Below are 221,325 nucleotides of genomic sequence, written 5' to 3'. Positions count from 1 at the left end.
AGAATTTCCGTTTTCTCCGCATCACGGAAATTCCCTATCTCTTTGCTTTTCGCAATTCCGAAACGCAAAACCGCTGTGCACTTTTGCTGGAATTGCTCTGTGGAATTTTTACTGGCTTGCCGGCAGGCCGGCGCCGACGCTGTCGCCGACCGAACCGACGGTATTGTTCATCGACTGGCCGAGACGCTTCAGCTGGGCGTCGTAGTTGCGCCGGGTCCGCGGATCGAAGATCGCTATCGGCGTGCTGACGGCAACACTGACGGCACTGCCGGCGGTCTGGGCAGCGCCCATCGCAACGGCGCCGACGGCCTCACCGAGGCCGACATTGGAATCGGTGATCGTCTGGCCGGCAATCAGCCGGTCGCCGATCAGCTTCACCACTTCAGGGCTTTCGGCGAACTTGCCGTGGTTCAGCCGGTCGCCGCCCTTGAGCTTGGTGAGGTCGAGTACGGTGATGCCGGCCGCCTCGAGCTTGCTGCGATAGGGTTCGACGGAAGGATCGATCTGGCCGAGCCGGTCGACATTGCCGGAGATGCGCCGCGACAGCGCCAGAGCCCGATCGTCCTGCGAGACGAATATGGTGAAGTGCGGCCTTTCCTTGCCGAGGCTCGCGAACTGGCGGCCGAAGACATCGACATCGAGATCCGGCGAGGCAAGGATGACATTGTTGATCTTCGGTGCGACATGACCTTTGCGGATCGCCATCTGCCTGAGCGCTTCGACGGTCAGCCAGGTGCCCATCGAATGCGCCATGATGGTGATGTCGCTGACAGCCGGATTGGCGGCGGTGCGGGTCAGCAGTTCCTCCAGCGCATCGCGGGAATAGTTGGTGCTTTCCTTGTCGTAATTATAATCGAAGATGCTGCCGCGCGACGGCCAGGTGAAGACCACGGGGGCAACGTCGGCATGTGAATCGTGGACGATCTGCGCGAAGCGGTAGACGGCATCCTCATAACGATTGTTGAAGCCGTGGACGAAGACCAGTACCCGGCGGCTCTTCGGCATGTGGGTCTTCAGCCAGGTCTCGCCGGCCCGCTCGCCTTCCAGCGGATCGACGGAGACGGTGACGAAATCGCGCAGCGGATCGGCCGGCAGGCGGCTTGGCCATTGCACCTGGCCGGCCTTGCGATTGGCTTCCGGCGGGATCGAGACATCGACGGCATTGACGGCGAGCCCTGTGCCGCGTTCGCCGGAGAAAAGCACGGCAGGATTGTCGTCGGCGGCACGCGTCGTCGCGACGAGCAGGTCGACCTTGGAGGTGCCGGGCGGCACGGTGCCGGCCGCCTGCATGACACCGACCGGCCTGCCGCCGCAGCCGGAAAGCACCATCGTTGCCATCAGAAGACCTGTCAGGGCCGCGCGCGGGGCGCGTCTTTTGCCGATCATGACCAACTCCAATCGGTTCACGCACCGGACAGGCGGCGCCCGTCCAAATAGTCCGACGGGGCTTGCCGAGTCAAACCGCGAGAGGTGAAAGCCTTTTTGGGCATGAGAAAATATAGACTTGGGAAAAAAGAAAAAAGCCCGACGCGGGAGGAGGTGCGCCGGGCTCTTGATCCTGACTGACAACTGGGAGGAGGAGTGTTGTCAGTCCGATGTAAGAGCGCTGGGAGGAGGAGTGCGCTGCTTACGAAGATAGTAATAGCCAATTCTTTTGATTCGGAACAGCGAAAATACCGCAATGCAGCAATGCGCTGCATGCAAGGCTTGCCCTCAAAATAACAGGCCTTCGCCTCATTTTGCAGCAAGTTTGACCGGATGGTCAAAAATATGCCGAAAGTTGCGGCCTCTCTGCTCCGGACATTCCGCGACCTCTCGATTCCCTCTTCTCCCCTCGGGGAGAAGGTGCCCGTAGGGCGGATGACGGGGCCGGCGATGCCGGTCTTTCCAACAACGCTCATACGGGGTTCCACCGTGCCGGCATTGTCTCGATCGTGTTCAGGGCGGGGCACGGTGTTATCGTCGGGGTCGCAGGATAGGTTATTACGGGAAGGGCATGCCGTGTGGCCCCCTCATCCGCCTGCCGGCACCTTCTCCCCGAGGGGAGAAGACGATATGCCGCGACCTTTCCGTTTCTCGCCACCTCTCGCATGGCACGTCCCCTCGCCCCCTTTTCACGGGGGCCTAAGGACGGGTCGAAACGAGCGGCTCGACCCCGGTGAGCGGCGCAGCGGTCACAGCAAATCAAGCAGCCTTGAAGACCTTGCTTCCCTCGGCGTCGAGGGAGGAGAATTCCTCGTTCGAGAGGGTGATGTCGACGGCGGCGACGTTTTCCTCGAGATGCTTGACCTTGGAGGTGCCGGGAATCGGCAGCATGACCGGGCTGCGCTTGAGCACCCAGGCGAGTGCGATCTGGCTGGGTGCTGCATTGTGCTTTTTGGCGATGGTATCGAGCAGCGAGCCCGGCTTGGCGAGGTCGCCGGCTGCCAGCGGATACCACGGGATGAAGCCGATATTGTGCTTGGTGCAATAATCGAGCACGTCCTCGCTGGTGCGGTCGACGAGATTGTAGCGGTTCTGGACGGTCGCGACCTTGAAGTGCTTCGAGGCGGCCTCGATGTCGGCAACGGATACTTCGCTCAGACCCGCATGGCGGATGAGGCCGGTATCGAGCAGCGATTTGATCGCATCGAACTGTTCCTTGGCCGGCACCTTCTGATCGATCCGATGCAGCTGCCAGAGATCGATCTGCTCGACGCCGAGATTGCGCAAGCTCTTATGCGCCTGCTGGATCAGATATTCCGGACGGCCGACGGGCAGCCAGATATCGGGGCCGTGGCGGGTCAGGCCACCCTTGGTGGCGATGACAGACTTGCCGCCATAGGGATGCAGCGCTTCCTTGATCAGCCATTCGGAGACATCGGGGCCGTAGGAATCGGCCGTATCGATGAAGTTGACTCCGAGTTCCGGCAGGCGCTTCAGCGTGCGGATGGATTCGGCATGATCGGAAGGCTCGCCCCAGATGCCCTTGCCGGTGACGCGCATGGCGCCGAAACCGAGACGGTTGATCTCGATATCGCCGCCGATCTTGAAGGTGCCTGACTTTGCCGCGTTGTATTGGGCTGCGTTGTGACTCGACATGGTCTTTCCTCTCTTATCAATCAATCATTGAAATCGGTGGAACGGTCGGAGGCGGTTCAACAGCCGCGGCACGGATGCCGAGGCTTTCTAAGATGCCTTCGAGCGCGAATGTCTGCCCTGATCGAAAGCGATGCCCGCCATGGTGATGATCCGCCTATCGCGGGGATCATCAGAATGTGGCCGCTGCGACGCTTGCAGATATAGGACGGTCCCGTTCCGATAACAGGGCCCGATGACAGGGATGCGCGGAAACATCGATATCGAACCGACGTATCGGGAGAGCGCACTGAGGTTCAGGCGGACTGCGTCAACGCCTGGTCTTCGCCTCGTCGCCGAATTCCGCCAGCATCCTCCAGAGGTCGGCGAAAATCTCCCGGGCGAAATCCTGTGGCGAAGCACTTGGCGGGCGCTGCTGCCAGAGCTCAGCCCCGACGCGCAGCGCACCGATGACGATGGCCGCAAGGACGCGCATGCGGGGCCGCTCAAGCGGCTCACCTCCCTTGCGCAGAAGCAGCGCCTCGGCGAGCTTCTGTTCGAGCTTGGCGTATTTCAGCTGGTCGCGGGCCTTCAGCACCGGCGTGCGGTGGATGAGTTCGCCAAGCGCCAGGCCAGGCTCGTCAACCGAGGCGATGACGGTTGCGGTGATTGCCGCCTCGACCGCCGCGACCGAGGATTCTGCCGCCGGCCTTGCCGCTACTGCTGCCATCAGGCGATCGGCGAAGGCATCCTGCCAGGCGAAAACCACCTCTTCCTTGGACGGGAAATAATCGAAGAAACTGCGCTTGGAGACATCGGCCGCCTCGGTGATGTCCTCGATCGTCGTGGCCTCGAAGCCGCGCTGCAGAAAGAGGGTCATCGCCGCCTGCTCGATGCGCTCGCGCGTCTGCCGCCGCTTGCGTTCCCGCCTGCCTTCCGTCGTCTCCGTCCGCTTAGTCTCAGCCATTCCTGTCCGGCATCATCGTTCAGCCGCCGTTTCGTTGGAAAAGGCCGCGATATCGTCGATCTCAGTGTCGCTTTCACGATAGCTAAAGCGCTCGCGCGACAGTTCCAGCGGCTTGCGGCGCGAAATCCGGTAGACGGAGGCCGGCGGCAGGTTGCGCACCGTACCGCCGATGCGCACCGCCTTCAGGCCCAAACGGTCGAGGATCGGCCGCGGCACCGGGCAGCGCGGGCCATAGGTGAACTGATAGACGGCGCCGCCCGGCCGCATATAGGCGAAGGCGCCGGCCAGGATCGAGACGATCTTGCGCGGCGACATGGACAAAAGTGGCAGGCCGCTGACAACCGCGCCGACCGGTTCGCCCTCGAAAATATCGGCATCGGCGAGATGGGCGGCGTCCATCTGCAACACACGCGCCGTCGGAAAACGCGCCTGCAGCGATGAGATGAATTCCGGACCGTACTCGATCAGGGTCAGATCCGCTTCGCTGACCCCGCGCGCCAGCAGCGCCCGGGTGAAGACGCCGGTTCCCGGGCCGAGCTCGATGATCGGACCGTCGAGTGCGGCAATTTCACTGGTCATGATCCTGGCAAGCGAATCCCCTGACGGCGCGATGGCCGCGACCCGAAGCGGGTTACTGATCCAGGAGCGGAAAAAATGCAGGAAATCGGTGCATGCGGCCTTTGCAGTCATGACTATCCCACCTGTCTGAAATTCGATTGATATGAAAAGCGACCATCGCGGCGAGCATGGCAATTCCAAGGCAGAGGCGTCAATCGCTCATCGCTGCGGCTTTTCGCAACACCCGTACCAACAGCTTGCTTGATTTTGTACTTATTGCATTTTTGCATTCAATGCAACATCGTTCGAACGACAAACGGGGAAGGACATGCCGTATCCGGCTGACAAGGCCGAGGATAAACGCCCAGGGAAGAGCGAGGCCTGCCTACAAACTCAGGGCGGCTCGGAGGCCGCCCTTCAGCTCAGACCGGGCCGCTCGCGATGGCGAACGGCCGAGCGTCTCGTCAGTAGTTGCAGCTGGAGCCGCTCCCCGGGTTGAAGCCGAGCTTGCAATCCCTCTTGAGGGGCTTCTTCGGGTTCATCATGTAAGGCGTCATCGGACCTGAGGTTTCCGAGGCGCGCTCGCCGATCGAACCGGTCGTGCGTCGGTCGTGCTCAACCGTGGTTTCTTGTCGGGCAACCGGACGCTCGGCTGCACCCTGTTCTGTCGCGCTCGACTGAAGGGGAGCTGCCGTGGCCGAGAAGGCCGAAAGGCCGAGGATTGCGCCGAAGGCAGCGGCCATCAGGCCGTTCTTGAAAGTCGTGGTCATAATCGTCTCCTTGGGAGGATTCGTGGAATTTACGCCCCGGAGTTAGGAAGGCGATCTGTCACATACTACGGTGCCAAAGCAGAGGTCACGGACATGTGAGCGGCGGCCCGATCGAGAAAAAGGCGGCTCATCGCCGCCTCTTTCATTTGCCGGCTCAATAGCCGTTGTCACAGGGCATGCTGCCCGGACCGATCGATCCTGTAAACGTAGGGTTGCACATTGCCGGAGCTGCCGGCCTGTTCACCGGCTGGCGGACGATGGAGCCCGTGGTGCCGGCCTCGACGCCGAAGGCGGCAAGCGGATACCAGTAGCCATCGGAATGGCGGCGGGTGCCGGGGCGCTCCGTGCGAAAGCCCTGATAGCCATGCCAGGGCCCGGTATGTGGTTTATATTGCATAATTTTTACATCCGAGACAGCGGGCGGTCGAGCCGTCTGAACGGGTGCCGCCTGCGCAGGAATGATCGGGGTGAGGGCGAGAAGGGCGCCGAGCACGGCGGTGGATGGGGCAAGCCTGAACATCTTCATGATAAACCCTCCTTGTGGATTTATCTCGGAAGAATGCCTTTCAGACGTGCGGAGTTCCATGGCTCACACGCAATTCCAAAACTCGTGATTGCAGGCGATCCGGCGTGACTAAATCGCCGAAAAACGTGAAAAGTCGCGATCAGGAAAGGGCTCGAACGGCGCCGGTGACGAAACGTGAATTCTCTGTTCTCAATTCGCGTATAATGTCCGGTAACCCTGGCCGGAGAGGCAAGCGACATATTGGCGATGGGCGGCAGCGCGCGCCGTGGTTTCGGCTTCCAACTCATCCGCCCCGGCATAGCCGGTCAGCTGTGCGCGCAGCTGATACTGCTTCCTCGCCTCGTCATACATGGCGTTGCCGTCGGTCATGCAAAGGCCGTGCGCAACGACCGGCGGATTGACCGGCACGCCGACCGCCAGGAGCACGGGATCATTGGCATGGTCGATGCAGCCGCCAAGACCCGTCATCATCGCCAGGATAGCCAGAGCCCGAAAAATTCCCACCGCCATGCATTCCTCCGGCTGAAGCGCCTTAAAGATCATCAGACCTGCGGATACATCAGGAAGGTTGCGCGAAACTAGGCTGATGGGCTTGCCTGCCATTCCGGCCGGACGCGCCACTTGACTAGTCATGTTGAAATATTGCTAAAATATTATATTAATGCTTACTTATAGTCGTAAACGCTAATCTTTCGGGAGGGAAGATTATGGCTTCGCCGTGGGTAAACGACGCGCTCTCGCACGCACAATCAGCATTTTCCAGCAAGACTGATACAAATATCCTTGAGGTCGGAGGCGGCTCTCGCACGCATATCCCCTTGAAAGGAGCGCGATATACCGTTGTCGACATCTCCAAAGAGCAACTCGAAAAGAACCAGGACGCCGCTGAGAGGATCCTGGGCGATGCTCAGACCATCGACTATGGGGATCGTCACTTCGACGCCTGCGTCTTCTGGGACGTTCTCGAGCATTTGGAAAGCCCACGCTCGGCCTTGTTGAGAGCCCATGACACCCTGTCTCCCGGTGGCCTGGTGTTCGTCAAGGGGCCGATCCTGAACTCAGCCAAGGGGATCTTCACCGATCTGACGCCCTGGTGGACACACGTCTTGTTCTATCGCTACGTGTTGCGGCAGAAAAACGCCGGAAAGCCGGGCTATGCCCCATTTCGCGTCGAGCACGCCGCAGAGGCATCCCATTCGGAGATTGCGGGGACATTAAAGGAACTCGGCATGGATGTGGTCTTCGTCGGCGAGTATGTGTCGACGCAGGTGCACGCGCTCAAGGACCGAATTCCCCCACTTTATTGGCTCTATGAGGCTTTCGGTCTTCTGCTTCGCACGACCTCGGCCGGGAAGATCGGGGGGCGGGAGACGGAGTTCCTGATCGTGGCTAAGTGCCTCCGACAGTAACTCCTCACCAGAATCTATATAGCACTTCGGAATCCCGAAATTGGTTGGGGCATTGAAATCATTCAGCGTTTCTCCCTGTCGACAGCTCACGAAGCGCGGCGGATTTCGGAATCCCGAAGCGGGGGGATTTCGGGATTCCGAAGTGGCGTTTTTTTCTTCCTGCCAACGCGCCCGCGTTTGTCGGCGGCGATCTTGCGATCGGTCTCGGACCATTTCCGGCACCTTTCCGCCGTGCATCGTTTCCATTCATCCGTCGCTGGCGCACCCTCATGGTCACCAACAAAGGTCAGCGTGAACCGGTTGGGATGCGCGACGCCGCTGCCTGCCCGGCCGCGGCGAACTTTTATCAGCCCCTTATATTCGAGCTCATCGATCGCATCGGCCACATATTCCCCGGTCACGCCGTAAGATACGAACTGAGGATGGGTCACGATCAGCTTGCCGTTTTCCAAGGCAGCGTGCGACGTGTGCTCGATGACGATGCGGAAGAAGGCGCGGCAGGCATTCGCACTCAATGTGGTGAAGGCCGCAGATTCCAGCAGTTGGATCGTCAACCATTGCCAGCGAAGGCTGCCGTCGTCCGCCGCGCCCGGCGGAGCGGTATGCTTGCGCACCATCGCCCGCGTCTTTCCCTGACTGGTTCGGCTTTTGTCGCGAGGGTTGAATTCGGCCATCAGCGCCTCGCCCGTGTTGTCGGTCGGTATCCGCCCGCCCTCCAGAGCCTGTTGCGGGAACTCCGTTCATGCAGCGCGTGACGGCCAAAGCTCGTCCGCGCCATCACCTCATCCCTGAGAAAAAATTTGCTCAGCATCTAACAGTCCGTGGTTGCAGTGGCGGCAAACCTAGCGCAAGAACGATCCATGAACTAGGAAAATATTCTTAGTTATGATCTTCTATTATCCAGTCCCTTCTGCTAGGATCCTTGCAATGAATCTCGGGGTAGAAGCACGATGCGAATAAGCGGTATGGGGGAGAAGAGTGTGGTCGTTTGCGTCCGGCGATTGTTGGCATTGATTTCGATCTTGCTGGGAAGCGCCGTTCAGGCTTTTTCCTGCGATCAGCCGGTCGTGATATCTAACTGGTCGTTCTGTGCGATCGCCAACGTGACCGATGAGGGCGGCGACGCTGATTGGAAAGTTGTGCCTGCATGGACTCGCGAGAAAGCCATAAGCGCGTATTTCGGAAACGATCCGCGGCTCTTAGCAAACCACGGACTTTGCAACGCCAAATTCCATCGCGTTGTACTCTGCCAGCCGGGATGGCAAACGGGCAACCCGGATGAGTGCTCATATCTGGTTTGCAGCGGCTATTACTCAGCCTTGTTCGGGAAGGAAGAACGGGAAGCATATTCAAGAGACTACCCGACCGCGCAATAGTTTTTCGTTTCGCTGCCTTGGGGCCGAAACTGGAGCGGCCGATGAGAAGTGCTTAACCTTGATCTCCCGCTCTCAATCTTGAAAACCTGAAGCAGTTTCGCGCCAAACAATTATTGCGGCAACGGCACTACCCATCCTTTTCATCTGCAAATATGCTCGCGGGCCGGCAGCCGGACGGCGCCCCACAACCTGCAATGTTCGGAGGCCCCGCCCGCATGACATCACTGCACTGGAAGAGATTTGTCTGGTTTTGCCTGTGCCTCATGCTCTCCCATCCGGCATGGTCCGCCGGCGGCGTCACGATCCCCGGCTACGAACCCGCGACGGGCGTCGAGCACATCTACAGCGTTCAAAAAGCGACCGAGACCGATATGTCGTTCTGGTTCGACAAATCAGGCGCCTCGGCCATGACTGTGCGCGGCGCGTTTCGCCAGCGTATGACGGTTATGTCGCGGGATGAAGACCGCATGCGGGTCCGCTGGTCCCTCAGCGCCGATTTGCCGGAAGGCATGGCGGGCCTTGCCGGCAGCTATCAGATGAACCTGTTCTATCGGAACTCCCTCACGGCCTATGGCACCGCTACGCTTGAGCTCGAAACCGACCTGAACGGCAATCCGCGCAGTCTCCCCGGTGTCGATCAGATCGTGGCGCGCATGCGAGAGATGGCAGCCAACGAGCCGGGTGGTGTCCCCGCAGCACCGCAAAACGGGCTCCATGAGATCATCAACACCATCGAGGCAAACCCTCTTCAGATTGTTGCCGTCTTGGTGCCGGAGGCGCAACTGCTTGCCACAGGGCAATCCTATCAGGCAGAGACTATGGAGATTGGTCAGGCCTCAGCGACCTCGCGGGACGAAGATTATGACGGCATCAGTGTTCCGGTGGCATCGACCTGGACCCTGGAATCCACCGACGCGACCGCACGCACGGCAACCCTTTCCCTGTCGGAGGAAGCCGACGCCGCAGCGTTCAGCCAGTCGCAGCAGCCGGCGATCGAAAATTTGATGACCGGCTTTGCCGAGCGGGCAAAGAACCTCACCGCCGATCAGCTGGCTTCCCTCAAACGCGCCAGCAAGAGCCGCAGCGTCGAGCTTGTGGTGTCCCTGGACGATGGTTCGACGCTCGAAGCGTCGGAGATCGTGACGGTCGCGGCAGGAGGGACGACGTTGCGCACATACACCCACATCCAACGGGAGGACATGCCGGTCAGCCTGCCGCTCCCCGCTGTGCTTACTGCAAAAGACTTGCAGACGCCCGATTTGCACATCGACCCGCTGCCGTCGGCCAAGGCCGGGCCGGGCATCCTGGATGAGCTTTCGACACCGCCTGCCCCACCAGCGGCATCGCAGGATACGACCGTTGCGACGGGCGATGACAGGGCAAAGGCGATTGCGCCTGTCTCGCTTGAGGTGAAGAGTGCGGAGGTAAGCCTGTCTCCCGTGACCTACGACCATGGCCTGAATATCGTGCTCACCCCGGAAAGCGCCGCCACATTCCGTGATTTCACGCAGGCGGTATCGGGACGACAAACGCAGATGCTAATCAACGACAAGGTCGTCATGGAACCCTGGATGAGGGAGCCGATCATGGATGGTCGCATCGTTCTGGCGGGATCGGATAGGAAGGATCTGGAAGCGCTGGCGGAACAATTGAGGGGTCCCGGGGCCAAGATTCTCGTCCGGTTGCGCCCATGAGGGCGCCAGCTGTGTAGAGGCGGACTTCAATCCTTCGCTTCAGAAATCAGCCGTATCAGAGTTCCGTCACTCGCCGCGGCACTGATTGTCGTTGCGATCTGCCGGAGCAGTCCACGCGCGACGAACGTCTCTGGCGGAGGTTGTTTTCCGGAACCCGGATCGACAAAGGCCGAACACTCATGCTCCGAGTCGAGCATTGCCATGAACGATGTCGTAACAATCGTTTCGCCGCAGGCGGCGCAGCGAAGAATGTACGAACCGCGGTGGACGATCGATTCTGTTTTGTCCAATCTGCAAGACGGGCAGGCCAACATATTGGTCATTGCTTCACCCCAGCATGAGCACGCGCCTTCAGGAGGCCGCGGCCAGAACGATGGCGATCGCCAGCAGCAAGGGTCCCATCCACTTGAAATGGCGAACTAATGGCGACCTGCTGGCTGGCTTGCCTGGATATGGCAGATAACCAAAGCCGACGGATGTCATCCAAAGGCCGGCGCAAAACATGATGATTTCGTCGATATAGGCTGCGATCATGACTTCTCCTGCCTTCGGGTCGGCGCAATGATATCTCCGTCTCGGCGTCCGATACCACTCATCCTACCCATCACTACGGCCAGACGGAAGAGAAGAGTGGAGCTGAGAGATTAAACTTGCGGTAGCATGATTGTTTCGAATCCCTAGGCATTCGAAACTCGCAAATCCGCTATAGCTACTCTCTCGGGAATGTTTCATGCACAACGCCAAATTCATTCGTTACGCCGCCTTCTCTGCGTGCGTCGCCTTTGCGACATTTCAGGCCGGACAGGTTCTTGCCGATTCGGCCGATGACAAGTTCTTTGACGCAGCCCTTTGCAAGCCACCCTATACGATGACATCGGCAATGAAGATCTATGATGTCGTGGAAGCTCTGGCCAAGCCGGACACGTCGTCTCTGGGTGCAGCGATCTACACAATTCCCAACCAGATCGGTCGGGACGGTTTCAAATCGAACGAGATTTTCTTTGCTAGCAACGCTGTTGGGGTCTTGATCGAGGGCGAACGCGCCGACGATCTGGCAGCAAAATACGGGTTGAAGCCGGAGACCTCTGACCTGTTGGGCGCATCTACCAAGGGCTATTCGCTTGAGCTTCCTGCAGATCTGCAGCCGGAACCCGGAATGGCCGGGCCTGGAAAAGTCTCTATCGTTGCCCGCCAAGGAGACGCCTTGCCCGGCAAAACCTTGCTGGCGTGTGAATTCGTGCAGGAATTCTAGGAGGCTCCGCATAAGCGCGCAAAACGGCGGCACGAAACCCTTTTCGAAAAGCACATCCCAGCAGTTCGCTGACCGAGAAAGGCATCTCGTTCATACTGCGCCTCGCCACACCGGATGAATCGCCCTATGTGTGCAGGCTGCAACGGCAGAGAGCACGCAGCGGAGATCCTGAGATCATGCAAACCATTTGGAAGAAGCCGGTAACGCTCGCCCTCGAAGGTCCGGATCAGTGGGTGGTGATCCAGACGACCCAGGCCGCGACATGGGCGCTGGTCGAAGACTGGCCGACCGAAGAGGGTCCTGCCTTGGATAGGGCCTGCGCGGTTTGTGCCGATGTCATGTCGGGCAAACGAAACCGGGAAGAGGCGCGGCAGGCGTTCATCGACGCTGCGATCGAAGCCGGAATCCCGATCAAGGAATAGGGCCACGACCCGGTGGGCGCCTAATTGGCGCTGGACGGCAAGCGGTCATCTCGGCTCGCCGTCCAGCGTGATGACGCAGAGATTATACGCGATCAGCCATCATAATGGCCCGGCAATGCTGCCTCCGCAGACTTGACAACCACGGCCAGATTGACGCCCTTTGTCACGATTGCCCCGGTTGCTCGAAGGTCGGTTACCGCTTTCAGCCCGCCCGACTTGCGACCCAGAGAGCATGGTCGCCTTCAGTCCACGAACGGATCGTTCTAAAACCGCGACACTGACAGGAACGTCAAGCCGTCTCCGGGGCTTTGGCTCTCGCCAGGTCCTGCAGGAACTCTTCCATCAAAGGCTTGTCGCCGAACCGGCGATAGGCCCTTTCCGCTTCCAGCGAGAATGCCGGATGGGCCTCGACAAGGCTCGCCATTGTAGCCTGCGCCTTTTCAATCTCTCCGCTTCCACCCTGCAACGCGGCTTGGATGAGAAGGCAATTCGCATCGCGGGGCGCTCTGACAAGGCACTCGCTGATGACCGTGGCCGCCTCTTCGCGGCGGCCATCGGCATAAAGCGCCTGACCATGCACGTAGGCATAGTATTCCGGTGCCATGGGGTGCAGCCGGCGCGCCCGCTCCGCATTGGCGACAGCGTCCGGATAGTCTCCGAACCGGACCTGCGCTTTGGCCAGCGCAATCATACTGTCGGGATCGTTGGGGTTCAGTTCGACCGCACGCTGCGCCGCCTGAAGTCCGCCGGAATAGTCCGCCTGCAGCGCAAGTCCGAAACTGATTACCTGATATCCAAAACCGAGATTGGGATCGAGCCGCACGGCCTGCCGCGCCTCACTGAGACCCAGATCCAGTTCGGGCGCGGCGGCTTGACCGCCGGGCCTTTGCGCCACTTCGCCGATGTAGGTCAACGCAAGGCCTGCTCGGGCTGCGGCATAAGCCGGGTCCATTTCGAGGGCGCGCTGATACAGGCCACGGGCATCGAGAATAGCGTTCTGGTCAGCGGCGCCGTGCCGGTAACGGTTGCGGGCTTGCAGGACGAGATCATAGGCCTGCAGACTATCCGTCGGCCGCAGCGCCGCCGCCGCCGCTTCGCTTCGGCCGATATAGGGCGCGAGTTGCGCGACGATTTCCGTGGTGAGCTCGCTCTGGACGGTGAAAACGTCAGCAACCTTCTTGTCGAAGCTGCGCGACCATAAGTGCGCCCCCGTGCTTACATCAATAAGCTGCGCCGAAACGCGGAGCTGGTCGCCTTCCCGGCGCGCGCTGCCTTCAACCACGTAATCAACGCCAAGCTTTGCCGCGAGCTTACGTACATCCGTCTCCTGACCGCGCACGGCATAGGTGGAATCGCGGGCGATGACCTGAAGCTCGGGATTACGAGCGAGCGCCGTGGTCACGTCCTCGGTCAGACCGTCTGCAAAGTAAGGCTGGTTATCGCTGCCGCTCATGGTTGCGAACGGCATGACGGCAATCGAGGGCCTGGGGTCTGCACGGGTCTGGTCCAGAGAAAGTGCAGCCGGAATACCGCTCACCATCGCTGCCAGCGGGAGAGGTGAAATCTGGGTGCCGATGAGAATGAGAGCGATGGCAGCAACGCCATAAGACCAGCGCGCCGCGCTGCCGCGCAGGATATGTGGCACCTGCCGCCAGATCGACCAGGGAGAGCCCGCCCGCCTTACGCGGTACACTTCAAGCAGCTCGGGAATATTCTTGGCGCGCCTGCGGCCGACTCTGGCGAACAGATCGCCGCGGTTGCGCTCGGCCGCCATCACCACAGCGCCGCTGACGAATATCTGGCCCGGCTCGGTCATGGCCTCAAGCCGGGCCGCGACGTTCACCCCATCCCCATAGACATCACCATTATCCTCGATGACATCACCGAGGTTGATGCCGATACGCAGCTTGAAAGGGCCGTCGTCAAAACCTTGCTGGATGGCAAGTGCCGCATCAACGGCCGCGTTGACGCTCGGGAACATCGCAAGGAAGCCGTCACCCGTCGTTTTGAAAGTGGCTCCGCCATGGCGGGCGACAGTGGGGACGATCAGGTGGTCAAAAACAGTGCGCAGCTCTGCATAGGTAGAAGACTCGTCCTCGGCCATCAGCCGGCTGTAGCCGACGATATCAGCAGCCATGATTGCCGCGAGCTTGCGTTGCATTTCAGTCTCCCAACGGAGTGGCTTGGCACACAGCCGGCACTGCTAACAAATTAGTGCGTAGCGATCATTCAGACTACTCCTGCAATTCGGGAAGCGGTTATCACTACAGCTCATAAATGCGTGAATATTGAGACGGTCCATCAATTGCCGGTCCGCCGGCCGCTACTTCGTCTGGAGCCGTCCCGTCGCCTCACCGATGATGGCGAGCGCGATCACGCGAAGGCCGCGCTGGAGCGAGCGTTCGCGGCGTTGCGTCCTGACACGCGCGGGACTGAGGAGAAGATCGACGCGTCGCCCGCCTCATGCGGAAGAAGGCAACGAAGGGCCGATACCTTTCCGCCGCGCCTACCTTCGCTCCGTTATCGATCAGGTCGAAGTCGATGACGACGACATCCGCATCCACGGAAGGCGGGACGTTCTGGAACGTCTGGTGATGAGCGGAGAGGCTGCGGCTGGAGTGCCCAGTTTTGTATGGAAGAATGGCGCACCCGAAGAGATTCGAACTCCTGACCCCCAGATTCGTAGTCTGGTGCTCTATCCAGCTGAGCTACGGGTGCGTGCAAAATGCGGCGGTGCCGCTTGCGTGGCGATCCTCTAAAACGTCCTTCGGGACAATGCAAGAGCATTTCTGAAAAAATCGCGTGTTTGTCTGCCAGCAGCCGCGCCTTCGGAAATCACTTCACTTCTCGATGTGCGTCCGGCTGCGGTAATCCTCCAGCGAAACCGGGCGATCGGGGATCTCGATGCGGAACTGCGTGCCGACCGTCGGTTTTTCCACCAGCGCGATCGTGCCGCCATGGGCGAGCACCAGCTCGCGGGCGATGGTGAGGCCGAGGCCGGTGCCGCCGGAGCGGGCGGAGCCGCGGAAGGCGGCAAAAAGGTTCTGGCGCGCCTTCAGCGGCATGCCGGGGCCGGTATCATCCACCGTGATGCTGACGACGCTGCCGACGCGCTGGGCGGAAACGGTGATGCGCCGGACGGAGCCCGGGCCACCCTCGCCCGGCGACGTCAGCGCCTGCAGCGCGTTGCGGCAGAGATTGTGGATGACGCGGAAAAGCTGCTCGCCATCGGCATCGACCTCAAGCTCGGCGCCGATCTGCTCTGCAAATTCGATGCCGCTTTGCGGATCGATCGCCAGCATGTCCTTGACGTCCTGGGTCAGTTCCAACAGGCGGATATGGCGGCGACGCGGCGCGGATTCACTCGCCTTCCCGTAGGACAGCACCTCGGTGGTGTAACCGACGGCGCGGTCGATGGTGCGCAAGAGTTTCGGGGCAAAGCTTTTCACCATCGGGTCGTCTACATCGACCAGCCGATCCGACATCAGCTGCGCAGAGGCCAGGATATTGCGCATGTCGTGATTGATCTTGGAGACCGCGAGGCCGAGAGCGGCGAGGTTCTTCTGCTGCTTCAGCGTCTTTTGCAGCTCCATCTGCATCGAGGTGAGATTGCGGCCGGCGACCGCCAGTTCGTCGCGGCCGCCGTCGCCGATATAGATATGGGCGGGGTTCTCGGGATCGGAGGAGAATTGCTGCATGCTGCCGGTCAGCCGGCGGATCGGGCCGATGAGGATGCGGTTGATCGCAAAGAAGATCAGCGTCGCCGTGAACAGCGAGATCAGCACCGACAGCAATAGGACGTTGCGGGAATAGGCGAACATCGCCGTGCGCAGCTGCCGGTCCTTCATCACCACCTCGACGCCGGTGTTAGTGTCACCGACGGGGCCATAGACGCGGATTATCCTGCTGCCGCCGAAGATCAAGGTGTCGAGTGCGTCACGTATCGCCGTCACCGGCGGCACGTCAGTGAGATCATAGGCTTCATCGACGGAGGCCGGCATGTCGGTCGTCGCCAGCAGCCGCGAGGTGCCGTCCTTGCGCAGCACGATCGCCTTGGTGCCGGTTGCCTCCAGCGTCTCCTTCTGCAGCGCGCGCGGCAGCTCGACGGGCTGCAGCCCATCGATGACGATGGCGGCGGCGGCGGCGGTGTTCAGCCTGTCCTGCAGCCAGCGCAAGCGCATGCTGGCGACCGATGGAAAGAAGATCAGGATTTCGGCGAGCATGATAAAGACGACGGTGAGCCAGAGCAGCTTGCCGGAGAGGCCGCCGAACATGCGGGCAGACGGGCACGGCGCCCTTGCGGCCTCGCCGGCCGCCGGGATTTCCGCCGAAGGATTGTCGCCCTGGTCTCTTGTCGGCATTCTCGTCTCGCCCGATCGACAGCACCCAGGCCGCCTTTACCGTTGAGCTCTATCTTAGACCAAGATGCTCCGCTTTCAAATCTTTGCGAGCAGCGTCACGTCGTCACAAAGAAACGCCGCCCGAGAGGAGGAAGGCCCCTCCCCAACCCCTCCCCACAAGGGGGAGGGACTAATTTGTGGCGCCCGCGCAGCAAATATCAGCCTTTCCGCGGATGAAACGACGAAGTGGGAAGCGCCAGTGCGACAGGTTAAGCCCCTCCCCCTTGTGGGGAGGGGTTTGGGGCGGGGTCTTTGCCCGGCGCGGACGGGCAGAAAAAACTAACGCCGCCCGGAGGCGGCGTTAAAAGGCGCGTGATCAGTAAAGCTTAGAACTCTTCCCAGCTCTGCTCGGCTGCGGCCGCATTGCCACCGAAGGCGCGGGCGACTTTGGCGATCGCCCGGCGGGCGGGCGAAGCGACCGGCCTTTGCGGCTCGTTGCGAACGAGCGCCACAGGTGCCGGCGCATCATCCGACAGCTTGAAGCGGGCAATGAGGCGCACCAGGCCACCGGCTTCGGCCGAAAGCCTGTGCGTGGCGGCGGAGGTTTCTTCCACCATCGCAGCATTCTGCTGGGTCACCTGGTCCATCTGGTTGACGGCGGTATTGACCTCCTTGAGGCCGGTCGACTGCTCGGTCGCAGCTGTCGCGATCGAATGGATATGGTCGTTGATGGCAATGACGCGGGTGCCGATTTCGGCCAGCGCCTCGCCGGTCGCCTGGACGAGCTTGACGCCGACCTGCACCTCGTTGCCGGATTTGGTGATCAGCGCCTTGATGTCCTTGGCAGCCGTTGCCGAACGCTGGGCCAATTCCCGCACCTCCTGCGCCACCACCGCGAAGCCCTTTCCGGCATCGCCGGCGCGGGCCGCCTCGACGCCGGCGTTCAGCGCCAGCAAGTTGGTCTGGAAGGCGATCTCATCGATGACGTTGATGATCTGGCTGATTTCGCGTGAGGCCTGTTCGATGCGGCCCATGGCCTCGACGGCATTGCGCACGACGACGCCGGAGCGGCCTGCATTCTCCTTGGCTTCGGACACCATGATGGTTGCTTCGTGGGCCCGCTCGGTGGAGTTCTGGACGACGGCGGTGATCTCGTCGAGCGCTGCCGAGGTCTCTTCGAGGGCGGCTGCCTGCTGCTCGGTGCGCTTCGACAGGTCGTCGCTGGCATTTCGCAGCTCGGCGGTGTTGCCGTTCATCGCTTCGGTCGTCTCCCGCACTTCGCGCATCGTCGCCTGCAGAGTGACAAAGGTATTGTTGACGTTCCGCTGCAGCTCGGCGAAGGCGCCCTGGAAGTTGCCGCTCATCGTCTGGGTGAGGTCGCCTTCGGCAAGGCTTGCGACGACGCGGCGGGTCTCGCCGATGCCGGCATCGACGCTCGACAGCAGCATATTGATGTTGCCGGCAAACTGGTTGAGGTTGTCGTCCTCATAGTCCTTGCTGATGCGGTGGCCGAAATCGCCGGCCGCAGCCGCAGCCACGACGACGGACATGCTCGACTGCAGGTCGTCGCTCTTGGCGCGCATTGCCGCCTCCTGGGCGTTCAGGCGCTTGACGGCAAGGCCGTTCGCCTTGAAGACCGCAACCGCTGCGGCCATCTCGCCGATTTCGTCCGGACGGCCGGCAAAGGGCACCTCGGCGTCGAAATTACCATTGGCGACTTCGTTGATCGCATGGGTGACGCGCTTGATCGGGCGGCTGAGATGGCTGGTGCCGATATAGAAGCCCATGCCGATGCCGACCGCGATGCCGATGCCGGTGATGCTGAGCACGAGCATCAGCACCCAGGAGCGGAAGCTCTCGATCTCGGCATTGACGGTCTCCAGCGCTGCCTTGTCGATGGCGACGACGGCATCGATTTCCGCCTGGAACGCCTTGCGGTTGGCGCGGTTGGCCTCATTGTTGCCTTGTTGGCTTGCGGCCTCGGGGCCGACTTCCGTGCCGAGGCGGGCCGTTTCCGTGCGGAAGGTGCGGAATTCCGCGGCACGGGCGACGAGCTTGGCAAAATCGTCCTTCTCATCCTCGGGAACGAGCGGCGCCCAGCCGGAGATGACCTTGTCGATCTCATCGAGGCCAGCCAGCAAGCCCTTGGCGAAATTCGGCGTATCCTTGATCGTTTTGGCGGCATAGATGCCGCGCGATTCCATGACCACGGCCGTGACGAAACGATTGAGGCGTTCGCCGGCATAGGCGCGGCTGGCGGCATGCTCGTAAGCCGTCAGGTTGCGACTGTATTCGTGCATGGCGGACAACGCCGTTGCGCCGATCAGAAGTGCCACCGCGCCCATAACGCAAACCAGCAGATTGATTTTACCACGGATCTTCAATGCAATGCCTCCTAGCTACGCCCAGTGCCTGGAAAGCAAATTCCCAGTCGATGCGTTGAATATCGGCGAAATTTATTAAAGTTAGATTTCTAATATTTACGATTATGGCTTCGGAAATTATCCATGCCGAATGTCTTCGGGAGGCTAAACGCTTGAAAAGCTGGGTGATCTATCCGTCGCGGCGCAAAACTACAACCGTTCAGGGCAACCCGTATTTCTTAACACCAGAGTGCGAATTTACTTTCGAGGCCGGCAGTACATAGCGAAATTATCCGGCATAATTGACTTTTACGGGCTTCATCCTTATAAGCCCGCGCACGTCCGGTCACTTAGGCCTTTCATGGCCCGCCCGTTCGAAAAACAACGCTCCTTGCACTATGCAAATCCAAGAAGGGCCGCACTCCGCGGTGTTTAAAATAAATGAAGCGTACCTACCAACCATCCAAGCTTGTTCGCAAGCGTCGCCACGGTTTCCGTGCCCGCATGTCCACGAAGGGTGGCCGCAAGGTCATCGCAGCCCGCCGCGCGCAGGGCCGCAATCGTCTGTCGGCGTAAGCCGGGTTGCCCGGTAAAAGATGGCGGGCGAATTGACGATCAGTGAGAAGAAACACACTGTCGGGCGGCTGAAGAGCCGCCCGCAGTTTCTTGCCGTGCGCGAGGGCGAAAAACGCCGGGGCGGCTTCTTCCTTCTCGAGGTCCTCGACCGGAAGGACCCCGACAGCCAAGCACGCGTCGGTTTTACAGTCACCAAAAAACATGGCAACGCGGTCGAACGGAACCGTATGCGCCGCCGCCTGAAAGAGGCGGTGCGGCTTCATGCGGGGTTTGCAATGCAGCCCGGACACGACTATGTGGTTGTCGCGCGCAGGGACGTGCTTGACGCGTCCTTCCAGGAATTGGCCGCGGAACTGAAATCCCGCGTGGAAACCAGGCCGAAACACCGGCGCTCCGGAGACGGACGCCCCAGGAACGTATGATGGAAAACAACCGCAATTATTTCATTGCGATCGCTCTCTCGGTGCTGATCGTCCTCGGCTGGCAGTTTCTCTATATGAATCCGCGCATCGAGGCCCAGCGCAAGGCGCAGGAAGCGCAGAAGGCGCAGCAACAGACCGAGCAGGTGCGGCAGCCGGCAGCCGGCGGCGAGACGCCGGCCCAGCCGAGCGGTACGGCCCCTTCCGGCCAGGCAGCCGCGACAGCGACGCTCGAGCAGGCGCTGGCAAAGGCCCCGCGCGTCGCCATCGATACGCCGGCACTTTCCGGCTCTATCAACCTTGCCGGCGCCCGTCTCGACGATCTGAAGCTCAAGGGCTATCACGAGACGGTCGACGACTCGAGCCCGATCATCACGCTGTTCAGCCCGGCCGAGACCAAGGACGGCTATTTCACCGAACTCGGCTATATCGGCAGCGACGCGACAGGCGCCGTTCCGGGTGCCTCGACGCTCTGGACCGCGCCCGAGGGCGCCAAGCTCACCGAAAAGACGCCGGTGACGCTCTCCTACACCAATGACAAGGGCCTGACCTTCACCCGCACCATTTCCGTCGACGAACGCTACATGTTCACCGTCGCCGACAAGATCGAGAATACCGGCCAGGCGCCCGCATCGTTGTCTTCCTACGGCCGGGTGACGCGCTACAACAAGCCGACGACGCCCTCCGTCTATGTCCTGCATGAAGGCTTCATCGGCGTGATCGGCGACGGCCTGATCGAAACCAAATATAGCGCCGTCGAGGAGGAAGCCGTCACGCCGGCGAAATCCACCGGCGGCTGGCTTGGCATCACCGACAAATATTGGGCGGCGACGATCGTTCCGCCGCAAAGTGCGGCCTATGAGGCGCGCTTCTCCCACTTTGCCGATGGCCAGCCGCGCTATCAGGCCGATTACAAGGATGATGCCTTCACCGTTGCGCCGGGCCAATCGATCGAGCTCAAGAACCTCGTCTTTGCCGGCGCCAAGGAAGTGCCTGTTATCGACGGTTATGAGGCCAGCTACTCGATCCCGAAGTTCGACCGCCTGATCGACTGGGGCTGGTTCTATTTCATCACCAAGCCGATGTTCAAGCTGATGGACTTCTTCTTCCGCTACTTCGGCAATTTCGGCGTGGCGATCCTGTGCACGACCATCGTCGTCAAGCTCCTGTTCTTCCCGCTCGCCAGCAAGCAGTACGCTTCGATGGCGAACATGAAGCGCATGCAGCCGAAGATGGAGGAGTTGAAGGCAAAATTCGGCGACGACCGCATGGGGCTGCAACAGGCGATGATGCAGCTCTACAAGGAAGAGAAGATCAATCCGATCGCCGGCTGCTGGCCGGTGGCGCTGCAGATTCCGATCTTCTTCTCGCTCTATAAGGTGATCTACATCACCATCGAAATGCGGCACGCACCCTTCTTCGGCTGGATCAAGGACCTTTCGGCGCCCGATCCGACGACGATCGTCAATCTGTTCGGCCTGCTGCCTTTCGAGGGGCCGGCGCTGCTGCACCTCGGCGTCTGGCCGCTGATCATGGGCATCACCATGTTCGTGCAGATGCGCATGAACCCGACGCCGCCCGATCCGACACAGGCGATGATCTTCAACTGGATGCCGCTGGTGTTCATGTTCATGCTGGCCAGCTTCCCGGCCGGCCTGGTCATCTACTGGGCCTGGAACAACACGCTCTCGGTGGCCCAGCAGGGGCTGATCATGAAGCGCCACGGCGTCAAGGTCGAACTCTTCGACAATCTGAAGGGTCTGTTCCGACGAAAAGAAGTACCGTCGAAATGACGCTTGCCAAGCCCCGCTCCGGCGGGGCTTTTCATTTCCGGTCGGCGGACGAAGGAAACAAGGCATGCCGCGCAGGCGCCTGAAAAGCTTGACATCCGCCCGCAAAACCATGAAGCCCGGTGAAAGACCGAACCCAGAGATTGCAGAACCCGCATGTCCGACATCGAAAAGCCGCTCTTCGGCCACCCATGGATTTTCATCCGCGGCGTGCCCTCCCTGAATTTCCTGCCGCCGGAAGGGCCGTTGGAAGTGGCCTTCGCCGGTCGCTCGAATGTGGGCAAGTCGTCGCTGATCAATGCGCTGGTCGGCCAGAAGGGGTTGGCGCGCACCTCGAACACGCCGGGACGCACGCAGGAACTGAACTATTTCGTTCCGGACGGCTATTCCGGCGAAGGCGGCGACCTGCCGCCGACGGCGATCGTCGACATGCCGGGCTATGGTTATGCGCAGGCGCCGAAGGAGCAGGTCGACAAGTGGACCAAGCTCGTCTTCGATTATTTGCGCGGCCGCGCGACGCTGAAGCGCGTCTATGTGCTGATCGACAGCCGCCACGGCATCAAGAAGAACGACGACGATGTGCTTGATCTGCTCGACAAGGCCGCCGTCTCCTACCAGATCGTGCTCACCAAGACCGACAAGATCAAGGCAGCCGGTGTGCCGAAGCTCATTGCCGAAACGGCGGAAAAGATCCGCAAGCGCCCGGCCGCCTATCCGGGCGTTCTGTCCACCTCGTCCGAAAAGGGCGATGGGCTGGACGAACTTCGCCAGGCGATCGCCGAAACCGTCGGCATCGCCCGCTGGAAGTAGGAAGGCCTGAGTACCCGAACGCGAAGCCATGTTTGGTGTAAAGGTCGCCGCGACATCCCACAGTTGAACACAACGCCGCCGAAAAACTAACAGTTGACGTCGCAGGCTTGATGAGCTAGATAGCGACCATCGAATTTTGCTTGCTGGCTTGGTTATCGCGCGATTGGCACCGCGCCCTGAACGAACTTCCTTTCAAAAATCGCTATCACCATCCGCACCGCCTTGGCGTTGCGGTTCTTCAATATTGCTATGAAAGGGTTCATCATCATGGCCACTGGCACAGTTAAATGGTTCAATTCCACCAAAGGCTTCGGCTTCATTCAGCCTGATAATGGCGGCGACGACGCCTTCGTTCACATCTCCGCTGTCGAGCGCGCCGGAATGCGCGAACTCGTCGAAGGCCAGAAGATCGGCTTCGACCTCGAGCGTGACAACAAGTCGGGCAAGATGTCCGCTTGCAATCTCCAGAACGCTTAAATCGGTATCTGCTTCCCTTTGACCACGGATGTACTGGCACTGCCGGAAGCACGTTATCAATCCAAGGCCAGGCGATTTGCCTGGCCTTTTTCGTTTTCGCTCGCGTGTCGAGCCCGCAGTATCGGACCCAAGATGACAGAGACATACAGCAAATCTCGCCAGCGGGCGGAGATAGCCTTCGGTAACGTCCAGACCCAGTTCTTCGCGAAGAACCAGGCGGCCGAAGAGCTCGAATCCGACGCCCAATCGCAACAGGCAAAGACGTTGCGGCTTCGGGAGGCCCGGCTTGCGAGGGAACATAGTAACCGGGTGTCGGCAACCTCTGCCCTCATTGCGAAACGCGCCAGAGCCCGCTGAGATCGCACACCGATCGGCAAGGCTCGAGATTTAAACGCGTCTGAAATGACGGGCTTGCAGATCACGCGTTGCAGCATGGCCGAAGGCGTGCTGGCATTCACTCGCACCAAGGAAGCGTCTATGGCAGAGACTGCGAACGAAATTCAGTCGATCAATACGGCTTGGCAGATCGCCATTCAGGAAATCCTGCGCATGGTGATCAGAGATATGTATCACGGCGGCGGCGAAGCTTCGTTCAAGACCCATATCAAGCGTATCGAAGAAGCGGCCGTCGACAGTATTTACACGGATTTGCGGCTGCGCGGGACTGATGAATGGACGGAAGTCCTGGTCAAGGAAAGGGCAAGCAATTTCGTCACAACCCTGCTGACGTCATTTACCTATGACCGTACTTAAATCTCGAACAATCGGCGAGTTAAGAAACGCGTTGCATGGCCTGACCGGGGTCGATTGCGCTTGCGTCCCTGCAGTTTTTGAAGCAACCCTAGTTCTCCTGCTGTCCGGAGCAGCCGCGTCCACGAGTAATATTTGATGACCGATAGCAAAGACCAGCCGATTTCGCCGGAAGGCGTCGGCAACTTGCCCCATCTTGCCGAAGCCCTTGATGACGACCGGTTTCGACACTTTCTCGATCATGTGCCGTTTGCGGTGGCTGTCTCCGAACTCGGTGGCAATGAACCGCTGATCTACGTCAATCTCGAATTCGAACGGCTGACGGCGCTCGGGGCAACCCAGGTCCAGGGAAAACCCTGGCCGGACATTGAATTGAATTCCACCGCCGTTTCCGGAGAGGTGCCGCTCACAGCCGTGGTGACCTCCGCGGAGGAGTATATTGGCGCCTTCTCGCTCGCCGCCGAACCCGAGAGCACCGTTATTATCGATGTCTGGTCGAATACGATCGTCGACGACGACGACACGCCGCTTTTCCGACTGGTGGCCTTTGCTGCCCGAAATGAGGCGACGGCCGCTGAGAGCTTCAGCGAACTGCTGACGGAGAAAGATGTCCTTCTGCGGGAACTTCAGCATCGTGTGAAGAACAATCTTCAGATGATCACAGCGCTCATCCGAATGGAGGCGCGCAATGCTCAGCAGAATGAGGAAAGCGAGAGGTTTGCACGGCTTGCCGGGCGGATTGAAGCCTTGGCCCTTCTCTATCGCTCGCTGTCGGACGAAGAGAAAGGCGCCACGGTCGATCTTGGCACCTATGTCAGCCAGATTGCCGCCTCGGTGATGGCGGCCCATGCCGTGGAAGGGATCCGGCTGGACATGAAGGTCGATACCTGGCCGGTTTCGGTCGATGTCGCCATGCCGGCCGGGCTCGTCATCAACGAACTTCTCACCAATACGCTGAAGCATGCCTTCGTGGGGCGTGATGGCGGCGAGATCACGCTCCGCTGCGTGGTCGGCGATACCGGGTGCAGGATCACCGTCGCTGACAATGGCGTCGGTCTTCCCCAGGATGTGACTTGGCCGCAGCCGGGAAAGCTGAGCGCGATGATCGTGCAGTCGCTGAAACAGAATGCCCGCGCCGAGGTTGAAGTCAGCTCGTCCCCTGACGCCGGGATGAGTGTCTCCCTCGTCTTCCCGAGAGCCGAAGCGGCCCGATAGAGCGCCGCGCGTCTTTTCAGACGCGCTAAGGACGCTCTATCACTTTGAATCTGCGCGTAATCCTTTCCGAAAATCGATTCCGATTTTCGGGGTTATGCGCTAAAGCGCGTCGCGATCTTTCAGATTCGCTCCTCGCGCTTTAGGTCTTTGTTTTTACGCATGTCGTTGTCGCAAAACCGCTGCACACTTTTGCGCGACATGCTTTAGCCACCTCATCAATTGTGTTTGGGGCGCCCCGAAGAGCGCCCCAATTCGTCTGCCGATACGAGCGGGCTTACATCTTCGGCAACAGCACCTTGTCGACGACGTGGATGACGCCGTTCGACTGCTTGACGTCGGCGATCGTCACATGGGAGACGCCGCCGTTTTCATCGGTCAGGGTGATCTTGCCCATGTTTTCCTTGGCTTTCAGCACGCAGCCGCCGACGGTCTTGATGTCGTGCTCGCCGCCGTCATCCTTGATCATCTTGGCAACGGTATTGGCCATCGCATCGGCCGCAACGACGTGGCAAGTCAAAACCTTGGTCAGCGTTGCCTTGTTTTCCGGCTTCAGCAGCGTATCGACAGTGCCCTTCGGCAGGGCGGCGAAAGCTTCGTTGGTCGGCGCAAAGACGGTGAAGGGGCCTTTGCCCTCGAGCGTGCCGACGAGGCCGGCTGCCTTGACGGCGGCGACCAGCGTCGTGTGATCCTTCGAGTTCACGGCGTTCTCGATGATGTTCTTGCTATCGAACATCGCCGCACCGCCGACCGTCGGGTTTTTCGCGGCGGCAAAGGCGACGGCGGACATGGCGGTGGCGAGCGCGAAGCCGCGCAATACGGACTTGATCATGATTTTCTCCTCACCGGAAACCGTCCGCCGGCTTTATGCCTTAGCGTCGTCCGGACATTTCGAACTACGGAAGGCGGCGCCAAGAGTTTCAGAGAGGAGACATAATTTACGGCCGGGGCGATTATAGCCGGCGCGCTTATGGTCGGCGCAGGGGACCGCTTGCGATCACCGGACCAGTCGCCTGGCCGGTCGGCGAACCGCCGAAGGGTTCGAGACTGACGGCAAGCGTTGCGCCATCGGCTACCATGCTGCGCAGTTCGGCGGGAATGACAAGTTCACCGCTTTCGCCCGGCTGCAAGACGCCGAGCGATCTCGTCATGCCGCTGCCCGGCACCAGCCAAAGTTCCAGCGACTTCTCCTCCGGCTTGCCGGCGGCGACCGGAACAATTTTCAGCCGGCCGCTCTGAAGCTCGTAGGAGGCGAGAAGATTGATGGTGCTGTTCTGGCCCGAAAGCGAGGCCACCAGCGGTGCCGGACCCTGCGGCTCGGGCACCACGCCGGAGGCGAAGATGACGGCGCTGACGGCGACGACGATGCAGGCGAAGCTCAGCGAGCGCCAGAAAACGGCGGAATTCCACAGCCCCTGAGAAAAAGAGGGGGGCTTTTGGCCATCGCCGAACAGCCGCGCCTCGATCTGCTTGAAGGTTTCCCGGTTCGGAGCGACGCCTTCATACTCGTCGTTGAAGGCGGAGAGGTTGGTTTCCCAGCGGCTGACGATCGCAGCGAAGGGCCGGTCGTGGCGTATGCGCTCTTCCACCACCCGGCGATCCTGCAACGACAGGACGCCAAGCACATATTCGCCGGCGAGAACCTCGTCGCGGGAGCGGTCTCCCTTGCTTTTGTCGGGCGATGTCATCGTTCCATGCACTCTCTCAGTTTCAAGAGGCTGCGCCTGAGCCAGGTCCGCATCGTGTTCAGCGGGACACCAAACTGATCGGCCAGTTCCTGATAGCTCAGCCCTTCGACATAAGCCCGTTTCACCGCGACCGCACGATCAGCTTCCAACTCTTCCATGCAGGTGTCAATCCGCCTTCCTTCATCCTTGGTCACCGTCTGCATTTCCGGGTCGGGTCCGGCATCGGCAAGATCGTAGACCGTGTCCAATTCGTCGGCGACGGGCTTGTGCGCCCGCAGCGCATCGATCGACCGGTTGCGGGCAATTGCGGCCAGCCATGCCGAGGACGAACCCGAGGCGACGGAGAAGCTGCGAGCGCGTTGCCAGATGCTGATATAGACTTCCTGCAGAGCCTCTTCGGCTTCCGTGCGATCCTTCAAGATACGCAGGCAGATCGAGAAAAGTTTCGGTCCGGTCTGATTGTAGAGGGCCACGAAAGCCCTGCGATCGCCGAGTGCGACGCGGCCGATCAAGTCTACGATCTCATCGCCTTGCATGCCGTTCCTCATCTCAAGCTTGCGTGCGCCAGACGGTAACGACGTCCGGCTCCGCGACAGATACGAAAAACTATTGCCCTCTGGATTATTCCCTCTGTCAGAAACTTGCGATAAAAGGCCGCGAACAATTCTGCGGGGTTCCCATGAACGAAACCGAAAGCGAAATGCAGGCACGGCTTCTGGCCAAGGCACTGCCCTTCATGCAGCGTTACGAGAACAAGACGATTGTCGTGAAATATGGCGGCCACGCCATGGGCAATCCCGAGCTCGGCAAGGCCTTTGCCAGCGACATCGCGCTGTTGAAGCAATCGGGCGTCAACCCGATCGTCGTTCACGGCGGCGGCCCGCAGATCGGCGCCATGCTGAGCAAGATGGGCATCGAATCGAAATTCGAGGGCGGGCTTCGCGTCACCGACCAGAAAACGGTCGAGATCGTCGAGATGGTGCTCGCCGGCTCGATCAACAAGGAAATCGTCGCGCTCATCAACCAGACCGGCGAATGGGCGATCGGCCTTTGCGGCAAGGACGGCAACATGGTCTTCGCCGAAAAGGCGCGCAAGACCATCAAGGATCCGGATTCGAACATCGAGCGCGTGCTCGATCTCGGTTTCGTCGGCGAAGTGGTCGAGGTCGACCGGACGCTGCTCGATCTGCTCGCCCGCTCCGAGATGATCCCGGTCATCGCCCCCGTGGCGCCTGGCAGGGACGGCGCCACCTACAATATCAACGCCGACACGTTCGCCGGTGCCATTGCCGGTGCGCTGAATGCCACCCGACTGCTGTTCCTGACCGATGTGCCCGGCGTGCTCGACAAGAACGGCCAGCTCATCAAGGAGCTTTCGGTCGCCGAAGCACATGCGCTGATCGCCGATGGCACGATTTCGGGCGGCATGATCCCGAAGGTCGAGACCTGCATCGATGCGATCAAGGCCGGCGTGCAGGGTGTCGTCATCCTGAACGGCAAGACCGCCCATTCCGTCCTGCTCGAGATCTTCACCGAACATGGCGTCGGAACGCTGATCGTTCCCTGAACGAGGCTGCGCCCTTCACTTGCGAAGGGCGGATCTTCCTGGCACGGGAACAGGGTATCGAGGAACGAAATGCGCCTGACAGACTGCTATAATTTTCACGATTTCCGGCGCATGGCCAAACGGCGTCTTCCCGGACCGATATTCGACTATATAGACGGCGGCGCCGATGACGAGGTGACGTACCGGCGCAATACCGCGGCCTTCGAGGCCTGCGATCTGGTGCCTGACGTCTTGCGCGGTGTGGCCGATGTCGACATGTCAGTGACCGTCATGGGGCAGAAGCTCGCAATGCCGGTCTATTGCTCGCCGACGGCGTTGCAGCGCCTTTTCCACCACCAGGGGGAGCGGGCGGTCGCGGCAGCGGCGGCAAAACACGGGACGATGTTCGGCGTCTCCTCGCTCGGCACGATCAGCCTGGAGGAAGCCAGACAGATCAGCAACGGGCCGCAAGTCTATCAGTTCTATTTCCACAAGGACCGCGGCCTCAACCGCGAGATGATGGCGCGAGCGAAAAATGCCGGCGTGCAGGCCATGATGCTGACGGTCGACAGCATCACCGGCGGCAACCGCGAGCGCGACAAGCGCACGGGCTTTGCCATTCCCTTCAAGCTCAATCTTGCTGGCATGACCCAGTTCGCGATCAAGCCTTCCTGGGCAATCGACTGGCTGACGCACGAGCGCTTCCGGCTGCCGCAGCTCGAAAACCACGTCAAGATGGATGGCGGCGCGCTGTCGATCAGCCGATACTTCACTGAGATGCTGGACCCCTCGATGTCGTGGGACGACGTGGCGGAGATGGTGCGCGAATGGGGCGGGCCATTCTGCCTGAAGGGCATCATGTCGGTCGAAGACGCCAAGCGCGCGGCCGAGATCGGCTGCAGCGGCATCGTGCTTTCCAATCATGGCGGGCGCCAGCTCGACGGCTCGCGCAGCGCATTCGACCAACTGGCCGAGATCGTCGACGCCGTGGGCGACCGGATCGACGTGATGATGGATGGCGGCGTGCAGCGGGGAACGCATGTTCTTAAAGCGCTGTCGCTGGGGGCGAAGGCCGTCGGGCTCGGGCGCTACTATCTCTTCCCGCTTGCCGCTGCCGGACAGCCCGGCGTCGAACGGGCGCTGGAGACGATGCGCACCGAGATCGAGCGCGGCATGAAGCTGATGGGCTGCACCTCGGTCAGCCAGCTCAGCCGGCGAAATCTGCGTTTCCGTTCCTGAGCGGAACGGGATTTCATTCCGGGCCGCAGCCTTTCGCACTAAAGCGCGTCGCGATCTTTCGGATTCGCTCGTCGCGCTTTAGCTCTTTGTTTTTACGCATGCCGTTGTCGCAAAACCGCTGCACACTTTTGCGCGACATGCTTTAGATCTGCGGCCCTCGGGCATTCGACGTCAGAGCGGGCTATAAATCGCCGCTGCCTCCTGTTTCAACTTTTCCATCATCGACCGGTAAGGCCCCGGACCATAACTGACGCGGCCGACACCGAGCCTTGCCAGCGTCTTTACATCCGGAGCGCCTGTCCGCATCATGATGTTGACCGGCAGCGGCGATGCCGCGCAGATCTTTTCGATCAAGGCAGGATCGATCAAGCCAGGCACGAAGAAGCCGCTGCCGCCGGCGGCCGCATAGGCCTTGCCGCGCTCGATCGCCTCGTCCACCAGACCGGCATGTTTGGAAAGATCGCTTTCCGCAAGGAAAAGGTCGGTGCGGGCGTTGATGAAGAAGGGAATGTCCTTGCCCTCGGCCATCTCGCGAATGGCGCGGATGCGGGCCACCTGCCTCTCCACCGGATAGAGGCCATCGCCGCCGACCACCTGATCCTCGAAATTGATGCCGATAGCGCCGACCTCCACCAGCTTGGCGACATTGGCGGCCGCACCTTCAGCCTCGGCCGAATAGGCGCCTTCGAAATCGACCGAAAGCGGCAGGTCGACGGCAGCGGTGATGGATTTCGCCGTGTCGACCAGCACCGACATCGGCAGCTTCTCACCGTCTGCATAACCATGGGCAGCGGCCACCGACCAGCTTCCTGTTGCAAGCGCCTTGGCGCCGGCATCCGCGACGGCCTTTGCCGTGCCGGCATCCCAGATATTGTAGAGAACAACCGGGTCGCCCTTACGGTGCAATGCGCCGAATGCCTTGGCCTTTTCACTCTGGTTCATGCCGTCTCCTCCATGTTGGATGCTTGTGCGCTGATCTTCTCTTCATGCCGCAGCAGCCATTGCTTGCGCCAGAGTCCGCCGCCATAGCCGGTCAACGAACCATCCGCGCCGAGGATGCGATGGCAGGGCACGATGATGGCAAGCTGGTTGGCGCCATTGGCGCGGCCGACGGCGCGCACCACCTCCGGCCTTTCCATCTCCCTTGCGAGATCGCCATAGGCGCGCGTCTGGCCGGCAGGAATCTCCATGAGCTTTGCCCAGACATGTTTTTCGAAGGGTGTGCCGCCGGGCGCCAACGGCGTCTTGAAGACGGTGAGCCGCCCTTCGAAATAATCCCGGATCTCCGCCGCGATCTGATCGATCGCCGGCGTGCGGCCGATCGCGACTGACGAGCGGACGCCCTTCTGCAGCGCCTCGAGCTCGGTCGGCAGTGCCTTGCGATCGTGGAATTCGAGAAGATGCAGATGCGTCTGGTCGGCAACGGCTATCATCGGTCCGAGCGGCGTCTCGAACCAGTCGGCAAAGAGCAGTTCACGGTTCTGCGACAGCGCCGGCGCCTTGCCGGCCAGGCGCTGGAAAGCCGCCCGGAAACCGCTTGGGGAGTCATAACCCGCATCGAGCTGCGCATCGATGACGCGCGCGCCATCGGCCAGCTGCCGGGCCGCCTCGCCCAGCCGGATATAGCGGACGATATCGTGGAAGGTCATGCCGAGCCCGCGTTTGAAGGCGCGGCGCACGGTTGAAGGATCGTGGCCGCGGCGCACGAGCTCATCCTCGCTCCAGCGCAGCTGGGGCTCGCGGTCCAATGCGGCGAGCAGCTCGTCGACGATCGGCTCCCTGCCCGGCTGCTCCAGCGGTCTGCAGCGCTGGCACGGGCGGAAGCCGGAATGCATGCAGGCGGCGATCGTGTCGAAAAAGAGCGTATTTTCCCGCTTCGGCTTGCGCGCGGGGCAGGTCAGACGGCAGAAGATGCCTGTCGTCTTGACGCAGACATAGGCCTGCCCCTCATAATCGGCGCTGCGCGTGATCAGGGCATCATAGAGCGTATCATCATCGGGGCGTTCGAAAAGCATGACCGCTTTCTAGCATTCCGTGTCCGTGCCGTCCGCCGAAAATCGGGCGTCTATTCTTTCTTGCCGATTTCCTTGGCGCATTAGCCGTGCCATAAGACCGCCATGACCAAGATCGACCGCACGCCTGATAAAGCCGATTTCCAGCACGTCACAGACTGGGTCTTCGACCTCGACAACACGCTCTATCCGCATCATGTCAATCTCTTCGCGCAGATCGACAAGAACATGACCGCCTATGTCGCAGCACTCCTGCAGATGGAGCGGGAAGAGGCGCGCAAGCTGCAGAAGCAATATTATCTCGACCATGGCACGACGCTGCAGGGCCTGATGATCCATCACGGCATCGACCCGAACGACTTTCTCGAAAAGGCGCATGCGATCGATTACACGGCGCTGACGCCGCAGCCGGAACTCGGCGAGGCGATCAAGGCGCTGCCGGGGCGCAAGTTCATCTTCACCAATGGCAGCGTCAAACATGCCGAAATGACGGCGGAGGCGCTCGGCATCCTCGAGCATTTCGACGACATCTTCGATATCGTCGCCGCCGATTACGTGCCGAAGCCGGCGCAGGCGACCTACGACAAGTTCGCGGCGCTGAAGCGGGTCGAAACCAACAAGGCGGCTATGTTCGAGGATCTGCCGCGTAACCTGACGGTGCCGAAGGCGCTCGGCATGCAGACCGTGCTGCTGGTGCCGCGCAATCTGGAAGAGACGGTCGTCGAATGGTGGGAAAAGACCAGCGGCGAGGAGGATCATATCGATTTCGTCACCGACGATCTCGCCGTCTTCCTCGGCAAGATTACCGGCTGAAGCATTACCAAGTTTTCACTCAGCTTACCGATGTTTAACTGGGGCTTCCGGGTCCGCTGCCATAGCTTCTTTCGTGAGGGGACACCTTACGAAAGGCAAACACGATGTACCGCAACAAGCTGATACTGGCAGCGCTTTCCTCCACCCTCATTTTCGGCGCAGCCGCCGGGGCAGTTTTTGCCGCACCCGGTGACGGGCCGCGTCAGCATGCCGGCAGGCACGGTCCGGGGCCTGATGCCTTCCGCGAAATCACCTATGTCCGCATGCTCAAGCAATTCGATACGAACAAGGACGGACAGGTCTCCAAGGACGAGGCGACCGCCGGCCTCGACAAGATCTTCGCCGCGATCGATACTAACAAGGATGGCTCGCTGACCCCGGGCGAAATCCGTGCGTACCGGCAAACGCAGATGCAGGCGATGAGAGACCAGCGCAAGCAGGAGGCCGGCGAAAACAAGGATGCGAACGCCGCAGCCGCGACGGCAGACAATAACGACCAGGGACGGCCGCCTCGCGACGGTCACGACGGCCGTGACGGGCATCGCTGGATGCGCCATGGCGGCAACATCATGCGTGCCTCGATCATGATGCAGCGGGTCGACACCGACCAGAACGGCCAGATTTCCAAACAGGAAGCTGAAGCCGGCATGGACAAGCTGTTCACTCGGATGGACCGCAACAAGGATGGCGTCATCTCGATCGACGACATGCCGGACCGGCCACTGCTCTAGAACAAGATGACGACCTCCCCTGCCTTTTCCCGCCTCGGCGGGGAGAGGCTTTGCGGCTTGTCCCTCCGAAGCGCCTATTCGCGGTGTTCGTAGAAACTCTGAACGATCTTCCATGCCTCTTCGGCCGTGTCGACGAAGCTGATCAGCTTGACGTCGTCAGGTGCGATGGTGCCGAATTCGGCCAATGCGTCGAAATTGATAATGCTTCGCCAGAACGCCTCGCCGAAAAGGATCAGCGGCAGGCGCTCCATGCGGCCGGTCTGGATCAGCGTCAGGCATTCGAAGAATTCGTCGAGCGTGCCGAAGCCGCCGGGAAAGACGGCGATCGCCTTGGCGCGCACCATGAAGTGCATCTTGCGGATGGCGAAATAGTGGAAATTGAAGCTGAGCTCCGGCGTCACATAGGCGTTCGGCGCCTGCTCGTGCGGCAGCACGATGTTGAGGCCGATCGAAGGCGCGCCCTCGTCGGCCGCGCCGCGATTGCCGGCCTCCATCACGCCGGGGCCACCGCCGGTGACGATGACATATTCGTGGAAATTGAAGGTGGCCGAATATTTCGAGCAGAGCCGGGCGAATTTGCGCGCCTCGTCATAATAGACGGAAGCCGCCTCCAGGTTGACGCGCTGGATATCGTTGCGGGCTGCCCAGGCGCTCTGGCCGGGGGCGGGAATGCGAGCGCCGCCGAACATGACGACGGTCGACTTGATGCCGCGTTCGGTCAGCATCATCTCCGTCTTCAACAGCTCCAGCTGCAGGCGGATCGGCCGCAGCTCCTCGCGGCAAAGGAAATCCTCGTCGACATAGGCAAGGCGGTAGGCAGGCGACATCGTCTGCGGCGTCTTCGGCACGGCTTCGGCGCGCTGCCTGTCGGTCGAGCTGCTCTTCAGCGGGTCCCATACGCCATCCTTGCGCCGCGAACCGCCGTTTCGTCCCTTCGCCATGTCGAAATGCCTTTCAGTATTGCCGGCCACGAAGCCGGATATGTCGCTATAACGCCTTGAATCCAGATATGATCTTGTCGGAAAAATCATTCCGTTCTACGGGTTCATGCTGTAGAGCAGGATACACCCCCCGCCAACCTAAATTCCGGAGACCCCGCCGTCTCCACGATAAAGATTGAAGTTTAAGGAATTCTCATGAGCGCCACCGACCTCGCATCCCTCGAAAAGATCATCGAAACCGCCTTCGACAATCGCGACAATGTGAACACGTCGACGAAGGGCGAGGTTCGCGATGCGGTCGAAGCAGCGCTCGATCTGCTCGATGCCGGCAAGGCCCGTGTCGCCGAACGCTCCGCCGACGGCGCCTGGTCGGTCAATCAGTGGCTGAAGAAGGCCGTGCTGCTGTCCTTCCGCCTCAACGACATGGATGTAGTGAAGGGCGGCTCGGGCAACTCGACCTGGTGGGACAAGGTTCCTTCGAAGTTCGAAAACTGGGGCGAGAACCACTTCCGCGCCGCCGGCTTCCGCGCTGTGCCGAACTGCGTCGTGCGCCGCTCGGCCTATATCGCCCCGAACGCCATCCTGATGCCTTCCTTCGTCAATCTCGGCGCCTATGTCGGCGAAGGCACCATGGTCGATACCTGGGCAACGGTCGGCTCATGCGCGCAGATCGGCAAACATGTGCATCTCTCCGGCGGCGTCGGCATTGGCGGCGTGTTGGAGCCGATGCAGGCGGGCCCGACGATCATCGAGGACAATTGCTTCATCGGCGCCCGTTCCGAGGTGGTCGAAGGCTGCATCATCCGCGAAGGCTCGGTGCTCGGCATGGGCGTCTTTATCGGCAAGTCGACCAAGATCGTCGACCGCGCCACCGGCGAGGTGACCTACGGCGAAGTGCCGCCCTATTCCGTCGTCGTCGCCGGCTCGATGCCGTCGGGCAATGCGACGATGGGCAACGGCCAGCCGGCGCCGCATCTCTACTGCGCCGTCATCGTCAAGCGCGTCGATGAAAAGACCCGCTCGAAGACCGGCATCAACGAGCTGCTCAGAGATTGATGACACCGGGACGTTGATCCGGTAAACAGACGGCGTCTTTTTACGCGAGGCGGCCCCGCCTTGCCATGTCTTTGCCATTCCCGCCGGATAGTTCGACCGCCATGACCGCTACCGACCCCGTCGCCAATCTCCAGACGCTGATTCGCTGCCCGTCCGTGACGCCCGCCGAAGGCGGCGCGCTCACGGCGCTGGAGGCGATGCTTGCGCCGCTCGGCTTTACGGTCGACAGGGTGAAGGCGAGCGAAGAGGGAACACCCGAGATCGAAAACCTCTATGCCCGCCTTGGCAAGGACGGTCCGCATCTGATGTTTGCCGGCCATACCGATGTCGTGCCGGTCGGCGACGAAGCCGCCTGGACGCATCCGCCGTTTGCCGCCCAGATTTCGAAGGGCGAGCTTTTCGGCCGTGGCGCCGTCGATATGAAGGGCGGTATTGCCTGTTTCGTCGCCGCCGTTGCCCGCCATGTCGAGAAAAACGGGCCACCCAACGGCTCGATTTCCTTCCTGATCACCGGCGACGAGGAAGGTCCGGCAATCAACGGCACGATCAAGCTGCTGCAATGGGCGGCCGAGCGCGGTGAGCATTGGGATGCCTGCCTGGTCGGCGAGCCGACCAATCCGGACAGGCTGGGCGACATGATCAAGATCGGCCGGCGCGGCTCGCTGTCGGGTAAAATCACCGTTCACGGCGTGCAGGGCCATGCCGCCTATCCGCACCTGGCAGACAATCCGGTGCGCGGCATGCTGCAGCTGACGCAGGCGCTGATGGACCCGCCGTTTGACGGCGGCACCGACGATTTCCAGCCGTCGAACCTCGAAGTGACCACGGTCGATGTCGGTAATCCGGCGACCAACGTCATTCCGGCCAAGGCATCGGCAAGCTTCAACATCCGCTTCAACGACGGCTGGACCGTCGAAACGCTGCGTGCCGAAATCCTGCGCCGTCTCGACGCCGCGGCCCGGGATGGCGCCTTGCGGCCGGGCCGTGAACCGGTGGCCTATGATATTGTCTGGGCCGACCGGCCGAGCCATGTCTTCCTGACGCGCAACAATGCGCTGATCGCCTCGCTGTCTTCAGCCGTCGAAAGCGTTGCCGGCCAGTCGCCGCGGCTTTCGACCACCGGCGGCACATCGGATGCGCGCTTCATCAAGGATTATTGCCCGGTCGTCGAGTTCGGCCTCGTCGGCCAGACGATGCACATGGTCGACGAGCGCGTCGCTGTCGCCGATCTGGAGACGCTGACGGCGATCTACGAAACCTTCATCGCCCGCTGGTTCGCCAATGCCGGGCTTTAGGGAGGTTCAATATTACCTGGCCGGCCTCTGGCTGCTGATCCAGCTGGATCCGCGCGGCTTCCGCTACCTCGATATGTCCGAGCGCGGTGTCAACCGTTCGTTCTGGGCGATGCTCTGGTGCCTGCCGCCGATGGGTATTTCCTGGCTCTGGTGGCGACAGGCCTTCCTGCGGTCGATGCCGCCGGAAGCCGATGTCAACTTTGCCTTCTATATCAGGCTCAGCCTCGTCGAGGTCGCCAACTGGTTCGTGCCGCTGGTCTTTGCCGGGCTGCTGCTGCTTGCCTTCCGCATGGGCGAGCGTTTCGCCCCCGTCGTCGTCAGCGTCAACTGGCTCGGCGTGCCGCTTTCCTATATCAATGGGCTGCTGCTGGCGCTGGTGTTCTTCCTGCCCGGCTCCGTCGGCCTCGTCTCGCTGCTGCTGCTCGCCTTCATGCTGGCGCAGGTCTTCGTGCTGGCGCGCATTCTCCGGATGATCTGCCATGGCCATACGCTGATGACCGGGGCGCTGACACTGGTGCTGCTCGTGCCGTCGATGATCCTTTCGGAATATCTGCAGCACTTCCTCGGCATCTATCCCGCCTAGAGCATGATGCCGAAAAGTGTGAGCGGTTTTCGGGCGACATCATGCTCTAATTCTTTAATTTAGAACAGGATTCAGATTTTAGGCAAACTTAGGAGGGATCATCAGCATCCTCGTCATTGGCATCGGCATCGGTGACCGGTCTTCGGCGGTCGGGGATCACGTCGGGATAATCCACCTGCATGAAATAGAGCCCGTCCGGCGGCGCCACCGGGCCGCAGGCCTTGCGGTCGCGTGCCGCCAGCGCCGCCTCGACATCATCAGGTGTCCATTTGCCTTCGCCGGCAAGCTTTAGCGTGCCGGCGAACGAACGGATCTGGTTATGGAGAAAACTCTGCGCCGTGGCGCGGATCTCGATCAGCTCGCCGTTGCGCGTCACATCCAGCCGGTCGAGCGTGCGCACCGGGCTGTTTGCCTGGCAATGGGCGGCGCGGAAGGTGGAGAAATCGTGCCTGCCGACCAGCTTTTGGGCGGCGGCGTGCATGACCTCGTGATCGAGCACCTTCGGCACCCACCAGGCCTTGCCGACTTCGAGCGCCAGCGGCGCCCGGCGGCTGACGATGCGATAGAGGTAATGGCGCCGCAGCGCCGAAAAACGGGCATCGAAGAACTCGGGCGCCGCCTCGACGTCGAGAATGGAGACCCGCTCGCCGGCGAGCCTCAGATGCGCGTTCAAGGCATTCTGCAGCTGGTAGGGCGACCAGTCCTTCGAAAGATCGGCATGGATCACCTGCCCCATGGCGTGGACGCCGGAATCGGTGCGTCCGGCGCCGCGAACCGACACCGTCTCGCCGGTCAGCGACAGCACCGCCGCCTCGATCGCGCCCTGCACCGAGGGGCCATTTTCCTGCCGCTGCCAGCCGACATAGGGGCCGCCGTCATATTCGACGGTCATGCGGAAACGCGGCATCAGCTAAGCCCCGTGCCCGCCGCAAGCGGCGTGCCCCTGAGGAAATCGGCCGCCGCCAGCGGCTTGCCGCCGGCCTTCTGCAGCCTGGTGAGCCGCACCGCGCCCGAGCCGCAGGCGACCACGAGATCATCCGTCAGCAATTGCCCGACAGCACCCTGCCCTTCAGCCAGTTCGGACGCCAGCACCTTCACCCGCTCCGGCTTGCCGCCGATTTCGAGCTCGAACCAGGCGCCCGGAAACGGCGCCAGGCCGCGGATATGGTTGTGCACGTCGCTGGCATCCCTGGAAAAATCGATGCGCGTCTCGGCCTTGTCGATCTTGGCGGCATAGAGAACGCCCTCATCCGGCTGCGGCGTCAGCGGCAGGTCGTTCATTTCGAGTTTCACCATGGCCTCCGCCATCGCCTTGGCGCCGACCAGCATCAGCCGGTCGTGCAGTTCGCCAGCCGTCATGTTCGGGCCAATCTCGACCTCGCGGGTGAGTGCCACGGCGCCGGTATCCAGACCTTTGTCCATCTTCATCACCATCATGCCGGTCTTTGCGTCACCAGCCATGATCGCCCGCTGGATGGGTGCCGCACCCCGCCAGCGCGGCAGCAGCGAGGCATGACCGTTGTAGCAGCCATCGCGGGTGCCGTTCAAAATCGCTTCCGGCAGCAACAGCCCGTAGGCAACGACGACGCCGACATCGGCATTCAGGCCACGAAACCTCTCGCGCTCCTCGGGGTCTTTGAAATTGACCGGGGTGAAGACCGGCAAGCCAAGCAGTTCGGCCGCCTGATGCACCGGCGATTTCTGCAGATCGAGGCCGCGCCGCCCGCCCGGCCGCGGCGGCTGCGTATAGACCGCAACGATCCTGTGGCCGGCATCGACGAGCAGGCGCAGGGTCGGAACCGAGAACTCCGGGGTTCCCATAAAGATGATGCGAAGAGACATTTTATCTCGCCAATTGAGGATCAACCGTCTTCAAACGGGTTTACGAGCTTGAGATCAAGCCCCTCGAAATCTCGGGTGTTACGAGTCGCAAGCGTCGCACCGTTGGCAAGGCAGATGGCGGCTATCATGGCATCCTTCGTTTCCATCGGCCGTCCCGCCTTTCTGCGCTCGGCGGCCAACAGGCCGTATCGACGCGCCGCACTCAGGGAAAAACCGAGTATGCGGCCGGCAAATTCCGACTCGATCCGATTGAAGTCGGCCACCAGCGCTGTCTTTCGCCTGCCATCATCAAGGAGCTCAAGACCGTAACGCATTTCCGCGACGGCAATCGTCGTCAGAAAAAGCGTCTCAACGTCGTAGGCGTCCAGCCAGCTCAGTATCCGCTCGCTGTGGGTCCTCCCCTGCATCTCGGAAATCACATTCGTGTCGAGGACGATCATGTGTCGAAGCGCGGCGGTTCGCGGTCGCGTTCGTGGCGAGATGCGGCGATGGCCTCAACTTCATCTTCGCTCAATCTTTCGTCACCCATCAGGGAACGCAGGCGCTGGCCGGCGGAAGCTCCTGAGCGCTGCACCGCAATCTGTCGGCTCATGATTTCGATCGCCTCTTCTGAAAGGCTGCGCCCATTGCGTTGCGCGCTTTCCTGAAGCTGCCGCTTCATCGCATCCGGAACATCCCGAATAAGCAGGTCGCCCATTTCAGCACCTCCATTATGATATCAGTGATATCATAATGCCTCGCCGGTGAATTTTCAACGCAGCGTCAGAGCGCCTTGGACTTCGCCGCCTTGGTGAATTTCTTGATCACCATCTCCCGCTTCAGCCGCGAGATGTAATCGATGAACAGCACGCCGTTCAGATGGTCGATCTCGTGCTGCAGGCAGGTGGCGAGCAGGCCGTCGGCTTCGACCGTCTGTTCCTTGCCGTTCCGATCGAGATATTTGACCGAGACGACAGCCGGGCGCTCGACCTCAGCATAATAATCCGGAATCGAAAGACAGCCTTCCTCATAGACGGAACGCTCGTCGGAAGATTTGACGATCTCAGGATTGATGAAGACCTGCGGCTGCTTTTCCTCGCCTTCGCGCGAGATATCGATGACGAGCATGCGGCGCGGCACGCCGATCTGGATCGCGGCAAGGCCGATGCCCGGCGCGTCATACATGGTTTCCAGCATATCGTCGGCAAGACGCTGCAGGTCGGAATCCACCCGCTCGATCGGCTTGGACAGCTGGCGGAGAACGGGATCGGGAAGAATGATGAGTGGCTTGATGGTCATGGCGTTCCCATAACCCATCTTTTCCGACTATGGAATTATCCGGTAGGCGGGGAATACGCTTTTTTGCATCCCCGCCTGGAATTTCGCCATATTCGCCTCACGCCGCCCGGCGGACAGCACCGGCAGGACGGCCTTCCGGCCGGGCGCGGAAGCGCCGCAGCAGCTCGATCAGGGTCTCCACCTCGTCCTTGAGGCGGCGGGTTTCCGCCGAGGATTGCTCGACCATGTCGGAATTCTGCTGGGTGATCGCACCCATGTTGCGGACGGCGATACTGACTTCGTTGACACCCGTCGCCTGATCGCGGGCGGCGGCGGCGATATCGGCGACGAAACGGTTGATGATGTCGATGCGGCTGATCATGTCGTTCAGCGCCTCGCCGGTGCTGGAGACGATGCCGACGCCCTGATTGACCTGCGTCGAGCTCTGCGAGATCAGGTTCTTGATCTCCTTGGCCGCTTCCGCGGTGCGCTGGGCGAGCTGGCGGACTTCCTGGGCGACTACGGCAAAACCCTTACCGGCATCGCCGGCACGGGCCGCCTCGACGCCAGCGTTCAGCGCCAGCAGGTTGGTCTGGAAGGCGATCTCATCGATGACGCCGATGATCTTGGAGATCCCGGTCGAGGATTTCTCGATGCCGGCCATCGCCGAGACGGCGCTGGTGACGAGCTCGCCGGAGTTCTTCGCCTTCTGCTGCGTCTCGCGCACGGCATCCGACGCCTTTTCGGCATTGGCGGCCGTCTGGCCGACGCTGACGGACAGCTGCTGCAGCGCGGCCGAGCTCTCCTCGACGCCTGCCGCCTGCTGGGCAGTGCGCAGCGCCAGATCGTTGGTCGCATTGGAAATGACGTCGGCACCGGTCATGATATGGCCAGAAGTCTCGCGCACGGATGCGAAGGACTGGCTTAGCGCCCTGACGGCGCGATTGTAGTCCTCGGCCATCTGCCGAAAATTGCCCGGCAGGTCGGACGGCAGGGTGGCTTCGAGATCGCCGTTCGACAGCGCTTCCAGACCGCGGCGCAGCTGCTCCAGCGCGATCGCCTGGTCGGATTCGGCCTGAGCGCGCTGCTCTTCCAAGGCGCGGCGCTTGGCTTCGAGCGTCTCGAGATAGACCGAGATGGAATAATCCATGTCGAGCATGCCTGATTTGATGACGGCCGACAATTTCTCGGCCAATGCCTTGCCCTCTCGGCGCGCGAAGATCGACGGCCACTGCTTCTCCATGATGCCCTTGACCAGCTCGGACATGACGATGGCGTAGCCGCCAATATACCAGCGCGGCTCCAGCCCGATGCGGGCGTGCGTCCGGCCGACCGCGGTCACGCCGTTGACGTAGCTCTCGTCGAACGCGCCGCCGGCGAGATTGGCCCAATGGTCCTGCTGGCGCTTCTTGGCATGGCCGACATGGTTCTTATCGGCGAAGAAGCCTGCGACAGCTGGGGTCTTGGCGATCTTGGCGTAGAATTTATCGAGGGCGCCGCCGATCAGCTCTGATATGACAGGGCGCAGATCCCGCATCGACTTGCGCGCTGCATCATCCAGTTCGATGAAATCGAGGCGCTGCCTGAGGGCACTGTCGGTCTGCTGGGCGGTCATGGGGATCTCTGTACTTGGCGCGACGCGCGCGGGAAGGAATTTCTGCGCCGCAGGTTTTGGCGAATATGGTTGAGCAATCGTTAAGTCGCGTCGACATTTCTTTTCGGTGGACGCGGAAGAGCAGCGGCTTGCGAAGATATTGAGGATCGTCAATTCTGTTCACGTTTTGATCTATAACTCGCCGCTTCTTCTGTTATGCTTGCGACATGACCATCCATTCCGAATCGCTCGCCCTTGCCCTTGCCTCGATCAACCCGGCCTTGCTGGCGCTTGCCGGCGGCGTTCTCGCCGCCCTCGCCCTGCTGGTGATCGTGCTTCTGCTGCGCGGCGCCGGCCTTCGCCGCGAGCAGGCGGAGGAAGCGAACTTTCGTGCTCAGGAAAACGAAGCGCGCATGGCCGAGCTTTTGAAGATCCAGGCAGAGATGCAGGGCCGCATCGCGGCGATGACCGAGGTCTTCGGCGCGCGGCAGAGCGAACTCAACCAGACGATCAGCCAACGCCTCGACGGCATGTCGCAGCGCGTCAGCTCGACGATCACCGAGCAGACCAAATCGACGCATGAGAACCTGCAGCGGCTGCAGGAGCGGCTGGCGGTCATCGATGCCGCGCAGAACAATATCCAGACGCTTGCCAAGGATGTCGTCGGGCTGCAGGCCATTCTGTCCAACAAGCAGACGCGCGGCGCCTTCGGCCAGTCCAGGATGGAAACGATCGTTGCCGACGGTCTGCCGATGGGCGCCTACGCCTTCCAGCAGACACTGTCCAACGGTTCGCGGCCCGACTGCACGATCCGCATGCCGAACGGCGCGCCGCCGCTGGTGATTGACGCGAAATTTCCGCTCGAAGCCTGGAACGCGATCCGCGACGCCGGCAGCCCCGAAGCCGGCAAGATCGCCGGCCAGCAGTTCCGCCGCGACATGGAGGTCCATATAAGGGACATTTCGGAGAAATATCTGATCCAGGGGGAAACCCAGGATACGGCCTTTCTCTTCGTGCCGTCCGAATCGATCTTCGCTGAGATCCACGAGCACTTCGAGCCGGTGGTGCAGAAAGCGCACCGCGCACGCATCGTCATCGTCTCGCCGTCGCTGCTGATGCTGTCGATCCAGGTCATCCAGGCCGTGCTCAAGGATCAGCGCATGCGGGCGCAGGCGCATCTGATCCAGGGCGAAGTGGCGATCCTGATGGACGATCTCAGCCGTCTCGATGAGCGGGTGCGCAAGCTGCAGGGCCATTTCGCCATGGCGCAGAAGGATATCGACATGGTGGTCACGTCAGCCGACAAGCTGACCAAGCGCGGCGCCAGGATCGAAGCGCTGGAATTCGAGGCCGGCGGCGAGGCCAAGCCCGCCCGCGACAGCGAAGCCGCGGCCAAATCGGTGGAAAGCCGCACCGGTCTTCTGAAGCTGCGGGTGGTTGACGAGGAGTGATCGCTTCGGGCAGTGTCTCGCCCGCATGAAACAGTAGGAGCATGATGTCACTTGCAGCTCCAGAAAAGGATGATTTTAGGCCGGGTCGGCCTAAAATCTGAATCCCGTTCTACATTATATAGTTAGAGCATGATGTCGTCCGAAAACCGCTCACTTTTCGGCATCATGCTCTAGAAGACGGGACACATTCATGATCACAGTTTTCGGGTCCATCAACATGGATCTCATCGCCACGACCGAGCGCCTGCCGAAGCCCGGCGAGACGGTGGCCGGCAACGGCTTTGCCACGGCCGCCGGCGGCAAGGGCGCCAACCAGGCGCTGGCAGCGCGGCGCGCCGGCCGCTATGTGCATATGGCCGGCGCCGTCGGCAAGGATGCCTTTGCTGCGGAGGCGCTGGCCCTGCTCGATGATGCAGGCACCGATCTTTCTCTCGTCAACCATGTCGACGGTCCCACCGGCACGGCGCTGATCCTTGTCGGCGGCGACGGCGAAAACATGATTGCCGTCGTTCCCGGCGCCAACGGCCTCGTCACGCCTGCCAATGCCGAGACGGCGATCGGCCGCATGAGCGAAGGCGATATCCTGATGCTGCAGCTTGAAGTGCCGGCTGCTGCCGTCGAACGCGCGCTGTCGGCGGCCCGCGCCAAGGGCGTCACCAGCATCCTCAACCTCGCGCCGCTGATCCCCGATGCGCCGCGTCTCGGCCGGCTCGCCGATATCGTCATTGCCAACGAGACCGAGTTCGAGCGGCTCGCCGGGCAGGAGGGCATGGACGCGCAAGCGCGAGAGGCAGCCCTTATGCGCCTGCATGCGGAGACGGGCCAGACGCTGATCGTGACGCTCGGCGCCGACGGGGTCATCGCCATTCGCGACGGGTCGATTTCAAGGGCGCAGGGTCTCAAGATCGAACCTGTCGATACGGTCGGCGCCGGAGACACCTTCTGCGGCTATTTCGCCGCCAGCCTCGACGACAGCCTCGATTTTGTCTCGGCGCTGCGCCGTGCGGCGGTCGCCGGTTCGCTCGCCTGCCTCAAAGCCGGAGCGCAACCGTCGATCCCCTTGAGCGCGGAAGTCGCAGACAGGATATGAAATCTTGAAGGGATAGACGGCGACAGGCGCCGATGTGCTGTTTCGTATGGCCGGCACCGGGTTTGCTCGACAAGTTCCGCTCAGTCTCTTCAACGCAAAAGGCGCCTGGGAGACCCGGCGCCTTTTGCATTCGAGAATTAATGCGTTATCGCGCGACGCGCGTCAGGCAGCGTTCGACGTCTGCTCTTCGTTGAGGAAGGCGTAGATCGCCGAGGCGGAATCGGTGGCGCGGAGCTTGGCGACTAGATCGTGATCGCGCAGCACGCGGGCGATCCGCGACAGTGCCTTGAGATGATCGGCGCCCGCGCCCTCCGGCGCCAGCAGCAGGAAGACGAGATCGACAGGCTGGTCGTCCAGCGCCTCGAAATCGACCGGCTGCTCCAGCCGGGCAAAGATGCCGACGATCGAATGAATGTTCACCAGCTTGCCGTGAGGAATGGCGATGCCGTTGCCGACTCCAGTCGAGCCAAGGCGTTCGCGCTGCAGGATGACGTCGAAGATCTCGCGCTCGGAAAGCCCCGTGATCCTGGAGGCTCTTGCAGCCAATTCCTGAAGCAACTGTTTCTTGGAATTTACTCTGAGGGCGGGAATGATCGCATCCTGATGGAGCAAATCTGCCAATGCCATTTCTTTTTCCTTCTGTCGCCGGGATCAAATGCAAGGAGCGGCGGCAATACCGCCGCTCACCACCCTGATCTCAGCCTTTGATACTGGCTGAATCGATCCAGCCAATATTTCCGTCGTGCCGACGGTAAACGATGTTCAGATGTTCCTTGCCGGGGCTGCGGAACAGAAGAAGCGGCTCGTCGGTCATGTCGAGCGCCATCACTGCGGTGGCGACCGACATGGTCTTCAGCTGCTTCGTGCTTTCAGCGACGATCGCCGGAGCGAAATCGTCGGCGATTTCATCATCGTGATCAGGAACGGAATCCATAACCGTGTAGGAGACCTCTGCAAAACCATTCAGATGGTTTCCGGCGTGATGGTCCTTCAGCTTGCGCTTGTAACGCCGCAGCCGCTTTTCGATCCGCTGGGAAGCCGCGTCGAAAGCCAATTGCGGGTCGGTCGCCTCGCCGGCTGCATGCAGCACCACCCCGCTGTCGAGATGAAGCTTGCAATCCGCCGAGTAACGAGAACTCGCCTTTTCCACGGTCACCTGGCCGGAATATCCCCCGTCGAAGTATTTCGTGATGGCCATACCAATTTGGTCCTCGATCTTTTGACGGAACGATTCACCAATTTCCATATGTTTCCCGGATACACGCACACTCATGGAGTTTCCCTTCTTATGGTCGTTTGCGGGTATCAGTTTACGCCAAGCCTCAGGTTCATCCAAGCACTTCGCACAATCTCAAGCAAGATCGGCTTAGGCCTGCGGGTCCTTGGTGCCCTTCTGATGCTGGGGATAACTCCAGACGCCGTTCACGGCATCGATTGCGGCGGGCTTCTAGCCAGAGCTTGCCTAAAAGTCAATAGGGCGCCGAATCACCATCGCCGGCACTCGGTCAACGGGTGGCGGATACCTTGCCGGCCAAGGCATACCGCCGATCGCCACCCTGTCTACTTTACGCGTTTCGCGCTTGCGTTGCGCGCCTTCTTGCGGGGATCGTCATGGCGGCGACACCTGATATGACGCAAACGAGTCCGATCCAGGCCGTCGAGCTCAGCCTTTCGTCGAGGAAGACGATGCCGATCGCAACACCGATCGGCACTCTGAGATAGGCTTGCGCGGTGGTTCCGACCGAACCCAGCGTCTGGACAAGACGGAAATAGATCACAAAGGCAAGCGCCGTCGAGAAGGCGGAGAGGGCCAGCAGCGCCAGCATCGATGCCGCCGAAGGATCGATTTCCCACGGCCGATCGACGACGAGGCTCATCGGCAAGAGAATGACCGCGCCCGAGATCAACGAGCCAGCCGCCGGCACTGCGGGATCGAGCCCCTTGAAGTTCTTGCTGAAAATCGCGGCACCTGCATAACAGATGGTCGCCAGGATGATGGCAAGCTGCGCCATCAGGTTTTCACCGAGACCACCGAGCGCTTCGACGCCGATGACGAGGCAGATGCCGGCAAGCCCGGCCATGACGCCGAAAAGCCGTCGCAGCGTCACCTGCTCATGGCCGGTGATCAGCACGGCCAGCAGGAAGGTGAAAATCGGCGTTGCCGAATTCAGGATCACCGCCAATCCGGCATCGACGAACTGTTCCGCCCAGGCGATCAGCGTGAAGGGGACGACGCTGTTCAGGCAGGCCTGAACGAAAAACCGCCGCCAGGTGGCACGATCGCGCGGCAGACGGACACGCCGGTGGTGCAGGACGGCCAGCAGAATGCCGCCGGCAATCAGCGTGCGGGCGGCGATCAACGTTATCGGCGGGATCGTCTCGACGCCGATCTTGATGAAGCTATAGGAGGAACCCCAGAGGGTCGCCAGCACCAGCAGCAGGAAAAGCTCCCTGGCAAGGTTCTGATTTTGCGGCGTCATGGTCGGCATTTCGATCTTCGTTGAAGACAATTCAAAGGGTTGCGGCGCCGTTGCGCGTCTGAAAAGACGCGTGGCGCTGGAGAGGAATAGCGGGATTTGCGGGCCGGATGCTTCGATCGAGGTCGAAGCATTGCTGCGTCAGAAGCCCGCGACCTTGGCGAGCGCCCGCTTCTCGCGGCGGCGCTGGACCGAAGAGGCGATGTTCATTGCCTCCCTGTATTTCGCAACGGTGCGGCGGGCGAGATCGACGCCACCCTTCTTCAGCATGTCGACGATATCGTCATCGGAAAGCACCGCCTCCGGGCTCTCCTGCAGGATCAGCGCACGGATCTTGTGACGCACGGCCTCGGCCGAATGGCTGTCGCCGCCGGCGACGGCGCTGATCGAGACGGTGAAGAAATATTTGAGTTCAAAGAGGCCGCGCGGCGTCAGCATATATTTGTTCGACGTGACGCGACTGACGGTGGATTCATGCATCTTGATCGCTTCGGCGACCGTTTTCAGGTTCAGCGGGCGCAGGTGATCGACGCCGTGCAGCAGGAAGGCGTCCTGCTGGCGGACGATTTCGCTTGCCACCTTCATGATGGTTTTTGCCCGCTGGTCGAGGCTGCGCGTCAGCCAGTTGGCGCTCTGCAGGCAATCGGAGAGGAAGGCGTGGTCCTCGCCGTTCTTCGTCACACGGGAAAAATAGGATTGGTTGACCAGCACGCGCGGCAGCGTATCCGGATTGAGCTCGACCAGCCAGCCGCCGTCCGAGGCGGGCCTGACGACTACATCCGGCGTGATCGCTTCGGAAACACCCGCTTCGAAGCCGCTGCCGGGCTTGGGATTGAGCTGACGGATCTCGCCGAGCATGTCGAGAAGATCTTCCTCGTCGACGCCGCAGAGCCGCTTCAGCGTGGCAAAATCGCGCCGGGCCAGCAGTTCGAGGTTTTCGACCAGAGCCTGCATGGCCGGGTCGTACCGGTCCTTCTGCCTGAGCTGGATCGCCAGGCATTCGGCGAGGCTACGGGCGAAAACACCTGGCGGATCAAGGCTCTGCAGGGTGGCAAGCACGCGCTCGGCCTGTACGAGGCTCGTGCCCAGCCTCTCGCCCGCCTCGACGATATCGGCCTGCAGATAACCGCAGTCGTCGAGCTGGTCGACGAAATTCTGCGCGATCAGCCGGTCGGCCATGTCAGGCAGGACGAAAGGGATCTGCTGGGCGAGATGATCGCGCAGCGACACCTGGCCGGCGACGAAATCGTCGAGATCGTAGTCGGCGCCCTCACCGCTGCCCGGCATCGACTTCCACTGGCTGACGAGTTCCGGCGCATCGAGGCGCTGCGGGGCACCGTCATCAGGAAAGACATTGGTGTAATTGGCGTCGAGTTCGTCGTTCAGCCGGCTGGTGCTGGCGCTGCCGCCATTGTCATACCAGTCGCTGGAGAGCGCCTCGGTGCGGTTGTCGTAGCCGTCGTCGGAGCCGGCATCCTCGGGCTGATGAGCATATTCTCCATCTTCGGCATCGCCGCGTTCACCGCCCGCCTCGCCGTCATTCGACGGAAATTCGAGCAGCGGGTTCTTCTCCACTTCCAGGGCGATGAACTGGTTGAGTTCGAAATGAGTCATCTGCAGCAACTGGATGGATTGCATCAGTTGCGGTGTCATCACCAAAGACTGGGTCTGGCGCAGGAAAAGATTGGCGGACAGTGCCATGACGGACGCGAAACTCCCCTCGATTCCTCCGGGAAACCGCGTCCGATCAAGGCTTCAGGCCACGGAAATCCAAGTTGGCCCAAAAATTGCTTTTTTATTGTATTTGGTCAAGCGGAACTATGACGGCACTGTGAATTTCTGCCGATCCGGCCTAAAATCATCCGGATCCGGCGTCAGAGGCTGAAATTGTCGCCGAGGTAGAGCCGGCGCACTTCCGGATTGTTGACGATGTCGTTCGCCCGGCCATGGGTCAGCACCTCACCGGCATGGATGATGTAGGCGCGGTCGATCAGACCCAGCGTCTCGCGCACATTGTGGTCGGTAATGAGAACGCCGATGCCGCGCGCCGTCAGGTGGTGAACGAGATTCTGGATGTCGGCGACCGAGATCGGGTCGACGCCGGCAAAGGGCTCGTCGAGCAGCATGAAGGTCGGGTCGGTCGCAAGCGCACGCGCGATTTCGAGGCGGCGGCGCTCACCGCCGGACAGGGCGACGGCGGCACTCTTGCGCAGCTTCTGGATATGGAATTCCTCCAGCAGCTCGTTCAGCTTCTGCTCGCGCTCGGCCTTGTCCTTCACATGCACTTCGAGGACGGCGCGGATATTCTCTTCCACCGTCAGGCCGCGGAAGATCGAGGCTTCCTGCGGCAGGTAACCGACGCCGAGGCGCGAGCGGCGGTACATCGGCATGGTCGTGACGTCGTTGCCGTCGATCTCGATCGTGCCTTCATCGACCGGCACGAGGCCGGTGATCATGTAAAAACAGGTGGTCTTGCCGGCGCCGTTCGGGCCGAGCAGGCCGACGGCCTCGCCACGGCGCACCACCAGCGAGACGCCGTTGACGACGCGCCGCGTCGCATAGGTCTTCGTCAGACCCCGTGCGATCAGCGTTCCCTGATAGCGGCTCTTGTCGGCGGCACCCGCAGCTTGTGGCCCGGGCTTGCCGAACATGGTGGATAGCGATGATAATTTCACGTGGGAGGCCGGCTTCTCAGTTCTGCTTCTGCTGCTGCGCATTCGGCTGCGATTTCGGATCGAGCTGAATCTGGACACGCCCGCCGCAGCTTTCAAGCTGCGCCTGACCGGTCTGCATATGAACCGTCAGTTTGCAGCCGGTAAAGACGTTCGGCCCGTCCGACAGAATAACTTTATTCCCCTCATCCGCCGTGAGGATGAATGTCTGCGAGGCCATGTCGAAATTGCCGTCATCGGCGGTCGCCGTCTGCGTGCCCGAGCTCAGGAAGACCTTGTCCGTCACCAGGATCTTGTCGATATCGGCACTTCCCGATGCAAGCGAGGCCGACTGTTCCGGCTGCGCTGCGGGCTGCGCGCCGTCAGCAGCCGGCTTTGCCGCCTTGTCCTTGTAATAGACGGTCATCTTGCCGGACTGCATCGTCGTTGTCCCCTGGACGACCTTGACGTTGCCAGTGAAGAGCGCGGTGTGTTCCTGGTCGTGGATCTCCAGCTTGTCGCTTTCGATCTGGATCGGCTGGTCGTTGGAAAGCTTCATGCCCGGCATCGTCGCCGTCGCCTGCTGCGCGCCGGCGCCTGAGGCCGTCAGAATAAGGGCAAATGCGCCGGCAATGAATGCCAAGCCAGTCTTGCAAGTGGAAATGCGACAATCTTTTGTCATGGATGACCCGGCTGGTTAAGTGCCCTGTTTATGGATGGTGGATGGATCGACATTCATGCGAACATTCCCCTCGAATGTGATCACCCGTCCCTTATCCGTTATCTGAAGCGTCTTCGCAACAATGGAGGCATTGTCCTTGGTGATGGTGACGGGGTCGTCGCTCCGCATGTTTCCGCCCTTGATGTCGAGCTGCGCGGACTGGAAATTCGCATTGAGGCCACTGCTCAGCACCAGGGTGAAGGGAGCCGTCATATGCAGATTGTCGGTGGCGCGGTTGTAATCGGCGGTCGAGGCGACGACGCGGGCGATCAGGCCGTCATTCATCGGCACGGCGGCCTTGATGGTCTCGAGGGTGATGAGATCGGGATTGCGGATATCCTGCAGCGCCCTTTCGGCCAGCATCGAATAATTGATGCCGTCGGAATTGCGGCCTGATATCGCCGGCTTTTCCATCACGACCTTGCCGTTCTCGATCTTGGCGCCTTCCATCTTGATGTTCTCGGGCAGATAGATGCTGACCAACGCCACCGCGGTGAGGCTCGCCGCGATGATGAGGGCCGCCACAGGCAGCAATATCTTCAGCCGCCGCACGCGGGCGGAATGGAACAACGCATCGCCATAAGCGCTCCTGCCGGACCCTGAATAGGCGGCATGTCCGTTGTTCTTCAGGGTATCGAGCATAAGCCTCGTCCATGTGCGGTGATCGCCGCGCCTCTATAACAAAGCCGGCCGCCAATCACAGTTCGTTTCGCATTATTACATTGGCTTGCCAATATGGAATTTTTTCTGCAACAAGCAACAAAATGGAAAAACATTGAAAAGTGGCATTCGTACGGGCCGCTGCCACCCTATTTCACCGGATCGATCGGCGGCAAGCCGAAACCGGTGCCAGCGCTGGAGGTTTCTATGGACAGTTCGATGATCGCCGATCGCCGGCGGCTGCGCCGCAAGCTCGGCTTCTGGCGCCTCGTCGCGGTGGCCCTCATCGTGGCACTTGGTTTCGCCTTCTACCGCTTTGCTCTCGGCGATGCCGGGACGCAGCGCCCGCACATCGCCCATGTGACGATATCCGGGCTGATCGTCGACGACGACGAGCTTCTCGAGCGGCTGAAGAAGGTCGAAACCAGCGACCAGGTGAAGGCAGCGGTGATTTCGATCTCCTCGCCCGGCGGCACGACCTATGGCGGCGAAAAAGTCTTCAAGGCGATCCGTGCGATATCGGCCAAGAAGCCTGTCGTCTCCGACGTGCGCACGCTTGCCGCTTCCGCCGGCTACATGATCGCCACCGCCGGCGATACGATCATTGCCGGCGACAGCTCGATCACCGGTTCGATCGGCGTCATCTTCCAGTATCCGCAGATCCAGCCGCTGCTCGACAAAATCGGCGTCTCGCTGCAGGAGATCAAGTCCTCGCCGCTGAAGGCCGAGCCCTCGCCCTTCCACGAGGCGAGCGAGGAAGCCAAGGCGATGATCCGCAACATGGTGGTCGACAGCTATAACTGGTTCGTCGACCTGGTCGCCGACCGGCGCAAGCTGCCGCGCGACGAGGCGCTGAAACTGGCCGACGGCACGATCTATACCGGCCGCCAGGCGCTGAAGGCTAAACTCGTCGATACAATCGGCGGCGAGGCTGAGATCCGCGCCTATCTGACGTCACGCGGCGTCGACAGCGATCTGCCGATGGTAGACTGGGACAAGAAGAGCAATACGCCCTTTCTGCTCGCTGGGGCTGTTTCGCGGTTGATTACGATCTTCGGTTATGGTGATCTCATGAAAACCCAGGATATCAATGGAATCCTGCCCCCAAAGTTGCTTCTTGACGGGCTGCTTTCAGTTTGGCAGGTTGGCCACGATTGATAAGAAATCAATAATTTAAGGGGGCGAAAGTGATCAAGTCCGAATTGGTGCAGATTGTTGCGGCACGCAACCCGCATCTCTATCATCGCGACGTCGAGAATATCGTCAACGCGGTTCTCGACGAGATCACGGATGCACTGGCTGCGGGTAACCGAGTCGAATTGCGCGGCTTTGGCGCCTTTTCGGTCAAGAACCGCCCTTCGCGCTCCGGCCGCAACCCGCGGACCGGCGATACCGTCTTCGTCGAGGAGAAGTGGGTTCCCTTCTTCAAGACCGGCAAGGAGCTGCGCGAGCGGCTTAATCCCGGCCAGGCCGACGAAGAGGATTGAGCCGTCGCTGCCTGCGGCGAAACCGCACTTGAACTCGAGGGCCGTTTTCCTATTCTGGTAGTTCATCGTGCTTTCCGCGTCTTACAAAGACGCGTGGCGCTGCAAGCATGAAACGCGCCCTTCAAAAATACCGGCGCAATCTGCCGCGTGGAGACCTCAAATGGCCAAGAAGATCGTCAACCTGTTGATTCTGCTGCCGCTCGGCGTCATCCTCATCGTCTTCTGCGTCGCCAACCGGCAGAGCGTCACGCTCGCCTTCAATCCGTTCCGGCCGGAAGACCAGGTGCTTGCAGTTTCCGCGCCCTTCTTCGTCTTCCTGGTCGTCGCGCTGATCACGGGCATGCTGATCGGGGCGGCCGCCACCTGGTTCAGCCAGGGCAAACACCGCAAGCGCGCCCGCACCGAGGCCAAGGAGGCCATCCGCTGGCAAAGCGAGGCCGACCGCCACAAGAACCGCGCAGAAGAAATTGCCGGGCAGCTGCCGGCGCGGTAAAACTGGTCAGCATTCGATTGGCTCGGGTTCGGCGGCCGGCTTTCGGCGGCCGTCAAACCGGAAAAAAGCTCAGTTCCTCATAGTCGCCCTCCGGGGAGGTGCCGTTGCCGGTCACCTGGAAACCGTGGGCGAGGTAGAACGCCTTTGCCCGCCGGTTCTTCACCAGGCACTTCAGCCGATACCGGTGCTGCGGCCATTCCGGCAGGGCGTGCAGCAGCGCCGTGCCGGCGCCCTGACCCTGGAATTCCGGTTTTAGGTAGAGCATGTGGATGAAGTCGTCCTCCGGCCAAAGCGACAGGAAGCCGGCGACGCTGCCGCTTTCATGCGCGCAGACGAAGACCGTCTCGCCATTGGTATGGGCGGCGAAATCCTCGCGATGGAATTTGCCCGGATCGACCCAGACGAATGTTTCGCGGCGCACGGAAAGGTAAATCTCCGCAAGCACTTCCTGATCTTCCGCCCGCGGCGGCCTGATGGTCCACGTCATGACGTCGATTTAAACACCCCCGGCCCGCGCCAAGCCTAACCGGCTGCCATCTTCGCGACGACGGCAGCATTGAAGTCCGAAAAGAACCCTTCGGCGAGCCTCTGCGAGGTCGAATCGAGCAGGCGGGCGCCGAGCTGGGCGAGCCTGCCGCCGAGTTCGGCCTTCGACCGGTAGCGCAGGATCGTCTCGGCTCCCCGTTCCTCAAGCACGACATCGGCGCTGCCCCTGGCGAAGCCGGCAAGGCCGCCCTTGCCTTCGGCCGACAGCGTATAGCTCCTCGGTGCATCGACATTGGAAAGCGTCAGCAGCCCATGGAAGGTGGCAGACAGCAGGCTGAACTTGACCTTGATCGTCGCCTCGAAGACATCAGGCGACAGCCGCTCGATGCTCTGGCAGCCCGGAATGCAGCCGCGCATCATCTCGGGATCGTTGAGCGCTGCCCAGACGACGTCCCGCGGCGCGGCGATGCGTTCTTCGCCGGTGAAATCCATTCGATGGCCCCATCTTCGATTCGCTCATCTTATCCCAGCGGGAAAGCGCTTTGCCAAGGCGGCACGGAATGTTATCTGCCGGTTGCGATCTGACACACATAGGGGATGGGCCGATGAACGACGAACTGAAGCCCTGGAGCGTGACGGCAAGCCGCATCACCTATGAGGATCGCTGGATCCGGGTCCGGAGCGACGATTGCATCACCGCCGATGGAATCGTCGTCGCGCCCTTCCATGTGCTCGATTATCCCGACTGGATCAACGTCATCCCTGTGATGCCCGACGGACGCGTGCTGCTGACGCGGGAATATCGACATGGCCGCGGCGAAATCATACTCGGTCTGGTCGCCGGCAGCCTCGAACCCGGCGACAGCAAGACCGGCGATGCGGCGATGGCGGCGGCCGAGCGCGAACTCCGGGAGGAGACCGGCTATGAAGCCTCGACCTTCGTCAAGCTGCTCACCTCCTATCCGAATGCCGCCAACCACAGCAACGTGGTGACGAGCTGGCTGGCGCTCGGCCTCAGCCGGGCCGGCGAACCGTCTTTTGACCCGGGCGAGAAGGTTGAGCTGCTGTTTGCGGATCTTGCTGCCATCCTCGGCAAGCTGCAGTCCGGCGCCGTCATCATGCAGTCGATGCATGTCGCAGCCCTCTATGCAGCGGAAAGCTGGCTTCGCACGCGGCCTCCGAAGGCTTGAAATAGGCGACTCGCCGGGAAAACTCTCCTCTTGCCCGGGCTTGGCCGGCGGCGCAGTTGATCCGCCCCGCTTTTCTGGGCTACTGCATATTCAAAGTGCCGCAGTGTCTTTGCGCGCGTTTCAAAAGACGCGCGGGCCTGCAGCCGACGCAAAACCGATAAGACACCCCGATAGAAACGCGGAAGAGCACGTTGAAACAGAAGAAAACATCGGGTCCGTCCGGTGAAAGCCGCAGGGACGATCGGGCAGGCCGGCCGCCGAAGCCGGTCGCGCGGCCCGCGGCAAGCCGTGAGGCGGTGCGCGAGGCTGCTGTGCCTGCCGCCGTCGTGCGTCCCCTGATGACACGCAGCGGCGAGCGCCCGACCGAGCGCGTGCCGGTCATCCTCGAATCGCTCGGGGCCGGCGACTTCCATCTGATCGACAGCGGCAACGGCGAAAAACTCGAGCAATACGGCCCCTATCGCATCATCCGTCCGGAAGCCCAGGCGCTGTGGCGGCCTTCTCTGCCCGCCCATATCTGGGAAAAGGTCGATGCCGCCTTCACCGGCGACACCGACGAGGAAGGCACCGGCCGCTGGCGCTTCCCGAAGGAGGCACTCGGCGAGACCTGGCCGCTCAACCTGCTCGGCGTCGATTTCCTCGGCCGCTTCACCTCCTTCCGCCATGTCGGCGTCTTCCCCGAACAGATCGTGCACTGGAGCTGGATGAAGGATGAGGTCGAAAAGGCCGGCCGGCCGCTGAAAGTGCTGAACCTCTTCGGTTATACCGGCGTCGCCTCGCTGGTTGCCGCCGCTGCCGGCGCCGAGGTCACCCATGTCGACGCCTCGAAGAAGGCGATCGGCTGGGCGCGGGAAAACCAGGCGCTCGGGCGCATGGAGAAGCTGCCGATCCGCTGGATCTGCGAGGATGCGATGAAATTCATCCTGCGCGAGGAACGCCGCGGCAGCCAATACGATATCATCCTCACCGATCCGCCGAAATTCGGCCGTGGCCCCAATGGCGAAGTCTGGCATCTCTTCGAACATCTGCCGTTGATGCTCGATGTCTGCCGCGAGATCCTGTCGCCGAAGGCGGTGGGCCTGGTGCTGACGGCCTATTCGATCCGCGCCAGCTTCTATTCGATCCACGAGCTGATGCGCGAGACGATGCGGGGCGCCGGCGGTGTGGTCGAATCCGGCGAGTTGGTGATTCGCGAAGCCGGCACCGACGGCAAGACGCAGGGCCGCGCGCTTTCCACCTCCCTCTTTTCCCGCTGGGTGCCGAAATGAGCAAGGACTTCCACGATCGGGGACCGCGCAGGGTCGGACAGGTGAAGGAAGTCACTTCGCTCGCCAATCCGATCATCAAGGATATCAAGGCGCTGACGAACAAGAAGTCTCGCGAGGAAAGCGGTACTTTCCTCGCCGAAGGACTGAAGCTCGTCATCGATGCGATCGAACTCGGCTGGGCGATCCGCACGCTGGTCTATGCCAAGGGCGCCAAGGGCAAGCCGCTGGTCGAGCAGATGGCGGCAAAGACCGTCGCCTCGGGCGGGCTGGTGCTCGAGGTCAGCGAAAAGGTGATCGCCTCGATCACCCGCCGCGACAATCCGCAGATGGTCGTCGGCATCTTCGAGCAGCGCTGGACGCCGCTGAAGGGTATCCGACCGAGCGAGGGCGAGACATGGGTGGCGCTCGACCGGGTACGCGACCCCGGCAATCTCGGCACCATCATCCGCACGGCTGATGCGGCTGGGGCTTCCGGCATCATACTTCTCGGAGAAACGACCGATCCCTTCTCGCTCGAAACGGTGCGGGCAACCATGGGCTCGGTCTTTGCCGTTCCGGTCGCGCGGGCGACGCCTGAGGAATTCATTGCCTGGCGGAAATCGGCCGGCGTTTCCGTCGTCGCGACACATCTTGCCGGCGCGGTCGATTACCGGACGATCGACTACCGGAAAAAGCCCGTCGTGCTGTTGATGGGCAACGAACAATCCGGCCTGCCCGAGCAGTTGGCCAGGGAGGCCGACGCGCTTGCCCGCATTCCGCAGCAGGGCCGCGCCGATTCACTCAACCTCGCCGTCGCCACCGCCGTCATGCTTTTCGAGGCACGCCGCCATCTCCTCTCACTTGCCGAGGGCAAATGACCGAACAGACGCATGCACGCCCGGCGCTGTTTTCGCGCCCGGCACCGATCCTCATCTTCATCGTCGTCGCCGTTCTCATCGACCAGGCCGTCAAGATCACTGTTGATCATTACCTGCCGCTGCAGGAGGCGGTGCCCGTCGTTCCGATGCTGGCGCTCTACCGGACCTACAATCTCGGCGTCGCCTTTTCGATGCTATCAGGCATGGACGGCTGGTTCATCGTCGGCATGCGTCTCGTCATCGTCGCCTTCGTCATCTGGCTATGGTACCGCACGGCGAAGGATCGCTGGATCGCTCATCTCGGTTATGCGCTGATCATCGCAGGCGCGATCGGCAATCTCGTTGACCGCTTCGCCTATGGGCATGTGATCGATTACATTCTTTTCTACACCGAGAGCTGGTCATTCGCTGTCTTCAATCTCGCCGACAGTTTCATCACCATCGGCGCCGGCTGCGTCATTCTCGACGAACTGCTGCTGCCGAAAAAGGCCAGCCGCTAAAATCTTATCGAAATCCTGAAGGCATTCGGAACGGGCCTCATGTTAGCCAGATAGCATGCAGAACCTGGGACAGTTGCAGGAAAGATTGTCCGCCGCCTTCGGTGGACCCGCCGCCAAGCCGCATGAGAAGCGGATGGAGGTCCTTTCCCCGCGGCCGAACGCAGCGGCACCCCGGGGCGCCGATGACCGCCAGAGCGGGCCTGCACCGACACGGCGCCTGCTGTTCTACTGGCTTGGCGGCGCCGGCCTTCTTGCCGCAACGATCCTGATGCTACTTGCCCACGCCGGCGATCCGCTGCTGCTTTCGGGTGGTCTCGTCATCCTTGGCCTGGCCGTCATCGCCAGCTATGCCCTGTTGATGGTTCGCTCGCGCAGGGCCGGGCAGCGCCCCGGTCAACCCATGCCGGATTGGGACGCCGGCGTAAAGCTGTTCGCCGACGTGCACGACGTGCTCGGCGACATCACGGTCAGCCGCACCATGGACCGGCGGATCATCTCCGCCAACGATACTTTTCGCCGCCTGACCGGGCGGCTGCGTCCGGAAGGACGCACCTGCGAGGAGATCGGGATTGCCTTCCGCCCCGGCCCGGTACCGCATTGCTACGATGTCGAGATTTCGACGCCGGAGGGCCAGCGCATCTTCCTCTGGCGCGATGTCGTCACCCGCGACCCGGCAAACGGCCGCCTGCTGCTGCAGAGCGTTGCCCGCGACGTGACCGACGAGCGGCTAATCGCACAGGGCCGCGAGGAGGCTCGCCAGAAGGCCGAGTATAACAGCGCCGCCAAATCGAGGCTGCTTGCCACCGTCAGCCACGAGGTGCGCACGCCGCTTTCCGGCATCCTCGGCATGACGCATCTGATCGCCGAGACGCGGCTGACGCAGGAGCAGCAGAACTATCTCGCAAACATCCGCCAGTCCGGCCACGCCTTGACGCAGCTCGTCGAGGATCTGCTCGACTTCTCCACCATCGAAGTCGGCCGCTTCGCGCTGCACCCGCGCTCGGAATCGCTGCGCAAACTGCTGGAAAGCGTCGTCGAGATGCTCGCCCATCGGGCGCATGAAAAGGGCATCGAGATCGGCGCCACCGTGTCATCCGACGTGCCCGAAAATATGAGCTTCGATCCGGCGCGGCTGCGCCAGGTCCTCTTCAACGTCATCGGCAATGCCGTGAAGTTCACCCAGGTCGGCGGCGTCTTCATCCGCGTGTCGCTCGACGCCGGCGACTTGCTGATCACCGTCACCGATAGCGGTCCCGGCATGACGGCGGAGGAGCAGGCGCGCGTCTTCGGCGAGTTCGAGCAGGGCGGGAGCGTTGCCGACAAGAGCAGCGGGACCGGGCTCGGCCTTGCCATCTCCGCCCGCATCATGCGCGAATTCAACGGCGCGCTGACGGTTGCCAGCGAAATGGGCAGAGGCAGCGAATTCACCATCCGCTTCCCTGTCGATATCGGCAGCGAGCGCCCCGACCGGCGAAACACCCTGCTTGCCGGCAACAGTGTCGTACTGCTGGCGCCGGCAGGTGCGGCGCGCACTGCCATCGCCGAAACGATCACTGCGCTCGGCGGTCTCTGCCATCTGGTCGGCGACGGCGAGACGGCGCGGGCAACGCTGCTCGAACTGGCGAAGGGCGGACGGCGGCCGACCGACATCATCATCGACCATCGCATGTCGGCGGAATTTTCCGCTCATCTTGCCGATCGCGCCGAAATCGCCGCACTTGGCCTGCGCAAGGTCCTGCTCGTCAATCCGGAAGAGCGTAGCGCCCATCCGCTTGACCTCTTCGATGCCTGGCTGATCCGGCCGCTGCGCGAACAGTCGCTGATCGACGTGCTGCGCGGGCGCATGCGCGGCATGGAGAAGCGCGATGCGCTGAACGACAACCAGCCGGGTTTCGGGCTTTCGGTGGCGGAGACGCTGGTTGCCGCCAGCGGGCTCAGCATCCTGCTCGGCGAAGACGATCCGATCAATGCCATGCTGGTGCGTGTCGTTCTGGAAAAGGGCGAGCACAAGGTGCGCCATGTCGAAGATTTCGAGACACTGCTCGACTGTGCGCTCTGCGAGGCCAATGCCCGGCCCGATATCATCATCAGCGATCTTTCGATGCCTGGCGGCAACGGTATCGACATGCTGGGACGCCTGCGCGGCCACGAGCGGCGGCTCGATCTCGCCCCGGTGCCGGTGATCGTACTGACTGCCGACAAGAGCGACGAATCACGCCGCCAAGTCTTGCTCAACGGCGCCAACCGCGTCATGATAAAGCCGGTTGATCCGGTGCGGCTGCTGACCGAAGTTCAGGCGGTTGCCGCCCTTTCCGCCCGCCGGGCAGAGGCGCGGTGAGCGCCTTAGAAACCGGCACGCTTCTTGCGCTTGGAAATTCAAAATGTCACTTTCCTGTCGTAGAGAAGTGTTTTATGGCGTCGATAAGCCGGCAACGGGAGAATCGTCATGTCCGCCATCGACATCCTGAATCGTGACACCACGGCGGAGGCTGCACGGCCCTCGACGGCTGCCGTGCAGAAGGACGGTGATATCCTCGGCCGCATCGGCAATCTGGAGACCCGCCTTGCCCGCACGGCACGCGAGATCGATGCTGCCCAGGCCGTGCGCTACCGCGTCTTCGTCGACGAAATGAAGGCGCAGCTGCCGCTGGACGCCATGCGCCGCCAGCGCGATGTCGATGCCTATGACGCTGTCTGCGATCATCTTCTCGTGCTCGACCGCTCGATCGAGGGCGACCCGGAAGACCAGATCGTCGGCACCTACCGTCTGCTGCGTCAGGATGTCGCTATCGCCAATGGCGGTTTTTACTCGGCTTCCGAATTCGAAATCGAAGGCCTCATCGCCAAACATCCGGACAAGCGCTTCATGGAGCTCGGCCGCTCCTGCGTGCTGCCGGAATACCGCACCAAGCGCACCGTCGAGCTCCTGTGGCAGGGCAATTGGGCCTACGCGCTGAAGCACGGTGTCAGCGCCATGTTCGGCTGCGCCTCTTTCCCCGGCGTCTATCTCGAAAGCCACGCGCTGGCGCTGTCCTTCCTCTACCACAATGTGCTGGCTAAGAACGAATGGGCCGTCGGCGCCCTGCCGCATCTGGCCCGCAACATGGACCTGATGCCGGTCGAGGCCATCAACCCGAAGCGGGCACTGATGGCCCTGCCGCCGCTGATCAAGGGCTATCTGCGCCTCGGTGCGATGGTCGGCTCCCACGCGGTCGTTGATCATGCCTTCAACACGACCGACGTGCTGATCGTGCTGCCGATCTCCAGCATTTCGGACCGCTATCTGAATTATTACGGCGCCGACGCTGGCCGCTTCGCGAGCTAGAACAGGATGGTTTTAGGCCGGTTCGGCCTAAAATCTGAATCCTGTTCTACATTATATAGTTAGAGCATGATGTCGTCCGAAAACCGCTCACACTTTTCGGCATCATGCTCTAGGGTAATTCAGACGAAGCAGCGTTGAGGGGTCGGTCTTAACGGTCCCCCAGCGTATTGAACTCCCGTTCATGTCTCAATCACCGAAAAATATGTGCCCGGCGGACGCGCTGCTAGCCGAGCACATATCTCTGTTATAGGCGAGGAAGACTACTAACCCGCCCCGTAGGCGGCGATCGCCGCCATGTTGACGATGTCGCTGTCCTTGGCGCCCATCGAGGTGATCTGCACCGGCTTGTCGAGGCCGACGAGGATCGGGCCGATCACCGTGGAGCCGCCGAGTTCCTGCAGCATCTTGGTCGAGATCGAGGCCGAGTGGAAAGCCGGCATGACGAGCACGTTGGCCGGGCCGGAGAGGCGGCAGAAGGGATATTGCTCCATCACCTTGCGGTTCAGAGCGACATCGGCCGCCATCTCGCCGTCATATTCGAATTCGACGCGGCGCTTGTCGAGGATCTTTACCGCCTCGCGCACCCGCTCGGAACGTTCGCCCGAGGGATGGCCGAAGGTGGAATAGGCCAGCATGGCGACCCGCGGCGAATAACCCATGCGCCGCGCGAGACCGGCGGCCTCTTCGGCAATATCGGCAAGCTCCTCGGCCGTCGGCATGTCGTGCACCGCGGTATCGGCAACAAAGACCGTGCGACCGCGGCAGAGCGCCAGCGATACGCCGATGACACGGTGGCCGGGCTTCTCGTCGATGCAGCGGCGCACATCTTCGAGTGCCGTCGAATAGTTTCGGGTGATGCCCGTCACCATGCCGTCGGCATCGCCAAGCGCCACCATGGTGGCGGCGAAGTGGTTACGGTCGTTGTGGATCAGCCGCTGGGCGTCGCGGTGGAGGTAACCGTGTCGCTGCAGCCTGGCATAGAGATAATCGATATAGGCCTCGACCCGGGTCGAAAGCCGGGCATTGACGATTTCGAGGCCGGGCCGGTTGAGATCGATGCCGGCGCGTTCCGCCGTCGCCCGGATCAGGTCCTCGCGGCCGAGCAGGATGGCGGTGCCGAGCTGCTGGTTGGCGTAGGACATGGCGGCGCGCAGGACCTGCTCTTCCTCGGCCTCGGCAAAGACAATCCGCTTCGGGCGGCGGCGGACGCGCTCGTAAAGGCTGGCGAGCGTCGAGGCGATCGGATCGCGGCGCGCCGAAAGCTCGCGGGCATAACCCGCCATGTCGGTGATCACCTTGCGGGCGACACCGCTTTCAATCGCGGCTTGCGCGACCGCCACCGGGATCGCCGAGATCAGCCTGGGATCGAAGGGAACGGGGATGATGTATTGCGATCCGAAACGCGGCCGGTTGCCCTGGTAGGCGGCAACGACGTCATCGGGCACGTCCTCGCGGGCAAGGTTCGCCAACGCGTTGACGGCGGCGATCTTCATTGCGTCGTTGATTGTGGAGGCGCGGACATCGAGAGCGCCGCGGAAGATATAGGGAAAGCCGAGGACGTTGTTGACCTGGTTCGGATAGTCCGAACGGCCGGTCGCCATGATGGCGTCGTCGCGGATTCGGGCCACCTCTTCCGGGGTGATCTCGGGATCGGGATTGGCCATGGCGAAGATGATCGGCCGCTCCGCCATCGAGCGGATCATCTTGGCCGAAAACGCGCCCTTCTGCGACAGGCCGAAAACGACGTCGGCACCCTTCATCGCCTCTTCCAGCGTGCGCGTGTCGGTCTTTGCCGCATGCGCCGATTTCCACTGGTTCATACCCTCGGTGCGGCCCTGGTAGATGACGCCCTTGGTGTCGCAGAGGATAACGTTCTCGGGCGCAAATCCCATTGCCTTGATGAGTTCGACGCAGGCGATCGCCGCCGCACCCGCACCGTTGCAGACGAGCTTCGTCGTCTTCAGGTCGCGGCCGGTCAGCTCCAGCGCGTTGATCAGGCCGGCGGCGGCGATGATCGCCGTACCATGCTGGTCGTCATGGAACACCGGAATGTCCATCAGCTCGCGCAGCCGGCTTTCGATGACGAAACAATCCGGCGCCTTGATATCCTCGAGGTTGATGCCGCCGAAGGAAGGACCGAGGAAGCGTACGCAGTTGATGAACTCGTCGACATTTTCCGTATCGATCTCGAGGTCGATTGAATCGACATCGGCAAAGCGTTTGAACAGCACCGCCTTGCCTTCCATGACCGGCTTGGACGCCAGCGCGCCGAGATTGCCGAGGCCGAGGATCGCCGTGCCGTTGGAAATGACGGCAACCATATTGCCGCGCGCCGTATAATCGTAGGCTGTCTGCGGATCGGCGGCGATCGCCTTCACGGGCACGGCAACACCCGGCGAATAGGCAAGCGAGAGGTCGCGTTGCGTCGCCATCGGCTTGGTCGGGTTGATCTCCAGCTTGCCGGGCCGGCCCATTGCGTGAAAATCGAGCGCCTCCTGGTCGGTAACTGAGGTCACCGGCCGGTCCTTCTTATCGATATCGGGCATAAATCCTCCAACGTCCTGTGGGCGACGCTTTGCTCTTCCTCAAATGCTGTTGTCATCTATAGCGGCGCGCGGATAGGGTTGGCACCTGTTTTTTTGGGAAAAACTGCACCTCCGTGAACGCACGAATAGACACAGGGAATGAAGCTTTTTCGGCGGCCGAGCTCGCCACGGCGGAAAGCCGTGCCTCGGCGACGCCGATGATGGAGCAATTTATCGAGATCAAGGCGAACAATCCGGGTTCGCTGCTCTTCTATCGCATGGGCGACTTCTACGAGCTGTTTTTCGAGGATGCGCTGGAAGCCTCACGCGCGCTCGGTATCACGCTGACCAAGCGCGGCCAGCACATGGGCCAGGATATTCCGATGTGCGGCGTTCCGGTGCATGCAGCCGACGATTATCTGCAGAAGCTGATTTCACTCGGCTTCCGCGTCGCCGTCTGCGAGCAGATCGAGGATCCGGCGGAAGCGAAAAAACGCGGCGCGAAATCCGTCGTCAAACGTGACGTTGTGCGCCTCGTCACACCCGGCACGATCACCGAGGAAAAGCTGCTTTCGCCCTCGGAATCCAACTATCTGATGGCGCTGACCCGCATTCGCGCCAGCGGCGAGGCTTTGCTGGCGCTTGCCTGGATCGATATTTCCACAGGCGTCTTCCGGCTTGCCGAGACCGAAGCCTCGCGCCTCCTTGCCGATATCCTGCGCATCGATCCGCGCGAGCTCATCCTGCCCGACACGATGTTTCACGATCCCGAACTCAAGCCGGTCTTCGACGTGCTCGGCCGCACAGCGGTGCCGCAGCCTTCCGTGCTCTTCGACAGCGCCAGCGCCGAAGGCCGGATCGCGCGGTATTTCGGCGTTTCGACGCTCGACGGCTTCGGCACCTTCTCGCGCGCCGAACTTGCGGCCGCAGCGGCAGCCGTCGCCTATGTCGAGAAGACGCAGATCGCCGAGCGGCCACCGCTTGGAAAGCCGGAGCGGGAAAGTGCGGCTTCGACGCTGTTCATCGACCCCGCCACCCGCGCCAATCTCGAACTTGCCCGCACGCTATCCGGCGATCGCAACGGTTCGCTCTTGAAGGCGATCGACCGCACCGTTACCGGCGGCGGCGCCAGGCTTCTTGCCGAGCGGCTGATGTCGCCGCTGACCGACCCTGCTCGCATCAATGCGCGGCTCGATTCGATCGGCTTCCTGATCGACGAACCCCTGCTCTGCGGCAATCTGCGCGACACGCTGAAACATGTGCCCGACATGCCGCGCGCCCTGTCGCGCCTGGCGCTCGACCGCGGCGGCCCGCGCGATCTCTCAGCGATACGCCAAGGTCTTGACGCGGCGAGCGGAGTTGCGGCGATGCTCGGCAAGGCGATGCTGCCCGAAGAGCTCGGCCAGGCGCGATCCGGGCTGCAGGCCCTTCCCGCGGCCCTGGAAAAACTGCTTGCCGAAACGCTCGTCGACGAATTGCCGCTGTTGAAGCGCGATGGCGGCTTCCTGCGCGACGGCGCCAGCGCCGAGCTCGACGAAGTCCGGGCGCTGCGCGACCAGTCGCGTCGCGTCATCGCCGGCCTGCAACTGCAATATGCCGAGGAGACCGGCATCCGGTCGCTGAAGATCAAGCACAACAACGTCCTCGGCTATTTCATCGAAGTCACCGCCGGCAACGCCTCGCCGATGACGGAGACGGCGGACGCGAAGGCCCGCTTCATCCACCGCCAGACCATGGCGAACGCGATGCGCTTCACCACGACCGAACTTGCCGACCTCGAAAGCCGCATCGCCAATGCCGCCGACCAGGCGCTGACGATCGAGCTCGAAGCCTTCGACAGGATGACGGCGGCCGTCGTTGCCGAAGCCGAGGCGATCAAAGCGGGCGCCCGGGCGCTTGCCGTCATCGACGTCGCCGCAGGCTTGGCGCTTCTCGCCGAGGAGCAGGCCTATTGCCGCCCGCAGGTCGACGGCTCGAAGATGTTTGCCATCGAGGGCGGGCGCCACCCGGTCGTCGAGCAGGCGCTGCGGCGGCAGGCGGGCGGCCCCTTCGTCGCCAATCATTGCGATCTGTCGCCGAGGACCGGCGACCGGGACGGGGCGATCTGGCTGCTGACCGGCCCGAACATGGGCGGCAAGTCGACCTTCCTGCGCCAGAACGCGCTGATATCGATCCTGGCGCAGATGGGCTCCTTCGTGCCGGCGACATCAGCCCATATCGGTATCGTCGACCGACTTTTCTCGCGTGTCGGCGCCTCCGACGACCTGGCGCGCGGGCGCTCCACCTTCATGGTCGAGATGGTGGAAACGGCTGCGATCCTCAACCAGGCGAGCGACCGTTCGCTCGTCATCCTCGATGAGATCGGCCGCGGCACCGCCACCTTCGACGGTCTGTCGATCGCCTGGGCCGCCGTCGAGCACCTGCATGAGGCCAACCGCTGCCGCGGCCTCTTCGCCACACATTTCCACGAACTGACCGTGCTTTCGGAAAAGCTTGGCCGGCTATCGAACGCGACGATGCGCGTCAAGGAATGGGACGGCGACGTCATCTTCCTGCACGAGGTCGGGCCGGGTGCGGCGGACCGCTCCTACGGCATCCAGGTCGCCCGCCTTGCCGGGCTTCCGGCCTCGGTCGTGGCGCGGGCCCGCGACGTGCTCACCCGTCTCGAAGATGCCGACCGCAAGAACCCGGCGAGCCAGCTGATCGACGACCTGCCGCTTTTCCAGGTGGCGGTGCGCCGTGAGGAAACGGCCCGCGGGGCCTCTAAGGTCGAGGAGGCGCTGAAGGCGATGAGCCTTGACGACATGACGCCGCGCGAGGCAATGGATGCGCTTTACGACCTCAAGAACAAGCTGAAATAGGAGCGGCGCGCCATGTTCATGGAAAAACTGGTTCGCGAAACCGAGCGCCTCTCGCTCATCTGCTCCATGCTCGATACGATGCGGCGGGCCGATAAGGACCGCAATGCCCGCGGCTGGACGTCGCCGATCGGCATGCTGAAAATCACCCGCTGCTGCGCTGTGATCTCAGAGCTCGGCACCTCGATTGCCAAGGCCGGCTATCGCGAATGCGACAGGCAGGCGATCGAGGAGATCATGCGCGAGACACGGCAGGTGCTGCATCTGCTGAATGCGCGGGCCGCAGCCTGAGCTTTTCGGGAACAGTCGGCGCCTTGCGTCAAAGCGCTCTCGCTTCTTGCCGCTTGGCAACACCATTTCGCCAAATTTAAAGGTTCTTGCAGTATGAAGGCCCGTGTCAATTGCCGGGCAAAGGGGCTATAGCGCATGCAGACGAAACAAGCGGCAGGCCGTGAACCGGCAGTCCGGCATGAACAGGAAACCGCCCCGGCGATAGCGATGCGCGACCTCGATTTCTCCAATATCCTCGACGTCGAGCTCTTGCAGAAGCAGTGTGACGCCGTTGCCGAGGCCAACCGGAACCGGCCCGATGTCCTGCGCGCCGATCTTCTGGCGGTGCTTAAGAAGGCGAGCACCGAAGGCCGGCAGAAGGCGCGCGCCGCACTGATGGCCGATGGCGGCGGGCTCAATTGCGCCTACCGGATTTCCTGGCTGCAGGATCAGATCACCACCGTCCTCTACAATTTCGCCACCACCCATATCTTTCCGCAGCAGAAGGACAAGTTCGCGGTCACCGCCGTCGGTGGCTACGGCCGCGACACGCTGGCGCCCGGTTCGGATATCGACCTGCTGTTCCTCTTCCTGCCGAGGCCTGTCGAAGAGACGCACAAAGCGGTCGAATTCATGCTCTACGTGCTCTGGGACATGGGCTTCAAGGTCGGTCACGCCACCCGCACGGTGGAGGAATGCATTGCGCTTTCCAAGTCCGACATGACGATCCGCACCGCCATCCTGGAAATGCGCTACATCTGCGGTCTGCAGCGGCTGGAGACCGAGCTCGAGACCCGCTTCGACAAGGAGATCGTCACCGGCACCGGACCGGAATTCATCGCCGCCAAGCTTGCCGAGCGCGACGAGCGCCACCGCAAGGCGGGCGATACGCGTTATCTCGTCGAACCGAACGTCAAGGAAGGCAAGGGCGGGCTTCGCGACCTGCACACGCTGTTCTGGATCTCGAAATATTATTATCACGTGCGCGACCAGGCGGAGCTGGTCAAGCTCGGGGTGCTCTCCAAGCACGAATACCGCCTGCTTGAGAAAGCCGACGATTTTCTCTGGGCGGTGCGCTGCCATATGCACTTCCTGACCGGCAAGGCCGAGGAGCGCCTGTCCTTCGATATCCAGCGCGAGATCGCCGAAGCCTTCGGCTATCACACCCGCCCGGGCCTTTCGGCCGTCGAGCGCTTCATGAAGCACTATTTCCTCGTCGCCAAGGATGTCGGCGATCTCACGCGCATCCTGTGCGCCGCACTTGAAGACCAGCAGGCGAAGTCGATCCCGGGCCTCACCGGCGTCATCAGCCGCTTCACCCATCGCAACCGCAAGATCGCCGGCAGCGTCGAATTCGTCGAAGACCGCGGCCGTATTGCGCTGGCCGACCCCGAAGTCTTCAAGCGCGATCCCGTCAACATCATTCGGCTCTTCCACGTCGCCGACATCAACGGGCTGGAATTCCACCCGGACGCGCTGAAACGCGTCACCCGTTCCCTCGCTTTGATCGACAACGACCTGCGGGAAAACGACGAGGCGAACCGCCTGTTCCTGTCGATCCTGACGTCGAAACGCGACCCGGCGCTCATCCTGCGCCGGATGAACGAGGCCGGCGTGCTCGGCCGTTTCATCCCCGAATTCGGCAAGATCGTCGCGATGATGCAATTCAACATGTATCACCACTATACGGTCGACGAACATCTGATCCGCACCGTCGACATTCTCTCAGAGATCGACAAGGGGCGCGCCGAGGACCTGCATCCGCTCGCCAACAAGCTGATGCCTGGCATCGAAGACCGCGAGGCGCTTTATCTCGCCGTTCTCCTCCACGACATTGCCAAGGGCCGCCAGGAGGATCATTCGATCGCCGGGGCCCGCGTCGCCCGCAAGCTCTGCGCCCGCTTCGGCCTGTCGCAGAAGCAGACGGAAATCGTCGTCTGGCTGATCGAAGAACATCTGACCATGTCGATGGTGGCGCAGACCCGCGACCTCACCGACCGCAAGACAATCACCGATTTTGCCGACCGCGTGCAGTCTCTCGACCGGCTCAAGATGCTCTTGATCCTGACGATCTGCGATATCCGCGCCGTCGGTCCGGGTGTGTGGAACGGCTGGAAGGGTCAGTTGCTGCGCACGCTCTATTATGAGACCGAGCTGCTGCTCGCCGGCGGCTTTTCGGAGGTCTCCCGCAAGGAGCGGGCCAATGCCGCGGCCGACGCGCTGCGGTCCGCACTCGCCGACTGGAGCCAGAAGGACCGCAACATCTATACCAAGCTGCACTACCAGCCCTATCTGCTCTCCGTGCCGCTGGAAGACCAGATCCGCCATGCCCATTTCATCCGCCAGGCGGATAAAGCGGGCCAGGCGCTCGCCACCACGGTGCGCACCGACAGTTTCCACGCGATCACCGAGATCACCGTGCTGTCGCCCGACCATCCTCGACTGCTCGCCGTCATTGCCGGCGCCTGTGCCGCGGCTGGGGCCAACATCGTCGACGCCCAGATTTTCACGACATCGGACGGACGGGCGCTCGACACGATCCATGTGAGCCGCGAATTTACCGACGATGCCGACGAGCTGCGCCGGGCCGCGACGATCGGCCGGATGATCGAGGACGTGCTGTCCGGCCGCAAGCGCCTGCCCGAGGTCATCGCCACACGCGCGCGCAACCGCAAGAAGAGCAAGGCCTTCGTCATTCCGCCGTCGGTCAACATCACCAACAGCCTGTCGAACAAGTTCACGGTCATCGAAGTCGAATGCCTCGACCGGCCGGGACTGCTGTCGGAGATCACTGCCGTCCTTTCCGATCTGTCGCTCGACATCCAGTCGGCGCGCATCACCACCTTCGGCGAGAAGGTGATCGACACCTTCTACGTCACCGATCTGGTCGGCCAGAAAATATCAGGCGACAGCAAGCGCGCAAATATCACCGCCCGGATGAAGGCCGTCATGGCCGAGGAAGAAGACGAGCTGCGCGAGCGCATGCCCTCCGGCATCATCGCACCCGCCGCCACCGCCCGGACCCCGCCTGCCAACGAAAAGAAGGCCGGTTCCCCCATATGAGCTTGAACGCATGAGTCCCCACGCATGAGCCCAAACGCATGAGCCTGGTCAAGAAATTCGCGACCGTCGGCGGCGCCACCCTCGGCAGCCGCATCTTCGGCTTCGCCCGCGAAACGCTGATGGCTGCGGCGCTCGGAACCGGACCAATGGCCGACGTCTTCTACGCCGCCTTCCGCTTTCCGAATCTCTTCCGCCGGCTGTTTGCCGAGGGCGCCTTCAACGCCGCCTTCGTGCCGCTCTTTGCCAAAGAGATCGAGGCGAACGGCACGGATGGCGCCAAGCGCTTTTCCGAAGAAGTGTTCGGCGTGTTGTTTTCGGTGCTGCTCCTCATCACCATCGTCATGGAGCTTGCCATGCCGCTCTTGGTGCGCTTCGTCATCGCGCCGGGCTTTGCCGACGATCCCGAAAAATTCTCGATCACGATCCGCATGGCGGCCGTGATGTTTCCCTATCTGATGTGCATGTCGCTGACGGCGATGATGAGCGGCATGCTGAATTCGCTGCATCATTTCTTCGCCGCCGCCATAGCACCCGTCTTCCTCAACGTGGTGATGATCGGGGCGCTGTTTTATGCGCTCTATACCGGCGCCGATCCGCTGGCGACGGCGTGGTACCTCTCCTGGGGCGTTCTTGCCGCCGGCGTCCTGCAGCTCGCCGTCGTCTATGTCGGCGTGCTTGCAGCCGGCATGAGCATCGGCTTCCGCTTCCCGAAGATGACTGCGAATGTCAAGCGGCTGCTGATCCTGGCGGTGCCGGCGGCGGTGACCGGCGGCATCACGCAGATCAACCAGCTGATCGGCCAGGCGATTGCGTCATCCCGCGACGGCGCGATCGCAGCACTGCAATATGCCGACCGCATTTATCAGCTGCCGCTCGGCGTCGTCGGCGTCGCCGTCGGCGTCGTGCTGCTGCCGGAGCTTGCCCGGGCGCTGAAGGGCGGCAACCTGCGCGAGGCCGGAAACCTGCAGAACCGCTCGATCGAATTCGTGCTGTTCCTGACGATCCCCGCTGCTTTCGCGCTCTGGATCCTGTCAGACGAGATCATCCGCGTGCTCTACGAGCGCGGCGCCTTCCATCAGGAAAACACCGCCGTCGTCGGCTCGATCCTGGCGATTTACGGCATCGGCCTGCCGGCCTTCGTGCTGATCAAGGCGCTGCAGCCAGGTTTCTATGCCCGCGAGGACACCAAGACGCCGATGCGTTTTTCGGCCATCGCGGTCGCGACCAATTGCGCTACGGCGCTGACCCTCTTTCCCTATATGGGCGCGCCCGGCATCGCCGTTGCCGAAGCCACGGCCGGCTGGATCAGCACCGTGCTGCTGTTTGCCACGCTTTTGCGCCGTGGCCACCTGACATGGGAATGGGCGCTGGCAAAGCGCACCGCGCTGCTGATCGTCGCTGCGGCCGTCATGGGTGCGGCCATCGTCTTCCTCAAGCAATATTGGGCGCCTTGGCTTGCTTCCGGCGCGCCGCTTCTTACCAAGATCGGCACCCTCGGGCTGCTGATTGCAATCGCCATGCTGATCTATTTCGCCGCCGCCTTCCTGGTCGGCGGTGCAAATCTCGGCATGATCCGACGCAATCTGAAGCGCAAACCGGCGCCGGCAAAGGACGGGTGAGGCCAGTCGTACCACCGTGACTCTGACTACTTGATAGCTGTGGCTTGAGACCAGACAACCATCCATCGTTCGTCATGCCGCTCATACGTGTCAGTGTGCCAGTAGTCGTTGAGGGCGACTTTGTGGCCGCCGAAGACGACCTCCAGCTGAGCGCGATACCGAAGAACGGCTACACCGTCATAAAGCCGCACGGCAATGTCAGCGGGCTGCCAGGTCAGGTATTTGATCTGCCCGGAGGCGATCGCACCCAGATATTCTTCCTTAGAAAGCGCGGCACCGATCGGCGTTATCAGCTGGAAGTCCGGAGCGTGAAGCTGCCGTGCCCGAAGCATATCGGCGTTGATCAGGGCACGCAGCCTCGCGCGCTCCGTTTCGCGAAGAAGGTTGGCCTCACTGGCCGATTGGGATGCGTCGACGGTCGGGATTGTCATGTCCGTTCTCCAATTGAAGCTGGAGCATGATGCCGAAAGCGTCAGCGGTTTCGGACAACATCGTGCTCTAATTATTTGATTTTGAACAGGATTCTATCTCAGGCCGACCGGCCTAAAATCATCCTGTTCTAAGGATCGGTTAATTCTCTCGGCATAGGCGGCGACTATGATGCAGTCACTGGCCGTCGCGTTGCCGGTTCTCCATTCGAGGTCGGCACCAATCCCAAGTCGATGAGGCTTTGGGCGCTGGCGCGGATGCATTGCTCATCTGGACGTGAGCGCCACCCGAGGACGCGGTGGGCTTTTGCTGCACTGACACTGAGGTCGCGATTGAGCTCATGAACAATGGTTCGTGCATCAGGGTCGGATTGCGCCATGACCCTGACCATCTCGTCAGAGACTTCGCCTGACGGCAGGCGGGAGGCATGGTCGGGAAAGGAATGGGCAAGAATGGCCACAAGGTCCTTGAGCCAGAAAAACCGTCCACCGATGATGAACCGTTGGCCGCCGGCAGCAGGATTGGTCATCGCTCGAATGTGGGCATCGGCGGTATCGCGCACATCCACGACGGAGAAGCCAAAGCGCGGGATACCGTTGAATCGTCCCGTCATCAAATGGTGGATCAATCCAACGGACGTCCCGAAATTCGGCCCGAGCAACGGCCCGAGGATCGTGCTTGGATTGATCACGGCCAGATCGAGCCCGACTTCATGAGCAAAGGCCCAGGCAGCCCGCTCAGTCAGCGTCTTGGATTTGTAATAGGGCGTCGCCCGCGGGCTTTCCGGGTCGGTCCAATTCTCTTCGGTAAAGGGCGCCTGCCCGTCGCCATGGTTGGTGGCAGCTATGGAGGATGTCAGAACCACACGTTTGACCCGTGCCCGATGCGCCTCGCGAAGCACACGCAACGCACCATCGCGGGCTGTCTGGATCAGTGCATTCTCATTTTCAGGATATCCCGGAGGGAAAGGCGATGCGGTGTGAATGACATAGTCGCATCCTTCGACAGCCGCAGCCCAACCGCCATCGCTATCAAGATCGGCCTGCACCAGACTGAGATTTTGCAGTTGCCCGTCAGTGTGCGCTCCAAGCAGACCGACCGTCGCAGCGCTTGTACCGATGCTGCGCAGGCTTCCTCTGACCCGATACCCCTGCTTGAGCAACTGCAAGGCAATGTGGCCTGCGAGAAATCCGCCAATGCCGGTCACCAGTACGTTGGCGCCATTAGAATTATCTGACGTGATACTCATGGGTATCTCCTGACTGCGCACCGATGCGCTTTCATCGATTTAGACAGATACACATTATTTGTCTACTCGTCTTTTGACAGAATGGTCATAAAATGCCAGTCTGTCCAAATGACGCAGACTGATCGAAAAATCGCCCAAATCCTGGATGCCGCCCTGCCGGTGTTCGTGCGTTTCGGCTTTCGCAAGACTTCCATGGCCGACATTGCGCGCGCCGCAGGAATTTCGCGAGCATCGCTCTATCTGAGCTTCAACAGCAAGGAAGAGCTTTTCCGAGCCGGCTCGATGCGGGCGCATACTCGCGCACTGGATAAGGTAGAAGCGGCCCTGGCGGGACAGGGGAACGCGTTTGACCGCATGGAAATGGCCATAGCACTGTTTCAGCGGGAGTTAATCGCCCCTTTTGGCGGCAGTTCCGATGCAGAAGAACTGTTTGCCGCCAATATGGCCTTGGCTGCGGATATCACGCTCGACGCGCGGACACGGCTATTGACTATGCTGACACAGACGCTGAATGTCGCTGCGGAAGCCAAGGAAATCGATCTCGAACCACTGCAGGCCTCGCCTCATCAATTGGCCAATATCATGATGGCTGCAATGGATGGGATCAAACACGCGCAATGGAATGGTTCCAGCCTCGATGACGATACAAAACTATTCATGCGCCTCTTGCGGGTGGCGGTGACGCCGCGGAGCGGCCAATAGAGTTGGTCGCGGCAGGTCTTTGCGCCGCCACTGAATCGGCGATCCTTAAACCGGAATGGGAAAAGGCGGACCGCATGATTCCTCAGCAATCCACCCATCGTCGCTGCGGTCCGACATCGACATGAATGATGCCGTTGCAATAGCTGCCGATGCCGCCGATGCCCGGCGCGCTTCTTGCGGCAGCAATGATCGTGCGCTCCGACAGGCCGGGTATCCTGATGTCGGCCGCCAGACACTTCCCGTGCAGGGACCCGTGGCGGCGGGGATGCGGCCTGTGGCCCGAGGTTATCACCGGGCGCCGGCCGGTCTTCGCAGCAATATGCGACAGGACCGCACGCAGGCGCCCCGGAAAGCAGCTGGCACGAACGCTGACGGTCTGGACCGTGTAGGCGAGACGTGCCTGAGGTTTTGGAAGATGAATGGCATGCCTTTTCATGTCTTGACCGACGGCAGCCGTTGCTGATTGTAGGGCGAAAAGGCCTGCCATGGCGAGCAAAATTGCGTTCTGCATGGTCGCTCCGATCGGCTATCCCAGCGACCCCAACGGCGCCGGCACCAGGCGCAGGATTTTCGGTTCAAAAAAAGCTTTTTTGTGAAATTTTATACTCAATTGTGAGTAAGGCAGTTGATCAATTCGGCTTAAAATCCAGAGAATTGCCGCTCACAACTGGAATAAACATCTCAAACGCGAGGCAGTACATGACGATCCAGTCTATTTTTCTCGTCACCCTCGTGGTCGACGATTACGACCGCGCCAAGGCTTTTTACTGCAATGGTCTCGGTTTCGACTGCCTGCAGGACGAGCTGCAGCCGGAGGGCAAGCGCTGGGTGGTGGTGAAGCCGAAGGGTGGGGATGGAGCCGCCTTTCTGCTGGCGCAGGCGGCAGACGAGACGCAGCGCGCGGCCATCGGCAATCAGACCGGCGGGCGTGTCGGCTTCTTTCTGAAGACCGACGATTTCGCCCGCGACCATGCCGCGATGCTGGCAGTCGGCGTGCGCTTTCTGGAAGAGCCGCGTCACGAGGTTTACGGCACGGTGGCGGTGTTTGCGGATCCCTACGGCAACACTTTCGATCTGATCCAGCACACTGCCGCCTGAACCCCTTGATTGCGACCAGTCGCCCGTGCATAAGCCGCCGCGTTAGCAACATGGGCGCAGAGCCCTGGGGCCCTCCACCAGCCTATTGAGGACGACATGAACGAATTCAAGAAACTCGTATTCTCCGGCGTACAGCCGACCGGCAATCTGCATCTCGGCAATTATCTCGGCGCGATCCGCCGGTTCGTGGCGCTGCAGGAAGGCAATGACTGCATCTACTGCGTCGTCGACATGCATGCGCTCACCGCCCAGCTCGTGCATGAGGACATGCCGAGCCAGACGCGCTCGATCGCCGCCGCCTTCATCGCCGCCGGCATCGATCCGGAAAAACATATCGTCTTCAATCAGTCGGCCGTGCCGCAGCATGCCGAACTCGCCTGGATCTTCAACTGCGTCGCCCGCATAGGCTGGATGAACCGGATGACGCAGTTCAAGGACAAGGCCGGCAAGGACCGAGAGCAGGCCTCGCTCGGGCTCTACGCCTATCCGAGCCTGATGGCTGCCGACATTCTCGTCTATCGCGCCACCCATGTGCCTGTTGGTGAGGACCAGAAGCAGCATCTGGAGCTTGCCCGCGACATCGCGATGAAGTTCAACCTCGACTATGCCGAGCATATCAGCAGGACCGATTACGGCGTCGACATCACCGTCGGCAACGAGCCGGTGCATGCCTATTTCCCGATGGTCGAGCCGCTGATCGGCGGACCGGCACCGCGCGTCATGTCGTTGCGCGACGGCACCAAGAAAATGTCGAAGTCGGACCCCTCCGATCTCTCGCGCATCAATCTGATGGACGATGAGGACGCGATCTCGAAGAAGATGCGCAAGGCCAAGACCGATCCGGACGGCTTGCCGAGCGAGATCGACGGGCTGCAGGGCCGTCCGGAAGCCGACAATCTGGTGGCGATCTATGCCGCACTCGCCGACAGGTCGAAGGCGGACGTGCTTGCCGAATTCGGCGGCCAGCAATTCTCCGTCTTCAAACCGGCGCTGGTCGACCTGGCGATCAACGTGCTCGCGCCGATCACCCGCGAAATGCGCCGGCTGATGGACGATACCAGCCATATCGACGCGATCCTGCGCAAGGGAGGCGAACGCGCCAGGGCACGCGCCGAGGTGACGATGCGCCAGGTGCGCGACGTCATCGGCTTCCTCTATTGAGATAAATCTCCTCTTCTCTCTGCCGTGGGAGAAGGGGACCTTCCCCTGGGGAGAAGAGGATTTCCTCTCGGGCATCAGGACAAAAACTGGACTTGCAAATTTTCCGCTTCGGGTGTCAGAGTCCGCGCCATGGTATCGAAGCGACTCTCACGGCTGGAAGGTCACCGCCGCAAATTCATGGCGGTAATCGACGGCACACCCGAATGCCAACGCGCCGTTCATTATGCCGGCCGGCGCGCGAAGAATTCCAATGGCGGGCTGGTGCTGCTCTATGTGATCCCGGATGGGGATTTCCAGCAATGGCTCGGCGTCGAAGAAATCATGCGGGCCGAAGCGCGTGAAGAGGCCGAGGCGGTCGTTGCCAAGATCGCCCAGATCGTGCGCGAGACCATCGGCATCGAGCCTGAAGTCGTCATCCGCGAGGGCGGTGCTGCCGAACAGATCAACGCCGTGATCGAGGAAGACCGCGATGTGGCGATCCTGGTTCTGGCCGCCGGTTCGGCGAAGGAAGGTCCAGGGCCGCTGGTCTCGTCGGTCGCCGGCCGCGCAGCGGCGTTTCCGATCCCGGTCACGGTGCTGCCGGATACGCTGACCAATGAGGAAATCGACGCTCTCTGCTAGAGCATGATGCCGAAAACTGTGAGGAATTTTCGGACGATATCATGCCTAACTATATAATGTAGGACAGGATTCAGATTTTAGGCAGAACAGGCCTAAAATCATCCTGTCCAAGCTTTTCTTGAGTGCAAGTGTCTTGATTAGAGCCGTCAATCGGCTTATCTTCTTTTGAAGAATTCTAAAGACGGCCGAGGCCCTGGGCCGACCGCATGGAGAACCAGATGTTCATTCAGACCGAAGCCACGCCGAACCCCGCCACGCAGAAGTTCCTGCCGGGCAAGGTGGTGATGGAAAACGGCACGGCCGAGTTCCGCAGCGCCGAAGAAGCTCAAGCTTCACCGCTCGCCGCCCGCCTGTTCGAAATATCGGGCGTCACCGGCGTCTATTTCGGCTATGATTTCATTTCCGTCTCCAAGGACAATGCCGACTGGCAGCATCTTAAGCCGGCTATATTAGGCTCGATCATGGAGCACTTCATGTCCGGCAAGCCGGTCATGGGCGATGCCTCCATCCTCTCCGAAGACGCCGATGCCGGCGACGAATTCTTCGACGAAGGCGATGAATCGATCGTGCTGACCATCAAGGAGCTTCTGGAGACCCGCGTGCGCCCTGCCGTTGCCCAGGACGGCGGCGACATCACCTTCCGCGGCTTCAAGGACGGCAAGGTCTACCTGAACATGAAGGGGTCCTGCGCCGGCTGCCCGTCTTCGACGGCAACGCTGAAGCACGGCGTCCAGAACCTGCTGCGCCATTTCGTTCCGGAAGTGCAGGAAGTGATTGCCGCTTAAAAATCTTGAATTCGTCCAGCCGTTCATCTCAGGTTCGGCCGAACGGATTTATCGATAGGCGACACTGGTTTATTCGGAAATTGATGGCATGATCATTCTGGCGCTCGACACGGCAGGTGTGGACTGCGCTGCCGCCGTCTATGACAGCGGCAGGGATACGGTGCTGGGGGAGGCATCGGACATGATCGGCAAGGGGCATGCTGAACATCTGATTGGTATCGTCGATCGCGCACTCGATCAGGCGGGACTGGCCCTTTCGGATGTCGACCGCCTTGCCGTCACCATCGGTCCCGGCTCCTTTACCGGTATCCGCGTCGGCGTTGCCGCAGCCCGCGGTTTTGCGCTTTCCCTCAATGTGCCGGCCGTCGGCGTCACCACGCTCCAAGTCATGGCATCAGCCCAGCGTAACGAGACGCCTCATCGCGACGTGCTGGCGGCGATGGATGCTAAGCGGGACGAAATCTACCTCCAGTCCTTCGCGGCCGACGGTTCGCCCCTCGACGCGCCACGGGCAGTCAGTGTTGCGGAAGCGCAGGTTTTTGCCGCCGGTTTCGACGGCGAGATTACCGGTTCGGCGACGCCGCTCCTCAGGGCCGACGCCTTCGGCGATCACACCAACAGGTATCCAATCTCCGTCGTGGCGCGCCTGGGCGCTGCCGCCTCCCCCGATGCCGGAAAGCCGAAGCCCCTTTATCTGCGCGGACCCGATGCCAAGCCGCAGGCCGGGTACGCGATTGCGCGACGAGTATGACGATGCTGGAAAGCTATCTGACGCTGAAACCGGAATTCGAGATCATCGCCATGGAGCGCGAGGATTGCCGCGATGTTGCCGCCCTGCATGGCGAGCGGTTCGCCCGGCCCTGGGGCGACGGTGAATTTCACGGGCTGCTGATGCAGGATACCGTCTTCGGCTTCGTCGCGCGCCAGACCAATGCCTTCCTGAAAAAGCCGCTTCCGGGGTTCATTCTCGCCCGCCATGTCGCCGGCGAGGCGGAGATCCTGACGATTGCCGTGCAGGCGAAGGTCGCCCGTGCCGGACTTGGCTGGCGACTGATGCAGGCGGCGATGCGGGAAGCGCGGTCGCGCGGCGGCGAGAGCATGTTTCTCGAGGTCGACAACGGCAATACGGCAGCGCTTGGCCTTTACCGCAAGCTCGGCTTCGAAAAGGTCGGCGAACGTCAGGGTTACTACAGACAAGAAAACGGCGCCCTCTCCACGGCGCTTGTCATGAAGCGCGTTCTTCGGTAGTTCCCTGGCAGCGAGACAACATGCAGGCTGGCGCAAATGCCCCAGCGGCGTTGTCGAAACACGAATTCTCTATAGGCCGGCGATGACTGATGTAGCCAAGACCCTTGAGGAGCTTTGCACCGAACGCGGCATGCGCATGACCGAGCAGCGCCGCGTGATCGCGCGCATCCTGGAAGACTCGGAAGACCATCCCGACGTCGAAGAACTCTACCGCCGCTCGGTGAAGGTCGACGCGAAGATCTCGATCTCGACCGTCTACCGCACCGTAAAGCTGTTCGAAGATGCCGGCATCATCGCCCGCCACGACTTCCGCGACGGGCGCTCGCGCTACGAAACGGTGCCGGAAGAACACCACGACCATCTCATCGACCTGAAGACCGGCACGGTCATCGAATTCCGCTCGCCGGAGATCGAGGCGCTGCAGGAGCGCATCGCCCGCGAGCACGGCTTCCGGCTGGTTGACCATCGGCTGGAGCTCTACGGCGTCCCGCTGAAGAAGGAAGACCTCTGAAGCAATGGCCGCCCGGGAGACCAGCATTTGATCGCCTGGCTGCGCATCGCCTTCGCCGCGGTCGTCATCCTTGCGGTCAGCATCGTGCTCATGCCGCTGCAACTGCTGGCGCTACGCTTCGACTGGCGGCTGCGCCGCCGGCTGCCGCGCGTCTGGCACCGCATCGTCTGCTATTGTCTCGGCATCCGCGTCCACGTCACGGGCAGGCTGGAAGACCGCCGGCCGCTGATGCTCTGCTCCAACCATTCCTCCTGGCTTGATATCATGGTGCTGTCGGCCGTTGCCGACGTCGCCTTCATCGCCAAGATCGAGGTGAGCGACTGGCCGATCTTCGGCACGCTCGCCAAGCTGCAGAAGAGCGTGTTCGTCGTGCGCGAGGAGCGGCGCAAGACCGGCCATCAGGCAAACGAGATCGCCGGGCGCATGGCCGACGGTGAGATCGTCGTGCTCTTTCCCGAAGGCACGACCTCGGATGGGAACCGGCTGCTGGAGGTCAAGTCCTCGCTGTTCGGCGCTGCAGCGATGGCCGTGCCTTATTCGCCGACGGGAACGGTCGTGGTGCAGCCGGTGGCTGTTGCCTATACCAGGGTGCACGGCATCGCCATGGGGCGTTATCACCGGCGGCTCGCGGCCTGGCCGGGGGATCTCGACCTCTTGCCGCATCTCATCGACATCGTGCGCTGTGGCGCCATCGACGCCGAAGTTTCCTTCGGCGAGGCGGTGGATTACCGCGCCGAGACCAGCCGCAAGGAGGTGAGCGCGACGATCGCCTTGCGCATCCGCAACCTCCTGAACAGCCGCCTGCGCGGGCGGGAAATCTCCTGAAGCAAGATTTCGATTTTCTCCGGCGGCAAAAACCACTAAATAGCGCGCCATGACACAGGACAGCGCCCTTCTCCAGGCCCCCGAGGCAATTCCCAGCGAGAGCCTCCGCGACGGCAGCAACAGCCGCAAGGTCTTCATCAAGACCTATGGCTGCCAGATGAACGTCTACGATTCCATGCGCATGAGCGATGCGCTCGCCCGCGACGGCTATGAGCCGACGGAAGATATGGAAGAGGCGGACCTCGTTCTCCTCAATACCTGCCATATCCGCGAAAAGGCGGCCGAGAAGGTCTATTCGGCGCTCGGACGGCTGCGCGATATGAAAAAGAAGAAGGCGGCGGACGGGCGGGAGATGATGATCGGCGTTGCCGGCTGCGTCGCCCAGGCCGAAGGCGAAGAGATCCTGCGCCGCGCACCCGCCGTCGACGTCGTCATCGGCCCGCAGACCTATCATCGCCTGCCGGAAGCGCTACGCTTGGCCAAACAAGGCCAGCGCGTCGTCGACACCGAATATGCGATCGAGGACAAGTTCGAGCATCTGCCGATCGCCGAGAGCCGAAGGATCCGCGCCCGCGGCGTTACCGCCTTCCTGACGGTGCAGGAGGGCTGCGACAAATTCTGCACCTTCTGCGTCGTGCCCTATACACGCGGCTCGGAAGTGTCGCGGCCGGTTTCCCAGATCGTCGAGGAAGCCGAAAAGCTCGCCGACAGCGGGGTGCGCGAGATAACCCTGCTCGGGCAGAACGTCAACGCCTGGCACGGCGCCGGGAGCCATGGCGAGGCATGGAGCCTCGGCGACCTGCTGTACCGGCTGGCCGAGATCCCCGGCCTTGCGCGGCTGCGCTATACCACAAGCCACCCACGCGATATGGACGACCGGCTGATCAATGCCCATCGCGACCTACGCGCGCTGATGCCCTATCTGCACCTGCCGGTGCAATCGGGCTCGGACCGCATCCTGAAAGCGATGAACCGGCGCCACACGGCGGCCGAATATCTGGCGCTGATCGAGCGGATCCGCACGGTGCGGCCCGATATCGCGCTGTCGGGCGATTTCATCACCGGCTTTCCGGGGGAGACAGATGAGGATTTTAAGGATACATTGAGACTTGTGGAGGAGGTCCGTTATGCACAGGCCTTCTCGTTCAAATACTCGACACGGCCGGGCACGCCCGGCGCGGAGCTGAAGGACCAGGTGCCGGAAGAGATCAAGGCAGAACGGCTGGAACGCCTGCAGATGCTTCTCCTGAAGCAGCAGCAGGAATTTGCCGAATCCTGCATCGGCAAAGAGATCGACCTGTTGCTCGAAAAGCCCGGTCGCATGCCGGAACAACTAATCGGACGTTCTCCCTGGCTTCAATCAGTGAATGTTGATGCAAAAGCATCGCAAATCGGTGACATTATTAAAGTGCGAATCACAGGGACCGGAACAAACAGCCTGTTTGCCGAACGCGCAGAGGCTGCGGTCTAACCCAAGGAGCCCGACCGCTTGAACGGACAAGAATTGGTTTCTTCTTCACCGCGCCACCCCCGCACGCCGAGCGATACCAATCACTTCGTCCTGACGTTCGAGAACAACCGGTTCGCCAGCGAGCTCTTTGGTCAATTCGACCAAAACCTCAAGCTGCTCGAGCAACGGCTGAACATCGATGCGCGGGCACGCGGCAATTCGGTCGTCATCACCGGCGATATCGTGACCACCAATCAGGCGCGGCGCACGCTCGACTATCTCTATGAAAAACTTCAGAAAGGCGGCAGCGTGGAACGATCCGACGTCGAGGGTGCAATCCGCATGGCGGTCGCCGCCGACGATCAGCTCAGCCTGCCGACCATGGAGCGCAAGGCCAAGCTGACGATGGCGCAGGTTTCCACCCGCAAGAAGACGATCATCGCCCGCACGCCAACCCAGGACGCCTATATCAGGGCGCTGGAACGCGCCGAGCTTGTCTTCGGCGTCGGCCCGGCCGGCACCGGCAAGACCTATCTCGCCGTCGCCCATGCCGCCCAGCTGCTGGAGCGCGGCGCGGTCGAAAAGATCATCCTGTCGCGCCCGGCCGTCGAGGCCGGCGAGCGCCTCGGCTTCCTGCCCGGGGACATGAAGGAAAAGGTCGATCCCTATCTTCGCCCGCTCTATGATGCGCTCTACGACATGATCCCTGCCGACAAGGTCGACCGGGCGATCACCGCCGGCGTCATCGAAATCGCGCCGCTCGCCTTCATGCGCGGCCGTACGCTCGCCAACGCCGCCATCATCCTCGACGAAGCGCAGAACACCACGTCGATGCAGATGAAGATGTTCCTGACGCGTCTCGGCGAAAATGCGCGCATGATCGTCACCGGCGACCCGAGCCAGATCGATCTGCCGCGCGGCGTTAAATCCGGCCTCGTCGAGGCCCTGCAGCTTCTGAACGGCGTCGAGGGCATCTCGATCGTGCGCTTCACGGATACCGACGTCGTCCGCCACCCGCTGGTCGGGCGCATCGTCAGGGCCTATGATTCCACCTCTGCCGTCGCCGAAGACGTCAGCCGGCAGGGCTAATGGCCGAACTCGACATCCAGATCAGCGTCGAGGACATCGGCTGGCCCGGCGAGGAGACGCTGCTGTCGTTTTGCGAACGTGTGCTCGGCGCCGCCACGATCTATCTACGCGACAGCGAGAAGCAGCCCTTCCCGACGATGCCGCCCGAGGTTTCGCTTGTTTTCACCGACGATGCCTCGATCCAGGACATCAATGCCGAATGGCGCGGCAAGGACAAGGCGACCAACGTGCTCTCCTTTCCGGCCTTTCCGGTTCAGCCCGGCAAGATGCCCGGCCCTATGCTCGGCGACATCATCATCGCCCGGGAGACGCTGGAGCGGGAAGCGGCCGAGCTTGAAAAGAGTTTCGACGACCACCTGACCCATCTTCTGGTGCACGGTTTCTTGCATCTTCTCGGCTACGACCATATGAATAGTGCCGAAGCCGAAATTATGGAGGGGTTGGAGACTCGCATTTTGGCGCAGCTAGGCCTATCTGATCCCTACGAGGGTCAAGACCTTAAAATGGAACCATGAGCGACTTTACGACGAAGCCGGCGGCAGACGCCAAGGACTCCGAGCCATCCTCCTCTTCGGACGAGGCAGGCAGTAGTAGTCGGCCATCCGGCCGATCGCAATCCTTCTGGTCGCGCGCCGCGCGCATCCTTCGCCCGCAGCAGGGCTCGCGATTGCGCGAGGATCTCGCCGACGCGCTGATGACAGATGCAGCCGGCGACGACGCCTTTTCGCCCGACGAACGGGCGATGCTCAATAACATCCTGCGCTTTCGCGAGGTGCGCGTCGCCGACGTGATGGTGCCGCGCGCCGATATCGAGGCGGTCGACCAGAACATCCCCATCGGCGAGCTGATGATCCTCTTCGAGGAATCCGGCCGCTCGCGCATGCCTGTCTATGCCGATACGCTCGACGATCCGCGCGGCATGGTGCATATCCGCGACCTGCTCTCCTATGTCGCCAAGCAGGCGCGCAACAAGCGCCGCGCCCCGGCGAAGCCGGTCGTTGCCGTGCCGGCGATCGAGGTCGCGCCCGAAAACATCCAGAAGACCACGCGTTCGGCCAAGCCGAATTTCGACCTCGCCCGCGTCGACCTGCAAAAGACGCTGGCCGAGGCCGGTATCATCCGCAAGATCCTGTTCGTGCCGCCGTCGATGCTGGCGTCCGACCTGTTGCGCCGGATGCAGGCGAACCGCACGCAGATGGCGCTCGTCATCGACGAATATGGCGGCACCGACGGGCTTGCCTCGCATGAAGACATCGTAGAAATGGTGGTCGGCGACATCGACGACGAACATGACGACGAAGAAGTGATGTTCAAGCGCGTCGCCGAGGACATGTTCATCGCCGACGCCCGCGTCGAGCTGGAAGAGATCGCCCAAGCGATCGGGCCGGATTTCGACATTAGCGAGCAGGTCGACGAGGTCGATACGCTGGGCGGCCTGATTTTCTCGGCACTCGGCCGCATCCCGGTGCGCGGCGAGGTCGTCCAGGCGCTGCCGGGCTTCGAATTCCACATCCTCGACGCCGATCCGCGCCGCATCAAGCGGCTGCGCATCACCCGCAAGCGCCACGCGATCCGCCGCCGCGCCAAGGCGGATGGCGGCTCAGAGGCCGGCGACGACCGGCCGGCGGAATCGACCGCCAACTGACAGGACCCAACTGACGGGACAAAGAGCCGCTTTTTTGAAAGACTGCGAATGGGTTGATTCGGGGTTTGATGGGAGTGCGCATGGAGCGGCTTGCGGACAGGGTTATCCTCGTCTGGGGTTTCAAACGGTCGCTGCTGGCAATCGCCGCCGGGGCATTCGCGGTTCTGGCGCTGCCGCCCATCGGCTTTTTCGCGGCGATGTTCGTTTCCTTCACGCTGCTCGTCTGGCTGATCGACGGGGCGGCGGCTTCGCCTGAAAGCGGCCTGATCGGCAGGCTGTGGCCGGCGTTTGCCACCGGCTGGCTGTTCGGCTTCGGCTATTTCGTCGCCGGCCTCTGGTGGCTCGGCCATGCGCTGCTGATCGATCAGGAAGAATTCGCCTGGGCGCTGCCGCTGGCAATCCTCGGGCTGCCGGCCTGTCTTGCGATCTTCTACGGCCTGGCGGCCGCCCTTGCGCGCATCGTCTGGTCTGATGGCATGGGGCGGATCGCCGCGCTTGCGGCAGGCTTCGGGCTGATGGAATGGCTTCGAAGCTTCGTCCTCACCGGCTTTCCCTGGAACGCCATCGGCTACGGCATCATGCCGGTTCCGCTGATGATGCAGTCGGCGCATGTGATCGGGGCGATGGGCGTAACGGCCCTTGCCGTCTTCGTCTTTTCTGCGCCTGCCCTTGCCGGGACGCGGCAAGGGGCACGGACGGGCATCGCACTCGCCGCCCTCTTCTTTGCCGCCCATCTCGGTTATGGCGCCTATGCTCTCCATCTCGCGCCGCGGCCGGACACATTGCCTGAGGACAAGCGGCCGGTGGTGCGGCTGGTGCAGCCGGCGATCGACCAGACAGCGAAAATGGATAACGACGTCGACCGCGCCGCGATCTTCGAGACACATCTGAAGCTGTCGGCCGAAGCGCCTGAGAATGGCGGGCGCAAGCCCGATATCATCGTCTGGCCGGAAACGTCGATCCCCTTCATCCTGACCGACAATCAGGATGCGCTGACGCGGATTGCCGATACGCTCGACGACAATCAGATCCTGATCGCCGGCGCCGTTCGCGCCGAGGAGATGGGACCAGGCACGCCGCCGCGCTACTATAATTCCATCTACGTGATCGACGGCCGCGGCCAGATCATCGCCGCCTCCGACAAGGTGCATCTGGTGCCCTTCGGCGAATATCTGCCCTTCGAGGACGTGCTCACCGAATTCGGCATCCAGAACGTCGTCGAGATACCGGGCGGCTTCTCGGCCGCCGCAAGCCGGCACCTGCTGGCGCTGCCCGGCGGGCTCAATCTCTATCCGCTGATCTGCTACGAGATCATTTTTCCCGGCGAAATGACCGGTGACATAAAAGACGCCAGCGCGATCCTCAATATCACCAATGATGCCTGGTTTGGCGTGACGCCCGGCCCCTACCAGCATTTCCAGCAGGCGCGGGTACGGGCTGTCGAAACCGGCCTGCCGCTGATTCGCGACGCCAATAGCGGCATTTCAGCGCTGGTGAATGCGCATGGGGAAATTATTGCGGGCCTCGATCTTGGAGAAACCGGCTTCGTCGATGCAACGCTCGATAGCATCGGCGATGGAGTCGGAACGGCATCCCCCCGGCAAACATACTTCTGGTTGATCGAGGCGCTGCTGATTTTGATTGCGCTAATTTCTCGCAGAGGTTTTATTTCCGGGTTGAATTGACCAAAAACCCCTAAAATTGCATAGTGATGTCAATCGGCGTTCTTAACGTATGTTTGAAGGTGGGTTCCTCACCGCTTGCAACGTGGCGTTTTGGGATGGATCAGGGGCATGCCGGTTAGAAACAGGTTGAAATTCTTAGCTAGGGCACGACCATGATTGAAAACAAGAAGAAGCCGAATCCGATCGACATCCATGTTGGCAGCCGTATTCGCCTCCGCCGTACGATGCTGGGCATGAGCCAGGAGAAGCTTGGCGAAAGCCTTGGCATCACCTTCCAGCAGATCCAGAAATACGAAAAGGGCACCAACCGCGTCGGCGCAAGCCGCCTGCAGAACATCTCGAACATCCTCAATGTTCCGGTGTCGTTTTTCTTCGAGGACGCGCCCGGCGAACATTCCAGTGCCAGCGGCGGCATGGAAGCCTCGAGCTCGAACTACGTCGTCGATTTCCTGTCGTCCTCGGAAGGACTGCAGCTCAATCGCGCCTTCGTCAAGATTTCCGATCCCAAGGTTCGCCGCAAGGTCGTGGAGCTGGTGAAAGCCCTGGCCGCTGAAGCCGACGCCGACTGAACCAAGACCAGCGCAGAATTCGAAAGGCGGTCGAAAGGCCGCCTTTTTTGCGTTTTTGGGGCAAAATTTGTCACTTTGTCGCAGATATAAAGATATATTTATGTCCTTCTGCGCTTGTCATCGGCCCGCGAACTGAGTACCTACTAGCTGGCTTTTATTCTTTGAGGGGAATCCCGAAATGCGCGCGAATTATCTCTTTACCAGCGAGTCTGTTGCCGAGGGTCATCCGGACAAGGTCTGTGACCGCATCTCCGACGAGATCGTCGATCTGGTCTACCGCGAAGCGGCCAAGACCGGCGTCAATCCGTGGGGCGTGCGCATTGCCTGCGAAACGCTGGCGACGACCAACCGCGTCGTCATCGCCGGCGAGGTCCGCCTGCCGCCGAGCCTGATGAAGAAGGACAAGGACGGCAAAGACGTCATCAATCCTTCGAAGTTCAAGGCCGCCGCCCGCCGCGCCATCAAGGATATCGGCTACGAGCAGGACGGCTTCCACTGGAAGACGGCAAAGATCGACGTGCTCTTGCACTCGCAGTCGGCCGACATCGCGCAGGGCGTCGACAGCGCTTCTGACCAGCAGGGCGACGAGGGCGCCGGCGACCAGGGCATCATGTTCGGTTACGCCTGCCGCGAAACGCCGGATCTGATGCCGGCACCGATCTATTATTCCCACAAAATCCTGCAGCTGCTCGCAGTTGCCCGCAAGAAGGGCGACGGCGAAGTCGCCAAGCTCGGCCCCGACGCCAAGAGCCAGGTGACCGTGCGCTACGTCGACGGCAAGCCGTCGGAGGCTACCTCGATCGTGCTTTCGACCCAGCATCTGGACGAGAGCTGGGATTCGAAGAAGGTCCGCGCCGTCGTCGAGCCCTATATTCGCGAAGCGCTCGGCGAGCTGAAGATCGCTGACGATTGCAAGTGGTACATCAACCCGACCGGCAAGTTCGTCATCGGCGGACCGGACGGCGATGCGGGCCTCACCGGCCGCAAGATCATCGTCGACACCTACGGCGGTGCCGCTCCGCATGGCGGCGGCGCATTCTCCGGCAAGGACACGACGAAGGTCGACCGTTCGGCTGCCTATGCTGCCCGCTACCTCGCCAAGAACGTCGTCGCTGCCGGCCTTGCCGACCGTTGCACGATCCAGCTCTCTTACGCCATCGGTGTTGCTCAGCCGCTGTCGATCTATGTCGACCTGCACGGCACCGGCAAGGGTGTTTTCGAGGATCAGGTCGAAGCCGCGATCCGCCAGAACATGGACCTGTCGCCGTCGGGCATCCGCCGTCATCTCGACCTCAACAAGCCGATCTACGCCAAGACCTCGGCTTATGGCCATTTCGGCCGCAAGGCCGGCCGCGACGGCTCGTTCTCCTGGGAGCGCACCGACCTCGTGAAGGCGCTCAAGGAATCCGTTAAGACCAAAGCCGCTGCATGACGGATATGGAACGCCGGGGGCGGGCGACCGAAGCCTTCTTCGGTCGCCGCAAGGGCAAGGCTCTGCGCGAACAGCAGGCCGAAACGCTGAACAGTCTGCTGCCGGCATTCCTGATCGATCTGTCGGCGGCTCCCCCGGAGCCGTTGACTTCCCTCTTCCCGCTTCCGGTCGAAAGATTGCGGCTGGAAATCGGTTTCGGCGGCGGCGAGCATCTGATCCACCGCGCCCTGGAGACGCCTTCGACCGGCTTCATCGGTGTCGAACCCTTCGTCAATTCCATGCAGAAGCTGTTGTCGCGCATCGGCGAGACGGGTGCCTCCAATATCCGCGTCTATAATGACGACGCGACGCAGCTGCTCGACTGGCTGCCGGACGGCTCACTCGATCAGATCGATCTGCTCTATCCCGATCCCTGGCCGAAGCGGAAGCACTGGAAGCGGCGTTTCGTCTCGAAAACCAATCTCGACCGCTTTCATCGCGCGCTGAAGCCCGGCGGCCTGTTCTGCTTCGCCTCCGACATCGACACCTATGTGAACTGGACGCTGATCAAATGCCGCGACCATGGCGGTTTCGACTGGATAGCCGACAATGCAGCCGATTGGTTGACGCCCTATGAGGGCTGGCCGAGCACACGTTACGAGGCCAAGGCGCGGCGCGAGGGCCGGTCTTCGGCCTATCTGACGTTCAGGAAAATCTGAGGCAGCCGGCAAGTCGGCGAACGTGCCTGTGATGTTCTTCGCGTGAGCAATCGCCTGGGACGCTGGCCCGATGGTTCCCGACGCAACAAAAAACCGAACTGAAGGAGTTGCGCCCTGGCTTGCGACGCGTAGAGTTCCGCCGTGGACCGGTTGCCATTAGCGCTCACGCGACTATTTTCTGTGCTGGCCACCCTCCTCTCAAATGGAGGAGAGACAATGACCGGGAGCAAGTCATGTGCCGAAATATAAAACCCCTGTTCAATTTCGATCCGCCGGCGACGGACGACGAGGTCCACGATGCCGCACTCCAGTTCGTGCGCAAGGTGAGCGGAACGACCAAACCGTCGAAGCGCAATGAGGTCGCATTTGAGCACGCGGTCAATTCCATCGCGGCATGTGCCCGCGAGCTGCTCGATTCGCTGGAAACGTCTCAACCTCCTCGTGATCGCGAAGAGGTAGCGGCAAAAGCGCGCGCGAGAACGGCGGTCCGGTTCGCGTAAGAGAGCCCGTCACGCGCAGGAGATCTCAATCAAGCCTCGAGTGGCCTACCTGACGGCGTTCTGCCCATACTCACCGTCGCACAATCTGCTACAGCAATCTAATGTTCGCGACCAATCCGTACGAGTTTCGCAGAGCAACCCTGGATGATCTCGCTTTACTGAAGGGGTGGCGGTCGAACCCGCATGTCCTGGAATGGTGGGGTTCTGGTGAGCCGTATGGTGAAGCAGAACTGGTTGATCCTCGGGTGGCTCGCTGGATCATTTCAATTAACGAACGGCCATTTGCGTTCTTGCAGGACTACACGGTCCACGGATGGGAAGATCACCATTTTGCCGGCCTTCCTAAAGGGTCGCGGGGAATTGATCAATATATCGGAGACCCCGAAATGGTCGGCGTTGGACATGGTTCAGCGTTTATCGGAATGAGAATGCAGGCTCTTTTCGATGAGGGCGCACCTGTGATCGCGACCGATCCGCATCCAGACAATGAACGGGCGATAGCCGTCTACAAGAAGTTGGGGTTCGAACCGTCTGGACCACCCCAAGAAACCGGATGGGGTTTGATCTTACCAATGCTGGCGACGCGGTAAGCAGAATGGATGCAACGACAGCAAAGTCCGCATCGTTGTCATCGCTCTATAAGGCTGGCGCAGTTGCTGCCGAATCCTGGAACTTCAACGTCATTCGCACATAAGGCGTCGAAAGAGCTCCGCGCATATGTCGCGACATCCGTCCCGATCGCAGTGAAATCGAATAGAGCGACTGCGCACCGAAAGCGGTGAACGTAACAGACGGCCTTGACGGTCAGTGCAGGCTGACCGTCTTCAATTCGTCCTCGGCAGCCTTGAAAAAGGTGCTGGAGCGGTTGTCCGTCAAAAGGATCGGCGTGCCGTCGGCGCCGAAGAGTGCCCAGAGATCGACGTTCGGATCGATATCCGGCGCCTCGGGAAAGCACTTGGCGACCTCATCGGTCCGCATTTTTCTGATATAGGCGACCTCGCCGTTGCCGATGTGGGCAAGCTCGGATTTGGTCAAGTGAGACGTGGCTTCTTTCATCAACATTCCTGTTCCTCCGGGAGAAGGGACCAACGGTTCAACAACCGTTGTGCTACTCTGAGACCGAAATGTTAATTTTCTTGACCATGCGCGCGGGTTCCGGACGAATTAGATCGACGGAGAGCAGACCGTTCTTCAGGGCCGCACCCAACACCTGCATCCCGTCGGCAAGAACGAAAGTACGCTGGAACTGACGGGCGGCGATACCGCGATAAAGATAGTCCCGCTCACCCTGTTCGACCTGGCGGCCGCGGATCAGCAGCTGGTTCTCCTCAATGGAGACATCGAGTTCCTCCTCGCTGAAGCCGGCCACGGCAAGGGTGATGCGCAGACGTTCCGGCGCGCCGGTATCGGCGGCGATGCGTTCGATATTATAAGGCGGATATCCGTCACTCGCCTTGGAAATGCGCTCCAGCGTCTTTTCCATGGCATCGAAGCCCAGAAGCAGCGGGCTGGCGAAAGGGGTAATGCGGCTCATCTTTTTTCAAGTCCTTGATGCAAGCGACCATCCCGGACCTCAAGTGCAGCATCCGGATGCCGCTAATATGGGGACAGAATACCGGCGCCGCAAGGCATCGGCCGCGAGGTGCCGGCGTCACCTCTCGATTTTAAGCAGGTGGCGTCAGGCTCTTTCCTTGACAAAGCGTCAGCTGCCTCGCATCAAAACATGCCCGCGCGGAATGTGCTGATTTGAGACGGGACGTGAAGAAATCGGTACATGCCGATAACATGCAGTGCGAGGATGGAACGATCGGAATGGCAAGCGCAAGAAAGATCATCATCGACACGGATCCCGGCCAGGACGACGCGGCCGCCATCATGCTTGCCTTCGGCAGCCCTGATGAGCTGGAGGTGCTGGGGATCACGACAGTGGCCGGCAACGTGCCGCTTTCGCTCACCAGCCGCAATGCGCGCATCGTCTGCGAGCTCTGCGGCCGGGCGGAGACGAAGGTTTTCGCCGGCGCCGACGCGCCGATCGCTCGCAAGCTGGTGACCGCCGAACATGTGCATGGCAAAACTGGCCTCGACGGTCCGGATCTCGACGAACCGACGATGGCGCTGCAGCCCGGCCATGCCGTCGACTTCATCATCGAGACGCTGCGCCGCGAGCCGGAAGGCACGGTGACGCTGTGTACGCTCGGGCCGCTCACCAATATCGGCATGGCCTTCCAGAAGGCGCCCGACATCGTCCCCCGCATCCGCGAACTGGTGATGATGGGCGGCGGCTTTTTCGAGGGCGGCAACATCACGCCGGCGGCCGAGTTCAACATCTATGTCGACCCGGAGGCAGCCGATATCGTCTTCCGCTCGGGCGTTCCGATCGTGATGATGCCGCTAGACGTGACGCATCAATTGCTGACCCGCAAGGACCGGGTGAAGCGCATGGCCGAGATCGGCACGGCGCCGGCAAAGGCCATGGTCGAGATGCTGGAATTCTTCGAACGCTTCGACATCGAGAAATACGGTTCCGACGGCGGGCCGCTGCACGACCCGACCGTCGTCGCCTACCTGCTGAAGCCGGAGCTTTTCAAAGGCCGGGAGTGCAATGTCGAGATCGAGGTCCAGTCCGAACTCACGGTCGGCATGACCGTCGTCGACTGGTGGCATGTGACCGAGCGCAAGCGCAATGCCAGGGTCATGCGCCATGTCGATGCGGACGGCTTCTTCAATCTGCTGATCGAACGCTTCGCCCGCATCTAAAGCTTCGGTTTCCTTCCTCGCGAGGAGGAAGGAAACGATCTCAAGCGTCCTTCTCGTCGAAGACAGAGTTGGTCTCGGCTTCGGCCGGCTTCGGACCGCCCTTGGCGACGCCGACCATGGCCGGGCGCAGCACGCGCTCGCCGATGGTGAAACCGGCCTGCACGACCTGCACGACCGTGTTGTTCGGCACGTCCGGGTTCGGCACCTCGAACATCGCCTGATGGAAATTCGGATCGAACTTCTGGCCAACCGGCTCTAGTTTGCGAACGCCGTGGCGTTCCAGAGCCGACAGCATGGCACGCTCGGTCATCTCGACACCCTCGATCAGCGTGCTCAGGCCGGCGTCTGCTGCAGCCCTGGTCTCCGGAGGGATGGCATCAAGGGCGCGGCGCAGATTGTCGGACACGGCGAGCATATCGCGGGCAAAACCCGCCACGGAATAGGACTTGGCATCCTTTACCTCGCGCTCGGTGCGCCGGCGCAGATTGTCCATCTCGGCAGCAAGGCGCAAATAGCGGTCGCGCAGTTCGCCGTTTTCGGCTTTCAGAAGCTCGATCGGGTCCGGCTGGGCGGGCTCTTGCTGCGCAGTTTCGTTCTCGACGTAGGCGGCAGCGTCGGCTGCGGCGTCGGCCGCAGTTGCGTCAGGTCCGTTTTTCGTCGTGTCATCGGTCATGACGGTCTCCGGTTGGTGTCTTCAGATGCGCCCGATATCGAGGTTTGACCGAAAAAAATCAAGTCTGCGTGACAAAGAAGCGAAAATTCCGCGTGACTGATTGCTGCGCATCAAAGCTGATTGCGCGAAAGGCGGGAGACGAGCTGGGCTGTATAGTCCACCATCGGCACGATGCGGGAATAATTGAGCCGCGTCGGGCCGATGACGCCGACGGCGCCGACAATGCGATCGTCGTCGTCCCGATAGGGCGCGACGATGAGCGACGAGCCGGACAGCGAGAAGAGCTTGTTTTCCGAACCGATGAAGATGCGCACGCCCGAACCGCTTTCGGCGAGATTGAGGATCTCGATCAGGCTGTCCTTCTTCTCGAGATCGTCGAACAGCAGGCGCAGCCGGTCGAGATCCTCGGCGCCAGCGAGCCCTTCGAGCAGGTTGGCGCGACCGCGGATGATCAGCTGCGTCGGCTTTCCCTCGTCCGGGCTGCCCGCCCAGACAGCGATGCCGCGCTCGACCAGATCGCGCGACAGGGCATCAAGCTCGTGACGGACGTCGTCTTTCAGCCGGCTTAATTGTTTGCGGAGCTCCGGCAGGGTCTGGCCGGACATATGGGCATTGAGAAAATTCGCCGCTTCCGTCAGCTGCGAGGACGTGACGCCTGCCGGCAGCTCGATGATGCGGTTTTCCACCTGATCGTGATCGCCGACGAGCACGGCCAGCGCCTTTGTCGGTTCGAGCCGGATGAACTCGACATGTTTCAGCACCGGATCGCTTTTCGAGGTGATAACGAGGCCGGCGCCGCGCGAAATGCCGGATAACATGCGGCTTGCCTCGTTCATCATCGATTCGACGGGATTGCCGCCGCTTTCGGCCCGCACCTGGCGGTCGATGCTGGCGCGCTCCTCGGCCGAGAGGTCGCCGACCTGCATGAAGGCATCGACAAAGAACCGCAGGCCGATCTGAGTCGGCAACCGGCCGGCGCTGACATGCGGCGAATAGATCAGGCCGAGCTCTTCGAGATCGCTCATGACGTTGCGCACCGAGGCCGGCGACAGCGACATCGGCAGGATACGGGACAGGTTGCGCGAACCCAGCGGCTCGCCGCTCTCCAGATAACCTTCGACGATGCGACGAAAAATTTCCCTGGAGCGCTCGTCCAGCGCAGCTACGGCATCCGAAACCGACGTCGACCTGATGCCCATGAAGCTTTCGAACCCGTGCTGATGATACTTCCCGAAAAGTAAGTCAAACTAACACCCGTGGCAAAAGGGAATTTGCAAATGAGCGCCGCCAATCGTAGAAGCGGTCAAATAAACCCCAGGAGATAAGAATGCGGCCTTCAGGCAGAAAAATCGACCAGATGCGCAAGGTCTCGTTCGAGCGCAATTTTTCCAAGCATGCGGAAGGCTCCTGCCTGGTGAAGTTCGGCGATACGCATGTGCTCTGCACGGCGAGCCTCGAAGAAAAGACGCCGCCATGGCTGCGCAATACCGGCAAGGGCTGGGTCACGGCCGAATACGGCATGCTGCCGCGAGCGACCGGCGAACGCATGAAGCGCGAAGCCGCCGCCGGCAAGCAGGGCGGCCGCACCCAGGAAATCCAGCGGCTGATCGGCCGGTCGCTGCGCGCCGTCGTCGACCTGCAGGCGCTCGGCGAACGGCAGATCACGCTCGATTGCGATGTCATCCAGGCCGATGGCGGCACACGGACAGCCTCGATCACCGGCGGCTGGATCGCGCTTTACGACTGCCTGAAATGGATGGAAAGCCGCAACATGATCAAGGTCGACCGGGTCCTGAAAGATCATGTCGCCGCCATTTCCTGCGGTATCTTCGCCAGCCAGCCGGTGATCGATCTCGATTACATCGAGGATTCCTCGGCAGAGACCGATGCGAACTTCGTCATGACGGGCACCGGCGGGATCGTCGAGATCCAGGGCACGGCCGAAGGCACGCCGTTTAGCGAAGGCGAATTCACCTCGCTGATGCAGCTTGCCAGAAACGGCATCGGCGAACTCGTGGCGCTGCAGAAGCAAGCCGTCGAAGGATGAACCCCATGCTGGAAGGCATGTTGGAAACGGCGCTCTATGCGCGGGATCTCGATAAGGCCGAGACGTTCTACGAAGACGTTCTCGGGCTTGAAAAGATCGCCCGCGCCGCCAACCGGCATGTCTTCTTCCGCTGCGGGCCGGGCGTTCTCCTGATCTTCAACCCTAAGGAAACGGTGAAGCCGCCGGCGCCTGAAGCACTGCAGGTGCCGCCGCACGGTACGACCGGCCAGGGCCATGCCTGTTTCCGGGTATCCGGCCGCAATATCGATGCCATGGCCGAACGGCTGACGGCGGCGGGCGTGGCGATCGAATCCGAAGTGCGCTGGCCGAACGGCGGCCGCTCGATCTATTTCCGCGATCCGGATGGCAACAGCCTGGAATGCGCGGAGGCTAAAATCTGGGGCATCGAACAGGAAATCTGAATGCGCAAGCTTGAAACGAAGACCATCGTCGTCGCCAGCCACAATGCCGGCAAGATCCGCGAGATCCAGGAATTGATCGGGCCGCTCGGCTTCGCCGCCAAATCGGCCGCCGAGCTGAACTTCGTCGAACCCGATGAGACCGGCACGAGCTTCGAGGAGAATGCGACGATCAAGGCGGTCGCCTCGGCCAATGCCTCAGGCATGCCGGCGCTATCGGACGATTCCGGGCTGGTGGTCGATGCACTCTTCGGCGATCCCGGTGTTTACACCGCCAATTGGGCGGAGAAGGCCGACGGCACGCGCGATTTCGACATGGCGATGGCCAAGGTGGAAAAGGCGCTGCAGGATGCAGGCGCGACAAAGCCGGAACAACGCACGGCGCGTTTCATCAGCGTGCTCTGCCTCGCCTGGCCGGACGGGCATACGGAGCTGTTTCGCGGCGAGGTGGAAGGCAGCGTCGTCTGGCCGCCGCGCGGCACCCAGGGCTTCGGCTACGATCCGGTCTTCCAGCCCGAGGGCTACGACATCACCTTCGGCGAAATGAGCGGCGAGGAAAAACACGGCTGGAACGTCGGCAAGCCGCAAGCGCTGTCGCACCGGGCCCGCGCCTTCAAACTCTTTGTTGAAACCTGCCTGGAGGCATAAGGTCGGTCCGTGGTCAATTTCGACACGCCAAGCACCTCGCGCGACTCGGCTCTGCTGCCTGATACCGGCGAGCCGGGCTTCGGCGTCTATGTGCATTGGCCCTTCTGCGCGGCGAAGTGTCCCTATTGCGACTTCAACAGCCATGTGCGCCACCAGCCGGTGGATCAAGAGCGCTTTACAGCAGCCTTCCTGACGGAGATGGCGGCAGTCCGGGCGATCAGCGGCCCGAAGACGGTGACGAGCATTTTCCTGGGGGGCGGCACGCCCTCGCTGATGAAGCCGGAAACGGTTTCCGCCATTCTCGACGGCATTGCGCGGCACTGGCATGTGCCAGATGGCATCGAGATCACCATGGAGGCCAACCCTTCGAGCGTCGAGGCCGAACGCTTCCGCGGCTACCGGGCGGCCGGCGTCAATCGCGTCTCGCTCGGCGTGCAGGCGCTGAACGACCGGGATCTGAAATTCCTCGGCCGGCTGCATGATGTCGCCGACGCTCTGAAGGCGATAAGGCTGGCGCGCGACATCTTTCCGCGCATGTCCTTCGACCTGATCTATGCCCGGCCGGAGCAGACGGTCGAGGAATGGGAAAAGGAGCTGAAGGAGGCGATCTCCTATGCGGTCGACCATCTTTCGCTCTATCAGCTGACCATCGAGGAGGGCACGCCCTTCTACGGCCTGCACAAGGCCGGCAAGCTGATCGTACCGGACGGCGAGCAATCGGCAGTGCTCTACGAGGCGACGCAGGAGATCACCGCGCGCGAGGGCATGCCGGCCTATGAGGTTTCCAATCATGCCCGGCCGGGGGCCGAAAGCCGGCATAACCTGACCTACTGGCGCTACGGCGATTATGCCGGCATCGGCCCAGGCGCCCACGGCCGGCTGACGCGTGGCCCCGAGAAGATCGCGACGGCGACCGAACGCAAGCCGGAAACCTGGCTCGACATGGTCGAGCGTGATGGGCACGGCATTCTCGACGAGGAGCGGCTCGGCTTCGAGGAACAATCCGACGAACTGCTGCTTATGGGGCTGCGGCTGAGAGAAGGCGTCGATCTCGCCCGCTGGCAGCAGCTATCGGGCCGTGACCTCGACCCGAAACGCGAGGAATTCCTGCTCGAACACAAATTCATCGAGCGGATCGGCAATTCACGCCTGCGCTGCACGCCATCAGGCATGCTGATCCTCGATTCCGTCGTTGCCGATCTCGCCTGCTGACACCCATACCATGCGTGGATTTGCAGCGCGGCGGCATTGATATTGCCGCCGCACCTGAGGGCATGTCTCAGCCGTGGCTGCTGCATAATTCCTTAAATCGAAATCGATTTAAGGATAAAATTATGCAGCATTCAAAGTGCTACAGCGTCCTTTGCGCGTCTGAATAGACGCGCGGCGCTGTAGTGGCACCCGTCTTGAAGAGGCTGCCGGTCGGCGTCTTCAGGAACATCTCCAACGGAATATGCTCCTGGTGCAGGAAACCGGTCGCCGGCAGCAGACCGTCGCGGACCATCTCGATGACGGCGACGACGGAGGCTGACGTCGTCCAGGCGATCGCCGTGCGGCGCGCCCCGGCAATCTCGATCGGGTAATAGGCGCGCACGAACTCCTTGCGTCGCAGGCTGCCATTCTCGGTCCCCTCGGCGGCGACATGGACATAGACGACATCGTCTTCAACCGGCGGCTTGGCATTGGTCAGGATCTCGCCGGCGAGCTTGCGCTTGTCGCGCATCAAAAGCTCGTGGAAGAAGAAGTTCATCAGCTCCATATGGCCGGGATAACGCATGGTCTTGTAATCGAGATTGTCGATCTTGCCGAGCATGGTGTCGCACATGGTGCCAAGGCCGCCCGACGTCGTGAAGGCTTCGAGCTTGACGCCGCCGACATAGACGGTCTCGTGCCATTCCATCGGCGAGACGAGCTTGCGCACACCGCCCTCGATGACCTCGCAGTCATTCAGATATTCGTTGACGACGCCCTCCGGCGACCAGTTGAAGGCATAGCCGAGCAGCCCGGTCGGATGCTGCGGCAGTGCGCCGACGCGCATGCGGATCGACCGGCAGCGATCGAAGCCGTCGGCCAGGCTTGCGCCGACGATGCCGACGAAACCCGGCGCCAGGCCGCATTGCGGCGCCATCAGGCCGCGGGCGGTCTTCGACAGCTCGATGATGAAATTGGTGGTGGGAACGTCTTCGGTCAGATCGAAATAATGGATGCCGGCAAGATGGGCGGCGCGCGCCAGCTCGATGTTCAAATGATAGGGCAGGCAAGAGAGCACCGCCTCGACATTCGAGAGCAGTTCGCCGATCACTTGCGGATCGGAGATATCGCTGGTGCGGCACTTGAAGGCGACGTCACTCAGCGGCAATTGCGCGTCGACCCCGACGACCTCGAAGCCGCCTTCATGCAACAGCGTCGCCGCCAGCCGTCCGACCTTGCCCAGGCCGAGAACGGCGATCTTTTCGAAACTCATTCATTCCTCCCACGCGCCATTCTGGCGCTTCAGTCTTTGACATGCACGCAATGCGCGGGAGGTATAGAATAAAAAACTTATAAAGGAAAACGGCCGGAATCGCTTCCGGCCGTTGATTTTTCGCAAAAACTATCGATTATTCGTTGATCAGCCGCTTCAGAAGCTCGACTTCGTGCGAAAGCTTGGTGTCTCCCGAAATCAGCTCCTCGATCTTGCGCACGGCATGCAGAACGGTCGTGTGATCGCGCCCGCCGAACCGGCGGCCGATCTCCGGGAAGGAGCGCGGCGTCAGCGTCTTCGACAGATACATCGCGATCTGGCGCGGCTTGACGATGACGCGGGTGCGGCGGTTGGACACCAGTTCCTGGCGCGAGACGTTGTAGTGCCTTGCGACGATGCGCTGGATATCCTCGATGCGCACACGGCGGGGCTCGCCGGAGCCAACCAGATGGGCGAGCAGCTCGTCGACGCGTTCGATCGACAGGTTCGGCTCGAAGGAGCGGCGGAAGACCAGCTGGTTGAAGGCGCCTTCGAGTTCGCGGCCGCTGGCCGTGACGTTGCGGGCGACATGCTGGAGCAGTTCGGCCGGTATATCGAGCGACGGATCTTCGAGCCGGGCGACAGCCAGGCGACGCTTGAGGATTTCGAGACGCATCTCGTAATCCGGCGCGTCGAATTCGATCGCGACACCGCCCTGCAGGCGCGAGCGAACGCGGGGGTCGAGCGACTCCAGCTCCCAGGGCGCACGGTCGGCAGCAACGACGACCTGCTTGGCGCTGTCGAGCAGCATGTTCAGGAGATGGCAGAATTCATGCTGGATCATCTTGCCCTGCAGGAACTGCATGTCGTCGATGATCAGGAGATCGATGTTGCGCAGCGAATCCTTCAGCGTCAGCGCATCATTGTCGCGGATCGCGGTGGCGAATCGCCACATGAAGTATTCGGCCGTCAGATAGACGACGCGCAGAGCCCGCGGGTTCTGTACTGCCGCATTGGCGACTGCCTGCAGCAGGTGGGTCTTGCCGAGGCCGACGGTCGAATGAATGAAGAGCGGGTTGAAGCGCACGGCGCCCTGACCAGCTTCCGCAATCGTCTTTGCAGCCGCAAGTGCGACCCGGTTCGAGCTGCCTTCGACGAAGGTGTCGAAGGTGAAGCGGCTATCGAGCGGCGAACCGAAGAGCGGCGAGCCAAAGCTTGCTGGCCTTGCGGCGGCAACAGCCGAAACCGCCTGCTGGACGGCCTGACCGGCCGGCTGCGCGCTTGTCGGGCGGCGCATCTGCGTGGGGGCGGCTGGTTCCGGCGCGACCGCCTCATCGAGCGCCTTCGTGCCGTGGCGCGTTGCCGTGCGCACCAGGACTTCAATTTTCAGAATTTCCGGATCTTCGGCCTGGAACAGACCGGTGATGAGATCGAGATAACGATTGTTGATCCACGACTTCAGGAAGGTCGTGGGGACCGAAAGGCGAACGACGCTCTTCGATACCGAATGCAGCTTCAGCCTGGCAAACCAGCTGGCATAGACGTCAGGACCGACCTGGGCCTTCAAGCGCGCGCTGACGCGCTCGAACAATACGTTCTGCTTCATTTCCGCCTTTGCTTCGCCCACTTCGAGGCGAATGGATCCGAACGTCTGCGGTGCCGCATCCCCATTGTCGAGCCCGCCCGTCGTCATCGTATTCATCTGCATAATGCCGCCTTTCAATTCCACCGGGCGGCATCCGCTAAAACAGCCGCCCGATCATTCCCCGCTTTGGCGGGCTGACGGATCCTCATGAGCCGCTCGCCTGCCGGTTCACTCAAAAACACTGGCCCCTCAACGGGACCGACGCAGAACTCCGTTGCAGGGGCCGCATTCATGCGGCAACCTTCATCGGCTCTCCGTGTCAGGCTGGCGGTCGAACCTCGTTTTCGGCCGACCAGCCCGAACGCAATATTACTTTACCTTCTCCGGTGGCCTCGCCTTAAACGTGTGGCCACTGAAGGCACAAAACATCCCCGCTCCGTAACAGCCACGTTACGGTTCAAATCCGTCGAGTGCTTGAAAAGACGGAAGCGCAGGGCTCCGTAACAAAAGGCACAAACTCATCGCCCTGCCGACGTGGCAGTTAAAACCGAGCCTCTGCAGGTGATGTCCGCGCCCTCTGTTGGAAGCCATTTAGGCAGGATCAAACGGCAATATCAACGATGAATTTTACGCAAAATTAACAAGCGGCCATTGACTCCGCCTGCCCTTTTCGGGCGTCACACCAGCGTCAAAAAAGAATCGCAGTTGAATCAAAGAGATTCCCCCGTTCGGGCTATTTTGACACGCATTGAAAGAAAAAAAATAAAATCCTCTTGACTCCCCTGTGGTCCGGGAAGCTTGGGGCAGAGTCGCGCAGTGCAAAAGCATCCTTGCGCAAGCCTTTGTTTTTAAACACTTTTTCCTGTCATGGCGTTGACACGAAACAGTCGTGAGATTAACCATGCAGGGGCTGATCGGTTGAATCGAAAAAGCCCGGTAAAATTACCGGGCTAATCATAAAGAAGAAGTCCTTAACGGAAGATTACGCGGTCGTGGTGACCGAAAGAGCCTTCACACGAGCGGCCAGGCGCGAGACCTTGCGCGATGCCGTGTTGGAATGCAGCACACCCTTGCTGGCGGCGCGGGCAAGCTCGGGCTGAGCAGCCAGGAAAGCTTCCTTCGCCTTGGCGGCGTCACCGGATGCGATGGCCTCTTCGACCTGGCGAACGAAAGTACGAACGCGCGAGCGACGAGCCTTATTGACGTCGGTACGGCGGGCGATCTTGCGGGTCGCTTTTTTCGCCGAAGTTGTATTGGCCATGGATGCCTCTCTCAAGAATTCGAACAAACTCCGCCATTACCGCGGGCCCTGCGGCCACAAAATCCAGCAATGCGGGAGCAATCGCGGAAAACCAAACCGGCTTTCCGAACCGTGGGCGGGCATATAACTCTAAAGCCGGCCCACGTCAACGCGGATTTTCAAGCTTTACCACCGGCAGGAGCCTAAAAGCATTCAACGGTGCGTAAAAGCCGGTTTGCGCTTCTCGACGAAGGCCGCCATGCCTTCTTTCTGGTCGTCCGTGGCAAAGAGGCTGTGGAACAGGCGGCGCTCGAAACGCAATCCCTCCTCCAGCGTCGTCTCGAATGCGCGGTTGACCGCCTCCTTGGCCATCATCACCGAGGGGCGCGACAGTGAAGCGATCTTTTCGGCGGCCGCCAGCGCCTCGTCGAGCAGACGCTCGGGCGCGACCACACGCGAAACGAGTCCCGATCGTTCTGCCTCGGCCGCATCCATCATGCGGCCGGTCAGGATGAGATCCATTGCCTTCGCCTTGCCGACGGCGCGCGTCAACCGCTGCGAGCCGCCCATGCCGGGAATGACGCCGAGGGTGATTTCCGGCTGGCCGAACTTCGCCGTCTCCGAGGCGATGATGAAATCGCACATCATGGCGAGCTCGCAGCCGCCGCCGAGCGCAAAACCGCTGACGGCGGCGATCACCGGCTTGCGTGCCTTGGCGACCTCATCCCAGCCGCTGATGAAATCACTCTTATAGACATCGGCGAACTCAAGCCGCTGCATCTCCTTGATATCGGCGCCGGCAGCAAAGGCGCGCTCGGAACCGGTGAGCACGATCGCGCCGATCGTCTCGTCGGCGTGTAAGGCGGCATAGGCCTCCTTCAGCTCCTTCAGGACAGTGGAATTCAGCGCGTTCAGCGCCTGCGGGCGGTTCAGCGTGACGAGGCCGACATTGCCTCGGGTTTCGACGATCAGGGTCTCATAGGCCATGCTGTTCTCCCGGTTTCTCACTCTCGCTTCTGGCGGGCTTACTTCTGGCAGGTGGCGCAATAGAAGGTGGAGCGACCCGCCTGGACGATGCGGGCGACCGTACCGCCGCAGCCGGGCGTGCGGCAAGCCTGACTTTCGCGATCATAGACGGAGAAGGAATGCTGGAAATAGCCGAGCGATCCGTCGGTCTGGATATGGTCGCGCAGCGACGATCCGCCGGCGGCGATCGCATCGGCGATGACGTCGCGGACCGAGGCGACGAGCAGGTCGAGCTGCGCCTTCGGCCGGCCAGTTGCCGTCACCAGCGTACCGGCGGCGCGGATCGGCGAAAGATGCGCGCGCCACAGCGCCTCGCACACATATATATTGCCGAGACCGGCAATGTTCTTCTGGTCAAGTAGCGCACTCTTCAGCGGCTGCGCCTTGTCACGAAAGCGTTCGGCCAGATAGGCGGCGCTGAGCTCGTTTCCCGTCGGCTCCGGGCCGAGATCGCGGAAGAAGGGATGGGCGGCGAGATCGGCACGTCCCACCATATCCATGAAGCCGAAACGGCGCGGATCGTTATAGACGACGCGGCGCGGGCCGCTTGCACCTTGCAGATGGAAGACGACATGATCGTGCTTCTCGTCCTTCGAGCGGGCATTGTGGAATTCGCCCGGCACGCCGGAGGCGGCACCCTCCTCGATGCGGCCCTCCTCAATGCGGCCCTCCTCGATGCGGAAAGAACCGGACATGCCGAGATGCGAAATCAGCGTGTTTCCGTCGTCGAGATCGACCAGCAGATATTTGGCGCGGCGGCCAAGGCTGACGATGGTGCGGCCGGAAACCCTGTCTGCGAAAGCGTCGGGAAAGGGGAAGCGCAGATCGCCGCGGCGCAGCTCCAGCCTGGTGACGCGCGTGCCCTCCATCGCCGGCGTCAGACCGCGTTTCACCGTTTCGACTTCTGGCAATTCCGGCATCTTAACCCATCTATCTCTAACGTGTTTCAACCGACGACGATGTGCGCTATAGCGCCAGTGTGCCGCGGAAAACGCGGCCCATAGATAACGTCGCGCGCGGTCTTTCGCTATGGCCGTCGCGCCCGAATCGTCAGGAACGGAGCAGTCTGATGTCAGAAAGCCGCACTTCCGCCGATGGCGGCATGGAGACCTCCTACGGCTTCCGCGAGGTGCCTGACGGCCAGAAGCAGGGCCTGGTCAACCAGGTGTTCCACAAGGTCGCCAAGCGCTACGACATCATGAACGACGTCATGTCGATGGGCATGCACCGCGCCTGGAAGGATGCGATGATTTCGGCGCTGAACCCACGCAAAGAGCCTGGCTACAAGGTGCTCGACGTTGCCGGCGGCACGGGCGACATAGCCTTCCGCATCGTCGAAGCCTCGGGCAGACAGGCGCATGCCACGGTGCTCGACATCAACGGTTCGATGCTCGGCGTCGGCGCCGAGCGGGCGGAAAAGAAGAAGCTTTCGGGCAATCTCGCCTTCGTCGAGGCGAATGCCGAGGAACTGCCTTTCGAGGCAGGCAGCTTCGACGCCTATACGATCGCCTTCGGCATCCGCAACGTGCCGAGGATCGATGCGGCACTGTCTGAAGCCTATCGCGTCTTGAAGCGTGGCGGGCGGCTGCTGGTGCTGGAATTTTCCGAAGTCGATATGCCGCTTCTCGACAAGATCTACGACGCCTGGTCGTTCAACGCCATTCCGCAATTCGGCAAGGCGATCACCGGCGATGCCGAACCCTACCAATATCTGGTGGAATCGATCCGCAAGTTCCCGAACCAGGAGAATTTCGCGGCAATGATCCGCCAGGCCGGCTTTTCGCGCGTCACCTTCACCAATTATACCGGCGGCATCGCCGCACTCCATTCCGGCTGGAAGCTCTGAGGGAATATGGGAAGTAAGGCCTTTCCTCCCTCATTCCTGTGCTTGTCACAGGAATCCAGCGCGCCCAAGTCCTTGGGTGCGGAATACTCCGTTATGTCTCCTGCTTCATTCACCGCGCCGACGCGCGGTGGTTGGATTCCTGTGACAAGCACAGGAATGAGGGGAGAGAACACGAATCTCCGTCAGCGGGGCACTGCAGCATGAGTACTTTCGGCGCATATTTCCGCCTTTGGCGGGTCGGCTGGGTGCTCGTGCGTGAGGGTGTTGTGTCCGCCCTTCCTTCCGAAGGGCTGCCGCCGCCGGTCGCGCTCGCCAAATCCTTCGTCACGATTTTCGAGCGAAGCAAGGCGCGGCATCAGAAGCGCAGCGATCGGTTGGCCCAGGCCGTCGAGCGGCTCGGTCCTTCCTATGTGAAGATCGGCCAGTTCCTGGCAACGCGGCCGGATGTCGTCGGCGTTGAATTTGCCAACGACCTGTCGCAGCTTCAGGACCGGATGGCCTTCTTTCCCTCGGTTGCGGCCAAGGCCAATATCGAAGGCTCGCTCGGGCGGCCGATCAGCGAACTCTATGCGAGCTTCGGCGATCCGATCGCCGCCGCCTCGATCGCGCAGGTGCATCCGGCCGAGGTCGAGACGGCCGAGGGCCGGAAGAAGGTCGCCGTCAAGATCGTGCGCCCCGGCGTGCGCCAGCGCTTTGCCCATGACATCGAGGCGATGTATCTCGTTGCCCATATGCAGGAGCGTTTCGTGCCGTCCAGCCGGCGGCTGCGGCCGGTCGAGGTGACGAAGACACTGGAGCAGACGACCAAGGTGGAGATGGATCTTCGCCTGGAGGCGGCGGCTCTTTCCGAGATCGCCGAGAACACCGAAAAGGACCCGGGTTTCCGCGTGCCGAAGGTCGATTGGGAACGCACCGGGCGCGACGTCATCACCATGGAGTGGATCGACGGCACGAGGATGTCCGATGTCGAGGGTCTGCGCGCGGCGGGCCACGATCTCAACCTGCTTGCCGATACGCTGATCCAGTCGTTCCTGCGCCACACGCTGCGCGACGGCTTCTTCCATGCCGACATGCATCCGGGCAATCTCTTCGTCGATGCGGGCGGCATGATCGTCGCCGTCGACATGGGCATCGTCGGGCGGCTGGGCAAGAAGGAACGGCGGTTCCTCGCCGAAATCCTCTATGGCTTCATCACCCGCGACTATATCCGCGTCGCCGAGGTGCATTTCGAGGCCGGCTATGTGCCCGGCCACCACAATGTCGAAAGCTTCGCCCAGGCGATCCGGGCGATCGGCGAGCCGATCCATGGACAGCCGGCCGAGACGATCTCGATGGGCAAGCTGCTGACGCTGCTGTTCGAAGTGACCGAACTCTTCGACATGGCGACACGGCCGGAGCTGGTGATGCTGCAGAAGACCATGGTCGTGGTCGAAGGCGTGTCGCGCATGCTCAATCCACGCTTCAACATGTGGAAGGCCTCCGAGCCTGTCGTCGGCGACTGGATCCGCACCAATCTCGGTCCGAAGCGGATCGCCACCGATCTCAAGGACGGGCTGAAGGCGGCGGTCAAGCTCGCCGAAGCCGTGCCGGAAATCGCAGCGAAGACCGAAAAATTCCACCATCAGCTGCTGCATATGAGCGAGCACGGCTTACGTTTCGACGCTGAGACGGCGGAGGCGATCGGCAAGGCCGAAGCGCGGCATAACCGTTCGGCCAAGATTGCGCTGTGGATCATCGCATTGACGCTTGTCTATATTGCCTGGATGCTGAGCTGACCGCCTGCCAAAAACATGCGGTGTTCGGCATTTGGGATATCCCATGTGACGGAGCGCTCGCTTAGTCTCACGTTCCGAGCATGGTGCCGAAAAGTGTGAGCGGTTTTCGGGCGACATCATGCTCAGGCGCTTTAATTTAGAACAGGATTCAGATTTTGGGCCGATCCGGCCTAAAATCATCCTGTTCTAGGGAGACACAGCACATGAAGCACGAACGCCCTGGCATCGAACTTTCCGGACGACCGCTCGGTTTTGCCGAGATGGTGACGATCGGGGCGGGCAAGGCTGCTGTTTCGGCTTCGGCGACAGGCATGGCCCGCATCGCGATCGCCCGCGAGGTCGTCGAGGATGCCATTGCCTCCGGCGTGCCCGTCTACGGCTCGACGACAGGCGTCGGCGCCATGAAGGATGTGGAGTGGTCGGCCGACGAACTCGACACCTTCAATCTCGGCCTGGTGCGCGCCCATCATTTCGGCACCGGCACCCCCTTTTCCTGCAATATCGTGCGCAATGCCATGGCGATCCGTATCAACACGGCACTGACCGGCCAGGTCGGCTGCACGCCGGAGCTGATCCAGGCCTATATCAGGATGCTCGAGGCCGATCTCATCCCGGTCGTGCGCCGCACCGGCTCGATCGGCTGTGCGGATATCGGGTTGATGGGACAGATCGGCGCGGTGCTGACCGGCGTCGGCGAAGCGATCTATCGCGGCAACCGGATGCAGGCGGCCGAGGCTTTCCGGGCGGCCGGGCTGGAACCGATGCGGATGGCGCCGCGCGACAGCCTCGCCTCGCTCAGCGTCAATGCGGTGAGCTTTGCCTCGGCGGCGGAAACGACGCGCAATGCCGCGGCCTCGATCCGCGTCCTGCTGGCAACGGCGATGATGGCGGCCGGCGCGCTTGGCGCTTCCCGCGATCCCTGGAAGGCGGTCCGGCATGTCGGAACGGCGCGCGAGGCGCTGATCGGCGCCTGGCTCTGCAATGCCTCCGACGAATGGAACTGGCCTGTGGCAACGCATGTGCAGGATCCGCTCAGCCTGCGGATGATCGCGCAGGTGTTCGGCGCGGTGATCGAGAACCTCTTATCGACCGGCCACAAGATCCTTGCCGCCACCGGGCGCTCGGACGACAATCCCGTCGTGGTCGAAGGCCGGGTGATGACGTCAGGCGGCTCTCTGCCGCTCGATGTGACGATCCTGCTCGAATCGGCAGCGCTTTGCATGGCGCATGCGGCGCGCAACGCCTTCAACCGCTGCGTCATTCTCGGCAACGGCCAGCGCCGCGACCTGCCGGTCAATCTGGTGCCGCCGGGGCGGATTGCGACCGGTTTCGGGCCGATCATCAAACTTGCCGGCGAGATCTTCTCGCGCGTGCTGTCGATGTCCAATCCCGTGTCGGCGCAGTCGCTGGTCGTCGCAGCCGGGCTGGAGGACGAGGCAGCGTTCCTGCCGCTCGTCATCGAGCGTTTCGACCGGCAGATGCGGGCGCTGAAGCGCCTCGCAGCCCTCGAGGCGCTGCTGTCGGCACAGGCGATCGATATTCTCGGCGATGAACCGAAGGGCGTCGCCGCCATGCTCTACGAGGTCGTGCGCAAACATGCGGATTTCTATACGGTCGACCGACCGCTTTCGGCGGAAGTGGAGGCAATCGAGGAGGAGCTCGGTTCGGACGACTTCGTCTCGAAGCTGACCGAGCAGGTTCCGATCGCCTCCTTCGACGATTTCTTCGCCCTCGGCTCGCTGGTGCGTATCGAGGAGCGGCTGACAGGGCAGGAACCGGCAACGGTCTGATCTGGTTTAGGGAGGAAGCGGCATGGACTTCGATCTCGTTTTGCAGGGCACGGTGGTGCTGCCGGACCGCATTCTCGACGAGGGCTATGTCGCCGTGCGCGACGGAAAAATCGCCGAAGTCGGCGTCGGCGTACCGCCTGCGGGCCGCGAACGGCATCTGCTCGGAAAAGCGCTGATCCTGCCCGGTGCGATCGACGCGCAGGTACATTCGCTTTCCCAAAAAGACCAGGAGGATTTCCTCTGGTCGACACGATCGGCAGCGGCCGGCGGCGTGACTGTCATTGTCGACATGCCCTATGACGAAGGCAATCTCGTCTGCTCGGCAGCGGCGGTGAGGCGGAAGATCGACCATGCCGGTCCGCAGGCGCGGGTCGATTTCGCGCTTTACGGCACCGTCGATCCCGAAGAAGGCCCGGCGCGGATCCGCGAAATGGTGGAGGCAGGCGTCGCGGCCTTCAAATTCTCGACCTTCGGCACCGACCCCAAGCGTTTTCCGCGCATTCCGCCGGCCCTGCTCGACGCCTGCTTTGCGGCGATCGCGCCGACGGGACTGACGGCGGGCGTGCACAATGAAGACGACGAGGCGGTGCGCACTTACATGGAGCAGGTGAAGGCGAGCGGCATCGCCGACTGGCGGGCGCACGGCCTGTCGCGGCCGCCGATCACCGAACTGCTGGCGATGCACACGATCTTCGAGACCGGCGCTCATACCGGTTGCCCGGCGCATGTGGTGCACTGCTCGCTCGGGCGCGGCTACGATATCGCGCGCGCCTATCGCCGCGACGGCTTTGCGGCGACTGTGGAATGCTGCATCCACTACCTGACGCTCGACGAGGAAAACGACGTGAAGCGCCTCGGCGGCAAGGCGAAGATCAATCCACCCGTGCGGTCGCGCGCCGAGGTGGAGACGCTCTGGCGGAAGGTGGCCGACGGCGATGTCTGGCTGGTCTCGACCGATCACGTCAGCTGGTCGGAAAACCGCAAGACCAATCCCGACATGCTCGCCAATGCCTCCGGCGTTCCCGGTCTCGAGGTGATGGTGCCGCTTTTCGTCAAAGGTGCCGTCGAACGCGGCATTCCGCTGACATGGGCAGCCAGGCTGATGGCGGAGAACCCGGCGAAGCATTTCCGGCTCGACCATATCAAGGGCGCGCTGACCCCGGGCAAGGATGCCGATATCGTCGTGCTCGAGCCGCGCGACAGTGTCTATGACGCCGCCGCGAGCGGCAACAACGTCGTCGGCTGGAGCCCCTATAACGGCATCCGCCTGCCCTGGACCGTTTCCGCCACCTACCTCAGGGGCGAAAAGATCGCCGAGGGCGCCAAGGTGCTGGCCAAACCCGGCACCGGCCACTTCGTGCGGCCGCTGCCGCGCCAAGTCATTGCGGGGGCTGAAGCATGAGCCGCAATCTTCCCGTCAATGCCAGCCGGATCGCTGACGATATCGATACGCTGGCCGGGATCACCGAGCCGGGGCATCCCTGGACGCGGCGGGCTTTCTCGCCGCTCTTTCTCGACGGCCGAGCCTATATCGAAGCGCGGATGAAGGCGGCGGGGCTGGAAACGCGGATCGATGCCGCCGGCAATCTGATCGGCCGGCGGACAGGCCGGAAACCGTGGCTCGGCACGATCATGGTCGGCTCGCATTCCGACACGGTGCCGGATGGCGGCCGCTTCGACGGTATTGCCGGCGTCATCTCGGCGCTGGAGGTGGCGCGGGCGCTTGTTGACCAGAATATCGAGCTCGATCACGATCTCGAAATCGTCGATTTCCTCGCCGAGGAGGTCAGCATCTTCGGCGTGTCCTGCATTGGCAGCCGCGGCATGACCGGCCAACTGCCGGAGGCCTGGCTTTCGCGCGTCAGCGACGGGCGCGACCTGGCCGAAGGCATCGCCCAGGTCGGCGGCAGACCCGATGTGCTGATGCAGCAGAACAGGCCCGATATAGCGGGCTTTCTGGAGCTTCATATCGAACAAGGCCCGGTGCTCGAAGCTGAAAAAGAGGATATCGGCATCGTCACCGCGATCTCGGGCATCACCCGGATCGAGATCACCGTCGATGGGCGGGCCGACCATGCCGGCACGACGCCGATGGACCGGCGGGCAGATGCGCTGGTGGCGGCGTCACAGCTGGTGCTCGATATCCGCAATGCCGCGGCCGAACTTGCCAAAACGCCAGGGCATTTCGCGGCGACGGTCGGGGAATTCAGGATCGAGCCGAATGCGGCCAATGTCGTGCCGTCAAAGGTGGTGCTGCTGATCGATGGCCGTGCCGAAATCCGCGCCGACATGGAGGCGTTCTGCCGCTGGCTCGACGGCCATGTCGAAAAGCTGGCGGGGGCCTATGGCGTGACGATCAAAATGCCGAACCGGGTTTCCGACAATCAGCCGACGCCTGGCGATCCTGGGCTGCTTTCGATCTTGGAGGCTGCCTGCGAACGTGTCGGCGCGAAGCATCGGCGCATGGCCTCCGGCGCGGGACACGATACGGCCTGGATCGCCAAGGTGGCGCCGGCGGCGATGATCTTTGTGCCCTGCCGGGACGGCCGCAGCCATTCGGCTGACGAATGGGCTGAAAACGACGATATCGCGCTCGGAGCGGCCGTGCTTTTCGAGGCGGTGCGCGAGATGGACAAAAGCTTGAATCAGGAGAAGGCGAATGGGACGCATACTCGTTGAGAAGGACGTGGAAGCTGCGGTCAAGGGCGGCTCCGTCTATGCCGCCGGCGGCGGCGGCTGGGCCGATCACGGGCGGATGCTTGGGCTTGCCGCCGTCAATGTCGGCAAGCCCGAGCTGGTCTCGATCGACGAATTGCGGGACGGAGAGTGGATCGCCACCGCAGCCGCGATCGGCGCACCGGCCTCCACGACCCCCTGGGAAATGCAAGGCATCGACTATGTGAAGGCGGTGCAATTGCTGCAGGAGGCGCTCGGCGAAAAACTTTCCGGGCTGATCATCGGCCAGAACGGCAAATCCTCGACGCTGAACGGCTGGCTGCCGTCAGCAATCCTCGGCACCAAGGTGGTCGACGCGGTCGGCGATATTCGCGCGCACCCGACGGGCGACATGGGCTCGATCGGCATGGCCGGTTCGCCCGAGCAGATGATCCAGACCGCCGTCGGCGGCAATCGCGCCGAGAACCGTTACATCGAGCTGGTGGTGAAGGGGGCGACGGCGAAGATCTCGCCGGTGCTGCGCGCCGCCGCCGACCAATCCGGCGGCTTCATCGCCAGCTGCCGCAATCCGCTCCGGGCCTCCTATGTCCGCACCCATGCGGCGCTCGGCGGCATCTCGATGGCGCTTGCGCTCGGCGAGGCGATCATCGCGGCGGAGAAGCGCGGCGGATCTGCCGTCATCGACGCTATCTGCAAGACAACGGGCGGGCATATCCTTGCCGAAGGCGTCATCACCCGCAAGGACGTCGTCTACACCAAGGAAGCCTTCGACATCGGCACGATCACCGTCGGCGCGGGCGAAAAATCGGTGACGCTGCATGTGATGAACGAATATATGGCGGTGGACGGTGCGGATGGCAAAAGGCTTGCGACCTTCCCCGCCGTGATCACCACGCTTTCACCGGAGGGCGAGCCGCTCAGCGTCGGCCAGCTCAAGGAGGGTATGCATGTCTTCATCCTGCATGTGCCGATGGAGATCATTCCGCTGTCGGCAAGCGTGCTCGATCCGACCGTCTATCCCGTCGTCGAAAAGGCGATGGGGATCGAGATCGCACGCTATGCACTGGCGACGAAAGCCTGAGCCATGGCGCGAGATCCCGGCCTCGAAGAACTGATGCGCGAGGAACTCGGCGATCGGCCGGGCCTTGCCGAAAAACCCATGTTCGGCGGCCGAGCCTTCATGCTGAACGGCAATCTTCTCTGCTGCGCGCGCCATGACGGCATGCTGATCCGCCTCGGCAAGGGCAATGACGGCTGGGCGCTGGCGCTGCCGGGCGTGATCCAGATGCTGTCGGGCGAACGTGTCATGCATGGCTGGGTGCGAGGCGGTGCCGAGGTTTATGGCGACGATTCCCTGAGACGGCGCTTGATCGATGCGGCACTTGCCTATGTGGAATCGCTGCCCAGCAAATAACGAACGAGGCAGAGCAAAACGAGGAACCCACGATGCCGAAGGCCAATCCACGTCATCCGAAATTTCCGATTCCCGGCGGACCGGAACTGCGCGCCAAAGGCTGGCGGCAGGAGGCGCTGCTCCGGCTGCTCGAAAACGTGCTCTCCGTCGGCGAGGATCCTGACAACCTGATCGTCTATGCCGCGCTCGGCAAGGCGGCCCGCAACTGGGCGGCGCACAGGGGCATCGTCAAGGCGCTGACCGAGATGGAAGAGGACCAGACGCTGCTCATCCAGTCCGGCAAGCCGATCGGTCTCGTTCGAACGCATGCCAAGGCGCCGCTGGTCATCATGGCGAACTGCAATATCGTCGGGCAATGGGCAAAGGCCGAAGTGTTCTACGAGCTGCAGCGCAAGGGACTGATCTGCTGGGGCGGGCTGACGGCCGGCGCCTGGCAATATATCGGCAGCCAGGGCGTCATCCAGGGCACGTATGAGATATTCATGCGCATCGCCGAGCGGCGCTTCGGCGGCGACCTTCTCGGCCGGTTCGTGCTGACGGCCGGCCTCGGCGGCATGGGCGGAGCGCAGCCGCTTGCCGGCCGCATGGCAGGCGCTGCGATCCTCTGCGTCGACATTGATCCGGAGCGGGCCCGCAAGCGCCAGCAGATCGGTTATCTCCAGGAAATCGCGCCCGATCTCGACACCGCCCTTCAGATGATCGATGCGGCGGTGAAGGACAAGCGGGCGCTTTCTGTCGGCCTCGTCGGCAATGCGGCGGAGGTCTATCCGGAAATTGCCCGGCGCGGCATCGTGCCTGATATCGTCACCGACCAGACCTCGGCGCATGACCTCGTCTATGGCTACGTGCCGAAGGGCATGAGCCTCGAGCAGGTCAAGGGCCTGCGTGACGATGGCCAAGGGCAATTGATGGCGGCAAGCCGGGCCTCGATCGTCGAGCATGTGACGGCGATGCTGGAATTCCAGAAGCGTGGCTCGGAAGTCTTCGACAACGGCAACCTGATCCGAACGCAGGCCAAAGAGGGCGGCGTCGCCAATGCCTTCGACATTCCGATTTTCACCGAAGCCTATCTCAGGCCGCTGTTTGCCCGGGCAATCGGCCCATTCCGCTGGATGGCGCTATCGGGCGAAGAGAGCGATATCGCTCGCATTGACGACCTGCTGCTCGAGATGTTCCCCGACAACAAGATCATCACCAACTGGATCCGGCTGGCGCGCGAGCATGTGCCATTTGAGGGGCTGCCGGCCCGCATCGCCTGGCTCGGCCATGGCGAACGCACGGCACTCGCCCGCCGCGTCAATGCGCTGGTTGCAAGCGGCGAACTCAAGGGCCCGGTCGCCTTCTCGCGCGACCATCTCGATGCCGGCGCCATGGCGCATCCGAATATCATGACCGAGGGGATGAAGGACGGCTCGGATGCGATCGCCGACTGGCCGCTGATCGATGCGATGATGCTCTGCTCGTCGATGGCTGATCTCGTCGCCGTCCATTCCGGCGGCGGCGGCTATGCCGGCTACATGACGAGCTGCGGCGTCACCGTCATCGCGGACGGCACGGATGGCGCCGACGAACGGCTCGACCATGCGCTGACCAACGATACGGCGCTCGGCGTCATGCGTTACGCCGATGCCGGTTACGAGGAGGCGCTGGACGAGGTGGCGAAGAAGGACGTGCCCTATATCCGGCTTGGTTGATCAAAAATTGCTGTATATCGTTGTCACATCTCATCGGGAGCCATGACATGGAAACAGCAAAGATCTTCTGGTCGGGGCGCTCTCAAGCCGTCCTGCTGCCCAAGGAATTCTGTTTCGACGGCCACAGCGTCGCCATTCGACGGCAGGGGCGTACGATCATTCTCGAGCCGATTTCCGATGATTGGGACTGGCTTGCCGACGTGGCCGGTCCGGTCGATCCCGATTTTGCAACAGCGGTGGAAGAACAGCCTGCTGGGCAGGAGTGATCCAGACATCCAAAAATGCGCAGCGGTTTTGGGACCGCGACAGGCATCAAATAAAAGATAAGCGCGCGGCTTAGATCCAATTCGATGCGCCACACTTTGGCTTCGCCACCTCAGGTGATCGGATTGGAGACTTCGAGAAGGTTGCCGTCGGGGTCCCTGAAATAGACCGAGCGCAAACCTCCTGTCGCGCCGGTGCGTTCGACCGGGCCCTCTTCGATCGCAACGCCCGCGGCCTTTAGATCAGCGATGACTTCGGCAAGTGGGGTCTCGGCGATGAAACAGAGGTCGCCGGAGCCGGGTGTGGGTTGCCTTGCCTTGGGATCGAATTCGCGACCGGCCTGGTGCAGGTTGATCTTCTGCCGGCCGAATTTCAGCGCCTTTCGGCCTTCCGCGAAGGTTTCGACCGACATGCCGAGGATGCGGGAATAGAAATCGCAGGTGGTGGCGATATCGGTGACGGTCAGCACGAGATGGTCGAGATGGACTATGCGGATCATGCTTTTCTCCTCGCGAGGTACTGGGCAAAACAGGCGGAGACAAAGGCCAGCGCCAGCATGGCAAGCGTGAAGATAACGACGGCGACCCAGCCTTCAACCGCGAAGAACCAGCCGCCCGCCGAACCCATGAGGCTGGAGCCGACATAATAGGCGAGCATATAGAGCGACGAGGCGTGCCCTTTGGTGCCATGCGCAAGCTTGCCGACAAGGCCGCTGGCGATGGAATGGCTCATGAAGAAGCCGGTCGTCAGCACTGTTATACCGAGGATGATGGCCGGGAGCGAGGCTGCGAGCGTCAGCGCGCTGCCGGCGGCGGTGAGCGCCAGACCGAAGAGAAGCACGGAAAAGTGCCCGATCCGGTCTCCCAGCAGACCGCCGATCGAAGAGGCGCCGATGCCGAAGAGATAGACGGTGAAGATCAACCCGAGTTCGGTCTGGTTGAGGCCGTAGGGCGGCGCCACGAGGCGGAAACCGGCATAGTTATAGATCGTCACGAAGGAGCCCATCGCCAGGAAGGCGATGGCGAAGATGAAGGGCAGCGCCGGATTGCGGAGATGGCCGAGCCAGGCTTTTGCATGAAAGCGCGGATCGAAGCCCGGCCGGCGGACGAAATTGCGTGATGGCGGCAAAAGGGCGATGAAGCCGATTGCGGCGGCAAGGCCGATGGCGCCGATGATGAAGAGCGCCGGACGCCAGGTGAGATATTCGGCGAAGATGCCGGTCAGCACGCGGCCGGACATGCCGCCAAAAGCCGTGCCGCCAACATAGAGGCCCATGGTGGCGCCGAGGCCGCGCGGATCGATTTCCTCGGCGAGGTAGGCCATGGCGACAGCCGGCACGCCGCCGAGAACGAGGCCTTGGAGAGCGCGGATGACGAGCAGAAGGTGCCAGTTCGGGGCAAAGGCCGTGGCGATGGTCAGCAATGCCGCGCCGACCAGCGATATCGACATCAGGCTGCGGCGACCAAGGCCTTCCGAGACGGCAGCGGCGCAGACGATGGCAACCGCCAGGAAGCCGGTGGAGAGCGAGAGCGACAGCGAGCTTTCGGCCGGACTGACGGAGAATTGCTGCGAAAAGATCGGCAGCAGCGGCTGCACGCAATAGAGCAGCGAGAAGGTGGAGAAGCCAGACAGAAAGAGCGCCAGGCTGGCGCGGCGATAGGCGCCGCTTCCGCGGGTCAGGTATTGCTTCTGCCCTGGAATTGCGGCTGTCTCGGCGGTCTTCATTGCATGCGCTGACGTCGGCATATCTCATCCTTCCAGCCTCCGATCTAGTCAACGCCACTCCATTTGTCCAATATATGAAACTGGCGATTTCGATAGGTTTTGAAGATGACGATGGAGTTGCGGCACCTGAGATATTTCCTGGCAGTGGCGGAGGAAGGCAATTTCACCCGTGCCGCCGGCAAGCTCGGCATAGGGCAGCCGCCGCTCAGCCAGCAGATCCGCGACCTGGAAAGGGAAGTGGGTGCTGCGCTGTTTCACCGCGTGCCGCATGGGGCCGAATTGACGGCAGCGGGCGCGGCCTTCCTCGGCGAGGCAAAGGCGTCGCTGGCGGCAGCGGAAAAGGCGAAGCTTGCGGCGCAAAGCGCCAATCGCGGCGAGACGGGCCGGCTGTCGCTCGGTTTCACCGCTTCCTCCGCCTTCAATCCCGTCGTCAGCACGACGATCCGCCGCTTTCGCGCACGCTGGCCGGAGGTGCAGCTGTCGCTGACGGAAATGAATACGCTGGCGCTGATGCAGAAGCTCGAACGCGGAGAGCTCGACGCCACCTTCATGCGCCCCAGCCTTGACGATCCCGCCGGTATCCGGCTGCGGCGGTTGCCGGATGAGCCGATGGTGATCGCCCTGCCCGCCAGCCATCCCCTGGCACGGCGCAACAAGCTACCGCTTGCGGCGCTGGCGGACGAACCCTTCATCCTCTTTCCGCGGCTCGTGGGCCTGAGCCTCTACGACGATGTCGTGCTCGCCTGCCGCAAGGCGGGATTCGAGCTGACCGTGGCGCAGGAGGCGCCGCAGATTTCCTCGGTCGTCAATCTGGTGGCGGCCGATCTCGGCGTCTCGATCGTGCCGGCCTCGATTTCGCAGATCAAGCTCGAAGGTGTGGCCTACCGGCCGATCGAAGGGCCGCCGGCCGTGGCGCGCCTGGCGCTGGCAATGCTGAAAACACATCGCTCACCGGTCACCGAGAACCTGATCAGCTTGCTGAACTCATGAATTAACCCACCGGATCCCAATAGGGCGGATCGCTGAAGCGTGTCGCGACACCCGAAGAACTCGCCCGATTGGTTCTCTATCTCGCCTCCGACGATGCGAGCTTCGTCACCGGCACGGCATCGCTGGTCGATGGCGGCGCTTCGATCACCCGCACCTGAGACGGCGCGGCACGATTATTCGCTGCGGGTTGGGGGCCTTCCCCGACCCGTGGGAACGTCGCGCAGATCCGCGCGATTGCATGTTCTTCGCCAAAGGCTTAGGGTCGAGGGCGGTCAGAAAAGGCAACGGGAAGAAGGCCATGGCTCTCAGCGGCAAACGCATCCTCCTCATCATCTCGGGCGGCATCGCGGCCTATAAAAGCCTGGATCTGATCCGCCGGCTGCGCGAGCGCGGCGCGAGCGTGCGCCCCGTCATGACCAAGGGTGCGCAGGAATTCGTCACGCCGCTTGCCGTCGGTGCGCTGGCGGCGGACCATGTGTTCCTCGATCTGTTTTCGCGCCAGGACGAACAGGATGTCGGCCATATCCGGCTGGCGCGCGACTGCGACCTTGTGCTGATCGCCCCTGCAACCGCCGATCTGATGGCGAAGATGGCGAACGGGCTTGCCGACGATCTCGCCTCGACCGTGCTTCTGGCGACGAACAGGCCGGTGCTGGCCGCACCGGCGATGAACCCCGCCATGTGGGCGCATCCGGCGACGCGTCGGAATGCCGCGATGCTCAGAGCCGACGGCATCCGCTTCGTCGGGCCGATGGCCGGCGAGATGGCGGAAAGCCGGGAGGCCGGGCTCGGCCGGATGGCGGAGCCGCTGGAGATCGTCGCTGCGGCCGAAACCATGCTCGACGATGGAGAAAAGCCGCTCAAGGGACGCAAGGCGATCGTCACCTCAGGACCGACGCACGAACCGATCGATCCTGTGCGCTATATCGCCAACCGCTCCTCCGGCCGGCAGGGGCATGCGATCGCCGCGGCCCTGGCAAAGCTCGGGGCGGAGGTGACCCTCGTGTCGGGGCCGGTGACGATCACCGATCCCGTCGGCGTCAATGTCGTGCATGTCGAGCGGGCCGAGGAAATGCGCGACGCCGTGCTTGCGGCGCTGCCGGCAGACATCGCGGTGATGGTCGCGGCGGTGGCGGACTGGCGCGTCGCCTCGGCGGCCGACCAGAAGCTGAAGAAACATCCGGGCGAATCCATTCCGACGCTGGCGTTGACCGAGAATCCGGACATCCTGAAAACTGTTGGCCATCACACGATGCGGCCGAAGCTGGTGATCGGCTTTGCCGCCGAGACGCAGGACGTCGAAAGCAATGCGAAGGCGAAACTCGAGAGAAAGGGCGCCGACATGATCGTCGCCAATGACGTCTCTCCTGCGACCGGCATCATGGGCGGCAGCCGCAACAGGGTCAAACTCATTCGCCGCGACGGCGTCGAGCAATGGCCTGACCTGACGAAGGAAGAGGTTGCCGAAAGGCTCGCGGCACTGATCGCCAAGCAGCTCCGCTGATCGCTATCGGCTCGGCTGACGCCGAGCGTTTAGGCAGGAATAGCCACCCGTTGCGGTTTGGCGGCACTCCGCTTCTCCGGCCGGAAGTCGGCGACGTCGATGCCGTCTTTGCCGACGGTGACGGCGCTGCCATCCGGAATTTCGGCCCAGGCATCGACATCGTCGTTCAACGGTTCCGACACAAGGCAATAGCCGGCGCCGACGGGAGAGGCGTAGAGCGTCGGCGCCTTGCGATCTGTGGCATAACGGATTGCATAGAGCGTGTTGCCGTCGGAGAAGGCGGCGGTAAAACGCAGCAGGATCGAACCGATGACGCTTTCGGCCAGGTCCTCGACGAAGCCGACCATTTCCGCCATCGCGGCGACCGGCGCCTCGCGCAGGCCGAACTGCAGCGCCAGCAGGAACATCAGCTCGGAATCGGTCGTGCCGCCGCGGGCATTGAACAGCTCGTCGTCGAGCATCGCCTCCATCGGCCGGCGCAGGCGCTCGAAGCCTGCGATCTGGCCATTATGCATGAAGGACCAGGTGCCATGGGTGAAGGGATGGCAGTTGTCGCGGCGCGTGCCGCCGCCTGTGGCAGCGCGGACATGGGCGAGGAAGAGCGGCGAACGGATCTGCCGTGCCAGGCTCTTCAGATTGCAATCCGACCATGCCGGCAGGATATCGCGGTAGCGGCCGGGTTCGGGCCTGTCACCATACCAGGCGATGCCGAAGCCATCGCCATTGGTCGCCGTCTTGGCGCGGGTGGCGCAATGCGACTGCTCGATCAGGGAATGGGCGGGCGAAGATACCAGTTCCTCCAGATAGAGAGGGTCTCCGCGATAGGCTGCCCAGCGACACATGGCTCTTTGCTCCGGAACCCGCCGCCGCATCGGCGGGAATGCTGAAATTGTCGAACGACGCAGCTAACAACAGCTTAACGCGCGGCCGGTTTGCAAGCCAAACATGACGGTTTCTTGACGTATAGCCTCTTCAAATTCGGCAAAACACTGTGTTCTCTCGTGAACACCCGTGTTTCCCAAAGCAGGGCATGCGTGCATTTTTGCTTGCATCTCGAAAGAATCAGCCTAACTTTAAGCCATCAGCAACAGAACGAAAGGAAGGTGATCCAATGTCTAATGAGATTTCGGACCTCGTAACGGGCATGGAAGAGGTGACGAAGGCGAGGCAGCCCTCGCTCTAATCCCGCCTTCCTGGGGCTGCATAGACAGTCCAGGCCAGTTTGAGGCCAAACTCATGGAAAGGGTCGCTGAGGCGGCCCTTTTTTATTGTCGTGATGCCAGGCGTTGACGAAAGATCGAAATCTCACTACTCATAAAGTCATCAGATGACTTTATGAGTAGTGAGATGCGAGCGCTCAGCAAGACCAATCTCGCCGATGAGGCGATCGAGGCAATCCGCGGCGACATTCTCGGCAAACGCTGGGCGGTCGGCGAGAAATTGCCGAATGAAGCCTCGCTGTCGGCCATGCTTTCCGTCAGCCGCGGCACGGTGCGCGAGGCGGTGCGGGTTCTCGTCTCCCAGGGCTATCTCGAAACAAGGCAGGGTTCGGGCACCTATGTCCGCTCGACGACGGATGCCGGCCGGCCACTGACGATGGCGCGGCGTGCCAGCCTGCGTGATCAGTTCGAGGCGCGCTTGGCGCTCGACGTCGAGGCCGCCCGGCTGACGGCGATCCGCAAGACGCCGGAGACGGTTGCCGGGCTTCGCCGGCTGCTTGCCGAACGCGGCAATTACGACGGCGGCAATCAGGCCGCCTTCATCGAACGCGACCTCGCCTTTCACAAGGCCATCATCGCCGCTTCGGGGAACCGGGCGATGATCGAGATCTACGATTTCTTCTCGGCCTCGATCGCCGACACCATCGCGGCGACGCTCGGCAAGGACATTCCTGAGCCGGACATGCAGGCGCATGCCGATATCGTCGATGCCATCGAAACCGGCGATCCCGACAAGGCGGATGCGGCGGTGCGCCGCTTCATGGCACCGGTTCTTGCCGCGCTCGAGCGGATGATCCTGTCATGAACACGCCTGCCAACGATGCCGCCAGCGCGCTCGACCCCGCCGACGAACTGCTGATCGACGCCGAGGCCGGTAGCCTTCCGCCGCCGCAGGCAACGCCGGTCCGGGGAGCTGCGGGTCGTTTTCTGCTCGGCGCGAGCCTGGTGCTGATCGCCTTCAACCTGCGCCCGGTTTTCTCCAGCGCCTCGGCGCTGCTGCCGGAAATCCGTGGGGAATTCGGCCTGAGCGCCCCTGGCGCCAGCCTGCTGACGACGCTTCCGGTCGTCTGCCTTGGAGCCTTCTCGCCGCTTGCGCCTCGTCTTGCCCAGCGCCTCGGCACGGAACGCACGCTGCTCGGCGTTCTCCTGCTTCTGGCGCTGGGCACCGCATTGCGCGGGCTTTCTTCCGTGCCGCTGCTCTTCATCGGCACTGCCCTTGCAGGCGCCTGCATTGCCGTCGGCAACGTGCTGCTGCCGGGGCTGGTGAAGCGGGACTTCGCCGGGCGTGCGGCGCTGATGACCGGCTTCTATACGATGGCGCTCTGCGCCGGGGCGGCAAGTGCCGCCGGGCTGACGCTGCCGATCGAGCATGCACTCGGCGGCTCTCTCGAGGGCGCGCTCGCCGTCTGGGCGCTACCGGCACTCGCCGTCAGCCTGCTCTGGCTGCCTGAGGTCCTTCGCAGCGGCAGACAGGCAAGACGAAATGGCTTTCGCGTCGAAGGCCTCTGGCGCGACCGGCTCGCCTGGCAGGTGACGCTGTTCATGGGGCTGCAATCGGCGCTTGCCTATTGCGTCTTCGGCTGGCTGGTTCCGATCCTACGCGAACGCGGGCTCGACGGCGTCACCGCCGGGGCGATCGTTTCCCTGTCGGTGATGGTGCAGGCGGCATCCTGCCTGATCGTGCCGCATATCGCCGTGCGCGGCCGCGACCAGAGGCTGATCAATGCGAGCCTCTGCGGCGTTGCCGTCATTGCCCTGCTCGGCCTGCTCTTCGCGCCGCTTTCGACGGTCTGGCTGTGGGCGGTGCTGCAGGGCATCGGCCAGGGCGGGCTGATCGCAGCGGCGATGACGACGATCGTGCTGCGCTCGCGCGATCCCGATGTCGCCGCCCATCTTTCCGGCATGGCGCAATGCGTCGGTTACCTGCTCGCCGCCATCGGCCCCCTTATCGTCGGCCTCATCCGCGGCTGGACCGGCAGCTTTTCCTGGTGCGCCGCCTTGTTCGTCGCACTTGGACTGGGCGCGGCAATCAATGGCTGGAAGGCCGGCCGGGCGGTCGAGATCAATGTCCATGCGGTCGAAAAGAACGGCTGAGCCGCTCGCTCACCTGTCCATCACCATCTCTTGATGCCGGTCGTCGGCCGCGGATGCTACGCTATCTCAGCCTGACCGCCGGAGGAAACATCTTGCGCATACGAACCCTGTTTCTGCTCACCGCATTTATGGCGTCGCTGGCGCCTGCCCTTTCCCATGCGCAGGAAAGCGATCCACCGAGGGCGAATGTCCAGAGCGGCGCGCGCGACGGCGTATTGAAACTGCTGCCGGCCGATTCCGTCACCGAGCACGCGTTGACGATCGGTGGCCGGAAGATTGCCTATACCGCCACTGCCGGCACGCTGGATCTCTTCGGCCAGGACGGGGCGCAGACCGGCGCGATCTTCTACACCGCTTATGTCGCAGGGAATGGCGGGGCGAACCGGCCTCTGACCTTTGCCTTCAACGGCGGGCCGGGTGCGGCTTCCGCCTTCCTGCATCTCGGGCTGGTCGGGCCGAAGGTGCTCGACTTCGGGCCGGACGGACGCGACGGCGCCAATGCGAAACTCGTCGACAACTCGCAAAGCTGGCTCGATTTCACCGACCTCGTGCTGATCGATCCGATCGGCACCGGCTGGAGCCGAACGGCAAAGGCGGACGACGCCTCCAATTATTACAACGTCAGTGCCGATGCTGAGAGCATCGCCAAGGCGATCGCGCTCTATGTCGCGCACAACAACCGTTCCAACTCACCGAAATATCTTCTCGGCGAAAGTTATGGCGGCTTTCGCGCCGCCAAGGTCGCCTCGGCGCTGCAGGAAAGCCAGGGCATTATCGTCGCCGGCGCGGTGATGCTTTCCCCCTTGCTCGAGGGTCAACTGATGTTCAATGCCGATCAGTTCGCGCTCGGTGCAGCGCTGGAGCTGCCATCGCTGGCGGCGGCCGAACTCGACCGGCACAAGACCTTTGACGCAGAGAAGCAGAAGGAGGCAGAGACCTTCGCGCTCGGCGACTATCTGACGACGCTCGCCGGGCCGCCGCCGACGGGTGCCGATGCCGCCGCCTTCTATGGCAGGATCGCTCGCCTGACGGGCATTCCCGAGGATATCGTCACCCGCAACCGCGGCTTCCTCGGCAGTTCCTTCGTCAAACATTCAGATGGAGGCAGCGGCGAGGTGATGAGCTCGTACGACGCCTCCTTTGCAGCGCCTGATCCCTATCCGGAATCGGATTACGACCGCGGCGACGACGCCATCCTTGACGGCTTCACCCGCGCCTATGGCGGGGCTTTCGCCGACTACGCCCGCAACGAACTCGGTTTCAGGACCGAGATGACCTATTCGCTGCTCGACCGCGATATCAGCCGGCGCTGGGAATGGGGCGGCGGGCGCGGCGGCGGATCGCGCTTCCAGGCCAGCGCCACCGACGACGTCAGGCAGCTGCTCGCCTCAAACCCGGCATTCCATCTGCTGATTGCGCATGGCTACAGCGATGTGGTGACGCCTTACGGCGTCAGCCGCTACGTGGTCGACCATCTGCCGCCCTCGCTCGCCGGCGGCCGTGTCGGACTGAAGCTTTATCGCGGCGGCCATATGTTCTATACAAGAGCTGAACAGCGGGCCGCCTTCACGGCGGATGCAAAGGCCTTCTACGCCACACATTTGGCCGGTCAGCCGGCGGACTGAAGCGTCGCGATGGCTTTGTCGCTAAACCGCTGTACAGTTTTGCGCGACATGCTTTGGGGACTTGCCGATGCATATTACCGGAGGATGCCACTGCGGCGCGATCCGCTATCAGGCGGAGATCGACCCGGAGCGGGTCTCGATCTGCCATTGCACCGATTGCCAGCGGTTGACGGGCTCGGCCTATCGCATCACCGCGCCGGCACGGCCAGGAAGTTTCACGCTCACTTCAGGCGAGCCGAGAGGCTACGCAAAATATGGCGACAGCGGTGGTCTCAGCCGTCAATTCTTTTGCCCGAATTGCGGATCGCCGCTCTACCGCACGGACGGCGACGGCGGCGGTTTCGGCATCCGCGTCGGCACCATCGACCAGCGGCAGGAACTGGTGCCGAAGAAACAGATATGGTGCCGCTCAGCCTTGCCCGGGGTGGAGAATATCGAAACGCTTCCGCGCTTCGAGGGCGAGGATTAGGCTAGAGCCTTTCCGGGTTAGATTGCAGCATTCTGCCGGAGCAGGTTTTCGTCAGGGCAAAGGCGATTGGCGACGGGCATACCCCAAGGTACGTCCGAGCCGATCGCCTTTGATCCTGGCGGAAAGATGCCCGGCCCTTCGGGTTGGCTGAAACGGGCCGGCTGATCGACCGGCCGGCTTGGCCGTAGAGCTTGGCTACGACGCGCGCCGGCCGGCCGACCATCCGACTCCATTTGAGCCAACAGAATGCTTCAATCTAACCCGGAAAGGCTCTAGCGCCGACTTAACATCCCGCCTCTATTCCGGCAGAGGCATATCCGGCCAGCTATCGGTGACGCCGGCCTGGACCGGACGCTCCAGATAGGTGGAAAGCGCAATATAGCTGCGGGTGCCGGTGACGCCGGGAACGGCGTGGATCTGGGCGAGAAAAGCTTCCAAGGCCTGCGGGCTGGCGGTGCGGACCTTGAAGAGAACGCTGGCGTCGCCCGCGACCGAATGCATCTCCTCGACCTCGGGAAACTGCAGGACCTGCATCAGCCGCTCGCTCTTGCCCCAGCCGGCCGCCTCCACATGCACGAAGGCAAGCAGCGGCTTGCCGAGGGCTGCGCCATCCAGCGCGGCATGCACGCCCTTGATGGCACCGGATTGTCTCAGGCGGCGCACCCGCTCATGCACGGCCGGCGCCGACAGACCGACCACTTCGCCAAGCCTGGCATAGCTCTGGCTGCTGTCGGCGGCGAGCGCGCCTAATATTCTTCGGTCGAACGCATCGATGACAGGCTGCTGCCTGCGTCCCTGCCGAAGATCCTCTGTATTTTTCGCCATTCCGCAAACTCCGCTTTCTGCCGAAGAATAATCGCCGATACTGGCATTCTTCAATAGGATATTCGGAGGATGGGAAACTCATGGAGATGATCGCGCACAATCCAGCAGACGGGATCTATGCAGCGAGCCCTGATTACGTCCATGCGCTGGAGGTCAGGCATCCATCCCGGCTGCTCTTCGTCAGCGGTACGATGGGTCTCGATCAACAGGGAATGGCCGCGGCCGATCTGGACGGACAGCTGGAGCTCATCTGGTCCAATCTGCGCGCCATCCTCACGTCCGCTGATATGACGGTGGACAATATCGTGCGGCTGACGAGCTATCTCAGCGACGGCGCCTTTATGGAAGCGAACCAGAATGCCCGTCTTCGGGCGCTTGGCGGCCGCGCCGTGCCGACCACGGCGATCATCGTCGAAACGCTGCGCGACGACTGGCTGGTCGAGATCGAGATCATCGCCGCCGGCTGACGGCAGATCGACCGCCGCACCGCAGGGGCGCGACGGCTGGGGCGATCAGGCCGCCTGTTTCAACAGGCCGAGCGCCTCGGCCAGATCGACCTCACCGCGGAAACCGCCGCTGCTTTTCGCCTCCTGCCGATGCTCGATGGCATGGGCAAAACGCACGGCCGGCTCCTGCTGCATGCGATCATAAAGGCGATGCAGGCCGGGAAACTGCCGGCGGTCGACGACCTTGTGAAAATCGTTCCAGCGGGCGATGCCGACGAAATAGGCGTCCGCCAGGCTCGGGCCGTTGCCGAGAAGCCATTCGCGGCCATCAAGCAGATTTTCCAGCCTATGATGCGCCTTTTCGACCGCGGCGATGCCATAGGCCGTGAGGAGCTGCTTCTCTTCCGGCTCCAGCGGATGCTCGATCGCATACCAGAGCGGGCCGAAGGCCTGGAAGAAGGTGGTGTTGAGAAAGGCGAGCATCTGGTTCAGCCGATCGAAATCCGCCGAGCCCTGCGCAAAGCCCAGACCGCTGCCGATCGCGCGGGCGCCGATATGGTGCAAGATCGCCATGCTTTCGCTGATCGCCCTGCCATCTTCGAGCAGCAACGACGGCGTTTCGCCGACCATGTTGATCCGCTTGTATTCTTCGCTGGAGACTATTTCCGGCATCTCGACGCGGCAGAGCCGATAAGGCAGGCCGGACCATTCCAGCGCGACGATCGAGCCGAAGGAGCAGCCCTCCGGTACGCCGTAAAACAATATGGGTGACATCAATCGTTCCTTTCAGAATTGAACCCGTTTGGACACGATCAATGTGAGGATGTGGACGATCTTGCGGTAGAGGCTATAAATGCATCGCAATGTCCACATATCTGGAAGCTGACGATGGCGCTTTTCAACCTCAATGACCTCCATCTTTTCGTGCAGGCCGTCGACAGCGGCAGCTTTACCGCCGCCGCAAGACATCTCGGCATTCCGAAATCGACGGTGAGCAAGCGGGTTGCAGAACTGGAGGCACGGCTTGGCGTGCGGCTGATCCAGCGCACGTCGCGAAGCTTCGCGCTGACCGAGCTCGGCCGGGAATTCTTTCAGCATGCCCAGGCCTCGATCATCGAGGCGGAGATGGCCGAGGGCATCGTGCGGCGGCATCTGGCCGAACCCGCCGGCAGCGTTCGCCTGACCGCCTCGGTGCCGACGGCGCAATTTACCTTGACGGAGCATCTGCCAGCGCTGGCTGTGCGCTATCCGAAGCTCCGGCTCTCCGTGCATGTGACGGACCGTTTCGTCGATATCGTCCAGGAAGGGTTCGACATCGCGCTGCGCAGCCACCGGACGCCGCTGCCGGATTCGGCGCTGGTGCAGCGGAAGCTCGCCAGCCATCCCTTCTACATTCTCGCCTCGCCGGATTATGTGAATGCCCACGGCGAACCGCGCCGGCCGGAGGAGCTGGCACAGCATGCGACGATCATGACCAGCCTGACGGAGGACCAATGGCGGCTCAATTCGGGCAGCGACGAGGTCCTCGTCACGCTGCAGTCCGTCATGGCGGCGGATGAGCCCTATGTCTTGATGGAAATGGCCATGTCGGGGCTCGGCATTACCTGCCTGCCGACATCCGTCTGCCGCAAGGCGCTGGCCGACGGGCGGCTGGTGCGGGTGCTGCCGGAATGGACGGCCGGCAGCATCGAGACGACGATCCTGATGCCGCACCGGCGCGGCCAGCTACCGGCAGTGCGCGCCGTCGTCGACTTCCTGGCCGAACGGCTTGCCGGCTAACGCTCCGCCCATACGCAGCAGACGGAGAAATGCGACATTTCGAAGGAGACAGGCCGTATTCGGCCATCAGCCGCTCCTTCAGCACGTCGAGCTGCAGGGCACCGACGATCGCCGGCGAGGCGTCTTCCGGCGAGACTGCAAGTCGTCGATCGCTCGTGCTTCCGGCCCGGCTTTAGCCTTTTCTAATCACAACCACCGCCTCGTTTCGGTGACTATCTGCGACGCCCTAGGTCCCCGCCAGTACTCAGTAAAGTGTGAAATGCGATGTATTCGTCCGCCATCAAATAGAACAGGTCAAATCTAGTTCAATATAGCTCCGCTCTGTAGCTCGAACTGGCTAAGTGCATGCCAGCCAGATTTGCAGTATAGGTAGAGTTGAGGAGCAATTCGCGTCACGAATGCGATAGGTCGACATAGTCTTCAAACGGCCTTTTCTGAGTTTATCAACTCTGTCTTGCACATTGTATGAATTTATCTTCAGAGTTGCTATTATTCAGCCATACGTACGGACTTTAGTCTTAACGTATTTACGGACTTTAGTCCCAATACCTTCCAACTGAGAATGGACCAGCGCTCTCGATCGACGAATCAATAGTCGTCATTGAGCGCCTTAAAATCAATGCGCAAGGAGGTGGACCAGGCGGGTGCATTCGGCATCCGGACTTGGATCCCTCCTCTCAACGCGATTGAAACCAAGGGAGAATCTCCATGGCACTCGACATCACGACCCAGGACATCATTATCGACGAGACCACCGGTCTGACTGACGACGATATCAACCCTGCCACACCGCCGCACAACGCCAATACCACGCTGCAATATTTGTTAGGTCTTGACGTTGCCGGCGGGCTGACCTCACCGGAAGTCGCCTACCAGAGCAATTTCGTCGTGGCCTCGGCGAGCGCCGGTGAAACCATCACCTCGGTCGTTCTCACCCAGAGCGCCTCCGGGACCCCGTTCTCCACCACGGTCGGCGTCAACAGCGGCGTTCGCACGGTTGACGGCAATTATGTCTGGCTGTTCCAGGACCCGACACGTCCAAATGTGGTGATCGGCGTCATCGGTACCTCTAACCCACTCACCGAGCCCGTTGAAACCGGGCCGCTCGCCTTCTCGCTAGCGGTGATCGGCAGTGGCGCCGCTGCGGACCTGTACACGGTCCAGTACGTGCCGTTGTTCCATCCGGATGCGACCAATGTGGACGACCGCATCGATCTGACGAACAAGGTGTTCGCCTCGGTCAGCGGAACCTCGGTGGTCAATTTCAGCCAGCTTGGCGACGCCCCGTCCGGACATAACAACTGGTATATTCTCGACGCCGACGCAGCCAGCCCCCAGAAGATCCTGGTCACGGCTCACGACAATGGCGTCCAGGCGGAAGTCAACGTCAGCACGCAAGGCCTGGGTGTCGCATCGCAAGACGTACGCTTCGGCCGTGAGCTCCAGATCGACCTGATCACCGGCGGCACCCAGAGCGCGGGCAAGAACTTTACCAACACGCCAACTGCGCCCGACTACGGCACCCACCTCGAGAACGTCTCCACCGCCGGCTTCTCGATCTCGCAGTCGACGCCGACCAGCACCGTCGCCGACATCGAGATCCACGCCTATAACAATGATGACAACGTAGAAGGCGCTGCCTTCCCCACTGACGACAACGATGCCGAGATCAACATCACCGGCGTGACGTTCAAGCTGAACGGTGTGACAAAAACAGCCGCTGAGCTCGGCATCACGGTCAATCTGGCCGGCACTGGACTGATCCTCGAGGATGTCGGCGAGGGCGTGACGATCGACTTCACGACCGCAGGCGGAGCTGGCGGAACATTCGATCGCTTCACCATCAGGAATATCGACACCGAGAAAGACTTTTTCGATGTCAAAGAGGTGCATTATGGGGGTGAGGTAAGCAACGCTTACACCGAAGAGGTTGGCTCCTTCATCAACTTTGACGACGACGGCCCGGCGATCACGGCAACCGGCAGCCCGCCGCAACTGACGGTCGACGAGACCAACCTGACCACCAATGCCAGCGGCAACTTCGCGACCTTCTTCACCTCGAATGCGGGGGCCGACGGCGGCGCCATCACCTATGCGCTCGGCATCAGCCAGATCACCAATGTCAGCGGCCTCACCGACACCGCAACCGGCCAGTCCGTGCTGCTCTTCGTCGAAGGCGGCAATGTCGTTGGCCGCGCCGGAGCCGGAGGCCCGGTCGTCTTCACCGTCAGCGTCACCGCTGCCGGCCTCGTCAGCCTCGACCAGGCACGGGCCGTGGTCCATGCCGATGCCAGCGACCCGAATGATAGCATCACTCTGGCCGCCGCCGACCTGATCAGCCTGACCGCGACCATCACCGACGGCGACGGCGATCACGCCGCAGCCACCCACAATATCGGCCAGAACCTCAACTTCGAGGATGACAAGCCGATAATCGGGGTAAAAGGCGGCCCGTTTCCACTGACGGTCGACGATACCGATCTGACGACCAACGTCAGCGCCGACTTCGGCGCCTACTTCGTCGCCTTCCCGGGGGCCGATGGCATTGGCAACGGAATCACCCATGCGCTCGGCATCAACCCGAACAACAATGTCAGCGGTCTTACCGATACCGAAACCGGCCAATCCGTCCTGCTCTTCCTGGAAGGCGGCAGCGTGGTCGGCCGCGCCGGAGCTGGCGGTCCGGTCGTCTTCACCGTCAGCGTCAGCGCTGCCGGCGTCATCACCCTCGACCAGGCAAGGGCGGTCGTCCATGCCGATGCCAACGACCCGGACGACATCACCACCCTGGCGGCCTCCGACATCACCCTGACCGCAACAATCACCGATGGCGACGGCGATCAGGCAACCTCCACCCGCTATATCGGCCAGAGCCTCTACTTCAAGGATGACGGGCCGACGATTACAGTGCCGTTTGACGGCAACCCGGCTCTCGCAGGCATCCAGCACGAAACCCTGGGCAACGTGCTCAACGCCTCGGCCAGCGGCGCCTTCGGCTACAATATTGGGGCGGATGTCCACCCGGCGGCTTTCTACACCGGTGGCGGTTCTGACTTTGTCGACCAAGATGGCGGGACGACCGGCGTCCAGATCGGACTGACCGGCACGATCACCGGTGGCGGCGGCGGCAATCTCGTCACCTCGAATGTGACGCTGGCGTCGGAGAGCCTCACCTCCGCGACGTTCAACTTCACCTTCACCTATGACAAGGATCCGGCAGCCGGCGTCCAGGCGGGCACGGCCGGCGGCACCCTCGTCATCGACAAGGCCGGCGACACCTATGCCGTCAACCTGACCGACCCGCTCGAAGGCTTCAGCTTCGACGTTCTCCACACCAGTCAGCTCCTGTCCAAGGAGCCAACGGGCAATACCGGCCATCCGCAGATCGTGGTGGAACGCTTGCAGGCGGATGACGCGAACACGCCTGACGATGAAGACTTCTACGTGCAATTCACGGGCAACGCGATCAACCGATCCAACCCGTTCCGCCTGACGAACGATGGCGAGGGGTCATCCGCTGACTCCACGTTTACCTTGGGCGGTCACGAGATGGTCAGCAACAACAATGAAACCTGGGTGTCTGCGACGCAGAACACCAACGGTGTTGCCGGCGACACGATCCAGAAAGACGAACTGCTGACGCTGCGGTTCTTCAACAGCAATGTCGGCATCGCCAGCGAGGCCACAACCCCGACGGCGACCGCCGGCTCGATGGCCATCAAGTTCGACGGCATCGGCAACAGCGAGGACCTGATGCTGATCCTCAACCTGATCGACAAGAACGGCGCCGACAACATCGCAGGCACCGCAGACGACAACGCGACGATCACCCGGGCCATGTATGTGTCGAATGCCGACATCTACAAGACAGGTCAGGTGCCGGCCGCCTACAACAGCGAGTTCACGCTCGACCAAAATGACGGCCTCGTGATCGTCGAGCAGAACGACTACAACGCCGCCGGCGAAGACTACGTACTGCAGGGTGCGCAGATCATGCAGTCCGGCAACGGGATCACCGGCAACAATACGGCGATCGACCTGGTGAGGGAAACCGGCGCCAATGGCGGCAGCAATGCGACCGGCGGTCTGGTGAACTTCGACGCGACCGATAACGACGTGCTGAAGATCACCGACATCGGCTTCACGTCGACCGTGACAGAGACGCCGAACGCCAACCTCGACTTCGCCTTCCAGGTGGCGGACGCCGATGGCGATCAGACAGCGATGCAGCACATCCTTGTCGACGTCGCCTGACAGTTGACCAACGGGGGCAGCCAAGGCTGCCCCCGGACTGTCTTTGCATGCTTTGTTATCTCGTACAACAGAGACATATTAATGCAAACAAACCAACAGTCCCCTGCCCTACAGGTGGTGATGAAAGAGGCCAGACGGGCCATCCGGCCGATGATCTGGTTCAGCGGTGGCATCAATGTGCTGATGCTGACCGGGGCGTTTTATATGCTCCAAGTCTACCACCGCGTATTGTCCAGTCACAGCTTGGAGACGTTGGTGATGCTGTCGCTGATGGCGGCAGCGGCACTCGCGACGATGGCGGCGCTCGAGGTGGTGCGCGGGCGTCTTCTGGCAACCGTCGGATCGTGGATGAACGCGCGGTTGGCGCCCGTGCTCCTAACCGCATCAGTTGAATATGCCGCCTCAGCGCCCGGCCAGGCCAGCGCCCGTCCGCTGCGCGACCTTGATCAAGTCCGGAATTTCTTCACCAGCCCGAGCATCTTCCCGATCCTTGACGCGCCTTGGGCTCCGCTGTTTTTCGGTTCCATATTCTTCATGCACCCTTGGCTAGGTTGGTTGGCGCTTTGCGGCGGGATCGTGCTGTTTGCGTTGGCGTTGCTCAATGAATACCTCACACGCAAGCCATTGACCGAGGCAGCAAGCGCACAGTCGCGGGCATATGTGCAGGCTGAGGCGGCGATCCGCAACGCCGAGGTTGTCCAGGCGATGGGCATGTTGAAGCCATTGCTGGTGGGCTGGAAGGTGCAGCAGGACGAGGCAAACAGAGGACAAGTTCTTGCTGCCAACCGTGGCGGCGTCATTGCTGCCATGGCGCGTTGTCACCGGCTGGCCCTGCAAATGGCCATACTGGGCCTTGGAGCTTATCTCGTCCTTCGCAACGAAGCTTCCCCCGGGATCATGATCTCCGCCTCGATCCTGATGGGTCGCGCCTTGTCCCCGGTCGAGCAAGCGATCGGCACATGGAAGGCGACGGTCGGAGCGCGTGCCGCTTACCGGCGTCTCGCCGCAGTCGCCGGCCAGCACCCGGAGGCCATATCGGTTCTGCCACTCCCACGACCGAAAGGTAAGTTTGAGGCCGACAACCTTGTGCTTGCCCGACAGGGCGGCGAGCCTATCCTGAAAGGGATCAACTTCCACCTCGAGCCGGGTGAAGCAATGGCGCTGATCGGCCCTAGCGCGGCCGGCAAGACCAGCCTGGCGCGAATACTGGCCGGTGCCTGGCGTCCATCGGGAGGGCGCGCGTTGCTTGATGGCATGGACGTTGCCCAATGGGCGGCGGAGGACCGTGGTCATTATGTCGGTTACCTGCCGCAGGACATCGAGCTCTTCGCCGGTACCGTCTCCGAAAACATCTGCCGCTTCGCAAAGCTCAGCCCCGTGGTCTTCGACAAGGTGGTCAAGGCCGCACAGCTGGCGGGAGTTCACGAACTGATCAAAGGATTGCCGAGGGGTTACCTCACAGAGATCGGCGAATCCGGCGCGGTCCTATCAGGCGGACAGCGCCAACGCATCGGGTTGGCGCGAGCACTCTACGGCGACCCGGCCCTCATTATCCTGGACGAGCCCAATTCCAACCTCGACCGCGAGGGTGAGGAGGCATTGATCGCCGCCCTCAGCACGGTCAAGGCGACAGGCACGACTGTCATCCTGATCGCGCACCGACCGAACATCATGGAGACGGTTGACAAGATATTGATCCTCAACCGGGGCCAACAGGACCTCTTCGGTCCACGCGACTATGTCTTCAATGAGCTCGCCGCGCGCGCCCGCAAGGTTAGCCAGATGCCGACCATAGTGGCGAAATAAGTCAGGAAAAGAAAACAGACATGCAGGATATGAAGGTCGTTCCCCTACCCGTTTCGCCACCCGCCGCACCGGTCCCCCTGCGTCTCACCGGCGTGACGTTCACCGGCTTCGCGATCATGTTCCTGTTCTTCGGCATGGCGGGGGGCTGGGCGACGCTTGCACCATTGGATAGCGCCGCCGTGGCACCGGGCGTGATCAAGGTTGCCGGCGACCGCAAGCTCATCCAGCACCTCGAGGGCGGGATCATCGCAGAGCTGCACGCCGCCAACGGTGATATCGTCAAGGCCGGCAAGGTCCTCATCCAGCTCGACAACACACCGGCAAAGGCGAGGCTTGACCTGATCCAGAACCGGATAGCAACGCGTGAGTCGCTTGCCGCTCGTCTCAGGGCTGAGCGTGACGGCAAGGCCGAGATCGCGTTTGATCCGGCATTGCTCGCAAACCCCGACAAAGCCGCAAAGGACGCGGTGGCCTCACAGCGTGACGTGTTCGCCGCGAAGCACGACAATTTGAAGGACGAGCGGGAAATTCTTAGCCAGCGCCGTCACCAGACCGAGGAAGAGATAACGGGACTGGAGGGGCTTATCGTCACCGAGGACAAGCAGATCGAAGCACTCGAGGGCGAAACCAAAGACCTTGAAAGCCTGATCAAGCGTGGGCTGGTCACGCGCGAGCGGAACCTGATGCTCAGACGACAACAGCGGGAGATCGAGGGGGAGCGCGCCACCAACGTCGCGGCCATCGCTCGCGCCAAAAGTGCCATGGCCGAGATCGACATGCAAATCTTGAACCTCGGCACGGTGCGGCTCAACGAGGCCGTCGAGGAGTTGAGCAAGGTCGAGGCGGAGTTGTTCGACCTCAGACAGGAGGAGCGTTCCGCCAAGGACGTGCTTGCCCGTACCAATGTCGTCGCCCCCGTTGACGGCATCGTCATGGACCTGAAGGTCCACACGGCGGGCGGCGTCGTAAAACCCGGCGAGACACTGATGACCGTCGTGCCGCTCGGACAGCAACTCGTGGTCGAGGCCATGGTCAGGCCGGAGGACGTCGAGACGATCGCCCCTGGACAACTCGCGCGCGTCAGTTTCCCGGCCTTCGCCCGCTACAGCCTCCCGCCGCTCGACGGCGTCGTGGAGGTCGTGTCGGCTGACCGGATGGTGGAGGAGCGCAGCGGTGCACCTTATTTCGCCGCGACCGTCGTGATCGACAAGAGCGAACTCGCCAAGCTGGAGGGCCGCAAGCTGATGCCCGGCATGTCGAGCGAAACGATGATCCGGACGGGTGCTCGCACCGTGCTTTCATATCTGGCTGAGCCGATCGCCCAGAACTTCCGCCGAGCGATGCGGGAAAAATAGCCGTAGGCGGCCCAACGGCTTTTTCGTTGTCTGACTGGGCTCGATGACGTGCAAATGTCAATGCCGCGACCGCTTACCAGCGAGCCTCACCACAGCATTCGGGGCTTAAGTATCACGCCGCCTTGGCGGCGTGATATTCCTTGATGGCGACCATCTTGACTGCCGGATGACGCTCGGACTCGTAACGCAGCGAGAAGCCGTCCTGGGCGAGGAAGACCGGATCGCCGTCGAGATCGCGGGCGATATCGCCGCGTTTGACGGTGAGGAATTTTTCGAGATCGGCCGGCTGATCGGCCGAGATCCAGCGGCAGACCGAGAAACGCGACATTTCGAAGGAGACCGGCAGGCCGTATTCGGCCATCAGCCGCTCCTTCAAGACGTCGAGCTGCAGGGCGCCGACGACGCCGACGATCGCCGGCGAGCCGTCTTCCGGCGAAAACAGCTGGACGACGCCTTCTTCGGCCATCTGCTGCAGGGCTTCCTTGAGCTTCTTCGCCTTCATGGCGTCTTCCAGACGCACGCGGCGCAGGATCTCCGGCGAGAAGTTCGGCACGCCCTGGAAGACCAGCGATTCACCTTCGGTCAGCGTATCGCCGATCCGGAGCGTGCCGTGGTTGGGAATGCCGACGACGTCGCCGGCATAGGCGGTGTCGGCGAGTTGGCGCTGCGAGGCGAAGAAGAATTGCGGCGCCGTCAGGCCGAGCTGTTTGCCGGTGCGGGCAAGTCGTGCCTTCATGCCGCGCTCGAGCTTGCCGGAGCAGATGCGGGCAAAGGCGATGCGGTCGCGGTGGTTGGGATCCATGTTGGCCTGGATCTTGAAGACGAAGGCCGTCATCTTGTCGTCGGTCGCATGCACGGTCCTGGTATCGGCGATCTGGTCACGCGGCGGCGGCGCAAAATCGCCGAGAGCGTTGATGAGGTCGCGAACGCCGTAATTGCGCAGCGCCGAGCCGAAAAAGACAGGTGTCATATGGCCTTCCAGGAAGGCCTGACGGTCGAACGGACGGCAGGCCTCGATCGCCAGCTCGGTCTCCTCGACGAACACCTGGCGCTCGTTTTCCGGCAGCCTGCCCGCCACGCTTTGCGGGCCGTTGACCGGCGTTCCCTCGATTTCGGTATCCGAACCGCGCACCGTGTTGGCGGCGATATTATACGAGCCGCAAAAGGTCTTCGAGCGGCCGATCGGCCAGGTGATCGGCGCCGTATCCAGCGCCAGCTTCTCTTCCACCTCGTCGAGGATCTCGAAGGGATCGCGGCTTTCGCGGTCCATCTTGTTGATGAAGGTGATGATCGGGATATCGCGCATGCGGCAGACTTCGAAGAGCTTCAGCGTGCGCGGCTCGATGCCCTTGGCGGCATCGATGACCATGACGGCGGCGTCGACGGCCGTCAGCGTGCGATAGGTGTCGTCGGCGAAATCCTCGTGACCCGGCGTGTCGAGGATGTTGAAGACATTATCGTTATATTCGAAGGTCATCACCGAGGTGACGACGGAGATGCCGCGTTCGCGCTCGATCTTCATCCAGTCGGAGCGCGTCTGCATGCGATCCTTCTTCGCCTTGACTTCGCCGGCAAGCTGAATGGCGCCGCCGAACAGCAGCAGCTTTTCGGTGAGCGTCGTCTTACCCGCGTCCGGGTGGGCGATAATAGCGAATGTACGGCGGCGGGAGACCGCCTCGGCGAGACTTTCGGCCATGCTTGTGAATCCTGTGGAATTGCCGCGTATCTAGCGATTAAAGCCCGGCAATGCAATTGACCTCGGGCCTTCCGGCGCAAAGTAATGGGCCATGACCATTCATCACGATACGCGCCCGACGCTGAACCTGATCCGCTTAGCCAATGGCGAAGGCCTCGATCTGCCCGCCTATGAAAGCAAGGGAGCGGCCGGTTTGGACCTGCGTGCCGCCGTCGACGAGGCAGCACCACTGACGCTTCTGCCCGGCAAGCGGGCGCTGGTGCCGACCGGCTTCATTTTCGAGATCCCCGAAGGTTTCGAGGGGCAGGTGCGGCCGCGCTCCGGCCTGGCCTTCAAAAACGGCATCACCTGCCTGAATTCGCCAGGCACTGTCGACAGCGACTATCGCGGCGAAGTGAAAGTGCTGCTCGTCAATCTCGGCGAGGAGCCCTTCGTCATCTCGCGCGGCATGCGTATCGCCCAGATGGTGATCGCGCCGGTGACCCAGGCACGGGTGGCCGAGATCACCGCGGCCAGCGAGACGGTGCGCGGCGCAGGCGGCTTCGGCTCCACCGGCGTCTGATGGCAGAGCGCCTCGACAGCGCTGGCCTGACCTTCCGGCAGGACTATTTCGGCGACCCTGCCGGCTGGGCGGCCCTGGTCTGCCTGCTTAGGGATATTTTCGGCATCGATATCGGGCCGCTGCAACAGCTTGGCGGCCCCGATCCCACCAGCATGCCGTTCGGCTGGTTTGATGCCGAAGGCGAGCTTGCGGCCAATATTTCAGCCTTTGCGCTGCCCTTCGTCCTCAATGGCAGGATCGTCCACGCCGCCGGGCTGCAATCCGGCGCGGTGCGGCCGCCATGGAGTGGCCGCGGGCTCTATCGCGACGTCACTGTGAAAGCGCTCGACTGGTGCGAGAAGCAGGGCTTTGAAGCCGTCATCCTCTATACCGACAAGCCGTCGCTTTACGAACCCTATGGTTTCCACGCGATACCGCTGCATCGATACGAGGGAGCGCCACCCGCCCCGTCGTCTTCCGCCGCACCCGCCCGGCCGCTTTTGCCGACAAACGCGGATGATCTTGCCCTGCTGCAAGCGCTGCTGAAAAGACGAAGCCCGGTTTCGACCTCGCTGGCGGTCACGGTGAATGCGGCGATGTTTCTGATCAACACCCAGCTCGATCCCGATGTCCGGATCAGCTTCCTGGAAGACAAACAGGCGGTGATCGCCTGGAAGATCGATGAGGCGGGCCGCTTCAGCCTTCTCGATATCGTGGCGGCTGATATCCCGCCGCTTGCAGCGATCCTCGCCGGACTGCAGATCGCCCCCGCCTCCGTCGAGGTGCTTTTCCGTCCCGACAAGCTCGGCTGGGAGGGCGCTCCACAACCGTTGGGAGGCGGCACGAGGCTGATGCTGCGCGGGCTCGGCGATGCCACCCCGGATTTTCCGGCGATGCTGTCGCCGATGGCGGAATTCTAGAGCAGTTCGGTTGATGAACGGCGGGAGCGGTGTTTGTTGGAGGCGCTTATGTCATTTAGGAAAGCGCCATGGCGCTTGATTGCGGTACTAGCCACAGCGTTGATCGCGACACCGACGCTTGCGATCGAATCAGCAAAGCTTCAGTCGATTCGCTCATCTTTGTCTTTGGAAGAAATAGTTGCGTTTGCGGTTTCGAAATCGACAGCGCCCATTCTCGATATCGACAAAACAATCGAAATGAACATCGTCCTCAATGTGAAGGGTATGGAGAGGAGCGATGTTCAATCCTTACAGATTGAGCTTTTGCGCGTGTTTTCTGCGATTGGGGCTTACGCGGAAATCGGTATCAATTTCGATGCTAGTCGATCCATCGACCACTCGCCTGCAACGCCGTATGCACCTTTCGACGATCAGAACCAGCCGCCAAACACCCAGACTCTCAACGTGTTCATCGATCGTGATGCGCTTAAATTGGCAAAGTTGGGCCAAATAGCGGTCCACGACATAAACACGCTTCGAAGCAAGCCAGACACCTCGACATGCTATCACGAGAGCCAAGTAGGGAACCCGGTTATCAATGTTATCGTCGACCGCGACATCAATCCGGTAGGCTGCGTTTATGGGGTTCTGCTGCAATCAATCGGACTTACCGATGCTTTTGGCCGAGCCGCCGCGACTTTCAGTCCCGGGAGAATTCCCGGCTTCAGGATCAACGTTGAAATGGCGGCAGCATATGCCATTCGCGAATGCCGATCTGTCGTCGATAAAAAAGATCAGCTTGAGAAATGCCTGAGACGAGTTCTCAAGGAAGGGAACTAACGACCGCGGATTGGCCGATACCGCCTCGAGCGCGCCGTCGATGGCGAATTTCTAGGGCTCCTGCTCAGCCAATACCTACCTTTTTCGTGAAAGCGGCGGCAGGCGACGCTTGACGGGCGAGGCCTTGATCATCGCGGTGTTGGTCTCCGCCTTTTCGGCGACCCTATCCAGGATGCCGTCGAGATCCGCCATCGAGCGGATGACCAAGCGGGCGATAAAACAATCATCACCCGTCACCTTGTCGCATTCGATGATTTCGGGAATCTCCTGAATGATCCGCTCGACGACGTGCAGCTGTCCCGGCAGCGGACGCACCCGCACAATCGCCTGCAGGGGATAACCGACGGCGGCGGGATCGAGGTCGATGGTGAAGGCCTTGATGACGCCGCGCTCCTCCAGCCGGCGCAGACGCTCGGCGGCACTCGGCGAGGACAGGCCGACCTGCTGCGCCAACTCCTTCAGCGAGATCCGCGCATTGCCGGCCAACGCCTCCAGAATGGCCTGATCGATTTCGTCGAGCGATTGCACATCATTAGCCACGGCGAGACATTCCCCTCACATGATTAGGCGATACCGATAATTTTCCTTCTTATCTTTATATAAAATCACCTTCGACCGCAATATTCTTATGCCACCGAAATGGAGGCGATTATGGGCAGCGACATCAGACGAGGCACGGCGGAAATGACGGCAGCGATGCTGATCTCGGGGACGATCGGCTGGTTCGTCGTCATGTCGGGCCAGCCTGTCAGCGGTGTGGTCTTCTGGCGCTGCCTGTTCGGCGCGCTCACCTTGCTTGTCATCTGCGGCGCTCTCGGGCTGCTGCGGCCCGGCATCATCACGCTGCGCGCCTTCGGCATCGCCATTTTCGGCGGCGTCGCCATCGTCTTGAACTGGCTGCTGCTGTTTGCCTCCTATTCGCATGCGACGATCTCGATCGCGACGACCGTCTATAACACCCAGCCCTTCATGCTGCTGGTGCTCGGCGCACTTTTTCTCGGCGAGAAGATCACCGCCACCAAGCTGTTCTGGCTGGCGCTCGCCTTCGCCGGCATGGTGGCGATCGTCCAGGCAAAACCCGGTGCGGGCGGCGCTGCGTTCGACGGCTACGGCCTCGGCATCCTGATGGCGCTCGGTGCTGCCTTCTTCTATGCGCTCGCAGCGCTTGCCGCGAAATGGCTGAAGGGCACGCCGCCACATCTGATCGCGCTCATCCAGGTCGCAACCGGCATGCTGATGCTGGCGCCGATGACCGACTTTTCCCATCCGCCGGGGGATGTCGGCGCCTGGGCGATCCTCGTCACCGTCGGCGTCGTCCATACCGGGCTGATGTATGTGCTGCTCTACGGCGCGATCCAGAGGCTGCCGACGCATCTCACCGGCGCCCTGTCCTTCATCTATCCGATCGCGGCGATCCTCGTCGATCGGCTCGCCTTCGGCCACGCGCTGCAGCCGATGCAGATATTAGGTGCGGCGATCATTCTCCTTGCCGCCGCCGGCATGAATCTCGGCTGGACGCCGCGGTGGCTGCGGCCGCGGGCGCTCGAGAGCTGAGAACCGGGCGGGCGTGGCAAGCACGCCTGGGAGATGCAGGCATTCTTTCCGGCAGGGCCAAGCATTCCTGCCGGTGATGCATCCATCAACGCCAGCGGATTGAAGGTTGCAGGCACCGGATATAAAACAGCGGGGAAAAGAAGGGAGCGCATCATGAGCCTTGCCGCCTTGCTGACCTATGCCGGAGCGCTGTTCATCGCCGCGGCCATTCCGGGACCGGGGATCACCGCGATCGTCGCACGCGCGCTCGGCTCGAACTTCCGCGAGACCTTCTTCATGGGTCTCGGCCTGGTGCTCGGCGACATGGCCTATCTGACAGCGGTCATTCTCGGCCTTGCCTTCGTGGCGCAAACCTTCACCGAGGTGTTCATATCAATCAAGATCGCCGGCGTCCTCTATCTCGGTTACATCGCCTGGAAACTCTGGACGGCAGGATTGCTGCCGCAGGATATCGCGGCGCGCAAATCCACCAATGTCGGCATGTCCTTCCTCTCCGGCCTGCTGGTGACGCTCGGCAATCCGAAGACGATGCTCTTCTATGTTGCCCTGGTGCCGACGCTGATCGATATCGGCAATATCGGCCTGCGAGACTATGCGCTCCTGCTGACCACCACCTTCGTGGTACTGATCGTCGTGCTCGTGCCCTATATGCTGCTTGCCTCGCGGGCCCGCACGATGCTGAGAGAGCCGCGGGCCTTGCAGGCGCTGAACCGGGTTGCCGCCGGCATCCTCGCCGGCACGGCCGCCTTCATCGCCACGCGGGCCGCCTGAAATAAACATTCGGCAAGGACCGGTTTTCAAAGGTTATTTTCTCCGAGGACCGCCTCCCCGGGATGAACACGGGCTGGCCTAGACCGGCCTTTGACCCTATTCTCCTCCTCGATTTCAGAGACAGGATTTCAAAGGGAGGCACCCATGTCGCACAAGCCCGGCCGCGGCCGCATCTATTCCTCGATCACCGAGACCATCGGCGACACGCCGCTCGTGCGCTTCGACAAGCTGGCGCGGGAAAAGGGCGTCGTCGCGAACCTGATCGGCAAGCTCGAATTCTTCAACCCGATCGCATCCGTGAAGGACCGCATCGGTGTCGCGATGATCGAAGGCCTCGAAGCCCAGGGCAAGATCACTCCCGGCAAGACGGTGCTGATCGAGCCGACCTCCGGCAACACCGGCATCGCGCTCGCCTTTGCCGCCGCAGCCAAGGGTTATCGGCTGATCCTCACCATGCCGGAGACGATGTCGGTCGAGCGCCGCAAGATGCTCGCGCTGCTCGGCGCCGAGCTGGTGCTGACCGAGGGTCCCAAGGGCATGAAGGGCGCCATCGCCAAGGCCGAGGAACTGGCGTCCTCCCTTCCCGATGCCGTCATTCCGCAGCAGTTCGAAAACCCTGATAATCCCGAGATCCACCGCAAGACGACGGCCGAGGAAATCTGGAACGATACCGACGGCACGGTCGACATCGTCGTCTCCGGCATCGGCACCGGCGGCACGATCACCGGCGTCGGCCAGGTGCTGAAAAGCCGCAAGCCCGAGATCAAGATCATCGCCGTCGAGCCGGCCGATTCGCCGATCCTCTCCGGCGGCAATCCCGGCCCGCACAAAATCCAGGGCATCGGCGCCGGCTTCGCGCCGAAGATCCTCGATACCGGCATCTATGACGAGGTCGTCACCGTGACCAATGACGAGGCCTTCGAACAGGCGCGCCTGGTCGCCCGGCTCGAAGGCGTGCCGGTCGGCATCTCCTCGGGTGCTGCGCTGACGGCCGCAATCAAGGTTGGCATCCGTCCCGAGAACGCCGGCAAGAACATCGTCATCATCATTCCCTCCTTCGCCGAGCGTTATCTTTCGACGGCGTTGTTTGAGGGGCTGGGGAGCTAAGGTTGGCTTTGGCCGGGGCTTCCCCAGTCATTCATGTTCGCAGAATATCGGGGCGCTTCGGTGCCCACCTCAAACTGCTGATGGAGTCGGCCCAGCTCCTCTTTCGTCATGCTCGGGCTTGTCCCGAGCATCTGCAGCCGGTTGATATGTAGCAGATCCTCGGCACAAGGCCGAGGATGACGAAGAGTAGAGAACGTGGCTGCCGATAAACTGTCGAGGCGCCTTCGACGACGGCCATTTTCGGTTGGCCCTCTGAGGCGGCGGCTGTGTTCCAATCGTGATGGCATCAAGACTACGGTGAGACGTTATGCAGGGGATCCAGTTATCACGAGGTTTCTATACCGATATCGTTCGGCCCTGGCTGAATGAGGTTGCGCCAGAGCTCCGCTATTCCGCAGCACTGATCGGCTATGGCTCGGAGCTACTCGGTTTTGACGATGACGTTTCCAAGGACCACAACTGGGGGCCACGCGTCCACATCTTCCTGGGCCGAGACGACTTCGGCAATTGTGCACGGCGACTGGTCGATGAATTTTCCAAAGTTGCGCCGGCTGACTATCTTGGGGAGCCTATTGGCTGGCGCAGCCGACCACATCCGCCGGCAAATGGCGTCGAGGCGGCAGGAGCGTCTGAACACGGACTGGAGTTTCATACGCTCGAAGCGCTATTGGAAGGTCACTTCGCCGTTCGGTCGGTCGAAAACCTCAACGCTCTTCAATGGCTGGGCTTTGCAGAGCAAAAGCTTCTCGCCTTCACATCAGGCGCCGTTTTTCACGATGACGATAGCCGCTTGAGCCAGACCCGTGATCGCCTGAGGTATTTCCCAGGCGATGTGTGGCTCTACAAGATTGCGTGTCAGTGGCGGCGCATCGCTGAGGAGCAGGCATTTGTCGGTCGCGCAGGACAAGTTGGAGACGACCTGGGTTCGCGGGTCATCGCCGCGCGGCTGGCGCGGGACGTAATGAGAATGGGGTTCCTGCTCGAGCGACGTTACGCCCCCTATTCAAAATGGCTCGGCAGTGGCTTTGCCAGGCTTCCCATCGCAGAGCCCCTCTCGCCTCACCTGCAGCGGGCCTTACATTCGAGTGAATGGGCGGAACGAGAGGACGCGCTCGCTTCGGCTTACCAGGAACTCGCGCGCAGGCAAAATGCGATTGGCGTCGCCTCTTTCGAGCCAATCGTGGGTCCATATCATGACCGGCCATTTACGACCATCAACGCTGACGATGCGGTAGAGGCCGCGCATTCAGCGATAGCCGATGCGTGGATCAAACAGCTGCCGATTGTCGGCTCTTTGGATCAGATCAGCGACCTCACGCCCCTGCTTGAGGACGCCAAGCTCTCTCAAAGGATGATGAGCCAGTTGGACAGCTGACCTCTCCGTCATTCGGAAAGCGTGTCATTCAGTCCTGCTGAACTCATTGGCGCCAACTTCTCTTTCGTCATGCTCGGGCTTGTCCCGAGCATCTGCAACCGATTGATATCCGGCAGATGTCAGGCACAATGCCGAGTAAAGGACGAGCTTGCCAACAAACTGTCGAGCGCTTCGCGCCTCTCACGCCGCGGCCGTCAGTCTCTCCCCAGCCATGCGATAGGAGATCGCTTCGGCGAGATGGATGCGGCCGACCGTGGGCTTGCCGTCGAGATCGGCAAGCGTGCGGGCGACCTTCAGTACGCGGTGGTAACCGCGGGCGGAGAATTTCATCTTTTCGGCGGCGTCGCGCAGCAGCTGCAGGCCGCTGGCATCGGGCTCGGCCAGTTTCTCGATCATCGCGGTGGAGCAGCGGGCATTGGTGCCGATGCCCTTTGCGCCTGTGCTTTCGAAGCGCTCCTGCTGGATCTCGCGGGCGCGGGCGACACGGCGGGCGACGTCGGCGCTGGTTTCAGCGGCCATCGGCCGGATGAGATCGGCGGCGGAGACGGCCGGAACGTCGATGCGGATATCGATGCGATCCATCAGCGGGCCGGAGATGCGGGCCTGGTAATCACTCATGCAGCGCGGGCCGCGGGCGCAAGTATGGCCCGGCTCGCCGGCCATGCCGCAGCGGCAAGGGTTCATCGCCGCGATCAGCTGGAATTTGGCCGGATAGGAGACGCGGTGATTGGCGCGGGCGATGACACATTCGCCGCCTTCGAGCGGCTGGCGCAGCGCATCGAGCGCCTGCGGCGTGAATTCGGGAAATTCGTCGAGAAAGAGCACGCCGTGATGGGCAAGCGAGGCTTCGCCCGGACGGGCGCGCAGGCCGCCGCCGACGAGGGCTGCCATGGTGGCGGAATGATGCGGGGTGCGGAAGGGCCGGCGATCGGAAAGCTTGCCGCCGGAGAGCTGGCCGGCGATCGAATGAACCATCGACACCTCCAGCAGTTCGGCGGCCGAAAGCGGCGGCAGGATCGACGGCAGCCTTGCCGCCAGCATCGACTTGCCGGAGCCGGGAGGACCGACCATCAGCAGATTATGGCCGCCGGCGGCCGCCACTTCGAGCGCGCGCTTGGCGCTTTCCTGGCCCTTGATCTCGGCAAGGTCCGGCAGGTTTGCGGCATTGGCGCGGATCGACGCTTCCGGCCGGGACAGGACCTGCGTGCCGCGGAAATGATTGGCAAGGGCAATCAGGCTGCGGGGTGCGAGGATATCGACCTCGGCGCCTGCCCAGGCGGCTTCGGCGCCGCTTTCGGCCGGGCAGATCAGCCCCTTGCCGAGCGCATTGGCGCCGATCGCAGCCGGCAGCGCGCCTGATATGGCGGCGATCGTTCCGTCGAGGTTGAGCTCGCCAACGACGACAAAGTCCGACAGCGCATCGGCGGGAATGGCGCCGAGGGCAGCCATCAGGGCAAGGGCGATCGGCAGATCGAAATGCGAGCCCTCTTTCGGCAGGTCAGCAGGCGCCAGATTGACCGTCACGCGCTTTGCCGGCAGCGCCAGGCCGGAGGCGTGGAGGGCTGCCTGCACGCGCTCGCGGCTTTCGGCCACCGCCTTGTCGGGCAGGCCGACGATCTGCATGCCGACCTTGCCGGGCGCGACCATGACCTGGACCTCGACCGGCACACCTTCGATGCCCTGAAATGCAACCGTACTGACACGCGCGACCATATGCCCATCCCTTGTCCCGCAAACTCTTATACCGCCCCCGGCCGTTCAGGGCCAGCGGTTGCAATCTGGCATGGAAGCCCGAATAAAACAAGAACAATCAAAGAACATAGTCAGACATCCGCTGTGACCTTGGTTGTGCTCGGTCGCGGGACCAAAACGGTCATGGGTGGCAGGCTCAGCCGCGCTTGCGCTCGATCGCGTCCCAAAGCAGGCTCGCGATATCGGCGCCGCCGAATTTTTTGACCTCGCGGATGCCGGTGGGCGAGGTGACGTTGATCTCGGTCATATAATCGCCGATCACATCGATGCCGACGAGCAGGAAGCCGCGTTCCCTCAGTGCGGGACCGATGCGGGCGCAGATTTCCTGTTCGCGCGGCGTCAGTTCGGTCGCCTCGGCGCGGCCGCCGACATGCATGTTGGAGCGGCTGTCGTGTTCGGCCGGCACGCGGTTGATGGCGCCGGCGAATTCGCCGTCAACGAGAATGATACGTTTGTCGCCCTTGCGCACGTCGGGCAGATATTGCTGGGCGATGAAGGGCTCGCGGAAAAGCTGGCCGAACATTTCCAGCAGCGATGAGAGGTTGCGGTCGTCGCGGGTCGAATGGAAGACGCCGGCGCCGCCATTGCCGTAGAGCGGCTTCAGGATGATATCGCCCATCTCGTCGCGGAAGCGGCGGATCTCGGCGGCATCCTTGGTGATCAGCGTCTTCGGCATCAGGTCGGAGAATTCGGTGACGAAGATCTTCTCCGGCGAGTTGCGCACCCAGGCCGGATCGTTGACGACGAGCGTCTTCGGGTGGATGCGCTCGAGCAGATGCGTCGAGGTGATATAGGCCATGTCGAAAGGCGGGTCCTGGCGCAGCAGGACGACATCCATGGTCGCGAGATCGACGCGCTCGGGCGCGCCAAGCTCAAAGTGATCGCCCTTGACGTCGCGCAGCACCATCGGCTCGACGCTGGCATAGAGCTTGCCGTCACGAAAGCTCAGGCGGTCGGGGGTATAATGGAAGAGCTTGTAGCCGCGCGCCTGCGCTTCCAGGCTCATGGCGAAGGTAGAATCACCTGCGATATTGATGCCTGCGACATGGTCCATCTGGACCGCTACATTGGTGATCTTGGCCATTTCCATCCCTCGCTGAATGCCGGACAGATGTAGGTCGGCCAGATATCAAACGCAACGGGCAATCAAGGGCTTCCGGTCGCAGTTTTCAGGCAGCGATGCCCTGGTTGCCGTTGTTGCGCAGCATGTTGCGGAGGCGGTAGGCGATCGCCAAGGGCTTCGGAAAGGGCTTGCGCAGGAAGGCGACCTTGCGGACGTAAGTGTCGACCCGCCAGCTTGCCCAGGTTCCACCGGCGAAAAAGGCGACGTCGCCGGCGCAGAGCGTTCGTTCGGTGCCGTCCTCGGCGGTGATATGGACCTCGCCTTCGAGGATCATCACCGTCTCGTCCCAGCCGAAATACCAGCGGAATTCGCCCGCCGTGCAATCCCAGATCGCCGTCAGCGAGGCCTCGTCATGGCCGCGCGAATGTTCGGCTGTGCGGGCCTGCGGATTGCCGCTGACGATCCAGTCCGGATTGATCGGCGTGGATTTCAGCGGCAGCAGATCGCTCGCATGCGCGACGAAGGATTTTCCGGCCGGCTTCACCACCGCATACGGCACCGAGCGCGCGGCCATGGCGACCGCACTTGCAAGCATCAGCTTCCAGGCCATGAAACAACCCCCAATTGCTACCCTACCGAGTCGATAGCAGAGAGTCGTAAGGACCTGGTTCAAGCGGGGACTAAAAGTTTAACGATCCGGAAATCCGATGGGGCGAAAGGAGGTCAGAAGGCATCAATAAAATGCCGCGGCAGCCGGCCGGGCATGATCGCGACGATATCATAACGCTGGGAAAGGCGGGCCTGATCCCTCTGGCGGGCAAGCCAGAGATCGCTTGCCGCCCGTATGCGCTTCTGCGCGGCGATAGAGACGGCGTCGACCGCGGCGGCCGCGCCATGGCGGGCCTTGACCTCGACGAAGACGGCGAGATCGCCCTTGCGGGCGATGATATCGATCTCGCCGAGCCGGGTGCGGTGGCGCAGCGCCAGGATGCGGTAGCCCTTCAGCATCAGGAAGGCGGCCGCGACATATTCCGACATGCGGCCTCGGCGCAGCGCCTTCCTTCTGATCGCGGTGAGATCGCTATCGCCCATCGGCGTTCTTGAGCTCCAGCAGCCGCTGATAGAGCACCTTGCGCGGCAGGCCGGTGAGGCGGGCCGCCTCGGTCGCAGCACCTGCCGTCGGCATCGACTTCGAGAGGTCGGCCAGCATGGCTTCGACATCGGCCTCATCGGTCTCGACCGGCTCCGGCGGACCGATCACGAGGACGATCTCGCCCTTGACGTTTTCCACCTGCTGATAATGGGCGGCAAGCTCGGCCAGCGAGCCGCGGCGGAACTCCTCATAGGTCTTGGTCAGCTCGCGGCAGACGGAGGCGGGCCGAGCGCCGCCCAGCACATCGGCGGCGGCCAGAAGCGTTGCGCCGATGCGATGCGGCGATTCAAAGAAGATCAGCGTCGCCGGGGCTACGGCAAGTTCACCGAGACGGTCGCGACGGGCCTTGTCCTTGGCCGGAAGGAAACCGGCGAAGAGAAACGCATCGTTCGGCAGGCCGGAGCCGACAAGGGCTGCGAGCGGCGCGGAGGCGCCGGGAATGGGAATGACACGGTAACCTGCCGCTATCGCCTGTTGCGCCAGCCGATAGCCGGGATCGGAAACCAGCGGCGTGCCGGCATCGGAAACCAGCGCCACCGAGCGGCCGGCTTCGAGCGCCTGCAGCAGCCTTGGGCCGGCCTCGTCGGCATTGTGCTCGTGATAGGCGAAGGGGCGGTTCTGGATGCAGTAGCGGTCAAGCAGCACGCGGGTGACGCGCGTATCTTCGCAGGCGAGCACATCGGCGCCGGCCAGCGTTTCCAGCGCCCGCAGGGTGATATCGCCGAGATTGCCGATCGGGGTGGCGACGAGATAGAGCGCCGGCTCCAGCGGCCGCGCCGGCACCGCCATATTGTGCAGGCGGAAGCTTCGCCGGCTGGCGGCGTCCGCTGTCGTTTCCTCATTCATGCCATTTGCTTTCGTCCGGCCGGCTCGTCGCCGGCATCGAAGCCTTTATGGGCGAGCCGCACCGCTTCGGCAAGGGTTCGGATTTCTGTGAGCATCGCTCTGGAAAACCGCAAATGCAGGGGTGCCGGCGTCCATGCCTCTTGCAAAGCAATGCTGAAGTCTGCCATTTTGCCCGTCCACTCCCCCGGCCTCAAGCCGGGACAGCATTCTTCGGGTGCTCGACGCGCCCGGACAGTCACGGTCGAAAGCGGTAGCATCCCATGCGTATTACTATTGAGCGGTCAAACCTGTTGAAATCGCTGAACCACGTCCACCGCGTGGTCGAACGTCGCAACACGATCCCGATCCTGTCCAACGTATTGCTCAAAGCCGACGGCCAGAAGCTCGACATGAAGGCGACCGACCTCGACCTCGAAATCACCGAGGCGACCCCTGCTAACGTCGAGCAGCCCGGCGCCACCACCGTTCCTGCCCATCTTCTCTACGATATCGTGCGCAAGCTTTCCGACGGCTCGGAAGTGCTGCTTGCCACCAGCACCGATGGCGGCTCGATGACCGTGCAATCCGGTCGCTCGAAATTCTCGCTGCAGTGCCTGCCGGAATCGGACTTTCCGGATCTCACAGCCGGCACCTTCACGCATTCCTTCAAGCTAAAGGCGGCCGATCTGAAGATGCTGATCGACCGCACGCAGTTTGCAATCTCGACGGAAGAGACGCGTTATTATCTGAACGGCATTTTCTTCCACACGATCGAGAGCAACGGTCAGCTGAAACTCAGGGCGGTTGCGACCGACGGCCACCGGCTGGCGCGCGCCGATGTCGACGCGCCCTCCGGCTCCGAAGGCATGCCCGGCATCATCATTCCGCGCAAGACGGTCGGCGAACTGCAGAAGCTGGTCGACAATCCCGAGGTGATGGTGACCGTCGAGGTGTCCGACGCCAAGATCCGGCTGACGATCGGTTCGATCGTCATGACCTCGAAACTGATCGACGGCACCTTCCCGGATTATCAGCGCGTCATTCCGACAGGCAACGACAAGGAAATGCGCGTCGACTGCACGAGTTTCGCACAGGCCGTCGACCGCGTCTCGACCATCTCCTCCGAGCGCGGCCGCGCCGTGAAGCTGGCGCTTTCCGAGGGGCAGCTGATGCTGACTGTCAATAATCCAGACTCCGGCAGTGCGACGGAAGAAGTCGCCGTCGGCTACGACACGGATGCGATGGAAATCGGCTTCAACGCCAAATACCTGCTGGACATCACCGCCCAGCTTTCCGGCGAGGAAGCGATCTTCCTGCTTGCCGATGCCGGCTCGCCGACGCTGATCCGCGACACCGCCGGCGACGATGCCCTCTACGTGCTGATGCCGATGCGCGTCTGACCGGAACGAAGGCCGCCCATTGCCGTTTTTCCTCCTGTCAAAATGGAGGATCCCATGACTAAAAAGACGGGAGCGGTGCGCATCGGCATATCCGGCTGGACCTATGCGCCCTGGCGCGGCCAATTCTACCCGAAGGACCTGCCGCAGAAGCAGGAACTTTCCTATGCCGCCCGGCACTTCCGGTCGATCGAAATCAACGGCACCTTCTACGGATTGCAGCGGCCCGAAAGCTTCGGCCGCTGGCGCGAGGAAACGCCTGAGGATTTCGTCTTCGCTGTCAAGGGACCGCGCTTCATCACCCATATGCTGCGGCTGCAAGATATCCAGACGGCGCTCGCCAATTTCCTCGCCTCCGGCGTTTTGCGGCTCGGCCCCAAGCTCGGACCGATCCTCTGGCAATTCCCGCCGAACATGGTCTTCGACCCATCCCTTTTTGAAAGCTTTTTGTCGATGCTGCCGCACACCCGCGACGCAGCGATAGCGCTGGCGAAGCGGCACGACTGGCATATCAAGGGACCGGCCTGGCTTACATGCGACGGGCATCAGCCGATGCGGCATGCGCTGGAGATCCGCCACGAGAGCTTCCGCTCACCCGCCTTCATCGAGATGCTCAGGCGGCACAAGGTCGCTCTGGTCTGCGCCGATACGGTGAAATGGCCGCTGCTGATGGATATCACCGCCGATTTCATCTACTGCCGCCTGCATGGCTCGGAAAAGCTCTATGTCAGCGGCTATGAGGACGAAGCGCTCGACATATGGGCGCAACGCATCCGCGCCTGGGCCACTGGTGGAGAACCTGAGAATGCGCCGCGGGTACTGGCGCCCGTGCCGGTGCGCACCAAAGGCCGCGACGTCTATCTCTATTTCGACAATACCGATGTGAAGCTGCGCGCGCCTGTCGATGCCGATCATTTGAGCCAAAGGCTTGCCGATCTCATGCCGGATTCAGCGCCGAAAGCCGCATGAACTGTTGACGCCGATGTCCCTGTTGCGAAAATCCTTGTCCCTTAAGCGACAAGCGGCATATTAAGGCATTCGATCAACATGCGGATGGGTGGAGAATGCGCTTACGGGTCAAGGTGAAGGAGCGGTTGGGGAAGAGGTTCGACGACGAAATCCGCTTCTTCAGGGGTATGATGCAGGGACCGAAGACGGTGGGCTCGATCGTGCCGACGTCCTCGATCACCGCCAAGCGCATGGCAAGCGTCGTCGACCTCAATTCTGGGCTGCCGGTGCTCGAACTGGGGCCGGGCACGGGCGCCATCACCAAGGCCATCCTCGGCCGCGGCGTCCAGCCGGAAAATCTTGTCGCGATCGAATATTCGACGGACTTCCACGAACATCTCAAGCGAAGCTATCCCGGCGTGCACTTCATCAACGGCGACGCCTTCGATCTGCAGAAGACGCTCGGCGATTTCAGCGACCAGGTGTTCGATTCCGTCGTCTCGGGCATTCCGCTTTTGAACTTTCCGATGGCGATGCGGATCTCGCTGCTCGAAAGCCTGCTCGACCGGATGCCGGCCGGCCGGCCGATGGTGCAGATTTCCTATGGCGCGATCTCGCCGATCGCCGCCAATCCCGACCGCTACCATATCCAGCATTTCGACTTCGTCATGCGCAATATTCCGCCGGCGCAGCTCTGGATCTATAAGCGCGGCTGAGATGTTCGGGATCTACATCACTCATCCGCAGGTCAGGATCGACGCCAACGTGCCCGTGCCGAAATGGGGGCTTTCCGATGTCGGCGCAGCGCGCGCCCGCAAAGCAGCCGAGAGCGGCTGGGCGAGGCAATTGCGGCGCATCGTCTCCAGCGACGAGACGAAGGCGATCGAAACGGCCGAAATCCTGGCGGAAGCTTCCGGCGTGACCGTCGAGATCGTCCGTGCCATGCACGAAAATGACCGCTCGGCCACCGGCTTCCTGCCGCCGCCGCAATTCGAAGAAGCAGCAAACTGGTTCTTTGCCCATCCGGAACAGAGCTTCAAAGGCTGGGAGCGCGCCGTCGACGCGCAGGCCCGCATCGTCGAGGCTGTGAACGCCGTTCTTGCCACGCATGATGCGACGGCGCCGATCGCCTTCGTGGGCCATGGCGGCGTCGGCACACTGCTCAAATGCCATCTGGCCGGCAGGCCGATCTCCCGCGATCGCGACCAGCCGGGCGGTGGCGGCAATCTCTATGCTTTCGGCCTTGCGGATCGCCGCTTATCATGCGACTGGACACCCATCGAAGACTGGCAGGGGTGACTTCAGATGGACGCACGCGAGCGGTTGATCGTCGGCCTGGATGTTCCAACGATCGGCGAGGCGGAAAGACTGGTTTCCACGCTCGGCGACGACATTCTCTTCTACAAGATCGGCTATCAACTGGTCTTTGCCGGCGGCCTGGAATTCGCCCGCGACCTTGCCGCAAGCGGCAAGAAGATCTTTCTCGACATGAAGCTGCTCGACATCGACAACACCGTTGCCTCCGGCGTCGAGAACATCGCCAAGATGGGCATGTCGATGCTGACGCTGCACGCCTATCCGAAAGCCATGAAGGCGGCGGTCGAGGCAGCGGCCGGCTCAGGCCTCTGCCTGCTCGGCGTCACCGTGCTGACCTCGATGGATGCCGACGACCTTGCAGAGGCCGGCTACAGCCAGGATCCGCACAGCCTGGTGCTGCGCCGCGCCGAACAGGCGCGGGCGGCCGGCATGGGCGGTATCGTCTGCTCGGCGGAGGAAGCGACTGCGGTGCGCGAGATCGTCGGGCCCGACATGGCGATCGTCACCCCCGGCATTCGCCCTGATGGTAGCGACAAGGGCGACCAGAAGCGAGTGATGACGCCTTTCGACGCACTGAAGGCGGGAGCGACGCATCTCGTCGTCGGCCGGCCTGTCGTCAAGGCGCCGGATCCCCGAGATGCCGCCCGCGCGATCCTCAGCGAGATGGTGAGCGCACTCTGGCCGGCAAATCGCTAACCAGATTCAACGGCAAAAGGGAGAAGACCATGGCCAAAGGATACTGGATCGCCCGCGTCGACGTTCGCGATGCCGAGCGCTACAAGGATTATGTGGCGGCGGCCAAGCCGGCCTTCGAAAAATATGGGGCGAATTTCCTGGCGCGCGGCGGCGCCTTTACCGAGCTCGAGGGCAAGGCGCGCGTCCGCAACGTGGTGATCGAATTCCCTTCGATGCAACATGCGGTCGACTGCTATAATTCGCCGGAATACCAGATCGCCGCGAAAATCCGCCAGGAAGTCGCGGATGCGGAAATGGTGGTCGTCGAAGGCGTCTGAGCGCCTTCGCGTTCGCAAAAACTGACGGCGTGATGGGCCTTCCCGTCGTGCAGGGATTCGGCTAAGACGAGAGCCAATTCAGCATCCCGCAAAGCCTTTCGAGGAGCCTGCCATGACCCTTGCCAACCTGCCGCCGCTCGTCACCGTGTTCGGAGGGTCCGGCTTTGTGGGCAGGCACGTGGTTCGGGCGCTGGCCAAGCGCGGTTATAACATCCGTGTCGCCGTGCGCCGTCCCGATCTCGCCGGCTTCCTGCAGCCGCTCGGCAATGTCGGCCAGATCTCCTTCGTCCAGGCGAACCTGCGCTATCGCAGCTCGATCGACCGCGCCGTCGACGGTGCGAGCCACGTCGTCAACTGCGTCGGCATTCTGCATGAGACCGGCCGCAACACTTTCGACGCCGTGCAGGAATTCGGCGGCCGTGCGATTGCCGAAGCGGCGCGCGGCGCAGGTGCGACGCTGACGCATATTTCGGCGATCGGCGCCGATGCGACATCCGATTCGGACTATGGCCGCACCAAGGGTCGCGCCGAAACGGCCATCCTCTCGGTCAAGCCCGATGCAGTGATCTTCCGTCCGTCGATCGTCTTCGGACCGGAAGACAGCTTCTTCAACAAGTTTGCCGAGATGGCGCGCATGTCGCCGATCCTGCCGCTTATTGGCGGCGGCAAGACGAAATTCCAGCCTGTCTATGTCGAGGATATCGCCGAGGCCGTCGCCCGCGCCGTCGACGGCAAGGTCGCCGGCGGCAAGGTCTATGAGCTTGGTGGGCCTGAGGTGCTGAGCTTCCGCGAATGTCTTGAGACGATGCTGAAGGTAACGTGCCGCAAGAACCCGCTGGTATCCCTGCCCTTCAGCATCGCTTCGATGATCGGCAGCATCGCTTCGCTGGTCCCCTTCATAACGCCGCCGATCACGCCGGATCAGGTGCGCATGCTGAAGCGCGACAATATCGTCTCAAGGGAAGCCGAGGCGGAAGGCCGCACGCTGAAGGGCCTCGGCATTACGCCCACCATGGTGGCATCGGTGCTTGGCTCCTATCTGGTGCACTATCGTCCGCACGGCCAGTACACCGGAACCGGCAAGTCCGCCTAAGACTTTTTCCAGACGATGAGGGCTTTTCCAGCCGATGAAACTTGGCCGTCTGCGGATGCCGCGGGCGGCCTTTTGGCGTTGCCGTGTCCCGCAAAACCCGGCGCAAGTTTGAAGTGTTCTGGTGCTCGGCATATTCAGCAGCGTTGCATAAAAGACGCATCGGAAATTTTGTGGAATTAACGCCAAATTTAGCAGGAACGTTTATTGCTATTTGCCATTCCACTGACTACCAAACCCGCGCGTCTTCCAACGGACTCAACCGTGCGGCAATCACGTGAAAGGCATTTCTCAATGGGCAAGTCAATCGCGCTCCTGTTTGCGTGTGCGGCGCTGGTTATCCTTGCAGGCTCTTTCGTTGCGCCCGGTTCGGTCGCGGCGGTAAAGGGCGATTGCTCGCCGGCCTACGGCGTCGATCCTTGCTCTACGGCTTCGATCATCCATTGACGAAAAGGCCGGCCCTGCGCCGGCATTCTGCTCCCAGCAGCAGTCATCGGAACGCCTGAAATAGCGCGTTCACAATGAACGCTCAGCCCTGCCTGCTTCAAGCGGCGGCGGGCGCTTATCCTCTCAATATCGCCTATCTGAAAGATTGGCGGCTTCTGCCGGCAACAGAATTTCTGTTCGGAGTCCGACGGGCATTTGCATTCGCGCCGGGAGTTGCGCGAATGCAATGCGGGACGGATGTCTCAGGCAATCAAGCCGGTCGCGGCCATGCCGAGCAGCAAAACACCGAGAATGATGCGGTAGATGGCAAACAGCGTAAACCGGTTGCTTCTGATATAGGCCAGCAGCCATTTGACGGCGATGAAAGCGACGACCGTGGAGACGACGAAGGCAATGCCGAGCGCCGTCCAGTCTTCGCCTGCCGCTCCGCCATCCCTGAACGTCTTCAGCAATTCATAGCCGCTTGCGGCGTACATTGTGGGTATGCCGACGAGAAAGGCGAATTCGGTCGCCGCAGCGCGGTTGCCCGTGCCTGCCAGCATGGCAACGAAGATGGTGGCGCCGGAGCGCGACGTTCCCGGGAAGACGCCGGCAACGATCTGGGCGATGCCGACCAGGATGGCGACAAGCCAGGTGATCTCTTTATGGGGCGGCCTGCGGGCGGCGGCCCACTCGGCAAAGATCATCCAGATACCGCCGATGATCAGCGCCCAGGCAATCGGTGTTGCAGTCTCCGGCAGTTCAAAGCCGAGCTTCTTGACGACCAGTCCGAGAATGGCGGTGATGAGAAAGGCGACGATCAGCTTGGCGGCATAATCGCGATTGACCGGGTCGCGCCAGCCGAGCACCAGATCCACCAGACGACGCCAGTAGATGATGGTGACGGCGAGAATGGCACCCGCCTGGATGACGATGTTGAACATGTCCGACCGGTGGCCGAGCCATTGCTCCGCAATGATGAGATGGCCGGTGCTCGAGATCGGCAGAAACTCGGTGATCCCCTCTATGATACCGAGAATGATAGCACTTATATAATCCATACATTGTCTCCGGTTTAAAGTTCGGCCGGGCCTGAACGCTTGGGTCGATCAGGCCGCCGTTTCAAATCATTCGTTAGACCGTGTTTCGCCATTGTCAGATGGCGTAAAATCCGATTCGCTTGTATTGGCGGGGCCAAGCTCCTATAGCTTCAACCAATGAGTCATGACTAGGGCGCTATAATCGAGCTGCCACACAGTCCTGTAACAGCAATCACAACGCCCGAGTATCGATGCCCACGCTTTATCATCATCCCATGTCATCCGCATCTCGCTTCGTCCGGCTGATCCTGGCGGAATACGGCTATCAGGCGGATCTGATCGAAGAGCAGACATGGGAGAAGCGCCGGGATTTCCTGGCGCTCAATCCGGCCGGCACGCTGCCTGTTTATGTCGACGACAGCATGCGGGCGCTCTGCGGCGCGAGCGTCATATCCGAATATCTCGACGAGACGCATGGCGTCTTGAAGCGCGACCGGCGGCTGCTCGCAGAAGACCCTTTCCAGCGGGCGGAAATCCGCCGGCTTGCCGAATGGTTCATGCAGAAGATGGAAAACGACGTAACCAAACCGCTCGCCCGTGAGCGTGTCTATAAGTTGCAGATGAGCGCCGATCAGGGCGGCGGAGCGCCGGATTCGAAGGTTTTGCGCACGGCCCGCGCGAATATCCGCCAGCATATGCGCTATCTGACCTGGCTTGCCGGCTCGCGTCAGTGGCTGGCGGGCGAGCGGATGAGCTATGCCGACCTTGCCGCCGCGGCCTCGATCTCGATCCTCGATTATCTCGGCGAGATCGAGTGGGCGGATTCGCCGGTCGTCAAGGACTGGTACCAGCGGCTGAAGTCGCGTCCGTCCTTCCGGCCGATGCTGACCGAGCGCGTGCGCGGCCTGACACCGGTTTCACACTATGCCGATCTGGATTTCTGACGAGGGCTCTTCATGCCCGAACCTGACAATGACGACAAAGACCGCCGCCGCCGCGACAATTTGACCGAGTTCGTCCGGGCGGAATCTGCCGCCAAAGGCTTCGATCTCTGCCGCATCACGCGCCCGGATGCGATCCCGCAAGCGAAAGAGCGTCTCGGCCAGTTCATCGATGCCGGGCGCCACGGGACGATGGACTGGATGGCGGAGACGCGCGACCGGCGCGGCGATCCCCGCACACTGTGGAGCGAGGTGCGCTCCGTCGTCGTCTTCGGCCTCAATTACGCCCCGGAAGAAGATCCGCGCGGCATTCTCGACAAGCCGGACAAGGCGGCAATCTCCGTCTATGCCCGCAACCGCGATTATCACGACGTCATCAAGGGACGGCTGAAGGAGATCGCCACGCGCTTTGCGGCGCGGGCGGGCGCCGATGTGAAGGTCTTCGTCGATACGGCACCGGTGATGGAAAAGCCCTTAGCGGCGGCGGCCGGGCTCGGCTGGCAGGGCAAACACACCAATCTCGTCAGTCGCATGCACGGTTCCTGGCTGTTCCTCGGCACGATGTTCACCACCGCCGATCTTGCCGTCGACGCGCCGGAGAGCGATCATTGCGGCTCCTGCCGCGCCTGTCTCGACATCTGTCCGACGGCTGCCTTTCCGGCGCCTTACCAGATCGATGCGCGGCGCTGCATCTCCTATCTCACCATCGAACACAAGGGGCCGATCGATGCCGATTTGCGCGCTCTGATCGGCAATCGCATCTATGGCTGCGACGACTGTCTTGCCGCTTGTCCCTGGAACAAGTTCGCAAGCTCCGCCGCCGAGATGAAGCTCAAGGCGCGGGAAGATCTGAAGGAGCCGTCGATCGCCTTTCTGCTGACACTCGACGATGCCGCCTTCCGTGCCTTCTTCAGCGGCTCGCCGGTGAAGCGGATCGGCCGCGACCGTTTCGTCCGCAATGTGCTGATCGCCGCCGGCAATTCCGGCGAGAAAGAGCTCATCGGGCCATGTCGAATGCTTTCGGACGATCCCTCACCCGTGGTACGCGGCATGGCGGTCTGGGCGCTTTCGCGGCTGATGGAGGCTGGCGAATTTGCGGCCTTTGCCGCACAAAGGACGGATGAGAGAGATGACGACGTCCTGAATGAATGGCGATTGGCGGGAGTGGGCTGATGCATGTGATGATCTTTGGCTGCGGCTATTCCGGCACGGCAATCGCCAAGGCCTTTGCCGGCGACGGCGTGCGGGTTTCCGGCACCACGCGCTCGCCTGACAAAGTGGAAGCGCTCCGCGAAAACGGCATCGAAGCATTCCTCTTCGACGGAGAGGGCATGGAGGACGGGCTCTGCCAGGCGCTGGCAAGCGTCACGCATCTCGTGCAGTCGATCGCACCTGGACAGGCCGACCCGCTGCTGCGGCTGCTCGGTAAAGACGGCGCAAGCCTGCTGCCGAAGCTGGAATGGATAGGCTATCTCTCCACCGTCGGCGTCTATGGCGATCACCAGGGCGCCTGGGTGAGCGAGGAAACCCCCTGCCTGCCGGTTTCCGGGCGCTCGACCGAGCGGCTCGATGCGGAAGAGGGCTGGCTGGCGATGGGCCGGGAGCGCGGCGTGCCGGCGGCGGTGCTGCGCCTTTCCGGCATTTATGGGCCGGGCCGCAACGCCTTCTGCAATCTGGACAAGGGCACTGCGCGACGGCTGATCAAGAAGGACCAGGTGTTCAACCGCATCCGCGTCGAGGATATTGGTGCGGCGACACGTTTCCTGTCGGAGCACGGCCTCGGCGGCATCTATAATGTCACCGACGACCGGCCCGGCCCGCCGCAGGACGTGATCGTCGAGGCCGCCCGCCTGATGGGCGTCGAACCGCCGCCGGAACAGGCGTTCGAAACCGCCGAACTGACGCCGATGGCGCGCACTTTCTACGGCGAGAACAAGCGGGTTTCGAATGCGAAACTGAAGGCCGCCGGCTTCGCATTCTCCTTCCCGAACTATCCCATGTCGCTTGCACAATTGTGGCAGGATGGACGCTGGCGTGGGTAGAGCCTTTCCTGGTCAGATTGCAGCATTCTGCCGGAGCAGGTTTTTGTCAGGGCAAAGGCGATTGGCGAAGGGCATACCTCTTGGTACGTCCGAGCCGATCGCCTTTGCCCTGGCGGAAAGATGCCCGGCCTACCGGCCGCACCGCTTCGCCATGGCGAAGCGACAAGTGCGTCCGGCGATCTTAAGTCTTGCAGATTTGCCTCGCAAATCTGCGGGGGGTTGGCTGAATCGGGCCGGCTGATCGACCGGCCGGCTTGGCCGTAGAGCTGGGCTACGACGCGCGCCGGCCGGTCGACCATCCGACTCCGTTTGAGCCTACAGAATGCTGCAACCTGACCAGGAAAGGCTCTCATAGAACTCAGTCCTGTTTGCGACGGATACGCTCACCCAAAATGAGTAGGAAATTCCTACTTTCCCGCTTTGGCCGGACAATTTTCGCCGCATCTTATGGTTAACGGCCTTTGAATTTGCCCAAATGTGGCAGTAAATATGGCGAAATCGGAAAAATATTTTCGCGATTTTCGTGAACGCCATGGCGTTAACTATCCCTTCGGAAAATTCGTTCGGATTTTAACTGATTTTATTAGGTTTTTTCCACGTTTCGGCGCGGCGCGCTTTCCCGGAATCCCGACATCCCGCTCACGAATGTTACAGATTGTAATACTCCGTGAACTGACGCGGCACTTTTTCGCCACTTTTTCACAGATTTAAGCCCCGCCGCCTGCAAGGGCGTTGAGTTCAATAGTTGAGGGATACTCTGTTTTGAAGAACATACGTCGTTATATTGTCGCCGCTGTAACTATTGCAGCCTGTTCTTCCATGCTTCCGGCGGAAGGTTTTGCTGGCAATGGTTGTGGCGGTGCTTCATGGTACGCACTTCGCTCCAAAACTGCTTCCGGGGAACGTATGAACCCTGCCATCTTGACTGCCGCACATCGTTCGCTTGCTTTCGGCACCAAGGTGAAGGTCACCAACCGCAACAATGGCCGCACCGTCGTCGTTCGTATCAACGATCGTGGTCCGTTCATCCGCGGTCGTGTAATCGACCTGTCGCGCGCCGCCGCGCAGAATATCGGCATGGTGAGCTCCGGCACTGCGAAGGTCTGCTACCAGGTCGTCAGCTGAGGCCGCCACTGACTGCGCCGGAAGCGGCGCTTGCTCTTGCCGTCAATCGCGGTTACCACCCGGTTGAGACTTGTGAACAATTGACTGCGTGACACTCGCGTTTGCGCTAATCGTTCACACGCCACGGCAACAGGAGACATGTGAATGCGTCTGGGCGGCCGCCTCGAAGGGGCGATTTCTGTGCTCGCGGACATCGATGCCCGCAAGCGGCCCGTCGCCGACGCGCTGAAGGACTGGGGCCTCGCGCACCGCTTCGCCGGCTCCGGCGATCGTGCTGCGATCGGCAACATCGTCTATGACGCACTGCGCATGCGGCTTTCCCACGCCTGGCTGATGGATGACGATAGTGCTGCGGCCATTGCCCATGCCGTCATGTTCCGCCAATGGGGTTTTACATCAGACAGTCTTGCCACTGAGTTGGCGGACGACAAGTTTGCGCCGCCGGCGCTTTCGGCCGACGCCGTTGCGGCCTTTCAAAGCCGCTCGCTCGATGATGCGCCACCGCATATTCGCGGCGATATTCCCGAATGGGTCCAACCCTCCTTCGAACAGGCCTTCGGCGCCGGCTGGCTCGCCGAGGCACAGGCACTCGCCGCCCGACCGACGCTCGATCTGCGCGCCAACCTGCTCAAAGCCTCCCGCGACAAAGTCGTCAAAGCGCTCGAAAGAGCCAACGCGCATGCAGCGAAGATCGCCCGCTACGGCATCCGGATTGCCGCCGGCGAAGGCGCCTCGCGTCTTCCCAACGTGACAGCTGAGCTTTCGTTCCAGAAGGGCTGGTTCGAAGTTCAGGACGAGGGATCGCAGATCGTTGCCGACCTGGTGCTCGCCCACGACGGCGAACAGGTTCTCGACTATTGCGCCGGCGGCGGCGGCAAGACGCTCGCAATGGCAGCCGCCATGCAGAACAAGGGACAGGTTCACGCCTACGACGCCGACCGCAAACGGCTGGCGCCGATCATCGAGCGGCTGAAGCGGGCGGGCACGCGCAATGTCCAGGTGCATGACGACGCCAGGGCGCTCTCCGCCCTTGCCGGACGCTGCGACAAGGTGCTGGTCGACGCGCCCTGCACCGGCACCGGCACGTGGCGCCGCCGCCCCGATACGAAGTGGCGGCTGACGGCGAAGAACCTCGACGAGCGCACCGCCCAGCAGCGGGATGCGCTGGCGCAGGCGAGCGGCTTCGTCAAATCAGGCGGCGATCTGATCTATGTGACCTGCTCGGTCCTGCCTCAGGAAAACGAGGAACAGGCGCGCCGCTTCACGGCCGAAAATCCTGATTTTCAGATCGTCAGCGCCTTGCCTGCCTGGGATCAGCTCTTCGGAAAGGACGCCCCGCGTCCACACTCTTCCGACGGCCTGACGGTGACACTGACGCCCGCCTCCACTGATACCGACGGCTTCTTCTTCTGCCGCATGCAGCGGAAGGGTTGACGCGGTTTAGCGGAGGCCTACGCAGATGCCCGTTTTTCAAGCAAATGCCGTTCAAAAATGACCGGTTAGCCGCGCCTGTCCATTCTTAAAATCAATCCAAACTAGAGAATTTGACACCAGTTTGCTTTTGCGCGATGAGACGAAGCCCGATTACAGCGCCGCGCGTCTTATCAGACGCGCAAAGGACGCTGTAACACTTTGAATCGACGCATCGTGCTTTCCGAAAATCGATTCCGATTTTCGGGCCGATGCGGTAGACGGAAAATCCGTCACAGGAGAGGATCATGAAGCTCAACCGCAAATTCCGCGCAGCCGTGCTGGCGATCGCCCCCGCCGCCCTGCTCGCCCTTCCCGCGCATGCCGCGACCGATGCTGCCAGCGTGGTGAAACACTATGCCGATGTGGCGCATGCGAAATACGAGGACTCACTGACGACGGCCAAGGCGCTCGACGCTGCGATTGACGCCTTTCTGAAGGCGCCGACCGATGCGACGCTCAAGGCGGCCAGGGACGCCTGGATCAAGGCGCGCGTCCCCTACCAGCAGACGGAAGTCTATCGCTTCGGCAATCCGATTGTCGACGACTGGGAAGGCAGGGTCAACGCATGGCCGCTCGATGAAGGCCTGATCGACTATGTCGATGCCTCCTACGGCACCGAGAGCGACGAAAATTCTCTCTATGTGGCAAATGTCATCGCCAACAAGACGATCAAGATCGACGGCAAGGATGTCGACGCCTCCAAGCTGACACCGGAATTCCTCTCCGGCACGCTGGCCGAGGCCGGCGGCATCGAAGCCAATGTCGCGACCGGCTACCATGCCATCGAATTCCTGCTCTGGGGTCAGGATCTGAACGGCACGGGCCCCGGCGCCGGCGATCGTCCGGCAACGGATTACGACCTCAAGAACTGCACGCACGGCAATTGCGACCGCCGCGCCGAATATCTGAAGTCCGCCTCCACCCTGCTGGTTTCCGACCTGCAAGAAATGACCGACAACTGGAAGCCGGATGGTGCTGCGACGAAGAACGTCGAAGCCGATCCGAAGGCCGGCCTCGTGGCGATCCTGACGGGCATGGGTTCGCTGTCCTACGGCGAGCTTGCCGGCGAGCGCATGAAGCTCGGCCTGCTGCTGCACGATCCGGAAGAAGAGCATGATTGCTTCTCGGACAATACCTACAACTCGCATCTCAACGATGCGATCGGCATCGCTGCCGCCTATACCGGCAACTATACCCGCGTCGACGGCACCAAGCTCAGCGGCCCGTCGCTGCATGATCTGGTGGCCGCCAAGGACAAGGCGCTCGATGCCGAAGTGGAAGGCAAGCTCAACAAGACGCTTGATGCGATGAATGCCATGGCAAAGCGCGGCGAGACGGTCGAAAAGTACGATCAGATGATCGGCGAAGGCAACAAGGACGGCAACGCCGTCGTCCAGGCCGCCATCGACGGGCTAATCGACCAGACGAAATCGGTGCAGCGCGTTATTGCCACACTCGATCTCGGCACGGTTCAGCTTGAAGGTTCCGACAGCTTGGATAATCCTAACGCCGTCTTCCAATAAGCAAAAAGGCGGGCCGCTTCGAAAGCCGGAGCGGCCCGGACCCTGAAATGTCGCATGCCCCGGCCCGCCGATTTTTTGCCAGCGCAACGCTCTGCGCAACGCTTGCCGGTTTTTCCGCGAGCATCGCCGCCGGTTTCGATCTGCCGAGCAAACGCACCGACCTCTCCGAGGCCGATCTGAAACGCGTCGCCGATGTGACGCGGCCGACAGCGGATTTTTCCAAGGCCGAACAATACGAAGCCATGCAGGCGGGTGCGACAACCTCGATCGATCCCGTCACCGAAGACAGCTTCTCGCATATTTCGGCGAACATCCCCTTCGAGGAAGAGCAGAATTTCAAGCTCGGCAATGCGCTCTTCCGCAAGCTCTGGGTGTCCGCTCCTTCCTCGACACAGGCTTCCGATGGTCTTGGGCCGCTGTTCAACGCCCGCTCCTGCATGAGCTGCCATGTCAATGACGGCCGCGGCAAACCGCCGGAGGGAGGCCCGAGCGCCACCTCGATGTTCCTGCGGCTTTCCCGCGCCGCCACGACGCCGGAGGAAGAAAAGGCGGTCGCGAGTGCCGATATCGTCAATTTTCCCGATCCGGTCTACGGCCATCAGTTGCAGGACCTTGCCGTTCCCGGGCTTGCCGCTGAAGGCAAGATGGCGATCTGCTACCGCGACGAGAGGGTGACGCTTGGCGACGGCGAGACCGTATCGCTGCGCCGGCCGAGTTATGCGGTGACGAACCTTGGCTATGGGCCGCTCGATCCCGCGACGACGATTTCGCCGCGTGTCGCCTCGGCGATGATCGGCCTCGGACTGATCGAGGCCATTCCCGAGGCCGATATCCTTGCCCATGCCGATCCTGATGATGCTGACGGCGACGGCATCTCCGGCAAGGCAGCGGTGGTGCGCGACCACCGCGGCGGCAAGATCACGCTCGGTCGTTTCGGCTGGAAGGCGCAGAACGCCACGGTGCGCGACCAGAGTGCCGATGCCTTCGCCAACGATATCGGCATCTCGACGCCCGATCAGCCGAATGCGCAAGGCGATTGCACCAAGGCGGAAGAGAAATGCCTTGATATGCCGACCGGGGTGCAGAAACGGCTGGGCGCAGAAGAAGCGCCGGGTCCCATTCTCGACCTCGTCACCTTCTATTCCGGAAATCTTGCCGTTCCGGCGCGGCGCAAGGCGAGTTTCCCTGAGACGCTGCAGGGCAAGCGGATTTTTTACGAAAGCGGCTGCATTTCCTGTCACGTGCCTAAATTCGTCACCCGGCGGGATACGCAAGAAAAAGCGCAGTCCTTCCAGCTGATCTGGCCCTATTCCGACTTTCTTCTGCACGACATGGGCGACGGGCTTGCCGACGGGCAGCAGGTCGGCCTTGCAAGCGGACGTGAATGGCGCACGCCGCCGCTATGGGGTATAGGACTGACCCGGACTGTCAGCGGACACAGCTTTTTCCTGCATGACGGCCGTGCGCGGAGCCTCACCGAAGCGATCCTCTGGCATGGCGGCGAAGCTGAAAAGGCCCGCAACGCTTTCTCCTCCCTGCCGAAGGACGACAGGGCGGCCCTGATTACATTCCTGGAGTCACTTTGATGCGCCTTTGGCACCCCCTGCTCTGCCTTACTCTGATCGGCCTCGCGACATCCGCGGCCGCCCAGACGGCCACTCCCCCGGCAGGGCTGAACGAGGATGCCGTTCCCGCCGTCATGCAGCGCGCCGTCGACGAGGTGATCCGTCCCGGCTATCGCAACATGCAGCAATCGGCCGCCCGGCTGACGACGGCGATGAAGGATCTTTGCGCCGACGGCACGCAGCAGACGCTCGACAAGGCGAAATCCGCCTTCGACGACACGATCCGCTACTGGTCGATCATCGAGATCGTCCAGACCGGGCCTGTTATCCAGGACAATCTCTTCGAGCACATCCTGTTTTATCCCGACCGCAAGGGCGTCGGCCTCAAGCAGGTGCAGGCGCTGATCGCCAAGGCCGATCCAAAGGATGCGACGGTCGATGCGATCGCCGGCAAGAGCGTTGCGCTGCAGGGCCTGACGGCGCTGGAATACGTGCTCTACGGCAATGGCTCCAACGATCTCATCGGGCAGAAAGGCAGCTTCCGCTGCCTTTACGGCGAGGCGGTCGCCGGCAATATCCAGCGGGAAGCCGGCGAAGTCGTCGCCGCCTGGGAAAAGCCCGACGGCGTGCAGGCGAGCTGGAAACATCCAGGGCCGCAGAGCAATGATTTCATGGACAACAAGGAAGCGGTGACCGCGCTGCTCGGCATTCTCGTCCATGGCGCGGAGAATGTCCGCGACCAGCGGCTGGAGCAATTCTACAAGGGCAAGGACACCGCGCCACGGCCGCGTATGGCGATCTACTGGCGCTCCAAGAACACCTGGAAATCGATGGCCGCCAATCTGGAGGGCCTGCGCACGCTCTGGCAGAAGGCCGGCATGGCCGAGCTTCTGCCACCGGATAAACAGCCGATCGCCGCCTCGATCGACGAGGATTTCAAATCACTGCTCGACAGCGTGCCGAAGCTCAATCCCGATATCGACGTCGCCACAAGCGATGCGGAGAAGGCCAAGCTCGATACGCTGCTTGCCGAAAGCCGCGACCTGATCACCCGGATCAGCGACGAATATGGCGCAGCCATCGGCCTTTCGGCCGGCTTTTCCTTTTCGGACGGAGATTGAGACGATGATGCAAAGTGCCGCGATCAACCGACGCAGCTTCGTCAAGGCAGCGGGGCTCGGCTTTCTTGCCACCTTGACGCCAAAGTCGCTGATGGCGCTGGAGCGGACTGATGCGGTCTATGCCTCGGGCATTCGGGCAGCCGACGGCTCCTTTGCCATTGCGACCGTGACCGAGCGCGGCGAGATCGTCGATCAGGTGGCGCTTCCCGCCCGCGCCCACGGCATGGCCTTCAGCGCCAGCACCGGCAAGACTGTCGCCTTCGCGCGCCGGCCGGGCACCTATGCGATGATCTTCGATCCCTGGAACAAAAGCGAGCCGATCGTCATCAGCTCCAGGGAAGACCGGCATTTCTACGGCCACGGCGCCTTCTCTCCAGACGGCCGTTTGCTCTACGCCAGCGAGAACGACTTCGACGGCAATCGCGGCATGATCGGCCTCTACGACGCTACCGACCGCTTCACCCGCATCGGCGAATTCGAGACCTACGGCATCGGTCCGCACGACATGACCGTTTCCGACGACGGACGCCTGCTCATCGTCGCCAATGGCGGCATCGAGACGCATCCGGATTTCGGTCGCACCAAGCTCAATCTCGGAGAGATGCAGCCGTCGCTGGCGCTGATCGATGCGGCGACCGGTGCGCTGGTCGAAAAACATGTGCTGCCGGCGGAATGGGCAGAACTCTCCACCCGCCACGTCGATCTCGATGGCGCCGGCCGCATCTGGTTCGCCTGCCAGTATGAAGGTCACCGCAAGGATTTGCCGCCGCTTGTCGGCCATTTCGCCAAGGGCGAGGATCTCTCTTTCATCGACCTGCCGGAGGAGACGACGCGCAGGCTTGTCAATTACGTCGGGGCGATCGCCGTCAATCGCAGTGAAGGTCTCGTCGGCATCACCTCGCCGAAGGGCGGCGCCTCGGTGACCATCGACGCAAGGACGGGCAAGATGCTGGCCGAGACTTCCGTTCCGGATGCAGCAGGCATCGCGCCGGCAAGAAGCGGATTTGCCGTTTCCTCCTATGATGGCGATTTCCTTTCGACCCGCAGCGACGTCGCCTGGGATCAGCACATCGTGCGGATCTAATCACGCAAGCAGAGTTTTAGCCGGCACGCGCATAGGCTTTCTGCTCGACGCTGACGCTCGATGCCGCGGCCCTTGCCGCCTCGTGCAGCCAGTCGTTTCCCCGCACCTGCAAATCCTTCAGGATCGCCGCAACCGCTGCCGCATCGTCGGAATGGCAATTGGCGATCTCGAAGCCCATCAATTCCAGCATCGTCGGCGAAAGCAGGATCTCGGGGTGTCGGTCGATTTCGACCTTGCAGCTGTTCGGCGAGAGCCGGCGCACGAGGATGCGGCCGGAGACCCGATAGTGAGGATCGGCTGAGCGCGCCCGCCCATTGGCGATCTCGCTTGCATGGATCGCCACATCCCGCGGCCTGTGGCGAAGCGACCAGGCGGACGGCACCAGCGCCTTTGCCTCGCGCAGCACCGGCCCACCCTGCCATTCGGCATAGGCGACGAAACGCGGCCGGCCGAGGCTGCCGGTGCCGCCGCTGCGCGGCTTCGCCACGAAGGATCCTGACCTGAACGGCAGCGCGTCTGCGAGCGCCTTGACATAGGCTGGTGGTGCCGGCTTCTTGCCGGGCTGCAGCATTTCGTATTTCTCCCAGAATTCCCGGCGTTCGGAATTCGGCAGCAGCAGCGCCTTGCGCAGCCATTTGTGGTCGCGCTCGAGGATGACGGGCAGCGGATTTTCAAGGCCCCTGCGATAGCCGCTCAAGATCAATTCGCCGATCATGCGAACCGAGGGACCGTCACCGCCGCGGGCCAGCACAGCGCTTGCCGCAAGGCGAACGAGATCCAGCGCATAGGGCATCACCGCTGCGTCATCGAAATCATTGACGCCCCAGACGAGCCGGCCCTCGACATCGCGCCAGGTGCCGAAATTCTCCAGATGCGTGTCGCCGATCGCCAGCACCTGAGGCGCGCCCGTCAGTTCTCGGCAGATATCGAGGATGATCTCGCACCAGCGCCAATAGGTGGCGCGCAGGAAGACGAAATCGTCGCTCCGCATCTTCTCATGCTTCTTTCGGAGATCGTCCTTGACGAGATCGTCGCCGAGTTCACCGGCCAGCCAGGTCTCGAAATTCCGGACCGATTGCGATATCGTCGTCATGCTGGCGCTCCATCATTTCGCGACCCGATGCGGAGAATACGCGCACCACGCGAAGCTGCAATCGTCTTCGGATCGGATCGCCATATTCGAGCGGTACTGGCCAGCTGTGCCGGCTTGCACGGCGACGGAAAGGTGAAGGGTTGCCTCGGCGACACGGTCCCGGGTTTCCATCGGCGCCCGGACCGATTTCAGCAATGTCCAGCTTGTCGAATGCGGCGCGCCATGCCACTTTCGCGGCTGCAAGAGGGGCAGACATGAGCGAGACTGACAGGGGCGATTTCCGCGCGCGAATCCGCCGCAATTTTGCGCGCCAGGCGGCGATGGAAACAATCGGCGCGGAACTGACGCGCGTCGAGCACGGCGTCGTCGAGATCGAGCTTCCCTTCGACGTCAAACTGACACAGCAGCACGGCATCCTGCATGCCGGCATCATTTCCGCAGCGCTCGATTCGGCCTGCGGCTTTGCCGCCTACAGCGTCATCGACCCGGAAGCCTCGATCCTGACGATCGAGTTCAAAGTCAATCTCATGTCGCCGGGGCGTGGCGATCGTTTCCTGTTTCGCGGGGAAATCACCAAACCCGGCTCCACCATCATCGTCGCCGACGGACGAGGCTACGCGATCAGCGACGGGCCGGCGAAACTCATCGCCTCCATGACCGGAACGATGATGGTGATCCGCGGTAGAGAGGGCATTACGGGATGAAGTTCGAACTGAAATCGGTCGCGGGGAAATCCATCCTTTTCGTCATGGCGGCAGAGGCCGAATACGGCCCCTTCCTGCGCTCGCGCATCGAACCTCTGATGACCGGCGTCGGCCCGGTCGAGGCAGCCATCGCGCTGAGCAAGACATTGGCGCGGCTGGATGCCGTCGACGACCTGCCCGATCTCGTCGTCTCCCTCGGCTCGGCCGGCTCCGCGAAACTGGAGCAGACCGAAATCTATCAGGTGACCTCGGTTTCCTACCGCGACATGGACGCCTCGCCGCTCGGCTTCGAAAAGGGCAAGACACCCTTTCTCGACCTGCCGGCAACGCTCGAGCTGCCGCTGCGCATTCCCGGCATTGCCGAAGCAAGCCTTTCCACCGGCGGCAACATCATCTCGGGCGCCGCCTATACCAATATCGACGCCGACATGGTCGACATGGAGACCTATGCGGTGCTGCGCGCCTGCCAGGGCTACAAGCTGCCGCTGATCGGCCTTCGCGGCATTTCCGACGGCGCCGTCGAGCTGCAGCATATTTCCGGCTGGACCGAATATCTGCACATCGTCGACCGCAAGCTCTCCTATGGCGTCGACAGCCTGTTCACGGCGCTGGAAGACGGGGTTTTCTGGTTCTGAGCCCCTGAAGCGCCGCGCGCCTTGTCAGACGCGCGGGGGACAATCGGAACAATAAAAACCTGATGCCGCCGATTTCCCGGATTGCAAGGCGAGGCGCTTTTCATTAAAGCCTCGCCATGACCCAGACAGCACATCCCGACTCCGTTCTCATCGTCGATTTCGGCAGCCAGGTGACCCAGCTCATCGCCCGGCGCGTGCGCGAGGCCGGCGTCTATTGCGAGATCGTTCCCTTCCAATCCGCCGAAGAGGGCTTTCACCGCCTGCAGCCGAAGGCCGTGATCCTGTCCGGCAGCCCGGCTTCAACGGTGGACGAGGGATCGCCGCGAGCGCCGCAGATCATCTTCGACAGCGGCCTGCCGGTGTTCGGCATCTGCTACGGCCAGCAGACGATGTGCATGCAGCTCGGCGGCAAGGTCGAGAGCGGCCATCACCGCGAATTCGGCCGCGCCTTCCTCGATGTCGACAGGGACTGCCAGCTGTTCGAGGGCCTCTGGTCCTCCGGCTCGCGCCATCAGGTCTGGATGAGCCATGGCGACCGCGTCACCGCGCTGCCGGATGGTTTCGAGGTGGTCGCCACCTCCTCCAACGCGCCCTATGCCTTCATCGCCGACGAGAAGCGCAAATATTACGGCGTGCAGTTCCACCCCGAGGTCGTGCATACGCCCGACGGCGCCAAGCTGATCGGCAATTTCATTCACAACATTGCCGGCATCAAGGGCGACTGGTCGATGTCGGCCTACCGCCAGAAGGCGGTCGAGCAGATCCGCGCGCAGGTGGGCGACAAACGCGTCATCTGCGCCCTTTCGGGCGGTGTCGACAGCTCCGTCGCAGCGCTCCTGATCCACGAGGCCGTCGGCGACCAGCTGACCTGCATCCTCGTCGACCACGGGTTGATGCGCAAGGATGAGGCGGCCGGCGTCGTCGCCATGTTCCGCGAACACTACAATCTGCACCTGCTGCACGTCGATGCCGCCGATCGCTTCATCGGCGAACTCGAGGGCGTCAGCGACCCGGAAACCAAGCGCAAGATAATCGGCAGGCTGTTCATCGAGACCTTCGAGGAAGAGGCAAAAAAGCTTGGCGGCGCCGACTTCCTCGGCCAGGGCACGCTTTATCCCGACGTCATCGAGAGCGTGTCCTTCACCGGCGGCCCGTCGGTGACGATCAAATCGCACCACAATGTCGGCGGCCTGCCGGAGCGCATGAAGATGCAGCTCGTCGAGCCGCTGCGCGAGCTCTTCAAGGACGAGGTGCGCGCGCTCGGCCGCGAGCTCGGCCTGCCCGACAGCTTCATCGGCCGCCATCCCTTCCCAGGCCCCGGCCTTGCGATCCGTTGCCCCGGCGGCATCACCCGCGAAAAGCTGGAGATCCTGCGCGAGGCCGATGCGATCTATCTCGATGAAATCCGCAAGGCCGGCCTCTACGACGCCATCTGGCAGGCCTTCGCCGTGCTGCTTCCCGTCCAGACCGTCGGCGTCATGGGTGATGGCCGCACCTACGAATTCGTCTGCGCACTGCGCGCCGTCACCTCTGTCGACGGCATGACGGCGGACTTCTACCACTACGACATGGAATTCCTCGGCCGCGCCGCGACCCGCATCATCAACGAGGTGCGCGGCATCAACCGCGTGGTCTACGATGTTACGTCGAAGCCGCCCGGTACGATCGAGTGGGAGTGAAGGGGAGCACCTAGCAGTCGATAGATTCTAGGCGGCCCGAAGATCTGCCGGTCTGTCAGGCGTCTCCCGCGCTCTTCGAGCGGCTTCCATATGCCGTGAGGCCCACCCCAACCTTTGCGACTTTGTGGCCTTCAATATTTGGTCGCGCGCTGCTCTAAGGACTTAATGCGCGCGACCAGTTCTCGGCGTCGATCACACGGTCGTCGATCGATTACTGCTCCTTCTTGAACAAATCCTGGAAGATGAGCTGGCCCCAAGTGCGGCCGCGTGCGTGCACCAGCGCGCCACCCTCGTTGAGCTTTCCCAGCTCGACGGGTGCGAACCCGAGTTGTTTGGCCAAGGCCGCCACGGGAGCGGTCGCGTCCTCGTCGTCGCTCGACAGAAAGACGACCCGGTGCCCGCCCTCGACGATCGGATCGGCAGCCAGGGTGGCCGCAATCAGGTGATTGAAACCTTTCACGAGCTTGGCGCCGATGAACGCCTTGGCGACGAAGGCGGAGGACGGGAGGCCGTCCAGCTCTTCAGGGACGGGAAATGCGTTCGTCGCGTCGATGACGGTCTTGCCTTCCCAGCTTGGCAGGGCCTTCGCAACCTCGCGATGTTCCCCGAACGGGACCTCAAGGATGATCGTGTCGGCCTCGAGCGCATCCCGCAGCGACCTGGCGACGACCCTGGGTCCAATCGCCCGAGCCTGCGGCGCCAGCGCCTCGGGCGGCCGGCGACTCGCGACGGTCACCTCGATGTTTTTACGGGCGAAGGCATGGGCGAGGGCCTGGCCTATCTTGCCGAATCCTACAATCGCATAGCTCATAATACTTCTCCGATCCGTGTTGATATTGATTCCTCGCCCTCAACGGCGCTGGGTTATCCGTTCCGCTGTGTGCGACCTTCGCGTAGACGTCCCGCCGTGAACGACTTCCGCGCGGCCGGAGGGTCAGCCGCTTCCGGTGATCCGGCGCGATTTCAGATGGCCGAAAAGCCGCCGTCGACATTCAACTCCATCCCATTCACGAAGCTTGAATCGTCTGAAGCAAGAAACAGCGCGACCGCCGCAATTTCCTCGGGACGACCCATCTTTCCCCGCGGGATCAGGGATTCGAACATTTGCTTCGCCTCCTCGGTGAGAACTTGGTCCTGCATCGGTGTGGCGATCGGCCCTGGGTGCAGCACGTTCACCCGGATATTCCTGCCCTTGAGTTCGTTGAGCCATCCGCGTGCGAACGCGTGCAGCGCCGCCTTGCTCGCCGCATACACGCTGTAACCAGGAAAACCTTTCAGCGAAGCAACTGACCCGGTCATGAAGATCGATCCGCCATCGTTGAACAGCGGCAGCGCCTTCTGAACCGTAAACAGCGTGCCCCGCGTATTCAGGTTGAAGGTCGCGTCGAAATGCTGCTCGGTTATCTCGCCCAGTGGGACGGCTTCGCCCGTGCCGGCGCTCGCGTACAGGATGTCGATCTTACCCCTTTCCCGTTTGACTATATCGAACAGGCGGTCGAGGTCGTCGAGATTGGACGCGTCGCCGCGCACGCCGGTTACATTCCGGCCGATCAGCTTGACGGCCTCGTCCAGCGATTCCTGTCTCCGGCCCGTGATGAAAACATAGGCGCCTTCTTCAACGAACCGCTTGGCGCTCGCCAGCGCCATGCCGCTCGACCCACCCGTGATGACTGCAACCTTAGCTTCAAGCTTTCCCATGACTTCTCCTTCTAGGCTCTGCCTTTGGTCGTTCGGGGACGCCCCGAGACCGTCGAAATGGGTCCGCCGGCATCAATTGTTGAGTGCGGAAGCGCGCACATCGGTGGTGCAAAATCGATCCGCCGGACGACTGATCCCAGCCGCGACGATCGGTGTCCGCCGTTTGGAATCGGGCCGTGTTTGCCTACATAGGCTATGATGATTGCCCGTACTGCTGTACGACGCGTTAGATACTGGCTTGGGAGGCGCACCGGGTGGTGGGATGACATTCGCTACTTTCTTGCCGTGGCGCGCGGAGGCTCGGTGCGGGCTGCCGCCGAGGGCCTCGGGGTATATCACTCGACCGTGCTGCGACGCATCGCACAGCTCGAGGAACGGCTCGGGGCGCAGATGTTCGAAAAGCTGCCTTCGGGCTACCGCCTGACGGCTGCAGGCGACGAGGTCCTCGAGCTCGCGAACCAGATGGAAGCGTCGTCGCACCAGCTGGAGACGCGCGTCTTCGGGCGCGACCAGAGCGTGCGCGGGCTGCTGCGGGTGACGTTGGCACCGACCCTTGCGACGCACCTGCTTATGCCTGATCTCGCCGATTTCGCGCGTCAGCATCCTGATATCGAGATGTACATCGTGTCGTCCGGCGAGCTGGCAAATCTGACCAACCGAGAGGCCGATGTCGCGATCCGCGTCGTCTACGACCGCAAAACCCTGCCGCTCAATCTTCACGCCCTGAAGGGACCGGAGCTGTTCAGCGGTGTCTACATGTCTCGCGATCAACTGGCCGCGTGGCGTGCGGGTGCGCCGGATCCCACCCGGTGGATCGTCATAAGCATGTTTGGTGTCCCGGACTGGGCCAGCGAGGGCGAGGTTCGCACCACGGGGGTTCCGTTCAGGACCACGGACGGCGAGGCGCAGATCGTTGCAGTACGGCAAGGGCTCGGGATGACGACCCTGCCGTGCTTCGTCGGGGATGCCGACCCCCTGCTGGTGAGGGTGCCGGGCACCGATCTCCACATGCATGGAACGCTCTGGCTTCTCACACAGGGGGAGACACGCAAGACGAAGCGCGTCCGGCTCTTCACGGAGTTCGTATCCGGCAGGCTCGCCGCGTACGCTCCGCTTCTCGCGGGGCTATCCATATCGCGCGACTGACGCTCGGCAGGTCGCCGGCGACGCTTACCGCCATCCGGTCGGAAGCCGAGCTGCCATTGCTTGAAGCGACGTCGTTCAATCCGCGAATGTTGCGCCGTTTGCGCTTTAGATCAGGATGATTTTAGGCCCGATCGGCCTAAAATCTGAATCCTGATCTAAATCAAAAAAGTAGAGCATGATGTCGTCCGAAAACCGCTCACACTTTTCGGCATCATGCTCTAGCGACCGACACCTGCAAAGTGCGGAGCCGGTTCGCAATACTCAATCAGCAATTCGGTGAGGACCCGTATCTTCCGTGCGGGATGCTGACCTGGCGGGCGGATGACATATGCACCTGCCGGGGGTGGTGGATAATGCGTCATGACCGGCACAAGCGCGCCGGAGGCTATAAATTCATGGGTAAGGCAATCGGGCAGGTAAGCGATCCCGAGTCCTGCTGCCGCGGCGGCGACGAGAGCAGTGCCGTTGTCGGCCTTAAAGCGCCCCTGCGGACGAACCGTGATGATCTTGTCGCCATCCATGAGTTGCCAGGCTTCGGTACCCTGCATGAGGGCCTCGTGAGCGACGAGTTCCTCCGGCGTCTCCGGAGACCCATGCGCCTTGATGTAGTCCGGGCTTGCGACGAACTTCCCATAGATCGGTCCGACGCGTCTTGCGATCAAGTTGGAGTCCTGAAGATAGCCAACCCGGATCGCACAATCATAACCCTCTGTGATGAGATCGACGAAGCGATCACTGTAGCAGGTGTGGATGTGGAGCTGGGGGTGGCGGCGCGCCATTTCCGCGAGGATGGGAGCGAAGTGAGTCTGGCCGAAGGAAAGCGGCACGGCAACTCGCAAGCGGCCGCGAAGGTCACCGGCGGGTAGGATCGTTTCCTTCGCCACGTCGATCTCGGCGCAGACTCTCGCTGCATAATCTCGGAACGTGGCCCCTGCTTCCGTGAGAGCGGCGCCCCGGGTGGTCCGTGCAAGAAGCTGGACACCAAGTTCCGCTTCAAGCCGGGAGAGCCGCCGACTGACGATTGACTTGGAGACGCCAAGCCGGAGCGCGGCCGGCGAAACTCCCCCGGCATCAGCCACTTCCACGAAGGTCTGCAGTTCTTCGATGTCCATTTAGCGTTCCCCTTTTCGCGACACAGCTTGCCATAAAAGGGTGCTACCGCATCTCGAGTAGGAACGGCAATACTGCTTCCAGGCAACGTCGCCCCTGGCGCATGTCTCCCGCAAAACCAATGCCGCTCATGGGCGGCAGCAAAGGAAGTAATAATGACCTTTCGTAATGGCCTTGCTTCGCTTCTTCGTCCCGAAGATTCGGTACTCGTTTTGATCGACCACCAGCCTTACCAGCTCGCGAACCTGAACAGCCACGATCCGCATGCAGTGGTCAACAACTCGACGGCCCTGGCGAAGGCCGCCAGGGCTTTCGGTGTTCCCACCATCCTGACGAGCGTGATCGCCGATCGGGGCGGTCTGATCTTCCCGCAAATCACCGATGTCTTCCCGGGCCAAGAGGTGATCGACCGGACGTTCATCAACACCTGGGAAGACAGGAAGGTCGTGGACGCGGTCAAAGCGACCGGCCGCAAGCAGCTGATCATCGCCGGCCTGTGGACCGAGGTATGCGTCGCGATGCCGGTGATCCAGGCGCTCGGCGAAGGCTGGGACGTGACTGTCATCACCGACGCGTCGGGCGGCACTTCGGTCGAGGCCCACGAGGTCGCCATCCAGCGCATGATCGCGGCTGGCGCGAACATGATGACCTGGCTGGCGCTGGCGTCCGAATGGCAGCGCGACTGGGCCCGGACCGAGCACGCGGCAGAGTTGACTGAGGTACTCAAGCAGCATGCCGCTGGCAGCGGTATCGCGTATCTCTGGGAGCAGCAGCTGCTCAACACGCCTGTGCCTAGAGCATGATGCCGAAAAGTGTCAGCGGTTTTCGGACGACATCATGCTCTAACTTTTTAATTTAGAACAGGATTCAGATTTTAGGCCGATCTGGCCTAAAATCATCCAGTTCGAGCAACGCAGGCTGATCTGCACCCGGATCAGGCGCCCGTCCGCTATCGCAGGCATCACCTTTGCGACGGGCACCCCTATGAATTCGTAGGCTGCGCGCCGTCACCTCCGTCGACGGCACCAAAGCGGGCTGTTTCCGTCGCTTCGGTCCCAACCCAAGACCAAGACTTTCGTGGCGACTTTCATCTGGCGAGTCCCGAGATCAAGCCGGAACGTAGGTCAACCTGATCACATCCTCGCCAATCCGGTCATGAGCCATCAGGCGGAGCGGCGGCCGGGGTCCGGCGAAATATGGCTTGCCGTGACCGAGCACGACGGGGTGCAGGTAGATGCGATACTCATCGATCAGGCCAAGTTCGGTGAGGCTTTGCGCCAAATTGGGGCCGGCAACTTCGATCTCCCCGTCGCGTTCCGCCTTCAGCTCGCGGATTGCGGCCTCAAGATCTTCCCCAACAAGCCTGGCATTGGGACCGACCGACTTCAACGTGCGCGAGACGACCCACTTCGGCTGGTTCCGCCACGCCGCCGCGAAAGCCTGTCGCTCTGCATCCCATTCAGGATGTTCGTCGTCCCAGTAACGCATGACCTCATACATCTGGCGACCGTAGATACCGCCCGCCTGCCGCTGAGCCTCTTCGATGAAGTGGCGGAAGAGCGTCGGGCTTGGCCCAAACGCCATATGATCGACGTAGCCGTCCAGGGACTGGTTCATTCCGAACACAAGCTTAGCCATCCTCACTTCCTTTCCTTAAACGGCATATCCGCGCGCAGGCCTGCTTGCATTATGCAATCGGTTGGAAGTTAGCTCAACTGGTTTTATATCGCAATTGGTTTTTGAAGTGCACATAGCTCCGCGAGCCGATGGTCGCCAACCGGCCGGCCTGAGATGGATAACGACCTGTCCGCTACCAGCGATCAGCATGGACAAGCCGCCGTCAGAGGACGCTATTTCAGCGGCAGAAACAGCTCCGCCACCGCCTCATGCTCCGCCACCTCCGGGAAGAAGCTCAGCCGTTGGCAATAGATCGGGAAGTTGCGTGCTTCCTCGCCGCTGGCCGGAAGCCAGTCGCGATAAAGGTAGAGCGCGGCGGGCTCCAGATTGTCGGTGTTGCCGACGACACGCAGCACCGCGCAGCGTCCACCAGGGATCTCGCCTGCTTTGATCTCTTCGCCGTTCGCCTCGATTGGTTGGCTGATCCCGACACAAAGGTCCACGCTATAATCGGCAGGCGACTGAGGACGCCGCTCGGAACGCCAGATGTTGAAGGTCGGACTTATCCCGGGGTGCAGGCCAGCGGCCTTGCGCCAGGCGATGAACCGCTGGATGGTAGCACCGAGCGTCGCCGGGTCGCCCCGATGCTCCATGATCGCCACCGGCGTGGTGAGCACATTGCGAATTATCACGTCGTCAGCGGTAAAAGTCTTCTGCATGAGCTTGCTCCTTGCATTGTCGAGAGGCCCGAAGGCGGCAAGCCACGGCTCCCAGTCGGGAGACTTCCGAAACGACGAAGGCGATTGCCCGAAGCGTTGCCGAAAGGCGCGGGCGAAGGCATCCGGCGCATCGTAGCCGGCATCCATCGCTATATCGGTGACGCGTTCTTCGTCCCTGTAGGCCAACCGGTATGAAGCGCGCTTCATGCGAGCAAGCTGGATATAGCGATGCACGGACAATCCGAAGATCGCCGTAAACTGCCGGTGGAAATGAAACTTCGAGAAGGCCGCGACACCGCTCAGAACGTCAAGATCGAGATCGTCATCGAGGTGCCGGTCGATATAGTCCAGCACTCGCTGCATCCGCTGATGATAGTTCCGAAGCGCTGCGGTCATTCGTCTTGGTCTCCGTGGCAGCTCAAACTAGATCCCTCAGGCAACGCAGCGCTCGACCGATCTTGCGGTTTGGCATGGATCAGCCGGCGTGCCGCAGAGTAGAATGGGGATAAAATATGTAAGCTTGTCGAGGCGAAAAGTCCTGGCGGCAGCGCGCTTCGACCATCGAACGTCGTCGATAGTTTACGATTGATATCGTTCAAATGGAGCTGACAATGACCGAGGACGCGATCTTCATGGTTCCCGGCCGTGAGCCGTTCGGCCGAGAGGTGTTCGAGGCGGCGGCGAGTAGCGCGAATGCCGCACAGATCGATGGGACAAACGAGATCGTCGAGATCCAGGTATTTGGTAACTGGGCATTCACCCGCAATCGTCTCAACTTGACGGTCAAGCAGCCTGGGGGCGAGCCAATTCTGCGGAGCGGATACACCCTCACCCTGTTTCGCAAGGAGGCCGGTCGTTGGCGGCTGGCGCGCGATGCAAACCTTTTGACAGCGGCTCAGTAGCCGTGAGAGCCGCTGCGGCTCTGAGCTTACCGAAGGGCAATGGCCTCAAAGCATTGACGGCGGTCGCTGGTCTAAGTTTGCGGGCCGGATAAGCCGCACAGGAAACGGCCGGCCGAGGTTCAGTCACCTCGGCCGGCCGTTGTCATGAAGGAAATGACGACTGCGGATCTGAAGCCGGCTTCAGCGGCCGTAGGTGACCTCAACGGAGGCCTTGGCAAGCGTATTGGCCCTGACATAGAAGCCAACCATGGCAGCCGGGGCGGTCTCGGGAAGCGGGAGCTTGTCCACCGAGAGTGCGTAGACGGTGAACTGGTAGTGGTGCGGCTGATCACCCGCCGGCGGGCATGCGCCGCCATATCCAGACATGCCAAAATCCGTGTGACCTTCGACAGCGCCTGCGGGAAGCTTTTTGTCACCGCTTGCGCCAGTGGCAACTTTCGAGGCATCTGCGGGAATGTTGAACACCGACCAGTGCCACCAGCCCGAGCCTGTGGGAGCATCCGGATCGTAAGCCATGATGGCGAAGCTCTTGGTCGCCTCAGGCGCACCCGACCAGGTCAGTTCCGGCGAGATGTTCTTGCCGGCGCAGCCGAAGCTGTTGAAGACCTGCGCGTCGGCCATGGACTTGCCGGCGACCAGATCCTTCGAGGTGAGCTTCATTTCGGCCTGTGCGGCCGTCGCGCCCAAGACGGACGTAGCGAGAAGTACTGCTGTGATGAAACGCATGCTGTTTTCCTGCGGTTGATAATGCCGGAAAACTATCGTCATTGCGCAAGCGCATCTGCCCCGCGATGCTCAACTTCTGCCCCGATCCGCTCAAAACGCTCGGAACCACTACGTACATGGCGCGGATTGACGCCAAACCGCTCCTTGAACCGCGCCGCGAATTGAGAAGGGGAGTCGTAGCCGACTTCAAGCGCAACCTGCGCCATCGGCAGGGTCGTCGTCTGGATGAGCCCCAAGGCGCGGTTCATCCTTGTATCGCTCAAGATCTCACTGAAGCCGGTACTTTCGGCGGCGAGCTTCCGCCTGAGCGTCGCTTCACTCATGTTGAACGAGCGGGCCGCATGGCCCAGCGTCCAATCAAAGGCCGGATCGCTTTCAATCATCTGCCGCAGCCGGTCCTCGAGCCGAGGACTTTGGCATTGACCCAGCACCGCTCCGCCGAGCGCAAACCAGGTGATGAGTTCGATCAAACGAGCCTTGGCAATGGAGCCGGGAAGCCTCGTCAAATTGCCGGGCTGACAGCAATAGTCGAACAATGCCGCTGCTTCCTCCGGCAGGTCCGAGGTGCCTGCCGGGACAGGCCTCGATGGAACGGCGATCGATCCCATCCTGATATAGGCTTCCTCGAACAGCGGTCGCGGAACAGGAAGCGCCAGGGTCTGATACTTCTGCGGCGCCTTAGGAATGTTCTCCATCGTCAACGGGCGATAGTCTGGCAGCAAGCCATAGGCGCCGGCTTCGAGGCGCAAAGCCTTGTCATCGGCCATGACGATCTTCGTTCCCGATTGCACCTGTATCAACAAGGGGCTCGTATTGACGAGGCGATAAAAACAGGCCCGCCCACCCTGACGGATCAAGGCCCTGGCCGGAACGGGAAAGACGTCGTCGAGCATATGTTCTCCGGCAAAAGGATGGATAAGAGCGGCGACCGGTAGAACCGGCATGAAGACATCCGTTGATCCGCGAATACCAAAACCGCGTGCCAGCGGCAACCTTTCGCCAGGAGCCGCAACCATATCTACCGGCTGTCGGAACTGCGTATATTTCTCGGAAGAGAGGGTGCATCGGGCTTCGAATCTGGATAATTCTTCTGCGGCAACGGTTACCCTACGGCAGAAGACCTCCCCCATGCCACGGGTAAGCCGGGAAGAATGTCACGCGAAAAACTCTTCTGAATGGATGTGCTTCGATGAAATCCAAGCCCCGAAACTTGAAAGCCACGGCCAAGCCGAACCCGGAACCCAAGCTGTCGCGCACCCACGCGCCCGCCGATCTATCGCCGGTGGACTGGCAGCGCGGCTTACGCCGCCAGTTCGGCCGGGGGCAGGCTTTCGGGCTCGAGAACCTGACCGACGAGCCGTTCTTCTCCGAGTTCCGCGTCAGCAATCCCGTTTCGAATTCCAGCTACAGGGTGGCGATTCGCGGCCGAGGCCCCGGGGGCAATTTCTGCTCATGCCCCGATTACGCCACCAGCGAACTGGGTACCTGCAAGCACATCGAATTCACGCTTGCCCGGCTGGAAAAGAAGCGTGGCGCCAAGACGGCGTTCGCGCGGGGCTATCAACCGGTATTTTCCGAACTCTACCTGCGCAATGACGGTCAAAGGCGTATCCATTTCCGTGCTGGAACCCAATGCCCGCCGGCCATGAAGGAGGCCGCCGCGGCCCTGTTCGACGCCGACCGCGACGGCATGCTGCCGGACGACCGCTTCGGCGAGCTGGAGCCTTTCATGGCCATGGCGTCCGACAGCGGCCATGAGTTCCGCGCCTATGACGATGCGCTCGACTTCATCGCTGGAAAAAGGGATGCGGAAAGACGGGCCTCGAAACTCTATCGGCTTTTTCCGCAAGGTGCCGCCGATCCCGGGCTGCAGACGCTCCTGAAGGTGCCACTCTATCCCTATCAGGCCGAAGGCGCGCTGTTTGCGACGCGGGCCGGCAGGGCGCTGATCGGCGACGACATGGGACTGGGCAAGACCATACAGGCGATCGCCGCTACGGAAATCCTGGCGCAGCATTTCGGCGTTTCGAGGGTGCTGGTGATCTGCCCGACCTCGCTCAAATACCAGTGGCAAAGCGAAATTGCGCGTTTTTCCGGCCGAGACGGAGAAAATGCGGCGCGTGTCATCAACGGTGGCCGGGCGGAACGGCAGAAGGACTTCGCTCTGGATGACTTCTGCAAGATCACGAACTACGAAAAACTCAAACCCGATCTCGACCTGATCACCGCCTGGGTGCCCGACCTCGTGATCGTCGATGAAGCGCAACGGGTCAAAAACTGGAACACCATAGCGGCGCGCGCCTTGAAAAGCGTCGACAGCGCCTACGCGATCGTTCTAAGCGGAACGCCCCTGGAGAACAAGCTGGAGGAGCTGGTTTCCATCGTCCAGTTCGTCGACCAGCACCGCTTGGGGCCGACCTGGAAGCTGCTGCACGAGCATCAGGTCAAGGATGAAGGCGGACGCGTCACCGGTTATACCGGCCTGGAAAAGATCGGCCAGACGCTGGCGCCCATCATGATTCGTCGGCGCAAATCCGAGGTGCTGCGGCAATTGCCCAGCCGGACCGACCAGAACCTCCTGGTGCCGATGACCGAGGGTCAGACACTTCACCATCAGGAAAACGCCGATGTCGTGGCGAGAATCGTCCAGCGCTGGCACAAGACGAAGTTCCTTTCCGACAAGGACCAGCGCCGGCTGACCTGCGCGCTCCAGAACATGGCATGTCGTGCAACAGCACCTATCTCCTGGACCAGGAGACCGATCACGGGGTCAAGGCGGACGAACTGGCGGCGCTACTGGACGAATTGTTCGCCGACCCCGAAGCCAAGGCGGTCGTGTTCTCCCAATGGACCCGCACCCACGATATCGTCATCCGCCGCCTCGAAGCGCGCGGAATCGGCTATGTCAGCCTCCATGGCGGCGTGCCGTCGGAAAAACGCCCGGCGCTGGTCGAGCGGTTTCGCAACGACCCCACGTGCCGCGTGTTCCTATCCACCGATGCCGGCAGCACGGGGCTCAATCTGCAGAATGCCTCGACGCTGGTGAACATGGATCTGCCGTGGAACCCGGCGATTCTCGAACAACGCATCGCCCGCATCCATCGCATCGGCCAGGCGCGGCCGGTGCGGGTCATCAATTTCGTCTCAAAAGGCACCATCGAAGAGGGCATGCTTTCGGTTCTGGCATTCAAGCGCTCTCTGTCTGCTGGAATTCTCGACGGCGGTCTTGGCGAGATTTCGCTCGGCGGCTCGCGCCTCAACCGCTTCATGAAAGAGGTGGAGAACGTCACCGGAAGCATGGGTGAAGGTGAGGCCGTGACACCGGCCGAGGAAGTGTCGAACTTCGTCATCGCCGATGACGCTGGATCCGCCGACGATCTCAAGGCCGGTGTCGAGCGAGACGCGGGAGCCAAAACGGCCGCGCGCACCGAAGCCGCCGGAGCGCCGCTGCCCCATGCCGCTTCCGATCCATGGCAAGCCCTGGCTCAGATCGGCGCGCAGGTTGTTGCCGCCTTGGCTGCGGCCAATGATTCCGATGCAACGGCGCATCCCTGGGTAGAGCGTGATTCGGCCACAGGTGCGCGGAGCCTGAAGATACCGCTTCCGCCGCCGGAAACCGCGGCGCAACTCGCCAATGCTCTTTCCGCGCTCGCCGACAGCCTGCGGGGCAGGATTGCGTGATCGGCGGCAGGCAGACGATGCTGCATGGTTGAAATCTGGCCAACCAGCGTTGGCCGCATCTCGGATCATGGGAACCATTTTGAATAAGAAGACCGGCACCTGGCGGAGTGAGCTTCGTCCACAGTCTCATCGCCCAGGGACTGGTCGGCCAGTTCGTCCTGATCGTGGCCTCATTGGCGCTTGGCAAAGACCTGCCGCAGGGCTCCGCGCCACGAGTTCGGTTAAAGACCGACAGTCTTCATCACAAACCATCGGTCTGTTGTCAATCGAGCATCGTGATCTGCGTACCGGAGTGACATCAACTATTAGAGTCCGCGCTGCCCCAGATCAGTGCATTTTCGCGCCTTGTGTTTACTTGTCATCGATGTCAACTCTGGTTTTGTCGGCAGCGTCCGCCCGGCCTTTCACGTGATCGATGAAGGCCCGCAGCTTCGGCATCACTTGATGACGGCTGGGATAGTAGAGGGACACACCCGGCGCCATCGGCGCGAACGCCTCCAGGACGCGAACGAGTTTTCCCGCCTTCACGGATCCGGCGGCGATTGGCTCCGGCACCTGCGCAAGCCCCATATCTTCGACGGCCGCTCCCAGCATGGTGGGAAAGTCGTGGGCGATCAGCGGCCCGGAGACAACAGCCTCGATCGGCTTTTTGCCGCTGACAAACGACCACGGCGCGATTGAGCCGTTCGAGCGGCGAATGCGGATGCAGGCATGCTGACGCAGATCGTCGATACGCTCGGGCCGCCCTCTCCGGCGCAGATATTCGGGACTGCCGACGACCACCAGCGGGAACGGCGGCGTCAGCCGGACCGCGACCATATCGGCTGCGATGAACTGGCCGAGCCGGATGCCGGCGTCAAATCCTTCGGCGGCGATATCGACCAGTTCCTCATTTACGGCGACCTCCACCTCGATCTCGGGAAAGGCCTGGCAGAAGGATGCAATCAGTGGCTCCAGCAGGATCGGCACCACTGCCGGCGGCACCGTGAGGCGCAATAGGCCGGCCGGTCGCTGCCCGAGGTCACGCGCAACCTCGCTTGCGGCGACCAGTTCCTCGAAGGCGGGCTTTGCGCGCATAAGGAACCGCTCGCCGGCTTCGGTCAGGCCGACACTGCGCGTCGTGCGGATGAAGAGCACTGCGCCGACACGCTCCTCGAGAGCGCGGACGGCCTGGCTGATTGCCGAAGGGGTTACCCCGAGGTCCGCGGCTGCTCTGCGAAAACTACGGTGCTGGGCAACGCTTAAAAACGCCTCAACGCCGTCGAGCGCGGCTTGCCTGACTGTGAAGTTCTGCTTCATACCGCATCGATATTATCGCGAATAGTCGATCGCGGGAAGCGGGCGTACATCTGGATCGCACAAATCAGGAGTGCCCCGATGTCGACGGAATCCATCTTCCAAACCCATCTCGTCCTAGGTTATGCCGCGTGGCTGCTTTGCTTCGGCGCCTATATTCTGCCCTGGCTCACGTCGATGGACAGGGTCAAGGCGCACCGCGCCATCGCCACTCTGCACAGCTTCCGCTTCTTCGGGCTCGTCTTCCTTCTCCCAGGCGTCGTCGGCCCCAACCTGCCTGCCAGCTTCGCCACCTTCGCTGCCTATGGCGACCTCGCGGCTGGGCTGCTTGCCATGCTGGCACTCATCACAGTCAGGATACGCCCGGTCTTCTGGCTGTTCGTCGTCGCCTTCAATCTGGTGGGAATGGGCGACCTCATCCTCGACTACTATCACGCCATCCAGGCCGACCTGCCGGCGCGGGCGGGGGAATTGGGCGCCGCATACGCGATCCCGATCATCTACGTGCCCCTGCTGATGATCACCCACGTCTTCGCATTCTATTTGCTGCTGTGTCCTCGGCCGAAGGCAACCCAGGCCCTCGCTGGCGAAGCTGCGGTATCTTAGGACTCCGCCGTCTCAAGCCCTGAACCTCGCGATAGTGTGGTGACGGAACCATCTGCCTCGCATATCTTGTCTTTGTGTTACCTGCGGGGCTCAAGCTCATGGCTCACTCCGAAAACCTTATTGCAACGGTCTCGACCAAAGGGCAGATCATTCTCCCAAAAACGATCCGCCAGCGGCGGGAGTGGGAGGCTGGAACGCGTCTCGTTGTCGAGGAAACCCCGGAAGGCGTGCTTCTGAAGCGGCTCCCTGCCTTTGCGCCGACGCGGCCTGATGGTGTGTTCGGCATGCTTCCCTTCGGCGGCGAGCCGAAAACTCTGGAAGAGATGGAAGCCGGCATGTTGGCCGAGGCCCGCCGCCGTGACGGCCCCGAATTCGCAGACGACATCTAACCCTTACCCGACCTGCGGACATAATCCACCAATGCGCGCAGCTTCAGCGGCTGCCTCTGACGCCTGGGGTAGTAGAGATAGAAGCCCGGAAAGGGTGGACAGAAATCCTCCAGCAGCGGCACGAGTTCCCCGCGGTCGATATAGGACTGGAAGGTCTCCACCATGCCGAAGGTGATGCCGGCTCCTGCGCAGGCCATGCGGATCATCATTCCCATGTCGTTGGTCGTGACGGTGGGATCGACGGAGACGTCGAAGTCGCGATCGTTTTCGGTGAACTCCCAGCGGTAAGGCGCCGTATCCGGGCGTGGCCGCCATCCGATGCAGGCATGGTTCTGCAGTTCGCGGGGGTGGCGGGGATGGCCGCGGCGCTCGAGATAGCTGCAGGATGCGGCCGCGCATTGTCGCTGCTCTTCGGAGACTGAAATCGCGATCATATCCTGTTCGATCACTTCGCCGAGCCGGACACCCGCATCGAAGCCGGCCTCGACGATATCGAATTCGTCATCGGTGATGGTGATATCGAGTTTGATGTCAGGGCAGGCTTCCATGAAGCCGGCCAGCAAGGTGCCGGACAGGAAGTTCTCGGCGATCGAGGACACGGTGATCCGCAGCAGGCCGCTCGGGCGCGCCTGCATTTCCCGCACTGTCTGCATCGCATCCTTGACCTGGCGGACCGATGGGCGAACCGCGTCGAAGAACACTTGGCCGGCTTCGGTCAGGCTGACGCTGCGCGTCGTGCGCTGGACCAGGGCGACGCCGACTCGATCCTCCAGGCGCTGCAGGGCCTGGCTGACGGCGGAGCGGGTGACGCCGAGCCGCTCGCCGGCGAGCCGAAAGTTGCGCGCCTCCGCCACCGCAAGAAAAACCGAAATGCCTTCGAGATCATCGACCATCGGTTAGCATTTCTAACCAAGGCATTCTGAATTGGCAACTTAATCGCTCAGATCCTCCGTACTATCTTTCAGTCGAGGTCAACGAAGGCTTCGAAAGGAAAGGCAATGCGAAGGATTTTCAAAAGCCCCCTCCTGCGGTTTTTCACGGCGGTGACCCTGGTTGGCGCGGCGACCAGTTCGTTCGGCGCCGATACCGTGAAGCACCGAGAAACTCAGCAGCAACAAACAAGCGAGAACAGAATGCAGCAACATCCCTATGTCGGCATGTGGGTTACGGATGATGGCCGCGTCCGCCACGAACTTCTGCCCAATGGCCGCTACGACGAAGCCCGCGGCAGCCGGGAAAGCGCCTACCGGGGACGCTACGAAGTCACCGGAAGCCACATCGAATATTGGGATGACACGGGCTTCACGGCCGACGGCGATTTCGTCGATGGCAATACCCTCCACCACGGCGGCATGGTGCTTCGGCGCAAATGATGTGCCGCCTGGAAGGCAACATCACACAGGAGAAGGCCGCATTTGACGGCCGGAAAGGATGACGATCATGTCCTCCCCAACCCCCATCTGGTTCATCACCGGTGCATCGTCCGGCCTCGGCCGGGCGCTCGCCGAAGCCGTTCTGGCCCGTGGCTGGCGCGCCGCCATGACGGCGCGCAGACCCGAGACCCTGGCAAATCTCACGGCAGAGCACGGGGACCGCGCGCTTGCCCTTGCACTCGATGTGACGGACAGCAACGCCATCGCCGGCGCCGTTCATGACGCCGAAACGCATTTCGGTGCGATCGACGTCCTCGTCAACAATGCCGGCTACGGCTACCTCTCGGCGATCGAAGAGGGCGACGATATTGAGATACGCGCCCAGTTCGAGACCAATGTCTTCGGATTGATCGATGTGACCAAGCACGTCCTGCCGGGTATGCGTTCACGCCGGCAAGGGCATATCTTCAACGTCTCCTCGCTTGGCGGGCTCGTCGCCTTTGCTGCAACCGGCTACTATCACGCCACCAAGTTCGCGGTCGAAGCCTTGTCGGAATCGCTTTTCCATGAGGTCAAACCGCTCGGCATCGATGTGACGATCCTCGAACCCGGCGCCTTCCGCACGGATTGGGCCGGCCGGTCGATGGTCGAATCCAGCACGATCATCGAAGACTATGCCGAAACGTCCGGCAAGCGGCGCCAGGCCACCCGCTCGATCTCCGGCAACCAGCCGGGCGATCCCGCGCGCGCGGCAACCGCGATCATATCAGCGTTCGAAGCGGACGCGCCGCCGCTGCGCCTGCTGCTCGGCGCGCCCGCCCTGAAGATCGCCCGAGAACGGCTGGATGCGCTGCGCGCAAACTTCGACGCCTGGGCAGAGACGACGCTCAGTGCTGATTTCCCACGCTAACCGCCACGAAAACCCTCAGCCGCATCGCCAGGCGAGCGGCCCACACATGGAGCTTGAAATGTCTGATATCAAAGGAAAAGTCATTGCCATCACCGGAGCCAGCAGCGGCATCGGAGAGGCTGCGGCTAAGGTGCTGGCTGCCGCAGGCGCCCATATCGTGATCGGTGCCCGCCGCACGGAGCGCCTGGAGGAACTCGCCGGCGAAATCGCCGCAAAGGGCGGGTCGGTTCGCCTGCGAAAGCTTGACGTCGCCGACCGAGTGGATGTGGAAGCCTTCGCAGGCTTTGCCAAGTCCGAATTCGGCCGGTTGGATGTCATCGTCAACAATGCCGGCGTCATGCCGCTCTCGCCGCTCGACGCCCTCAAGGTCGACGAATGGGACCGGATGATCGACGTCAACATCAAGGGCGTTCTCTACGGCATCGCGGCAGCGCTTCCGATCATGAAGGCGCAGGGATCGGGGCAGATCATCAACCTGTCTTCGATCGGCGGCCACAGCGTCTCTCCGACGGCCGCCGTCTATTGCGCGACGAAATTTGCGGTGCGTGCGATCTCGGACGGATTGCGGCAGGAGACCGATCGTATCCGCGTGACCGTCATCTCTCCCGGCACGACGACATCGGAACTGGCCGACACGATCACCGATCCGACGGCGCGGGACGCTATGAAGGCTTTCAGGGCGATCACGATCAGCCCCGAGGCCGTCGCCAATTCCATCCTCTACGCCATCAGCCAGCCTGATGACGTCGATGTCAGCGAGATCATCATCCGGCCGACTGCCAGCCCGCATTGAGTGGCTGACACCGCTGCAGTTCCTGCAAAAGCGCAGAGCGGTTTTGCGTCCGGAATTGCGGAAAACGAAAGGCCTCCGCCGCCTAAAAACCCAGCGACTGCTGGGCAGGCAGCGGCGGTGCGAGGTTGACGCCTTCGAGCTCCAGCATGCGGGCCTTCGATGACGAACCGCCGGGCGCGGAAAAGCCGCCGATCTTGCCGCCGGCCGCAAGCACCCGATGGCAGGGAATGATCAGAGCAACCGGGTTCTTCGCCATCGCCTGGCCGACGTCGCGGGCGGCTTCCGGCCCGACGCCGAGCTCCTTGGCCAGCGCGCCGTAAGTGGTGGTGCGGCCCCAGCCGACACGCCTTGCCGCCGCATAAATATCCCGGAAGAAGGCATCCTGGCCGGCAAGGTCGAGTTCGACGCCGGAAAAATCCGTCTCTTCGCCCTGGAAGTAGCGTTTCACGGCGGCGACCGTCTCCAGCACAGCAGGCGTCGGCGCGCCGGCTTCGGCATCCGGCAGGCGGCGCAGCAGCAGCCGTTCGGTCGCTTCCGCTGATTTGGTCGGCAGTTGGAAACGGGTGATGCCTGCGTCGCTAGGCGATGCCGCAGAAACCACCCGCGGTTTCGAAGATGAGATAGTGGTGTATGGTCTCAGCCATGACACAGCCTCCGCGTTTTCGATGATTTCAAAATCGTATGGGACGGCCGCCGTTTCAACCCGTTTCTTGCGCGCGCCGCGCTTCCAGGAAATATTGCGGTGCACCCCCTGCAATGTCGGTCGAACTCCACTTTCAACCGATCCTGGGCGACGGTTCGGATGAGTGTGACGTCGAGCATATCGAGAAATTATGTTCTTCTTCTGTTCTTGATACCGTTTCCTTTCAGAGTATTCTTCGTCGCGTTTTGACAACGACGAGGTGGGTCATGACGACCTGAAATTCCATGAACCAAATGCCCCTCGACTTCGGAGACGACAAAAATGGGCGCGGACGGCGGAACGAAAGCTACGCCAGCGGAGATCGACTTTTCTTTGCGCTTTGTCCTCCTGATGCCATCGAGCAGCAGGCGGCCGCAATCGCCGATGACTATCGTCGAGCCTTCTCCCTTTCCGGCAGGCCGCGCCTGACGACATTGCATGTGTCGATCATCTGGGTCGGAGACTATCCGAAGCTGCCGGAGGATGTGGTCTTCGCGGCACGACAGGCCGGCGCCATGGTCGAGAGTGCGCCGATCGCAATCACCTTTGACCGGATCATGCGATTCCCGCAGGCGCGAGCGCTTGTGCTTTGCGGCGAGGGCGAACGGAAGCCGCTCACCCGAGTGCATGTCCAACTGGGCGTCGACATGCACAATGCCGGCTTGCGGCACAATATCAACCGCGATTTCACACCGCATATGACGCTGCTCTACGACCGCAAGACCGTGCCGCCGACGAGGCTCGACACACCCGTTTCATGGACGGCGTCCGAATTCCTGCTCATCCACAGTGTTCTCGGAAAAGCCGAACATCGGATCATCGATCGTTGGCCGCTGCTCGGCTGAGGCAATGATGTCTCCGGACCACGCTTGCGCTTGCCCTATTTCCGCTCATATAGCTCGGAATGCCTAACCGAGCGCTGGTTGCAAACGGGAACGAAGACAGCATGGACGTTTCAGAGATCATCATCCCTGGAGATACGCCGGGAACGGAGTGGCGGCTGCCGGTGCTGCGTTTTAAAGGTCACGATCCGAAGGCGCCGAAGATCTATATCCAGGCGGCACTGCATGCCGGCGAGCTGCCGGGAACGGTGCTGCTGCATTTCCTCTGCGAGCGGCTGCGGCAGGCGGAAAACCAAGGCGGGATCGCCGGCGACATCACCATCGTGCCGCAGGCCAATCCGATCGGTGCGGCGCAATCGCATTTCGGCGAGCTGCAGGGCCGTTTCGACCTGGGCTCACGCACCAATTTCAACCGGGATTTTCCGCTGATCTCCATTGTGGATCGCGCCACGCTGATCGAAGGCCTCGATGATTATCCGGCTACCGACAGGTTGAAGCGGCAGCTGCTGCACATGGCGCTCGGGGCCGATCTGGTGCTCGACCTGCATTGCGACGATGAATCCCTGCAATATGCCTATATCGACGAGGCCTTCTGGCCGGAGGCGGCCGATCTTGCCGCTGCACTCGACATGGAGGCCGTGCTGCTTTCCGACGGCGAGAGCTCAGCCTTCGAGGAGGCCGTCGGTTTTGCATGGAAATATGAAGTTCCCGGCGAACGCCGGCCCCGGCTGCCCGGCAAACTCTCCGTCACCGTCGAGCTGCGCGGCAAACGCGACGTCGATCCGGTGCTGGCGAAATCGGATGCGGACGGGCTCTGGCGCTTCCTCGCGGCACGCGGGATCGTTGGCGACGAAAAACCGGCGGCAACGGTATTTTCCGGTCCGGCCGTGCCGCTCGACAATGTCGAGATCATCCGCGCGCCAGAAGGCGGAGCCGTACTCTTCTATCGCGATATCGGCGAGAGGGTTGCGGAAGGCGATCTTCTGGCGACGATAGTCACCCGGCCCGGGCAGCCTGGCGGCAGCATCGAGCTTACCGCGCCGCAGGACGGGCTGATCCTCACCCGAACTTCCGACCGGCTGGTGCGGCGGCGCGGCGACCTGATGAAGATCGCCTGCGACGAACCCAGCAAGGCTTCGCGCAAGGCTGGCACGTTGGAGAACTGAGCCGGGACGGCTTTGCCGGCGGCGATTGCTGTCTGAAATGTCAATCAATTCGCAGCCGTCACAGTGCGCGTCGACGCGCTCGGGGATAAAAGGTCGCACGGCGTTTGCGCCGGCCTTCGTGCATGTTATCTCGCTGTCATCACAGGGAGATCGATCGGGCATGGCCGTCACCATCTACGGCATCAAGAATTGCGACACGATGAAGAAGGCCCGCAGCTGGCTGGAAGAACACCGCGTCGCCTATGAGTTTCACGACTACAAGGCGCTCGGTATCGACCGCGCCCATCTCGAAGCCTGGATCGACGAAGCCGGCCTCGATACCGTCCTCAACCGCGCCGGCACCACCTTCCGCAAACTGCCCGATGCCGAGCGCGAGAACCTGACCCGGGAGAAGGCAATCCAGCTGATGCTCGACCAGCCGTCGATGATCAAGCGGCCGGTGCTGGAGGCGAAGGGCAAGCTGCTGGTCGGCTTCAAGCCGGAGATTTACGCGGGTATGTTCGAAGGCTGACAGGCGGCCGGGTGAACTCACGAGGGAAAGAGATGTCCAAGACCACGCGCGCGACACAGCTTCTTTCGCAGGCAGGCATCGCTTTCACCGTTCATGCCTATGACTACGACCCCAATGCCGAGCGCGTCGGGCTGCAGGCGGCCGAAGCACTCGGCGAGGCGCCGCATCGGGTGCTGAAGACGCTGATGGCGGAGGTGGACGGCAAACCGGTCTGCGTCGTCGTGCCGTCGGACCGCGAAGTCAGCATGAAAAAACTTGCCAGCGCCTTTCACGGCAAATCGGCCAATATGATGAAGCCCGCCGATGCCGAGCGGCTGACCGGTTATCATGTCGGCGGCATCAGTCCTTTCGGCCAGAAGAAGACCGTGCCGACGGCGATCGAGGAAGCAGCCCTTGCCGAACCGCTCGTCTATATCAATGGCGGGCAGCGCGGGCTGCAGGTGCGGCTCAACCCAAAGGATGCGTTGAAGGCGCTGAAGGCCGTCGCCGCGCCGCTGATTGTCTGATCAGAGGAAGCGGTCGAGCAGGCCAGCGATCGTCCTCGCCTCGTTTTCGGCAAGCTTGCAGCCGATGTGGGTCTCGATCGATCTGGCATAGACGGTCCACATGCGCTCGCGAAGCTTTCGGCCGGCATCCGACATCACCACCCAGCGGCCGCGCCCATCCTCAGCGAAGGCCTCGCGCCGGACCAGGCCCTCTCTTTCCAGCCGGTCGATCAGCCGGGAAAGATTATACTGGGTCAGCAATGTCCGCTCCTCGATCTCGTAAGGGCGCAGCTTGCCGTCTTGCGAGCGCGCCAATTCCCACAGCACGTCGTACCAGGCAAGCGGCGGCATGCCGGCCGCCTTCAGGTCGGCTTCGATGGCGCCAAGCAACCGCTCGCGGGCGCGCATGATGCTCGTCCAGGCAGAGGTGACCGCTTCGCTCGGATTCGACGGTTTTTCAGACATAAATGCAGTTACATCTATCTTGAATTTGACTGCAAGCAGTATTAGATGCATTTACATCTACCATCATTACCAAGGAGAGCGCCATGAGCAAGCTTACCCTCGTCAGCCATCACCTGTGCCCCTATGTGCAGCGCGCCGCGATCGCACTGCTCGAAAAGGGCGTGCCCTTCGAGCGCATCAATATCGATCTTGCCAACAAGCCGGACTGGTTCCTGAAGATCTCGCCGCTCGGCAAGGTGCCGCTGCTGCGGATCGAGGAGGAGGACGGCAATCAGGCCGTGCTGTTCGAAAGCAGCGTCATCTGCGAATATCTGGAGGAAACGCAGCCAGGTGTGGCGCTGCATCCAAAAGACGCGCTGACACGTGCCCGCCATCGCGGCTGGATGGAATTCGGTTCGTCCGTGCTTTCCGATCTCTGGGGCTATGAGACGGCGCAGGTTGCGGACCAGCTGGACGCCAAGCGCACGGCGCTCATCTCCAAATTCGCAACTGTCGAGAAGGTGTTGACGGACGGGCCGTATTTCGCCGGCAACGACTTCAGCCTCGTCGACGCCGTCTTCGCGCCGGTCTGTCGGTATTTCGATCTCTTCGAGACGCTCGGCGACGGCGACATCTTCGAAGGGCTTGAGCGTGTAAAGCGCTGGCGCAAGGCGCTCTCCGAACGGGCGAGCGTCAAGGCCGCCGTTGGCGAAGACTACCCGCAGCGGCTGATGGAATTCCTCGAAAAACATAACTCGATCCTACTCAGGCAAGCTGCCGCCGCCTGAAGCGCGCCCGGCGGCCGGACATCTCATCCGGCCGCTTACAATTCGGGCAGCCGAGCGCTTCATTTTCGCCGCAAACGGGTCTAAGTCTTCCAGCCTCCCACCGTCGATGACAGAAGGCAGGTTGAACCATGACTTTCATGCCCCAGAGCCAGAGCACAGTTGATCCCGTCAAGCTGGAAAAGCTTGCGGAAGTCGCCGTCAAGGTTGGGCTGCAGCTGCAGAAGGGTCAGGACCTGGTGATCACCGCGCCTGTCGTCGCGCTGCCGCTGGTTCGCCTGATCACCAAACACGCCTATTTGGCCGGCGCCGGACTGGTCTCCGCCTTCTATTCCGATGAGGAAACGACGCTGGCGCGCTATCAGTATGGCAGCGACGAGAGCTTCGACCGCGCCTCCGGCTGGCTCTACGAGGGCATGGCCAAGGCTTACACCAACGGGGCGGCCCGTCTTGCGATCGCCGGCGATAATCCGATGCTGCTCTCCGAGCAGGATGCCGGCAAGGTCGGCCGCGCCAATCGCGCCAACTCCACCGCCTACAAGCCGGCACTGGAGAAGATCTCGAATTTCGACATCAACTGGAACATCGTCTCCTACCCGAATCCCTCCTGGGCCAAGGTGGTCTTCCCCGACGATCCGGAACCGATTGCGATCGCCAAGCTCGCCAAGGCGATCTTTGCCGCCTCGCGTGTCGATGTCAGCGATCCGGTCGCCGCCTGGGCCGAGCACAATGCCAATCTTGGCAAGCGCAGCGCCTGGCTGAACGGCGAGCGCTTCGCCTCGCTGCATTTCCAGGGACCGGGCACCGACCTGACGGTCGGCCTTGCCGACGGGCATGAATGGCATGGCGGCGCTTCCACTGCCAAGAACGGCATCACCTGCAATCCAAATATCCCGACCGAGGAAGTCTTCACCACGCCGCATGCGCTGCGCGTCGATGGCCATGTGTCGAGCACCAAACCGCTTTCGCACCAGGGCACGCTGATCGACAATATCCAGGTGCGCTTCGAGGGCGGGCGCATTGTCGAGGCCAAGGCCTCGCGCGGCGAAGAGGTGTTGAACAAGGTGCTCGATACCGACGATGGCGCGCGCCGGCTCGGCGAAGTGGCGCTGGTGCCACATTCCTCGCCGATCTCGGCGAGCGGCATCCTGTTCTACAACACGCTGTTCGACGAAAACGCCTCGTGCCACATCGCGCTCGGCCAGTGCTATTCCAAATGCTTCCTCGATGGCGCGACATTGAGCCAGGAGCAGATCAAGACACAGGGCGGAAACTCCAGCCTGATCCATATCGACTGGATGATCGGCTCCGACAAGGTCGATATCGACGGCATTAAGCCGGATGGTTCACGGGTTCCGGTGATGCGGCAGGGCGAATGGGCCTGAGCGGCATCATCGTGCGCTGACCGAGCCAGACGCTGGCAAGCACCATGGCAAAACCGCCGATCTGCACCGGCGTCAGGCTCTGGCCGAGCGCCAGCCAGCCGAGCAGGGTCGCGACCAACGGACTAAGGAAGCCAAGCGAGGCAACCGCCGAGGGCTCGATGCGCGATAGGCCACGGAACCAGAGCAGATAGGTGAAGGCTGCGCCGACCAGCCCGAGATAGGCAATGCCGGCAATGTTTGCAGCGGTCGGCATCGGCAGCGCCGGTTCCAGGAAAAAGGCAAAAGGCACCAGCAGCATGCCGCCCGCCGTCAATTGCCAGGCGGTGAAGGTGAGGTTTGAAACCGGCGTCGCCCAGCGGCGCGTCAGCACCGTGCCGAAGGCCATCGAGACCGCGCCGGCGAGACCAGCAGCGACACCTATCGGATCGAGCCCCGCCTTCGGTGTCAGCACCAGCAATCCAACGCCGGCCATGCCGACGAGACCGGCCAGCACGGCAAGCGGCCGGATCGTGTTGCCGAGAAAAAGCCGCGACAAAGCGATGACGATCAGCGGCTGCACGGCGCCGACCGTTGCGGCGACGCCGCCTGGCAGCCTGTAGGCTGAGACGAAGAGCATCGCCCAGAAGAACGAGAAGTTCAGCGCGCCGAGAACGAAAGCCCTTCCCCACCAGATTCCGAAAGGCAGCTTTCTGACCAGGAAGAGAAGCAGCAGGCCGGCCGGCAGGGCGCGCAGCATGGCAACCGTCAGCGGATATCCGGCCGGCAGGAAAGCGGTGGTGACGATATAGGTGCTTCCCCAGATGGCGGGTGCGAGCGCGGTTGCCATAAGATCGGCGACATAGCGTGAATTTGTCTTCATATCAAGAATCTCTATTTCAAGATAAATTCACATTACACCTTCTTATCTTGACGTCAAGATAATGAATGATATCGATGGAGCATGAGCGAAGACGGCAAAATGGATCATGTCGACAAGATTCTGGCGCAATGGCGACGGGAGCGGCCGGATCTCGACGTCGAACCGATGGGCATCCTCGGGCGTCTGAAACGCCTGAGTACCCATCTGGGCCGCGAGGTGGAGGCCGTGCTCATGAAGCAGGGGCTTTCGTCCTCCGCATTCGACGTGCTGGCGACGTTGCGCCGCGCCGGGGCGCCTCACCGGCTTTCGCCGGGGGAGCTTCTGGAGATGACCATGGTCAGCTCCGGCACGATGACGAACCGCATCGACCAGCTGGAGAAGGCGGGCTACGTCGAACGTATCCTCAATCCGGAGGATCGCAGGAGCGTGCTCATCGCGCTGACGGAAAAAGGGCTTGCGACGGTGGAGACCGCCGTCGATGCGCATGTCGCCAATCAGCACCGGCTGTCGAAAAACCTGAGCGCGGCCGACAAGGCGGAACTCGACAGGCTGCTACGCAAGCTTCTTGCGGACTTCGAATAGCGGCTATCGAACCGCCGATAGCAGCCTGCGCACGCGATCGAGATGCGCCCTGCGCTTTGCATCGGTGGCCCGGTCCATGTCGTGCAGGCTGAGCATGCGGAAATTCAATCCCTTCGAGCAGAAGGCGGCGATGCCGCGCTTCAAGAGCCGGCGTACCGGATCGCCCATATAGAGACGCACCAGCCACCAGGGCGAGCCTGTCGTCGTCAGTGCATAGAGCAGCCTGATATTGGTCAGCTGCGGCACGATACGGCCGCCAGCGGCATCATGGCTGAAGGCGACGCCGGGGGCGAAGACGCGGTCAAAGAAACCCTTGAGGATGGCCGGAAAATTGAACCACCATTGCGGAAAGACGAGGATCAGGCCATCGGCGGCCTTCAGGCGGATAACTATATCGGCAACGGCTGAGGTGTCATAGGGCTGGTCGAAATAACCGCTGCGCTCGGCCTTCGAAAGACGCGGATCGAAATCTTCGCGGTAGAGATCAAGCAGGTCGACAACATGGCCGGAGGCTTCCAGCGCCTCACGCGCAGTCCTTGCCACGGCAGCGGCGAAACTATCCTCCAGCGGATGGGCAAGCACCAGCAGGATCCGCATCGTCAGAACAGGCTTCCCTGCTTCGGCGGTTCTGCGGGTTTTGCGCTGCGCTTCTTGGCACCGGCCGGCGGTGTGCCGCCTTCCGTGGTCATCGCGCCGACACGGCCGTCGGCGAATTCGATGGCGATGCCCATGCCGGCGGAGAGGTGAACGGCCTGTGAGACCGGATTGTTATCCTCATCGCGAATGACGGCGTAACCGCGCTTCAGCACATTCTTATAGGAGAGCGACTGCAGCACGCGGTCCTGCGCGGAAAGCTCGGCGCGCGCGCGGGTCAGCTGGTGGCGGACCGCCGTATCGGCGTGGCGAGAAAGATTGCCAAGGCGTTCGCGACCGCGGTCGGTCTGGCTCTTCAGCCGGGCAGGCAGTGAGGCGAGGATGGTTTCGGCGCGATCGACGCGTGATTTCGAGCGGTCGATCAGCCGTTCGACCATGCGCTCGGCCCGGGCCATGCGCTCGTTCAGCGTCTGGCGGCGCTCGGCGATGCGGTTGGACAGCACATCAGGACGCAGATGCGCGGCGACGCGCTCGAAGCCGCGGCGCTTGTTGATGGTGTTGAGCTCCAACCCCCGGCCAAGGCCGGCGGAGGCCTCGTCGAAGCGGCGGCGCGGCAAAGCGAGAAGCTGGTCGATCGACGGCAATGCCCGCATCAGGGCGCGCACGGACTGGCGGCGCTGATCCATCTGCCGGTTCATGCAGCCCTGCAGGCGCGCGGCAAGAGCGGCGGCCTGCGCTTCGAGCTCCGCCTTGACGGGAACCGCCATTTCCGCTGCCCCTGTCGGCGTCGGCGCGCGGACATCGGCGGCATAGTCGATCAGCGTCCAGTCGGTCTCATGGCCGACGGCAGAGATCAGCGGTATCCGGCTTTCAGCCGCAGCACGCACGACGATTTCGTCGTTGAAGCTCCAGAGGTCTTCCAGGCTGCCGCCGCCGCGTGCGACGATCAGCACATCCGGGCGCGGGATGGCGCCTGAAGGTTCCAGCGCGTTGAAGCCGCGAATGGCGTTTGCCACCTCCTCGCCGGAGCCCTCGCCCTGCACCTTCACCGGCCAGACGAGGACATGCACGGGAAAGCGATCGGAGATGCGGTGAAGGATATCGCGGATCACGGCGCCGGTCGGCGAGGTGACGACGCCAATCACGCTGGGCATGAAGGGCAGCCGCTTCTTGCGGGTCGCATCGAACAGACCCTCGGCGCCAAGCTTGCGCTTGCGCTCCTCGATCAGCGCCATCAGAGCGCCGGCGCCGGCCGGCTCCAGCGTCTCGATGACGATCTGATATTTCGAGGAGCCGGGAAAGGTGGTGACCTTGCCGGTGGCAATGACTTCCATGCCCTCTTCCGGGCGGAACTTCAGCCGCGAAAACGTGCCCTTCCAGATGACGGCATCGATGCGGGCGCGGTCGTCCTTCAGCGCGAAATAGGCATGGCCCGAGGAATGCGGCCCGCGATAGCCGGAGATCTCTCCACGCACGCGAACCTGGTCGAAAGCGGTTTCGACGGTGCGCTTGATCGAGCCGGAAAGTTCCGAAACAGAATATTCGGCAAGGTTGGTCGGCGAATCGCCGTCGAAGACGTTGCTCATCCCCTCTTTCTATGTCCAACGGCGGCAAACGGAAAGATCGGCACTGGCATTGGGATCGGTTTTCCTGACCATTGAGATAGGTCGCGCGAGGGGTTCGTCGCCCTTGCGTCGAGCGCGCTCATCTCCTGGCATGCTGCACATGCAATCGTTGCAGCCGGGCCAACAAACAACAAAATCGAGTAAATATGTTTTGTGGCGGAACGGATAGTTAGAATACGCGTTTTACCCGAAAGGGATTGCTAACCACCGCAATACAAAGGCTTTTCGGCGAAGATCGCCGGTAAATCTTTGTTAGTTGGCGCTTCCTATGCTTCCCCTCGTTCTCTCTGGGAAGGTGCTGAAATGATTATTCTCACAGCAGCAGCATTGGGCGTCAGCGCCGGGCAGACGCGTTCGGCTGGCGTGATCGCGCTGGTCGCCGCGCTGATCGGAATGACATTCGCGTTGGCGGCGATAACCTCGCCCGGGCCGGTGTCTATTCTCGCATTCGTCTATGCCGTGCTCGGCTATAATGGCGGCCTCATGCTCTTCGTGCTCGGGCTCTATGCCAATCAGCGCCTTCGCCGCGCCATGCGCGTTACGCACTGACAGCGCGTTTTCACACTGATAAGCGTATCGCGATCTTTCAGTGGCTTCCCGCGGTTGATTGTACGCATGTCGTTGTCGCGACATGCTTTATCCCATCCTGAAGAGTGCCGGCGTCAATTCGTCGCCGGCCGATAGCGAAAGAACTGAACGCCCACGTTCGCCGCCTTCGGGAGCGGTTCCAGATAGGGTGGGATATTGCCCTTGCCGAGCTCAGCATAGAGCCCATCCGGCTTCAGCTTGGTGATCTCGCGGGTCTGCAGGTCGCCGGGGCAGAATGCAAGCACCGTCACGCCGGTCCCCTTCAGGAAGGCTTCCGCCTCCTGCGGCTTGGCCATGCCGATATGCAGCTCCGTCAGCATGCCGCCCTGATTGCGATGATAGGGCGCGGAGAGAACCCGGTTGGCGGTGAAGCGGAGGATGGGCACGCCCATTTCCGACGGCGCCGAGACCAGACCGGCCGGTAGCCCGGCGAGCGGCGCCAGCGCCGCTTGCGATGTGCAGGAAATCTTCTTTGCCGGCTCTGCCGCCTTCTTCGGCGCAGCATTCTGCATCTGCAGCGAGACAAATCCGCCACCGACGGCCCAGGCGGCCGGAGCACTGGCGAGCACGGTGACGATATAGACGAAGGCGGCTGCAACATTCTCGCTGTCGCCGTTGGAGATGCGGCGGACATCGATAATCAACAGGGCAAGCGGCAGGATGGAGATCAGGTTCGAGAACGTCGAACCGCGCACCTGGAGCAGCGCGATAGCCCAGCTCGTCATCAGCAGGAAGAGCAGGACCAGATGGATCTGCACGCGGTCACGCTGAACGACACGGAAGATGCAGACGGCGATGCCGAACAGGCCGGCCGCATAGAAGGCACCGATCGAGAAGGGGTCCGTGCGTCCGAGAGCGAAAACCGACTGCGCTTCCGAAACATTTCTGAGCCAGAGCTCGACCAGCATCGGGTCGAGACCGGCCAGCGGATCGCTCAGGCATTGCGGTGCGATCACGATCGCCGAACCGAAAACACCGGCGCCGACGACGGCGAGTGCGGCAAAGCGCAAGTGCCGGCGCAGGCGGCTGGCAAAAACCGCCGAAAACAACAGCAACCCGCCGCCGATCGCCGCCAGGCTGTAATAGCCGAGCGAGAGATTGTCGCAGGTGACCATTGAATAAAGCCGGGGCGGCACCGTTGCGAAGAAGAGGATGCTGATCGCAATCGCCAGCGCCAGCCCGAAGGCCCTCGCGGCGGCAGCGAAATCTTCGCCCTCCCATGCCCAGAGCAGGGCAATGGTCAGGCAGACGGCGGCGACGAAAGGTGTCGTCTCGGCGCCGATGGCGATGGCAACCGCTGCCGCGATGCCGGCGACCGCATAACTCCAAGCGCGACGCTCGGGATCCAGCAGCATAGCGATCATCGTCGCGACCAAAGCCAGCTGTGCATTGTGATGATCGATGGCGCCCGGCGCGAAGCGGTTTCCGGTGTAGATCGCAAGACCGGTCAAGCCGAGACTGATATGCATGGCGGCAACACCGCCGATGCGCCGGCCGGCAACCGCCATGGCGAGCATGGCGGGCAGGATGAGCGATACCGGCCAGACGGCGAGCGCCAGCGCTTCAGCCGTCTCGCGGGGCGCAAACAGGCCAAAGAACCAGATCAGCGAGGCGATCGGCAGATCGATCAGCCGCGACCAATGCATCAGCGTGCCGCCGTCGAGGCCGAGACGGTATTGCATCAGATCGAACCAGCCCTGCCCGGCCAGAAAATCGCGAACCTCGACGAGACGCATTCCGTCATCATTGTCGGGGCCGACGTAATCGGTAGCGCCGGAAAGCTTGGTGATGAGGATGGCGACAGCAAGGATGACGCTATAGGCGATGACGGTTGGCCAGAGACGCGTCAGCAGGTCGCGCAGCCCGCCCCTGGGAGCGGGCAGCCCGCCCCTGGGAGCGTCGATCGCGGAGGATGCATGGGGGATCGGCTGCACAGCGTTCATTGTGGTTAGCGGTTCGTTTCGATACCCGAACTTTAGCCGCCGCCGATCAAGAAAGTGTAAAGCCGTTTGTGGCAGCTGCCGATTTTGCCTGCGTCATAGGGTCTTATTAACGGCGCGTGATTTAGGTTGAGCGCGGCTTTAAGTGTAACGAGTAGAGTCATGGCCCGATCGCGTACCGATAATCTGAATATTGCCGTCCTGCTTCCCTGCTATAATGAAGCGGCGACGATCGGCCCTGTCGTCCAGGGCTTCCGGGCGACGCTGCCCGATGCTGCGATCCACGTCTACGACAACAATTCCACCGACGGCACCGCGCTGCAGGCAATGCTCGCCGGCGCGCATGTCGTGCGCGAGCGGCGTCAGGGCAAGGGCCATGTCGTGCGCCGCATGTTCGCCGATATCGACGCCGACATCTACATCATCGCCGACGGCGACGGCACCTATGCACCCGAGGATGCCGAGGAACTGGTGCGCACGCTTCTGACCGAGCGCGCCGACATGGTGGTCGGCACAAGGCGCGGTGTGCACGCCGATGCCGGCCGTCAGGGCCATGCGCTCGGCAACCGGCTTTTCAACCTGCTCTACCGGATGATCTTCGGCCCCGACTTCACCGATATCTTTTCCGGCTACCGCGCGTTTTCACGCCGATTCGTCAAGAGTTTCCCGGCGGTATCTGGCGGCTTCGAGATCGAAACCGAGATGTCCGTGCATGCCTCGCGGCTGAAGCTGCCGGTCAGCGAGCTGGAGCTCGACTACGGCCGCCGGCCGGAAGGCTCGCATTCCAAACTTTCGACATTCCGCGACGGCGCCAGGATCCTCTGGATGTTCGCGATGCTGATGAAGGAAACCCGGCCCTTCGCCTTTTTCAGCGCGATCAGCGCCACCTTCATGCTGGCGAGCCTCGGCTTCATGGCGCCGGTGCTGGCGGAATATTTCGAAACGGGTCTCGTCAGCCGCATGCCGACCTGGGTGCTGTCGACGGCGCTGATGATGATTTCCTTCATGCTGTTCACCGCCGGCGTCATCCTGGATTCCGTTGCGCGCGCCCGCGCCGATCAGCTTCGTATCCATTATATCGGCCTGGAGAGGCCGAGCGCGACGAAGGCGCCGCTCAGCGATGCAGGGCCGGTATCCCGCGCGCGTCACCGCAAGGCGGATGCGGCATGAAAAAGCTCATCCGCTTCACTATTGCCGGCGGCATCGGCTTCCTCGTCGATGCCGGCATCCTGTCGGCGCTGCTCGCACTGACGCCGCTCGGGCCGTTTCTGGCGAGGCTCGTGGCGATCGCCTTCGCCATGGCGGCGACCTGGGCTTTCAACCGGAGCTTCACCTTCGATCGCTCCGGCCGTTCGCTTGCCGCCGAAGGCTTTCGCTACGGCTCGGTCGGGGTGACGGCAGCGCTCGTCAATTACGGGCTCTATTCCGCGCTTCTGCTGTCGCTGCCTGCGCTTCAGCCGTTGGCGGCCATGGTGATCGCCAGCGTCGCCTCGATGATCTTCAGCTTCTTCGGCTATTCGCGCTTCGTCTTCCGCGCCGAGTGATCAGAGCGCCGCTCTAACCCTGTGAAGTGGCGCATAATCCTTTCCGAAAATCGATTCCGATTTTCGGGGTTATGCGCTAGACTGCCTCCCAGCCGTCCTTCTCGCTGGCCCGGTAGATCGCGTCGATCACCTTCTGGTTCAGCTTCGAATTTTCGAGCGTGACGATCTCTTCCTTGCCGTTCGTCACCGCCCGGGCGAAGGCCTCGACCTGCCGCTTGTACTGGCGGCTGTCCTGGAAGCGGAAGATGCGCGATTCAGAGTGGCTGCGGTCGGCAAGCTCGATCTCTTCCGGCCCCCAGCGATTGGCGTTGAACGGCGACTTGACCTCGATGTACCCTTCGGTGCCGTGGAAGACCATGACCTGGCGGTTGGCCATCTGCGTCGAGATATAGAAGCTCAGCTCGAAATCGCCGAAATCGGCCTTGACGCTCGAATAGATATCCGTGCCGAAATCCGGATCGCGCTCGGTGATCGCCTGGATCCAGAGCGGCTCCTTGCCGGTGGAAAAACGCGTGCCCATGACGGGATAGACGCCGATATCGGGAAGGCCGCCGCCGCCGAGCTCGGGGACGTTGCGCATGTTGGCGGGGTCGCGGTTGAAATAGGTGAAGGCGCCCTGCACATGCCGGAGCGAACCGATGGCGCCCTCGTCGATCAACGAGCGCACCTTCTGCCAGACCGGCGAATAGGTGATCATATAGGCTTCGGTGACCACCACCCGGTTGCGGTCGCGGGCGGCGATCACGTCGTCGATATCGCCGGCCTTGAGTGCTATGGGCTTTTCGCAGAGCACGTGCTTGCCGGCATCTGCCGCCTTGATCGACCATTCGATATGCTGCGAGGTCGGCAGCGGAATGTAGACGGCATCGATGACGTCGGAGGCCAGCATCTCCTCGTAAGAGCCGAAGGCATGCGGCACTGAGAAGCGGTCGGCCATCTCCCTTGCACGCGTGAGATCACGGCTGGCAATCGCCGTGACGACGCAATTCTCCGCATCCTGGATCGCCGGAACGACGTTGTCGCGGCCGATCTTCGCCGTTGAAATGATACCGAAACGCAGCATGATCCAAGTCTCCCAAACTGATTTCCGCGAACCATATTCAGGCCTCAGCTGCGGCGCAATGGCGCGGCCTAAAATCACGGAAGTTTGCCTTCCCGGATGCGCGGATCGCACTAAATGGTCAGGGCGGCATTCTGCCGTATCCGCGATTTCAATTCCTTCACACTTCTGGAGAGCGTCATGGAAATGCGCCGGCTTGGAAAAACAGGTCTATCGGTCGCGCCGATCGTCATCGGCGGCAATGTCTTCGGCTGGACGGCCGACGAAAAAACATCCTTCGCCATTCTCGATGCCTTCTTCGACGCGGGCCTGAACACGATCGATACGGCCGATGTCTATTCCTCGTGGGTTCCGGGCAACAAGGGCGGCGATTCCGAGGAGATCATCGGGCGGTGGCTAAGCCAAGCCAAGGTCTCCCGCGACAAGGCCGTTATCGTCACCAAGGTCGGCTCCGACATGGGGCAGGGAAAGACGCTGAAGGAGACCTATGTCCTGAAAGCGGTCGAGGATTCGCTGCGCCGGCTGCAGACCGACTATATCGACCTCTATCTCTCGCACTGGCCGGATGAAGATACGCCGCACGAGGAAACGCTCGGCGCCTATGCCAAGCTGAAGCAACAGGGCAAGATCCGCGCCATCGGCTGCTCGAATTATGACGCGACGCTGCTTCAGGTTTCCTTCGACGCTGCCGAAAAAGCTGGATTGCCGCGTTACGATGTGTTGCAGCCGGAATATAATCTCTATGAGCGCGCGAGCTTCGAGGGGCCGCTTGCCGATCTCTGCGTCAAGGAAGACATCGGCGTCATCACCTATTTCAGCCTCGCCGCCGGCTTCCTCACTGGCAAATACCGCAGCAAGGCCGATACGCAGGGCCGTGCACGCGAGGGCCGCGTTTCGCAATATCTCGACGACAAGGGCCTACGTATTCTGGCCGCGCTCGACACAAGTTTCGGCCGAGACCGGTGCAGCGCCGGCAGAAATTTCGCTCGCATGGCTGCTGCGCAAGAAGGGCGTGACGGCGCCGATCGCCAGCGCGACCAACCTTTCGCAGCTTGAAAGCCTGGCGAAATCGGCGACACTTGCGCTTTCCGATGAGGCGATGGCGCTGCTCGACCAAGCCGGTGCCTGAAAGAAAGAGACGCCATGACCGTGACGATACGTGATGCCCGCCCCGAGGACGAAGCCCGCTGGCGCGAGCTCTGGGCGGCCTATCTCGCCTTTTATGACGTCACCGTCGATGCCGATATCACCGATTCCACATGGCGCCGGGTCTTCGATCCGGCGTCGGCGATCGCGATGCGCGTCGCCGACGTCGATGGCCGGATCATGGGCTTTGCGGTCTATCTCACCCATGAAGGCACGTGGATCCGCGGCAGGGACTGCTATCTCGAAGACCTGTTCGTCGATGCCGATGCGCGCGGCAAAGGTGTCGGGCGGGCGCTGATGGACGATCTGGTTTCGACCTGCAGAGCCGAGGGCTGGTCGCGGCTCTACTGGCATACGAGCAAGCAGAACAGAACCGCGCGAGCGCTCTATGACAGCTATGTCGAGAGCGACGGCCATATCCGCTATAGGATCACCTTTTGAGCGATGGAAAATTCCCATACCATTCGGAATGATCGCCTTTCCAATTGGCCATACCCGGTTTGGTCAGGATGCCGCGCGGGCTGATATAGCTCTGGATCACCCGCCTCGGCCGTTCGTGCCACTGGATATTGAAGGCCCAGAGCTTCGGGAAAAAGCAGAGCGAGGCATAAGGCAGGTGGTCGTGAATCCACCAGGCGAGCCGCTGCCAGTCGCTTTCATCGTGGTAATGGTCAATCATCCATGGCACGGCAATGCAGACGGCCGCGCCCATGCAGCCGTCAAAATCCCTCATATCCCAGATGTGATGCGCTGATGTGGCGGTATTGGTCGAACAGTTCAGCTTGTTCTCGTTGCCGAACCTGTTGACCGCGGGCGAACGATAGCCGGAACGGATGTGCAGGCGCCCGAACGTCGCCTCCAGCGGCTCCAGCAGTTCCTCGCAAAGCCTCTTGCCCGCCTCGATCGCCAGATCGGGATCTTCGGGGATATTGGGGATGCGATGGAAATCGGCGATTTCGGAATGCAGGAAATCGCGGAGGAAGAAGTTTTGCGACAGCCGCACGCGGCCGAGATCCTCCAGACCCTTCATCGAATTCGGCTTTCGCATGACCTTACCCCCACATCGACGGCAGGAATCATCGCCCGGCACCGATTTCCAGTCCACCCGAAATCGATCGGGAACAATTAGCGCGATCTTCGCTTCTTAATGTGTCGCCGCATTCGCGGTTTTCCCCAGAACAAGGATTGAGAAAATGGCCAAGGAAAAGACGTTGGAAGATCTCTTCTACGACACGCTGAAGGACATCTACTTCGCCGAACGGCAGATTTTGCGCGCCCTGCCGAAGATGGCGCGCGCTGCCCAATCCCCCGATTTGAAGGCGGGCTTTGAAAAGCACCGCGAGCAGACCGAAGTACATGTCGAGCGCCTGCAGCAGGTTTTCGAACTGATGGGCAAACGCGCGCAGGGCAAGACCTGCGAGGCGATCCAGGGCATTATCGCCGAGGGCGAGGAAATCATGGAGGAATTCAAGGGCACGGCGGCTCTCGATGCCGGCCTGATTTCGGCCGCCCAAGCCGTCGAGCATTATGAAATCGCCCGTTACGGCACGCTGAAGACCTGGGCCGCGACCCTCGGCCTCAAGGATGCCGTCAGCCTGCTCGACCAGACGCTGCAGGAGGAAACGGCCACCGACAAGACCCTCTCTCAGCTCGCCACCACGGCGGCAAACCAGAAGGCAAAGGCTGCCTGATGCACACGGCGCCCTAATGAGAACGGGCGGCCCGGTTTCCATTCATTACCGGCCGCCCGTATCCTGTTCGCTGTATCTGAAGAAATCGATGAAGGCGCGTAGCGCCGGCCGCATCTGCCGCCGGGTGGGATAATAGAGAAACGGTCCGGCATAGGGCGCGCACCAATCCTCCAATACCCGCACAAGCTTGCCGCTCGCCAGTTCGTCATCGACCCGCATGTCGAAGAGATAGGCAAGTCCGGCGCCGTTCAGCGCCGCAAGCAAGGCCAGCCGGTCTTCGCTGACGATCAGCGGCCCATCGACCGAAACGACAAGTTCCTGCCGGTCCTTTTCGAATTCCCAGCGATAGATCGAGCCATTGGTGAAGCGCCGCTTGATGCAACGGTGATTGACGAGATCGCGCGGATGCTCGGGCTTCGGATGGTGCTCGAAATAATTGGGCGAAGCGGCGATCACGGTCGTCAGATTGGGCGAGATCCTGACGGCGATCATATCGGCCGCGAGGCTCTCTTCCAGCCGGATGCCGGCATCGAAACCCTCCTTGACGATATCGGTGAAACCATCCTCATTGGCGATTTCCAGGGTGATATCGGGATAGAGGTTGAGAAAGTCGCCGAGCCGCGGAGCAAGCAGCAGATCGGAGGCGAAGCGCGGCGCGGTGATGCGCAGGTTTCCGGCCGGCTTGGCACGCGTGTCGCGGACCGCCTCCAAGGCAATATCGATCTCCTCGAGCGCGGGACGAAGTCTTTCGAGCAGCAGGCGGCCCTCTTCCGTCGGCGCGACGCTGCGGGTGGTGCGCGCCAGAAGCCGCACCCCCAGACTTTCCTCGAGGCTCGATATCGCATGGCTGATTGCCGAGGGCGCGACGAGGAGTTCCTTCGCCGCCGCCCGGAAGCTGCGATGCTCTGAGACAGCGGCGAGAACGGCGAGTTGCGAGAGCTGTGTTCTGTTCATTGATCGAAATGATAGAACAACCTGTTAGAAACTGCATGTATTTTCTGATTGATAGCGCAGCGATATGGTCTCCTCGTACCGCAACCATCCAAAACAGGATGATTTCAGGCCGGACGGCCTAAAATCTGAATCCTGTTCTGAATTAAATAGTTAGAGCATGATGTCGTCCGAAAACCGCTCACACTTTTCGGCATCATGCTCTGGCGGCTCAAAATCAGCTCAGAGGAGCACATCATGAAAATCCGGAAACTCGGAAACGATCTGACCGTCTCTGCCGTCGGCCTTGGCTGCATGGGCATGAGCTTTGCCTATGGCGCCAGCGACGATGCGGAATCAATCAGGACGCTGCATCGCGCCATCGATCTCGGCGTCACCTTCTTCGACACCGCCGAAGTCTATGGTCCCTTTACCAACGAGGTTCTTCTCGGCAAAGCGCTGAAGCCGTTCCGCGACCGCGTGGTGATCGCCACCAAATTCGGCTTCAAGATCGATGCCAGCAAGCCGGGTGCTGCCGCCATCGCCGGTGTCGACAGCCGCCCCGAGCATGTGCGAGTCGTGGCCGAAGCCTCGCTGAAACGCCTCGGCATCGAGACCATCGACCTCTTCTACCAGCACCGGGTCGATCCCAACGTGCCGATCGAAGAGACCATCGGCGCGATGGCGGAGCTGGTGAAGCAAGGCAAAGTCCGGGCGCTCGGGCTTTCGGAAGCGGGAAGCGCCACCATTCGCCGCGCCCATGCGGTCCATCCGATCGCAGCCCTGCAGAGTGAATATTCGCTCTGGACGCGCGACCCGGAAGAGGAGGTGCTTGCCACCTGCCGCGAACTCGGCATCGGCTTCGTGCCCTACAGCCCGCTCGGCCGCGGCTTCCTGACCGGATCAATCCGCAAAGTGGAGGATCTCGCTGCCGACGATTTCCGCCGGCAGGTGCCGCGGTTCCAGGGGGAAAATTTCGACGCCAATGCCGCCCTCGTCGCGACACTCGAGCGGCTTGCCGCCGAGAAGGGCGTGACGGCGGCGCAGCTCGCGCTCGCCTGGGTGTTGAACCAGGGCGACGACATCGTGCCGATCCCCGGCGCGCGCAAGCTTCACCATCTCGAACAGAATGCGGCCGCTGCCGATATCGTGCTGAGCCCGGCGGAACTCGAGCAGCTCAGCCAAGCGATCCCCGTCGGACAAGTGGCCGGCAAGCGCTATTCGGACGCATCGCTTGCCATGACGAACATCTGAACCTGGAAAAGCTCGGTCGGCCACAACCGGCCGGGCTTGCCTTCGGGCCCGGCGAAACTATCTAATGCCATCTCTGAGAACGGGATGACAATATGTCGGACAGGCAGGCAGTCGAACAGACGGTTCATCTCTATGTCGAAGGCATGGCCTTCGCCAATGAGGCAGCCTTGAAAAAGGCCTTTCATCCGAAAAGCTCGATCATCGGCCATTACGAAAATGCCGTCGAATGGCTGACGCGGGACGAATTCATCGCCGCGATCCTGCAGGAGGAGCCGGCGCCGCCCGGCACGCAGCCCTACATGGACATTCAGAGTGTCGATGTCGAGGGTGAGGCGGCGAGCGTCAAGGTCACCGACGATTTCGCCGGAATGCGCTTTACCGATTATCTCTCGCTGCTGAAGATCGACGGCCGCTGGACGATCGTCAGCAAACTCTTCCACCTGCATCGGTGAAAAGACCGGCCGCCATTCGCGACCGGTCCATTATCTGGCGACGTTGGATGAAGCTCAGCTTCTGAGGACACCGCCGGTGAATTTCATGACGCTGGCGACGATCTTCTGCGTCAGCGCCTCGAAATCCTCGTCCGTCAGCGTGCGCTCGACCGGCTGGATCTGCACCTCGATCGCCACCGATTTCTTGCCGTCGCCGACCGATGCGCCCTCGAAGACATCGAAGACATTTACACCGGTGACCAGCTTACGGTCGGCGCCGGTGGCGGCCTTGACGATGGCGCCGGCTTCCACCGTCTTGTCGACGACGAAGGCGAAGTCGCGCCGCACCAGCTGGAAGGGCGACAGCTCAAGCGCCGGCTTGGTGCGCGTCGCCTTGCGCTTGGCCTCCGGAATGGCGTCGACATAGACTTCGAAGCCGCAGAGAGCGCCGGAAACATCGAGCGATTCCAGCGACAGCGGATGGAATTCGCCAAAATAGCCGAGCACGACCTTTGGCCCCATCTTGATCGTGCCGGAGCGGCCGGGGTGATACCATTCCGGTCCACCCTGCTCGATCTGGATATTGCCCATCGGCAGGCCGCAGGCTTCGATGACAGCGAGCGCATCGGCCTTGGCGTCGAAGACGTCGACCGGCTTGCCGCCGCCCTTGGCGGAGTTCGACCAGGCGCGACCGGCGCCGGCAAGCGAGGCCGTGCCGCGGCGAATGCCGCCGGCGACGCGGCGCTGACCGTCCGGCCTGTCGTTCTCATAAGTGCCGGAGACCTCGAAGAGGGCGACGTCGCCATAACCCTTGTCGGCATTGCGCTGGGCAGCAGACAGCAGGCCCGGCAGAAGCGACGGGCGCATATCCGACATTTCGGCGGCGATCGGGTTGGCAAGCTTGAGGGCGGGCGAGCCGCCGCCGAAGAGCTTGGCCTGGTCTTCGGGAATGAAGGACCAGGTGACGGCTTCGAGCATGCCGCGCGCGGCGAGCGCGCGCTTGGCGAGGCGGGTGCGGATCTGTAGCGTCGTCAGGATCTTGGCGTTGACGGCCGCATGGCTTTCAAGCGGCGCCGGCTTGATATTGTCGACGCCGTGAATGCGCATGACCTCCTCGACGAGATCGGCCTTGCCGTCGACATCGGGACGCCAGGAGGGAACGGCAACGGAGCAGGAGCCAACCTCACCGTTGCCCATGGTGACCACGAAACCTAGCCGGGTCAGGATCTGCTTCATCTCTTCGACAGGAATATCGAGACCGGTGAGGCGCTTGACCTCGGAGAACGGAAATTCGACGATTTTCGGTTCGTAACCCTTGTAGCCGACGATCTCGGCCTTGGCGGCCTTGCCGCCGCAAAGCTCCAGCACCAGTTCCGTCGTACGCTCGAGGCCGGGGACCATATATTCCGGATCGACGCCGCGTTCGAAGCGGTAGCGGGCATCGGTGATGATGCCGAGGCTGCGGCCTGATTTGGCGATATTCATCGGATCCCAGAGGGCGGATTCGATCAGCACGTCGACGGTGTTTTCATCACAGCCGGAATGTTCGCCGCCCATAATGCCGCCGATCGATTCGATACCATTCTCGTCGGCGATGACGACGTTGTTCGGCGACAGCTTGTATTCGCGCTGGTCGAGCGCCAGCACCGTTTCGCCTTCCTTGGCGCGGCGCACAGTAAGGTTGCCCTTGACCTTGGCGGCGTCGAAGACGTGCATCGGCCGGCCCTGATCGAAGGTCATGTAATTGGTGATATCGACGAGCGCATTGATCGGGCGCAGGCCAATGGCGAGCAGCCGCTGCTGCATCCAGCGCGGGCTTGGACCATTCTTCACGCCGCGCACGAGGCGCAACGCAAAGCCCGGGCAGAGCTTCGGATCGTCGAGATCGAGCGTCAGCTTCACCGGCGTCTCGCCTTCGACGGCGAAGGACGGGGCGGGCCGCGTCTTCAGCGTGCCGAGGCCGGAGGCGGCGAGATCGCGGGCGATGCCGTGGATCGAGGTGCAGTCCGGCCGATTGGGCGTCAGGTTGATCTCGATCACGGGATCGTCAAGATGAGCATAGGCGGCATAACTCCGGCCGACCGGCGCATCGTCCGGCAGGTCGATGATGCCGTCGTGACTGTCGGAGATCTGCAGCTCCTTTTCGGAGCACATCATGCCATGGCTTTCGACGCCGCGGATATTGCCGACGGCGAGCGTCACATCGATACCGGGAACATAGGTTCCGGGCGCTGCGAAGGCGCCGACGAGACCGGCGCGCGCATTCGGCGCGCCACAGACGACCTGGACCGGCGCGCCGGATCCGGTATCGACCATCAACACCTTCAGACGATCGGCCTGCGGATGTTTTTCGGCCGAGACGACCCTGGCGATGACGAAGGGCTTGAAGGCCGCCTTGTCGTCAACATCCTCGACCTCCAGCCCGATCTCGGTGAGGCGCGTGCAGATTTCATCGAGGCCGGCATCCGTTTCCAGATGCTCTTTCAGCGAGGAGAGCGTGAATTTCATCGTCCCAATTCTCCGTTCAAGCGCTGAGGCCGCCGAACAGCGTCGGCATGTCGAGCGTGCGGAAGCCGTAATGCGTCATCCAGCGGACATCGGCGTTGAAGAAGTCGCGCAGGTCGGGCATGCCGTATTTCAGCATAGCGATGCGATCGAGGCCCATGCCCCAGGCAAAGCCCTGATATTCGTCCGGATCGAGCCCGCCGTAACGCAGCACGTTCGGGTGGACCATGCCGCAGCCAAGGATTTCCATCCAGTCGCTACCCTCGCCGAACTTGACGATCGGACCGGAGCGGTCGCACTGGATATCGACCTCGAAAGAGGGCTCGGTGAAGGGGAAGAAGGACGGGCGAAAACGCATCGTCACGCTGTCGACCTCGAAGAAGGTCTTGCAGAATTCTTCCAGCACCCAGCGGAGGTTGGCGACATTGGCCTTCTTGTCGACAACCAGGCCCTCGACCTGATGGAACATCGGCGAATGGGTGGCGTCCGAGTCCTGGCGATAGGTCTTGCCGGGAATGATGATACGGATCGGCGGTGTCTGCGCCTCCATGGTGCGCACCTGCACCGGCGAGGTGTGGGTGCGCAGCACCTTGCGCTCGCCATTCTCATCCGGGTTGAAGAAGAAGGTGTCGTGCATCTCGCGGGCCGGATGGCCTTCGGGGAAATTCAGCGCGGTGAAATTGTAATAATCGGTCTCGATGTCGGGACCTTCGGCGATCGAGAAGCCCATGTCGGCGAAGATCGCGGTGATCTCGTCGACGATCTGGCTGATCGGATGGATACGGCCGCGCTCGGCCGGCGAAGAGCGCACCGGCAGGCTGACATCGACCGTCTCGGCCTTCAGCCGCGCATCGATCGCCGCTTGCCGGAGCGTCGTCTTGCGGGCGGTGAGCGCCTCGGCCACCGCGTTCTTCAGGACGTTGATTGCCGCACCCTTGCTTTGGCGCTCTTCCGGCGTCATGGCGCCGAGCGTCTTCAACAGTTCGGAAACGGAGCCCTTCTTGCCGAGGGCGGAAACGCGCACGGCTTCGAGCGCCGTCTCGTCATCGGCGGCAGCGATTTCGGCGAGCAGCGATGCGTTGAGCTGGTCGATATCTGACATTGTCACTTCTTTCCGTCCAGTATCAGGCGGGCGATCGGGAGGCAGGCGGCGCCGGCTGGCGCCAGGAATATAAAGAAAGAAAAACCCGCGCTAGCCCAAACCAGCGCGGGTTTCCCAAAATCATAAATTCAAAAGCTTGGGAAGCGCTGGTAGCGCATGTCCCGTGCGGGCGCGCCCGCTCGAAAGGTACATGCGCCACTTAAAGCAGTTGAGCCAGCTTTTGCGCGTTCTTACGAACGCGCGCGGCTCAACGGACCGCGCCTTCAAACTCGTTCGCCGTGCCGGCTTCCTTGAGGTATTCAAGAGCCTTCTTGGCAGCGCTGACCAGCGCGCCGAATGCTTCCGGCTCGTGGATCGCCATGTCGGAGAGAACCTTGCGGTCGACTTCGATGCCAGCCTTGTTCAGGCCGTCGATGAAGCGGCCGTAGGTCAGGCCGGATTCACGCACAGCGGCGTTGATGCGCTGAATCCAAAGCGCACGGAAGTTGCGCTTGTTGACCTTGCGGTCGCGGTAGGCGTACTGCTTCGAACGATCGACAGCGGCCTTGGCGGTACGGATGGTGTTCTTGCGGCGGCCGTAAAAGCCCTTTGCGGCCTTCAGAACCTTCTTGTGCTTGGCGTGAGAGGTGACGCCTCTTTTTACACGTGCCATATCATGATCTCCTTAAATCTAGCGTTCGCGGACGAGTCTCAGAGACCGTTCGGCAGGTAATTCTTGATAACCTTGCGGCCATCCGGTTCTGCGAGAACCATGGTGCCACGTGCATCGCGAATGAACTTGTTGGAACGCTTGATCATGCCATGGCGCTTGCCGGCAGCGGCAGCCTTGACCTTGCCGGTTGCGGTGATCTTGAACCGCTTCTTGGCAGAGGACTTCGTCTTCATCTTGGGCATTTTGCTACTCCTTCTGTCCTCCCTGCGCGCTTCATCAAAAAAGCCCTTCTTGCGAAGTCCGGTTCTCCGGCCGTCGCAACAAGGTGCGGGAGCGTTTGTTGTTGATCTGCGGCATCGGCGACGAACCGTTCCGCAAGCATTCGAAACTGCCACGGCATGCCCTGCCGGTCAGTTCGGACGCGCGCTTATAACCGCAGCGTCATGAAAGTGCAACGGGGCGGCGGAGGAATCTTCGCTGCTCCCAAAATACAGTGGCAGAAAGCACAAAAGCCGCCCTTGCGGACGGCCTTGGGCGAAAAACTGCCTGGCGCTTATTTCGGCGCCAGCACCATCATCATCTGGCGGCCTTCGAGCTTGGGTTCGGCTTCGACCTTGGCGAACTCGATCGTATCGGCCTTCACCTGCTGCAGAAGCTTCATGCCGAGTTCCTGGTGGGCCATTTCACGACCGCGGAACTTCAGCGTCACCTTGACCTTGTCGCCTTCGTCGAAGAAGCGACCCATCGCCTTCATCTTCACCTCATAATCATGGGTGTCGATGTTCGGGCGCATCTTGATTTCTTTGACTTCGACGATCTTCTGCTTCTTGCGCGCCTCTGCAGCCTTCTTCTGGTTGGCATATTTCAGCTTGCCCAGATCGAGGATCTTGCACACCGGCGGTTCGACATTGGGGGAAATTTCGACGAGATCGAGGCCGGCTTCTTCCGCCATTTTCAAAGCCTGGTCGGTGGGCACGATGCCGACATTCTGTCCATCAGCCCCGATCAGCTGAACTTTGGGAATGCGGATTTCACGGTTCGAGCGCGGTCCGTCCTTCACGGGCGCATCGGTTTTAAAAGGTCTGCGAATGGTCGTATTCTCCTCGCGTTGTTTTCGGAACGTTGCAGCCTCGCGCTCCCGATCAGGGGCACAAACGTGTCGCGTCATCGCTGCAACGGAGTCAATATCATCCTTTAGCGGAAAAATCACCCGCTGTCAGCCTGCCAAGAATCTGTTTTATAGGCCAAAACAACAGGAGTTTCGCCGATGTCCGATCAGATGCCCGATTCCGCGCCGCAGTTCCTGACGGTCGGCGAGGGCGAGGCGGCGCGTGAGATCGCCATGCTCGTCCGCCCGGCGCAAGCCGGCAATGGCGCGCCGGCGCTCGTCTGGCTGTCCGGCTACCGCTCCGACATGAGCGGCACCAAGGCGGTGGAACTCGATGGGCTGGCGGCAGAACTTGGGCTCGCCTGCATCCGCCTCGACTATTCCGGCCACGGACTTTCCGGCGGCAGCTTCGGCGACGGCACGATCTCGCGCTGGCTGGAGGAGGCGCTGGCCGTCATCCGTCATGTCGCGCCCGATCGGGTGATCCTCGTCGGCTCGTCGATGGGCGGCTGGATCGCGCTCAGGCTGGCGCAGGAGCTTGCGCGGCAGGGCGGCGTGACGCTTGACGGCCCAAAACTCGCAGGCATGGTGCTGATCGCGCCGGCCCCCGATTTCACCTCGGAGCTGATCGAGCCGAACCTCAAGGCGAAAGAGCGCAAATCGCTGGCCGAGCGTGGCTATTTCGAAGAGCGTTCGCAATACAGCCCGGAACCGAACATCTATACGCGGGCGCTGATCGAGGACGGCCGAAAGAACCGGGTGCTCGACGGTATCATCGAAACCGGCTGCCCGGTGCACATTCTCCAGGGCATGAAAGACACCGACGTGCCGCATGCGCATGCGATGAAACTGGTCGAACATCTTCCCGCCGACGACGTGGTGCTGACCTTCGTCCGCGACGGCGACCACCGCCTTTCCCGCCCCGCCGATATCGCGCTTCTCCTGAGTGCCGTCAAAGGCATCATCCGTTCATCAACAAATAGGCAGATGCCCGTTTGAACGGCAGAGGCGGACAAAGTCGCCTGATGCAAGTCCCCCAACCCGTTGCATTTTAACCATATCGGCGGGTCGTAAGGTCCTCCCAAGAAGTAACGATTGACTCTTTCCGGCCCTCTCCATTAACACTTTGTTAATAAATAAGGGCGATGCAAGGAAAGAGCGGGCGTGCGGATCAAGGGTATCTTTGTGGCCATGATGGCCATGTTTGCGATGGCGACGGCCGCCATACCAGCCCCCAGCAGAAATGCTTCCATGGTGACAGGCAATGCCACCTCACAGCCGATCGGGCACTATGATTTCTGTCAGATTCACCGCATTGAATGCGGCGCAAACCGCAACGCCGGCCCCGTTGCCATGACCCCGGGGAAGTGGTCGCTCGTGCGTTCGGTCAACGCCACGATCAATCGCACGATCACGCCGATGACCGACAAGGAAATCTACGGCAAGGATGAGGTCTGGGCCTATCCGACCACCGCCGGCGACTGCGAGGATTTCGCGCTATTGAAGCGCCGCATGCTGATCCAGCGCGGCTTTCCGGCTGCCGATCTGCTGATGACCGTCGTGCGCAAGCCGGACGGTGAAGGCCATGCCGTGCTGACGCTGCGCACCGCCGAGGGCGATTTCGTGCTCGACAACCTCGCCGCCGACGTCAAGCCGTGGTTTGGGACCCCCTATTCCTTCGTCAAGCGCCAGTCGAGCTACAATGCCGGCCGCTGGGTCACCATCGAAAACGGCCGCGACGTCCTGGTCGGCGCGCTGCGCTAAAGGGTTGCATAGAGAATGTGGAAAGGCCGGCGGTTTGCCGGCCTTTTTGTTTTGTGGGTGGTTCTTTATACAGGGAGGGCTGCCTTTCGCTTACGCTCAAGGCGTTCGTCGCTTATGCTCCTCACCCCCCTCATCTGCCCTAACGGGCATCTTCTCCCCGCTGGGGAGAAGGGGGAGCAATCAGCACGGGTGTCATTCTCGAACCAATGCCGCAAGGGGAGCGAGGCGCCGCCACGACTCCGCTTCTCCCCAGCGGGGAGAAGATGCCGGCAGGCAGATGAGGGGGTGAGCGGCGAAGCCGCGAGTGCACTGAGCGCAAGCGAAGACAAGGAGCGCTTTGATGCCGAGGATGACGCACCCGTCTCCCGGCCCTTCGCTTTGGCTCAGGGCGTTCGTTGCTGCAATCGATTCACTGGATCGATTGCTCGGGCTGCGCCCGACCGCTCCTCACCCATTCCCAATCAGGATACCGGCGCCGAGCACCAGGCCGCCGCCCAGCACCACCTGGAAGGCGGCGCGCAGGAAGGGGGTTTCCATGTAGCGGTTCTGGATGAAGGCGATGGCCCAGAGCTCGAAGAAGACAACGACGGCAGCGGTGATCGTTGCCGTCCAGAAGTGCGGGATCAGATAAGGCAGTGCGTGGCCGAGGCCGCCGAGCGCCGTCATGATGCCGCAGGCAAGGCCGCGTTTGACCGGCGAGCCTCTGCCGGAGATCTTGCCATCGTCATGGGCAGCCTCGGTGAAGCCCATCGAAATGCCGGCGCCGACGGAAGCCGAAAGACCGACGAGGAAGGTCTGCCAGGTATCCTGGGTGGCGAAGGCGGCGGCGAAGATCGGCGCCAGCGTCGAGACCGAGCCGTCCATCAGCCCGGCAAGACCCGGCTGCACATAGGTCAGCACGAATTGCCGATGCACCGTCGCGTCCTCGTCGTGCTTGACGTCTTCGGGCGTATGTTTGTCGCCCAGCATGCGGGCGATATCCTCATGCCCCTGTTCGGCGAGGGCGAGATCGCCGAGAAGCTCACGCGTCGAGGCGTCCGAGGTTCGTTTTGCCGCCTCGACATAGAAACGATAGGCCTGCTCCTCCATCGCCTCGGTTTCTTCCCGCATCGCATCCAATGAAAGGTTTGCCCTGAGCCAGTCGGGCTTGCGCTCGTAGAAGCCCTGCACATGCTCGCGCCGGATCAGCGGGATGCGCTCGCCGAAACGCTGGCGATGGATCTCGATCAGCGATTTGCGATGCGTATCCTCGACCTCGGCCATGTCTTCGAAGACCTTGGCCGAGGCCGGAAATTCGCGGCGCAGCCTGTCGGCATAGGCGAGATAGATGCGGGCATCGTCTTCCTCGGAAGCAATCGCCAGGGCGAGAATCTCCTGCTCGGACAGCGATTCGAAAGATCGTTTCGAGGATCTGAAAAATCGCGCCAGCATGCTTTTCTCCAAAATTTAGAATTATTCTAAATCTAAAGAACGTGGTGATAGCGGTCAAGTGCGCGTGCAAGCCAACTGACAGATTGCCGCGAGCGGCACGGAGGAATTTGGCACGCTGCGATAAACACCTATATGGGAGGGCGCCGCATCACGCGGCGCCGGGGTTTTGGAATGGACAATGAGATTCAGGGCCGCCCTGCCCATGTCGCGGCGATCCGCGAAAGGGCGGAGGCCGAGATGCGGGAGATGGGCGTCGACGCGGCCTTCATCGACAGGCTGGTCGAGACCTTTTACGGGCGGGTGCTGACGCATCCCGATCTCGGCCCGGTGTTCGACGCCAGGCTATCCGGGCGATGGCCGGAGCATATGGCGAAAATGAAGAGCTTCTGGTCGGCCGTCGCCTTCCGCAGCGGCGCCTATGGCGGCAAGCCGGTGCAGGCGCATACGGGTGTCCAGAACCTGACGCCCGATCTCTTTCCGAAGTGGCTGTCGCTGTTTGCCGCGACGCTCGACGATATCGCCCCAACGCCGGAAGCCAAGGCGTGGTTCATGGCAACGGCGGAGCGGATCGCCAAAAGCCTGACACTGTCGCTCTTCTACAATCCGGCACTCGACGATCCCGCGCGGAAACTCGCCTGAGAAATCTCAGGCCTTTTCCGCCGAGGCGGTGGCGCCGGCGCTGGCCGCCACCACAAGTGCCGTACCGAGCATCTGCAACGCGGTCATCGGCTGGGCGAGGATCAGAAAACCGGCGAGAGCGCCGAGTGCCGGTTCGAGGCTCATCAGGATGCCGAAGGATGCCGACGGCATGCGCCGCAGCGCCACCATCTCCAGCGCGTAGGGCAAGAGCGGCACGAGGATGGCAAGGCCGAGAACCTCGACCAGTCCCTTCACCGTGAAGGCGCCACCTGTCTCGGCAAGACCGAAGGGCGTTGCGACGAGGCCAGCGACGATCAGCGACATCGACAGGCCTTCCAGCCCCTTGAAGGCAGCGCCGACCTTCTTGGTCAGCAGGATATACACCGCCCATCCCACAGCCGAGCCGAGAGCGAAGAGGACGCCAGGGAGATTGCCGACCCAGCCTTCGCCGTCATGGGCGAGGAAGAGAATGCCGGCCGCAGCGATCAACGGCCAGGTGAGCCGCCAGGTCAGGCCATAACCGAAGACGGCGACCGAGAGCGGCCCGAGGAAATCGATGGCGATCGCCAGTCCGAGGGGCAGCCGCTGGATCGCCGCGAAGAAACACAGCGTCATGGCAGCCGTCGTCGTGCCGAGCAGCAATGTCGCCCGTCATTGGGCGCCGCTATAACGCAGCACCGAAGGCCTGACGATAGCGGCAAGGATGATCGCCGCGAAAGCAAGCCGCAGCCAAGTGGCGCCGGCAACGCCATAAGTCGCAATGGCTGACGAAGATAGTGCCGCGCCGAACTGGATCGACGACATCGACATCAGGCACATGGCGACACCGGCCGCCAAGCCGCCCGAAGTCGGCGATACGCCCGGCTGCGCGATCAAGGCCGCGCCGTCCGTACCCGTCTCGATATTCTTGATGTCCATGTGGCCCCCGATCCTGCGCGGTTCTAAGCCGAAGACGGGGGAGAACCAAATTCAAACTTTTCATGCCGGGATCAAGAGCGCTGATGCTGGGGCGCCAAGGAACGGCCGGCGGTGCGGGATATCGCCGATGGCAGCCCCTCATCCGCCTGCCGGCACCTTCTCCCCGCAGGCGGGGCGAAGGGACCATGTTGCGACCTCTCCGTTCCCCGCTCACCTCTCGCAGGGCACGTCCCCTCTCCCCGTCGGAACGGGGAGAGGGTTAGGGTGAGGGGCAGCTATCGGCGCCAACCAGCCAAGCAAAAGCTCTTGTCTAATATCAGCGACGGCCAGCAAGGATCACCTCTTCGGCGTCTTCGAAGCTCATGTCGAAGACCTTCCTGCAGATGTCGAAGCTGAAGCCGTTGCGGGCAAAAGCCGAAAGTTCTTTCGCCTTTCGCTTTTCGTCAAGTTCGACCCGGCGGAAAGGGCCGAAGGCGCGCTTACGGGCAAAAATCGCTGCAGCATAGAGATCGTCAGCCTCTTCAAGTGCTGCCTCGACCTTGTCGCTGGAGACGCCCTTGGCAGCAAGCTTCTGGGCGATCGCGCGCTTCGATTTACCGCCGCGCACGGCAGAGCGCGTGCTGATCTCCGCATAGGCGCTATCGTCGAGTACCTTGTTATCATAGGCAAATTTGACCGCGAAATCGGCGATGGCCTTGAGTTGCGCCGCGCTGATATCCTCGAATTTCTCCTTCGCCTTGCGGCTGATGGCGTCAAAGAGCTGCTTTTCCGTCATCATCCGCCGCTCGAGGCGATAGATAGCGGAATTGCGCGCCCAGCTCAGCATGCGTGATGTCGGGATATCGGATGGAACGGTCTCGTCGGTCATCGGTGGTGATCAGGCTTCCAGACCCTTGAGGACATTGGCAACGTTGAGGCCGATCTCCCGCACTCCGTAGCCGCCCTCCATGCAGGTGAGCACCGGCAGGCCGGCGGCTGATATCATCGCGCCCATGCGGGTGAAATCGTCGGAGGTGAGGCTGAAGAAGGAGATCGGATCGCGCTCGAAAGTGTCGACGCCGAGCGCCACGACGATCGCCTCGGCGCCGAAGGTCTTGATGCGAGCCAGTGCATCGGCAAGGGCCGAAGACCAAATATCCCAAGGCGTATCTGGCGGCATCGGATAGTTGCGGTTGGCGCCGGCACCCTCCCCCTCGCCTTCCTCGTCGGCATGGCCGAGGAAATAGGGAAAGGCGTGCATGGGATCGCCGTGCAGCGAGGCGGTGAAGACGTCGCCGCGGCGATAGAAGAGATCCTGCGTGCCGTTGCCATGGTGGAAGTCGACATCCAGCACCGCGACTTTCCTGGCACCATGGTCGAGCAGCCGCTGTGCGGCGACGCCCGAATTGTTGATGAAGCAATAGCCGCCGAAGAGATCGATGCCGGCATGGTGGCCGGGCGGGCGGCAGAGCGCGAAGGCGAAGCGATTGCCCTGCGTCAGCCAGTCGGCGCCGCTGACGGCACAGCGCATGGAAGCGATCGCCGCCTCGTAGGAACCCTTGGTGATCGAGGTGTCGGCGGCATTGGCATAGTGGCCGATCGCACCGACGATATTGTCGGGCACGCGCTGGCTGGTGCGGCGAACGGCGAAGGAATTGGCGATCGCCTCGCCGGTGAAACCGGCCGCTACCCAGCGGTCCCAGACGGTGGCGAGAAAATCCAGATAGGCGGGATCATGCACTTTTCGAGCCGTTTCCAACCCGTGCGCATCAGGCGCCACCACGTCGGCAAAGCCCGCCTCCTTGACCGCCGCGAGGATCCATTCGGCGCGAAACGGCGCCTCGAAGGGCGTCACCAGTTGGCCGGCGTGCAGCTCGGTCCTCGCATCGCGCAGCTTGTGATCCTCGGAATAGATGACGCGCATTTCAGATCCTGTCCTTGATTGACAATCGAGATTTACACGGCTCGGCCGCGACAAAAAAGTGGCGCAGCGACCTTGATCGCCTGGAATAATGACGCCACCTTCGCCGGTGTTTTGAGAACGAGGAAATTTTCCGCATGAAAGTGCTGATGGTCGATGTCGACGGCGTGCTCGTTCATGGTCGTCCGACCGATGGCCTGCCTCTCTTCACCTATCTGGAGCGCGATCTCGGGCTGCGTGTCGACCTGCTGCAGCAGGAATTCTTCCAGACGCACTGGGGCGATATCATCATCGGCCGCGAGCCGCTGGAGCCGCGGCTCGCCGGCGTTCTCGCAAAGATCGCGCCCCATCTCAGCGCCGAAGCACTGATCGATTACTGGTTCGAGAACGATTCCCGCCTCGATCTCAATCTGCTGGAAGAACTCGCCGCTCTCAGGCAAAGCGGCATCACTCTCTTGCTGGCGACCAACCAGGAACATAGGCGGGCACGCTACCTTATGGAGCAGATCGGCCTTAAAGCGCATTTCGATGACATCATCTATTCCGCAGCACTTGGGCACAGCAAACCTTCGCCCGATTTCTTCCAGCTGGCGACCGAGCGGGCCGGCGTGCTGCCCGGCGAGATCGCCTTCATCGACGATATGGCGGTGAATATCGAAGCGGCGCGGCAATTCGGCTGGAATGCCGCGCAATGGACGGCGGGCACGACGCTTGGCGGCGCGCTTCCGGTCTTTGCCAGGCCGGCATGAGTGGCGCCGGCGCAATCAGGTAAGCCGCTTGTAGAACAGGGTGGTGGCGCAGAAACCGCCTTCAGGCCACAGCGCATAATCGGGGATGACACCGACGCGCTGCCAGCCCAGGCGCGGATAGATCGCCTCGGCATCGCTGCCGGTTGCCGTGTCGAGCACGAGCAGGGTCTTGCCGTGGCTTGCCGCCTCACGCTCGGCAGCCTCCATCAGCAGCCGGGCAAGCCCCTTGCCGCGGGCCGAGCGGTGTACCAGCAGCTTCTTCAGGTCGCCGCGATGCGGCTGGTTCGGCATCTGCGCGGCACTCACCTGCACCGTGCCGATGATCCTGCCGTCGAGTTCAGCGACCAGCAGCAAGTTGCCGCCGGTGGCGACGGCATCGGCGACATCGCGCCAATAGGGCTCGGCATCTTCAGGTCCATAGGGCTGCATGAAGCCGACGGAGGCGCCGCCCGCGACACAATCGACAAGCACTTCCGATAGAGCCGGAATGGCGGCGCGGGCCCCCTCGGCGGAAAGGGTACGAATAGCGGGCATGCTGTTCTCCTGAAATGAATGGTTCTATCGGCCGCCGCGATCGAGCACGACGCAGTAACGCGCCGGCGCGTTGCCGGGATTGTGGAAGACGTGACCCTCGCCGACCGGCATGAAGAGGCAATCGCCCGGGCGCAGCCGGTAGACGATCTCAGCCGCCGTCATCTCCAGCTCGCCGTCGAACAGCCAGATATGCTGCGTCATGCCATGGGCGCTGGCATGCGGGGGGAAGCTGACGCGGGCGCCAGGGGGGAATTCGACCTCGACGATATCGACATCGGAAGCGGTGCCGGGGGGTGAAACAGAGCGTCTGAGATAACCGGTCTCCGGATCGCGCCAGACCTGCTGTTCCTGCCGACGGGCGAGCGGCGAGGCCTGCCCCTCTTCCGCAAAGAAGGCCGATAGCGACAGGCCGAGCGCGGCGCAGATCCTTGCCAGCAGCGAGGCGGTCGGGCTCGCCTCCGCCCGCTCGATGCGCGAGATCATCGCCCGGCTGACGCCGGAGGCCGCAGCCAGATCATCGAGCGTCAGAGACTTTTCCTGCCGCAGCGTGCGGATGCGGATGCCGATCGCCTGTTCGAGTTCCGGTTCCATTTCCCAGTTCCATTATTCTACTATAAGAGAAATACAGTATCTGATGATGGAATCAAGTGGTTACAAAAAGCGGCCAAACGCGCCTTGCTTTCGCCGCTGCGCCGTCCATATATGGCGGCGTAATCCGAGGAGAGAGTGATGGACGCCAGTACACAGAGCACGGAACTGACAGGAAGCTTCACGGCTGCCGCCTGGGACAGGATCGCGCCGATCATGGCCGAAATCGAGGCGTTGCCGCTGCTGCAGCGGCTTTCGGACGGCACACTGCCGCCTGAGATTTTCCGGCATTACATTCTGCAGGATGCGCTTTACCTCAAGCATTATGCGCGATGCCTTGCGATCGTCGCGGCCAAGGCGCCGGACAATGCGCAGGTCCTGCGCTTCCTCGGCTCGGCGCAGAAGGCGATCACCGTCGAGCAGGGCCTGCATGCCGGCTTCCTCACCCAGTTCGGCATCACCTCCGCCGATGTTACATCCGCCGAGCCCTCGCCTGCCGGCTTTGCCTATACGAACTTCCTGCTCGCTACCGCCTATCACAGCTCCTACGCGGTGGCGCTGTCCTCCATCCTTCCCTGCTTCTGGATCTACTGGCATGTCGGCGAAGCGATCAAGAACCGGCCTGTTATCGAGGGCAATGCCTTCCAGGCCTGGATCAACACCTATGGCGATCCGCAATTTGCCGCCGGAGCCCGCGAGGTGATCGCGCTGACCGACATCGCCGCCCGCGCCGCGTCGCCGGTTGAACGGGCGCAAATGACCGATGTCTTCGTGCGCGCCTCGCAATATGAATGGATGTTCTGGGATTCGGCCTGGCGGCTGGAGACGTGGCCGGTCTGATACGCGCCCGATACAGGACGAAATAGCGTAAACGGCGGGATAATTACCGCTTTGCGGCAGGGGGCGGCGCTGCTATATGGCGCGCATGAGCACCAATTCCACCACTCCGCTGTCCCATATCCGCAACTTTTCGATCGTGGCCCATATCGACCACGGCAAATCGACGCTGGCCGACCGCCTGATCCAGACGACGGGCGGCCTTGCCGAGCGCGAAATGTCCGAGCAGGTGCTCGACAATATGGATATCGAGCGCGAGCGCGGCATCACCATCAAGGCCCAGACCGTGCGCCTGCATTACCAGGCGAACAACGGCGAGAAATACATTCTCAATCTGATCGACACGCCCGGCCATGTCGACTTCGCCTATGAAGTCTCACGGTCGCTGTCGGCGTGCGAGGGCTCTCTGCTCGTCGTCGATGCCAGCCAGGGCGTCGAAGCGCAGACGCTCGCCAACGTCTATCAGGCGATCGACAACAATCACGAGATCGTCACCGTCCTCAACAAGATCGACCTGCCGGCGGCCGAACCCGACCGCATCAAGGAACAGATCGAGGAAGTGATCGGCATCGACGCTTCGGAGGCGGTGCTGATTTCGGCAAAAACCGGCCTCGGCATTCCCGACGTGCTGGAAGCGATCGTCCACCGGCTGCCGGCGCCGAAGAGCCCCGGCGGCGAAAAGGCGCCGCTGAAGGCGCTGCTGGTCGACAGCTGGTACGACGCCTATCTCGGCGTCATGGTTCTGGTCCGCGTCATCGACGGCGTGCTGACCAAGGGCCAGACGGTGCGGATGATGGGCACCGATGCGAAATACCAGGTGGAGCGCGTCGGCGTGCTGACGCCGAAGATGGTCA

General features: G+C 61.9%; 223 protein-coding genes, 1 tRNA gene and 6 pseudogenes (1 of these 230 cut by a window edge). 138 read left to right on the top strand and 92 right to left on the bottom strand.

Translation table 11 applies throughout. The features are described 5' to 3' along the window. Positions 1 to 108: 108 nt before the first annotated feature. The 7 genes from BA011_RS22160 to BA011_RS22130 all read right to left on the bottom strand — a co-directional run bounded on the left by BA011_RS22160 (position 109) and on the right by BA011_RS22130 (position 6,388). On the bottom strand, positions 109 to 1,386 hold the full coding sequence (locus BA011_RS22160; RefSeq protein ID WP_065282024.1) for an alpha/beta hydrolase: 1,278 nt from the start codon (positions 1,384 to 1,386) through the stop codon (positions 109 to 111). A gap of 798 nt (positions 1,387 to 2,184) precedes the next feature. After that, positions 2,185 to 3,081, bottom strand: coding sequence for an aldo/keto reductase (locus BA011_RS22155; protein ID WP_065282023.1), 897 nt, complete (start codon positions 3,079 to 3,081; stop codon positions 2,185 to 2,187). Positions 3,082 to 3,388: 307 nt separating this feature from the next. Beyond that, positions 3,389 to 4,024, bottom strand: coding sequence for a TetR family transcriptional regulator (locus tag BA011_RS22150; protein ID WP_065282022.1), 636 nt, complete (start codon positions 4,022 to 4,024; stop codon positions 3,389 to 3,391). 12 nt (positions 4,025 to 4,036) lie between these two features. Beyond that, positions 4,037 to 4,714 carry a class I SAM-dependent methyltransferase gene (locus BA011_RS22145; RefSeq protein ID WP_065282021.1) on the bottom strand — a complete coding sequence of 226 codons (678 nt, stop codon included), beginning with the start codon at positions 4,712 to 4,714 and terminating at the stop codon, positions 4,037 to 4,039. A gap of 332 nt (positions 4,715 to 5,046) precedes the next feature. Then, positions 5,047 to 5,352 (bottom strand): hypothetical protein, encoded by a 306-nt coding sequence (locus BA011_RS22140; protein WP_065282020.1) that lies wholly within the window; start codon positions 5,350 to 5,352, stop codon positions 5,047 to 5,049. Between the two features lie 154 nt (positions 5,353 to 5,506). Continuing rightward, on the bottom strand, positions 5,507 to 5,878 hold the full coding sequence (locus BA011_RS22135; RefSeq protein ID WP_065282019.1) for a cell surface protein: 372 nt from the start codon (positions 5,876 to 5,878) through the stop codon (positions 5,507 to 5,509). 189 nt (positions 5,879 to 6,067) lie between these two features. Further along, a complete protein-coding gene (locus tag BA011_RS22130) occupies positions 6,068 to 6,388 on the bottom strand; it encodes a hypothetical protein (protein WP_065282626.1) in 321 nt (106 codons plus the stop codon). 197 nt (positions 6,389 to 6,585) lie between these two features. Here BA011_RS22130 and BA011_RS22125 point away from each other — a divergent pair, with 197 nt between their 5' ends. Then, a complete protein-coding gene (locus tag BA011_RS22125; protein WP_065282018.1) occupies positions 6,586 to 7,287 on the top strand; it encodes a class I SAM-dependent methyltransferase in 702 nt (233 codons plus the stop codon). 86 nt (positions 7,288 to 7,373) lie between these two features. Here the strand turns inward: BA011_RS22125 and BA011_RS22120 are convergent, their stop codons facing one another. Beyond that, positions 7,374 to 7,961 (bottom strand): hypothetical protein, encoded by a 588-nt coding sequence (locus BA011_RS22120; protein ID WP_065282017.1) that lies wholly within the window; start codon positions 7,959 to 7,961, stop codon positions 7,374 to 7,376. A gap of 276 nt (positions 7,962 to 8,237) precedes the next feature. Between BA011_RS22120 and BA011_RS22115 the strand changes: the two genes are divergently transcribed. Further along, the gene (locus BA011_RS22115) at positions 8,238 to 8,663 is read left to right on the top strand and encodes a hypothetical protein (RefSeq protein ID WP_065282016.1); all 426 of its coding nucleotides are present in this window, start codon (positions 8,238 to 8,240) and stop codon (positions 8,661 to 8,663) included. Between the two features lie 215 nt (positions 8,664 to 8,878). Further along, positions 8,879 to 10,357, top strand: coding sequence for a hypothetical protein (locus BA011_RS22110; protein ID WP_065282015.1), 1,479 nt, complete (start codon positions 8,879 to 8,881; stop codon positions 10,355 to 10,357). Between the two features lie 26 nt (positions 10,358 to 10,383). Here BA011_RS22110 and BA011_RS22105 read toward each other — a convergent pair whose 3' ends face one another. Both BA011_RS22105 and BA011_RS22100 read right to left on the bottom strand, forming a co-directional pair. Continuing rightward, the gene (locus BA011_RS22105) at positions 10,384 to 10,680 is read right to left on the bottom strand and encodes a hypothetical protein (protein ID WP_065282014.1); all 297 of its coding nucleotides are present in this window, start codon (positions 10,678 to 10,680) and stop codon (positions 10,384 to 10,386) included. 28 nt (positions 10,681 to 10,708) lie between these two features. Continuing rightward, positions 10,709 to 10,891, bottom strand: a complete 183-nt coding sequence (locus tag BA011_RS22100) for a hypothetical protein (protein ID WP_065282013.1) — start codon at positions 10,889 to 10,891, stop codon at positions 10,709 to 10,711. 196 nt (positions 10,892 to 11,087) lie between these two features. On the opposite strand from BA011_RS22100, the gene BA011_RS22095 reads away from it, so the two are divergent. Then, a complete protein-coding gene (locus tag BA011_RS22095; protein ID WP_065282012.1) occupies positions 11,088 to 11,609 on the top strand; it encodes a hypothetical protein in 522 nt (173 codons plus the stop codon). Between the two features lie 176 nt (positions 11,610 to 11,785). Continuing rightward, positions 11,786 to 12,031 (top strand): DUF982 domain-containing protein, encoded by a 246-nt coding sequence (locus BA011_RS22090; RefSeq protein WP_012755837.1) that lies wholly within the window; start codon positions 11,786 to 11,788, stop codon positions 12,029 to 12,031. A gap of 289 nt (positions 12,032 to 12,320) precedes the next feature. Here BA011_RS22090 and BA011_RS22085 read toward each other — a convergent pair whose 3' ends face one another. The 4 genes from BA011_RS22085 to BA011_RS22070 all read right to left on the bottom strand — a co-directional run bounded on the left by BA011_RS22085 (position 12,321) and on the right by BA011_RS22070 (position 18,755). Beyond that, entirely contained in the window at positions 12,321 to 14,192 is a 1,872-nt protein-coding gene (locus tag BA011_RS22085; protein WP_065282011.1) for an adenylate/guanylate cyclase domain-containing protein, read from the bottom strand. A gap of 480 nt (positions 14,193 to 14,672) precedes the next feature. Beyond that, positions 14,673 to 14,749, bottom strand: a tRNA-Arg gene (locus BA011_RS22080). Between the two features lie 122 nt (positions 14,750 to 14,871). After that, positions 14,872 to 16,392 carry an ATP-binding protein gene (locus BA011_RS22075; protein WP_065282010.1) on the bottom strand — a complete coding sequence of 507 codons (1,521 nt, stop codon included), beginning with the start codon at positions 16,390 to 16,392 and terminating at the stop codon, positions 14,872 to 14,874. A 365-nt stretch (positions 16,393 to 16,757) separates the two neighbouring features. After that, a complete protein-coding gene (locus BA011_RS22070; RefSeq protein ID WP_065282009.1) occupies positions 16,758 to 18,755 on the bottom strand; it encodes a methyl-accepting chemotaxis protein in 1,998 nt (665 codons plus the stop codon). Positions 18,756 to 19,175: 420 nt separating this feature from the next. Between BA011_RS22070 and rpmH the strand changes: the two genes are divergently transcribed. From rpmH to BA011_RS22030, 8 genes are all read left to right on the top strand, one after another. Further along, positions 19,176 to 19,310: a 50S ribosomal protein L34 gene (rpmH, locus tag BA011_RS22065; RefSeq protein WP_003545006.1), complete on the top strand. Its 135-nt coding sequence runs from the start codon at positions 19,176 to 19,178 to the stop codon at positions 19,308 to 19,310. Positions 19,311 to 19,330: 20 nt separating this feature from the next. After that, the gene (rnpA, locus tag BA011_RS22060; protein WP_065282008.1) at positions 19,331 to 19,732 is read left to right on the top strand and encodes a ribonuclease P protein component; all 402 of its coding nucleotides are present in this window, start codon (positions 19,331 to 19,333) and stop codon (positions 19,730 to 19,732) included. Further along, the gene (yidC, locus tag BA011_RS22055; protein WP_065282007.1) at positions 19,732 to 21,522 is read left to right on the top strand and encodes a membrane protein insertase YidC; all 1,791 of its coding nucleotides are present in this window, start codon (positions 19,732 to 19,734) and stop codon (positions 21,520 to 21,522) included. Before rnpA ends, yidC begins: the two co-directional genes overlap by 1 nt. 153 nt (positions 21,523 to 21,675) lie before the next feature. Beyond that, complete coding sequence (gene yihA, locus BA011_RS22050) at positions 21,676 to 22,329, top strand: ribosome biogenesis GTP-binding protein YihA/YsxC (RefSeq protein WP_020048239.1); 654 nt, start codon at positions 21,676 to 21,678, stop codon at positions 22,327 to 22,329. Between the two features lie 267 nt (positions 22,330 to 22,596). After that, complete coding sequence (locus BA011_RS22045) at positions 22,597 to 22,806, top strand: cold-shock protein (RefSeq protein ID WP_003545000.1); 210 nt, start codon at positions 22,597 to 22,599, stop codon at positions 22,804 to 22,806. A 132-nt stretch (positions 22,807 to 22,938) separates the two neighbouring features. Then, on the top strand, positions 22,939 to 23,163 hold the full coding sequence (locus BA011_RS22040) for a hypothetical protein (RefSeq protein WP_027666179.1): 225 nt from the start codon (positions 22,939 to 22,941) through the stop codon (positions 23,161 to 23,163). A gap of 120 nt (positions 23,164 to 23,283) precedes the next feature. Further along, positions 23,284 to 23,559, top strand: coding sequence for a hypothetical protein (locus BA011_RS22035; RefSeq protein WP_027666178.1), 276 nt, complete (start codon positions 23,284 to 23,286; stop codon positions 23,557 to 23,559). 135 nt (positions 23,560 to 23,694) lie between these two features. After that, positions 23,695 to 24,771, top strand: a complete 1,077-nt coding sequence (locus tag BA011_RS22030; protein ID WP_065282006.1) for a sensor histidine kinase — start codon at positions 23,695 to 23,697, stop codon at positions 24,769 to 24,771. 274 nt (positions 24,772 to 25,045) lie between these two features. Here BA011_RS22030 and BA011_RS22025 read toward each other — a convergent pair whose 3' ends face one another. From BA011_RS22025 to BA011_RS22015, 3 genes are all read right to left on the bottom strand, one after another. Continuing rightward, positions 25,046 to 25,600, bottom strand: coding sequence for a fasciclin domain-containing protein (locus BA011_RS22025; protein WP_065282005.1), 555 nt, complete (start codon positions 25,598 to 25,600; stop codon positions 25,046 to 25,048). A 136-nt stretch (positions 25,601 to 25,736) separates the two neighbouring features. Beyond that, a complete protein-coding gene (locus BA011_RS22020) occupies positions 25,737 to 26,456 on the bottom strand; it encodes an anti-sigma factor (RefSeq protein ID WP_065282004.1) in 720 nt (239 codons plus the stop codon). Further along, the gene (locus BA011_RS22015) at positions 26,453 to 26,992 is read right to left on the bottom strand and encodes a sigma-70 family RNA polymerase sigma factor (RefSeq protein WP_065282003.1); all 540 of its coding nucleotides are present in this window, start codon (positions 26,990 to 26,992) and stop codon (positions 26,453 to 26,455) included. The genes BA011_RS22020 and BA011_RS22015 overlap by 4 nt, the downstream gene beginning before the upstream one ends. Before the next feature lie 143 nt (positions 26,993 to 27,135). On the opposite strand from BA011_RS22015, the gene argB reads away from it, so the two are divergent. Beyond that, positions 27,136 to 28,023 carry an acetylglutamate kinase gene (gene argB / locus BA011_RS22010; protein ID WP_003556104.1) on the top strand — a complete coding sequence of 296 codons (888 nt, stop codon included), beginning with the start codon at positions 27,136 to 27,138 and terminating at the stop codon, positions 28,021 to 28,023. 69 nt (positions 28,024 to 28,092) lie between these two features. Next, positions 28,093 to 29,241 (top strand): alpha-hydroxy acid oxidase, encoded by a 1,149-nt coding sequence (locus tag BA011_RS22005; RefSeq protein ID WP_029873874.1) that lies wholly within the window; start codon positions 28,093 to 28,095, stop codon positions 29,239 to 29,241. 171 nt (positions 29,242 to 29,412) lie between these two features. Here the strand turns inward: BA011_RS22005 and BA011_RS22000 are convergent, their stop codons facing one another. Beyond that, the gene (locus BA011_RS22000; RefSeq protein ID WP_062943800.1) at positions 29,413 to 30,183 is read right to left on the bottom strand and encodes an isocitrate lyase/PEP mutase family protein; all 771 of its coding nucleotides are present in this window, start codon (positions 30,181 to 30,183) and stop codon (positions 29,413 to 29,415) included. Continuing rightward, entirely contained in the window at positions 30,180 to 31,256 is a 1,077-nt protein-coding gene (locus BA011_RS21995; RefSeq protein ID WP_065282002.1) for a bifunctional transcriptional activator/DNA repair enzyme AdaA, read from the bottom strand. The genes BA011_RS22000 and BA011_RS21995 overlap by 4 nt, the downstream gene beginning before the upstream one ends. A 102-nt stretch (positions 31,257 to 31,358) precedes the next feature. On the opposite strand from BA011_RS21995, the gene BA011_RS21990 reads away from it, so the two are divergent. After that, on the top strand, positions 31,359 to 32,066 hold the full coding sequence (locus BA011_RS21990) for a pyrimidine 5'-nucleotidase (RefSeq protein WP_065282001.1): 708 nt from the start codon (positions 31,359 to 31,361) through the stop codon (positions 32,064 to 32,066). A gap of 104 nt (positions 32,067 to 32,170) precedes the next feature. Next, positions 32,171 to 32,797, top strand: coding sequence for an EF-hand domain-containing protein (locus tag BA011_RS21985; protein WP_065282000.1), 627 nt, complete (start codon positions 32,171 to 32,173; stop codon positions 32,795 to 32,797). A gap of 74 nt (positions 32,798 to 32,871) precedes the next feature. Here BA011_RS21985 and BA011_RS21980 read toward each other — a convergent pair whose 3' ends face one another. Further along, on the bottom strand, positions 32,872 to 33,738 hold the full coding sequence (locus BA011_RS21980) for an LOG family protein (RefSeq protein ID WP_065282625.1): 867 nt from the start codon (positions 33,736 to 33,738) through the stop codon (positions 32,872 to 32,874). Positions 33,739 to 33,933: 195 nt separating this feature from the next. Here BA011_RS21980 and dapD point away from each other — a divergent pair, with 195 nt between their 5' ends. From dapD to BA011_RS21965, 3 genes are all read left to right on the top strand, one after another. Further along, complete coding sequence (dapD, locus tag BA011_RS21975; RefSeq protein ID WP_065281999.1) at positions 33,934 to 34,794, top strand: 2,3,4,5-tetrahydropyridine-2,6-dicarboxylate N-succinyltransferase; 861 nt, start codon at positions 33,934 to 33,936, stop codon at positions 34,792 to 34,794. A gap of 101 nt (positions 34,795 to 34,895) precedes the next feature. After that, on the top strand, positions 34,896 to 36,089 hold the full coding sequence (gene dapE, locus BA011_RS21970; RefSeq protein ID WP_065281998.1) for a succinyl-diaminopimelate desuccinylase: 1,194 nt from the start codon (positions 34,896 to 34,898) through the stop codon (positions 36,087 to 36,089). Next, complete coding sequence (locus tag BA011_RS21965) at positions 36,076 to 36,672, top strand: hypothetical protein (protein WP_065281997.1); 597 nt, start codon at positions 36,076 to 36,078, stop codon at positions 36,670 to 36,672. The genes dapE and BA011_RS21965 overlap by 14 nt, the downstream gene beginning before the upstream one ends. 88 nt (positions 36,673 to 36,760) lie before the next feature. Here the strand turns inward: BA011_RS21965 and truA are convergent, their stop codons facing one another. From truA to BA011_RS21935, 6 genes are all read right to left on the bottom strand, one after another. Beyond that, positions 36,761 to 37,579 (bottom strand): tRNA pseudouridine(38-40) synthase TruA, encoded by an 819-nt coding sequence (truA, locus tag BA011_RS21960; RefSeq protein WP_065281996.1) that lies wholly within the window; start codon positions 37,577 to 37,579, stop codon positions 36,761 to 36,763. Further along, complete coding sequence (gene fmt, locus BA011_RS21955) at positions 37,579 to 38,514, bottom strand: methionyl-tRNA formyltransferase (RefSeq protein ID WP_065281995.1); 936 nt, start codon at positions 38,512 to 38,514, stop codon at positions 37,579 to 37,581. Before fmt ends, truA begins: the two co-directional genes overlap by 1 nt. Before the next feature lie 20 nt (positions 38,515 to 38,534). Further along, positions 38,535 to 38,954: a type II toxin-antitoxin system VapC family toxin gene (locus BA011_RS21950; protein ID WP_065281994.1), complete on the bottom strand. Its 420-nt coding sequence runs from the start codon at positions 38,952 to 38,954 to the stop codon at positions 38,535 to 38,537. After that, on the bottom strand, positions 38,951 to 39,211 hold the full coding sequence (locus BA011_RS21945) for a FitA-like ribbon-helix-helix domain-containing protein (protein WP_065281993.1): 261 nt from the start codon (positions 39,209 to 39,211) through the stop codon (positions 38,951 to 38,953). The genes BA011_RS21950 and BA011_RS21945 overlap by 4 nt, the downstream gene beginning before the upstream one ends. Positions 39,212 to 39,276: 65 nt before the next feature. Continuing rightward, positions 39,277 to 39,792, bottom strand: a complete 516-nt coding sequence (def, locus tag BA011_RS21940; RefSeq protein WP_020397424.1) for a peptide deformylase — start codon at positions 39,790 to 39,792, stop codon at positions 39,277 to 39,279. A 97-nt stretch (positions 39,793 to 39,889) separates the two neighbouring features. Continuing rightward, positions 39,890 to 41,386, bottom strand: a complete 1,497-nt coding sequence (locus BA011_RS21935; RefSeq protein WP_065281992.1) for a globin-coupled sensor protein — start codon at positions 41,384 to 41,386, stop codon at positions 39,890 to 39,892. Positions 41,387 to 41,592: 206 nt separating this feature from the next. Here BA011_RS21935 and BA011_RS21930 point away from each other — a divergent pair, with 206 nt between their 5' ends. Both BA011_RS21930 and BA011_RS21925 read left to right on the top strand, forming a co-directional pair. Continuing rightward, a complete protein-coding gene (locus BA011_RS21930) occupies positions 41,593 to 42,816 on the top strand; it encodes a DNA recombination protein RmuC (protein ID WP_065281991.1) in 1,224 nt (407 codons plus the stop codon). Positions 42,817 to 43,006: 190 nt separating this feature from the next. Next, the gene (locus BA011_RS21925) at positions 43,007 to 43,906 is read left to right on the top strand and encodes a ribokinase (RefSeq protein WP_065281990.1); all 900 of its coding nucleotides are present in this window, start codon (positions 43,007 to 43,009) and stop codon (positions 43,904 to 43,906) included. 162 nt (positions 43,907 to 44,068) lie between these two features. On the opposite strand, the gene ptsN is transcribed toward BA011_RS21925, so the two are convergent. The 7 genes from ptsN to lptC form a co-directional block, all read right to left on the bottom strand. Further along, on the bottom strand, positions 44,069 to 44,533 hold the full coding sequence (gene ptsN / locus BA011_RS21920; RefSeq protein ID WP_065281989.1) for a PTS IIA-like nitrogen regulatory protein PtsN: 465 nt from the start codon (positions 44,531 to 44,533) through the stop codon (positions 44,069 to 44,071). Positions 44,534 to 44,603: 70 nt separating this feature from the next. Then, on the bottom strand, positions 44,604 to 45,179 hold the full coding sequence (gene hpf, locus BA011_RS21915) for a ribosome hibernation-promoting factor, HPF/YfiA family (protein WP_017958734.1): 576 nt from the start codon (positions 45,177 to 45,179) through the stop codon (positions 44,604 to 44,606). Between the two features lie 292 nt (positions 45,180 to 45,471). Beyond that, positions 45,472 to 46,395, bottom strand: a complete 924-nt coding sequence (locus BA011_RS21910; RefSeq protein ID WP_065281988.1) for a DMT family transporter — start codon at positions 46,393 to 46,395, stop codon at positions 45,472 to 45,474. A gap of 129 nt (positions 46,396 to 46,524) precedes the next feature. Further along, the gene (rpoN, locus tag BA011_RS21905; protein ID WP_065281987.1) at positions 46,525 to 48,084 is read right to left on the bottom strand and encodes an RNA polymerase factor sigma-54; all 1,560 of its coding nucleotides are present in this window, start codon (positions 48,082 to 48,084) and stop codon (positions 46,525 to 46,527) included. Between the two features lie 173 nt (positions 48,085 to 48,257). Further along, positions 48,258 to 49,034: an LPS export ABC transporter ATP-binding protein gene (gene lptB / locus BA011_RS21900; protein ID WP_003556077.1), complete on the bottom strand. Its 777-nt coding sequence runs from the start codon at positions 49,032 to 49,034 to the stop codon at positions 48,258 to 48,260. 40 nt (positions 49,035 to 49,074) lie between these two features. Then, positions 49,075 to 49,716 carry an LptA/OstA family protein gene (locus BA011_RS21895; protein ID WP_065281986.1) on the bottom strand — a complete coding sequence of 214 codons (642 nt, stop codon included), beginning with the start codon at positions 49,714 to 49,716 and terminating at the stop codon, positions 49,075 to 49,077. Positions 49,717 to 49,731: 15 nt separating this feature from the next. Beyond that, positions 49,732 to 50,397, bottom strand: a complete 666-nt coding sequence (gene lptC / locus BA011_RS21890) for an LPS export ABC transporter periplasmic protein LptC (RefSeq protein WP_017958730.1) — start codon at positions 50,395 to 50,397, stop codon at positions 49,732 to 49,734. 225 nt (positions 50,398 to 50,622) lie between these two features. Between lptC and sppA the strand changes: the two genes are divergently transcribed. The 3 genes from sppA (at position 50,623) to BA011_RS21875 (ending at position 52,395) form a co-directional block, all read left to right on the top strand. Then, the gene (sppA, locus tag BA011_RS21885; RefSeq protein WP_065282624.1) at positions 50,623 to 51,573 is read left to right on the top strand and encodes a signal peptide peptidase SppA; all 951 of its coding nucleotides are present in this window, start codon (positions 50,623 to 50,625) and stop codon (positions 51,571 to 51,573) included. 29 nt (positions 51,574 to 51,602) lie between these two features. Next, positions 51,603 to 51,902 carry an integration host factor subunit beta gene (locus tag BA011_RS21880; RefSeq protein WP_003544934.1) on the top strand — a complete coding sequence of 100 codons (300 nt, stop codon included), beginning with the start codon at positions 51,603 to 51,605 and terminating at the stop codon, positions 51,900 to 51,902. A gap of 160 nt (positions 51,903 to 52,062) precedes the next feature. Next, positions 52,063 to 52,395, top strand: a complete 333-nt coding sequence (locus tag BA011_RS21875; protein WP_017958728.1) for a LapA family protein — start codon at positions 52,063 to 52,065, stop codon at positions 52,393 to 52,395. A 52-nt stretch (positions 52,396 to 52,447) separates the two neighbouring features. Here the strand turns inward: BA011_RS21875 and BA011_RS21870 are convergent, their stop codons facing one another. Next, positions 52,448 to 52,882, bottom strand: coding sequence for a GNAT family N-acetyltransferase (locus BA011_RS21870; protein ID WP_062943816.1), 435 nt, complete (start codon positions 52,880 to 52,882; stop codon positions 52,448 to 52,450). Between the two features lie 35 nt (positions 52,883 to 52,917). Further along, entirely contained in the window at positions 52,918 to 53,373 is a 456-nt protein-coding gene (locus BA011_RS21865) for an SRPBCC family protein (protein WP_065281985.1), read from the bottom strand. Between the two features lie 68 nt (positions 53,374 to 53,441). Between BA011_RS21865 and BA011_RS21860 the strand changes: the two are divergent. The 6 genes and pseudogenes from BA011_RS21860 (at position 53,442) to BA011_RS21835 (ending at position 60,021) form a co-directional block, all read left to right on the top strand. After that, a pseudogene (locus BA011_RS21860) lies at positions 53,442 to 54,076 on the top strand (NUDIX hydrolase). Positions 54,077 to 54,409: 333 nt separating this feature from the next. Next, the gene (locus BA011_RS21855) at positions 54,410 to 55,339 is read left to right on the top strand and encodes a class I SAM-dependent methyltransferase (RefSeq protein WP_420493433.1); all 930 of its coding nucleotides are present in this window, start codon (positions 54,410 to 54,412) and stop codon (positions 55,337 to 55,339) included. Continuing rightward, positions 55,336 to 56,196, top strand: a complete 861-nt coding sequence (locus BA011_RS21850) for a TrmH family RNA methyltransferase (protein ID WP_065281982.1) — start codon at positions 55,336 to 55,338, stop codon at positions 56,194 to 56,196. Before BA011_RS21855 ends, BA011_RS21850 begins: the two co-directional genes overlap by 4 nt. Then, entirely contained in the window at positions 56,193 to 56,696 is a 504-nt protein-coding gene (gene lspA, locus BA011_RS21845; RefSeq protein ID WP_065281981.1) for a signal peptidase II, read from the top strand. Before BA011_RS21850 ends, lspA begins: the two co-directional genes overlap by 4 nt. Before the next feature lie 55 nt (positions 56,697 to 56,751). Continuing rightward, a complete protein-coding gene (locus tag BA011_RS21840) occupies positions 56,752 to 59,034 on the top strand; it encodes an ATP-binding protein (RefSeq protein ID WP_065281980.1) in 2,283 nt (760 codons plus the stop codon). 108 nt (positions 59,035 to 59,142) lie between these two features. Then, positions 59,143 to 60,021, top strand: coding sequence for a GNAT family N-acetyltransferase (locus BA011_RS21835; RefSeq protein ID WP_017958720.1), 879 nt, complete (start codon positions 59,143 to 59,145; stop codon positions 60,019 to 60,021). 263 nt (positions 60,022 to 60,284) lie between these two features. On the opposite strand, the gene BA011_RS21830 is transcribed toward BA011_RS21835, so the two are convergent. After that, positions 60,285 to 62,567 (bottom strand): NADP-dependent malic enzyme, encoded by a 2,283-nt coding sequence (locus BA011_RS21830; protein WP_065281979.1) that lies wholly within the window; start codon positions 62,565 to 62,567, stop codon positions 60,285 to 60,287. 113 nt (positions 62,568 to 62,680) lie between these two features. Here BA011_RS21830 and mutS point away from each other — a divergent pair, with 113 nt between their 5' ends. From mutS to murJ, 4 genes are all read left to right on the top strand, one after another. Continuing rightward, complete coding sequence (gene mutS / locus BA011_RS21825; protein ID WP_065281978.1) at positions 62,681 to 65,407, top strand: DNA mismatch repair protein MutS; 2,727 nt, start codon at positions 62,681 to 62,683, stop codon at positions 65,405 to 65,407. A 12-nt stretch (positions 65,408 to 65,419) separates the two neighbouring features. Continuing rightward, positions 65,420 to 65,695 (top strand): hypothetical protein, encoded by a 276-nt coding sequence (locus BA011_RS21820; RefSeq protein ID WP_065281977.1) that lies wholly within the window; start codon positions 65,420 to 65,422, stop codon positions 65,693 to 65,695. A gap of 135 nt (positions 65,696 to 65,830) precedes the next feature. Next, positions 65,831 to 68,737 carry a [protein-PII] uridylyltransferase gene (locus tag BA011_RS21815; protein ID WP_065281976.1) on the top strand — a complete coding sequence of 969 codons (2,907 nt, stop codon included), beginning with the start codon at positions 65,831 to 65,833 and terminating at the stop codon, positions 68,735 to 68,737. A gap of 38 nt (positions 68,738 to 68,775) precedes the next feature. Next, a complete protein-coding gene (murJ, locus tag BA011_RS21810; protein ID WP_065281975.1) occupies positions 68,776 to 70,356 on the top strand; it encodes a murein biosynthesis integral membrane protein MurJ in 1,581 nt (526 codons plus the stop codon). Positions 70,357 to 70,382: 26 nt separating this feature from the next. Here the strand turns inward: murJ and BA011_RS21805 are convergent, their stop codons facing one another. Both BA011_RS21805 and BA011_RS21800 read right to left on the bottom strand, forming a co-directional pair. Further along, a complete protein-coding gene (locus tag BA011_RS21805; RefSeq protein ID WP_065281974.1) occupies positions 70,383 to 70,787 on the bottom strand; it encodes a nuclear transport factor 2 family protein in 405 nt (134 codons plus the stop codon). A gap of 164 nt (positions 70,788 to 70,951) precedes the next feature. Next, positions 70,952 to 72,055 (bottom strand): SDR family oxidoreductase, encoded by a 1,104-nt coding sequence (locus tag BA011_RS21800; RefSeq protein ID WP_237352505.1) that lies wholly within the window; start codon positions 72,053 to 72,055, stop codon positions 70,952 to 70,954. Between the two features lie 87 nt (positions 72,056 to 72,142). Between BA011_RS21800 and BA011_RS21795 the strand changes: the two genes are divergently transcribed. Next, positions 72,143 to 72,736, top strand: a complete 594-nt coding sequence (locus BA011_RS21795; RefSeq protein WP_237352503.1) for a TetR/AcrR family transcriptional regulator — start codon at positions 72,143 to 72,145, stop codon at positions 72,734 to 72,736. A gap of 82 nt (positions 72,737 to 72,818) precedes the next feature. On the opposite strand, the gene BA011_RS21790 is transcribed toward BA011_RS21795, so the two are convergent. Beyond that, positions 72,819 to 73,247 carry a YcbK family protein gene (locus BA011_RS21790; RefSeq protein ID WP_017958707.1) on the bottom strand — a complete coding sequence of 143 codons (429 nt, stop codon included), beginning with the start codon at positions 73,245 to 73,247 and terminating at the stop codon, positions 72,819 to 72,821. A gap of 188 nt (positions 73,248 to 73,435) precedes the next feature. On the opposite strand from BA011_RS21790, the gene BA011_RS21785 reads away from it, so the two are divergent. The 18 genes from BA011_RS21785 (at position 73,436) to BA011_RS21700 (ending at position 88,643) form a co-directional block, all read left to right on the top strand. Beyond that, on the top strand, positions 73,436 to 73,834 hold the full coding sequence (locus BA011_RS21785) for a VOC family protein (RefSeq protein WP_065281971.1): 399 nt from the start codon (positions 73,436 to 73,438) through the stop codon (positions 73,832 to 73,834). Between the two features lie 96 nt (positions 73,835 to 73,930). After that, entirely contained in the window at positions 73,931 to 74,995 is a 1,065-nt protein-coding gene (trpS, locus tag BA011_RS21780; protein WP_065281970.1) for a tryptophan--tRNA ligase, read from the top strand. Positions 74,996 to 75,124: 129 nt separating this feature from the next. Then, on the top strand, positions 75,125 to 75,616 hold the full coding sequence (locus tag BA011_RS21775; RefSeq protein ID WP_003544884.1) for a universal stress protein: 492 nt from the start codon (positions 75,125 to 75,127) through the stop codon (positions 75,614 to 75,616). A gap of 218 nt (positions 75,617 to 75,834) precedes the next feature. Then, a complete protein-coding gene (locus BA011_RS21770) occupies positions 75,835 to 76,401 on the top strand; it encodes a NifU family protein (RefSeq protein WP_017958704.1) in 567 nt (188 codons plus the stop codon). Positions 76,402 to 76,489: 88 nt separating this feature from the next. Beyond that, positions 76,490 to 77,152, top strand: a complete 663-nt coding sequence (tsaB, locus tag BA011_RS21765; RefSeq protein WP_065281969.1) for a tRNA (adenosine(37)-N6)-threonylcarbamoyltransferase complex dimerization subunit type 1 TsaB — start codon at positions 76,490 to 76,492, stop codon at positions 77,150 to 77,152. After that, on the top strand, positions 77,149 to 77,649 hold the full coding sequence (locus BA011_RS21760; RefSeq protein ID WP_017958702.1) for a GNAT family N-acetyltransferase: 501 nt from the start codon (positions 77,149 to 77,151) through the stop codon (positions 77,647 to 77,649). The genes tsaB and BA011_RS21760 overlap by 4 nt, the downstream gene beginning before the upstream one ends. Before the next feature lie 82 nt (positions 77,650 to 77,731). Continuing rightward, on the top strand, positions 77,732 to 78,160 hold the full coding sequence (locus BA011_RS21755) for a Fur family transcriptional regulator (protein ID WP_003544875.1): 429 nt from the start codon (positions 77,732 to 77,734) through the stop codon (positions 78,158 to 78,160). Positions 78,161 to 78,187: 27 nt separating this feature from the next. Beyond that, entirely contained in the window at positions 78,188 to 78,985 is a 798-nt protein-coding gene (locus BA011_RS21750) for a lysophospholipid acyltransferase family protein (protein ID WP_065281968.1), read from the top strand. Between the two features lie 49 nt (positions 78,986 to 79,034). Beyond that, entirely contained in the window at positions 79,035 to 80,456 is a 1,422-nt protein-coding gene (gene miaB, locus BA011_RS21745; RefSeq protein ID WP_065281967.1) for a tRNA (N6-isopentenyl adenosine(37)-C2)-methylthiotransferase MiaB, read from the top strand. A gap of 18 nt (positions 80,457 to 80,474) precedes the next feature. Next, on the top strand, positions 80,475 to 81,524 hold the full coding sequence (locus tag BA011_RS21740; RefSeq protein ID WP_065281966.1) for a PhoH family protein: 1,050 nt from the start codon (positions 80,475 to 80,477) through the stop codon (positions 81,522 to 81,524). Then, the gene (ybeY, locus tag BA011_RS21735) at positions 81,524 to 82,039 is read left to right on the top strand and encodes an rRNA maturation RNase YbeY (protein ID WP_017958697.1); all 516 of its coding nucleotides are present in this window, start codon (positions 81,524 to 81,526) and stop codon (positions 82,037 to 82,039) included. Before BA011_RS21740 ends, ybeY begins: the two co-directional genes overlap by 1 nt. Beyond that, a complete protein-coding gene (locus BA011_RS21730) occupies positions 82,036 to 83,169 on the top strand; it encodes a hemolysin family protein (RefSeq protein ID WP_065281965.1) in 1,134 nt (377 codons plus the stop codon). Before ybeY ends, BA011_RS21730 begins: the two co-directional genes overlap by 4 nt. 80 nt (positions 83,170 to 83,249) lie before the next feature. Further along, positions 83,250 to 84,854: an apolipoprotein N-acyltransferase gene (lnt, locus tag BA011_RS21725; RefSeq protein WP_065281964.1), complete on the top strand. Its 1,605-nt coding sequence runs from the start codon at positions 83,250 to 83,252 to the stop codon at positions 84,852 to 84,854. A 152-nt stretch (positions 84,855 to 85,006) separates the two neighbouring features. Then, the gene (locus BA011_RS21720; RefSeq protein WP_065281963.1) at positions 85,007 to 85,423 is read left to right on the top strand and encodes a helix-turn-helix domain-containing protein; all 417 of its coding nucleotides are present in this window, start codon (positions 85,007 to 85,009) and stop codon (positions 85,421 to 85,423) included. A 178-nt stretch (positions 85,424 to 85,601) separates the two neighbouring features. Further along, on the top strand, positions 85,602 to 86,855 hold the full coding sequence (metK, locus tag BA011_RS21715) for a methionine adenosyltransferase (RefSeq protein WP_065281962.1): 1,254 nt from the start codon (positions 85,602 to 85,604) through the stop codon (positions 86,853 to 86,855). Continuing rightward, positions 86,852 to 87,553 carry a tRNA (guanine(46)-N(7))-methyltransferase TrmB gene (trmB, locus tag BA011_RS21710; RefSeq protein WP_065281961.1) on the top strand — a complete coding sequence of 234 codons (702 nt, stop codon included), beginning with the start codon at positions 86,852 to 86,854 and terminating at the stop codon, positions 87,551 to 87,553. The genes metK and trmB overlap by 4 nt, the downstream gene beginning before the upstream one ends. Before the next feature lie 233 nt (positions 87,554 to 87,786). Next, positions 87,787 to 88,053, top strand: a complete 267-nt coding sequence (locus tag BA011_RS21705) for a DUF2277 domain-containing protein (protein ID WP_065281960.1) — start codon at positions 87,787 to 87,789, stop codon at positions 88,051 to 88,053. Positions 88,054 to 88,154: 101 nt separating this feature from the next. Then, complete coding sequence (locus tag BA011_RS21700; protein WP_065281959.1) at positions 88,155 to 88,643, top strand: GNAT family N-acetyltransferase; 489 nt, start codon at positions 88,155 to 88,157, stop codon at positions 88,641 to 88,643. Positions 88,644 to 88,857: 214 nt separating this feature from the next. Here BA011_RS21700 and BA011_RS21695 read toward each other — a convergent pair whose 3' ends face one another. Next, positions 88,858 to 89,115: a DUF1150 family protein gene (locus tag BA011_RS21695; RefSeq protein ID WP_003544838.1), complete on the bottom strand. Its 258-nt coding sequence runs from the start codon at positions 89,113 to 89,115 to the stop codon at positions 88,858 to 88,860. A gap of 46 nt (positions 89,116 to 89,161) precedes the next feature. Further along, the gene (locus BA011_RS21690; protein WP_017958691.1) at positions 89,162 to 89,587 is read right to left on the bottom strand and encodes an Hsp20 family protein; all 426 of its coding nucleotides are present in this window, start codon (positions 89,585 to 89,587) and stop codon (positions 89,162 to 89,164) included. A 278-nt stretch (positions 89,588 to 89,865) separates the two neighbouring features. On the opposite strand from BA011_RS21690, the gene BA011_RS21685 reads away from it, so the two are divergent. Further along, complete coding sequence (locus BA011_RS21685; protein ID WP_065282623.1) at positions 89,866 to 90,810, top strand: nucleoside hydrolase; 945 nt, start codon at positions 89,866 to 89,868, stop codon at positions 90,808 to 90,810. A gap of 40 nt (positions 90,811 to 90,850) precedes the next feature. Here the strand turns inward: BA011_RS21685 and grpE are convergent, their stop codons facing one another. Together grpE and hrcA are read right to left on the bottom strand one after the other, a co-directional pair. Then, positions 90,851 to 91,483 (bottom strand): nucleotide exchange factor GrpE, encoded by a 633-nt coding sequence (grpE, locus tag BA011_RS21680; protein WP_065281958.1) that lies wholly within the window; start codon positions 91,481 to 91,483, stop codon positions 90,851 to 90,853. Between the two features lie 110 nt (positions 91,484 to 91,593). Then, positions 91,594 to 92,682, bottom strand: a complete 1,089-nt coding sequence (gene hrcA / locus BA011_RS21675; protein WP_012755759.1) for a heat-inducible transcriptional repressor HrcA — start codon at positions 92,680 to 92,682, stop codon at positions 91,594 to 91,596. 128 nt (positions 92,683 to 92,810) lie between these two features. Here hrcA and rph point away from each other — a divergent pair, with 128 nt between their 5' ends. The 4 genes from rph to hemW are packed head-to-tail and all read left to right on the top strand — an operon-like array spanning position 92,811 to position 95,809. Continuing rightward, a complete protein-coding gene (gene rph / locus BA011_RS21670; protein WP_017958689.1) occupies positions 92,811 to 93,530 on the top strand; it encodes a ribonuclease PH in 720 nt (239 codons plus the stop codon). Then, complete coding sequence (locus BA011_RS21665) at positions 93,527 to 93,952, top strand: VOC family protein (protein WP_017958688.1); 426 nt, start codon at positions 93,527 to 93,529, stop codon at positions 93,950 to 93,952. Before rph ends, BA011_RS21665 begins: the two co-directional genes overlap by 4 nt. Then, positions 93,953 to 94,597: an RdgB/HAM1 family non-canonical purine NTP pyrophosphatase gene (gene rdgB / locus BA011_RS21660; protein WP_065281957.1), complete on the top strand. Its 645-nt coding sequence runs from the start codon at positions 93,953 to 93,955 to the stop codon at positions 94,595 to 94,597. A gap of 9 nt (positions 94,598 to 94,606) precedes the next feature. After that, positions 94,607 to 95,809, top strand: a complete 1,203-nt coding sequence (hemW, locus tag BA011_RS21655; RefSeq protein WP_065281956.1) for a radical SAM family heme chaperone HemW — start codon at positions 94,607 to 94,609, stop codon at positions 95,807 to 95,809. 139 nt (positions 95,810 to 95,948) lie between these two features. Here the strand turns inward: hemW and BA011_RS21650 are convergent, their stop codons facing one another. From BA011_RS21650 to mutM, 5 genes are all read right to left on the bottom strand, one after another. Continuing rightward, positions 95,949 to 97,061: a saccharopine dehydrogenase family protein gene (locus tag BA011_RS21650; RefSeq protein WP_065281955.1), complete on the bottom strand. Its 1,113-nt coding sequence runs from the start codon at positions 97,059 to 97,061 to the stop codon at positions 95,949 to 95,951. A 136-nt stretch (positions 97,062 to 97,197) separates the two neighbouring features. Further along, positions 97,198 to 98,748 carry a chromosomal replication initiator protein DnaA gene (dnaA, locus tag BA011_RS21645; protein WP_065281954.1) on the bottom strand — a complete coding sequence of 517 codons (1,551 nt, stop codon included), beginning with the start codon at positions 98,746 to 98,748 and terminating at the stop codon, positions 97,198 to 97,200. An 859-nt stretch (positions 98,749 to 99,607) separates the two neighbouring features. Then, a complete protein-coding gene (gene rpsT / locus BA011_RS21640; protein WP_003544819.1) occupies positions 99,608 to 99,886 on the bottom strand; it encodes a 30S ribosomal protein S20 in 279 nt (92 codons plus the stop codon). A gap of 192 nt (positions 99,887 to 100,078) precedes the next feature. Continuing rightward, positions 100,079 to 100,852 (bottom strand): enoyl-CoA hydratase, encoded by a 774-nt coding sequence (locus BA011_RS21635; RefSeq protein WP_065281953.1) that lies wholly within the window; start codon positions 100,850 to 100,852, stop codon positions 100,079 to 100,081. A gap of 38 nt (positions 100,853 to 100,890) precedes the next feature. Then, complete coding sequence (gene mutM, locus BA011_RS21630) at positions 100,891 to 101,811, bottom strand: bifunctional DNA-formamidopyrimidine glycosylase/DNA-(apurinic or apyrimidinic site) lyase (RefSeq protein ID WP_065281952.1); 921 nt, start codon at positions 101,809 to 101,811, stop codon at positions 100,891 to 100,893. Positions 101,812 to 101,960: 149 nt separating this feature from the next. On the opposite strand from mutM, the gene ubiE reads away from it, so the two are divergent. The 9 genes from ubiE (at position 101,961) to BA011_RS21585 (ending at position 112,352) form a co-directional block, all read left to right on the top strand. Beyond that, the gene (ubiE, locus tag BA011_RS21625) at positions 101,961 to 102,737 is read left to right on the top strand and encodes a bifunctional demethylmenaquinone methyltransferase/2-methoxy-6-polyprenyl-1,4-benzoquinol methylase UbiE (RefSeq protein WP_065281951.1); all 777 of its coding nucleotides are present in this window, start codon (positions 101,961 to 101,963) and stop codon (positions 102,735 to 102,737) included. Positions 102,738 to 102,937: 200 nt separating this feature from the next. After that, entirely contained in the window at positions 102,938 to 104,512 is a 1,575-nt protein-coding gene (gene ubiB / locus BA011_RS21620) for a 2-polyprenylphenol 6-hydroxylase (RefSeq protein WP_065281950.1), read from the top strand. 203 nt (positions 104,513 to 104,715) lie between these two features. Continuing rightward, positions 104,716 to 106,302 (top strand): aromatic amino acid lyase, encoded by a 1,587-nt coding sequence (locus BA011_RS21615; protein ID WP_065281949.1) that lies wholly within the window; start codon positions 104,716 to 104,718, stop codon positions 106,300 to 106,302. Between the two features lie 22 nt (positions 106,303 to 106,324). After that, entirely contained in the window at positions 106,325 to 107,704 is a 1,380-nt protein-coding gene (locus BA011_RS21610; protein ID WP_065281948.1) for a dihydroorotase, read from the top strand. Continuing rightward, positions 107,701 to 108,981 carry a Zn-dependent hydrolase gene (locus BA011_RS21605; protein WP_065281947.1) on the top strand — a complete coding sequence of 427 codons (1,281 nt, stop codon included), beginning with the start codon at positions 107,701 to 107,703 and terminating at the stop codon, positions 108,979 to 108,981. The genes BA011_RS21610 and BA011_RS21605 overlap by 4 nt, the downstream gene beginning before the upstream one ends. After that, positions 108,962 to 110,059, top strand: coding sequence for a DUF917 domain-containing protein (locus BA011_RS21600; protein ID WP_065281946.1), 1,098 nt, complete (start codon positions 108,962 to 108,964; stop codon positions 110,057 to 110,059). The genes BA011_RS21605 and BA011_RS21600 overlap by 20 nt, the downstream gene beginning before the upstream one ends. 3 nt (positions 110,060 to 110,062) lie before the next feature. Further along, on the top strand, positions 110,063 to 110,392 hold the full coding sequence (locus tag BA011_RS21595) for a TfoX/Sxy family protein (protein ID WP_065281945.1): 330 nt from the start codon (positions 110,063 to 110,065) through the stop codon (positions 110,390 to 110,392). A gap of 32 nt (positions 110,393 to 110,424) precedes the next feature. Next, a complete protein-coding gene (locus tag BA011_RS21590) occupies positions 110,425 to 112,086 on the top strand; it encodes a urocanate hydratase (protein WP_065281944.1) in 1,662 nt (553 codons plus the stop codon). Between the two features lie 47 nt (positions 112,087 to 112,133). Beyond that, complete coding sequence (locus BA011_RS21585; protein ID WP_065281943.1) at positions 112,134 to 112,352, top strand: antitoxin; 219 nt, start codon at positions 112,134 to 112,136, stop codon at positions 112,350 to 112,352. A 110-nt stretch (positions 112,353 to 112,462) separates the two neighbouring features. On the opposite strand, the gene BA011_RS21580 is transcribed toward BA011_RS21585, so the two are convergent. Both BA011_RS21580 and BA011_RS21575 read right to left on the bottom strand, forming a co-directional pair. After that, positions 112,463 to 112,849 carry a VOC family protein gene (locus BA011_RS21580; RefSeq protein WP_065281942.1) on the bottom strand — a complete coding sequence of 129 codons (387 nt, stop codon included), beginning with the start codon at positions 112,847 to 112,849 and terminating at the stop codon, positions 112,463 to 112,465. Beyond that, on the bottom strand, positions 112,846 to 114,096 hold the full coding sequence (locus BA011_RS21575) for an MFS transporter (protein ID WP_065281941.1): 1,251 nt from the start codon (positions 114,094 to 114,096) through the stop codon (positions 112,846 to 112,848). Before BA011_RS21575 ends, BA011_RS21580 begins: the two co-directional genes overlap by 4 nt. Before the next feature lie 90 nt (positions 114,097 to 114,186). Between BA011_RS21575 and BA011_RS21570 the strand changes: the two genes are divergently transcribed. The 3 genes and pseudogenes from BA011_RS21570 to coaBC all read left to right on the top strand — a co-directional run bounded on the left by BA011_RS21570 (position 114,187) and on the right by coaBC (position 116,569). Continuing rightward, on the top strand, positions 114,187 to 115,065 hold the full coding sequence (locus BA011_RS21570; RefSeq protein ID WP_065281940.1) for a LysR family transcriptional regulator: 879 nt from the start codon (positions 114,187 to 114,189) through the stop codon (positions 115,063 to 115,065). 29 nt (positions 115,066 to 115,094) lie between these two features. After that, positions 115,095 to 115,223 (top strand): annotated as a pseudogene (locus tag BA011_RS41915) (SDR family oxidoreductase); the annotation flags it as partial. A 140-nt stretch (positions 115,224 to 115,363) separates the two neighbouring features. Beyond that, a complete protein-coding gene (coaBC, locus tag BA011_RS21565) occupies positions 115,364 to 116,569 on the top strand; it encodes a bifunctional phosphopantothenoylcysteine decarboxylase/phosphopantothenate--cysteine ligase CoaBC (protein WP_065281939.1) in 1,206 nt (401 codons plus the stop codon). A gap of 29 nt (positions 116,570 to 116,598) precedes the next feature. Here coaBC and BA011_RS21560 read toward each other — a convergent pair whose 3' ends face one another. Next, a complete protein-coding gene (locus BA011_RS21560; RefSeq protein WP_065281938.1) occupies positions 116,599 to 117,411 on the bottom strand; it encodes a class II glutamine amidotransferase in 813 nt (270 codons plus the stop codon). Between the two features lie 505 nt (positions 117,412 to 117,916). On the opposite strand from BA011_RS21560, the gene BA011_RS21555 reads away from it, so the two are divergent. The 4 genes from BA011_RS21555 (at position 117,917) to BA011_RS21540 (ending at position 121,977) form a co-directional block, all read left to right on the top strand. After that, complete coding sequence (locus tag BA011_RS21555; RefSeq protein ID WP_065281937.1) at positions 117,917 to 118,594, top strand: FadR/GntR family transcriptional regulator; 678 nt, start codon at positions 117,917 to 117,919, stop codon at positions 118,592 to 118,594. Next, complete coding sequence (locus BA011_RS21550; RefSeq protein ID WP_065281936.1) at positions 118,591 to 119,883, top strand: CynX/NimT family MFS transporter; 1,293 nt, start codon at positions 118,591 to 118,593, stop codon at positions 119,881 to 119,883. Before BA011_RS21555 ends, BA011_RS21550 begins: the two co-directional genes overlap by 4 nt. 92 nt (positions 119,884 to 119,975) lie before the next feature. Beyond that, positions 119,976 to 121,508 carry a S10 family peptidase gene (locus BA011_RS21545; RefSeq protein ID WP_065282622.1) on the top strand — a complete coding sequence of 511 codons (1,533 nt, stop codon included), beginning with the start codon at positions 119,976 to 119,978 and terminating at the stop codon, positions 121,506 to 121,508. A 67-nt stretch (positions 121,509 to 121,575) separates the two neighbouring features. After that, positions 121,576 to 121,977: a GFA family protein gene (locus BA011_RS21540; RefSeq protein ID WP_065281935.1), complete on the top strand. Its 402-nt coding sequence runs from the start codon at positions 121,576 to 121,578 to the stop codon at positions 121,975 to 121,977. Positions 121,978 to 122,274: 297 nt separating this feature from the next. On the opposite strand, the gene BA011_RS21535 is transcribed toward BA011_RS21540, so the two are convergent. Further along, on the bottom strand, positions 122,275 to 122,856 hold the full coding sequence (locus tag BA011_RS21535) for an Lrp/AsnC family transcriptional regulator (protein WP_065281934.1): 582 nt from the start codon (positions 122,854 to 122,856) through the stop codon (positions 122,275 to 122,277). Positions 122,857 to 122,882: 26 nt separating this feature from the next. Between BA011_RS21535 and BA011_RS21530 the strand changes: the two genes are divergently transcribed. Further along, on the top strand, positions 122,883 to 123,269 hold the full coding sequence (locus tag BA011_RS21530) for a RidA family protein (RefSeq protein WP_065281933.1): 387 nt from the start codon (positions 122,883 to 122,885) through the stop codon (positions 123,267 to 123,269). A 45-nt stretch (positions 123,270 to 123,314) separates the two neighbouring features. Here the strand turns inward: BA011_RS21530 and BA011_RS21525 are convergent, their stop codons facing one another. Then, entirely contained in the window at positions 123,315 to 124,022 is a 708-nt protein-coding gene (locus tag BA011_RS21525; protein WP_065281932.1) for a glutathione S-transferase family protein, read from the bottom strand. A gap of 114 nt (positions 124,023 to 124,136) precedes the next feature. Here BA011_RS21525 and BA011_RS21520 point away from each other — a divergent pair, with 114 nt between their 5' ends. The 4 genes from BA011_RS21520 (at position 124,137) to BA011_RS21505 (ending at position 132,442) form a co-directional block, all read left to right on the top strand. Then, on the top strand, positions 124,137 to 125,027 hold the full coding sequence (locus tag BA011_RS21520) for a LysR family transcriptional regulator (RefSeq protein ID WP_065281931.1): 891 nt from the start codon (positions 124,137 to 124,139) through the stop codon (positions 125,025 to 125,027). Between the two features lie 708 nt (positions 125,028 to 125,735). Beyond that, a complete protein-coding gene (locus BA011_RS21515; protein WP_065281930.1) occupies positions 125,736 to 129,281 on the top strand; it encodes a DUF5801 repeats-in-toxin domain-containing protein in 3,546 nt (1,181 codons plus the stop codon). A gap of 81 nt (positions 129,282 to 129,362) precedes the next feature. Next, positions 129,363 to 131,087, top strand: a complete 1,725-nt coding sequence (locus BA011_RS21510) for a type I secretion system permease/ATPase (protein ID WP_065281929.1) — start codon at positions 129,363 to 129,365, stop codon at positions 131,085 to 131,087. A 20-nt stretch (positions 131,088 to 131,107) separates the two neighbouring features. Continuing rightward, positions 131,108 to 132,442 (top strand): HlyD family type I secretion periplasmic adaptor subunit, encoded by a 1,335-nt coding sequence (locus tag BA011_RS21505; protein ID WP_151343507.1) that lies wholly within the window; start codon positions 131,108 to 131,110, stop codon positions 132,440 to 132,442. A gap of 112 nt (positions 132,443 to 132,554) precedes the next feature. Here BA011_RS21505 and BA011_RS21500 read toward each other — a convergent pair whose 3' ends face one another. Beyond that, the gene (locus BA011_RS21500) at positions 132,555 to 134,138 is read right to left on the bottom strand and encodes a peptide chain release factor 3 (RefSeq protein ID WP_065281928.1); all 1,584 of its coding nucleotides are present in this window, start codon (positions 134,136 to 134,138) and stop codon (positions 132,555 to 132,557) included. 91 nt (positions 134,139 to 134,229) lie between these two features. Between BA011_RS21500 and dut the strand changes: the two genes are divergently transcribed. The 3 genes from dut to BA011_RS21485 are packed head-to-tail and all read left to right on the top strand — an operon-like array spanning position 134,230 to position 136,418. Beyond that, positions 134,230 to 134,700 (top strand): dUTP diphosphatase, encoded by a 471-nt coding sequence (gene dut, locus BA011_RS21495; RefSeq protein WP_065281927.1) that lies wholly within the window; start codon positions 134,230 to 134,232, stop codon positions 134,698 to 134,700. Then, on the top strand, positions 134,700 to 135,599 hold the full coding sequence (locus BA011_RS21490) for a GNAT family N-acetyltransferase (RefSeq protein WP_065281926.1): 900 nt from the start codon (positions 134,700 to 134,702) through the stop codon (positions 135,597 to 135,599). The genes dut and BA011_RS21490 overlap by 1 nt, the downstream gene beginning before the upstream one ends. Positions 135,600 to 135,647: 48 nt before the next feature. Further along, positions 135,648 to 136,418 carry a hypothetical protein gene (locus tag BA011_RS21485; protein ID WP_065281925.1) on the top strand — a complete coding sequence of 257 codons (771 nt, stop codon included), beginning with the start codon at positions 135,648 to 135,650 and terminating at the stop codon, positions 136,416 to 136,418. 75 nt (positions 136,419 to 136,493) lie between these two features. On the opposite strand, the gene BA011_RS21480 is transcribed toward BA011_RS21485, so the two are convergent. Continuing rightward, on the bottom strand, positions 136,494 to 136,958 hold the full coding sequence (locus tag BA011_RS21480; RefSeq protein ID WP_065281924.1) for an Lrp/AsnC family transcriptional regulator: 465 nt from the start codon (positions 136,956 to 136,958) through the stop codon (positions 136,494 to 136,496). 99 nt (positions 136,959 to 137,057) lie between these two features. On the opposite strand from BA011_RS21480, the gene BA011_RS21475 reads away from it, so the two are divergent. From BA011_RS21475 to BA011_RS21460, 4 genes are all read left to right on the top strand, one after another. After that, a complete protein-coding gene (locus tag BA011_RS21475; RefSeq protein ID WP_186806476.1) occupies positions 137,058 to 137,972 on the top strand; it encodes a DMT family transporter in 915 nt (304 codons plus the stop codon). Between the two features lie 153 nt (positions 137,973 to 138,125). Continuing rightward, the gene (locus tag BA011_RS21470) at positions 138,126 to 138,743 is read left to right on the top strand and encodes a LysE family translocator (RefSeq protein ID WP_065282620.1); all 618 of its coding nucleotides are present in this window, start codon (positions 138,126 to 138,128) and stop codon (positions 138,741 to 138,743) included. 144 nt (positions 138,744 to 138,887) lie between these two features. Further along, positions 138,888 to 139,850: a cysteine synthase A gene (gene cysK, locus BA011_RS21465; protein ID WP_003544751.1), complete on the top strand. Its 963-nt coding sequence runs from the start codon at positions 138,888 to 138,890 to the stop codon at positions 139,848 to 139,850. Between the two features lie 307 nt (positions 139,851 to 140,157). Further along, the gene (locus BA011_RS21460; RefSeq protein WP_065281922.1) at positions 140,158 to 141,225 is read left to right on the top strand and encodes a DUF4037 domain-containing protein; all 1,068 of its coding nucleotides are present in this window, start codon (positions 140,158 to 140,160) and stop codon (positions 141,223 to 141,225) included. A 180-nt stretch (positions 141,226 to 141,405) separates the two neighbouring features. Here BA011_RS21460 and BA011_RS21455 read toward each other — a convergent pair whose 3' ends face one another. The 6 genes from BA011_RS21455 to BA011_RS44385 form a co-directional block, all read right to left on the bottom strand. Then, positions 141,406 to 142,938: a YifB family Mg chelatase-like AAA ATPase gene (locus BA011_RS21455; RefSeq protein ID WP_065281921.1), complete on the bottom strand. Its 1,533-nt coding sequence runs from the start codon at positions 142,936 to 142,938 to the stop codon at positions 141,406 to 141,408. Positions 142,939 to 143,113: 175 nt separating this feature from the next. Then, positions 143,114 to 144,061 carry a glutathione synthase gene (gshB, locus tag BA011_RS21450; protein WP_065281920.1) on the bottom strand — a complete coding sequence of 316 codons (948 nt, stop codon included), beginning with the start codon at positions 144,059 to 144,061 and terminating at the stop codon, positions 143,114 to 143,116. Positions 144,062 to 144,146: 85 nt separating this feature from the next. After that, entirely contained in the window at positions 144,147 to 144,650 is a 504-nt protein-coding gene (locus BA011_RS21445; protein ID WP_065281919.1) for a cupin domain-containing protein, read from the bottom strand. Positions 144,651 to 144,763: 113 nt separating this feature from the next. Beyond that, the gene (locus BA011_RS21440) at positions 144,764 to 145,132 is read right to left on the bottom strand and encodes a YraN family protein (protein WP_065281918.1); all 369 of its coding nucleotides are present in this window, start codon (positions 145,130 to 145,132) and stop codon (positions 144,764 to 144,766) included. Further along, entirely contained in the window at positions 145,122 to 146,039 is a 918-nt protein-coding gene (gene rsmI / locus BA011_RS21435; RefSeq protein WP_065281917.1) for a 16S rRNA (cytidine(1402)-2'-O)-methyltransferase, read from the bottom strand. Before rsmI ends, BA011_RS21440 begins: the two co-directional genes overlap by 11 nt. After that, positions 146,036 to 146,206, bottom strand: coding sequence for a hypothetical protein (locus BA011_RS44385; protein WP_168289564.1), 171 nt, complete (start codon positions 146,204 to 146,206; stop codon positions 146,036 to 146,038). Before BA011_RS44385 ends, rsmI begins: the two co-directional genes overlap by 4 nt. A 93-nt stretch (positions 146,207 to 146,299) precedes the next feature. Between BA011_RS44385 and dnaN the strand changes: the two genes are divergently transcribed. The 8 genes from dnaN to BA011_RS44380 all read left to right on the top strand — a co-directional run bounded on the left by dnaN (position 146,300) and on the right by BA011_RS44380 (position 152,230). Then, positions 146,300 to 147,418 carry a DNA polymerase III subunit beta gene (gene dnaN, locus BA011_RS21430; protein WP_065281916.1) on the top strand — a complete coding sequence of 373 codons (1,119 nt, stop codon included), beginning with the start codon at positions 146,300 to 146,302 and terminating at the stop codon, positions 147,416 to 147,418. A 54-nt stretch (positions 147,419 to 147,472) separates the two neighbouring features. Further along, positions 147,473 to 148,384 carry a DUF72 domain-containing protein gene (locus tag BA011_RS21425; RefSeq protein WP_065281915.1) on the top strand — a complete coding sequence of 304 codons (912 nt, stop codon included), beginning with the start codon at positions 147,473 to 147,475 and terminating at the stop codon, positions 148,382 to 148,384. A 95-nt stretch (positions 148,385 to 148,479) separates the two neighbouring features. Continuing rightward, a complete protein-coding gene (gene pmtA, locus BA011_RS21420; protein WP_065281914.1) occupies positions 148,480 to 149,079 on the top strand; it encodes a phospholipid N-methyltransferase PmtA in 600 nt (199 codons plus the stop codon). Between the two features lies 1 nt (position 149,080). Then, complete coding sequence (locus BA011_RS21415) at positions 149,081 to 149,662, top strand: histidine phosphatase family protein (RefSeq protein ID WP_065281913.1); 582 nt, start codon at positions 149,081 to 149,083, stop codon at positions 149,660 to 149,662. 6 nt (positions 149,663 to 149,668) lie between these two features. Beyond that, positions 149,669 to 150,376 carry an orotidine-5'-phosphate decarboxylase gene (gene pyrF, locus BA011_RS21410; protein WP_065281912.1) on the top strand — a complete coding sequence of 236 codons (708 nt, stop codon included), beginning with the start codon at positions 149,669 to 149,671 and terminating at the stop codon, positions 150,374 to 150,376. A 29-nt stretch (positions 150,377 to 150,405) separates the two neighbouring features. Continuing rightward, a complete protein-coding gene (locus tag BA011_RS21405) occupies positions 150,406 to 150,693 on the top strand; it encodes a DUF1330 domain-containing protein (protein WP_003544731.1) in 288 nt (95 codons plus the stop codon). 112 nt (positions 150,694 to 150,805) lie between these two features. After that, positions 150,806 to 151,786: a complex I NDUFA9 subunit family protein gene (locus tag BA011_RS21400; RefSeq protein WP_065281911.1), complete on the top strand. Its 981-nt coding sequence runs from the start codon at positions 150,806 to 150,808 to the stop codon at positions 151,784 to 151,786. Positions 151,787 to 152,077: 291 nt separating this feature from the next. Next, a complete protein-coding gene (locus BA011_RS44380) occupies positions 152,078 to 152,230 on the top strand; it encodes a hypothetical protein (RefSeq protein WP_003544729.1) in 153 nt (50 codons plus the stop codon). A 242-nt stretch (positions 152,231 to 152,472) separates the two neighbouring features. On the opposite strand, the gene BA011_RS21395 is transcribed toward BA011_RS44380, so the two are convergent. Further along, positions 152,473 to 153,270 carry an undecaprenyl-diphosphate phosphatase gene (locus tag BA011_RS21395; RefSeq protein WP_065281910.1) on the bottom strand — a complete coding sequence of 266 codons (798 nt, stop codon included), beginning with the start codon at positions 153,268 to 153,270 and terminating at the stop codon, positions 152,473 to 152,475. 230 nt (positions 153,271 to 153,500) lie between these two features. On the opposite strand from BA011_RS21395, the gene BA011_RS21390 reads away from it, so the two are divergent. From BA011_RS21390 to BA011_RS21350, 9 genes are all read left to right on the top strand, one after another. Beyond that, positions 153,501 to 154,193 (top strand): glutathione S-transferase family protein, encoded by a 693-nt coding sequence (locus BA011_RS21390; RefSeq protein ID WP_017962914.1) that lies wholly within the window; start codon positions 153,501 to 153,503, stop codon positions 154,191 to 154,193. Positions 154,194 to 154,205: 12 nt separating this feature from the next. Further along, entirely contained in the window at positions 154,206 to 155,363 is a 1,158-nt protein-coding gene (queG, locus tag BA011_RS21385) for a tRNA epoxyqueuosine(34) reductase QueG (protein WP_065281909.1), read from the top strand. Further along, entirely contained in the window at positions 155,363 to 156,232 is an 870-nt protein-coding gene (locus BA011_RS21380) for an SDR family oxidoreductase (RefSeq protein WP_065281908.1), read from the top strand. The genes queG and BA011_RS21380 overlap by 1 nt, the downstream gene beginning before the upstream one ends. A 762-nt stretch (positions 156,233 to 156,994) precedes the next feature. Beyond that, positions 156,995 to 157,357 (top strand): septal ring lytic transglycosylase RlpA family protein, encoded by a 363-nt coding sequence (locus BA011_RS21375; protein ID WP_065281907.1) that lies wholly within the window; start codon positions 156,995 to 156,997, stop codon positions 157,355 to 157,357. Positions 157,358 to 157,501: 144 nt separating this feature from the next. Continuing rightward, positions 157,502 to 158,791 carry an RsmB/NOP family class I SAM-dependent RNA methyltransferase gene (locus BA011_RS21370; RefSeq protein WP_065281906.1) on the top strand — a complete coding sequence of 430 codons (1,290 nt, stop codon included), beginning with the start codon at positions 157,502 to 157,504 and terminating at the stop codon, positions 158,789 to 158,791. Positions 158,792 to 159,075: 284 nt separating this feature from the next. Next, on the top strand, positions 159,076 to 160,353 hold the full coding sequence (locus BA011_RS21365) for an imelysin family protein (protein ID WP_065281905.1): 1,278 nt from the start codon (positions 159,076 to 159,078) through the stop codon (positions 160,351 to 160,353). Positions 160,354 to 160,400: 47 nt separating this feature from the next. Then, entirely contained in the window at positions 160,401 to 161,939 is a 1,539-nt protein-coding gene (locus BA011_RS21360; RefSeq protein WP_065281904.1) for a di-heme oxidoredictase family protein, read from the top strand. Next, positions 161,939 to 163,039, top strand: a complete 1,101-nt coding sequence (locus BA011_RS21355) for an imelysin family protein (RefSeq protein ID WP_065281903.1) — start codon at positions 161,939 to 161,941, stop codon at positions 163,037 to 163,039. The genes BA011_RS21360 and BA011_RS21355 overlap by 1 nt, the downstream gene beginning before the upstream one ends. A 4-nt stretch (positions 163,040 to 163,043) precedes the next feature. Then, positions 163,044 to 164,123: a DUF1513 domain-containing protein gene (locus BA011_RS21350; protein ID WP_065281902.1), complete on the top strand. Its 1,080-nt coding sequence runs from the start codon at positions 163,044 to 163,046 to the stop codon at positions 164,121 to 164,123. A gap of 16 nt (positions 164,124 to 164,139) precedes the next feature. Here the strand turns inward: BA011_RS21350 and BA011_RS21345 are convergent, their stop codons facing one another. After that, positions 164,140 to 165,216 (bottom strand): DUF2252 family protein, encoded by a 1,077-nt coding sequence (locus BA011_RS21345; protein WP_065281901.1) that lies wholly within the window; start codon positions 165,214 to 165,216, stop codon positions 164,140 to 164,142. Between the two features lie 254 nt (positions 165,217 to 165,470). Here BA011_RS21345 and BA011_RS21335 point away from each other — a divergent pair, with 254 nt between their 5' ends. The 3 genes from BA011_RS21335 (at position 165,471) to guaA (ending at position 168,234) form a co-directional block, all read left to right on the top strand. Further along, positions 165,471 to 165,920 carry a PaaI family thioesterase gene (locus BA011_RS21335; RefSeq protein WP_003544704.1) on the top strand — a complete coding sequence of 150 codons (450 nt, stop codon included), beginning with the start codon at positions 165,471 to 165,473 and terminating at the stop codon, positions 165,918 to 165,920. Next, positions 165,917 to 166,555, top strand: coding sequence for a 5'-methylthioadenosine/S-adenosylhomocysteine nucleosidase (locus tag BA011_RS21330; RefSeq protein ID WP_018485266.1), 639 nt, complete (start codon positions 165,917 to 165,919; stop codon positions 166,553 to 166,555). The genes BA011_RS21335 and BA011_RS21330 overlap by 4 nt, the downstream gene beginning before the upstream one ends. Positions 166,556 to 166,671: 116 nt before the next feature. Further along, positions 166,672 to 168,234: a glutamine-hydrolyzing GMP synthase gene (gene guaA / locus BA011_RS21325; RefSeq protein WP_020052549.1), complete on the top strand. Its 1,563-nt coding sequence runs from the start codon at positions 166,672 to 166,674 to the stop codon at positions 168,232 to 168,234. Between the two features lie 211 nt (positions 168,235 to 168,445). Here guaA and BA011_RS21320 read toward each other — a convergent pair whose 3' ends face one another. Both BA011_RS21320 and BA011_RS21315 read right to left on the bottom strand, forming a co-directional pair. After that, entirely contained in the window at positions 168,446 to 169,045 is a 600-nt protein-coding gene (locus BA011_RS21320) for an NADPH-dependent F420 reductase (RefSeq protein WP_065281899.1), read from the bottom strand. Positions 169,046 to 169,197: 152 nt separating this feature from the next. Next, a complete protein-coding gene (locus tag BA011_RS21315; RefSeq protein WP_065281898.1) occupies positions 169,198 to 169,932 on the bottom strand; it encodes an SDR family NAD(P)-dependent oxidoreductase in 735 nt (244 codons plus the stop codon). Positions 169,933 to 170,130: 198 nt separating this feature from the next. On the opposite strand from BA011_RS21315, the gene BA011_RS21310 reads away from it, so the two are divergent. Beyond that, complete coding sequence (locus BA011_RS21310) at positions 170,131 to 171,078, top strand: LysR family transcriptional regulator (RefSeq protein WP_065282619.1); 948 nt, start codon at positions 170,131 to 170,133, stop codon at positions 171,076 to 171,078. 218 nt (positions 171,079 to 171,296) lie between these two features. Here the strand turns inward: BA011_RS21310 and BA011_RS21305 are convergent, their stop codons facing one another. Continuing rightward, the gene (locus BA011_RS21305; protein WP_065281897.1) at positions 171,297 to 172,190 is read right to left on the bottom strand and encodes a LysR family transcriptional regulator; all 894 of its coding nucleotides are present in this window, start codon (positions 172,188 to 172,190) and stop codon (positions 171,297 to 171,299) included. Between the two features lie 153 nt (positions 172,191 to 172,343). Between BA011_RS21305 and BA011_RS21300 the strand changes: the two genes are divergently transcribed. Then, on the top strand, positions 172,344 to 172,991 hold the full coding sequence (locus BA011_RS21300; RefSeq protein ID WP_065281896.1) for a hydrolase: 648 nt from the start codon (positions 172,344 to 172,346) through the stop codon (positions 172,989 to 172,991). A gap of 304 nt (positions 172,992 to 173,295) precedes the next feature. Here BA011_RS21300 and BA011_RS21295 read toward each other — a convergent pair whose 3' ends face one another. Together BA011_RS21295 and BA011_RS21290 are read right to left on the bottom strand one after the other, a co-directional pair. Continuing rightward, the gene (locus BA011_RS21295) at positions 173,296 to 173,826 is read right to left on the bottom strand and encodes a dihydrofolate reductase family protein (RefSeq protein ID WP_065281895.1); all 531 of its coding nucleotides are present in this window, start codon (positions 173,824 to 173,826) and stop codon (positions 173,296 to 173,298) included. 212 nt (positions 173,827 to 174,038) lie between these two features. Continuing rightward, positions 174,039 to 174,920, bottom strand: a complete 882-nt coding sequence (locus BA011_RS21290) for an AraC family transcriptional regulator (protein WP_065281894.1) — start codon at positions 174,918 to 174,920, stop codon at positions 174,039 to 174,041. A gap of 215 nt (positions 174,921 to 175,135) precedes the next feature. Between BA011_RS21290 and BA011_RS21285 the strand changes: the two genes are divergently transcribed. After that, positions 175,136 to 175,426 (top strand): YybH family protein, encoded by a 291-nt coding sequence (locus BA011_RS21285; protein ID WP_210191780.1) that lies wholly within the window; start codon positions 175,136 to 175,138, stop codon positions 175,424 to 175,426. 180 nt (positions 175,427 to 175,606) lie between these two features. Here the strand turns inward: BA011_RS21285 and BA011_RS21280 are convergent, their stop codons facing one another. Together BA011_RS21280 and BA011_RS21275 are read right to left on the bottom strand one after the other, a co-directional pair. Further along, the gene (locus BA011_RS21280; protein ID WP_065281893.1) at positions 175,607 to 176,152 is read right to left on the bottom strand and encodes a YbhB/YbcL family Raf kinase inhibitor-like protein; all 546 of its coding nucleotides are present in this window, start codon (positions 176,150 to 176,152) and stop codon (positions 175,607 to 175,609) included. A gap of 38 nt (positions 176,153 to 176,190) precedes the next feature. Next, positions 176,191 to 177,045 (bottom strand): helix-turn-helix domain-containing protein, encoded by an 855-nt coding sequence (locus BA011_RS21275; protein ID WP_065282618.1) that lies wholly within the window; start codon positions 177,043 to 177,045, stop codon positions 176,191 to 176,193. Positions 177,046 to 177,341: 296 nt separating this feature from the next. Between BA011_RS21275 and BA011_RS46340 the strand changes: the two are divergent. Both BA011_RS46340 and BA011_RS45160 read left to right on the top strand, forming a co-directional pair. Further along, positions 177,342 to 178,733, top strand: a pseudogene (locus BA011_RS46340) (DEAD/DEAH box helicase); the annotation flags it as partial. Between the two features lie 140 nt (positions 178,734 to 178,873). Next, the gene (locus tag BA011_RS45160; protein ID WP_237352500.1) at positions 178,874 to 179,833 is read left to right on the top strand and encodes a DEAD/DEAH box helicase; all 960 of its coding nucleotides are present in this window, start codon (positions 178,874 to 178,876) and stop codon (positions 179,831 to 179,833) included. 351 nt (positions 179,834 to 180,184) lie between these two features. On the opposite strand, the gene BA011_RS21265 is transcribed toward BA011_RS45160, so the two are convergent. Next, a complete protein-coding gene (locus tag BA011_RS21265; protein WP_065281892.1) occupies positions 180,185 to 181,132 on the bottom strand; it encodes a LysR family transcriptional regulator in 948 nt (315 codons plus the stop codon). A 78-nt stretch (positions 181,133 to 181,210) separates the two neighbouring features. Here BA011_RS21265 and BA011_RS21260 point away from each other — a divergent pair, with 78 nt between their 5' ends. Next, complete coding sequence (locus BA011_RS21260; RefSeq protein WP_065281891.1) at positions 181,211 to 181,735, top strand: hypothetical protein; 525 nt, start codon at positions 181,211 to 181,213, stop codon at positions 181,733 to 181,735. 98 nt (positions 181,736 to 181,833) lie between these two features. Next, positions 181,834 to 182,124, top strand: coding sequence for an AbrB/MazE/SpoVT family DNA-binding domain-containing protein (locus tag BA011_RS21255; protein ID WP_065281890.1), 291 nt, complete (start codon positions 181,834 to 181,836; stop codon positions 182,122 to 182,124). On the opposite strand, the gene BA011_RS21250 is transcribed toward BA011_RS21255, so the two are convergent. Further along, entirely contained in the window at positions 182,121 to 183,017 is an 897-nt protein-coding gene (locus tag BA011_RS21250) for a LysR family transcriptional regulator (protein WP_065281889.1), read from the bottom strand. The two genes, BA011_RS21255 and BA011_RS21250, sit on opposite strands and share 4 nt — an antisense overlap. Positions 183,018 to 183,122: 105 nt before the next feature. On the opposite strand from BA011_RS21250, the gene BA011_RS41890 reads away from it, so the two are divergent. From BA011_RS41890 to BA011_RS21235, 3 genes are read left to right on the top strand one after another with little or no spacing between them, the layout of a single operon-like run. Beyond that, positions 183,123 to 183,497: an Atu4866 domain-containing protein gene (locus tag BA011_RS41890; protein WP_151343505.1), complete on the top strand. Its 375-nt coding sequence runs from the start codon at positions 183,123 to 183,125 to the stop codon at positions 183,495 to 183,497. Between the two features lie 58 nt (positions 183,498 to 183,555). Continuing rightward, on the top strand, positions 183,556 to 184,407 hold the full coding sequence (locus BA011_RS21240; protein ID WP_186806475.1) for an oxidoreductase: 852 nt from the start codon (positions 183,556 to 183,558) through the stop codon (positions 184,405 to 184,407). Between the two features lie 58 nt (positions 184,408 to 184,465). Continuing rightward, complete coding sequence (locus BA011_RS21235) at positions 184,466 to 185,200, top strand: SDR family oxidoreductase (protein WP_065282616.1); 735 nt, start codon at positions 184,466 to 184,468, stop codon at positions 185,198 to 185,200. An 82-nt stretch (positions 185,201 to 185,282) separates the two neighbouring features. Here the strand turns inward: BA011_RS21235 and BA011_RS21230 are convergent. Next, positions 185,283 to 185,844 (bottom strand): annotated as a pseudogene (locus BA011_RS21230) (methylated-DNA--[protein]-cysteine S-methyltransferase). Positions 185,845 to 186,127: 283 nt separating this feature from the next. Here BA011_RS21230 and BA011_RS21225 point away from each other — a divergent pair. The 4 genes from BA011_RS21225 to ybaK all read left to right on the top strand — a co-directional run bounded on the left by BA011_RS21225 (position 186,128) and on the right by ybaK (position 188,907). Beyond that, on the top strand, positions 186,128 to 186,727 hold the full coding sequence (locus BA011_RS21225) for a 2'-5' RNA ligase family protein (RefSeq protein ID WP_065281888.1): 600 nt from the start codon (positions 186,128 to 186,130) through the stop codon (positions 186,725 to 186,727). 101 nt (positions 186,728 to 186,828) lie between these two features. Beyond that, positions 186,829 to 187,890: a succinylglutamate desuccinylase/aspartoacylase domain-containing protein gene (locus tag BA011_RS21220; protein WP_065281887.1), complete on the top strand. Its 1,062-nt coding sequence runs from the start codon at positions 186,829 to 186,831 to the stop codon at positions 187,888 to 187,890. Positions 187,891 to 188,050: 160 nt separating this feature from the next. Beyond that, the gene (locus BA011_RS21215; RefSeq protein WP_065281886.1) at positions 188,051 to 188,401 is read left to right on the top strand and encodes an ArsC family reductase; all 351 of its coding nucleotides are present in this window, start codon (positions 188,051 to 188,053) and stop codon (positions 188,399 to 188,401) included. 32 nt (positions 188,402 to 188,433) lie between these two features. Continuing rightward, positions 188,434 to 188,907: a Cys-tRNA(Pro) deacylase gene (gene ybaK / locus BA011_RS21210; RefSeq protein WP_065281885.1), complete on the top strand. Its 474-nt coding sequence runs from the start codon at positions 188,434 to 188,436 to the stop codon at positions 188,905 to 188,907. Here the strand turns inward: ybaK and BA011_RS21205 are convergent, their stop codons facing one another. Beyond that, complete coding sequence (locus BA011_RS21205; RefSeq protein WP_065281884.1) at positions 188,908 to 189,351, bottom strand: MarR family winged helix-turn-helix transcriptional regulator; 444 nt, start codon at positions 189,349 to 189,351, stop codon at positions 188,908 to 188,910. Between the two features lie 83 nt (positions 189,352 to 189,434). Between BA011_RS21205 and BA011_RS21200 the strand changes: the two genes are divergently transcribed. Together BA011_RS21200 and BA011_RS21195 are read left to right on the top strand one after the other, a co-directional pair. Beyond that, positions 189,435 to 190,118 carry a glutathione S-transferase family protein gene (locus tag BA011_RS21200; RefSeq protein ID WP_065281883.1) on the top strand — a complete coding sequence of 228 codons (684 nt, stop codon included), beginning with the start codon at positions 189,435 to 189,437 and terminating at the stop codon, positions 190,116 to 190,118. A 128-nt stretch (positions 190,119 to 190,246) separates the two neighbouring features. After that, positions 190,247 to 191,500 (top strand): aminopeptidase, encoded by a 1,254-nt coding sequence (locus BA011_RS21195; RefSeq protein WP_065281882.1) that lies wholly within the window; start codon positions 190,247 to 190,249, stop codon positions 191,498 to 191,500. Here BA011_RS21195 and BA011_RS21190 read toward each other — a convergent pair. Continuing rightward, entirely contained in the window at positions 191,448 to 192,359 is a 912-nt protein-coding gene (locus tag BA011_RS21190) for an EamA family transporter (RefSeq protein ID WP_065281881.1), read from the bottom strand. The genes BA011_RS21195 and BA011_RS21190 overlap by 53 nt on opposite strands. Positions 192,360 to 192,440: 81 nt before the next feature. On the opposite strand from BA011_RS21190, the gene BA011_RS21185 reads away from it, so the two are divergent. Beyond that, positions 192,441 to 192,941: a MarR family winged helix-turn-helix transcriptional regulator gene (locus BA011_RS21185; protein ID WP_020052488.1), complete on the top strand. Its 501-nt coding sequence runs from the start codon at positions 192,441 to 192,443 to the stop codon at positions 192,939 to 192,941. A 3-nt stretch (positions 192,942 to 192,944) separates the two neighbouring features. On the opposite strand, the gene BA011_RS21180 is transcribed toward BA011_RS21185, so the two are convergent. After that, positions 192,945 to 193,538 carry an NAD(P)H-dependent oxidoreductase gene (locus tag BA011_RS21180; RefSeq protein ID WP_065281880.1) on the bottom strand — a complete coding sequence of 198 codons (594 nt, stop codon included), beginning with the start codon at positions 193,536 to 193,538 and terminating at the stop codon, positions 192,945 to 192,947. Between the two features lie 2 nt (positions 193,539 to 193,540). After that, positions 193,541 to 195,121 carry an exodeoxyribonuclease VII large subunit gene (gene xseA, locus BA011_RS21175; RefSeq protein ID WP_065281879.1) on the bottom strand — a complete coding sequence of 527 codons (1,581 nt, stop codon included), beginning with the start codon at positions 195,119 to 195,121 and terminating at the stop codon, positions 193,541 to 193,543. 342 nt (positions 195,122 to 195,463) lie between these two features. Between xseA and BA011_RS21170 the strand changes: the two genes are divergently transcribed. Next, positions 195,464 to 195,709 carry a hypothetical protein gene (locus tag BA011_RS21170; RefSeq protein ID WP_065281878.1) on the top strand — a complete coding sequence of 82 codons (246 nt, stop codon included), beginning with the start codon at positions 195,464 to 195,466 and terminating at the stop codon, positions 195,707 to 195,709. Between the two features lie 113 nt (positions 195,710 to 195,822). On the opposite strand, the gene BA011_RS21165 is transcribed toward BA011_RS21170, so the two are convergent. Continuing rightward, positions 195,823 to 197,691, bottom strand: coding sequence for a hypothetical protein (locus BA011_RS21165; RefSeq protein ID WP_065281877.1), 1,869 nt, complete (start codon positions 197,689 to 197,691; stop codon positions 195,823 to 195,825). Positions 197,692 to 197,850: 159 nt separating this feature from the next. On the opposite strand from BA011_RS21165, the gene BA011_RS21160 reads away from it, so the two are divergent. Continuing rightward, positions 197,851 to 198,858 carry a glycosyltransferase gene (locus tag BA011_RS21160; protein WP_065281876.1) on the top strand — a complete coding sequence of 336 codons (1,008 nt, stop codon included), beginning with the start codon at positions 197,851 to 197,853 and terminating at the stop codon, positions 198,856 to 198,858. After that, positions 198,855 to 199,232 carry a GtrA family protein gene (locus tag BA011_RS21155; RefSeq protein WP_065281875.1) on the top strand — a complete coding sequence of 126 codons (378 nt, stop codon included), beginning with the start codon at positions 198,855 to 198,857 and terminating at the stop codon, positions 199,230 to 199,232. Before BA011_RS21160 ends, BA011_RS21155 begins: the two co-directional genes overlap by 4 nt. A gap of 76 nt (positions 199,233 to 199,308) precedes the next feature. Here BA011_RS21155 and BA011_RS21150 read toward each other — a convergent pair whose 3' ends face one another. Then, positions 199,309 to 200,295: a Gfo/Idh/MocA family protein gene (locus BA011_RS21150; protein ID WP_065281874.1), complete on the bottom strand. Its 987-nt coding sequence runs from the start codon at positions 200,293 to 200,295 to the stop codon at positions 199,309 to 199,311. Positions 200,296 to 200,472: 177 nt separating this feature from the next. Between BA011_RS21150 and BA011_RS21145 the strand changes: the two are divergent. Together BA011_RS21145 and BA011_RS21140 are read left to right on the top strand one after the other, a co-directional pair. Further along, a pseudogene (locus BA011_RS21145) lies at positions 200,473 to 201,421 on the top strand (aldo/keto reductase). A gap of 14 nt (positions 201,422 to 201,435) precedes the next feature. Further along, on the top strand, positions 201,436 to 201,879 hold the full coding sequence (locus BA011_RS21140) for a GNAT family N-acetyltransferase (RefSeq protein WP_065281873.1): 444 nt from the start codon (positions 201,436 to 201,438) through the stop codon (positions 201,877 to 201,879). Here the strand turns inward: BA011_RS21140 and BA011_RS21135 are convergent. Continuing rightward, on the bottom strand, positions 201,869 to 202,486 hold the full coding sequence (locus BA011_RS21135) for a hypothetical protein (RefSeq protein ID WP_065281872.1): 618 nt from the start codon (positions 202,484 to 202,486) through the stop codon (positions 201,869 to 201,871). The two genes, BA011_RS21140 and BA011_RS21135, sit on opposite strands and share 11 nt — an antisense overlap. Positions 202,487 to 202,631: 145 nt before the next feature. Here BA011_RS21135 and BA011_RS21130 point away from each other — a divergent pair, with 145 nt between their 5' ends. After that, complete coding sequence (locus BA011_RS21130; protein ID WP_065281871.1) at positions 202,632 to 203,129, top strand: ferritin-like domain-containing protein; 498 nt, start codon at positions 202,632 to 202,634, stop codon at positions 203,127 to 203,129. Between the two features lie 45 nt (positions 203,130 to 203,174). Here the strand turns inward: BA011_RS21130 and BA011_RS21125 are convergent, their stop codons facing one another. Further along, on the bottom strand, positions 203,175 to 204,083 hold the full coding sequence (locus BA011_RS21125) for a LysR family transcriptional regulator (protein ID WP_065281870.1): 909 nt from the start codon (positions 204,081 to 204,083) through the stop codon (positions 203,175 to 203,177). Between the two features lie 234 nt (positions 204,084 to 204,317). On the opposite strand from BA011_RS21125, the gene BA011_RS21120 reads away from it, so the two are divergent. Together BA011_RS21120 and BA011_RS21115 are read left to right on the top strand one after the other, a co-directional pair. Further along, positions 204,318 to 205,313, top strand: a complete 996-nt coding sequence (locus BA011_RS21120) for an aldo/keto reductase (protein ID WP_065282615.1) — start codon at positions 204,318 to 204,320, stop codon at positions 205,311 to 205,313. A 92-nt stretch (positions 205,314 to 205,405) separates the two neighbouring features. Then, positions 205,406 to 205,765: a nuclear transport factor 2 family protein gene (locus BA011_RS21115; protein ID WP_017962862.1), complete on the top strand. Its 360-nt coding sequence runs from the start codon at positions 205,406 to 205,408 to the stop codon at positions 205,763 to 205,765. Positions 205,766 to 205,819: 54 nt separating this feature from the next. On the opposite strand, the gene pheT is transcribed toward BA011_RS21115, so the two are convergent. From pheT to infC, 5 genes are all read right to left on the bottom strand, one after another. Further along, on the bottom strand, positions 205,820 to 208,252 hold the full coding sequence (gene pheT, locus BA011_RS21110; protein WP_065281869.1) for a phenylalanine--tRNA ligase subunit beta: 2,433 nt from the start codon (positions 208,250 to 208,252) through the stop codon (positions 205,820 to 205,822). Between the two features lie 16 nt (positions 208,253 to 208,268). Next, the gene (pheS, locus tag BA011_RS21105) at positions 208,269 to 209,351 is read right to left on the bottom strand and encodes a phenylalanine--tRNA ligase subunit alpha (protein WP_065281868.1); all 1,083 of its coding nucleotides are present in this window, start codon (positions 209,349 to 209,351) and stop codon (positions 208,269 to 208,271) included. A 247-nt stretch (positions 209,352 to 209,598) separates the two neighbouring features. Further along, positions 209,599 to 210,003 (bottom strand): 50S ribosomal protein L20, encoded by a 405-nt coding sequence (rplT, locus tag BA011_RS21100; protein ID WP_017962859.1) that lies wholly within the window; start codon positions 210,001 to 210,003, stop codon positions 209,599 to 209,601. Between the two features lie 38 nt (positions 210,004 to 210,041). Then, the gene (rpmI, locus tag BA011_RS21095) at positions 210,042 to 210,245 is read right to left on the bottom strand and encodes a 50S ribosomal protein L35 (RefSeq protein ID WP_003544621.1); all 204 of its coding nucleotides are present in this window, start codon (positions 210,243 to 210,245) and stop codon (positions 210,042 to 210,044) included. A 311-nt stretch (positions 210,246 to 210,556) separates the two neighbouring features. Beyond that, a complete protein-coding gene (gene infC / locus BA011_RS21090) occupies positions 210,557 to 211,093 on the bottom strand; it encodes a translation initiation factor IF-3 (RefSeq protein ID WP_072640862.1) in 537 nt (178 codons plus the stop codon). A gap of 177 nt (positions 211,094 to 211,270) precedes the next feature. Here infC and BA011_RS21085 point away from each other — a divergent pair, with 177 nt between their 5' ends. Both BA011_RS21085 and BA011_RS21080 read left to right on the top strand, forming a co-directional pair. After that, positions 211,271 to 212,110 carry an alpha/beta hydrolase gene (locus BA011_RS21085; protein WP_065281867.1) on the top strand — a complete coding sequence of 280 codons (840 nt, stop codon included), beginning with the start codon at positions 211,271 to 211,273 and terminating at the stop codon, positions 212,108 to 212,110. A 165-nt stretch (positions 212,111 to 212,275) separates the two neighbouring features. After that, the gene (locus BA011_RS21080; RefSeq protein ID WP_065281866.1) at positions 212,276 to 212,875 is read left to right on the top strand and encodes a transglutaminase-like cysteine peptidase; all 600 of its coding nucleotides are present in this window, start codon (positions 212,276 to 212,278) and stop codon (positions 212,873 to 212,875) included. 447 nt (positions 212,876 to 213,322) lie between these two features. Here the strand turns inward: BA011_RS21080 and mbfA are convergent, their stop codons facing one another. After that, entirely contained in the window at positions 213,323 to 214,306 is a 984-nt protein-coding gene (gene mbfA / locus BA011_RS21075; RefSeq protein WP_027669215.1) for an iron exporter MbfA, read from the bottom strand. Between the two features lie 171 nt (positions 214,307 to 214,477). On the opposite strand from mbfA, the gene BA011_RS21070 reads away from it, so the two are divergent. Further along, positions 214,478 to 214,945: a group III truncated hemoglobin gene (locus BA011_RS21070; RefSeq protein ID WP_020052469.1), complete on the top strand. Its 468-nt coding sequence runs from the start codon at positions 214,478 to 214,480 to the stop codon at positions 214,943 to 214,945. A gap of 6 nt (positions 214,946 to 214,951) precedes the next feature. Here BA011_RS21070 and BA011_RS21065 read toward each other — a convergent pair. The 3 genes and pseudogenes from BA011_RS21065 to BA011_RS21055 all read right to left on the bottom strand — a co-directional run bounded on the left by BA011_RS21065 (position 214,952) and on the right by BA011_RS21055 (position 217,766). Continuing rightward, positions 214,952 to 215,863: pseudogene (locus tag BA011_RS21065) on the bottom strand (EamA family transporter). A 316-nt stretch (positions 215,864 to 216,179) separates the two neighbouring features. Further along, positions 216,180 to 216,731: a recombination regulator RecX gene (recX, locus tag BA011_RS21060; RefSeq protein ID WP_065281865.1), complete on the bottom strand. Its 552-nt coding sequence runs from the start codon at positions 216,729 to 216,731 to the stop codon at positions 216,180 to 216,182. 9 nt (positions 216,732 to 216,740) lie between these two features. Then, on the bottom strand, positions 216,741 to 217,766 hold the full coding sequence (locus tag BA011_RS21055) for a histone deacetylase family protein (RefSeq protein WP_065281864.1): 1,026 nt from the start codon (positions 217,764 to 217,766) through the stop codon (positions 216,741 to 216,743). 134 nt (positions 217,767 to 217,900) lie between these two features. Here BA011_RS21055 and BA011_RS21050 point away from each other — a divergent pair, with 134 nt between their 5' ends. Continuing rightward, entirely contained in the window at positions 217,901 to 218,512 is a 612-nt protein-coding gene (locus BA011_RS21050) for an HAD family hydrolase (RefSeq protein ID WP_065281863.1), read from the top strand. Positions 218,513 to 218,527: 15 nt separating this feature from the next. Here the strand turns inward: BA011_RS21050 and BA011_RS21045 are convergent, their stop codons facing one another. Both BA011_RS21045 and BA011_RS21040 read right to left on the bottom strand, forming a co-directional pair. Then, positions 218,528 to 219,046, bottom strand: a complete 519-nt coding sequence (locus BA011_RS21045) for a GNAT family N-acetyltransferase (protein WP_065281862.1) — start codon at positions 219,044 to 219,046, stop codon at positions 218,528 to 218,530. Between the two features lie 24 nt (positions 219,047 to 219,070). Then, positions 219,071 to 219,637: a helix-turn-helix domain-containing protein gene (locus tag BA011_RS21040; protein ID WP_065281861.1), complete on the bottom strand. Its 567-nt coding sequence runs from the start codon at positions 219,635 to 219,637 to the stop codon at positions 219,071 to 219,073. Between the two features lie 138 nt (positions 219,638 to 219,775). Between BA011_RS21040 and tenA the strand changes: the two genes are divergently transcribed. Both tenA and lepA read left to right on the top strand, forming a co-directional pair. Continuing rightward, entirely contained in the window at positions 219,776 to 220,474 is a 699-nt protein-coding gene (gene tenA / locus BA011_RS21035; protein ID WP_026265542.1) for a thiaminase II, read from the top strand. Positions 220,475 to 220,550: 76 nt separating this feature from the next. Then, positions 220,551 to 221,325: the 5' end (the start) of a translation elongation factor 4 gene (gene lepA, locus BA011_RS21030; protein ID WP_065281860.1), read on the top strand. The gene runs 1,058 nt beyond the window's last position; 775 of the gene's 1,833 nt are visible here — the first part of the coding sequence; its start codon is at positions 220,551 to 220,553; the stop codon falls past the right edge of the window.

Origin of the sequence: Rhizobium leguminosarum (assembly GCF_001679785.1) — a bacterium.
Classification (GTDB): Bacteria; Pseudomonadota; Alphaproteobacteria; order Rhizobiales; family Rhizobiaceae; genus Rhizobium; species Rhizobium leguminosarum_R.
Note: the sequence above shows the minus strand (reverse complement) of the source record. Positions and strands in the feature narration are given on the sequence as shown.

Bases quoted from the DNA above. Each gene is read 5' to 3' on its own strand.
- BA011_RS22160 (WP_065282024.1), bottom strand. From the start codon at position 1,386: ATGATCGGCAAAAGACGCGCCCCGCGCGCGGCCCTGACAGGTCTTCTG.
- BA011_RS22155 (WP_065282023.1), bottom strand. From the start codon at position 3,081: ATGTCGAGTCACAACGCAGCCCAATACAACGCGGCAAAGTCAGGCACC.
- BA011_RS22150 (WP_065282022.1), bottom strand. From the start codon at position 4,024: ATGGCTGAGACTAAGCGGACGGAGACGACGGAAGGCAGGCGGGAACGC.
- BA011_RS22145 (WP_065282021.1), bottom strand. From the start codon at position 4,714: ATGACTGCAAAGGCCGCATGCACCGATTTCCTGCATTTTTTCCGCTCC.
- BA011_RS22140 (WP_065282020.1), bottom strand. From the start codon at position 5,352: ATGACCACGACTTTCAAGAACGGCCTGATGGCCGCTGCCTTCGGCGCA.
- BA011_RS22135 (WP_065282019.1), bottom strand. From the start codon at position 5,878: ATGAAGATGTTCAGGCTTGCCCCATCCACCGCCGTGCTCGGCGCCCTT.
- BA011_RS22130 (WP_065282626.1), bottom strand. From the start codon at position 6,388: ATGGCGGTGGGAATTTTTCGGGCTCTGGCTATCCTGGCGATGATGACG.
- BA011_RS22125 (WP_065282018.1), top strand. From the start codon at position 6,586: ATGGCTTCGCCGTGGGTAAACGACGCGCTCTCGCACGCACAATCAGCA.
- BA011_RS22120 (WP_065282017.1), bottom strand. From the start codon at position 7,961: ATGGCCGAATTCAACCCTCGCGACAAAAGCCGAACCAGTCAGGGAAAG.
- BA011_RS22115 (WP_065282016.1), top strand. From the start codon at position 8,238: ATGCGAATAAGCGGTATGGGGGAGAAGAGTGTGGTCGTTTGCGTCCGG.
- BA011_RS22110 (WP_065282015.1), top strand. From the start codon at position 8,879: ATGACATCACTGCACTGGAAGAGATTTGTCTGGTTTTGCCTGTGCCTC.
- BA011_RS22105 (WP_065282014.1), bottom strand. From the start codon at position 10,680: ATGACCAATATGTTGGCCTGCCCGTCTTGCAGATTGGACAAAACAGAA.
- BA011_RS22100 (WP_065282013.1), bottom strand. From the start codon at position 10,891: ATGATCGCAGCCTATATCGACGAAATCATCATGTTTTGCGCCGGCCTT.
- BA011_RS22095 (WP_065282012.1), top strand. From the start codon at position 11,088: ATGCACAACGCCAAATTCATTCGTTACGCCGCCTTCTCTGCGTGCGTC.
- BA011_RS22090 (WP_012755837.1), top strand. From the start codon at position 11,786: ATGCAAACCATTTGGAAGAAGCCGGTAACGCTCGCCCTCGAAGGTCCG.
- BA011_RS22085 (WP_065282011.1), bottom strand. From the start codon at position 14,192: ATGCAACGCAAGCTCGCGGCAATCATGGCTGCTGATATCGTCGGCTAC.
- BA011_RS22075 (WP_065282010.1), bottom strand. From the start codon at position 16,392: ATGCCGACAAGAGACCAGGGCGACAATCCTTCGGCGGAAATCCCGGCG.
- rpmH (WP_003545006.1), top strand. From the start codon at position 19,176: ATGAAGCGTACCTACCAACCATCCAAGCTTGTTCGCAAGCGTCGCCAC.
- rnpA (WP_065282008.1), top strand. From the start codon at position 19,331: ATGGCGGGCGAATTGACGATCAGTGAGAAGAAACACACTGTCGGGCGG.
- yidC (WP_065282007.1), top strand. From the start codon at position 19,732: ATGGAAAACAACCGCAATTATTTCATTGCGATCGCTCTCTCGGTGCTG.
- yihA (WP_020048239.1), top strand. From the start codon at position 21,676: ATGTCCGACATCGAAAAGCCGCTCTTCGGCCACCCATGGATTTTCATC.
- BA011_RS22045 (WP_003545000.1), top strand. From the start codon at position 22,597: ATGGCCACTGGCACAGTTAAATGGTTCAATTCCACCAAAGGCTTCGGC.
- BA011_RS22040 (WP_027666179.1), top strand. From the start codon at position 22,939: ATGACAGAGACATACAGCAAATCTCGCCAGCGGGCGGAGATAGCCTTC.
- BA011_RS22035 (WP_027666178.1), top strand. From the start codon at position 23,284: ATGGCAGAGACTGCGAACGAAATTCAGTCGATCAATACGGCTTGGCAG.
- BA011_RS22030 (WP_065282006.1), top strand. From the start codon at position 23,695: ATGACCGATAGCAAAGACCAGCCGATTTCGCCGGAAGGCGTCGGCAAC.
- BA011_RS22025 (WP_065282005.1), bottom strand. From the start codon at position 25,600: ATGATCAAGTCCGTATTGCGCGGCTTCGCGCTCGCCACCGCCATGTCC.
- BA011_RS22020 (WP_065282004.1), bottom strand. From the start codon at position 26,456: ATGACATCGCCCGACAAAAGCAAGGGAGACCGCTCCCGCGACGAGGTT.
- BA011_RS22015 (WP_065282003.1), bottom strand. From the start codon at position 26,992: ATGCAAGGCGATGAGATCGTAGACTTGATCGGCCGCGTCGCACTCGGC.
- argB (WP_003556104.1), top strand. From the start codon at position 27,136: ATGAACGAAACCGAAAGCGAAATGCAGGCACGGCTTCTGGCCAAGGCA.
- BA011_RS22005 (WP_029873874.1), top strand. From the start codon at position 28,093: ATGCGCCTGACAGACTGCTATAATTTTCACGATTTCCGGCGCATGGCC.
- BA011_RS22000 (WP_062943800.1), bottom strand. From the start codon at position 30,183: ATGAACCAGAGTGAAAAGGCCAAGGCATTCGGCGCATTGCACCGTAAG.
- BA011_RS21995 (WP_065282002.1), bottom strand. From the start codon at position 31,256: ATGCTTTTCGAACGCCCCGATGATGATACGCTCTATGATGCCCTGATC.
- BA011_RS21990 (WP_065282001.1), top strand. From the start codon at position 31,359: ATGACCAAGATCGACCGCACGCCTGATAAAGCCGATTTCCAGCACGTC.
- BA011_RS21985 (WP_065282000.1), top strand. From the start codon at position 32,171: ATGTACCGCAACAAGCTGATACTGGCAGCGCTTTCCTCCACCCTCATT.
- BA011_RS21980 (WP_065282625.1), bottom strand. From the start codon at position 33,738: ATGGCGAAGGGACGAAACGGCGGTTCGCGGCGCAAGGATGGCGTATGG.
- dapD (WP_065281999.1), top strand. From the start codon at position 33,934: ATGAGCGCCACCGACCTCGCATCCCTCGAAAAGATCATCGAAACCGCC.
- dapE (WP_065281998.1), top strand. From the start codon at position 34,896: ATGACCGCTACCGACCCCGTCGCCAATCTCCAGACGCTGATTCGCTGC.
- BA011_RS21965 (WP_065281997.1), top strand. From the start codon at position 36,076: ATGCCGGGCTTTAGGGAGGTTCAATATTACCTGGCCGGCCTCTGGCTG.
- truA (WP_065281996.1), bottom strand. From the start codon at position 37,579: ATGCCGCGTTTCCGCATGACCGTCGAATATGACGGCGGCCCCTATGTC.
- fmt (WP_065281995.1), bottom strand. From the start codon at position 38,514: ATGTCTCTTCGCATCATCTTTATGGGAACCCCGGAGTTCTCGGTTCCG.
- BA011_RS21950 (WP_065281994.1), bottom strand. From the start codon at position 38,954: ATGATCGTCCTCGACACGAATGTGATTTCCGAGATGCAGGGGAGGACC.
- BA011_RS21945 (WP_065281993.1), bottom strand. From the start codon at position 39,211: ATGGGCGACCTGCTTATTCGGGATGTTCCGGATGCGATGAAGCGGCAG.
- def (WP_020397424.1), bottom strand. From the start codon at position 39,792: ATGACCATCAAGCCACTCATCATTCTTCCCGATCCCGTTCTCCGCCAG.
- BA011_RS21935 (WP_065281992.1), bottom strand. From the start codon at position 41,386: ATGACCGCCCAGCAGACCGACAGTGCCCTCAGGCAGCGCCTCGATTTC.
- BA011_RS21930 (WP_065281991.1), top strand. From the start codon at position 41,593: ATGACCATCCATTCCGAATCGCTCGCCCTTGCCCTTGCCTCGATCAAC.
- BA011_RS21925 (WP_065281990.1), top strand. From the start codon at position 43,007: ATGATCACAGTTTTCGGGTCCATCAACATGGATCTCATCGCCACGACC.
- ptsN (WP_065281989.1), bottom strand. From the start codon at position 44,533: ATGGCATTGGCAGATTTGCTCCATCAGGATGCGATCATTCCCGCCCTC.
- hpf (WP_017958734.1), bottom strand. From the start codon at position 45,179: ATGAGTGTGCGTGTATCCGGGAAACATATGGAAATTGGTGAATCGTTC.
- BA011_RS21910 (WP_065281988.1), bottom strand. From the start codon at position 46,395: ATGCCGACCATGACGCCGCAAAATCAGAACCTTGCCAGGGAGCTTTTC.
- rpoN (WP_065281987.1), bottom strand. From the start codon at position 48,084: ATGGCACTGTCCGCCAATCTTTTCCTGCGCCAGACCCAGTCTTTGGTG.
- lptB (WP_003556077.1), bottom strand. From the start codon at position 49,034: ATGTTCGGCAAGCCCGGGCCACAAGCTGCGGGTGCCGCCGACAAGAGC.
- BA011_RS21895 (WP_065281986.1), bottom strand. From the start codon at position 49,716: ATGACAAAAGATTGTCGCATTTCCACTTGCAAGACTGGCTTGGCATTC.
- lptC (WP_017958730.1), bottom strand. From the start codon at position 50,397: ATGCTCGATACCCTGAAGAACAACGGACATGCCGCCTATTCAGGGTCC.
- sppA (WP_065282624.1), top strand. From the start codon at position 50,623: ATGGACAGTTCGATGATCGCCGATCGCCGGCGGCTGCGCCGCAAGCTC.
- BA011_RS21875 (WP_017958728.1), top strand. From the start codon at position 52,063: ATGGCCAAGAAGATCGTCAACCTGTTGATTCTGCTGCCGCTCGGCGTC.
- BA011_RS21870 (WP_062943816.1), bottom strand. From the start codon at position 52,882: ATGACGTGGACCATCAGGCCGCCGCGGGCGGAAGATCAGGAAGTGCTT.
- BA011_RS21865 (WP_065281985.1), bottom strand. From the start codon at position 53,373: ATGGATTTCACCGGCGAAGAACGCATCGCCGCGCCGCGGGACGTCGTC.
- BA011_RS21855 (WP_420493433.1), top strand. From the start codon at position 54,410: ATGACACGCAGCGGCGAGCGCCCGACCGAGCGCGTGCCGGTCATCCTC.
- BA011_RS21850 (WP_065281982.1), top strand. From the start codon at position 55,336: ATGAGCAAGGACTTCCACGATCGGGGACCGCGCAGGGTCGGACAGGTG.
- lspA (WP_065281981.1), top strand. From the start codon at position 56,193: ATGACCGAACAGACGCATGCACGCCCGGCGCTGTTTTCGCGCCCGGCA.
- BA011_RS21840 (WP_065281980.1), top strand. From the start codon at position 56,752: ATGCAGAACCTGGGACAGTTGCAGGAAAGATTGTCCGCCGCCTTCGGT.
- BA011_RS21835 (WP_017958720.1), top strand. From the start codon at position 59,143: ATGTCCGCCATCGACATCCTGAATCGTGACACCACGGCGGAGGCTGCA.
- BA011_RS21830 (WP_065281979.1), bottom strand. From the start codon at position 62,567: ATGCCCGATATCGATAAGAAGGACCGGCCGGTGACCTCAGTTACCGAC.
- BA011_RS21820 (WP_065281977.1), top strand. From the start codon at position 65,420: ATGTTCATGGAAAAACTGGTTCGCGAAACCGAGCGCCTCTCGCTCATC.
- BA011_RS21815 (WP_065281976.1), top strand. From the start codon at position 65,831: ATGCAGACGAAACAAGCGGCAGGCCGTGAACCGGCAGTCCGGCATGAA.
- murJ (WP_065281975.1), top strand. From the start codon at position 68,776: ATGAGCCTGGTCAAGAAATTCGCGACCGTCGGCGGCGCCACCCTCGGC.
- BA011_RS21805 (WP_065281974.1), bottom strand. From the start codon at position 70,787: ATGACAATCCCGACCGTCGACGCATCCCAATCGGCCAGTGAGGCCAAC.
- BA011_RS21795 (WP_237352503.1), top strand. From the start codon at position 72,143: ATGACGCAGACTGATCGAAAAATCGCCCAAATCCTGGATGCCGCCCTG.
- BA011_RS21790 (WP_017958707.1), bottom strand. From the start codon at position 73,247: ATGCAGAACGCAATTTTGCTCGCCATGGCAGGCCTTTTCGCCCTACAA.
- BA011_RS21785 (WP_065281971.1), top strand. From the start codon at position 73,436: ATGACGATCCAGTCTATTTTTCTCGTCACCCTCGTGGTCGACGATTAC.
- trpS (WP_065281970.1), top strand. From the start codon at position 73,931: ATGAACGAATTCAAGAAACTCGTATTCTCCGGCGTACAGCCGACCGGC.
- BA011_RS21775 (WP_003544884.1), top strand. From the start codon at position 75,125: ATGGTATCGAAGCGACTCTCACGGCTGGAAGGTCACCGCCGCAAATTC.
- BA011_RS21770 (WP_017958704.1), top strand. From the start codon at position 75,835: ATGTTCATTCAGACCGAAGCCACGCCGAACCCCGCCACGCAGAAGTTC.
- tsaB (WP_065281969.1), top strand. From the start codon at position 76,490: ATGATCATTCTGGCGCTCGACACGGCAGGTGTGGACTGCGCTGCCGCC.
- BA011_RS21760 (WP_017958702.1), top strand. From the start codon at position 77,149: ATGACGATGCTGGAAAGCTATCTGACGCTGAAACCGGAATTCGAGATC.
- BA011_RS21755 (WP_003544875.1), top strand. From the start codon at position 77,732: ATGACTGATGTAGCCAAGACCCTTGAGGAGCTTTGCACCGAACGCGGC.
- miaB (WP_065281967.1), top strand. From the start codon at position 79,035: ATGACACAGGACAGCGCCCTTCTCCAGGCCCCCGAGGCAATTCCCAGC.
- ybeY (WP_017958697.1), top strand. From the start codon at position 81,524: ATGGCCGAACTCGACATCCAGATCAGCGTCGAGGACATCGGCTGGCCC.
- BA011_RS21730 (WP_065281965.1), top strand. From the start codon at position 82,036: ATGAGCGACTTTACGACGAAGCCGGCGGCAGACGCCAAGGACTCCGAG.
- lnt (WP_065281964.1), top strand. From the start codon at position 83,250: ATGGAGCGGCTTGCGGACAGGGTTATCCTCGTCTGGGGTTTCAAACGG.
- BA011_RS21720 (WP_065281963.1), top strand. From the start codon at position 85,007: ATGATTGAAAACAAGAAGAAGCCGAATCCGATCGACATCCATGTTGGC.
- metK (WP_065281962.1), top strand. From the start codon at position 85,602: ATGCGCGCGAATTATCTCTTTACCAGCGAGTCTGTTGCCGAGGGTCAT.
- trmB (WP_065281961.1), top strand. From the start codon at position 86,852: ATGACGGATATGGAACGCCGGGGGCGGGCGACCGAAGCCTTCTTCGGT.
- BA011_RS21705 (WP_065281960.1), top strand. From the start codon at position 87,787: ATGTGCCGAAATATAAAACCCCTGTTCAATTTCGATCCGCCGGCGACG.
- BA011_RS21700 (WP_065281959.1), top strand. From the start codon at position 88,155: ATGTTCGCGACCAATCCGTACGAGTTTCGCAGAGCAACCCTGGATGAT.
- BA011_RS21695 (WP_003544838.1), bottom strand. From the start codon at position 89,115: ATGTTGATGAAAGAAGCCACGTCTCACTTGACCAAATCCGAGCTTGCC.
- BA011_RS21690 (WP_017958691.1), bottom strand. From the start codon at position 89,587: ATGAGCCGCATTACCCCTTTCGCCAGCCCGCTGCTTCTGGGCTTCGAT.
- BA011_RS21685 (WP_065282623.1), top strand. From the start codon at position 89,866: ATGGCAAGCGCAAGAAAGATCATCATCGACACGGATCCCGGCCAGGAC.
- grpE (WP_065281958.1), bottom strand. From the start codon at position 91,483: ATGACCGATGACACGACGAAAAACGGACCTGACGCAACTGCGGCCGAC.
- hrcA (WP_012755759.1), bottom strand. From the start codon at position 92,682: ATGGGCATCAGGTCGACGTCGGTTTCGGATGCCGTAGCTGCGCTGGAC.
- rph (WP_017958689.1), top strand. From the start codon at position 92,811: ATGCGGCCTTCAGGCAGAAAAATCGACCAGATGCGCAAGGTCTCGTTC.
- BA011_RS21665 (WP_017958688.1), top strand. From the start codon at position 93,527: ATGAACCCCATGCTGGAAGGCATGTTGGAAACGGCGCTCTATGCGCGG.
- rdgB (WP_065281957.1), top strand. From the start codon at position 93,953: ATGCGCAAGCTTGAAACGAAGACCATCGTCGTCGCCAGCCACAATGCC.
- BA011_RS21650 (WP_065281955.1), bottom strand. From the start codon at position 97,061: ATGAGTTTCGAAAAGATCGCCGTTCTCGGCCTGGGCAAGGTCGGACGG.
- dnaA (WP_065281954.1), bottom strand. From the start codon at position 98,748: ATGCAGATGAATACGATGACGACGGGCGGGCTCGACAATGGGGATGCG.
- rpsT (WP_003544819.1), bottom strand. From the start codon at position 99,886: ATGGCCAATACAACTTCGGCGAAAAAAGCGACCCGCAAGATCGCCCGC.
- BA011_RS21635 (WP_065281953.1), bottom strand. From the start codon at position 100,852: ATGGCCTATGAGACCCTGATCGTCGAAACCCGAGGCAATGTCGGCCTC.
- mutM (WP_065281952.1), bottom strand. From the start codon at position 101,811: ATGCCGGAATTGCCAGAAGTCGAAACGGTGAAACGCGGTCTGACGCCG.
- ubiE (WP_065281951.1), top strand. From the start codon at position 101,961: ATGTCAGAAAGCCGCACTTCCGCCGATGGCGGCATGGAGACCTCCTAC.
- ubiB (WP_065281950.1), top strand. From the start codon at position 102,938: ATGAGTACTTTCGGCGCATATTTCCGCCTTTGGCGGGTCGGCTGGGTG.
- BA011_RS21615 (WP_065281949.1), top strand. From the start codon at position 104,716: ATGAAGCACGAACGCCCTGGCATCGAACTTTCCGGACGACCGCTCGGT.
- BA011_RS21610 (WP_065281948.1), top strand. From the start codon at position 106,325: ATGGACTTCGATCTCGTTTTGCAGGGCACGGTGGTGCTGCCGGACCGC.
- BA011_RS21605 (WP_065281947.1), top strand. From the start codon at position 107,701: ATGAGCCGCAATCTTCCCGTCAATGCCAGCCGGATCGCTGACGATATC.
- BA011_RS21600 (WP_065281946.1), top strand. From the start codon at position 108,962: ATGGGACGCATACTCGTTGAGAAGGACGTGGAAGCTGCGGTCAAGGGC.
- BA011_RS21595 (WP_065281945.1), top strand. From the start codon at position 110,063: ATGGCGCGAGATCCCGGCCTCGAAGAACTGATGCGCGAGGAACTCGGC.
- BA011_RS21590 (WP_065281944.1), top strand. From the start codon at position 110,425: ATGCCGAAGGCCAATCCACGTCATCCGAAATTTCCGATTCCCGGCGGA.
- BA011_RS21585 (WP_065281943.1), top strand. From the start codon at position 112,134: ATGGAAACAGCAAAGATCTTCTGGTCGGGGCGCTCTCAAGCCGTCCTG.
- BA011_RS21580 (WP_065281942.1), bottom strand. From the start codon at position 112,849: ATGATCCGCATAGTCCATCTCGACCATCTCGTGCTGACCGTCACCGAT.
- BA011_RS21575 (WP_065281941.1), bottom strand. From the start codon at position 114,096: ATGCCGACGTCAGCGCATGCAATGAAGACCGCCGAGACAGCCGCAATT.
- BA011_RS21570 (WP_065281940.1), top strand. From the start codon at position 114,187: ATGGAGTTGCGGCACCTGAGATATTTCCTGGCAGTGGCGGAGGAAGGC.
- coaBC (WP_065281939.1), top strand. From the start codon at position 115,364: ATGGCTCTCAGCGGCAAACGCATCCTCCTCATCATCTCGGGCGGCATC.
- BA011_RS21560 (WP_065281938.1), bottom strand. From the start codon at position 117,411: ATGTGTCGCTGGGCAGCCTATCGCGGAGACCCTCTCTATCTGGAGGAA.
- BA011_RS21555 (WP_065281937.1), top strand. From the start codon at position 117,917: ATGCGAGCGCTCAGCAAGACCAATCTCGCCGATGAGGCGATCGAGGCA.
- BA011_RS21550 (WP_065281936.1), top strand. From the start codon at position 118,591: ATGAACACGCCTGCCAACGATGCCGCCAGCGCGCTCGACCCCGCCGAC.
- BA011_RS21540 (WP_065281935.1), top strand. From the start codon at position 121,576: ATGCATATTACCGGAGGATGCCACTGCGGCGCGATCCGCTATCAGGCG.
- BA011_RS21530 (WP_065281933.1), top strand. From the start codon at position 122,883: ATGGAGATGATCGCGCACAATCCAGCAGACGGGATCTATGCAGCGAGC.
- BA011_RS21525 (WP_065281932.1), bottom strand. From the start codon at position 124,022: ATGTCACCCATATTGTTTTACGGCGTACCGGAGGGCTGCTCCTTCGGC.
- BA011_RS21520 (WP_065281931.1), top strand. From the start codon at position 124,137: ATGGCGCTTTTCAACCTCAATGACCTCCATCTTTTCGTGCAGGCCGTC.
- BA011_RS21515 (WP_065281930.1), top strand. From the start codon at position 125,736: ATGGCACTCGACATCACGACCCAGGACATCATTATCGACGAGACCACC.
- BA011_RS21510 (WP_065281929.1), top strand. From the start codon at position 129,363: ATGCAAACAAACCAACAGTCCCCTGCCCTACAGGTGGTGATGAAAGAG.
- BA011_RS21505 (WP_151343507.1), top strand. From the start codon at position 131,108: ATGCAGGATATGAAGGTCGTTCCCCTACCCGTTTCGCCACCCGCCGCA.
- BA011_RS21500 (WP_065281928.1), bottom strand. From the start codon at position 134,138: ATGGCCGAAAGTCTCGCCGAGGCGGTCTCCCGCCGCCGTACATTCGCT.
- dut (WP_065281927.1), top strand. From the start codon at position 134,230: ATGACCATTCATCACGATACGCGCCCGACGCTGAACCTGATCCGCTTA.
- BA011_RS21490 (WP_065281926.1), top strand. From the start codon at position 134,700: ATGGCAGAGCGCCTCGACAGCGCTGGCCTGACCTTCCGGCAGGACTAT.
- BA011_RS21485 (WP_065281925.1), top strand. From the start codon at position 135,648: ATGTCATTTAGGAAAGCGCCATGGCGCTTGATTGCGGTACTAGCCACA.
- BA011_RS21475 (WP_186806476.1), top strand. From the start codon at position 137,058: ATGGAGGCGATTATGGGCAGCGACATCAGACGAGGCACGGCGGAAATG.
- BA011_RS21470 (WP_065282620.1), top strand. From the start codon at position 138,126: ATGAGCCTTGCCGCCTTGCTGACCTATGCCGGAGCGCTGTTCATCGCC.
- cysK (WP_003544751.1), top strand. From the start codon at position 138,888: ATGTCGCACAAGCCCGGCCGCGGCCGCATCTATTCCTCGATCACCGAG.
- BA011_RS21460 (WP_065281922.1), top strand. From the start codon at position 140,158: ATGCAGGGGATCCAGTTATCACGAGGTTTCTATACCGATATCGTTCGG.
- BA011_RS21455 (WP_065281921.1), bottom strand. From the start codon at position 142,938: ATGGTCGCGCGTGTCAGTACGGTTGCATTTCAGGGCATCGAAGGTGTG.
- gshB (WP_065281920.1), bottom strand. From the start codon at position 144,061: ATGGCCAAGATCACCAATGTAGCGGTCCAGATGGACCATGTCGCAGGC.
- BA011_RS21445 (WP_065281919.1), bottom strand. From the start codon at position 144,650: ATGGCCTGGAAGCTGATGCTTGCAAGTGCGGTCGCCATGGCCGCGCGC.
- BA011_RS21440 (WP_065281918.1), bottom strand. From the start codon at position 145,132: ATGGGCGATAGCGATCTCACCGCGATCAGAAGGAAGGCGCTGCGCCGA.
- rsmI (WP_065281917.1), bottom strand. From the start codon at position 146,039: ATGAATGAGGAAACGACAGCGGACGCCGCCAGCCGGCGAAGCTTCCGC.
- BA011_RS44385 (WP_168289564.1), bottom strand. From the start codon at position 146,206: ATGGCAGACTTCAGCATTGCTTTGCAAGAGGCATGGACGCCGGCACCC.
- dnaN (WP_065281916.1), top strand. From the start codon at position 146,300: ATGCGTATTACTATTGAGCGGTCAAACCTGTTGAAATCGCTGAACCAC.
- BA011_RS21425 (WP_065281915.1), top strand. From the start codon at position 147,473: ATGACTAAAAAGACGGGAGCGGTGCGCATCGGCATATCCGGCTGGACC.
- pmtA (WP_065281914.1), top strand. From the start codon at position 148,480: ATGCGCTTACGGGTCAAGGTGAAGGAGCGGTTGGGGAAGAGGTTCGAC.
- BA011_RS21415 (WP_065281913.1), top strand. From the start codon at position 149,081: ATGTTCGGGATCTACATCACTCATCCGCAGGTCAGGATCGACGCCAAC.
- pyrF (WP_065281912.1), top strand. From the start codon at position 149,669: ATGGACGCACGCGAGCGGTTGATCGTCGGCCTGGATGTTCCAACGATC.
- BA011_RS21405 (WP_003544731.1), top strand. From the start codon at position 150,406: ATGGCCAAAGGATACTGGATCGCCCGCGTCGACGTTCGCGATGCCGAG.
- BA011_RS21400 (WP_065281911.1), top strand. From the start codon at position 150,806: ATGACCCTTGCCAACCTGCCGCCGCTCGTCACCGTGTTCGGAGGGTCC.
- BA011_RS44380 (WP_003544729.1), top strand. From the start codon at position 152,078: ATGGGCAAGTCAATCGCGCTCCTGTTTGCGTGTGCGGCGCTGGTTATC.
- BA011_RS21395 (WP_065281910.1), bottom strand. From the start codon at position 153,270: ATGGATTATATAAGTGCTATCATTCTCGGTATCATAGAGGGGATCACC.
- BA011_RS21390 (WP_017962914.1), top strand. From the start codon at position 153,501: ATGCCCACGCTTTATCATCATCCCATGTCATCCGCATCTCGCTTCGTC.
- queG (WP_065281909.1), top strand. From the start codon at position 154,206: ATGCCCGAACCTGACAATGACGACAAAGACCGCCGCCGCCGCGACAAT.
- BA011_RS21380 (WP_065281908.1), top strand. From the start codon at position 155,363: ATGCATGTGATGATCTTTGGCTGCGGCTATTCCGGCACGGCAATCGCC.
- BA011_RS21370 (WP_065281906.1), top strand. From the start codon at position 157,502: ATGCGTCTGGGCGGCCGCCTCGAAGGGGCGATTTCTGTGCTCGCGGAC.
- BA011_RS21365 (WP_065281905.1), top strand. From the start codon at position 159,076: ATGAAGCTCAACCGCAAATTCCGCGCAGCCGTGCTGGCGATCGCCCCC.
- BA011_RS21360 (WP_065281904.1), top strand. From the start codon at position 160,401: ATGTCGCATGCCCCGGCCCGCCGATTTTTTGCCAGCGCAACGCTCTGC.
- BA011_RS21355 (WP_065281903.1), top strand. From the start codon at position 161,939: ATGCGCCTTTGGCACCCCCTGCTCTGCCTTACTCTGATCGGCCTCGCG.
- BA011_RS21350 (WP_065281902.1), top strand. From the start codon at position 163,044: ATGATGCAAAGTGCCGCGATCAACCGACGCAGCTTCGTCAAGGCAGCG.
- BA011_RS21345 (WP_065281901.1), bottom strand. From the start codon at position 165,216: ATGACGACGATATCGCAATCGGTCCGGAATTTCGAGACCTGGCTGGCC.
- BA011_RS21335 (WP_003544704.1), top strand. From the start codon at position 165,471: ATGAGCGAGACTGACAGGGGCGATTTCCGCGCGCGAATCCGCCGCAAT.
- BA011_RS21330 (WP_018485266.1), top strand. From the start codon at position 165,917: ATGAAGTTCGAACTGAAATCGGTCGCGGGGAAATCCATCCTTTTCGTC.
- guaA (WP_020052549.1), top strand. From the start codon at position 166,672: ATGACCCAGACAGCACATCCCGACTCCGTTCTCATCGTCGATTTCGGC.
- BA011_RS21320 (WP_065281899.1), bottom strand. From the start codon at position 169,045: ATGAGCTATGCGATTGTAGGATTCGGCAAGATAGGCCAGGCCCTCGCC.
- BA011_RS21315 (WP_065281898.1), bottom strand. From the start codon at position 169,932: ATGGGAAAGCTTGAAGCTAAGGTTGCAGTCATCACGGGTGGGTCGAGC.
- BA011_RS21310 (WP_065282619.1), top strand. From the start codon at position 170,131: ATGATTGCCCGTACTGCTGTACGACGCGTTAGATACTGGCTTGGGAGG.
- BA011_RS21305 (WP_065281897.1), bottom strand. From the start codon at position 172,190: ATGGACATCGAAGAACTGCAGACCTTCGTGGAAGTGGCTGATGCCGGG.
- BA011_RS21300 (WP_065281896.1), top strand. From the start codon at position 172,344: ATGACCTTTCGTAATGGCCTTGCTTCGCTTCTTCGTCCCGAAGATTCG.
- BA011_RS21295 (WP_065281895.1), bottom strand. From the start codon at position 173,826: ATGGCTAAGCTTGTGTTCGGAATGAACCAGTCCCTGGACGGCTACGTC.
- BA011_RS21290 (WP_065281894.1), bottom strand. From the start codon at position 174,920: ATGACCGCAGCGCTTCGGAACTATCATCAGCGGATGCAGCGAGTGCTG.
- BA011_RS21285 (WP_210191780.1), top strand. From the start codon at position 175,136: ATGACCGAGGACGCGATCTTCATGGTTCCCGGCCGTGAGCCGTTCGGC.
- BA011_RS21280 (WP_065281893.1), bottom strand. From the start codon at position 176,152: ATGCGTTTCATCACAGCAGTACTTCTCGCTACGTCCGTCTTGGGCGCG.
- BA011_RS21275 (WP_065282618.1), bottom strand. From the start codon at position 177,045: ATGCTCGACGACGTCTTTCCCGTTCCGGCCAGGGCCTTGATCCGTCAG.
- BA011_RS45160 (WP_237352500.1), top strand. From the start codon at position 178,874: ATGTCGTGCAACAGCACCTATCTCCTGGACCAGGAGACCGATCACGGG.
- BA011_RS21265 (WP_065281892.1), bottom strand. From the start codon at position 181,132: ATGAAGCAGAACTTCACAGTCAGGCAAGCCGCGCTCGACGGCGTTGAG.
- BA011_RS21260 (WP_065281891.1), top strand. From the start codon at position 181,211: ATGTCGACGGAATCCATCTTCCAAACCCATCTCGTCCTAGGTTATGCC.
- BA011_RS21255 (WP_065281890.1), top strand. From the start codon at position 181,834: ATGGCTCACTCCGAAAACCTTATTGCAACGGTCTCGACCAAAGGGCAG.
- BA011_RS21250 (WP_065281889.1), bottom strand. From the start codon at position 183,017: ATGGTCGATGATCTCGAAGGCATTTCGGTTTTTCTTGCGGTGGCGGAG.
- BA011_RS41890 (WP_151343505.1), top strand. From the start codon at position 183,123: ATGCGAAGGATTTTCAAAAGCCCCCTCCTGCGGTTTTTCACGGCGGTG.
- BA011_RS21240 (WP_186806475.1), top strand. From the start codon at position 183,556: ATGACGATCATGTCCTCCCCAACCCCCATCTGGTTCATCACCGGTGCA.
- BA011_RS21235 (WP_065282616.1), top strand. From the start codon at position 184,466: ATGTCTGATATCAAAGGAAAAGTCATTGCCATCACCGGAGCCAGCAGC.
- BA011_RS21225 (WP_065281888.1), top strand. From the start codon at position 186,128: ATGAACCAAATGCCCCTCGACTTCGGAGACGACAAAAATGGGCGCGGA.
- BA011_RS21220 (WP_065281887.1), top strand. From the start codon at position 186,829: ATGGACGTTTCAGAGATCATCATCCCTGGAGATACGCCGGGAACGGAG.
- BA011_RS21215 (WP_065281886.1), top strand. From the start codon at position 188,051: ATGGCCGTCACCATCTACGGCATCAAGAATTGCGACACGATGAAGAAG.
- ybaK (WP_065281885.1), top strand. From the start codon at position 188,434: ATGTCCAAGACCACGCGCGCGACACAGCTTCTTTCGCAGGCAGGCATC.
- BA011_RS21205 (WP_065281884.1), bottom strand. From the start codon at position 189,351: ATGTCTGAAAAACCGTCGAATCCGAGCGAAGCGGTCACCTCTGCCTGG.
- BA011_RS21200 (WP_065281883.1), top strand. From the start codon at position 189,435: ATGAGCAAGCTTACCCTCGTCAGCCATCACCTGTGCCCCTATGTGCAG.
- BA011_RS21195 (WP_065281882.1), top strand. From the start codon at position 190,247: ATGACTTTCATGCCCCAGAGCCAGAGCACAGTTGATCCCGTCAAGCTG.
- BA011_RS21190 (WP_065281881.1), bottom strand. From the start codon at position 192,359: ATGAAGACAAATTCACGCTATGTCGCCGATCTTATGGCAACCGCGCTC.
- BA011_RS21185 (WP_020052488.1), top strand. From the start codon at position 192,441: ATGAGCGAAGACGGCAAAATGGATCATGTCGACAAGATTCTGGCGCAA.
- BA011_RS21180 (WP_065281880.1), bottom strand. From the start codon at position 193,538: ATGCGGATCCTGCTGGTGCTTGCCCATCCGCTGGAGGATAGTTTCGCC.
- xseA (WP_065281879.1), bottom strand. From the start codon at position 195,121: ATGAGCAACGTCTTCGACGGCGATTCGCCGACCAACCTTGCCGAATAT.
- BA011_RS21170 (WP_065281878.1), top strand. From the start codon at position 195,464: ATGATTATTCTCACAGCAGCAGCATTGGGCGTCAGCGCCGGGCAGACG.
- BA011_RS21165 (WP_065281877.1), bottom strand. From the start codon at position 197,691: ATGAACGCTGTGCAGCCGATCCCCCATGCATCCTCCGCGATCGACGCT.
- BA011_RS21160 (WP_065281876.1), top strand. From the start codon at position 197,851: ATGGCCCGATCGCGTACCGATAATCTGAATATTGCCGTCCTGCTTCCC.
- BA011_RS21155 (WP_065281875.1), top strand. From the start codon at position 198,855: ATGAAAAAGCTCATCCGCTTCACTATTGCCGGCGGCATCGGCTTCCTC.
- BA011_RS21150 (WP_065281874.1), bottom strand. From the start codon at position 200,295: ATGCTGCGTTTCGGTATCATTTCAACGGCGAAGATCGGCCGCGACAAC.
- BA011_RS21140 (WP_065281873.1), top strand. From the start codon at position 201,436: ATGACCGTGACGATACGTGATGCCCGCCCCGAGGACGAAGCCCGCTGG.
- BA011_RS21135 (WP_065281872.1), bottom strand. From the start codon at position 202,486: ATGCGAAAGCCGAATTCGATGAAGGGTCTGGAGGATCTCGGCCGCGTG.
- BA011_RS21130 (WP_065281871.1), top strand. From the start codon at position 202,632: ATGGCCAAGGAAAAGACGTTGGAAGATCTCTTCTACGACACGCTGAAG.
- BA011_RS21125 (WP_065281870.1), bottom strand. From the start codon at position 204,083: ATGAACAGAACACAGCTCTCGCAACTCGCCGTTCTCGCCGCTGTCTCA.
- BA011_RS21120 (WP_065282615.1), top strand. From the start codon at position 204,318: ATGAAAATCCGGAAACTCGGAAACGATCTGACCGTCTCTGCCGTCGGC.
- BA011_RS21115 (WP_017962862.1), top strand. From the start codon at position 205,406: ATGTCGGACAGGCAGGCAGTCGAACAGACGGTTCATCTCTATGTCGAA.
- pheT (WP_065281869.1), bottom strand. From the start codon at position 208,252: ATGAAATTCACGCTCTCCTCGCTGAAAGAGCATCTGGAAACGGATGCC.
- pheS (WP_065281868.1), bottom strand. From the start codon at position 209,351: ATGTCAGATATCGACCAGCTCAACGCATCGCTGCTCGCCGAAATCGCT.
- rplT (WP_017962859.1), bottom strand. From the start codon at position 210,003: ATGGCACGTGTAAAAAGAGGCGTCACCTCTCACGCCAAGCACAAGAAG.
- rpmI (WP_003544621.1), bottom strand. From the start codon at position 210,245: ATGCCCAAGATGAAGACGAAGTCCTCTGCCAAGAAGCGGTTCAAGATC.
- BA011_RS21085 (WP_065281867.1), top strand. From the start codon at position 211,271: ATGTCCGATCAGATGCCCGATTCCGCGCCGCAGTTCCTGACGGTCGGC.
- mbfA (WP_027669215.1), bottom strand. From the start codon at position 214,306: ATGCTGGCGCGATTTTTCAGATCCTCGAAACGATCTTTCGAATCGCTG.
- BA011_RS21070 (WP_020052469.1), top strand. From the start codon at position 214,478: ATGGACAATGAGATTCAGGGCCGCCCTGCCCATGTCGCGGCGATCCGC.
- recX (WP_065281865.1), bottom strand. From the start codon at position 216,731: ATGACCGACGAGACCGTTCCATCCGATATCCCGACATCACGCATGCTG.
- BA011_RS21055 (WP_065281864.1), bottom strand. From the start codon at position 217,766: ATGCGCGTCATCTATTCCGAGGATCACAAGCTGCGCGATGCGAGGACC.
- BA011_RS21050 (WP_065281863.1), top strand. From the start codon at position 217,901: ATGAAAGTGCTGATGGTCGATGTCGACGGCGTGCTCGTTCATGGTCGT.
- BA011_RS21045 (WP_065281862.1), bottom strand. From the start codon at position 219,046: ATGCCCGCTATTCGTACCCTTTCCGCCGAGGGGGCCCGCGCCGCCATT.
- BA011_RS21040 (WP_065281861.1), bottom strand. From the start codon at position 219,637: ATGGAACCGGAACTCGAACAGGCGATCGGCATCCGCATCCGCACGCTG.
- tenA (WP_026265542.1), top strand. From the start codon at position 219,776: ATGGACGCCAGTACACAGAGCACGGAACTGACAGGAAGCTTCACGGCT.